Source organism: Enterobacter sp. DTU_2021_1002640_1_SI_PRY_ASU_LCPMC_013 (genome assembly GCF_032389435.1).
GTDB lineage: Bacteria > Pseudomonadota > Gammaproteobacteria > Enterobacterales > Enterobacteriaceae > Enterobacter > Enterobacter hormaechei_C.
Window position 1 is genome coordinate 4,538,018 of record NZ_CP135594.1, and the last position, 230,686, is coordinate 4,768,703.

Here is a 230,686-nt window from a genome sequence, read left to right on the forward strand (position 1 = left end):
AACACAAATACAAACACAAATGCAAAATAACAAAGAGCAGGAATGAATAGCATGCCAATAAAGGAGCCCCAAAAATAATAAACAATGCTTCTTGATTCAACCAAATCAATGACATCAGGCATACTCGTATAGTAAGCCAACCATATAAACCCACAATAGAAAGTAATAACCAGAAATAAAAAACATCTTTTTTTTATGTTATCAAAACTAATTTTAACGCCCATATCAGTAATTCCCATGGGAAAATGAATTTCCATATACCGAGTTTCGAGCGTTCCATGCTGCGATTTTTTGCTGCCCTTGCAGCGCATAAGCAATAATTACACCTAATGCAACCACACAGACTATTTGTCCCCAAACCGGAACAGCTGCACTCGCTATAAATGGTGATATAGCCAACGAGGAAATACTCCAAACCAATCTCGAAACAAAAATACCCACAATCACTTTCGCCACATCCATCGTCACATTCCCCCTCACTGCGTCGATACGCCGTCCAGCTGGTCATTCAGTTTTTTGATATCTCTGGCTCTTGTTTTAAGCAAGTATTTTACCTGCGTGCAAATCTCTTCCGTTTTGGTGTAATACGTTCCCGAAAAGGGCCCTGGACGTTCACATAAGACATAGTTGGTTCCCAGGGGATAAAATATGACGATAAACGAGAGAATGTTGCCAATAACAAATCCTGCCCCCATAACGTGAAAGCCAATGGTAATTCCTTTAGCAACAAACTTGGGTGGCCGCATTTTTTTCGTAAAGGTCACGTATGCAATAACTAAAACAAAACAACAAGAAACCGGAAAAACAAACAATACAAAAAACGATCCCCATAAAAAATAAACAATACTTCTTAATTGAATGAGTTCGACTATGGCTGGCACGCTCGCTTCATAACAACCCCAAGTGATACCACTAAATAAGATCAAGCAAAAAAAACAACCACATCGTGTCTTTATTTTATCGAGATTGATGTTAATGCTCATATCAGTAATCCCCCCGGTAAAATGAACTTCCATATACCGAGTTTCGGGCGTTCCACTCTGCAATTTTCTGCTGCTCTTTCAGCCCCTTTCTCAGGCAATCTATAAGTTCATTTGATAATTTGTACTTTTTATCGATAACATTCAATGCAGAAGCAATAATTATACCTAATGCAACTATACAAACTATTTGCCCCCATACAGGAACAGCCGCACTCGCTACAAATGTTGATACGAACCACACAGCCCCCCTTCCAGCCAATCTCGAAACAAAAACCCCCACAATAACTTTCGCCACATCCATCGTCACATTCCCCAGGAATGCGGCGACGTCATGGTCAGATTTGAAGATCAACTCAACCAACCGCCAGCATGCGGAAAACCAGATGCAGAATCGGGCTCCTGACATAATGCCGTTTTGAAACCCGACGCTACCAATGCCAACCTCAAGCACTTTGGGATGATTAATCCGGTAACGGGTTCCGTTAAGAATGCGTCGCAGAGAAGGGTAGCCCGTAATCTTCACATACATTTTTCCCTGATAAGCATACTGCGTTGCTTTGATCCCAAGACCTTTTAAAGTAAAAACAATCTTTCCGGCCTGCTGATAAGAAAATAGCTTCGACAGATTCTTAGTCGCAGAAACCGTCTCTTTGATGTTACCGGCATAGGTAGTAGAAAAGCCAACAGGCTGACTACCTAACAAATCGTCAATCACACCCTGCGCCTCGTCAGGCGTGAGCAGCATAATGTGGTTGGCATTGTTGCCCAGGCTATTTTTCAGCTGCTTGATTTCATTTTCGAAACGCAAATTACGCTGCCAGTTATTTCCTCTGAGAATATCTTCACGATGATCCCCTATCCAGTCATTATAACCTTCCATCATGGGTCCTTAAAAAATTCGCTCATCCCAGATACTGTAGGCGCTGGTTCCAGCAATACGATGCTCCCAGGCAATAGATTCGTATGACAATTCGATCATTTCTTCTGGCTGACCCGCACTGTCATCAATGGTATGCGGCACCTGTAGATGGAAGCTGGATATTCTGGCATTAATCAGTTTTAGTGAGTAATAGCATTCGTTTAAACCAGTCTGACTGGTGCGATAAAAGCTAAATTCACAGCTTAGCGTTTCATTGTCAGTAATGGTTTTCCCCAACAACGGCGAGGATTTATCCACAGGTTTAATAAACGTCAAACACTGATGATTTACGTTTTGCGCCCGACTCATTCCATGATTAATTGCCATGACCATAATCTGATCTCGATGGGCAGGCTGTGATTTATTCCCTATTGAATCTATCGAAGCACATCCAGCAGAAATCATTCCCTGCGATTGTCCCTTCAACGTCAACCACATTGTATTCGCCATCTAAATACCTTATCCATTTGAATTATAAATTTATATATTCATACAATAACAATGATAAGATCATATTAAGAAATGCTGGGTAAGATAGTGATGCAAACGATATTTTAAGTCACTAATGGGAATATAAAACAGAATATTTTTTATAAAACATAAACCACAATTATATTTACTCCACGCTATATATATCTATTGAATTTACGATCGGCACTGGTAAGAAGACTCAGCGCCGATCAACAGATTACTGCTCCGCCATGAACCCTTCAAACCGCGACCCTTTGTAGCTCAGCGTGCCTTTCTCCCCCACCGTCAGCTGGTGGTACTGCTGCGCCTCCAGGCGGAAGGTCATCTCCAGCCCGCCGGTTTCCGGCTTAAAGCTCGCTTCATAGCGCATCGTTGTGCCCGCTGGCGTCACCTGCTGCTGGCGGGAGCGGCGGTCGTTAAGCGGCTTCTCACGCTTGTTCGTCACCACCACGCGCTTTTGCATCAGCGGCGCGGCGTCATTGTCGGCCTTCTCACGGCGCTGCTGCACGAAGCGAAACGAGGCGGCAATGACGATAATCGCCACCACGATAATGAAAAACAGCGGCATCTTGTTCATTGAAAAATCCCATCAGATTATGCGGAATTCAGGATACCTCGCCTGCCCCGGCATTGCCAAACGCCCGCTCGCGTCACTACACTGGATCAGGAACTGATCATTCAGCCTCAACAGTTACAGGGAGTTAATATGCTTTGGTCATTTATCGCTGTCTGTTTTTCCGCATGGCTTTACGTCGATGCGTCTTACCGTGGCCCAGCCTGGCAGCGCTGGTTGTTTAAACCCGTCACGCTATTACTCCTGCTGTTGCTTGCCTGGCAGGCCCCGATGTTTAACGCCGTTAGCTATCTTGTCCTCGCGGGGCTGTGTGCTTCCCTGATTGGCGATGCCTTAACCCTGCTGCCGCGCCAGCGCCTGCTGTACGCCGTGGGGGCGTTCTTCCTGTCGCATCTGCTCTATACCATCTACTTTGCCAGCCAGATGACGCTCTCCTTCTTCTGGCCGCTGCCGCTGGTGCTGCTGGTGATTGGCGCCCTGCTGATCGCGGTGATCTGGTCGCGTCTGGAAGAGATGCGTCTCCCGGTCTGTACGTTTATCGCCATGACGCTGGTGATGGTGTGGCTGGCGGGCGAGCTGTGGTTCTTCCGTCCGACCGCTCCGGCAATGTCTGCGTTCTTTGGTGCCGCACTGTTGCTGTTGGGTAATATCGTCTGGCTGGGCAGCCACTATCGCCGCCGCTTCCGTGCGGATAATGCGATTTCCGCCGCCTGTTACTTTGCCGGACACTTCCTGATTGTGCGTTCGCTGTATATCTAAATAACGCTTGACTCTGGAGTCGACTCCAGAGTGTATGCTGCGGTTAATGAGAAAATTATCATTACCGGAGACTGCCATGTCGACTCCAGAAATACCTAAAAAAGTTCCCCAATTCTCGGCACTTAAGCTCAGCCCGGTTCCGCCAAAAGAGGACTGCTGCTGCGAGGGCGCGTGCGAAACCCGGACCGAAGCGCTGCCTGAAAACGGCAATCACTATAGCTGGGTGGTCAACGGCATGGACTGCGCGGCCTGCGCCCGCAAAGTGGAAAATGCGGTGAAGCAGGTGCCGGGTGTGAAACACGTTCAGGTGCTGTTCGCTACCGAAAAGCTGCTGGTCAGCGCCGAAAACGACGTCAGCAGACAGGTTGAAGCCGCCGTCAGCAAAGCGGGTTATACCCTGCGCAGCGAAACGGCGCCCGCAGAAAAAACGTCCCCGCTAAAAGAAAATCTGCCGCTCATTACCCTCATCATCATGATGGCCCTGAGCTGGGGGCTGGAGCAAATCAACCACCCGTTCGGCAACCTGGCGTTTATCGCCACCACGCTGGTTGGCCTGTTCCCGATTGCGCGTCAGGCGCTGCGTCTGATGAGAAGCGGCAGCTGGTTTGCCATCGAAACGCTGATGAGCGTGGCGGCTATCGGGGCGCTGTTTATTGGCGCGACGGCGGAAGCGGCGATGGTGCTGCTGCTGTTCTTAATCGGCGAACGCCTTGAAGGCTGGGCGGCGAGCCGGGCGCGCAAAGGGGTGAGCGCGCTGATGGCGCTGAAGCCGGAAACCGCCACGCGCGTGATAAACGGTACTCGTGAAACGGTCGCCATCAACACCCTGCGCCCGGGCGACGTGATTGAAGTGCCCGCAGGCGGACGTCTGCCAGCCGATGGGACCCTCATTACCGCCACCGCGAGCTTTGACGAAAGCGCCCTGACCGGGGAATCCATCCCGGTAGCGCGCGCGGCAGGTGAAAAGGTACCTGCGGGCGCCACCAGCGTCGACCGACTGGTGCTGCTGACGGTCCTTTCCGAACCGGGCGACAGCGCCATCGACCGCATCCTCAGGCTGATAGAAGAAGCCGAGGAGCGCCGCGCGCCGGTAGAACGCTTTATCGATCGCTTCAGCCGGATTTACACCCCCGCCATCATGCTGGTGGCGCTGCTGGTCACCGTCGTGCCGCCGCTGTTCTTCGGCGCGCCGTGGGAGGGCTGGATTTACAAAGGGCTGACGCTGCTGCTGATCGGCTGTCCGTGTGCGCTGGTGATCTCCACCCCGGCTGCGATTACCTCAGGGCTGGCGGCGGCGGCACGTCGCGGGGCGTTGATTAAGGGCGGCGCGGCGCTGGAACAGCTGAGCCAGATTCAGCACATCGCCTTCGATAAAACCGGCACGCTGACGGTTGGCAAGCCGCAGGTGACCGGCGTGTATCCGCAGGACATCAGTGAAGACGAGTTGCTTATACTGGCCGCCGCCGTTGAACAGGGCTCCACCCACCCTCTGGCGCAGGCGATTGTGCGTGAAGCGAAGGGGCGCGGGCTGAACATCCCTCCGGCAACGGCCCAGCGAGCGCTGGTTGGGTCAGGGATTGAGGCTGTGGTCGAAGGCAAAAAAGTCCTGATCGCCGCGGCAGGCGCGTTCCCGAATCCACAGGTTGAGGCATTAGAGCAGGCCGGGCAGACGGTTGTTGCCGTGATGCAGGACGGTGTGCCGATGGGCATGCTGGCGCTGCGCGACACCCTGCGTGACGATGCGAAAGACGCCGTCGACGCGCTGCACAAGCTGGGGGTACAGGGCGTGATCCTGACCGGTGATAACCCGCGCGCGGCGGCGGCGATTGCTGGCGAGCTGGGGCTGGAGTTTAAGGCCGGATTGTTGCCTGCGGATAAAGTCAGCGCGGTAACCGAGCTGAACGGTCATGCCCCGCTGGCGATGGTCGGGGACGGGATAAACGATGCCCCGGCAATGAAGGCTTCCACCATCGGCATTGCGATGGGCAGCGGCACCGACGTGGCGCTGGAGACCGCCGACGCGGCGCTGACGCACAACCGCCTGACCGGGCTGGCGCAGATGATAGATCTTGCGCGGGCGACGCGCGCCAATATTCGGCAGAACATCGGCATTGCGCTGGGTCTGAAGGGGATTTTCCTGGTCACCACGCTGCTCGGCATGACCGGATTGTGGCTGGCGGTACTGGCGGATACGGGGGCGACGGTGCTGGTTACGGCGAACGCGTTGCGGCTGTTGCGCCGTCGGTAAAAACGCCCGGTGGCGGCTACGCCTTACCGGGCCTACAACATCTCCGAACCGTAACCGTAGGCCGGGTAAGGCGTAGCCGCCACCCGGCATAAAACGGCGTCACTGCATCCCTAACACCCCCGGCAGCCACAATGATATCGCCGGGATGTACGTCACCATCCCCAGCACCACCAGCAACATACCGTAAAACGGCAGCATCGCCCGCACTACGGTTTCAATTTTCTGCTTGCTCACCGCGCTCGCCACGAACAGCACCGACCCGACCGGCGGCGTGATAAGCCCAATCCCCAGATTCACCATCATGATCATCCCGAAATGCACCGGGTCGATCCCCAGCGAGTTGGTCACCGGCAGCAGCACCGGGGTCAGGATCAGGATGATCGGCGCCATGTCCATCAACGTGCCAATCAGCAGCAGCATGACGTTGAGGTACATCAGGATCACGTACTTGTTATCGGAGAGCGAGGTGAAGAACTCGGTGATGCGCGTCGGCAGCTGCATATAGGTCATCACTGCGCCAAACGCCGCGGCAAAGCCGATCAAAATCATCACGATGGTGACCGTTTTGACCGTCCGGCACATCAGCTTCGGCAGTTCGCTCCATTTGTAATCACGGTAGATGAACATGGTGACGAAGAACGCCCACAGACAGGCCACGGCAGCAGATTCGGTTGCGGTGAATATCCCGGACAATATCCCGCCGAGGATAATCACTACCGTCATCAGCCCCCACAGGGCATCAAGTAAAATCTTCACCGCCTGCTTAAACGGGATTTTCTCACCCTTCGGGTAACCGCGCTTGTGGGCGAATCCGAGACAGAGGATCATCAGGCACAGCCCCAGCAGCAGCCCCGGCAGCACGCCCGCGATAAACAGCGTGGCGATGGAGACCGTTCCCCCTGCCGCCAGGGAATAAATCACCGAGTTGTGGCTGGGCGGGATCAGGATCGCCTGCACCGACCCGCTGGCCGTCACCGCCGCCGCGTATTCGCGCGGATAGCCCTTCTTCTCCATCTCCGGGATCATCACGCTGCCGATGGAGGCCGTATCCGCCACCGACGAGCCGGAAATTGCGCCGAAGAACGTTGACGCAACGATATTCACCAGCGACAGCCCGCCGCGAATAAAGCCGACAAACACGTAGGCAAAGTTCACCAGCCGTCGGGCGATGCCCCCTTCCGCCATGATCGCCCCGGCGAGGATGAAGAACGGGATCGCCAGCAGGGTAAACTTGTTCACCCCGCTGGTGATCTGGATCATCAGCGCCTCGAGCGGCAAATCAATCCACAGCGCGCCCGCCACGGCGCTTAAGCCCACGGCAAAGGCCACCGGCATACCCAGCGCCAGCAAAATGGCGAGGGTGAATAACAACACGAAAGCATCCATTGTTCACCCCTTAGCTGTGGTTGCCGATGAGCACGACGGGACGGTTTTCCTGCGAGCCAAACAGCAGGCGTTCAATCACAAACAGGATCAGAATGGCCGACCCGACGGGCAGCGGCAGATAGCTTTCGCCGGACGTCAGAAGCGGGAACTCCGCGACGGGCTGTTCCCAGAGGTCGACGCACAGCCAGAGGCTGTACCAGAACATCAGCGCGGAGATCAGCAGCATCAGCAGATCGACCACGCGAGCACAGAGGTTTTTCAGCATGTCGGGCAGACGGTCGGTGAGCATGTTTACCGCGATGTGCGATCCGGCGCGATACCCCACCGCCGCGCCGATAAAGGTAAAGGTCACCATGCAGATAATGGCGATCGGCTCCGGCCAGGATTCCCCGCGGTTAAGCACGTAGCGCGAGAAGATGCCAATCGGGATCGCTATCGTCATGACCAGCAGCGAGACGCCCGCCACGGTCATGGCGAGCAGGTACAGACGGTCCATCCACTTCAGGTAGAGTTCGGACATACGTACTCCGGTTTACTGGACGTCAGCGATGGCTTTCATCAGATCCTGATGCTTGTCGCCATACTGGGCGCGCACCGGCTCCGTAGCCTTGATAAACACCGTTTTGTCGATGTCGTGGAACTGCACCCCGCCCGCTTTCATTTTTGCCAGCGCCTGGTCGTTGTAGGCATTCCACAGCTTACGCTGCTCGAACTGCGCCTCGCGGGCCAGAGTCAGGACCTTTTGCTGCTCGTCGGCGCTGAGCTTGTCCCATTTCACTTTTGAATAGAGGAGCATTTCGGGGGTGATAAAGTGGCCGCTCAGGGTGTAGTTTTTGGCAACCGGCATGTAGTTGTGTGCGATAAAGGTCGGCGGGTTATTCTCCGCGCCGTCAATCACGCCGGTTTGCATGCCGCTGTAAACCTCGCTCACGCCCATCGCCACCGAGTTTGCCCCCATGTCTTTCAGCGTGGCGAGGGCTACCGGGCTACCCTGCACGCGGATTTTCTTCCCTTTCAGATCGTCCGGTTTGACGATTGGCTCTTTGGTGATCAGGTTACGGGTACCGGAATCCATCCAGCCGAGGAACACCAGGCGAGATTTCGGGTTGGCGGTGAGTTTGTCGCCAATCTGCTTGCCAATATCGCCGTCGATCACCCTGTGCATGTGGTCTTCATCACGGAACACGTAGGGCAGCGTAAAAACTTCGATATCCGGCAGGATGGCGGCAACAGGCGCCATCGAGACGCGGATCATGTCGATTGCCCCCATCTGCGCCTGCTCAATCATCTGCTTTTCATCCCCGAGCACGCCGCCGGGGAAGACCTTGATCTCCAGCTTGCCGTCGGTTTGTTGTTTGAGCTTTTCACCCATGTGCTGCACCGCCACCACGTTCGGGTAGCCTTCGGGGTGGACATCCGCCGCTTTAATGGTTTGGGCGGAAACGGAGCAGGCAAAAGCAGACAGACACAGAGCGGCCAGTAACGGCTTGAGGGTCGTTTTCATTGAGTCAACTCCAGGGTAGTGAGATAAGCGTTAAAACGATGTTTTAGTTTTTGACGCTTAAAAATTAGACTACGGCTGGAAAAGGGAGGGTGAAGCGCCTCACAAAAAGCGCGAAATTTTGAAACGATGGTTTAGAACGGTTTTCTCCCTCTCCCCGTGGGAGAGGGTTCCCCAGTAATTTGAAAGCAAAAGCGATAACGTTGCCTCAGAATAACTGAGGGCTTTCAGCGATGCCTCGGTCCGGCTGTAAATCGCTGAGGCGTTTCCTGTAGGCCGGGGCGAGGCGCAGGGATGCGCCGAGAGGGCGGGCTTTACAGGGATGTTACCTCCGCCCGTCCCCGATAAGCCGGAAGGAATAAGCCGAAGGTACCGCGAAGCGGCGATTTTCCGCCGGGAGCCCGGGTCGCCAGGGTGGTGGCGACTGAGCCACCCTGGCACGTTCACCGGTCATGTCGTGACAGAGTAGCAAGGAACATAACGTGAACGGAATGACCACCAGAGCCGTATGTTCCCCCTCACCCCAGCCCTCTCCCTCAAGGGAGAGGGGGCCGTCTGTGCAGGCATTATTTTGTGGGGAACCCTCAGCCCCGTGGGAGAGGGTCAGGGTGAGGACATCAGGCCGCACTTACCCCTTACGAATCAAATACCGGTACGGCAAGGTCTCGGTTTGCTGCGCCACCAGTTCATGTTCCATAAAGGTACAAAAGCCGGGGATATCACGGGTGGTAGCCGGGTCATCGGCGACGATCAGCAGCGTTTCGCCACTCTGCATGTTACGGACGGTTTTACGCACCATCATTACCGGCTCCGGGCAACGAAGGCCCTGAGCATCAAGCGTGTGGTCTGGGCTGGAAAACAGGTCGGTCATTTTCTTCTCATTCAGGTAAAAACGGCTGTAGTTTACGCCCCGCTATCGCCAATGCAAACCAGGTTAACGATTGCGTGAAAATTAGCCATTGCAAAGTATCGTCAAAGCAGTATCATGCGGCGGCTTTATTGGGTTCCCTCACCCCAAATATTAATCAAAAAGGTACAATATGAACTCCTTTACACAATCGCAGCGCGTCAAGGCGTTGTTCTGGCTTTCGCTATTTCATCTGCTGGTGATCATCTCCAGTAACTATCTGGTACAGCTGCCCATCTCCATTTTTGGTTTCCATACCACCTGGGGCGCGTTCAGTTTCCCGTTTATTTTCCTTGCGACGGATTTAACCGTGCGTATTTTTGGCGCACCGCTGGCGCGGCGGATTATTTTTGCGGTGATGATCCCGGCACTGTTTGTCTCCTACGCCATCTCCTCGCTGTTTTACATGGGCAGCTGGCAGGGCTTCGAAGCGCTGACGCACTTCAACCTGTTCGTCGCGCGTATTGCCACCGCCAGCTTTATGGCTTATGCCCTGGGGCAGATCCTCGATGTCCACGTGTTTAACCGCCTGCGTCAAAACCATCGCTGGTGGATGGCACCAACGGCCTCCACGCTGTTCGGTAACGTGAGCGATACGCTGGCCTTCTTCTTCATCGCCTTCTGGCGCAGCCCGGACGCCTTCATGGCAGAACACTGGATGGAAATTGCTCTGGTGGACTACGCCTTTAAGGTGCTTATCAGCCTGGTTTTCTTCCTGCCGATGTACGGCGTACTGTTGAATATGCTGCTGAAAAGGCTGGCAGATAAATCTGAAATCTCCGCATTGCAGGCAGGTTAAGGGTTCGCTTTATCAGTTGTGATAAGATGAACGAATGAGCCGTTATGGCCGTTTATCGAAAGGAAGAAGTCAATGCGCAATCTGGTTAAATATGTCGGGATTGGCCTGCTGGTTGTTGGCCTTGCAGCCTGTGATAACAGCGACACCAAAACGCCTGCTCAGGGCGCGTCAGCAGAAAGCAACGCCACCGGTCAGCCGGTGAGCCTGATGGATGGCAAACTCAGTTTCTCTCTGCCTGCGGACATGACCGACCAGAGCGGTAAGCTGGGCACCCAGGCGAACAATATGCACGTCTATTCCGATGCCACCGGCCAAAAAGCGGTGATTGTGATCGTCGGTGACGATACCAGCGAAGATCTGGGCGTGCTGGCCAAACGCCTGGAAGATCAGCAGCGCAGCCGCGACCCGCAGCTTCAGGTGGTCACCAACAAGTCTGTTGAACTGAAAGGCCACACGCTGCAACAGCTGGACAGCATCATCTCTGCCAAAGGCCAGACCGCGTACTCCTCCGTGGTGCTCGGCAAGGTGGACAATAAACTGCTGACCATGCAGATCACCCTGCCGGCAGACAATCAGCAGAAAGCGCAGACCGCCGCTGAAAACATCATTAACACCCTTGTGATCCAGTAATCGTTCACCAGGATGCCGTGGCCTCCGTCGCTTGCGCCGGGGGCCATTTTTTTGCCACGACTTTCAGACTAACACGCCAGACGAAGCCCATCCGGCGCACTACAATTAACACGCCCCCCGGAAAAAGGAATTCTTATGACTGCCAGCCCGCCCGACAAAGCCGGACTTCATATTTTATTAAAACTTGCCTGTCTGGTGGTTATCCTTGCGGGTATCCACGCGGCGGCGGATATCATTGTTCAGCTTCTGCTGGCGCTGTTTTTCGCCATTGTGCTCAACCCACTAGTGACATGGTTTTTACGCCGGGGCATCAGCCGCCCGGTCGCGATTACCATCGTGGTGATGGTGATGCTGGTTGTCCTGACGGCGCTGTTCGGCGTGCTCGCCGCCTCGCTGAGCGAATTTTCCACCATGCTGCCGCAGTACAATAAAGAGCTGACGCGCAAGCTGGTCGATCTTCAGCGCACGTTGCCGTTCGTGAATCTGCATATCTCACCGGAACGGATGCTGCGTCGGATGGATTCCGAGAAGGTGATGACCTACGCCACCACGTTGATGACCGGGCTTTCCGGGGCAATGGCCAGCATTCTGCTGCTGGTGATGACGGTGGTGTTTATGCTGTTCGAAGTGCGCCACGTGCCGTATAAACTGCGTTTTGCCCTGAACAATCCTCAGATCCACATTGCCGGCTTGCACCGCGCGCTGAAGGGCGTATCCAAGTATCTGGCGCTGAAAACGCTGTTAAGCCTGTGGACCGGCGTGATCGTCTGGCTGGGGCTGGTACTGCTGGACGTGCAGTTCGCGCTGATGTGGGGCGTGCTGGCGTTTTTACTGAACTACGTACCCAATATCGGCGCGGTGCTTTCCGCCGTTCCGCCGATGATCCAGGCGTTCCTGTTTAACGGTTTTTATGAGTGCATGCTGGTAGGAGCGCTGTTCCTTGTCGTGCATATGGTGCTGGGTAACATTCTCGAGCCGCGCATGATGGGCCACCGTCTGGGCATGTCGACGATGGTGGTGTTTTTATCGTTACTGATCTGGGGATGGCTGCTGGGTCCGGTGGGCATGCTGCTCTCCGTGCCGCTCACCAGCGTCTGTAAAATCTGGATGGAAACCACGAAAGGAGGCAGTAAACTCGCCATTCTTCTGGGTCCGGGTCGGCCAAAAAGCCGTTTGCCGGGATAACCGGGTGGAAAGGGTCAAAAGTGACGTTTATTCGCCAGCGCGACGACAACATTGTACGATGTGCGCAGCAAATCGCGCTGGCGAAGAAAAAGTCACAGAAACAGGTTTATCGCGGACGCGCGTAGATGAAATTTACACTTACCCTTATCGACTGGCAGGCAAGAGCGCCAGGACTCAGCGATGCCGACGAATGGCAGGCATGGTCACGCCGGTCTGACGCCATCGATCCCGCTGCACCGCTGGCGAAACTGACCGATCTGCCGATGATGACCGCCCGCCGCCTGAATTCAGGCAGCAGGCTGGCCGTCGATCTTGGCCTGATGATGCTGCGCAAACACCGCATCGATGCCGTCGTCTACAGCAGCCGTCATGGGGAGCTGGAGCGCAATTTCCGTATTCTCCAGGCCCTGGCGGCAGAACAGCCCGTTTCCCCCACCGATTTTGCCATGTCGGTACACAACTCGGCGGTCGGCAATCTCACTATCGCCGCGCGTCAGCCTGTTGTCTCTTCGTCGGTTTCCGCCGGTATGGATACCTTCCAGCAGAGCTTGTGCGACGTGCTGAGCCTGCTGCATGCGGGCTACTCCCGCGTGTTGCTGGTGGATTTCGACGGTCTGCTGCCTGATTTTTATCACGCCGGGCTGCCGCCGCAGATGCCCGTCTGGCCCTACGCGCTGGCGCTGGTGATTGAGGCGGGAAATACGCTCAGCTGTGAAACGCACGTCAACCGCACGCCTGAAGAGCCCGCGCTGCCGCAAAGCCTCCAGTTCCTGCGCCATTACCTGCGGGACGAGCGCCAGTTTACCCTGCCGGGCGAGCGCCTGCTGTGGCAATGGACGCGCCAATGAGAGGGTTACGTTCCCGCCTCGATCGGATATGGCGGATGCTGATGACCGGATTGTGCTTCGTCCTGTTCGGCCTCGGCGGGCTGACGCTGTCGCTGGTGTGGTTTAACCTGCTGCTGATTTTCCAGCGCGACCGCACTCAACGTCGCCGCCTGGCACGCCGCACTATTTCTGCCAGTTTTCGCCTGTTCCTCGCGGTGGTACGCGGTGCAGGGGTACTGGATTACCGTTTCAACAACCTGGACGTTCTGCGCGCCGAGCGGGGCTGTCTGGTGATTGCGAATCATCCCTCGCTGCTGGACTACGTTCTGCTGGCGTCGGTGATGAACGAAACCGACTGTCTGGTGAAAAGCGCGTTGCTGCGTAACCCGTTCGTCAGCGGCGTGATCCGCGCGGCTGACTATCTGATTAACAGCGAAGCCGACACGCTGCTTGCCGCAAGCCAGCTGCGTCTGGCCCAGGGCGACACCCTGCTTATCTTCCCTGAAGGCACCCGCACCCGGGTGGGGGAAGCCATGACCCTGCAACGTGGGGCGGCGAATATCGCCGTTCGCTGCAACAGCGCCGTGCGCGTGGTGGTGATCCACTGTAGTGAACGGATGCTGGATAAACAGAGCAGCTGGTATAACGTGCCCCCCAACAAACCTGTTTTCACCGTGGATGTTCGCGAACGCATCAACATTCATGATTTTTATGATGCGAGTCAGCACGAACCCGCGCTGGCAGCAAGGCAGTTAAACCGGCATATGCAGCATCAGTTAACAACCGGTCTTCAATCTTTGTCAGGAACGAAAGATGCAAGCGCTCTATCTTGAAATTAAGAATCTCATTATCTCTACGCTGAATCTGGAAGAACTTACCCCAGAGGATATTGATACAGACGCCGCGCTCTTTGGCGACGGCCTCGGTCTGGACTCAATCGACGCCCTTGAGCTGGGTCTGGCGGTAAAAAATCAGTACGGCGTAGTGCTTTCTGCCGAAAGTGACGAGATGCGTCAGCACTTCTATTCCGTTGCCACGCTCGCGGCTTTTATCCATCAACAACGCGCCTGAGAATGACCGCTATGACAGAACAACAAACGATTTATCAGGAAGTCTCTGCGCTTCTTATTACGCTGTTTGAAATCGCCCCGGAGGATATTACCCCTGAGGCACGTCTTTACGAGGATCTGGATCTCGACAGCATTGATGCCGTCGATATGGTGGTGCACCTGCAAAAGAAAACGGGCCATAAAATCAAGCCCGAAACCTTCAAAGCGGTGCGCACGGTGCAGGACGTCGTGGACGTTGTGGAACAGCTTCAGCGCGACGCGTAACGTGCGTTCGATTCCAGTTCTTCCCGCCCTGACGGGGCTGATGCTGCTGGCATGGCCGTTTTTGATCGGCTTCGGGCTGGCGAATAATAGCCTGCACGGGATACTGCCCGTGATGGCGCTGGTGCTGCTGTTGCGCGTCTGCCAGGCCCGTCGGCAGGGCGGCCCCCTGCGTTATCTGTTCGTGAGCGTAGCGCTGGCTGGCATAGCGCTTTGCGCGGCGAGCTACGTCCTGCACGCGCACCAGTGGGTGCTGTTATATCCGGTGGTGGTGAATCTGGTGATGCTGGTGGTGTTTGGCGGTTCGCTGTGGACGGCAATGCCTGTTGTTGAACGGCTGGCGCGCCTGCGTGAACCGGATCTCTCCCCCGTCGGGGTACGTTACACGCGCCGGGTTACCCAGGTCTGGTGCGGCTTTTTTATTATCAACGGGGCGATCGCGCTGTTTACCGTATTACACGCCGATATCCGTCTGTGGACGCTGTGGAATGGGATGATTGCCTATCTCCTGATGGGCACGCTGATGGCTGGCGAGTGGCTGGTGCGACAACGGGTGATTAAAAACGATGCTTAACCCTCTTCCGCTTAGCCAGTGGCTCAGTGCGCCCCGCCCTGACGACTCCCCTGTCGCCTGGCAGGACGACCGCCTCTGGACGCTTGGCGATCTGCGCCACGACGTCACTCAGCTGGTCGACACGCTGCGTCGTGAAGATGGCGAACGCTGGGCGTTGTGCATCGAAAACGGTTATCTGTTTATTGTCGCGCTGCTGGCGACGCTGCATGCGGGTAAAACGCCGGTCCTCCCCGGGCACAGCCGGGCGGCGCAGCTTAACGAACAGCGGGCGCTGTTCAGCGGCGTCCTGAGCGACACCACGCTCGATTTTCAGGGGCGACAGCTGCGGGTGGCTTCCGCGCAGCGGGCAGGCCATCCCTTTTCACCGCTGCCAGCCATCGGTGAGATGCGCACGATCGAGCTTTACACCTCCGGCTCGACCGGCTCGCCGCAGCGGGTAAGTAAGCCGGTGGTCAGCCTTGATCGTGAGGCTCGTCTGCTGGCGGCGCATTTTGGCGAGCGTCTGGCGGGCTGTCACGTCGTGGCTTCCGTGGTGCTGCACCACCTGTATGGCCTGACGTTTCGTGTTGTCTTACCCATGGCGCTCGGCCTGCCGCTGCATGCCAGCCTGCTCAACTATGCCGAGCAGCTCTCTGCCCTTCCCGACGATAAACGCTACCTTTTCATCAGCAGTCCGGCGTTTCTCAAGCGGCTGGACGCGTCGCTGACGCCGCCCCCCGTCAACCTGCTCGTCTCCGCCGGCGGCGCACTGCCCTGGCTGGAGGTCGCCGCGGTTCAGGCCTGGCTCAACGTCTGGCCGGATGAAATATACGGCAGCACGGAAACGGGCGTAATGGCCTGGCGCTACCGTCAGGAGGAAAGCACGCGCTGGCAGCCTTTTCCCGGCGTGGCGTTTCACGGCGATCGCGTGATATCGCCGCTGATCCCCAAGGCGGAGGGAATCGTGCTGGATGATATCCTGCACTTCACGGCTGACGGGCAGTTCAGCCTCGTCGGGCGTCGTGGTCGGGTGGTCAAAATTGAAGATAAGCGCATTTCACTCGATGACATTGAGCACCGCCTGCTGGCGCTGGACGGCATCCGCGAGGCCGCCGCGCTGACGGTGACGCGCGGCGGGCGTCAGGGCATTGGCGTATTGCTGGTGCTGAATGAAGCGGTGCGTCAGCAACACGAACAGAGCAAAACAGCGCAGGAGCTCGCCTGGCGACGCGCCCTTCGCCCCTGGCTTGAACCGGTTGCCGTACCGCGCTACTGGCGGATCGTTGATGAAATCCCGGTCAACAGCATGAACAAGCGCGTGACTGCGCAGCTACAGGAGTTGTTTCATGAAGATCCCTGAAATCGGGCGCCTCCAGCCCGATCCACAGCATCTGGAGATAACCTTTTATCTTGATCCTGACCTGCTCTGGTTTAAGGGACATTTCGCCGTACAGCCGCTGCTGCCGGGCGTGGCGCAGCTCGACTGGGTGATGCATTACGCCGCCGCGCTGGCGTCGGGCTACCGTTTTCACAGTATTCAGAACGTGAAGTTCGCCGCCCCGCTGTTGCCGGAGAACACGGTCACGCTGCTCCTTGCCTGGCAGCCTGAACGCCAGATGTTGACCTTTAGCTACCAGCGCCATGCGGGTAACGAGCGCCACACCGCCAGCAGCGGGAAGATTCGCTTATGTCAGTAACCTTCCGTCCCTGCGTGCTGATCCCCTGCTACAACCACGGGGCGATGATGGCTTCGGTGCTGGCGCGCCTGGCGCCTTTCGAACTGCCCTGTCTGGTGGTGGACGACGGCAGCGATGAAACCACGCGCCGCACGCTTGAAGCGCTGGCGGCGGATCGTCCGCAGGTTACGCTGCTGCGGCTGGCCGAAAACAGCGGCAAAGGCGCGGCGGTGATGCAGGGGCTGAAAGCCTGCGCCGATCGCGGCTTCACCCACGCCGTTCAGGTGGACGCTGACGGCCAGCACGCTATCGAGGACATTCCCAAACTGCTGGCGCTGGCCGGGCGTCATCCCGATGCGCTCATTTCCGGGCAGCCCGTTTACGATGACTCAATCCCCCGTTCGCGCCTGTACGGGCGCTGGATAACGCACGTCTGGGTCTGGATTGAAACCCTCTCCCTGCAACTGAAAGACAGCATGTGCGGGTTTCGCGTTTACCCGATAGCCCCGGTTCTGCGCCTTGCAGCAACCACGCCGCTCGGCAGGCGAATGGATTTTGATACCGAAGTGATGGTGCGCCTCTACTGGCAGGGCAACACCAGCTATTTTCTGCCCACCCGCGTGACCTATCCGCCGGACGGGGTATCCCATTTCGATGCCCTGAAAGACAACGTGCGCATCTCGTTGATGCATACCCGTCTGTTTCTTGGCATGCTGCCGCGCATTCCTTCCCTGCTGATGCGTCGCCGCTCGCAGCACTGGGCGCAGCAGCAGGAGGTGAAAGGATTATGGGGCATGCGCCTGATGCTGTGCGTCTGGCAGCTGCTGGGGCGAAAGGCGTTTACCGCCCTGCTGTGGCCGGTTACCGCCGTCTACTGGCTGACCGCCCGCTCTGCGCGTCAGGCGTCGCAGCAGTGGCTGGCGCAGGTTAAAACGGTGATGGCACAGCGGCAAATGCCGCAACCCGCACGGCTTAACAGTTTTTCCCACTTCCTGCGCTTCGGTCATGCCATGCTGAATAAAGTGGCCAGCTGGCGCGGCGAAATGAAACTCCATCGCGATCTGGTCTTTGCGCCAGGCGCGCAGGAGGCGCTGGGGCTCGACGATCCTCAGGGCAAACTGCTGCTCGCGTCGCATCTTGGCGATGTGGAAGCCTGCCGGGCGCTGGCCCAGCGCGAAGGGGCGAAAACCATCAACGCGCTGGTCTTCAGCGACAACGCCAGACGCTTTAAGCAGGTGATGGAGGAGATGGCACCGCAGGCGGGCATTCACCTGATGCCGGTCACCGACATTGGCCCGGAGACTGCGATCCTCATTAAAGAGAAGCTGGATCGCGGCGAATGGGTGGCGATCGTGGGCGATCGCATCGCCGTCACCCCGCAGCGCGGCGGTAGCTGGCGGGTGATATGGAGCGAATTTATGGGCCAGCCCGCGCCGTTCCCGCAGGGGCCATTTATCCTGGCGTCCATTTTGCGCTGCCCGGTGGTGCTGATTTTTGCCCTCTGCCAGCAGGGAAAGCTGACTCTGCACTGCGAGCCGTTTGCCGACCCGCTGCTGCTGCCGCGCGGCGAACGCCAGCAGGCGCTACAGCAGACCGTCGACCGCTATGCGCAGCGGCTGGAGCATTACGCGCTCTTGTCGCCGCTCGACTGGTTTAATTTTTTCGATTTCTGGCAGCTGCCAGAGGTCAACGAGAAGGAGTAAAGGGTGCTGACCGATCCCCGCTTTACGGCTGAAGTTGAAATCACCGTTCCGTTCCACGATGTCGATATGATGGGCGTGGTGTGGCACGGCAACTACTTCCGCTACTTTGAGATTGCCCGCGAAGCGCTGCTCAACCAGTTTGATTACGGCTATCGCCAGATGAAAGCGTCCGGCTACGTCTGGCCGGTGGTGGATACCCGGGTGAAATACCGCGACGCGGTGACCTTCGAGCAGCGCATTCGCGTCCGCGCCCACATTGAAGAGGTTGAAAACCGTCTGCGCATCGCCTATCAAATCTTCGACGCGCAAACCGGGAAACGCACCACCACCGGCTACACCATTCAGGTGGCGGTGGAAGAAGCAAGCCGGGAGATGTGCTTTGTCAGCCCGGCCATTCTGTTCGAACGCATGGGGATCGCGCCATGAAATGGATAACGCTACTCGCGCTGCTGGTAAGCCCGCAGGTGAACGCGATCACGCTGGATGAACTGCAACAGCGGTTTGCGGAGCAACCAGTGGTACGCGCACACTTCGAACAGATCCGCACGATCAAGGATATGCCTCAGCCCCTGCGCTCGCAGGGGGAGATGCTGATCGCCCGTGACAATGGCCTGCTGTGGGATCAAAAAGCGCCGTTCCCGATGACGCTGCTGCTGGATGACAAACGGATGGTGCAGATCGTCAACGGTCAGTCGCCGCAGACCATTACCGCCGACACTAACCCGCAGATGTTCCAGTTCAACCATCTGCTGCGGGCGCTGTTCCAGGCCGACCGCAAGGTGCTGGAAGAGAACTTCCGCGTCGATTTCAAAGATCTGGGTGAAGGCCGCTGGTCACTGGTGCTGACGCCCGTCACCACGCCGCTGGACAAGATTTTCTCCACCCTTGATTTGAAGGGCGCGATCTATCTGGAATCCATTCGCCTGAACGATAAGCAGGGCGACACGACGGATATCGCCCTCTCCCGCCACCAACTGACGCCCGCCCGCCTGACCGATGCAGAACGCCAGCGCTTTGCCGCACCGTAACGCCCTGCGCCCGGCGCTGCTGTGGGCCGCGGTATGCCTGATCCTGCTGGGCGTGCTGCTGTCGCTGCTGCCCGGCGCGCGGCTGAACAGCAGCGTGCTCGCCATGCTGCCGAAACAGACGCTCGGCGCGATCCCTCCCGCTCTCAACGACGGATTTATGCAGCGCCTCGACCGCCAGCTCATCTGGCTGGTCAGCCCCGGCAAACAGCCGGACCCGCGCGTGGCGCAGCAGTGGTTAACCCTGCTGCAACGCAGCCAGGCGCTGAGTGTCGTAAAAGGTCCGCTGGATGCCGCCGGGCAACAGGCCTGGGGAGATTTCTTCTGGCAACACCGCAATGGCCTGGTCGATCCGGCCACCCGCGCCCGCCTGCAAAACGGCGGTCAAGCACAGGCCCAGTGGATCCTGTCCCAGCTCTACTCCGCCTTTTCCGGCGTGAGCGGCAAGGAGCTGCAAAACGATCCGCTGATGCTGATGCGCGGCGCGCAGCTCGCGCTGGCGAAAAACAGCCAGAAGATGCAGCTGATGGACGGCTGGCTGGTGACAAAAGATGCGGCCGGGAACTACTGGTATCTGCTGCACGGCGAGCTGGCGGGCTCATCGTTTGATATGCAGCAAACCCACCAGCTGGTGACCACCCTTAACGCGTTGCAGCAGACGCTGAAAAGCCAGTATCCACAGGCGCAGCTGCTCTCGCGCGGGACGGTGTTCTACAGCGATTACGCCAGCCAGCAGGCTAAAAACGATATTTCCACGCTTGGCGTCGCCACGGTGCTCGGGGTGATCCTGCTGATTGTGTCGGTGTTTCGCTCCGTGCGTCCGCTGCTGCTGAGCCTGCTCTCCATTGCCATCGGCGCGCTGGCGGGGACGGTCGTGACGCTGCTGCTGTTCGGTGAACTGCACCTGATGACGCTGGTGATGAGCATGAGCATCATCGGCATCTCGGCGGACTATACGATTTACTACCTCACGGAGCGGATGGTGCACGGCGCGGAACACTCGCCCTGGCAAAGCCTGGCGAAAGTACGTAACGCGCTGCTGCTGGCGCTGCTGACCACCGTCGTGGCGTATCTCTTCATGATGCTGGCCCCCTTCCCCGGCATTCGTCAGATGGCGGTGTTCGCCGCCGCAGGGCTGAGCGCCTCGTGCCTGACGGTAATGTTCTGGCATCCGTGGCTGTGCCGGGGCATGCCGGTCCGCCCGGTCCCCCTGAGAGGGATGATGCAGCGCTGGCTGAACGCCTGGCGCGACGGTAAAGCCCTCTCTGTCGGGCTGCCGGTAGCGCTGGCGCTGCTCTCCGCCATCGGGATCGCCAGCCTGCGGGTGGATGACGATATCGCCCGGCTTCAGGCGCTGCCGCAGGACATTCTGGCGCAGGAAAAAACCATCACCGCCCTGACCGGGCAAAATGTCGATCAGAAGTGGTTCGTGGTGTACGGCGCGTCGGCTCAGGAAACGCTGGAGCGGCTGGAGGCGTTTACCCCGGCGCTGGCGCTGGCGCAAAAAGCCGGTGAATTAACCCGCTGGCGCACCCTGCCGCTGAACTCGCTGGCGCGGCAGAACAGCGATCTGCATCTTCTGCGTAACGCCGCGCCGACGGTGATGAAAATGCTGCAAAGCACGGGGCTGAACGCCGTCCCACCGAACCTGAACGCCATGCCTGTCAGCGTGGAAGCGTGGCTCGCCAGCCCGGCCAGCGAGGGCTGGCGTTTGCTGTGGCTGACGCTGCCGGACGGCAAAAGCGGTGTGCTGGTCCCGGTCGATGGCGTCAGAAACAGCGCCGCGCTCGGTGAGCTGGCCGCCCGCCATCCCGGGATCGTCTGGGTTGACCGTAAGGCCAGCTTCGACAGCCTGTTTGCGCTCTACCGCTCGCTGCTGACGGGGCTGCTGGGCGTGGCGCTGGCGGTGATTGCCTGCGGCGCGATGCTACGCCTCGGCTGGCGAAAAGGGCTGGTGGCGCTGGTGCCGTCCGTGCTGTCGCTGGCCGGTGGGCTGGCGGCGCTGGCCGTGACGGGCCATCCGGTGAACCTGTTTTCCCTGCTGGCGCTGGTGCTGGTCCTCGGCATTGGCATCAACTACACGCTGTTTTTCAGCAACCCGCGCGGCACGCCGCTGACCTCCATGCTGGCGATTACCCTCGCCATGATGACTACCCTGCTGACGCTGGGGATGCTGGTGTTCAGCACCACTCAGGCCATCAGCAGCTTTGGCATTGTGCTGGTGAGCGGTATCTTCACCGCGTTCCTGCTCGCCCCGCTGGCGATGCCGTCTAACAAAGAGAACTTACCATGACCCGTTTCATTCGCCTGGCGGCAGTGATGATGGCCCTGTTGCTGGCGGGGTGTAGCCATACGACGAACCGCGATGACGCGCGCCCTCAGGCCTGGCTCCAGCCCGGCACCCGCGTCACGCTGCCCCCGCCGGGCATCACGCCTGCCATCCGCGCGCAGCAGTTGCTTACCGGCAGTTTTAAAGGCCAGACCCAGTCGCTGCTGGTGATGCTGAACGCCGATGGAAATAAAGTGACGCTTGCCGGCCTCTCCTCCGTCGGGATCCGCCTGTTCCTCGCCACCTACGACAACACCGGGATCCACACCGAGCAGTCGGTTGTGATGCCGCAGCTGCCGCCCGCCAGCCAGGTGCTGGCCGACGTGATGCTGAGCCACTGGCCGCTCAGCGCCTGGCAGCCGCAGTTGCCGAAAGGCTGGACGCTGAACGATACTGACACCAGACGCGAACTGCGCAACCCCGATGGCAAACTGGTCACGGAAATTGTCTACCTGAACCGTAACGGCAGGCGCGAACCGATTAGCATTGTGCAGCACGCTTTTCACTACCACATCACCATTCAATATCTGGGTGACTGAGATGATTTACCTTTCTGCCGTTGGCATGGTCAACGCGCTCGGCAACTCGGCTGATGAAATAGCGGCGAACCTGATCGCTGGTGTGGCCCCCGGGATGCGCCAGCGTGCAGGCTGGCTACAGGGCTTACCCGAGGCCGTGCTGGGGGGCGTGGAGGGTGAACTTCCCCCTGTCCCCGAGTCTTTTTCTGCGCATCGCAGCCGCAACAACCAGCTGCTGCTGGCGGCGCTGGCGCAAATCCGGCCCGCGGTCGATGCGGCCATTGCGCGCGTGGGGCGCGACCGCGTGGCGGTTGTGCTGGGCACCAGCACCTCCGGGCTGGACGAGGGTGATGAGTACGTGCGCCGCGCGCAGAACGGCGAGAGCAGCCCGCAGTGGCAATATCCGCAGCAGGAGCTGGGCGATCCGTCGCGCTTTCTCGCCCGCTGGCTTGCGCTGGACGGCCCGGCGTATACCATCTCAACCGCCTGCTCCTCCAGCGCGCGGGCGATCGTCAGCGGTCGTCGTCTGATTGACGCCGGGCTGGTGGACGTCGCCATCGTCGGCGGGGCCGACAGCCTGAGCCGCATGCCGGTCAACGGCTTCAACAGCCTGGAGTCCTTCTCCCCAACCCTGTGCGAACCGTTTGGCCGCCACCGTCGGGGGATCACCATTGGCGAAGCGGCGGCACTGATGGTGCTGACCCGCGAGCCGGGCGAGGTTGCGCTCCTGGGCGCGGGGGAATCCAGCGATGCGTACCATATTTCCGCCCCGCATCCGCAGGGCGAAGGGGCGATCCGCGCCATCAACCAGGCGCTGAACGAGGCGGGCATGACGGCGGCGGACGTCGGCTATATCAACCTGCACGGCACCGCTACGCCGCTGAACGATCGCATTGAGGCGCAGGTGATCCACGATCTCTTTGGCGACCGCGTGCCGTGCAGCTCCACGAAACATCTTACCGGCCACACGCTGGGCGCAGCGGGGATCACCGAGGCCGCCCTGAGCTGGCTGATCCTGACCCGAGACCTGCCGCTGCCGCCGCAGGATTTTTCCCGCTACGCGCCAGACGACACCCTGCCCGCCTTCGGCCTGCTGCACCAGAGCGCACCGCTGAATAAACCGGCGATCCTGTCAAACTCCTTCGCGTTTGGCGGCAACAACGCCAGCCTTCTGCTGGGGAGGGTATGATGCGCTACTTACCTCCCGGGGATTATCTTCCTCACGACACGCCGATGCTGCTGCTTGAGAGCGTGGAAAGCGTCACCGATGACCGCGCCGTTTGCAGCGTGACGGTGAACGATCGGGGCGTTCTGGCTCCGTTCCTGGACGCGGACGGCAACCTGCCTGGCTGGTTTGCGCTGGAGCTGATGGCCCAGACCGTGGGCGTCTGGTCTGAATGGCACCGGATGCAAAAAGGGCTGCCGCACTGTGCGCTGGGCATGGTGCTGGGCGCGCGCGAGCTGGTGTGCGACGCAGGGCATTTTGCCGCAGGCAGCACGCTGATCATCACCATCGAACGTCTGATGCAGGATGAACGCTTTGGCAGCTTCGAGTGCACCATTCGTGCGGATAGTGTCTCCCTCGCCACGGGCCGCGTGAACACCTTCCAGCCGAGCGAGGATGAATTAACCACACTTTTCAACCAGGGAACACCATCATGAGATCCGTACTGGTCACTGGCGCCAGCAAAGGCATTGGCCGCGCTATCGCCCTTCAGCTTGCGGCGGACGGTTTCACCGTCGGCGTGCATTACCATCGTGATGAAGCGGGCGCGCAGGAGACGCTGGAAGCGATTGTCCAGGCAGGCGGCGCGGGCCGTTTACTCACCTTCGACGCGAGCAACCGCGAGCAGTGCCGCACGGTGCTGGAACAGGAGATCGCTGACCACGGCGCGTGGTATGGCGTGGTCAGTAACGCCGGTATTACCCGCGACGGTGCTTTTCCGGCGCTCAGCGACGATGACTGGGACAGCGTGATCCACACCAATCTCGACAGTTTTTATAACGTCATTCATCCCTGCATTATGCCGATGATCGGCACCCGCAAGGGCGGGCGGATTATCACCCTGTCGTCGGTTTCTGGTCTGATGGGCAACCGCGGGCAGGTGAACTACAGCGCGGCGAAAGCCGGGATCATCGGCGCCACCAAAGCGCTCGCCACCGAGCTGGCAAAACGCAAAATCACCGTCAACTGCATCGCGCCGGGGCTGATCGATACCGGCATGATCGAGATGGACGAAGCCGCGCTGCACGCGGCGATGTCGATGATCCCGATGCAGCGTATGGGACAGGCTGAGGAGGTCGCCGGGCTGGCGAGTTACCTGATGTCGGATAAAGCAGGCTATGTGACGCGTCAGGTGATTTCGATTAACGGAGGCATGCTATGACCCGCCGGGTAGTGATTACGGGCATGGGCGGCGTCACCGCGTTCGGCGAGGACTGGCCGACCATCTCGCGCCGTCTGCGCGAGTATGAAAATGCGGTGCGTACCATGACGGAGTGGCAGGCGTATGACGGCCTGCAAACCCTGCTCGCCGCGCCGATTGAAGACTTCACTCTCCCCGCTCACTATACCCGTAAGCGCATTCGCGCCATGGGCCGGGTGTCGCTGCTCTCTACCCGCGCCACCGAGCTGGCGCTGGAGCAGGCGGGACTGATCGACGACGCGGTGCTGACCAACGGTCAGACCGGCATCGCCTACGGCTCGTCGACCGGCAGCACCGGGCCGGTCAGCGAGTTCGCCTCCATGCTCACCGAAAAGCACACCCACAACATCACCGGCACCACCTACGTGCAGATGATGCCGCACACCACGGCGGTGAATACCGGGCTGTTCTTTGGCCTGCGCGGACGGGTGATCCCCACCTCGAGCGCCTGTACCTCTGGCAGCCAGGCGATTGGCTACGCCTGGGAAGCGATTCGTCACGGCTACCAGACGGTGATGGTGGCAGGCGGCGCGGAAGAGCTGTGCCCGTCGGAAGCGGCGGTTTTCGATACCCTGTTTGCCACCAGCCAGCGTAACGACGCGCCAAAAACCACGCCGTCGCCGTTTGACGTTCAGCGCGATGGCCTGGTGATTGGCGAAGGGGCGGGCACGCTGGTGCTGGAAGCGCTGGATCACGCCAGAGCGCGCGGGGCGACAATCTATGGCGAGATCGTGGGCTTTGCCACCAACTGCGATGCGGCGCACATCACCCAGCCCCAGCGTGAAACCATGCAGGTGTGTATGGCGCAGTCGCTGGCGATGGCGGGCCTTGGTCCTCAGGAGATTGGCTACATTTCTGCCCACGGCACGGCAACCGATCGCGGAGATATCGCCGAGAGTCAGGCGACCGCCGCCATTTTCGGCGACAGCGTGCCCATCTCATCCTTAAAGAGTTATTTCGGTCATACCCTGGGCGCCTGCGGCGCGCTGGAAGCCTTGCTGAGTCTGCACATGATGCGGGAGGGCTGGTTCACACCGACGCTCAATTTAAGACAACCGGATGAGCAATGCGGCGCTTTAGATTATATTATGGGGGAAACCCGCCCGATTGATTGCGAATTTATTCAGAGCAATAACTTTGCCTTTGGCGGCATCAATACCTCGATAATCATTAAACGCTGGGCGTAACTATGTACCAGTTTGTACTGGGAAAGATCTCCACCCTTAGCGCGGACCCGCTGGCGTCAACGCTCGCAGACATGGCACCTCAGGGTGCACGACACGCTTCCTGGCTTGCAGGCCGGACGCTGCTCGCCAGAACCTTATCCCCCTCACCGCTTCCCGAGATAATTTACGGCGAGCAGGGAAAACCGGCCTTCGCTAACGGCCATCCTCTGTGGTTTAACCTGAGCCACAGCGGGGACGACATTGCCCTGCTGATGAGCGATGAAGGTGAAGTGGGCTGCGATATCGAAGTGATCCGCCCGCGGGAGAACTGGCAGGCGCTGGCGAATGCCGTTTTCAGCCTCACCGAACATGACGAGCTGGAACGTGAAGCGCCGGAAGAGCAGCTTTCCGCATTCTGGCGCATCTGGACGCGCAAAGAGGCAATCGTCAAACAGCGTGGCGGCAGCGCGTGGCAGATTGTCAGCATTGACAGCACCGCCCAGTCCCTCCCGGTCAGTCAGCTACGCTTCGGCTCGCTGAGCCTGGCGGTCTGTACCCCTACGCCTTTCACCTTAACGGCGGAAGCGGTTACTTACTCCGGTATCTCTGCGGCATAAAAATGACCAGCACGCCGAGTATAATCAAGCCGATGCCCGCCAGCCCGCGCCAGGAAAAGTGTTCTCCCCAGCCGGGCAGTAAAATTGCAGCACTCCACACCAGGATGTAACTGAGGCTCAGCAAGGCATACGCTTTGCTGAGCGCCATACGATGCAATGCCAGATACCAGCAGCCCATTGAGGCGCAATAGCCTGTCAGCCCCAGCATCAGCGCGCCTGTACCGGGGGCTATATGCCAGAGGGCAGCCCAGAAAGCGTCGCTCATCGGGGGCAGCGTCACCATCGCATGACGCAGCAGCAGCTGCGCCACGCTGACTAACACTACGCTGCATAACGCCCAACACGCACCGTTCACAGGCTTCCTCCCAGCAAAATAACCCCGACGATAATCAACCCGACGCCCAGCCAGTGACGTAGCGGGACAGGCTCATGCCAGACGATTTTTGCCGCCAGCGTTACCCAGACAAAGTTAAGGCTCAGCATGGGGTACGCCACCCCGACGGGCAGATGCTGCAATACCACCAGCCAGGCAACCATCCCGCCCCCCAGCATCAGCAGGGCCAGCCCAAGCCACAGGGCGACCTGCTGACCGCCGCCTGCCCGGGTCGCCTGTTTCTGGCACAGTTGACCTGCGCAGCTCAACAGGCTTGCCAGCACCAGCCAGATCCAGGCCATCACTGCGGCAGATATTGCAGGTAAGCCAGACGCCCCTGAATCGTCAGGTTGTCCGGTTTTGGCAGCCCGGCGCGGGCCAGGTCGTCGTTTTTCGACAACAGGATCACCAGCGACACCGGTCCCTGCTGACGATGCGCTTCAAGCCAGTGCGCGATATCATCTTTGCTCACAAAACGCCCCTTAGCGTCCGGATAATCCAGGCCGTATTTCAGCTCGCCGCTCTGCCCATACAAAATGATGTCATTACGCTGAAGCTCCCACGCCAGCCCGGCGGCTATACCAACGTTGTTCGCCAGGACGAATTTACTCATCTGTAATGGCTCGCGAACGGAATCCACCAGCGACTGCGGCTGTTTGGAATCCACTACCCGGTCCGGGATCGCAAAACCCACCAGCAGCGCCAGTCCGGCAGGGCAAAGCGCCGCCAGCCACCAGCGCTGCGGATTTTTAAGGGTAAACCAGCCCACCGAGGCCCAGATAAGAAAAGCCACTACCGCACAGAAGAGTTTGTACATCTCGACCGATGTCCACGGCGAGACCACCAGCGCCGCCAGCGTGCCAAGCACGCCAAACGCGATATTGATCCCACCGTTAATACGTAACGCTTTTTCGGCGACGGTGCAGGCGTAGCGCGCCATCAGGATCGCCAGCGGCGCAAAGCACGGCAGGATATAGGTCGGCAGCTTGCCTTTGGCGATGCTGAAGAACAGCAGCGGCATCACGATCCAGCCCAGCAGATAAAGCCCCGCCCTCTCGTTTTCTCTGTCTCGCCATCCCAGGCGTAGCGCGCCCGGCAGCATCGCCAGCCACGGCAGACTTCCCGCGATGAGGAACGGCAGATAGTACCAGAACGGCGCTTTATGCTGGGCATCGCTCCGGGCAAAGCGCTGGATATGCTCCACCCAGAAGAAGTAACGCCAGAAATCGGGTTCACGCTGAGCGATTGCCAGCCCCCAGGGCAGGACGATAAGTACGCAGCTGAGGATCGCCAGCCAGCCGAAAACCAGCACCTCCTTCCAGCGTCGTTGCGCAATCACCCACGGCAGCACGCCAATCACCGGTACCGCCAGCGCCAGGAAGCCTTTGGTCATGACGCCCATGCCGCAGGCCAGCCCCAGCAGAATGTAGCCCCCCGCTTTTCCGGCTATCGTTTTCGCCTGCGAAGCCAGCCAGAAGCTGCACATAGCCGCCACCAGCCAGAGGGTGATAATGGGATCCAGCACGGCGTAGGTGCCGATGCCATAGACCAGGAACAGGGTTAAGAAGATCAGGCCGGAGAAGATCGCCACCCGCTTATCCTGCCAGAGACGCCAGGCCAGCCAGATCACCAGCAGCGCCGTCAGCCCGGTGCAGAATATCGCCCCCGCGCGAACGGCAAAATTGGTGTGTCCAAATAGCCATTGCCCGATGCTGTTCACCCAGTAACCGGCAATGGGTTTTTCAAAGTAACGCAGCCCGAGGAAATGCGGGACCACCCAATCGCCGGAGGCCAGCATTTCGCGGCTGATTTCCGCATAGCGCGTCTCATCTGGCTGCCATAACAGGCGAAGGTTGACCGGAAGGAGGTAGTAAACGACAAACAGGGCGAGAAGCGTCAGGCCATAGCGGGCTGTTTTCATAGTGCCGGGCTCACGGTTTGTTGATAGCCAAGCCAGCCTTCCCGGCCAGCCATTTCACGACGGACGATTTTTCCCAGGGGCAGCGTGCCAGGATCGTCCGGCAACAGCTGGCTTAACGGGCAGAACTGAATGCCCTCCTGCGCCGCCAGCGCAAGCAACGCGTCGAAATCCTGCTGATACGCAATGCCTTCCACTTCGGCATGGATGGTATAAACCGGCGTACCGGCATCGCGGTGCATCGCATCCAGAATGTAACGGTTAAACCTGTCGGCACTCACCTCGCGCCCGACCACTTCATCCCACGTCGGAAGGGTGACCGGAATCTGCACCGTGCCGGTTCGGTTTTCCCCCAGCAGCGGTAAAAACGGTCCGGTGCCCCGGCAATCGCTGTTGTAGCGAAAGGCAAAGTGTTCTTTGGCCTTCACCACGCGCTGGTCGGCCCGCCATCCCGCCACGGCGGAACAGCGCACAGGCTGGCCGGTAATGGCTTCCAGCTCCAGCACGCCGCGCTCAACCTCACGCGCCAGGCGGGGGATATCCCACACGCCCGCCCAGGCCTGCCAGGCATGGTGATCCCAGGCGTGCAGCCCCACTTCATGATGCTGCGCGGCCTTGCAGATGATCGCTTCATTTTCCGCGCCGATGCGCCTGCCGGGCCATGCGGTTCCGGCCAGCAGGATATCCCAGCCGTAGAGCGATGCCGCGCGCGAGCGCAGCATTTTGTACAGAAAGGCCGGTTTAATCAGGCGCCACAGGTGACGCCCCATATTGTCAGGCCCGACGCTGAAGAAAAGCGTCGCGCGCACGTTGTGCTTGCTCAGCAGCTCCAGCAGCCGCGGCACGCCCTCGCGCGTGTCGCGAAAGGTGTCGACGTCAATGCGTAAACCGACCTTTTTCATGATGCCTGTTCCGACAGCTCCACGGTGCGCAGGAAGAAGTCGAGCGTTTCATCAATGGTCTGCTCCATCTTCACCGTCGGCGTCCAGTTCAGGCAGCGCTTCGCATTGCGGATGCTCGGCTTGCGGTGTTCAACGTCCTGATAACCCTTGCCGTAGTAGCTGCTGCTCTCCACTTCGCGGAAACCGGCAAACGGCGGGAACTGGCTGCGCAGCGGGTGACGTTCAAAGCTTGCCAGCAGCATTTCCGCCAGCTCGCGGATGCTCGCTTCGTTGTCCGGATTACCGATGTTGATGATCTCCCCGTTACAGCGGCCGTCTTTGTTTTCGATGATGCGGAACAGCGCTTCAATACCGTCGCTGATATCGGTGAAGCAGCGTTTCTGTTTGCCACCTTCAATCAGCTTAATGGGCGAACCTTCCACCAGGTTGAGGATCAGCTGGGTGATGGCGCGGGAGCTGCCGATACGCGCGGCGTTCAGGTTGTCCAGGCGCGGCCCCATCCAGTTAAACGGGCGGAACAGGGTAAAGCGTAGCCCCTCTTTCTCACCGTATGCCCAGATCACGCGGTCCAGCAGCTGTTTAGAGACGGAGTAGATCCAGCGCTGCTTGTTAATCGGCCCGACCACCAGACTGGAGGTGTCTTCATCGAAGTTATTGTCGGTACACATGCCGTACACTTCCGACGTCGACGGGAAGATGATGCGCTTATCGTATTTCACGCAGTCGCGGATAATCTTCAGGTTCTCTTCGAAATCGAGTTCGAACACGCGCAGCGGGTTACGGGTGTATTCAATCGGGGTGGCAATCGCCACCAGCGGCAGCACTACGTCACATTTTTTGATGTGGTACTCGATCCATTCGGAATGGATGCTGATGTCCCCTTCAACGAAGTGGAAACGGGGATTAGTGAGGAATCGACCGATCGCATCGGATCCGATATCGAGACCGTAGATCTCGTAATTGTCGTCTTCCAGCAGCCGTTCGGTCAGATGGTTACCGATAAACCCGTTTACGCCGAGGATTAAGACGCGCGTGCGGCGTTTGATCGCCACCACCGGCGCGCTGGTGATCAGCGCCCCCGCCACCAGACCAAGAGACTGCGCCAGCTGCGCCCCCTGCACGTACAGCCCGTTGTCCGTTTGTCCGGTGACGATCTCCAGCGCCTGCTCGCCGCAGCTCACAATCAGCGGAGAGACCGAGATGACGGTGCCCGGTTTTGCCGCCGGAATGTCGTCACGCACGCGGGATTTCCAGACGATAAATTTACTGACTCCGGCGAAGCTGTACGCGCCCGGCCACGGGTCGGTCACGGCGCGCACCAGGTTATGCAGCTGACGCGCCGGTTTCGCCCAGTCCAGTCGCCCGTCCTCCGGCGTGCGGCGACCAAAACTGCTTGCCTTGCTTTCGTCCTGCGCGGTTTCGGTAAAAGTCCCCTGACGGATCGTCGGCAGCGCGTCGCGAAGCAGGCTTTGCGCGGCGATGCAGAGCTTGTGGTGCAGCTCCAGCGCCGTCTCATCAGCGCCAATGCCCACTTTCAGCTGTGCCACGATACCGCCCGCATCGGCACGGCGTACCATTTTGTGCAGCGTTACGCCGGTTTCTGTTTCACCGTTAACCAGCGCCCAGTTCAGCGGCGCACGGCCACGGTAGGCTGGCAGCAGCGAGCCGTGCAGGTTAAATGCGCCTTTTGTCGCCACGCTCAGGATGTCGTCGCAAAGCAGATTGCGGTAGTAGAAAGAGAAAATCACGTCCGGCGCAAGCTTCTGAATACGATCCACCCACAGCGGATGGTTCACATCGTCCGGGGCGTAAACCGGAATACCGTGTTCAGCCGCAATACGCGCCACCGAGCCGAAGAAGTGGTTTTCCCCGGCAACATCCGGATGGGTGAAGATGGCGGTAATGTCGAAGCCTGCGTCCAGCAAGGCTTGCGTGCCCGTGCACCCCATATCGTGATAGGCAAAGACGACGGTTTTCATGGGTGGTTTTCCTCTTGAGATGCCAGGTGCTCCTGACGGACAACACGTTGAATAAAATAGCGCGGACGCGCGCGAACATCGTTGTAAATACGGCCAATGTACTCACCCAGCAGACCCATACCGATGAACTGGGCGCCAATGAACGTGAACAGCACGGCAAACAGCATAAAGACCCCTTCCGCCGCCCACTGGGGACCAAAGACCAGCCGCAGAACGACCAGCAGAACGGAAAGCGCAAACCCGGCCAGCGCGATAACGCTGCCGAACACGCTCAACAGGCGCAGTGGCGTGGTGGTCAGGCAGGTGATCAGGTCGTACATCAGGTTGATCAGACGCATAAAGCTGTACTTTGACTCCCCATGCTCGCGCTCGGCGTGCAGCACCGGGATCTCCGTCGCTTTACGGGCAAAGGTGTTCGCCAGAATAGGAATGAAGGTGCTGCGCTCGTGGCAGTGCAGCATGGCGTCGACGATGTGGCGGCGATAGGCGCGCAGCATGCAGCCGTAGTCGCCCATCGCTTTGCCGGTGGTGCGCTGGATCAGACGGTTGATGGTGCGAGACGCCAGCTTGCGGAACAGGCTGTCCTGGCGGTTTTGCCGCACGGTGCCGACCACGTCGTAACCTTCGTCGGCTTTGGCGACCAGACGCGGGATCTCTTCCGGCGGGTTTTGCAGATCAGCATCCAGGGTAATCACCAGATCGCCCGTAACGTGGCTGAACCCGGCCATAATTGCCGAGTGCTGGCCGTAGTTACGGTTGAGCAGTACGGCAACAATGTGGCTGCCCTCCGCCTGCGCGGCGTCGGTCAGCATCCGCGCGGAGTCGTCGCTGCTGCCGTCGTCCACCAGCAGAATTTCATAAGCTTTGCCGAGCGTCTCGCAGGCGGCAGTCGTGCGGCGGATCAGTTCCGGCAGGCTCTCCTGCTCGTTATAGACCGGGATCACCACGGAAACTTTTTGCACGGGCGGCGCACTGAACATATCAATGTCCTGCAAGCTGATGGAGCGCGGTAATGACGCGGGTTGTGTCGTCATGGGTCATGTCCGGGAAAAGAGGGAGAGAACAAATACGCGCGCTGTTCCATTCAGAGTTCGGAAGCGACACATCAGGGAAACGCTCGCGGTAGTATTTTTGCGTATGTGCCGCACGGAAATGCAGGCCCGTACCGATGCCCTGCTCCTTCAGCGCGGCCATCAGGGCATCACGCGAGAGGCCGCACCGGGCCTCATCCACGCGAATGATAAACAGGTGCCAGGCGTGCAGATGCGGCCAGGACGGAATGCGCAGCGGCTGGAAAGGGGTATCCGAGAGTTCAAGCAGGTAGCGGTCGGCAATGTCGCGACGGCGCCTGTTGGCTTCGCCCAGCTTGCCGAGCTGCACCAGCGCCAGCGCGGCGTTGATATCCGCGAGGTTGTATTTAAAACCCGGGGTGATGACCTCGGCCTGCGGCGCGCGGCCATGGGTCTGGCGGTCATAGGCATCAACGCCCAGACCGTGGAACTTAAGGCTACGGATGTTTTGCGCCAGCTGCTCGTCATCCGTCACCACCAGCCCACCTTCGGCGCAGGTCATGTTTTTGATGGCGTGGAAGGAGAATATTGCGGTGCCCCGCCAGCCTACATGACGGCTGTGGTAGTACGTTCCGGCGGCATGGGCCGCGTCTTCAATGACAGGAATACCGTGACGTTCACCGACGGCGCGGATGGCGTCAATATCGCACGGCGCACCCGCATAATGAACCGGCACAATGGCTTTGGTTCGAGGCGTAACGGCGGCCTCGACCGCTTCAGGCGTCACCATCAGCGTGTCTCTGTCGACGTCGATCATCACCGGTATGGCACCCAGCAGCACGATCATATTCAGCGTCGATACCCAGGTCAGGGAGGGCGTAATCACCTCATCGCCGGGACCAATCCCCATCGCCATCAGGGTGACGTGCATCCCCGCCGTGGCAGAGGAGACGGCAATCGCATGACGGTTTCCCGTCAGCGTACAGAACGCCTCTTCAAGCATCTGATTTTTCGGCCCGGTGGTGATCCAGCCGGAGGTTACTACCTCCTGTACCGCGGCGATTTCCTCCGCGCCCATTGAGGGCCGGGAAAAAGGCAAAAAATCACGCATTATTAATTTCCTTGAGTTATGCATGGCAACTTTTTGATATTAACCAAATGCCGATGCGTTTATTTCAACGAACCATAAACTCATCTCAAGGTAACGTTCATTTCTTAGGGAAAAATTAAGATGGTGATAAAAAGGAGGAGTGAATTGATATAAATTTATTATTAAACAATAGGTTAAGTAATTATGAATTATTTATTATGTGATTCCGCTCACCGTATTAGAGTCAATTATCTAAACCAAACATCAACAAATAAAAAAATCCCCGACCATTTCCAATAAATATGAAATGAGTCGGGAACTTTTCTTTTTAGTTAATTGTCGCGCTTATTTTAAATTATCAGGAAAGTTTTTTGGCAACTCGCTGGCCGCGCACGCAATAACGCTATCGTCATTCGCACCGCAGTCGCGCACGAAGGTGATGGTGGCAAATTCATCAATCACTTCGGTTGGATACGCTGGCCCGGCATCACGGTAGCTATTCATCAGTGGAATGTGATCGTTCTGGAAGCAGACGGTTTTTTCCGGATTATTCATGATCCAGCGCGGGAAGAAGATGGTGCCGTGGAACAGGCTGTCGCCCAGGTTCACGATCAGGCTCACGTCGGTACCGGTTGGCTCCGTCCAGGAAATTTTATAGATGCTCTCCCCAACACGAACAATGTAGGCCTGCTGATCTTTCACCCAACGGTTGCCCACCAGACCGCTGTGAATACGGTAGTCCAGGGTGTTTTCGTTTTTAACGTAAATTTCGTAATTCCAGCCATTATCGTAGGTATATACAAGATGTTTGCCGACAAAGCCGCTTAAATCATGTTTATCGAAGGTGCTCATACGATGTCTCCTTTGTTTTGATGAGACGATCGTACCCCTTCAAAAAATGAATGAATAACGCTATGTTTGAATCAAATTCATCCAAAATTTAGATTAATTATGCACAAGACGACGCTCGAACAGTGGGCCTTGCTGGAGAGAGTCATCGAGGCTGGCAGCTTCGCTAAGGCGGCGGAAGAGACCCACCGCAGCCAGTCCTCGGTCAGCTATAACCTGTCGCTGTTGCAGGAGCGGCTGGGCGTGGCGCTCCTGATGACAGAGGGACGGCGTGCCGTGCTGACCCCGGCGGGTGAGCTGTTGCTGAATCAGGTTAAACCGCTGCTGAAAGCCTTCGCCTATGTTGAAACGCGCGCTGCGACCCTGCGCAGCGGGATGCGAACCCGTATCGATTTGATGGTAGACAGTATTTTTCCGCGCAGCCGGCTGTTCGCGATTTTGCGCCAGTTTCAGCAGCTGTACCCGCAAACGCAGGTGCGGCTTACCGAGGTGCTGGAAAACAGCCGCGCAGATGCGCTTAATGATGAAGCCGACGTGATGGTCTTAACCCGCCGCCAGGACATTACCGGCCTGGGCGAATGGCTGATGAATATCGATTTTGTTGCCGTCGCGCATCACGCTCACCCGCTGTTTGCGCTGGATACACCGCTTAACGACGAGATGCTACGACCGTGGCCGCGCATTCAGATCGCAGACAGCCAGCCCACCGCTCACCCCACCGGGGAGTCGTGGACCTTCTCCACCATCGATGCCGCGATCGAAGCGGTGATGTATCAGGTTGGATACGGCTGGTTACCGGAAGAACGCATTCAGACCCCGCTCCAGCAGGGCATCCTTAAAACGCTGCCGCTCAGCCACGGCGTACGTCGCGCCACGCCGCTGCACCTCATCGTCAAACGCTCCCTCAGCCCGCTGGACGAGCAGGTTGAGACGCTGTTGCGCCTTTTTAAACAGGAGCCGTCATCGTCAACTGCTACGCTTTAAGTTTTGAACCATAAGATGACAAGGAGCGAATGATGAAAATTGATTTAACGGGGAAAGTAGCGCTGGTGACCGCGTCCACCGGCGGTATTGGGTTTGCCATCGCCCGCGGGCTGGCGGAGAGCGGTGCGGAAGTGATCGTGAACGGGCGCAGCGTCGACTCGGTGAACAAAGGCATTCAGGCGCTACAGCAGGTGGTGCCGGGCGTACAGGTCCGTGCCGCCATAGCCGATCTAAGCTCGCAGGAGGGCGTTGACGAACTGCTCAGGGTCGCCTCGCACGTCGATATTCTGGTGAATAACGCCGGGATCTATGGCCAGCAGGATTTTTATTCCACCGACGACGAGACCTGGGAACGCTACTGGCAGACCAACGTGATGTCCGGCGTGCGCCTCTCCCGTGCCCTGCTGCCAGGCATGGTACAAAAGGGCTGGGGTCGGGTAGTGTTTATCTCGTCAGAATCGGCCTGCAATATTCCTGCGGATATGATCCACTATGGCGTGACAAAAACCGCCCAGCTCTCGCTGGCGCGCGGTCTGGCGAAGTTCGTGGCAGGCAGCGGCGTGACGGTGAACAGCGTGCTGCCGGGCCCGACAATGTCGGACGGTTTTGCCGCGATGATGAAAGACGAGATCGAAAGAACCGGTAAATCGCTGGAACAGCTGGCGAAAGAGTTCGTGATGGCGAATCGCCCCAGCTCGGTGATCCAGCGCGCCGCCACGGTGGAAGAAGTGGCAAATATGGTGGTATATGTCTGTTCCATGCAGGCCTCCGCGACTTCCGGCGCGGCGCTGCGCGTTGACGGCGGCGTGGTGGATGACATTGTTTGACCCGTCAGGCCACAGGTTCAGGAAAAAATGCGACCTGATATAAGGACTGTGAAGGTAAAGCAGGTAAACTAGTGAACAGAATGTGTATTTCAGCTAAGACGTATTTATGACCAATATGATTGCCGACGAAGCCGTGGCGAAGTCCAGCGTGCTCTCTGTCTTTGACTTTGATGGTACGTTGACGCACCACGACAGTTTTATCCCGTTCCTGCGCTTTGCCTTTGGCAAGCGCTACTTTGCTGGCCGACTGGTGCGCATGGCCCTGCCTACGCTGCACTGTGTGCGCCGAAAGCTGACGCGAGATGAGCTGAAAGAGGTGTTGATCAAAACCTTCCTGACGGGGGTGGATGAGCACTGGTTACGTCAGCAGGCGGAAGCCTTCTGTGAAAAATACTGGAACAAGCTGATGCGCCCGGAAGGTGTGCTGGCCGTCGCCAACGAGGTCAATTCCGGTGCGGAAGTGACGATTTGCTCTGCTTCCCCGGCGCTGGTATTGCAGCCGTGGGCCGATAAGCTCGGCATTAAGCTGATTGGCACGCAGCTGGAAGTGAAAGACGGCAAGCTGACCGGGCGGATCACCGGCCACAACTGCCGTTGTGCCCAGAAGGTGGCGAGGCTGGAGAAGGTGTATGGGGATTTGAACGCGTATCACCTGCGCGCCTGGGGCGACACGCGTGGCGACCACGAGTTGCTGGCGGCGGCGCAGGATCCGCACTGGCGGCATTTTCATCATCCGAGCAAGCGCCGAAATTCACCAATTAAGGGTTAGGTGCGGCCCGGTGCCCTCACCCCGGCCCTCTCCCACAGGGAGAGGGAGAAAAGCGGTACATCAGGCCTCACGTTTTCCCGGGAACATCACGCTCGCAATAATCCCCAGCGCCAGTACCCCCAGCACCACAAACAGGCTTGCCGTGGCGCCGATGTTATAACCGTGATGCCAGAAGTGGTCGGTCGCATTCAGCCCCAGCTTGAACGCCACGAAGAACAGCAGTAACACCACCGCTTTCTCCAGATGCACCAGATACTGCTTCAGCGCTTCCAGCACGAAGTAGAGGGTACGCAGGCCGAGGATCGCGAACATCATTGCGCTGTAGATAATCAGCGGCTCACGGCTGACGGCAATGATTGCGGGTACGGAATCGAAGGCGAACATCACGTCGGACAGCTCCACCACCGCGACGCAGAGCAGCAGCGGCGTCGCGTAGCGCTTCGCCTTCTTCACGCGGCCTACCATCACATCCTTGTTTTCAGGTTTCTCCAGTTCGGCATCCACCTCTTTCTGGGTCAGGATAAACGCATGGCTGCTGATTTTTGGCCACACCGGGTAGAAGCGTTTCACCAGGCGGTACGCCAGATGGTTGGAGTAATCTTCTACTTCATCGCTCTCTTCATTGCGTTTCAGCATCATCACCGCCGTCCAGCCGACGACCAGCGCAAAAATGACCTCAACATACGGTCCCAGGCTCAGCAGGCTGGTGCCAATGGCAACAAAAATACCGCGGAACACAATCGCCCCGAGTACGCCCCAGTAGAGCACGCGGTGACGATATCTATCCGGCACGCCAAACCAGGCGAAGATCGCCATCATCACAAACAGGTTGTCGACGGAGAGCACCTCTTCCAGCGCATAGCCGGTCAGGAACAGACTGGCCATCTCCGCGCCGTGGTGCACGTATAAGAATCCGGCGAAGGCCATCGCCATCATGACCCAGAAGATGGACCACATGACCGCGCTTTTCAGCGAGATCGGTTTATCGTGACGGTGCATGAAGAGGTCGATAAACATCGCCCCAACGGCCATCACCACGAAGACAACAACGGTTTCCGTCGGGAAACCGAGATGAGCAGCAGACATAGACAACCCTTTTAAGAAGACAAAACACCATGCACACAATAAAAAGCGTGGACCCGATAAGGACGCAGCACGCTAAAAAAATAAATATTAACCGTTCTTTTCAGCGAGTGCCTGCGCGCATGCCCAGGCACTGGCCCACGCCCACTGGAAGTTATACCCGCCGAGCCAGCCGGTCACGTCCATCACTTCACCAATGAAATAAAGACCCGGCACGTTGCGGGCTTCCATCGTGCGGGATGAGAGTTCGTTTGTATCCACGCCGCCCAGCGTCACTTCCGCCGTGCGGTAGCCTTCGGTGCCGTTTGGCTGTACGCGCCAGTTCGTCAGCGTCTCCACCAGCGTTTCCTGCTCGCGGCTGTTGAGCTGCTTGAGCGCGACATCCGGAATTTGCCCTAACACCTGCAAGCACTCCACGAGACGCTTCGGCAGCTGCATCGCCAGGGTATTTTTCAGGCTTTGATTCGGGTGCGCAGCGCGTTGCTCGTTAAGGAAGGCGTCCAGATCGCAGTCCGGCACCAGGTTTACGGAGACAAACTCCCCCGGCTGCCAGTAGCTGGAGATCTGCAATACCGCCGGGCCCGAGAGTCCGCGATGGGTAAAGAGCAGATTTTCGCGGAACACCGTGCCGTCTTCGGCCGTAATGACCGACGGCACAGACACGCCGGAGAGCGTCTGAAGCTGTTCCAGCAGCGGCTTATGCAGCGTGAACGGTACCAGCCCGGCGCGGGTGGGCAGTACCTTCAGGCCAAACTGCTCGGCAATTTTATAGCCGAACGGTGAGGCGCCCAGACCCGGCATCGAGAGGCCGCCGCTGGCGATCACCAGGTTATCGGCGCTGACGGTTTCACCGTTGAGTTGCAGCGTGTAGCCCTGCTCGTCACGGGCGACGTCCAGCACTTCGGTGCGCAGGCGCATAACTACGCCGCCTTTCTCGCACTCGGCCACCAGCATATCGACAATTTGCTGCGCGGAGTCGTCGCAGAACAGCTGCCCCAGCGTCTTCTCATGCCACGCGATACCGTGTTTACCCACCAGTTCGATAAAATCCCACTGGGTGTAGCGCGCCAGCGCAGATTTGCAAAAATGACGGTTCTGGCTCAAATAGGCAGCAGGCTCGACATAAAGATTAGTAAAGTTGCATCGCCCGCCGCCAGACATCAGGATCTTGCGGCCAGGCTTTTTTCCGTTATCCAGCAGCAGCACGCGACGACCCGCTTGTCCGGCCATCGCCGCACAAAACATACCCGCCGCACCGGCGCCAATTACTACGGCATCAAACCTTTCCACGTCAAAATCCTCTTCGTTAACTGCCGCGGATTGTAAAGTTTCCTCAGTGGTCGCACCAGCGTAAAAAGATATTACAAAGCCATTTCATTGATATTTAAAGATTATCCTTTCAGGCACATTTCCCAAATCAGGTGGTATGTCAAAAAAAGTCTATATTTCACTTTGCCCGTTGCGCATTTGTCCTGGATAATGCGCCGCGTTCATGTCCTCAAAATGGCGTAACGTCCTATGCTACATTTGTTTGCCGGCCTGGATTTACATACCGGGCTTTTATTATTGCTTGCTCTGGTTTTTGTGCTGTTTTACGAAGCGATCAACGGCTTCCACGACACTGCAAACGCAGTAGCAACGGTTATCTACACTCGCGCAATGCGATCGCAGCTTGCGGTCGTGATGGCGGCGGTATTTAACTTTTTTGGTGTCCTCCTGGGCGGACTGAGCGTTGCGTATGCCATTGTGCATATGCTGCCAACGGATCTGCTGCTTAACGTGAGTTCCGGTCATGGCCTGGCCATGGTGTTCTCAATGCTGCTTGCTGCGATTATCTGGAACCTCGGTACCTGGTATTTCGGCCTGCCGGCATCCAGCTCTCACACCCTCATCGGCGCGATTATCGGTATCGGGTTAACCAATGCCCTGATGACCGGGACCTCCGTCGTTGATGCGCTGAATATCCCGAAAGTTCTCGGTATTTTCGGCTCTCTGATCATCTCCCCTATCGTCGGTCTGGTGGTGGCGGGTGGCTTGATTTTCATCCTGCGTCGCTACTGGAGCAACACGAAAAAACGTGCGCGTATCCACCTGACGCCAGCAGAGCGTGAGAAGAAAGACGGCAAGAAAAAGCCGCCGTTCTGGACGCGTATCGCGCTGATCATTTCCGCTATTGGCGTCGCCTTCTCTCATGGCGCGAACGATGGTCAGAAAGGTATCGGCCTGGTGATGCTGGTTCTGATTGGCGTCGCACCGGCGGGCTTCGTGGTTAACATGAACGCCTCCGGTTACGAAATCACCCGTACCCGTGATGCGGTAAACAACGTTGAGACTTACTTCCAGCAGCATCCTGATTTGCTGAAGAAAGCGACCGGCGTGGACCAGCTGATTCCTTCTCCGGAGTCAGGCGCAACGACGGCACCGGGCGAGTTCCATTGCCATCCGGCAAACGCGATTAACGCGCTGGAACGTGCGAAAGGCATGCTGGCCGATATCGAAAGCTATGACAAACTGGCTGTTGAACAGCGTGGTCAACTGCGTCGCATCATGCTCTGTATCTCCGACGTGACCGATAAAGTCGCGAAGCTGCCAGAGGTTAATGCTGACGACCAACGTCTGCTGAAGAAACTGAAAGGCGATATGCTCAACACCATTGAGTACGCGCCAATCTGGATCATCATGGCGGTCGCACTGGCGCTGGGTATCGGTACGATGATTGGCTGGCGTCGTGTGGCGACCACCATCGGTGAGAAGATCGGTAAGAAAGGCATGACCTATGCGCAGGGTATGTCCGCGCAGATGACGGCAGCGGTATCTATCGGTCTGGCGAGCTACACCGGTATGCCAGTCTCCACCACCCACGTACTCTCTTCGTCCGTGGCAGGTACCATGATTGTTGACGGCGGCGGTTTGCAGCGTAAAACCGTGACCAACATCCTGATGGCCTGGGTGTTCACCCTCCCGGCGTCCATCCTGCTGTCTGGCGGTCTGTACTGGATTTCGCTGAAGCTGATTTAATCGGCTGAAGGCGACAAAAAAGCGGGTCAGGAAACTGGCCCGCTTTTTTTATGCTCAGTGCCAAATCATCAGCGCAATCATACTCACCACAACCAGGCCACACAGGGCGCTGGTCAAAATGAACTGACGACGCAGGCGCTCGCAGCGACGGATAAACTCTTCATCGTGGTGATCGCGGTAGCGTTGGTAGTAGATATACCCCACCAGACGCATCTGCTTGCTGGGCTGTCCGTGCGAGGTGAAGAACCCTCCACCGTCCACATACTGATAAAGCAACGGATCGCAACAACGAAGTACCACTAACAGCGCACGTAACGATGAGAAGTAGCGCGCCATATTCACTATGCAAACCACGCATAACGCCCAAAACAATGCGACGGTGCTAATCATACATCCTCCCCGGCGTCCGCCCACGAAGCAAGGCTCCTGAGCTACCGCACCCCAATGCCCTGACAGACAGTTCAGTGAAAGAATGACCAAAAGTCGATCCGGTTCGCGTTTTAATATCCGAACGGCTCATTAAATAGTGTAGGAGATCCGTTAATTTTTTTGCCACAAGGTTAATCGTTATCAACACCAAAGCTTGAAAAATATGTTTAACTGGGCCGTAATGAAAGCATCAGACGACGGCTTTCCCATTTAGTCATCGATAACTTAAGGAAGGAGTAACACTATGGCTTACAAACACATTCTCATCGCGGTAGACCTCTCCCCGGAGAGTAAAGTGCTGGTTGATAAAGCAGTATCCATGGCACGTCCCTACAACGCGAAAGTTTCGCTGATTCACGTTGATGTGAATTACTCCGACCTCTACACCGGTCTGATCGACGTGAATCTCGGCGATATGCAGAAACGCATCTCCGAAGAGACTCACCACGCGCTGAGCGAGCTTTCTACCAACGCGGGCTATCCAATCACTGAAACCTTAAGCGGTAGCGGCGATCTGGGCCAGGTGCTGGTTGATGCGATTAAGAAATACGATATGGACCTGGTGGTATGCGGTCATCACCAGGACTTCTGGAGCAAGCTGATGTCTTCCGCGCGCCAGCTGATTAACACCGTACACGTGGATATGCTGATTGTTCCACTGCGTGACGAAGAAGACGAGTAAGTGCAAAAAAGCCCGGTGGCGCTAACGCTTACCGGGCCTACAAGGTAAAAGCAAAACGGCAACACGGTTGCCGTTTTTAATGTTTGTTCCCTCTCCCTGTGGGAGAGGGTTAGGGTGAGGGCATCAGCCCGCACTATTCCGGCGTTCCCGAATAAATATCAAATCGGTGTCCTTTGGTGGTCACCGCGTTAGTGGTCGCAACGTCCGCCAGCGGCGGCGCATAGTCCGGCCGCTTCACCACCACCCGCTTCGTCGCCAGCTGACGAGCCGGCTCCAGCAGGCCATCGGCATCTAAATCTGGCCCCACCAGAGACTGAAACACCCGCATCTCTTTCTTAACCAGCGCGCTTTTCTGCTTATGCGGGAACATGGGGTCGAGATAGACCACCTGCGGGCGCGGGGTGATATCGGTCAGCGCCGTCAGGCTGGAGGCATGAATAAGTTGCAAACGTTCCTGTAACCACGGGCCGATTTCCGGGTCCGCGTAGCCCCGCGTCAGCCCGTCGTCGAGCAGCGCGGCGACAACCGGATTACGCTCCAGCATCCGCACCCGACAGCCGACAGACGCCAGCACAAAGGCATCGCGCCCCAGCCCCGCCGTGGCATCCACCACGTCCGGCAGATAGCTGCCTTTAATGCCGACCGCTTTGGCCACCGCTTCACCGCGACCGCCGCCAAACTTACGCCGGTGCGCCATCGCGCCGCCGACAAAATCGACAAAAATCCCGCCAAGCTTTGGCTCATCGCGTTTGCGCAGCTCCAGATGTTCCGGCGTCATCACCAGCGCCATCAGGTTGTCTTCATCATGTTCCAGCCCCCAGCGGGCCGCCAGAACAGATAAGGCGCCGTCCCCGGCGCCTGTTTCATCTACTAAGCAGATCTTCACGTAGCAATCAGCCTTTGATTCCGTAATGCTCCAGCATCGCATCCAGCTGCGGCTCGCGGCCACGGAAGCGTTTGAACAGCTCCATAGGCTCTTCTGAACCGCCGCGCGTCAGGATGTTATCAAGGAACGACTGACCGGTTTCGCGGTTGAAAATCCCCTCTTCTTCGAAGCGCGAGAAGGCATCTGCCGCCAGCACGTCGGCCCACAGGTAGCTGTAGTAGCCTGCGGCGTACCCGCCTGCGAAGATATGGCTGAACGCGTGCGGGAAGCGTCCCCAGGTCGGGCCTGGAATAACCGCGACCTGCTTTTTAATCTCAGCCAGGGTTTCGAGGATTTTCGCCCCCTGCTCCGGGCTGAACTCGGCGTGCAGGCGGAAGTCGAACAGGCCGAACTCCAGCTGACGCAGGATGAACATCGCCGCCTGGTAGTTTTTCGCCGCCAGCATTTTATCCAGCAGTTCTTTCGGCAGCGGTTCGCCCGTTTCGTAATGGCCGGAGATAAATGCCAGCGCGTCCGGCTCCCAGCACCAGTTTTCCATAAACTGGCTTGGCAGCTCGACCGCATCCCATGGCACACCGCTGATACCGGCGACGCCAGCGGTTTCGATGCGGGTCAGCATGTGGTGCAGGCCGTGACCGAACTCGTGGAACAGGGTGATCACTTCATCGTGGGTAAACAGCGCAGGTTTGCCGCTCACCGGGCGGTTGAAGTTACAGGTCAGGTAGGCGACCGGTTTTTGCAGGGAACCATCCGCTTTACGCATCTGGCCCACGCAGTCGTCCATCCACGCCCCGCCACGTTTGTTTTCACGCGCGTAAAGATCCAGATAGAAGCTGCCGCGCAGCTCGTTTTTCTCGTCATACAGCTCGAAGAAGCGCACGTCCGGATGCCAGACGTCGATGTCGGTACGCTCTTTCGCGGTAATGCCGTAGATGCGTTTCACCACCTCGAACAGGCCGTTAACGGCTTTGTTTTCCGGGAAGTACGGACGCAGCTGTTCGTCGCTGATGCTGTAGAGGTGCTGTTTCTGTTTTTCGCTGTAGTACGCGATATCCCACGGCTGAAGCTCGTCCACGCCGAACTCCGCTTTCGCAAAGGCGCGCAGCTGAACCAGTTCTTTTTCACCCTGAGGACGGGCGCGTTTCGCCAGATCGGTCAGGAAGTCGAGCACCTGCTGTGGGTTCTCAGCCATTTTGGTGGCGAGGGATTTATCCGCGTAGCTGTCGAAGCCCAGCAGCTGTGCCAGCTCGTGGCGCAGAGCGAGGATCTCCGCCATCACCGGGCTGTTGTCCCACTTACCGGCATTCGGCCCCTGATCGGAGGCGCGGGTGCTGTAGGCGCGGTACATCTCTTCGCGCAGGGCCTGGTTGTCGCAGTAGGTCATCACCGGCAGATAGCTTGGGATATCCAGCGTTAACAGGAAGCCTTCCTGCTCTTTCGCTTCGGCCTGGGCTTTTGCCGCCGCCAGCGCGCTTTCCGGCATACCCGCCAGTTCAGATTCATCGGTAATCAGCTTCGTCCAGCCCATGGTGGCGTCGAGGACGTTGTTGCTGTACTGGTTGCCCAGCTCGGACAGGCGCGCGGCGATTTCGCCGTAGCGGACCTGTTTTTCTTTTGGCAGGCCAATCCCGGACAGTTCGAAATCACGCAGGGCGTTATCGACCGATTTTTTCTGCGCCGTGTTCAGTTCGGCATAGTGGTCGCCGTCGCGCAGGTCGCGGTAGGCTTTGTAGAGCCCCTCATGCTGACCGACCCAGGTGCTGTACTCAGAGAGCAGCGGCAGGGTCTGTTCGTAGGCTTCACGCAGCTCCGGGCTGTTTTTCACCGAGTTCAGGTGACTCACCGGGGAGAAAATACGCCCCAGCACGTCGTCCACTTCGGCCAGCGGCTGACACAGATTTTCCCAGGTGTACGGCGCGCCCTGCGCGACCACGCTTTCTACCGCCGCACGGCAGTTGTTCAGCGACTGGGTAACGGCCGGAACCACATGCTCAGGGAGGATTTTAGAAAACGGTGGCAACGAAAAAGGCGTCAGTAATGGATTGGTCATAAACGCTGTCCTGTTGAAATAGATGAATGAAGCGCGCATCCGGCGCTGTGCATATTGTTCAGTAATGGGGTTAAGTGTAGAGGATTTCAATGCCGAAGGTTGTCGAAAAACGCCCGGTGGCGCTGCGCTTACCGGGCCTGCGGGTAATCTGTGCCGTTCTGCTGTAAACTGTGGCAAATCGTCAATTCAGCGGAATATCATTACCCATGCTCAGTTATCGCCACAGCTTCCACGCAGGCAACCACGCCGACGTCCTCAAACACACCGTTCAGAGCCTGATCATCGAATCGCTTAAAGAAAAGGATAAACCGTTCCTTTATCTGGACACCCACGCGGGCGCGGGCCGTTATCAGCTGAGCGGCGAGCATGCCGAGCGTACCGGTGAATATCTGGAAGGGATTGCGCGTATCTGGCAGCAGGACGATCTGCCTGCCGAGCTGGAGCCGTACATTGGCGTGGTGAATCACTTCAACCGCAACGGCCAGCTGCGTTACTACCCGGGTTCACCACTGATTGCCCGCCAGCTGCTGCGTGAGCAGGACAGCCTTCAGCTGACCGAGCTGCACCCGAGCGACTTCCCGCTGCTGCGTTCTGAGTTTCAGAAAGATAACCGCGCCCGCGTGGACAAAGCCGATGGCTACCAGCAGCTGAAAGCCAAACTGCCGCCGGTTTCCCGTCGCGGCCTGGTGCTGATCGACCCGCCGTACGAAATCAAAACCGACTATCAGGCGGTGGTGACCGGCATTAACGAAGGTTACAAACGCTTTGCGACCGGCACCTATGCCCTGTGGTATCCGGTAGTGCTGCGCGCGCAAATTAAACGCATGATCAAAGACCTCGAAGCGACCGGCATTCGTAAAATCCTGCAAATTGAGCTGGCGGTGCGCCCTGACAGCGACCAGCGCGGCATGACCGCGTCCGGCATGATCGTCATTAACCCGCCGTGGAAGCTCGAAGGACAGATGAACAACGTGCTGCCGTGGCTGCACAAAACGCTGGTGCCAGCCGGTACGGGTCACGCCACCGTGAGCTGGATCGTGCCGGAGTAATCGCAGCCATCGGTGGAAACTATTGATTTCAGGTATACAATCGCGGCAATTCACGATTAAGGACAACGCTATGACTAAGCATTATGACTACATCGCAATCGGCGGCGGCAGCGGCGGCATCGCCTCCATCAACCGTGCGGCCATGTACGGCCAGAAGTGTGCGCTGATTGAAGCCAAAGAACTCGGCGGCACCTGCGTGAACGTGGGTTGTGTACCGAAGAAAGTGATGTGGCATGCCGCGCAAATCCGTGAAGCTATCCATATGTATGGCCCGGACTACGGCTTTGACACCACCATCAACCACTTCGACTGGGATAAACTGATCGCCAGCCGTACCGCCTACATCGACCGTATTCACACCTCGTACGATAACGTGCTGGGCAAGAATAACGTCGACGTGATCCGCGGCTTCGCCCGTTTCGTGGATGCGAAGACGATCGAAGTGAACGGCGAGACGATCACCGCCGATCACATCCTGATCGCCACCGGCGGCCGTCCGAGCCACCCGAACATTCCGGGCGCGGAATACGGTATCGACTCCGACGGTTTCTTCGAGCTGCCTGCTCTGCCAGAACGCGTTGCCATTGTGGGCGCAGGTTACATCGCGGTTGAGCTGGCCGGCGTGATTAACGGCCTGGGAGCGGAAGCGCACCTGTTCGTGCGTAAACACGCGCCGCTACGCAGCTTTGACCCGCTGATCGTCGACACGCTGGTCGAGGTGATGAACGCCGAAGGCCCAACCCTGCACACCAACGCCGTGCCAAAAGCGGTGGTGAAAAATGCGGACGGTAGCCTGACTCTGGAACTGGAAGATGGCCGTAGCCAGACCGTTGATTGCCTGATCTGGGCGATTGGTCGTGAACCGGCCACCGACAACTTCAACCTGGCCGCAACCGGGGTGAAAACCAATGAAAAAGGCTACATTGTCGTTGATAAGTTCCAGAACACCAGCGTACCGGGCATTTATGCCGTCGGTGATAACACCGGCGCCGTAGAGCTGACGCCGGTTGCCGTGGCGGCGGGGCGTCGTCTTTCCGAGCGTCTGTTTAATAACAAGCCGGACGAACATCTGGACTACAGCAACATCCCGACCGTGGTCTTCAGCCACCCGCCAATCGGTACCGTCGGCTTAACCGAGCCGCAGGCGCGTGAGCAGTACGGCGATGACCAGGTGAAAGTGTATAAATCGGCGTTTACCGCGATGTATACCGCGGTCACCTCGCACCGTCAGCCATGCCGCATGAAGCTGGTGTGCGTGGGCCCGGAGGAGAAGATCGTCGGCATCCACGGCATTGGTTTCGGCATGGACGAGATCCTGCAAGGCTTCGCGGTGGCGCTGAAGATGGGCGCAACGAAGAAAGACTTCGATAACACCGTGGCGATCCACCCGACTGCGGCGGAAGAGTTTGTGACTATGCGCTGATCCGTCTGATCCGCAACAAAACCGGCCAGCTGGCCGGTTTTTTTATGCCCTGGGCAGGTAAACCCAACGGCTGTACAAACGGTAACAAAATAACCCGCTACCCGGGGTGGAATTAACTAATCTTAGAAAGCGCTACGCGTTCGCCTGTTACTACGGAAAAAGATTAGAGATATGAAAATGCACGTAAAGATCACCGCAAAACTGATGGCCAAAATGCACCTTGTTCTCGCGCTGGTTTGGGCGATACTGACTATTCCTACCCTGCTGTGGTGGAAAAACAGCATTCTGTGGGTGTCGTTAATGAGCATTTACGCCATCGTGATTTCCCATCTGGCTGCGTACAGCGCCGCCCATGCGGAAAAAGCGGCCAGCAAAGCGATGGATAAAAGCGAAGGCGCCAGCCAGAAAGCCAATCAAACCGCCAACAGCCTTCAGGGCAATGCGCGTCAGGCGCATTAATCCCTGCGTATATGCAGAATACCGAATGCTCTGAATTTTATTCCTGCTCTGTTTCCAAAGATTCTGTTTTAATGATTTCATAATCAAAGGGATATCTGACTTTCAGCGTGTTTAAATCCATTTTGAAAGCGTGATCTACCGCACACTTCGCACCGCATTAACCGAAGCGAATGTCTACGCTTAAAAGATAGCCGGGAAAAACCCGTATTGGTTACGACAAAAACCGGAGGTCCTGAACACCATGTTCAACCAGAAACTACAGACTGCCGAGGATATCGAGTTCGACATTGCAGAAGAGCTGCGCTACGAAACCGATCCCTGTGAGTTAAAACTGGATGAGATGATCGAGGCAGAGCCGGAACCGGAAATGATTGAAGGGCTGCCGGCGTCCGATGCCCTTACGCCCGCAGACCGCTACCTTGAACTGTTTGAACACGTCCAGTCGTCGCGGCTTTTTGCGGACAGCAAAACCTTTCCCGACTGCGCGCCGAAGATGGATCCGCTGGATATTTTGATCCGCTATCGCAAGGTGCGTCGTCACCGTGATTTTGACCTGGCGCGCTTTGTGGAGAATCACTTCTGGCTGCCGGAGGACTACAGCAAAGAGTACGTCTCTGACCCCGGCCTGTCTCTGAAAGAACATATTGATAATCTGTGGCCGGTGCTGACGCGCGAGCCGCAGGATCACATCCCGTGGTCGTCGCTGCTGGCGCTGCCGCAGGCCTATATTGTGCCCGGCGGACGATTCAGCGAGACCTATTACTGGGACTCTTACTTCTCCATGCTGGGGCTGGCTGAAAGCGGTCGTAACGATCTGCTGAAATGTATGGCCGATAACTTCGCCTGGCTGATTGAGCGCTACGGCCATATCCCGAACGGCAACCGTACCTACTATCTCAGCCGCTCCCAGCCGCCCGTTTTTGCCCTGATGGTGGAGCTGTTTGAAGAGGACGGCGTGCGCGGGGCGAAGCGCTATCTTGAGCATCTTAAGATGGAGTACGCCTTCTGGATGGACGGGGCGGAATCGCTGCTGCTCAACCAGGCCTATCGCAGTGCGGTACGCATGCCGGATGGCTCATTGCTCAACCGCTACTGGGACGATCGCGACACGCCGCGAGATGAATCGTGGATTGAGGATGTGGAAACCGCCCGTCATTCCGGTCGTCCGCCGAACGAGGTGTATCGCGACCTGCGCGCCGGGGCAGCCTCAGGATGGGATTACTCATCCCGCTGGCTGCGCGATCCTGCGCGGCTGGCCAGCATCCGCACGACACAATTTATCCCCATTGATTTGAACGCATTCCTGTTCAAACTGGAGAGCGCTATCGCCAATATCTCCGCGTCGAAAGGGGATAAAGAGACGGCTGATCTGTTCCGCCAGAAAGCCAGCGACCGGCGCGCGGCGGTGAACCGCTATCTGTGGGACGAAGAGAACGGCTGTTATCGTGATTACGACTGGCGGCGTGAAGCCCTGGCGCTGTTCTCTGCGGCCAGCATTGTGCCGCTGTATGTGGGCATGGCGACGCATGAGCAGGCTGAACGGCTGTCCGATGCCGTTAAAGCCCGTCTGCTCACGCCGGGCGGTATTCTCGCCACCGAATATGAAACCGGGGAGCAGTGGGATAAGCCGAACGGCTGGGCGCCGCTCCAGTGGATGGCGATCCAGGGGTTCAAGCAGTACGGCAACGACTCGCTGGGAGATGAGATCGCCTGGAGCTGGCTGCACACGGTGAACCATTACTACAAAACCCATCATAAGCTGATTGAGAAGTACCACATCGCCAGCAGCACGCCACGCGAAGGTGGCGGGGGTGAGTATCCGTTGCAGGATGGCTTCGGCTGGACGAATGGCGTGGTGCGGCGGTTGATTGGGCTGTATGGGGAGCCCTGAGCCTCGCCCCTCACCCTGACCCTCTCCCCTGAGGGGAGAGGGGACTTAACGGTGCGGCCTTTTCTCCCTCGCCCCGTTGGGGAGAGGGCCGGGGTGAGGGGGAAAAATAATCAGCGGATCACCTCATAAATGGCAGTCTGGATGGACTGCCATTTTTTTGTGCTGGCATCGGGCTGCGTCTTCGCGCGGCGCGTTGCCATATCGGCGTCGTGCTGCTGGCGTTTCACCACCGCGGGAACGGTACAGAATGCTTTCAGGTACTGCTTACGCATAGGCGTCAGCGATTCGCCGTTCGCCATCGCATGGCTAAGCGTATTAATAAAGCGTCGGCAGGGCTTTTGCTCTGTCATTTGCAGGCGGTAGCGCAACATTACTTCCAGTACATCGTCGTAGCCTGCCGACAACGCCTCCTCCGTCCATGACATTTTCCAGTCCATCCCGCCCTGCAAAAACAGGAGCGCCACGCGGGTGTCATTGCGATTGATGGCCGAGCGGAAATTATTCTCATCCCAGGTAACACCCATGCGGGTTAACGTCTCGCGTGAGGAAGGCGTTTCGCGCATCTCCTGCACCTGCGCGGGAGATGCCGTACTGGCCACAGCCGGCTGCGGTTTACTGCTGGTCACCAGCCAGAATCCCCCCACGACAATCGCGATAACCATCACGCCAACCGCTCCCCACAGCACGCCGGAAATCAGCTGTTCGCGCTGCTCTGGCGTACGCGTGGCGCGCTGAGTCGGTTTTTCAATACTGTCGCGCACTTCAAAAAGATCGCCGCCTGTGGTGCGGTCCATTTTTTGCGCCTTTTCCCAGAACGCGTGCAGCTCGCTTTCGTCCACCGCCATCAGCGCCGCCGGGTTAACGCGTGTCCGCCCTTCCTCAAACGCGCGCTGAACGGAGCGGGTGATCTGCGTGTAATAGCAGTCGAGCAGCTGGATTTGCGCCCCGCTTAACGGCTGCTGCACGGTGATGCTGTTGCGGATTTGTCGAATATCTTCGAGGAAGGTTTGCAGGGTTTTGCGGGGCTCTACCAGCAGCGTCAGCATGTCCGGAGCGTTAAACAGCGGCGCGTAGTAGCGGCTAAATTCTTTTTTATCCACCAGCATCTGGGCCAGTTCGCTGAACAACATGCCGCTCAGAACATCATTAATCTCACCGTTTTTCAGCCAGCGACGCACGCGTTCAGCGTTAAACAAGGTCTTAAGATGATTATTCAGCCGCACCGGATCGGGCCACGCCTGCTGTATCAGCCCTTTAATCATCAGCTCAATGGCACGCACCTGTTTCTGCGCCTGAAGCTGGCTCTCCTTCTCTGGCACCCTCCCGGTATCGTAGGCCAGGAGGGGCTGTTGCAGACGCAGATATTCAAGGGAGGTGACGAAGCGCATCGCCGCAATCAGCTGATTTTCGCTGACATCCTGCCCGCTTTCATACTGGGGAACACGCTGCTGAAGCAAGCGTAATTGCAGCGTAAAGGCCGTCATTTCCGCATCATTCAGATTCAGCTTCCTGGCTACGGCGCCCCACCCGCCCAGCCCCAGGCGGGCACTATCCAGTTGCTCCAGAAACCAGCGTGGATCTTTTCCTTCAGAAACATGTACATTCAACAGAAGTAAAATTTCAACAGACGCCTGACGGATCGCCGCCAGACAGTGTTCAAACTGTTCGCGGGTATGATGCGATGAGCTAATCATCATTGTTTTCCTTGAGAGACAATGAGTACCGCTAAAGCGGCATTAAAAGTCGTTTTTCTTTTTATTTATATGAGGTTAAACATACCTGACTTTCTGTTGAAATAAAGTGACAACCTTATAATCATTTGCAATGTCTCCGGAGGATCGTCATGCCCGCCTTAACCACCGCGCGTCTCACCTGCTCGCCGCTGCAAGAGCAAGACTGGTCCTTTTTTCTGTCGCTACAGCAAAATCCTGAGGTAATGCGTTTTGTCGCCCCTGCGCGTAGCGAGGCGGACATTCGGGAAGCCTTTGAGGCTCGTCTGTTGCCGTGGACGCCGGGAAGCTCGCACTGGCTCTGCCTTGTGGTGCGTGAGACGGCCAGCCAGACGCCGCTGGGCGTAACTGGCTATGTGCACCGGGAAGCAGATTGTGCTGAAGTCGGTTTTCTCTTTGCGCCCTCTGCGCAGGGGAAAGGTTACGGCTTTGAATCTCTGCGGGCTGTGTGTGATTTCGCGCTGACTCAGGGTAATATCCGTCGGCTCACCGCCACCGTGACGGTGGGAAATATCGCCTCAAGGCGACTGCTGGAAAAAACAGGTTTTCAACTGGAAGGTGAGTTGCGTGAGAGTTATTTCCTTTCAGGGCAATGGCATAACGACTGGCTATTCGGTTTACTGAAAAAGGAATTCCCGTTCAGTTAAACCTGATTAATAGCCATTTGGCGGATATTTCCCCGGCGGCGTTTCCTCTATAGTCGCGCCACTAAGAGGAAACGCTTATGACGGGTTATGCAATGCAGATATCTTCTGCTGCAATCGCATTAATTAAAAAACAACAGGGTCTTTCCCTGGAGAAATACCGTGACGAAAAGGGTATATGGGTTATTGGTTATGGTCACGTGATTCGCCAGTGGGAAAAATTTAACAGTCTCATCACGCCGATTGAGGCGGAGAATTTGCTTTTTAATGATATTCAATTATGTGAGGCGCTGCTGCGGGAAATGAACAAACGCCCATTAACCCAACAGCAGCATGACGCCCTGATATTAACCCTCTTCAGTTTTGGGGAAGAGTCCCCTCTGCCTGAGAAGATCCTTCAGGCCGTCGCCCGGGTGTAGTACATCGCGGCCTGCGTCCGGTTTTTGACATCAAGACGCCGGAAAAGCGTCTCAAGATGGGCTTTTACCGTTGCCGCACTGATGTTGAGATTACGACCAATCTCTTTATTGGACTCTCCGGCCGCCAGTAACTTCAATACCTCACGCTGGCGCTCGCTTAACACTGCCAGTTCATCCTGAGAGGAGTGCTGCTTCAGCCACTCGCCGGGAAAACAGACCATTCCACGCGATACGGAATCCAGCACTGCGGAAAAGCGTTCGGGATTCGCATTGCGGGGAATTATCGCCACCACGTTGCGCTGAAACATTTGCTCAACCCAACGTCGCTCTTTTTTCGTTAACACCAACACCACGCGCGACGCTGGAAAACGATCCATAATCTCTTCCAGTAAAGCCACACCATTATCACGAATTAAATACCCATCTATCATGACGATAGCGGAGGGTGACGCGGATAATTGCGCCCATAATTCATCAGTCTGACGAGCCCCTGTCATCTCTATTTTCGGAATTAACTTCTGCAAACTGTACATCGCTCCATGAATAAATAATGACTGCCTGTCAAACATGATTACTCGCATCGTTTTACTCCTCTGAGAATAGCGAAGGGGGATTCTACAGAGGCATTTTTTAAGAAAAAACTCAATGAATGGAGAGGTTACAAATCACCCTGCTCTCTTTATATCTTCCAGCATTTAGACATAACTGTTTTAAGGATTTCCTTAAGAGGGTTCCCTCCCCCTTAAGACTGAACATTACAGGAACATACCGCCTGAAACTTCAATACGTTGCGCATTCATCCAGCCCAGTTTGTCACTGAGCAACGCCGCAATGGCGTCACCAATATCATCGGGCAGGCCCACGCGTCCCAGCGCCGTCTGCGAGGCCAGCAGCTGGTTAAGCTCCGCATTATCCCGCACGCGTCCGCCCCCAAAGTCGGTTTCAATCGCGCCGGGCGCGATGATATTGACGGAAATTCCGCGCGCGCCAAGCTCTTTTGCCTGATAGCGGGTCAGCACTTCCATCGCCCCTTTCATTGCCGCGTAGGTGCCTGAACCGGGCTGAGTAAAACGGGCCAGTCCGCTGGAGACGTTCAGGATCCGCCCTCCGTCTTTTATGAGCGGCAGCAGCTGTTGCGTGAGGAAAAACGGCCCTTTGAAGTGAATGTTCAGCGCATCATCAAACTGCGCCTCGGTCGTCTCGGTATAGGGTGCGTATAACCCTGTACCTGCGTTGTTCACTAAATAGTCAAAGGTGTCACGTTGCCAGACGTGTTTGAGGGTATCCTTCACCTGCTGAGCAAAGCGCGAAAAGCTTGCCATATCGCCGACGTTAAGCTGCAATGCTGCCGCTTTTCCACCTGTTCCCTCGATTTCGCGCACAACTTCCTGCGCCTCCTGCTGGCTGTTGTTCCATGTCAGGATGATGCCTGTCCCTTCCGCGGCCAGCTTCAAAACGGCATTTTTACCCAGGCCGCGGCTACCGCCCGTCACTAAAGCAATACGTTCACTCATAATTCACCTCGTTTCGGCTGTGATGAAGATTGAGAAAGAGCTTATTAGATGGTAGAAGATCAATAAATAGTGCCTTCAGCGCTTCACTGTTTCATTCATAACAACAATGACCAACATCTATGGATAAAATACACGCAATGCAGCTTTTCCTTCGGGTCGCGGAACTGGAAAGTTTTTCCCGCGCGGCGGAGACGTTAAGCCTGCCGAAGGGGAGCGTATCGCGACAGATCCAGGCACTGGAAAACGCGCTGGGCACGCAGCTGCTGCACCGCACTACCCGCCGCGTCAGCCTGACGCAGGACGGCATGGTTTATTACGAGCGCGCTAAAGATCTGCTGATGAATCTGGACGAACTGGACGGCATGTTTCTGCACGACCCTTCAACCATCAGCGGTCGGCTACGTGTGGATATGCCCGTTGCCATTGCGCGAAATGTAGTCATTCCGAAACTGCCTGCATTTTTACAACAGTTTCCCGGCATTGAGCTGGAGCTGAGTAGCAGCGATCGTCTGGTCGATGTCATCCGCGAAGGATTTGACTGCGTGGTTCGTGTGGGAAACTTAAAGGACTCCGGGCTTATCGCCCGCCCGCTTGGGAAACTCTCGGTGATTAACTGCGCCAGCCCGGATTATCTGACGCGATTCGGCTACCCTGAGACGCTGGACGATTTGGCTTCGCATGCCCTCATCCACTACTCCGCCACGCTGGGCACGCGTCCGCAGGGTTTTGAGTATTACAACGGCAGCGCGACCCAGTGGGTAAAAACGGGAGGCGTATTGACGGTTAACAGCACTGAAACCTACCAGGCCGCCTGTATCGCCGGGCTTGGCATTATTCAGGTTCCGCGCGTCGGGGTGCGTGATGCCCTGCGCACGAAAAAACTCGTTGAGATCCTGCCGCAATACCGGGCTGAACCGATGCCCGTCTCCCTCATTTATCCCCACCGCCGTAACCTCTCCCGCCGGGTGCATGTATTTATGGAGTGGCTTACCGCACTCACAAAAGGTTACGTCGACTAGTCACAAGCTATAATTCAGTAACATCCAGCTCAACGAAAAGGAAAATGCGCGTGACGCCGGAAAATAACCCGCAACGACCGACTCAACATTTAGATTATGAACCCATCAAAAAGATGGATAACGAACCTGAAGCGCCGAAAGAGCCTGGAACGGCCAGCAAAGCGCTGGGCACCGTGACCGGCATAGCCGAAAAAATTCAGCAGATACCCGCGATTGCTCACCTGATACGCGCCGCTGAGCGCTTTAACGACCGCATGGGAAATCAGTTTGGCGCGGCGATTACCTATTTCTCGTTCCTGTCGATGATCCCCATCCTGATGGTGTCATTTGCCGCCGCCGGTTTTGTGCTGGCGTCTCACCCGACGCTGTTGCAGGACATCTTCAATAAGATCCTGACCAACGTCAGCGACCAGACGCTCGCCGCAACGCTCAAAAGCACCATCAACACCGCCGTGCAGCAGCGTACCACCGTGGGTATCGTCGGGTTGCTGATTGCGCTCTATTCCGGGGTGAACTGGATGGGCAACCTGCGTGAGGCTATTCGCGCCCAGTCGCGTGACGTCTGGGAGCGTAGACCGCAGGATCAGGAGAAGATATGGGTGAAGTATCTGCGCGACTTTATTTCGCTGATTGGGCTGCTGGTGGCGCTGGTCATTACGCTCTCCATCACCTCGGTCGCCGGTTCCGCGCAGCAGATGATTATCTCCGCGCTGTACCTGGATTACATTGAATGGCTGAAACCGGCCTGGCGCGGCATTGGGCTGGCCATTTCTATCTTTGCTAACTACCTTCTGTTCTTCTGGATCTTCTGGCGTTTGCCCCGCCATCGTCCGCGCAAGAAGGCGCTGATGCGCGGGACATTGATTGCCGCCATTGGTTTTGAGGTGATCAAGATTGTGATGACCTATACGCTGCCGTCGCTGGTGAAGTCTCCCTCCGGCGCGGCCTTTGGTTCGGTGCTGGGGCTGATGGCTTTCTTCTATTTCTTCGCTCGCCTGACGCTGTTCTGCGCCGCGTGGATCGCCACGGCAGAGTATAAAGATGACCCGCGCATGCCGGGTAAAACCCACCGCTGATATCATGTCGGGCTGATATTTCAGCCCGATTCGCCATTTCAGCATATAAATCCAGGCCGTAACTTTTATTTAACGCAAAACCAGTTTTAATGACTGATATTTGAAAAGTGTGAAGCATTTCATAGAAGTGTTTCCGCTGGTCTGAAAATTATCCGCTTTTTGTTGCTTTTATGACCACACCACGCCTTTGTTACAGATTGAAATGTCGCTTTTGCTATGCCTAATATGGCCCTTCGTTCGTCCAAAAATAAGAAAATATTATGCAAGCAACAGCCACCACACTTAACGAAGGGGCGGAACACGTTCCGGTCAACTCGCGCAATAAAGTCGTCGTCGCATCGCTGATTGGCACCGCCATTGAGTTCTTCGACTTTTATATTTACGCCACCGCTGCGGTCATTGTCTTTCCGCATATTTTCTTCCCTCAGGGCGACCCGACGGCAGCCACGCTACAGTCTTTAGCCACCTTTGCTATCGCCTTCGTTGCGCGTCCGATTGGTTCAGCGGTCTTTGGGCATTTTGGCGATCGCGTCGGCCGTAAAGTGACGCTGGTTGCCTCGCTGCTGACGATGGGGATCTCCACCGTCGCCATCGGCCTGCTGCCGACCTATGAAACTATTGGCATTCTGGCGCCTGTGCTGCTGGCGCTGGCGCGCTTTGGGCAGGGTCTGGGGCTGGGCGGGGAATGGGGCGGCGCGGCACTGCTGGCGACCGAAAACGCCCCGGCGCGCAAACGTGCCCTGTATGGCTCTTTCCCGCAGCTGGGCGCACCGATTGGGTTCTTCTTTGCTAACGGCACCTTCCTGCTCCTCTCCTGGCTGCTGACTGATGAACAGTTCATGAACTGGGGCTGGCGTATTCCATTCGTCTTCTCTGCCGTGCTGGTGCTGATTGGCCTGTACGTTCGCGTGTCGCTGCACGAGACGCCGGTCTTCGCTAAAGTCGCCGCGGCGAAAAAGCAGGTTAAAGTTCCGCTGGGGACGCTGCTGACCAAACACCTCCGCGTGACCGTGCTGGGCACGTTCATCATGCTGGCGACCTACACGCTGTTCTACATCATGACCGTTTACTCCATGACCTTCAGTACCGCCGCCGCGCCGGTCGGCCTGGGCCTGCCGCGTAACGAAGTGCTGTGGATGCTGATGATGGCGGTCATCGGATTTGGCGTGATGGTGCCCATCGCGGGCCTGCTGGCGGATAAATTTGGCCGTCGTTCAAGCATGATCGTCATCACCTCGCTGATTATTCTGTTCGCGCTGTTTGTCTTCCCGCCGCTGCTGGGTTCAGGTAGCCCTGCGCTGGTGATGGCGTATCTGCTGATTGGCCTGAGCCTGATGGGGCTGACCTTTGGCCCAATGGGCGCGCTGCTGCCGGAGCTGTTCCCGACTGAAGTGCGTTACACCGGCGCGTCGTTCTCCTATAACGTTTCGTCGATTCTGGGCGCCTCGGTGGCCCCGTATATCGCCACCTGGCTTCAGGCGAACTATGGCCTGTTCTATGTGGGTGTCTATCTGGCGGCAATGGCAGCGTTGACACTGATTGCGCTGCTGCTGACGCACGAGACGAAGCATCAGGCGCTGTAAGTGAATGCCGGGTGGCGGCTACGCCTTACCCGGCCTACGATTCAGCCCTCACCCACAGGGCTGAGGGCTCCCCACAAAATAATGCCTGCACAGACGGCCCCCTCTCCCTTGAGGGAGAGGGCTGGGGTGAGGGGGAACATACGGCTCAGGTGGTCATTCCGTTCACTTTATGTTCCTTGCTACTCTGTCACGACATGAGCGGTGAACGTGCCAGGGTGGCTCAGTCGCCACCACCCTGGCGACCCGGGCTTCCGGCGGAAAATCGCCGCTTCGCGGTGCCTTCGGCTTATTCCTTCCGGCTTATCGGGGACGGGCGGAGGTAACATCCCTGTAAAGCCCGCCCTCTCGGCGCATCCCTGCGCCTCGCCCCGGCCTACAGGAAACGCCTCAGCGATTTACAGCCGGACCGAGGCATCGCTGAAAGCCCTCAGTTATTCTGAGGCAACGTTATAGCTTGCTTTCAAATTACTGGAGCCCCCTCTCCCCACAGGGAGAGGGAGAAACGGGACTACTTCTTCATCTGCGACAAAATCGTCCGACACTGATTCGCTTCGCCTTCTGACGGCGAAATCAACGCCAGCAGCGCCGCCGCAGGGGTGACCAGCGTAGCGAGCGCGGCGGCGACCGCACCACGCGCAATCAACGGCCCGGCCTTCACGCCCGCCTGAGGATCTTTGAAGGTTCCGCGAACGTACAGCGGCGAGCGCAGGGTGATGATACGAATGCCTTTACTTTCCGGATCGATGGTTAAATCCAGCTGCTCGGACGCCATGCTGGCGGTACCGGTGACGTTGATAACCGCGTTTTCCGTGTCGAAGGCGAAGATCTGCGGACGCGCCACGCCGTTGACCAGATCCAGATTTGCCGCCGCGCAGTTAACGCGCACTTCGTCGTCACCGAAGATTTGCCCGATGATAAAGTTCCCGACGTTCAGCCCCAGGATCTCCATCAGGTTACGGCTCACCAGGCCGTCGTTCATCAGCAGCTTCAGGTTGCCGTTTCCGCTGCCCAGCAGCGCCGCTACCGAGTTACCCGTGCCGCGAATATCCGCGTCGCCGTTCATCTCACCGAGGGTTTTCTGCATCAGCTCCACGTCCGGCATCAGCTCTTTCAGCTTCAGCCGACGCGCCTGGATCTCCGCCCTTCCCTGCATTGGCTTTTTATCCCCCTCCAGGTGGATATTCGATGAGATGGTTCCCCCGGCCATGCCAAACTTCAGCGGTTGCAGGCGCAGGTCGGCGTTTTTCAGGATGATATGGGTCGAGAGGTTGCTCAGCGGCAGCGTGCTGCCATGCTCAATTTTACGTCCTTTGAAGCGTACATCCGCATCCATCACGTCCCATTTGTCGGTTTCGAAGCGGTCATAGGGCAGCACTTTACCCGCAGGCTGAACGTCCTTTTTAACCTCTTTAGACTTCGTGCCTTTGCCCGAATCTACGCCAATCAGCGGACCAAGATCGGCCAGACGCAGCTGGCGGGATTCAACGTCCCCCTCCAGTTTCGGGCGCGGTTTACCGGTGGTGTAGGTCAGCGTGCCGTGGATATCGCTGTCGCCGATGCGCCCGTTAAAATTCCGGTAGTCAAAGACGGACGATTTTTCGGTGTTGATTTTGGCAACCAGGCGCCCGTCCGTTTCAAACGGCGGGGTATCCGGCAGCAGCACGCCGGTCAAATCGTACAGTTCACCCAGCGAATCCCCGGCAAACTTAAGCTGGAGGTCGACGCCGCCCATGTTCATCGGGTCGTTAACCGTGCCCACGAACGCCACGCGGGTGTTGCCCGAGCGGAAATCCGCCTGCACCGGGAACGGCGTGCCCTCACTCCTGAGCGCCAGCATGCCGCCGATTTTGCCTTTACCGGTCAGCGGCTGGCCGTTGTAGCGCCCTTTCGCCGTCAGGCCGAAGACGTAATCGCCCGCTTTGCTGTCATCGCCTTTGGCTTTACTGCCCGTCACTTCGCTAAACGGCAGCGGCTTACCCAGCGGATCGACGAGGATCTCCACGTCAGCCTTACTCACCTTATCGTCAATGGCGATCCTCCCCCGATCGAACAGAATATTGTCGAGGCGGAAAGACCACGAAGAGGGCTGCGCATTCTGATCTTTATCGCCGCTGCTGGCGAGATCGAACGTCCAGTTGTTGTTTTTCTCTGACAGGCGAATCAGCCGCGCGTCGGGCTGCTGAAGTTTGATCCACGGCAGATACACCGTTTTGGTTAACAGGGCTAACGGCGCCAGCGTGGCTTCCACGCGCGGCAGGTGGATCATGGTCACTTCGGGGATGTCCGGCGGGTTGCCGAGAATGATGTCGTCGGCGTGAACGTGCGGCCATGGCACCCAGCTTCGCCAGCCGGTTTCCTCTTTCTGGCGCTCCCACACGACACCCAAATCGCCACGTATTGCGAAGGGGCGGTTTAGCTCGGTTGAGACTTTCTGGTTGATGGTCGGTTTGAGCCGGTTCCAGTCAAACGTGGCGATAATGGTGATTAAGACCACGATCAGCAACAAGAAAATCCCTGCTGTCCAGGAAATCACCCTGGTTGTTTTTGTCATTGTTGTCCCCTTTCCTGATGAACTTGCCTCTAAAACTATAGTTCAGACAAAGGGAAGCGGGCAGATCAGAGGGTGGTTATCACCTTTTCCAGGGTATCCATGGGGACAGGACGAGAGAGGAAATAACCCTGTGCCGCCGCTGCCGGGGAATTTTGCACGTCGCGCCACTCCTCCAGCGTCTCTACGCCTTCCACAATGACGCCCTGGCAATAGCGGTTCATCAGTTGCAGGAGCATCGTAAACAGGTTCCGTCCCTCCGGCGTCTGGCGCAGCATGATAAACAGATCGCGGGCCACTTTGATGTAGTCATAACGCACTTCGCTCAGGGCGGAGAAGTTGGCCATACCGGTACCGAAATCATCCAGCCACAGCGGGCCAAACTCACACATCGAGGCAAACGAGGAATCCTGCGGCAGCTGAACATGTTCCACCAGCTCGAAGCGCATCCACGGCAAGGTGGCAATCAGCGCCTGCAACGTCGCGTTCTGACGTAACGCCATCAGGGTTGGGCCATCCACGTTCACCGACGCCAGAATACCGTGCTGCTCGAAGAACGCCTGCTTCGTCGCCAGCATTCTCAGCTGCTCTTCCAGCACGTCGATACGCTGACGCACGGCAACCTCCGCAAAATAGCGGTCCGGTGCAATACGCTGTGAAGGATTCGATGGATGAGTGACGACCGTTAACACCTCAATCGCCATTAACCGACCGTCGGTACGGTAGATGGGCTGATAGGTGTACGCTCGCTCACATTGCAGCCAGTAGCGATGCTCCTGCAAGTTCTCAATACTTGCCTCAGGCGTAGTGCTCAGCCGCTGGATAACCTGCTCTGACTTCATTTCGGATGTCCTGTTGTATGGGATAGCCTTTCTGGACTCGTCACTGAGTTATCGGCCCGCCAGGTGAGAACTTTATGTTCAATTCACCGGGAAAATGAAATTAAGATGACAGAAATATGCCGGAATACGCGCTGGCTCAAAAAAAAATAATGGAACGTCGTTTTAATATAGTTGACCATAAAAAACACACAGCGCACACTACCCTTAATTACTTTGTTCAGGTTCACGACTATGTCTAAAAAAATTGCCGTGATTGGCGAATGCATGATTGAGCTGTCCCAGAAAGGCGCGGAAGTCAGCCGCGGTTTTGGTGGCGATACATTGAACACCTCCGTTTACATTGCCCGTCAGGTCGCCCCCGACGCGCTGAGCGTGAGCTACGTTACCGCGCTGGGAACGGACAGCTTCAGCCAGCAGATGCTGGAAGCCTGGCAGGGTGAAAACGTTGGGACCTCGCTGATCCAGCGAATGGAAAACCGCCTGCCGGGTTTGTACTACATCGAAACCGACAGCACCGGCGAGCGCACCTTCTATTACTGGCGTAATGAAGCGGCCGCCAAATTCTGGCTGGAAAGCGAGGCCGCCGCTGCCATTTGCGAAGAACTGGCGACCTTCGATTATCTCTACCTTAGCGGGATCAGCCTGGCGATCCTGAGCCAGGAGAGCCGTGAAAAGCTGCTGTCACTGCTGCGCGAATGCCGTGCCAATGGCGGTAAGGTGATTTTCGATAACAACTACCGTCCGCGTTTGTGGGCCAGCCGCGAAGAGACGCAGCAGGTCTACCAGCAGATGCTCGAATGCACCGATATCGCCTTCCTGACGCTGGATGATGAAGATGCTCTGTGGGGCGAAAAACCGGTTGATGAGGTCATTGCCCGGACGCAGGCTGCCGGGGTCAGCGAAGTGGTGATCAAGCGCGGGGCGGAGTCTTGCCTGGTGGCGGTTGCAGGTGAAGCCGTGACAGAGGTGCCGGCGGTGAAGCTGGCGAAAGAGAAAGTAATCGATACCACTGCGGCGGGAGATTCTTTCAGCGCGGGGTATCTGGCGGTACGTCTGACGGGGGGTACGCCGGAAGCGGCGGCGCAGCGCGGTCATTTGACGGCCAGCACGGTGATTCAGTATCGCGGAGCGATTATTCCGCGCGAGGCGATGCCTGCTTAAGGACTGTGCGGGCTGATGCCCGCACCCTAACCCTCTCCCTCAGGGAGAGGGAACTCAGGAGCTTACTGACCCTGCGGAATATCGCTCGCATCCTGGTGTAAATCATCGGCTGCCGTTTGCGCTGGCTGCGGCGACGTCGCCATGATGGCGTTCCAGGTGGCCTTCAACTCTTTCATGTCATATTCCGGCTCACCTTTCGGCTGCAACAGAATCAACGCCATATCCTGCGACAGCTGCTGACGCAGATCCTGATTCAACATCTCCACAGTCAAACCGTTCAGGAAGTCCTGACGCAGTTTCTGATACTGCTCCGGCGCGATATCCACCACCTGATTCTGCAAGGAGCGAATGCGCTGGCTGATTAATATATCGGTATCGGCGCGGGCATAGGTGGCGAACAGTTTCTGCAATTCGAGGGTTTTCTGCGCCACCAGCGCGTTAAACTCCTCTTCAGACAGGCCCTCTTTCCGCACTTTAGCCAGCTCTTTCGCCACCACGCCGAGATTGGCATTCAGCTTATCGCCCGGCGATTCCACGTTAATGGCGCACTGGGCGCGCTGGAACAGCACTCGGCAGTCAAAGCCCAGGCCAATATCTTTCACGTTGTTCTTGCTGAGCGTCTGCTGAACGTGCCAGAACAGCGCTTCACGCGCGAGATCCGCACGCCAGTAACGCAACAGCGCAGAAGACTCGCGGATCGGCTGCCAGGCCGTATCCCACATCATTGAAAGACGATCCTGACGCACGGTATCCGTCATGATGCTGACCGTCTCGGGACGCAGCGGGGACAAGGTAGGAACAGGGGCGGGCGTTTCACGCTTCCCTTTCAGATCGCCAAATGCTTTGTTGATCTGTTCTATCACCGCACGGCTGTCCACATTGCCCACCACAATCAGGGTCATGGCATCCGGGGTATACCACTGCTGGTAGAAAGATTTCACCTGCGCGGCATCAACCGGCTGTTTCAGCGGCTCTGCCGGGTCGTGGCCAAGCAGCGTTGACCCTTTCAGGCGGTAGCGCCACCAGCCTTCTTTGGTATCCGTCGGCCAGGTCGCCACCATGTCGCTGTTGCTCAACGCATAGTTAACGGTCTCAGGCGTAATCGCCAGTTTGCCGGTGGCATCCGAAAGATAGGTCAGCGCTTCTTTAAGCAGATCGTTACGGTTGTTGGGCAGGCTCAGGTTAAACATGGTGTAGTCATAGGAGACCACAGCCGGGGGCAGCGGGCGTTTCGGATCGATGGCCTGTTGCCATAAAGAACGCACCTGAACCGCCTGCAAACTGCCGCTCTGGGTGAGCGCCAGCCGAGGAATAAAGTGGCTTAAGCCGGTCTGCTGGGTGCTTTCAGTAAGGGAGCCGGTATTCACAGAAAGACGGATTTCAATGCGATCGCTCGGACGTTGCGGAGTGGATAATACCTGCCACTGGAAACCGTTCGCCAGTGTTCCCTGTTGCCAGGCCGGGTCTGGCTGGAGCGCATCTGCCTGCACATAACTGGCTGCTGCCATCATCAGCAAACCGCCGGTTAAGAGTCGAATTTTTGTGCCCTGCATGTGAACCCCTGATCAACATTCCTGGTTAAAGAGAGTGTCTCGCGACGTGAGCACTCAAAGATGACGATGAAAACCTTCCGATTAGACAGCGTGTTCGGCTAAACGTCACGGGCGGAAGTGAAATATACCCAAAAAAAATCTTGTCGAATTATGACAGGTATGAACGGTTATTATGCGCAGGTGCCCGCATCCCCACAAGGGAATACGGGCATTTATGAGGGATTAAGAGGATAAACCGGGGGTTTTGTCCTCAGATGTGCGGTTATTCAGCGTATCGTTAAGCTTCTTGTGATCCAGCTCTTTCACCCACTTCGCCACCACAATCGTCGCCACGCCATTGCCGACCAGGTTGGTTAACGCACGGGCTTCAGACATAAAGCGGTCAATACCGAGGATCAGGGCCAGGCCCGCCACCGGCAGATGGCCCACCGCCGAAATGGTGGCCGCCAGCACGATAAATCCGCTGCCCGTTACGCCCGCCGCCCCTTTTGAAGAGAGCAGAAGCACCACCAGCAGCGTAATCTGATGGAAGATATCCATGTGGCTGTTAGTGGCCTGGGCAATAAAGACCGCCGCCATCGTCAGGTATATCGAGGTGCCGTCCAGGTTAAAGGAGTAGCCCGTAGGAATAACCAGCCCCACCACTGACTTACGGCAGCCCAGCTTTTCCATTTTATCGAGCATACGCGGCAGCGCGGACTCCGAAGAGGATGTGCCGAGGACAATCAGCAGCTCTTCACGAATGTAACGGATAAATTTGAAGATGCTGAAGCCGGTCGCACGGGCGATGGAGCCGAGCACCACCACCACAAACAGAATACAGGTGATGTAGAAACAGACGATCAGCTGGCCAAGCTGTACCAGCGTGCCGACGCCATATTTCCCGATGGTGAAGGCCATCGCGCCAAAGGCGCCAATCGGGGCCAGACGCATGATCATGTTGATGATGCCGAAGATCACCTGCGAGAAGCTTTCAATGACGTTAAAAATCAGCTGGCCTTTGCTGCCAAGACGGTGCAGGGCAAAGCCAAAAAGCACGGCAAACAGCAGCACCTGGAGGATGTTTCCGCTGGCGAACGCGCCAATCACGCTGCTCGGGATCACGTCCAGCAGGAAGGCAACAATCCCCTGATCTTTCGCCTGTTCAGCGTAAACCGCCACCGCTTTCGCATCCAGCGTGGCCGGGTCGACGTTCATGCCCGCGCCAGGCTGTACCACGTTGACAATTATCAGGCCGATAATCAGCGCGATGGTACTGACAATCTCGAAGTACAGCAGGGCAACCGCCCCCGTACGCCCGACCGCCTTCATGCTTTCCATGCCAGCGATACCGGTCACCACGGTACAGAAAATGACCGGCGCGATGATCATTTTGATGAGCTTAACGAACGCGTCGCCAAGCGGTTTCATCTGCGCGCCCAGCTCCGGGTAGTAGTGACCGAGCAGAATACCGATGGCGATGGCTGTCAGGACCTGGAAGTAAAGACTTTTGAAGAGTGAGGTTTTCATAGGGTGTCCCTGGAAAGAAAAACTACAGGCTTTGTAAGGTTATGGTTAACCTGCGGCTTTAAAATAACACCCACATAACAGGACAGAAATAAACGGGGTTCAAATTTGAAACACAAATGTTAAGAACTTTGAGCTGGCTCGCACAAGCCAGCAACAAAATTACACTTTTGCGTTATTGCCAGCGTCGGCGAGATAGCGTTGCTCAAAGATATCCGTCGGTACGGCGCGGTCAAACAGGAAGCCCTGTCCGCTCTCCACGCCCGCCGCAGCCAGCCAATCACGCTGGGCGTCGGTTTCAATACCCTCGGCAATGACGTGCAGATTCAGGCTGTGCGCCATCTGAATAATGGCCTGTACCAGGCTGCAATCCTCCGGCAGCCCTTCCACAAAGGTTTTGTCGATTTTCAGGACGTCCACCGGCAACGTTTTCATGTGCTGGAGCTGACGCAGGCCGGAATACCCCATACCGAAATCGTCCAGCGCAATGCGGATCCCGGCATTACGCAGCGGTTTCAGAATGGCGACAGCATCGTCAGGATTGTCGATACAACGGCTCTCGGTGACTTCCAGGATCAACGTGTGGGGCTGGATGCGGTAGCGGTGGATCAACTCGAGCATCTCCGGCACCATGGTCGGGTGCATCAGCTGTAGCGCAGAGAGATTCACCGACAGCGGCAGCGTGATGCCCCGTTGTTGCCAGGCCGCAAGCTGGCGGCAAGACTCTTCCAGCACCCAGTAGCCGACGGTGACCATCAGGCCGCAGGACTCGATACGTTCGATCATCCCCTCAGGCAGCTCCCACGTGCCGTCCGGCTGTTGCATACGCAGCAACGCTTCGGCGCTGGTCACTTCCCCCGTGCGCAAATTGACCTGCGGCTGTAGCCAGAGCGCAAACTGGCGGTTGTCCATCGCCGTCAGAATGTCGCTCTCTTCCGTCAGGCGCTGCTGGGCTTTTTCCATCTGCTCCGGATCAAAGAACTGGATCTGGTTTTTGCCTTTCCGGCGCGCGGTGAACGCGGCCGAGAAGGCCCGACGATAAAGCTGCTCGGCGGTCAGCCCCCCGTAGTACATCGCAATACCGATGCTGGCGCTCGGGCGAAGCTGGATACCCTGAATGGGCAGCCGCTCATTAATGACAGTGAGTACTTGCTGACCTAGCGTAATGGCGTGCCACGGCTCTTTAACACCGTGCGCGATCACCACCAGGTCATAACCGCTGACCTGGGTGAGCACCATGCGCGGCGCCAGAACGGATTTCACCTTTTCCACCAGCGTCAGCAACAGCATCTCGCGCTGGCTCTCTTTCAGCACGCCCGCCGTGTCCTGCAAGGTTTCGCAGGCAATCACCATCAGCGCGGTGGTCTGCTGGCGGGCGACGGTCTGCTCCAGCAAGGCCATTAAAAACGCTTTGTTTGGCAGATCGGATACCGGAAAACGGGTGGCGTTGCTACTGAGCTCTTCCTGCTGACGCAGGACACGCTGCTGGTTGATATTGTAACTCCGGACCAGCATGCCAATTTCATCGTCGTGATGCAGGCGCGGCAAGGGAAGCTGATGCCCCATGTGCTCCTGTGGAGAGAGGTCGTTCAGCTCCCGGGCTATGCGGCGCAACGGATGCACAATTAACCGGTTGATACACCACGTCAGCGCCACGCTCAGCATTAGTGTCAAAAGTAAGTAAGTAGTCACTAACGTAGCAACCCAACTCATGACGAATTTATACATGCGGTACGAGTCGGCCTGTAGCACCAGGTAGGCCAGCGGCTGCGGGTTAGCCGGTCTTTCCAGGGAATAGAGAGGCAGGGAAATTTGCACCGGCAGTTCAAACAGGCGCATCACCATCATCGGGACGGGACGCTCCGGGATAAAACTCATCCGCAGCGCCTGGAACTGGTTCGGCAGCACGACATCCGCGCGGCTCACGATACCGGCGGGCTGAATGCGCTTCAGGATGGATTCCGCCTCGGGGATATCCCCTTTCAGGATCGAGGCTGACAGGGGTTCCCGCACCGAGCGGGCAATACTTTCCAGTTGCGAAGCCGTGTTATAGCGATTCTGCTGTACGGAGTGAAACAGCAAAATGACGCAGAAGATGAAGACAAACAGCATTGTGACGGCAGACACCATCGCCATCTGTTTGATCGTTAAGGAACGGCTGACACGCAAAATGACTCTCCACAAAACTCGAAGCGCAGGGCGCACCAGGGTGTAAACCTGGTGCGCCCGAGTATACCCGATAGCTGCACTTTTAAGAGAGACTTACAATTAGATTAAGAAAAAATCCGATCACCAGTCTGCATAAGGCACCAGCGGTTCCGGTGGTAAGTCCATATCACCCTGCCAGCCCGCGGCAGAATACCGAACGTAGAGCAGCGCATGGCTCGGGGTATAGTCTTTTGCTTCCTGAATATCGACGCCCAGTCCGACAAACCAGTTGGACGTCACGCGGCGTTCAACAATCGCCCTTGCGGTATAACCCGTGCCTGACGAGCTACTTCCGGTTTCCATTACACCTTTATCGGTATAACGGCCTGGCTCATTGTCCGGGATCAGTCCCTGTAACGGATAACGCATCACATCTTTTGTTTTTGAATGAGACCAGGAGACAGAGCCGCCCAGCTCCCATGACCAGTTCTCTGTGCGTTTACGCCAGTTCACCGGTAAGGCGAACGACACATACTCCTGGGGACTGTAGTAACCGCCCTGGCCCAGCGAATAGCCACTTAAATCCTTATCGTAATGCCAGAGCATGTTGGACACGCCCACCGTCAGGCGTTCGTTGTTCTGATTGATGAGCTTGTAGTAATAGCCGGTCATCCAGCGGACGCGCCAGTTATCTTCGACATTCTTCCCGGTGAGGCTGTCGGCACTCAGGCTTGACCAGATCCCGTTAGCTTCGCCTTTGTCGTAGCTCATGCTCACGCCGCCACCGGTGGCACGCACGCCGCCCCAGGTGGTGTCGGTATTGGGATCTTTTTGCCCGGCGAAGGCCAGCACCGAGCTGGAAATCGGACGGCGATGGGCGTTCAGGGTGTAGCCAATCGGCCCTAAATCGTTGCTATAGCTCAGGCTGCCCACCACATCGACCACGTCGAAGCCCATCGGCGTTGTACCGATATCCCACGCCCAGGTTTTGTTCTGCCAGCCGACGGCCACGCTGGCGCCGTTGGCCGACTGGTTCGTGCTGCCGTGACATGGCGTTTCGGCGCAGGTACCCCATGTCGGATCGTAGGTTCCGTTATCGGTGTCAAAGGAACCGGCGTTCATATTGACCAGATCGCTACGGAAGAACATACGTCCGTCCGACAGCGGCGCATCAACCTGGAGCATGGTGGTGTGCGCTTTCAGGTCGGAATAGCCTCCCGTGCCGCTGGAGCCCCAGTAGTCGTGTTGCAGCGTGACGTTCAGATCCTGCTGACGATAAAGATCGCCTGCATCGCTGCGCACGCCGCGCTTCAGCCAGTCATCTTTCTCATCGTTACGCGTGAGCCGCGTAAAGCTGTCGTTATCGGTCGGACGGGTCGTTGTGATGCCCGATGAGACCATCGCATCTTTCCAGGTGTCCAGCGCCTGCTGAGGCTGACCATTTTGTGCCTGGAAACGGGCGGCATCGCGCATCACCAGCGCACTTTCCATCGAAGGCGGCTGCGATTTGGCCTGCGCAAGAATGGCGTTGAAGGTCTTTTCTGCCGCGGCATGATCACCCAGGTCAGCCTGCGCCATGGCAAGCCGGCGCTGCATATTGATGGAGAGCGGTTCGCCGTTCTGTGCCGCGGGCAGTTTCGCCAGCGCCGCGCGCGCCGCGTCCTTGTTGTCCTGGGCAAGATAGACCTCGGTCAGGCCGAGGATCGCGTCTTCGTTCTGCGGTTCGCGTTGCAGGACGGTGTTGTAGGCGGTTTTCGCGGCCTCATGATCGCCACGCTGTTCAGCCCAGTCCGCCAGCGTCAGGTCAATACGGGTGGACGGAGGCTGCTGGCGAAGCAACGTTTCCGCCTCCTGCTCTTTTCCACTGTCGCGCAGGCGATTGGCGGTTTCCAGCACCTGGTTACTTTGCAGGCGGTCCGCCAGCGCCTGAATGTTGCCGTTCCACTTGTCGCGCGGCAGCGTGTTCAGATGCGCCAGCGCCGCCCGATCCTGATCGTTACCGGACAGGTACAGCCCGCTGGCGTAAACCTGATCCGGATCGCCCGGTTTCTGGCTTGCCAGCTGACGCATCAGGTTATCCGCCTGGCTGCGCTGACCCGCGCTATACAGATCGCGTGACAGTCGGTAGGTGATCCACACGTCGCCCGGGGAAAGCGCAAGGCGTCGGCGCTGAATTTCTGCGGCCTGCGCATATTTCCCCTCGCTTTCCAGCTGTTCGGCCTGGGCTGACAGCTGCTCGTTCGTCAGGCTACGTTCAATATCATCAATGCTGCGGCGCTGGCTGGCAGAGAGCGACTGAATAAACTGCGTCGCCTTCTCCGGAGACTGCGCACGATAAATATTGGCGAGACCGCGTACCGCGTTGCTGTTGCCGCTGTCCATCCGCAACGCCTGGCGGTAATAGCGCTCGGCCGCGTCATTATCTTTGCGCGCCGCCGCCGCATCACCGAGGCCCAGAACCGCGTAGCTGTCGGTATTGTCGATATTGCGCGCCTGCTGGTAATAGCGTTCGGCCTGGGCCGTATTATTGGCTTTCAGGGCGTTATCCCCCTGCTGGATCAGCAGCCAGTATCGGTTGACCTTCAGCAGGCTGTCCCATTTGCCCCGGTTATCGCTCTGCGGATCGAGGGCGATCGCCTTTTCAAACTGCGCAACCGCACGCGCGCGATCGCCTTTCTGAGAATAGGCCTGCCCCAGCGCGCCTACGGCTTCACTGTCGGCGTGGTTAGCGCTGACTGCTTTTTGCAACTCCGTTACCGCTTTACTGCCCTGCCCGGCATCCACTGCGGCTAACCCTTCGGCTTTGGCGCGGAACGCCGGATCGGCGAGCTGTTTTTGCTGCGCTTCAAGCTGGGCGCGCGCTGCCGTCACGTTATCGCCATCGCTGAACACGCTCAGGTATTGTTGCAGCGCGGTAACGCTGGCGCTGCTGGCCGGCTGATCTTTGATCTGCTGGTACCACATGTCCGACGCCTGACTGCGGCCATTGTTCGATTTGGCCATCTCCTGTAACACCGCAAACCCTTCATCACGCCGTCCGCTCTGGAACAGAAGCTGTGCCAGCGAGGACTGTAGCGGGACGTTGCCCGGACTGCTGGCGTTTATTTTCTTAAGCTGATTAATGGCCAGGTTGCGGCGGGCTGGCTCTTTCGCCACCACGTTCCAGTACTCCGTCGCGATGTCGCCACTGGGCGGCTTACCGTCAAACAGTTTGTCATACGCGGCAATGGCTTCCTGGGTGTGCCCGGTGGTGGCAAGCAGGCGAGCCTGCTGGAGGGCCTGGCGACCATCCGGCGTGGAGAGCAGCATGGTAGTACGGGAGGACTGATAGGCACTGGAATCGGGCGCCATTCCTTTCAGGCGATCCAGCTCTTTTTGCGCGCCCGCCGTATCGCCCTGTCGTAACAGGTAGCGGAAGCGCGCGGCAATCACGTCCGGGTTGTTGGGGTCGATCAGCTCAAGGCGATAGAGCGACTGGCGCACTAAATCCTCACGCTGGGTGGATTCCCCCAGACGGACCTGTTCCAGCAGCTGTCTCTGCTGCGGGGAGTTGGCGGCCTGGGCCAGGGGCATTAGCGCCAGGCCAAGCGATAAGGTGAGTAGATTCAGTGTGAACGTGCGCATTCCTGGCCCCAGTCCGGTAGTAATTCACCTTGCACGGTGAAACGAAAACGATGCTGATCCCACCCTTGTCCAAAGAGGGTCAGAACGTAGCTGTAATAAGCATTGTTATCGGGAAAACGATCGGCGACGTGCTGGCGTTGCACCGCTTGCGCGTCCCGGTTTTGTAAAAACGGAAGGAGGGAGGCAGAAAACCCTACCGGCCCATCTCCGGTGCGTTTCCCGGTCGCGACGTCCACTTTCTCCGGCGGCAAGCCTTGTTTGATTGTGGTGGTCGCCATGGGCTTGAAACGCGCCAGTAGCCGGGCTTTCTGCGGATCGTTATCGTTCATCATCCCTACCCACAGATAGACGCGAATCGCATCGTAGCTGCCGATCAGGGATGCATCCTGCGACAGCTGCCAGCCGCCCTTTTTCTGGTATTTCACCCAGTTCGGGGAAAATCCTTTAGGCGCGGTCTCCAGCAGCAGACGCAGGTTGGTTTCACGGAGCGTCGTCCACGGCGCGCCAAAACGGGTGAAATAGCTCGCAAGCTGCGGCGGCAGGTAGCTGGGGTTGAAGCGCCAGACACTCTCTTCGGCAAAACCGACTTTACCCGGCAGCAGCATAGAACCCAGCCCCGGCACCTTCACCACTTCCTCACTGGCAATGCGCGTCAACAGCGCCTTACCCGTGCGCGTGTAATCGGGATTTTTCCACAGCCGCCCGGCTTCCAGCAGCGACCAGGCAATCCAGATATCGGCATCAGACGCGGAGTTAGGGTCGATAACCGCCCAGGTTTCGTCGTCCTTTTTCCCCCACAGCCAGGCCGGGAGATGTTGGGTTAAATCTCCCTCGGCAAGGTTATCGCGCGTCCATGCCAGCAGCAGATCGAACGCCTTGCGATCGTTTGCCGCGAGGGCAAAGAACAGTCCGTAGCTTTGCCCTTCGGAGGTGGTGATTTTGCGCGCGTCACTGGGATCAATGACGCGTCCACTTTCGCTCATATAATCCTGCTTGAACGTCTCCCAGGCAGGCCAGCGACAGGCGGCGTGAAGATTCGCCGCCGCCAGCATCAACGCTGCGACTACACACCCGCGAAAGATTTTCATCACCGCTTACTCATGGTCCGGGTTAAGACGACGACGGCTGATGATTCGCAGCAGACGCCACAGTACCCACGCCAGCAGTACAACGCTGAGCGCAGCCAGCACGGCCAGCAGCACCGGGTGGTTAGACAGGGCGTACCACAGGCGTTCGAACCACGGCAGATGACCGACGTAGTAGACATCCCCCACGCGCAGGCTGTTTACCCCCGACTCACGGATCACCGAGACGGAACCGAACATTGCCGCCCGTTTACCGCTGTCGTTCATGGCCGTGTTGAGTAGCTCATACCCGCGCGGGCTGTCCGCCAGCAGGGCGATAACGCTGCGCTGGTCGTTATACGGCGACTGGAAGCCGACAATCGCGGCCATCGGACCCGTTGAGCTTACGGTCGTCCTGATATTGGCCTGACGATCGCCGCTGTCCGGCATGATGCTCGGGAACTCGGTCTGACGCAGCGGCGTGTTAACCCACGACTGAGCCGCCTGCACCAGCAGATCGACGCGCTTCTCGTCTTTCAGCTTGTCCGGAATGTTGCCGATGACCATGATATCGGCATCTTTGTTCTGGATCTGGCTCCCGTCATCCGTCACCGTCACGTTGATCGCCGGCAAGCCGGTTTGCGCCCCGACGGTGCCCATGGTGTCCAGCAGCGTGGTAACCTGGCCTTCGTTGGCCGCTTTTGGCATCACGACAATCGATTCAGAGAGGTCTGCCATGCGGCTGAACGGGAAGCTGGCGTTAGCAAAGGCACGCAGATCCGGCATCGCAATAAAGTGGTAATACTTCGAGAAGTCGATCGTGGAATCATCGCCAATCACCACGTGGTTTTGCACCGGCTGGAAGGTAATACAGTTTTCCACCGATCCACCCGGCATGGGGTTCATATACTGGAAGTTAAACCGCAGCTGGTTCACCGCACCGAGCTTCAGCGCCGGGATCGACACATCGGTTTTGCCATCCAGCAGCCCCTGTAATACAGGCAGACGAAGCATCAACCGGTTTGTCTCCTGGCTGCTGGTCAGGCTGAACGATTGCAGGAACTGATTGTTGAGGCTGATATCCATGCGCGAGCTGTCTTTGGTCGCCGGCGCGGTGTAACGGTAGTTCAGATTGATATCAATGCCGTTGGTGCGCAGCAGATAGAGATCCGGCGGCAGGTTCAGCGACAGGCTGACAGGAGAAGGTTCAAGCCCGGTTGACTGCAATTGCTCTTCATAGGTTTTCAGTTCGCCAAAGGTGATGGCCCGGTCGGTACGTACCCAGTTCGGCGCATCATAAGGCTTACGTGCCAGCAGCGGTTTCACCTCGTCCACCACAACGCTGTTACCGCGGAACAGGATATTCCCCTGCGCAATGCCTTTCGCCGCCTGCACCAGATCTTTGTCATCACGGCCGAAGATCACCAACAGCTTCACGTACGGATTGTCCGGATGGCTGATCATCTCGATGGTGGGCGCTTTCACCTCCGGATGGTCACGCAGGAAAGCCGGACGTTTGGCGTTGGTGGCAAACACGATCGCATTTTTGTCCGGCATTTTGTCGTACATGACCGGGAAACTTTGACCACGCCAGCCGGAGCGGGAACCAAACCAGGATGCCACGATAGAGGCCGCCAGCTGTTCGGTCACATCGGGAGAGCCGGCAAAGACCATCGGCAGGTTCAGCGGACGGTTATCACGCGGGTCGAAGAACGGCACCGGGAAGGCGGAGAGATCGTTTTTCAACGCCAGCGGCTGATAGGTCATCTGAAGCGAAGAGTTACGCCCGACATCCAGCCACAGGGTGCTGCTGGCCGGGTTTTCACAGACATCGCGGTAGTGGCCGACAAACTCCAGACGCACGCGGTTAAAGTCGGTGATAAACAGCGGATTAATCGGCACCTGAGCCAGGGTTTTCTTACCGAGTTGCTCTTTGGTGACGGGCAGGACGTCCATCAGCTCGTCATTCAGATAGACCTTAAGCTGGGACTGCACCGGCAACAGCGACGGCGATGGGGTGTATTCCAGGTTGAGCATCGCTTTCGACACAACTTCATCGCTGCGCATACCGAATTCGATACCGCCATTTGGGTTGATGCCGCGCAGAACCATGCTGCCCGGAGGAGGCGCGATCTGGGCGAACGTCAGCTTAACGTCACGCGACGGCGTATTTTCAGCAACCACCGGCGCACTGGCTCCCGGCACGCCAGGCATGACCTGCCCAACCACCGGGTTGTCGGCGGGCAGCGTATTCCCCGTCGTCGGCTGATTCGGGACGACGTTTTCCGTCTGCCCCGGCGCGGCCGTCACAACCGGATCGGTCGCTTGCGCGACGACAGGCACCGTTGGCGCGGGCGTGGCCGCTGCGTTATCAGGCGCTGCGTTAGCCACTGTTGCAGGGAGCGCACTCATCCCCATTGCCACTGCACATAACCAGGAAAGTTTTGTTTTCATCGCGTTATCATCATTGTTGAGCCATAACCGGGTCCGCCTGCTTCGCTTCATCTCGCTCAGGTCGACGCGGAATGAACGACACGACCCAGGAAACCAGTGAAGTAAGTGACCGGAAAATTAATTTCACCGACGACGGGGCAAATTCTGCAAGGTGACGATAGCCACGGAACCCCAGCTTAAGAATATCCAGCAGGCTTTCCAGAGGCTTATCCTCAGGGAAGCTGTCCTGCCAGAGAGCCCACGTATCCGCGCGGGCAAACGTACACTGCACAAAATCAATGTGTTGCTTTTTGGTCAGCGGCATCAGTTGCAGACCCACTTCATTTCCTCTCACACGCACCACCTGCGTCGGGAAGACATACTCCTGCTGGCCGCGCTTAAGCAGTAGGTTGACCTTCTGCCCCTCCAGCACCTTCGCCTGACCGTTGATCTTGATACCCAGACCGCCATCCGAAAAGTCATGTACGGTACAGGAGAAGAGATGTCCATCGTCGCGGGCAATGGCCGCTGGCATGCTGATTTCGACGCGATGCGCGCGGCGAACCTGTTTGCTCTCCACCGATACCGCCACCGCGCCACCGAGGATAATCAGGTTATAAAACACCCACGCCATACTCACGAAGACCGTCAGAATTTCGTTTTCCGGGCCGTAGAAGTAGCGCCAGATCCCAACAATCACGCCCACAATATTCAGCAGCACCAGGAAGATATAGGGCCGGGAGATCACCCAGTCGACATACTCCTCTTCCACCAGCCCGCCCTTCGCGGTGACGTTGAATTTCCCTTTATGCGGGTTAATCAGCGCCACCATGGTTGGCGGCGCGATGTACCAGGCCAGCACCGTTTCGTAAATTTCACTCCAGAAGGAGTGGCGATATTTCCCCTGAATCTTCGAGTTCGTCAGGCTGGCGTGGATCATGTGCGGCAGAACGAACAAGGCAATCATCAGCGCAGGCGCATAGATGATGTAAGCGTGAAGGAGCAGGAACGCCAGCGGCGCAGTGAGGAAGATAAGCCGTGGAATACCGGACAGGAAGTGGAACATGGCGTTGACGTAGCACAGCCGTTGCGCCAGCTTCAGCCCTTTACCCATCAGTGGGTTATCGAGCCTGAAAATTTGCACCATGCCGCGGGCCCAGCGAATACGCTGGCCGATGTGCGCCGACAGGGATTCCGTGGCCAGCCCCGCCGCCTGAGGAATACGCATGTAGGCGGAGGTATAGCCAAGACGGTGCAGACGCAGCGAGGTGTGCGCATCTTCCGTGACCGTCTCGACGGCGATCCCGCCAATTTCATCCAGCGGTTTCCGGCGGATAACCGCACAGGAGCCGCAGAAGAACGTTGCGTCCCACATGTCGTTCCCGTCCTGCACGAGTCCATAGAACAGCGTGCCCTCGTTCGGGGTTTTACGAAAACGGCCGAGGTTACGTTCAAACGGGTCCGGCGAGAAGAAGTGGTGCGGCGTCTGCATCATCGCCAGCTCTTTCTCCTTCAGGAACCAGCCCATGGTCATTTGCAGGAACGAGCGCGTTGGCACGTGGTCGCAGTCGAAAATAGAGACGAACTCCCCTTTGGCATATTTCAGCGCATTGTTGATGTTACCGGCTTTCGCGTGTTCATGCGTGGTACGGGCGATGTACTCTACCCCCACTTCGTCCGCGAACTGGCGGAACTCGGCACGGCCACCGTCATCGAGGATCCAGATTTTGATTTTATCCTTCGGCCAGTCGATACCCAGCGCGGCGTAAATGGTGTTTTTTACCACCGACAGGTCTTCGTTGTAGGTCGGCACGAAGAGGTCCACCGTAGGCCACTGGGTCGTGTCTTTTGGCAGCGGCACCGGCTGTCTATTTAGCGGCCAGATAACCTGGAAGTAACCCAGCACCAGCACGATCCAGGCGTAAGTCTCAGCAAACAGCAGGACTAAGCCGCACACCAGGCTGACCGGATCGTCCCAGTTCAGGGTTGAGGTATATCGCCACCAGATGTAGCGGCAGGAAACGGTCAGCGATAGCACAATCAGCATCAGGGCAGAAAAACGCCCTGGTATGCGCCGCACCAGCAGCGCCACGCCCCACAGCAGGATCAGGAAGGTGAACTGCGCCAGCGGGTTGAAGGGCTGGGTAATACAGACCAGCGCAAGAATCAGCGAGAACACCACAACCACGCCGAGAATAAAACGCCGCAAGCCCGGGTGTAGGTGCCCGAGCTCTTTGTGGTTATCTAAATGACCCGTTTTGTCGCCCACCCGGTCAGGTAGCCGGTCAAGCCACTGGTGGTAGTGTTCACGCAGGTTCTGCACACGATCGAAGCTGCGCCAGCGGGACGTTTTTTTCTCCGCGCCCGTTGAGGTCGTTAGTAGCCAGATGGACTGAATAGCGTAGCGCGCGGGATCCAGCGGACGCGGCTTGTCAGGGTTGATATGCGGATAGAGTTCACCGTGGCGCGCACGAATGCGTTGCCAGCGGGGATGTTCGAGGGGGATGAACATCCACGCCAGAATCATCCACAAACAGCCCAGCGCAGCGCTCAGCGACGAGGCGCCGTGATGACGGTAATGGCGGTAGCGTTCACTTAAGCGCGAACTGACCGGCGGAATGAGCAGCCAGTTAGTCAGGCGGCTCATACTGAACTCCCGGCAGGCTCCGGCCGTTTAGCAAAGTGCAACAGACACCAGTTGGCCAGCGTCAGGATCTCTTCCGCCGCCAGTGAATCGCTACGGTACTCCCCGAGAGGTTGTTTGGACGCGAGGCACTCCGCCATCGCTTCGTCACGATGGATCACCATCGGCAACAGGCGGCGCTGACTCTGGAGCCAGACCTGGTAGAGATCGTCCTGGATCTGGCTGCCAATGCGCAGATCATTGATCAGAATATGGGCATTGGCAGGCATCGGCTGCTGATGCAGACGGATATGACAATTCGCATCTACGTTCGCGATGGAGAGCACATGGTCGCACTGCGCCAGCAGCTGGCGGGTCAGCGACGCGGCACCGTGCGGCAGGTCCAGTAGGATCCACTGATAGTGCCCGCTCTCTTTCAGGCTCTGCAATGCGGTGATGAAGCGAGAGAACAGGCGCTGGTACGCGGCTTCATTCCCGCGCTCGGTTTCGGTCAATTGACCAAAGGGAAGCAAATCGAGCTGGGAGGTATAACGCAAACCCGCATCCCGCCAGTCTTTATCGTCCAGAAGCGCGCGTCCCCAGCCGTTTGCATGCGTAAAGTCGACATTGAATGACATGCGCAGCAAATTATCGGAACAGGCATCAATGACCAGTACCGATTCACCTAATACCTGCAATGACCACGCCAGCGCCGCGGTAACGGAAGTTGTACCCACCCCACCACGGACGCCCTGTAATCCTAGTACAGCCATCAATGGCTTCCTTATTGTTGTTGGGCAAACTCAGCTAATAACGGCCAACGTTTAATAGCCGCCGCCAACTGTTCACGCTGGGAAATATCGGTGTAATCTATTTCAGGCAAAGAAAAAGCCTGCGTGAGTGCCAAAAAATCGTTCTGGAATGTGTAACCCAGACTTGAGTCGACTGGGGTTGCGGGTTCGTTATTTTGCATTCTTTTTTCATCCCTTTGAGTAAAATCATAAGATTCAGATGCAGCGAGGCGTCCTGCCATTAAATTTCATTTACATGCTAAATCTGATGTTCTTTAATTTCAATGTTAGGTTTATTTCTACGCTTTCGCTAGTAAACTGAGAGACATAGAAATTCGACGAAAAGAGGGACACCGTGGACTCCATATTTTCTATTGGCATCCAGTCATTATGGGACGAATTGCGCCACATGCCAGTCGGAGGAGTCTGGTGGGTTAATACGGATCGTAATGAAGATGCCATCAGTCTGGTAAACCAGACGATAGCGGCGCAGGGGAAGGATTCCCGCGTGGCCGTCATTACGATGGGCGAAGAGCCGAAGTCAATCATCAGACTCGACAGTGACCGTGGACCCCAGACAGTACGATTATTTTCCATGCCTGCGGAGGCTGACAGTCTATACTTTTTACCCCACGATATTCAGTGTTCTATTGTTCCTGAACACTATTTACTGATTCTAAAATGCTCTAATGATGGCCTGCAAAATATACCGTCTGAAAAGCTTCTGAAATGGCTGGGAAGAATCAACAGATGGGCAAAAAATCAAAATTGCACCTTATTGGTTGTTAACCCAGGCAGTAATAATGACAAGCTTTTTTCACTTTTAATGAGTGAATACCGTTCTCTCTATGGCCTGGCCAGTATTCGGGTCCAGACCGACAGCCATCTTTACGACGTGGCTTTCTGGTGCAATGAAAAAGGGGTGAGCTCCCGACAACAACTTACCCTCAAACAAGTCGGGGATGAGTGGCATCTTGCTCAACAGGAAGAGACGGTAGTTCAGCCACGCAGTGATGAAAAACGTGTTCTGAGCCATATTGCGGTACTGGAAGGTGCGCCTGCACTGTCTGAGCACTGGTCACTGTTCGATACCAATGAAGCCTTATTTGATGAGGCGCGCACCACGCAGGCGGCGACTATTATCTTCTCGTTGATCCAGAATAACCAAATCGAAACGCTGGCAAGGCACATTCACACATTACGTCGCCAGCGCGGCAGCGCGTTAAAAATTGTAGTGCGTGAAAATAATACCAGCCTGCGCGCCACCGATGAGCGCTTATTACTGGGCTGCGGCGCGAATATGGTCATTCCGTGGAATGCTCCCCTGTCGCGCTGTCTGACGCTGATCGAAAGCATCCAGGGCCAGCAGTTTAATCGACATGTTCCGGAAGATATCAGCACCCTGCTTTCAATGACGCAGCCGATGAAACTACGCGGCTACCAGAAATGGGACACCTTCTGCGATGCGGTAGGCAACATGATGAGCAATACGCTGTTACCGGCAGATGGAAAAGGGGTGATGGTTGCCCTGCGCCCCGTGCCGGGTATTCGTATTGAGCAGGCGCTCACTCTGTGCCGCCCTAACCGTATCGGGGACATCATGACCATTGGCGATAACCGCCTGGTACTGTTCCTCTCCTTCTGCCGGGTGAACGATCTGGATACTGCGCTTAACCATATCTTTCCGCTTCCTACTGCGGATATCTTCTCGAACCGCATGGTCTGGTTTGAAGATAACCTGATCGCCGCTGAGCTTGTCCAGATGCGTGCCCTGCCACCTGAAAAGTGGACCAAACCGTTGCCTGTCACAAGCAGTGCAAAACCGGTTCTGAACGCGAAACATGACGGGCATGTCTGGCGACGGGTACCTGAGCCGCTACGCTTACTGGATGAGAACAAGGAGAGCGCGCCATTATGAATATCAGCGATATCATCCAACTGGTTGTTCTGTGCGCGCTGATTTTTTTGCCGCTTGGCTACTATGCACGCCATTCCCTGCGCCGTATTCGCGATACGGTCAGATTACTGTTCGTCAAACCTCGCTATATTAAACCCGCCGGAACACTGACTCGCGCTCCGAACGTCAAGGCAAACCGAAAACATGACTAATTCTACCTATACCTCTTCGGCGCCCTCGCCACTCTGGCAATACTGGCGCGGCCTGTCCGGCTGGAATTTCTACTTTCTGGTGAAGTTTGGTCTGCTGTGGGCAGGCTATCTTAATTTCCACCCTCTGCTTAACCTGGTGTTTATGGCATTCCTGCTGATGCCAATCCCGAACCTCAGGCTGCACCGTATACGTCACTGGGTCGCTATCCCCATCGGTTTCGCCCTGTTCTGGCATGATACCTGGCTGCCCGGCCCTGAAAGCATCATGAGCCAGGGCTCCCAGGTCGCAGGTTTCAGTGCGGACTATATGCTCGATCTGGTTGAGCGCTTTATTAACTGGCAGATGATTGGCGCGGTATTTGTCCTGCTGGTCGCCTGGCTGTTCCTGTCTCAGTGGATCCGGGTGACGGTGTTTGTCGTCGCGATTATGATCTGGCTTAACGTCCTGACGCTGACGGGCCCGAGCTTCTCGCTGTGGCCAGCCGGTCAGCCGACGACAACCGTGACCACCACGGGCGGTTCCGCCGCCGCGACCGTTGCGACAGCAGGGGATACGCCTGTGGTTGGGGATATTCCTGCGCAGACTGCACCGCCGACATCCACTAACCTGAACGCGTGGCTCTCCAGTTTTTACGCTGCGGAAGATAAGCGTCAGACGAAATTCCCGGACGCGCTGCCTGCCGATGCTCAGCCGTTTGAGCTGCTGGTCATTAACATCTGTTCTCTGTCCTGGGCTGACGTTGACGCGGCTGGTTTGATGTCGCACCCGCTGTGGTCGCATTTCGATATTCAGTTTAAGGACTTCAACTCGGCCACGTCGTACAGCGGCCCGGCGGCTATCCGCCTGCTGCGCGCCAGCTGCGGACAGCCTTCGCATAAGAACCTCTACCAGCCGGCAGCTAACCAGTGTTATCTGTTTGATAACCTCGCAAAACTGGGCTTTACCCAGCACCTGATGATGGGCCATAACGGTCAGTTCGGTAACTTCCTGAAAGAAGTGCGTGAACAGGGTGGCATGCAGGCCCCGCTGATGGACCAGAAAGGGCTGCCGGTAACGTTGCTGGGCTTTGATGGCTCGCCGGTGTATGACGATACCGCCGTGCTTCAGCGCTGGTTAGATACCGTCGGCAAAGAGGAAAGGACACGTAGTGCGACGTTCTATAACACGCTGCCGCTGCACGACGGGAACCATTATCCCGGCGTGAGTAAAACGGCCGATTATAAGGCCCGTGCTCAGAAGTTCTTTGACGAGCTGAACGCGTTCTTCAACGAGCTGGAAAAATCAGGTCGCAAAGTGATGGTGGTGGTGGTACCAGAACACGGAGGGGCGCTGAAAGGCGACAGGATGCAGGTGTCTGGTCTGCGCGATATCCCAAGCCCGTCCATCACTAACGTTCCGGCCGGGATTAAGTTCTTTGGCATGAAGGCGCCGCATCAGGGAGCGCCCATTGAAATCACCCAGCCAAGCAGCTATCTGGCTATCTCGGAACTGGTTGCTCGCGCTGTAGACGGTAAGCTGTTTGTGGAAGATAGCGTGAACTGGGATCAGCTCACCAGCGGGCTGCCGCAGACGGCGGAGGTATCGGAAAACGCCAATGCGGTGGTGATCCAGTATCAGAATAAGCCTTATGTCCGACTGAATGCCGGGGATTGGGTGCCGTATCCGCAGTGATGACCTGCTACACCCTCTCCCCTGTGGGGAGAGGGTTACTCCGCACTTCGTAACGAAATTTCACCGCCCACCCAGGGCTTAATCACGCCATCCTGTTCAAGAAGCAACGCGCCCTGCGCGTCAATGCCGCGTGATGTGCCGTAAATCTCTTTATCCCCAATCAGCAGCTTCACCGGTCGGTTAATAAAGTTATCCAGCTTTTCCCAGCGGGACAGGAATGGCGCTAACCCCTCTTGTTCAAAGAGCGTCAGCGAACTACGCAACTCATTGATCATGCGGACGGCAAGCGTATTGCGATCGATGGTGATCCCCGCTTCCTGCAAGTTGGTCCAGGCCTGGTTCACGACATCGTTCTGCACGTTTCGCATCACCATGTTCAGTCCCGCCCCAATGACGATCTGTGCGGCATCGCCTGTTTTTCCCGTCAGTTCAACCAGGATCCCCGCCAGCTTTCGATCGTTGAGATACAGATCGTTGGGCCATTTTACCCGCACCTGATCGGCACCCAGATCGTGCAGCACCTCTGCCATCACAATGCCGATGACCAGGCTCAGCCCGATGGCCGCAGCTGGCCCCTGTTCAAGCCGCCAGTACATGGAAAGGTAGAGGTTGGCGCCAAATGGTGAGAACCACTTACGCCCCCGGCGGCCACGTCCTGCCTGTTGGTACTCGGCAACGCAGGCATCACCGGATTTCAGCTCGCTCAGGCGATCCAGCAGATACTGGTTCGTCGAATCAATGACCGGCAATACCGCGACGTTACCGTGCCCAATCTGGCTGCGGATGACCTCTTCATTCAGTAACTGGATCGGTTCCGGCAGGCTGTAGCCTTTTCCCGGCACCGTAAACACATCCACGCCCCAGTCGCGGAGCGTTTGAATATGCTTATTGATCGCAGCACGGCTCATGCCCAGCTGTTCGCCCAGCTGCTCGCCAGAATGAAACTCGCCATCGGCAAGGATACCGATGAGAGTTAACGGGATAGTATTGTCCTTCACGCAATGGTCTCCACGGCATTCACTTCGCCCGTTCGGCCAATAAAGCGAACTTCAGGCTCCAGCCAGACGTTGAATTTTTCGCCCACGCGCTGGCGAACATGATGCGCCAGGTTGACGACATCCTCACTTGTCGCGTTGGACTGGTTGATCAGTACCAGCGCCTGCTGACGATGAACAGCAGCGCCACCAAGAGTCGTACCTTTTAATTCACACTGATCGATAAGCCAGCCTGCGGCCAGCTTCACGCTACCATCCGCCTGAGGATAATGCGGGGCCGTTGGCCAGCCGGCGAGAAACGCTTTTGCATTTTCGCTGCTGATCACCGGGTTTTTGAAGAAACTACCCGCATTTCCGTTTACTTTCGGGTCCGGGAGCTTGGTCATTCGCATGTGGCATACGGAATCAAATACCTCACGCGGTGTGACGGTAGCCGGGTCGAGACGGGTCAGATCGCCGTAAGTCAGAACGGGTTTCCAGGCTTTCGCCAGGCGCAGGCCAACGGCCACAATGACGAAACGATCCTGATAGTCGTGCTTGAAAATGCTGTCGCGATAGCCAAAGCGGCACTGCTCTGCGGTCAGGCGCTTCGCCGTTCCGGTCGCGAGTTCGATGCAGTCGACATATTCGCAGACGTGTTTCAGTTCGATGCCGTAGGCACCGATGTTTTGAATAGGAGATGATCCTGCACAGCCCGGGATCATGGCCAGGTTTTCCAGCCCTGGCATCCCTTTTTCAAGGGTATATTGCACCAGATGGTGCCAGTTCTCGCCAGCACCCACGTGTAAATGCCAGCTTTCAGCGCTCTCTTTACGCTCAATCCCCATGATGCGATTGACGATTACCGTCCCCACAAAATCATCGAGAAACAGGACATTACTTCCTTCGCCCAGAATAAGTACGGGTTCACCGTTTTCTGTTGCGTTTTGCCATGCATTCAGCAACTGCTGAGCACTCTCGGCACGTACAATTTGATTAGCATTCCGTTGAATACCAAAGGTATTCCAGGGCTTAAGGGAGTGATTCATAGACGCTATCCTGATGCAAAAACCGGGATAGTTTACCGTATATATGGGGGGATAGGTGATTTGTTTATGGAAAGGAAGCAGGTGCAGAAACGCAAAAAGGCCATCCTTCCGGATGGCCTCTTCACTTGTTTGATGCCTGGCAGTTCCCTACTCTCACATGGGGAGACCCCACACTACCATCGGCGCTACGGCGTTTCACTTCTGAGTTCGGCATGGGGTCAGGTGGGACCACCGCGCTAAAGCCGCCAGGCAAATTCTTGTGCTCTGTCCTGTGTCTTTCGCACTGATACTGCGTTGGCTGCTTTCGTAAAGTCAGTCACATACCTCAGTATGCTCCTTCCTTTCCTTCGTTTGCCGCCTTGTCTCAGCGCAAAATCCTTCGGACTCTGAATCTAAGCTGAAAATCGTGTCTGTCTCTTTCGCCAAAACACCTTCGGCGTTGTAAGGTTAAGCCTCACGGTTCATTAGTATCGGTTAGCTCAACGCATCGCTGCGCTTACACACCCGACCTATCAACGTCATAGTCTTTAACGTTCCTTCAGGAGACTTAAAGTCTCAGGGAGAACTCATCTCGGGGCAAGTTTCGTGCTTAGATGCTTTCAGCACTTATCTCTTCCGCATTTAGCTACCGGGCAGTGCCATTGGCATGACAACCCGAACACCAGTGATGCGTCCACTCCGGTCCTCTCGTACTAGGAGCAGCCCCCCTCAATTCTCCAGCGCCCACGGCAGATAGGGACCGAACTGTCTCACGACGTTCTAAACCCAGCTCGCGTACCACTTTAAATGGCGAACAGCCATACCCTTGGGACCTACTTCAGCCCCAGGATGTGATGAGCCGACATCGAGGTGCCAAACACCGCCGTCGATATGAACTCTTGGGCGGTATCAGCCTGTTATCCCCGGAGTACCTTTTATCCGTTGAGCGATGGCCCTTCCATTCAGAACCACCGGATCACTATGACCTGCTTTCGCACCTGCTCGCGCCGTCACGCTCGCAGTCAAGCTGGCTTATGCCATTGCACTAACCTCCTGATGTCCGACCAGGATTAGCCAACCTTCGTGCTCCTCCGTTACTCTTTGGGAGGAGACCGCCCCAGTCAAACTACCCACCAGACACTGTCCGCAACCCGGATTACGGGTCCACGTTAGAACACCAGCCATTAAAGGGTGGTATTTCAAGGTTGGCTCCACGCAGACTGGCGTCCACGCTTCAAAGCCTCCCACCTATCCTACACATCAAGGACCAGTGTTCAGTGTCAAGCTATAGTAAAGGTTCACGGGGTCTTTCCGTCTTGCCGCGGGTACACTGCATCTTCACAGCGAGTTCAATTTCACTGAGTCTCGGGTGGAGACAGCCTGGCCATCATTACGCCATTCGTGCAGGTCGGAACTTACCCGACAAGGAATTTCGCTACCTTAGGACCGTTATAGTTACGGCCGCCGTTTACCGGGGCTTCGATCAAGAGCTTCGCGTTGCCGCTAACCCCATCAATTAACCTTCCGGCACCGGGCAGGCGTCACACCGTATACGTCCACTTTCGTGTTTGCACAGTGCTGTGTTTTTAATAAACAGTTGCAGCCAGCTGGTATCTTCGACTGATTTCAGCTCCGCCCGCAGGGGCTTCACCTACATATCAGCGTGCCTTCTCCCGAAGTTACGGCACCATTTTGCCTAGTTCCTTCACCCGAGTTCTCTCAAGCGCCTTGGTATTCTCTACCTGACCACCTGTGTCGGTTTGGGGTACGATTTCGTGTTACCTGATGCTTAGAGGCTTTTCCTGGAAGCAGGGCATTTATCACTTCAGCACCGTAGTGCCTCGTCATCACACCTCAGCGTTAATAAGGTACCGGATTTACCTGGAACCTCCGCCTACATGCTTAAACCGGGACAACCGTCGCCCGGCTGACATAGCCTTCTCCGTCCCCCCTTCGCAGTAACACCAAGTACAGGAATATTAACCTGTTTCCCATCGACTACGCCTTTCGGCCTCGCCTTAGGGGTCGACTCACCCTGCCCCGATTAACGTTGGACAGGAACCCTTGGTCTTCCGGCGAGCGGGCTTTTCACCCGCTTTATCGTTACTTATGTCAGCATTCGCACTTCTGATACCTCCAGCATGCCTCACAGCACACCTTCAACGGCTTACAGAACGCTCCCCTACCCAACAACGCATAAGCGTCGCTGCCGCAGCTTCGGTGCATGGTTTAGCCCCGTTACATCTTCCGCGCAGGCCGACTCGACCAGTGAGCTATTACGCTTTCTTTAAATGATGGCTGCTTCTAAGCCAACATCCTGGCTGTCTGTGCCTTCCCACATCGTTTCCCACTTAACCATGACTTTGGGACCTTAGCTGGCGGTCTGGGTTGTTTCCCTCTTCACGACGGACGTTAGCACCCGCCGTGTGTCTCCCGTGATAACATTCTTCGGTATTCGTAGTTTGCATCGGGTTGGTAAGCCGGGATGGCCCCCTAGCCGAAACAGTGCTCTACCCCCGAAGATGAGTTCACGAGGCGCTACCTAAATAGCTTTCGGGGAGAACCAGCTATCTCCCGGTTTGATTGGCCTTTCACCCCCAGCCACAGGTCATCCGCTAATTTTTCAACATTAGTCGGTTCGGTCCTCCAGTTAGTGTTACCCAACCTTCAACCTGCCCATGGCTAGATCACCGGGTTTCGGGTCTATACCCTGCAACTTAACGCCCAGTTAAGACTCGGTTTCCCTTCGGCTCCCCTATACGGTTAACCTTGCTACAGAATATAAGTCGCTGACCCATTATACAAAAGGTACGCAGTCACCCCATAAAGAGGCTCCCACTGCTTGTACGTACACGGTTTCAGGTTCTTTTTCACTCCCCTCGCCGGGGTTCTTTTCGCCTTTCCCTCACGGTACTGGTTCACTATCGGTCAGTCAGGAGTATTTAGCCTTGGAGGATGGTCCCCCCATATTCAGACAGGATACCACGTGTCCCGCCCTACTCTTCGAGTTCACAGCATGTGTGCTTTCGTGTACGGGACTATCACCCTGTACCGTCGGACTTTCCAGACCGTTCCACTAACACACAAGCTGATTCAGACTCCGGGCTGCTCCCCGTTCGCTCGCCGCTACTGGGGGAATCTCGGTTGATTTCTTTTCCTCGGGGTACTTAGATGTTTCAGTTCCCCCGGTTCGCCTCGTTAACCTATGTATTCAGTTAACGATAGTGCAACGGATTGCACTGGGTTTCCCCATTCGGACATCGCCGGGTCAAGGGTTCATATCACCTCGCCGGCGCTTTTCGCAGATTAGCACGTCCTTCATCGCCTCTGACTGCCAGGGCATCCACCGTGTACGCTTAGTCGCTTAACCTCACAACCCGAAGATGTTTCACTTCTGATTGCGAAAATTTGAGAGACTCGAACACACATGAGCTGTGTGTCGTTTCAATTTTCAGCTTGATCCAGATTTTTAAAGAGCAAAACTTCGCAGTGCACCTTTTCAGGTTCACTCTGAAGTTTTCTTGTGTTCGCAGTAAAAGATGGTGGAGCTATGCGGGATCGAACCGCAGACCTCCTGCGTGCAAGGCAGGCGCTCTCCCAGCTGAGCTATAGCCCCATCGTTTACAACCTCTTCAAATTTGCGAAGCAAATTTGGTAGGCCTGAGTGGACTTGAACCACCGACCTCACCCTTATCAGGGGTGCGCTCTAACCACCTGAGCTACAAGCCTGTAGAGGTTTTTTACTGCTGTTTTTCATCAGACAATCTGTGTGAGCACTACAAAGGCAGGTTCTTTAAGGTAAGGAGGTGATCCAACCGCAGGTTCCCCTACGGTTACCTTGTTACGACTTCACCCCAGTCATGAATCACAAAGTGGTAAGCGCCCTCCCGAAGGTTAAGCTACCTACTTCTTTTGCAACCCACTCCCATGGTGTGACGGGCGGTGTGTACAAGGCCCGGGAACGTATTCACCGTGGCATTCTGATCCACGATTACTAGCGATTCCGACTTCATGGAGTCGAGTTGCAGACTCCAATCCGGACTACGACGCACTTTATGAGGTCCGCTTGCTCTCGCGAGGTCGCTTCTCTTTGTATGCGCCATTGTAGCACGTGTGTAGCCCTACTCGTAAGGGCCATGATGACTTGACGTCATCCCCACCTTCCTCCAGTTTATCACTGGCAGTCTCCTTTGAGTTCCCGGCCGGACCGCTGGCAACAAAGGATAAGGGTTGCGCTCGTTGCGGGACTTAACCCAACATTTCACAACACGAGCTGACGACAGCCATGCAGCACCTGTCTCAGAGTTCCCGAAGGCACCAAAGCATCTCTGCTAAGTTCTCTGGATGTCAAGAGTAGGTAAGGTTCTTCGCGTTGCATCGAATTAAACCACATGCTCCACCGCTTGTGCGGGCCCCCGTCAATTCATTTGAGTTTTAACCTTGCGGCCGTACTCCCCAGGCGGTCGACTTAACGCGTTAGCTCCGGAAGCCACGCCTCAAGGGCACAACCTCCAAGTCGACATCGTTTACGGCGTGGACTACCAGGGTATCTAATCCTGTTTGCTCCCCACGCTTTCGCACCTGAGCGTCAGTCTTTGTCCAGGGGGCCGCCTTCGCCACCGGTATTCCTCCAGATCTCTACGCATTTCACCGCTACACCTGGAATTCTACCCCCCTCTACAAGACTCTAGCCTGCCAGTTTCGAATGCAGTTCCCAGGTTGAGCCCGGGGATTTCACATCCGACTTGACAGACCGCCTGCGTGCGCTTTACGCCCAGTAATTCCGATTAACGCTTGCACCCTCCGTATTACCGCGGCTGCTGGCACGGAGTTAGCCGGTGCTTCTTCTGCGGGTAACGTCAATCGACAAGGTTATTAACCTTATCGCCTTCCTCCCCGCTGAAAGTACTTTACAACCCGAAGGCCTTCTTCATACACGCGGCATGGCTGCATCAGGCTTGCGCCCATTGTGCAATATTCCCCACTGCTGCCTCCCGTAGGAGTCTGGACCGTGTCTCAGTTCCAGTGTGGCTGGTCATCCTCTCAGACCAGCTAGGGATCGTCGCCTAGGTGAGCCGTTACCCCACCTACTAGCTAATCCCATCTGGGCACATCCGATGGCAAGAGGCCCGAAGGTCCCCCTCTTTGGTCTTGCGACGTTATGCGGTATTAGCTACCGTTTCCAGTAGTTATCCCCCTCCATCAGGCAGTTTCCCAGACATTACTCACCCGTCCGCCACTCGTCAGCAAAGCAGCAAGCTGCTTCCTGTTACCGTTCGACTTGCATGTGTTAGGCCTGCCGCCAGCGTTCAATCTGAGCCATGATCAAACTCTTCAATTTAAGTTTGATGCTCGTGAATTAAACTTCGTAATGAATTACGTATGTTCACTCAGAGACTTGGTATTCATTTAGTGTCCGAAGACATTAAGAATCCATGTCACTTTGAGTGCCCACACAGATTGTCTGATAAATTGTTAAAGAGCAGTGCCGCTTCGTTTTCGCTGCGGCGCGGGGTGTGCATATTACGCTTTCCCGCTTCAGAGTCAAGCGTTTGTTTTGCTTTTCTCTGCTGACCCGGCGGCTTGCGTGCCGTTGTTCCGTGTCAGTGGAGGCGCATTATAGGGAGTTCTTCTGAAGTGACAAGCACTAAATACAAAAAACTTTTCGTTCGCTCACTTTTCAAACTCAACGCTTATTTATCCCGCGCATCGTCCGTTAAACGCGCAATTTCACGGGCAAAACTGGCGACCTGGGCCCAGTCGGTATAAACCACTTCTTTACGCGTATCCGTTTCCCCGCCCGTCATTTTCATGATCAGGCGGATCATAAAGCGGTCATACCAGCGGTAACGCGGGTAACGCAGCGCGCCAGCAAAGACAGAACAGATATTGGGCTGCCATGGCGAACTCAGCAAAAACTTGCGCGTATAGCTGTTGGTCTGCGGCGTACGCTTCTCCGCTTTACGGGCAACCAGGTTGACCGAGTAAAACGCGCCAGGCAGTTGAGCGAGCTCCGCCGTATGCTTTTTCACAAAGCGATCCAGCGCCGGATGGAAATGGCCGTAACGAATTGAAGCGCCAATGACCACGCGGTCGTAATCCTGCCAGGCAATCTGCTCTGTGCGATTCAGGTTCACCACATCAGAATAAATGCCCAGCTCTTTGAGTTCAGAAGCCAGATATGAAGCAATCTCACGCGTTTGTCCGTCACGCGTTGAGAAAAGAATTAACGTTTTCACCAATGTCTCCTTACTCACGCCAGAATGTTGGGGTAAACAGCACCAGCAGCGTAAAGACCTCAAGACGCCCAAACAGCATATTGGCGATTAAGATCCACTTCGCCACCGGGTTCATACTGGCGAAGTTATCCGCCACGACGCCCAGCCCCGGCCCCAGGTTGTTTAACGTTGCCACCACAGAGGCGAAGGCAGAGAAATCATCCACGCCCGTGGCGATAATCGCCAGCATACTAACAATAAAGACCAGCGCATAAGCGGAGAAGAATCCCCACACCGCTTCGAGGATGCGCTCCGGCAGCGCGCGGTTCCCCAGCTTAATACTGTAAACCGCATTCGGGTGGACCAGACGTTTAAGCTCACGGTTCCCCTGCTTGAACAGCAGCAGGATGCGGATCACCTTCAGACCGCCGCCCGTTGACCCGGCGCAACCGCCGATAAACGCAGAGCACAACAGCAGCACCGGCAGGAACAGTGGCCAACGCGCAATACTGTCCGTGGTGAAACCGGCGGTTGTCGCCATCGATACCACCTGGAAGAAGGCCTGGTTCAGGGTCGTGACCGCCGAGTTATAAACATCGTGGAACCACAGTACCAGGGTACAGATAACCACCAGGGTCAGCTGGACGCCAATAAACATCCGGAATTCCGGGTCGCGCCAGTACACCTTCAGGCTCCGTCCGCTAAGCAACGAGAAGTGTAGACCGTAGTTACAGCCTGAGATCAGCAAAAAGATGGCAATGATGGTATTGATTGTCGGGCTGTCGAAGTAGCCGACGCTGGCATCGTGGGTGGAGAACCCGCCGATAGCAATAGTCGCAAAGCTGTGCCCGATGGCATCAAACGCAGGCATCCCGGCAAACCACAGCGCCAGCGCGCAGGCCACCGTCAGCAGGACATAGATAAGCCACAGGGTTTTCGCCGTCTCCGCAATACGCGGGCGCATCTTGTTATCTTTCAGCGGGCCGGGCATCTCCGCCCGGTAAAGCTGCATCCCCCCGACGCCCAGAATCGGCAGGATAGCCACCGCCAGGACGATGATCCCCATACCGCCGAACCACTGGAGCATCTGCCGGTAAAAGAGAATCGCATGCGGGAGCGAATCCAGCCCCACAAGCGTGGTGGCGCCGGTGGTCGTTAATCCGGAGAACGATTCAAAAAACGCATCCGTGACGGTGAGATTCGGTTGTTCGGAGAAGATAAACGGCAGCGCACCCACGCTTCCCAGTACCGTCCAGAACAGGACCACAATCAGAAACCCCTCCCGTGATTTCAGTTCACCTTTCTCACGGCGGTTTGGCCACCACAGCAGGGAGCCAATCGTCAGCGCGACAAAAAAGGTTTGCGTAAATGCACGCCCCGCGCCGTCCCGGTAGATGAGCGCCACCAGTCCGGGAATGATCATTGTCCCGGAGAAAAGTATGACCAGCAATCCAACGATTCGGGTAATGGCACGAAAATGCATCTCTGCCGCTTCCTTAGGTATTCAAAATTGTGAGGTGGGGATTATTCTTCAATCGGCAGTAATTGCAATGAACCGCGACTAAAATCAGCGAGTTTTGCTGAAAAAGCAGCCAGTTCCGCCTGAGGAAGCGCCACGCGTAATTGCACCATTGCCTGATAATCACTGTGTGCGATGACACCGTTAAACTGTTTAAGCAGTGCTTCGATACCCGATAGCTGGGCGTAATCGCATAACAAAGTATATTCCGTAAGTGGCGTTTTGCGGGTTGTTATCAGCAGATTAAGCGCCTGCTGGACACCACCTCCGTAGGCTTTAACCAGCCCTCCGGTGCCTAACAAAATGCCCCCGTAGTAGCGGACAACAACGGCGGTGATTTCACCCACGCCGCTGCCCATCAACTGGGATAGCATCGGTTTTCCGGCCGTACCCGCCGGTTCACCGTCGTCAGAAAACCCGAGCTGCTGTGAGTCGTCTGGCGGCCCTGCGACCCACGCCACACAGTGATGGCGGGCATCGGGGTGCTGCGCGCGGACGGACTCGACGAACGCCTTCGCCGCCTCCACGCCGTCGGTATGCGCCAGCAGCGTGATAAAGCGGCTTTTCTTGATTTCCTCAACAAAGGTGACCGGCTCGGCCGGTATCAGCCAGCTTTCCATCAGGCCAGCTTCAGATCTCGCGTCATGTTCTCAATGCTGTTCTCGTGAATAACCACGTTATCCTCGATACGAATGCCGCCATACGGCTTCAGCGCTTCAATTTTCTCCCAGTTGAAGTGCTTGCTGAATTGCCCTTCGCGCCACGGCGCCAGCAGGGATTCAATAAAGTAGATGCCCGGCTCGATGGTCAATACCATACGCGGCGCCAGAACGCGGGTGCAGCGCAGATAAGGATATTTAGACGGTGCCGCCAGGTGCGTACCGGTATCATCCTGCATAAAGCCCGCGACGTCATGAACCTGCAAACCCAGCGGGTGACCGATACCATGCGGCATAAATGGCCCGGTCAGATCGTTCTCAACCATCGCCTCTTCGCTCATGTCTTTGACAATCTGATGATTACGCAGCAGTTTAGCGATGCGCTGATGGAACTGGATGTGATAATCCACGTAGCTGGTTCCGGCCTTCATGGTGCCAATCAGCGCCAGCTGTTCGTCGTTCACGTCTTTGATCAATTGCGCAAAATCGGTGTCCGCATTCGCCGCCCAGGTACGGGTCAGGTCTGCCGCATAACCATTGTACTCAGCCCCCGCGTCCAGCAGGAAGCTGCGCATCTCAGCCGGAACCTGATGATCCAGTTTGGTGTAGTGCAGAACCGAGGCATGTTCATTCAGCGCCACGATGTTGCTGTACGGCACGTCGGTATCGCGGTGGCCGGTCGCCGTCAGGTAGGCCTGATTAATATCGAACTCGCTCATACCGGACTGGAACGCTTCGTGCGCCGCACGGTGGCCATTCACCGCCGTTTTTTGCGCTTCACGCATGCAGTAAAGTTCGTAGTCGGTCTTGTAGGCGCGATAGTAGTGCAGATAATCCAGCACGCCTTTCGGGTTGAGTTTATCTGCCGGAATATCCAGACCCAGCGCACGCTCAGGAACCGGACCAATGTAGCCGATGTTGCCGCGCGCCGCTGGCAGCTGGCTGCCAATGCCGTCTGCTTTTGGCAGCGCAATCACGTCAATTTCTTCGGTCCAGAATGAGGTCGGCAGCGGCTCAACGTTGTGCCAGTAATCGACCGGCAGGTAGAACCACAGTTTCGGCTTGTTCACGCCATCCACCAGCAGCCAGCAATTTGGAACCTGCGTGACAGGCACCCAGGCTTTAAACTGCGGGTTAACCTTGAAGGGATAAGCATGGTCATCAAGAAAAGTATTCATCAGCTCGCCGGAGTGGATCAGCAGGGCATCCAGCTTGAAGCGGGCCAGTACATCGCGGGTACGTTCCTGTAGGGTAACGATATGATTTTTATAAAGCGAAGCCAGTGAGTCCATCATTCTTCCTTTCGTTTTTTTGACCTCAAGTCATCGCATCTTAGCACACCTCACTGCGGCTGCGTGATTTCCACCGACCGTGATCAGCGCAGCAATTTCTTAATGACTAATTTGCATTTTATTAACATAAATTCCACACTCCGTTTCATCTGGTATGACCAGATCCAATTGCTGGATTCAGGAGACCGACATGCTCTACAAAGGCGACACCCTGTACGTAGACTGGCTGGAAGATGGCATTGCCGAACTGGTGTTCGATGCCCCCGGCTCAGTGAACAAGCTTGATACCGCGACGGTGGCCAGTCTTGGCCAGGCGCTGGATGTACTTGAAAAGCAATCAGATTTAAAAGGGCTGCTGCTGCGCTCCAACAAAGCGGCCTTTATCGTTGGCGCGGATATCACCGAATTCCTGTCGCTGTTCCTGGTGCCCGAAGAACAGCTGAGCCAGTGGCTGCACTTCGCGAACAGCGTCTTTAATCGTCTGGAAGATCTGCCTGTCCCGACCCTTTCCGCCGTTAACGGTTACGCGCTGGGCGGCGGCTGTGAATGTGTATTAGCCACCGATTACCGTCTCGCCACGCCGGACCTGCGTATCGGCCTGCCGGAAACCAAGCTGGGCATCATGCCGGGCTTTGGCGGTTCCGTGCGTATGCCGCGCATGCTGGGTGCCGACAGCGCGCTGGAAATCATTGCCGCAGGTAAAGATGTGGGCGCGGAACAGGCACAGAAAATCGGCCTGGTGGACGGCGTGGTTAAGCCTGAAAAACTGGTTGAAGGCGCTGTCGCCATTCTGCGTCAGGCGATTAACGGCGATCTCGACTGGAAAGCCAAACGTCAGCCAAAGCTGGAGCCATTAAAGCTCAGCAAAATTGAAGCCACCATGAGCTTCACCATCGCCAAAGGCATGGTGATGCAGACGGCGGGTAAACACTACCCGGCGCCGATCACGGCGGTGAAAACCATTGAAGCGGCAGCCCGTCTGGGCCGTGATGACGCTCTGAAGCTTGAAAACCAGAGCTTTGTCCCGCTGGCGCACACCAACGAAGCCCGCGCGCTGGTTGGTATCTTCCTTAACGATCAGTTCGTGAAAGGCAAAGCCAAACAACTCACCAAAAACGTTGAAACGCCAAAACACGCGGCGGTACTCGGCGCGGGCATTATGGGGGGCGGCATCGCCTATCAGTCTGCCTGGAAAGGCGTGCCGGTGGTGATGAAGGACATCAACGAGAAATCCCTGACGTTGGGCATGACCGAAGCGGCCAAGCTGCTGAATAAACAGCTTGAGCGCGGCAAAATTGATGGTCTGAAGCTTGCAGGCGTGATCTCCACCATCCAGCCAGTGCTGGAATACAGCGGTTTCGACCGTGTGGACGTGGTGGTTGAAGCGGTCGTCGAGAACCCGAAAGTGAAAAAAGCGGTGCTGGCCGAAACCGAAGACAAGGTGCGTCCGAAAACCGTGCTGGCCTCTAATACCTCCACCATTCCTATCAGCGAACTGGCGAGCGTGCTGAAGCGTCCGGAAAACTTCTGCGGGATGCACTTCTTTAACCCGGTGCATCGCATGCCGCTGGTTGAAGTAATCCGAGGGGAAAAAACCTCCGACGAAACCATCGCCAAAGTGGTGGCGTGGGCGAGCAAGATGGGCAAAACGCCGATCGTGGTTAACGACTGCCCGGGCTTCTTCGTTAACCGCGTGCTGTTCCCTTACTTCGCCGGCTTCAGCCAGCTGCTGCGCGACGGCGCAGACTTCCGCAAAATCGACAAGGTGATGGAAAAACAGTTCGGCTGGCCGATGGGCCCGGCGTATCTGCTGGACGTTGTCGGCATCGACACTGCCCATCACGCGCAGGCGGTGATGGCGACGGGCTTCCCGCAGCGCATGCAGAAAGATTATCGCGACGCCATTGACGCCCTGTTCGACGCCAACCGCTTTGGTCAGAAAAACGGTCTGGGCTTCTGGCGCTATAAAGAAGACAGCAAAGGCAAACCGAAAAAAGAAGAAGATCCGGCGGTGGATGGCCTGCTGGCCGACGTCAGTCAGCCAAAACGCGACTTCACCGACGATGAGATCATCGCCCGGATGATGATCCCAATGGTCAACGAAGTGGTGCGCTGCCTCGAAGAAGGCATTATCGCCAGCCCGGCAGAAGCGGATATGGCGCTGGTGTACGGCCTCGGCTTCCCTCCGTTCCACGGCGGCGCGTTCCGCTGGCTGGATACGCTCGGCAGCGCCCGCTATCTCGATATGGCTCAGCAGTACCAGCACCTCGGCCCGCTTTATGAGGTGCCGGAAGGGCTGCGTAACAAAGCGCGCCATAACGAACCCTACTACCCAGCAGTTGAGCCAGCCCGTCCGGTTGGCGAACTGAAAACGGCTTAAGGAGTCACAATGGAAAAGGTTGTCATTGTTGATGCGATTCGTACCCCGATGGGCCGTTCAAAAGGCGGTGCGTTCCGTAACGTGCGCGCGGAAGACCTCTCCGCGCATCTGATGCGTAGCCTGCTGGCGCGTAACCCGGCGCTGGACCCAGCAGCGCTGGACGATATCTACTGGGGCTGCGTGCAGCAGACGCTGGAGCAGGGCTTCAACATTGCCCGTAACGCGTCCCTGCTGGCGGAGATCCCGCATTCGGTTCCGGCCGTCACCGTCAACCGTCTTTGCGGTTCGTCGATGCAGGCGCTGCACGACGCGGCGCGGATGATCATGACCGGCGATGCGCAGGCCTGTCTGGTGGGCGGCGTGGAGCACATGGGCCACGTGCCGATGAGCCACGGGGTCGATTTCCATCCTGGCATGAGCCGCAACGTGGCGAAAGCCGCCGGTATGATGGGCCTGACCGCCGAGATGCTCTCCCGTCTGCACGGCATCAGCCGTGAGATGCAGGATGCGTTTGCCGCACGCTCGCATGCCCGCGCCTGGGCCGCCACGCAGTCTGGTGCCTTTAAGAATGAGATCATCCCAACCGGCGGTCACGACGCAGACGGCGTACTGAAGCAGTTCAGCTACGACGAAGTTATCCGCCCGGAAACCACGGTCGAAGCGCTTTCTACCCTGCGTCCGGCATTTGATCCGGTCACCGGCACGGTAACGGCGGGCACCTCGTCTGCCCTGTCCGACGGTGCCGCCGCGATGCTGGTGATGAGCGAAAGCCGCGCCCGCGAATTAGGCCTGACGCCACGCGCCCGCGTGCGTTCGATGGCGGTCGTGGGCTGCGATCCTTCCATCATGGGCTACGGCCCGGTTCCGGCATCAAAACTGGCGCTGAAAAAAGCGGGGCTGAGCGCAAGTGATATCGATCTCTTTGAGATGAACGAAGCGTTCGCCGCGCAGATCCTGCCGTGCATTAAAGATCTGGGGCTGATGGATCAGATCGACGAGAAGATTAACCTCAATGGCGGCGCGATCGCCCTCGGTCACCCGCTGGGCTGCTCCGGGGCGCGTATCAGTACCACGCTGATTAACCTGATGGAACGCAAAGATGCCCAGTTCGGACTGGCAACGATGTGTATCGGGTTGGGTCAGGGGATCGCGACGGTGTTTGAGAGGGTGTAAATAAGGAAAAGTATCTCAAAGCCAATGACGTCAGAACAAGGCGGCAAGCGAGCGAATCCCGATGAGCTTACATTAGTAAGTGATTCGGGTGAACGAGCGCAGCCAACGCAGTTATGGCGCCATTGGCGAAGAGAGACAGTTTAGTTGCCGTTCTTCCCGCCTGTCAGGGGCGGGTTTTTTACGTTATTGCAGCAGCGAAATATCCGCCACGCGCAGGAACAGCTCACGCAGTTTCTCAAGCATCGAGAGACGGTTAATCCGCAGCTCTTTATCTTCCACGTTCACCATCACCTTCTCGAAGAAGGCGTCGATGACGTCACGCAGCTCCGCCAGCTCCACCAGCGCTTCCTGGTAGCGACCTTCCGCAAAATACGGCTCCAGCTTGTCGCGCAGCACCACAACCTGCATCGCCAGAGAAATCTCTTCCGGCTCTTTCAGGGTTGCAGCGTTGACGCGCTCGTTCAGCGTTTCGTCGGATTTCGCGAGGATGTTGGATACACGCTTGTTGGCCGCGGCCAGCGCAGACGCCGCTTCCAGCGTACGGAAGTGGGATACCGCTTTCATACGCGCATCGAAATCTGCCGGACGGGTCGGACGACGCGCCAGCACCGCCTGAATGGTATCAACGGAGTAACCTTCGTCCTGATACCACGCGCGGAAACGACCGAGCATAAAGTCGATAACATCATCCACAACCTTCGCGTTGGTCAGCTTATCGCCGTACAGACGTACCGCTTCTTCGGTCAGCGTTTGCAGATCGAGGTTAAGGTTCTTCTCTACGATGATTCGCAGCACGCCCAGCGCAGCACGACGCAGCGCGAACGGGTCTTTATCGCCTTTCGGATGCTGACCGATACCGAAGATACCCGCCAGGGTGTCCATCTTATCGGCAATCGCCACGGCGCAGGCAACCGGGTTAGACGGCAGATCGTCACCGGCAAAGCGCGGCTGATACTGCTCGTTCAGGGCTACCGCCACGTCTTCCGCTTCGCCATCGTGACGCGCGTAGTGCATACCCATCACGCCCTGAGTGTCGGTAAATTCGAACACCATGTTGGTCATCAGGTCGCACTTGGAGAGCAGGCCCGCACGGGTAGCGTGGTTAACGTCGGCGCCAATTTCACGGGCAATCCAGCCGGACAGCTCCGCGATACGGTCGGTCTTGTCGCGTAGCGTACCCAGCTGCTGCTGGAACAGTACGGTTTGCAGACGCGGCAGGTTGTCTTCCAGACGTTTTTTACGGTCGGTGTTGAAGAAGAACTCGGCATCCGCCAGACGCGGACGCACCACTTTCTCGTTACCGGAGATAATCTGGCTCGGATCTTTCGATTCGATGTTCGCCACGAAGATGAAGTTTGGCAGCAGCTTGCCGTCGTTGGCGTAAACCGGGAAGTACTTCTGGTCACCCTTCATGGTGTAAACCAGCGCTTCTGCCGGAACGGCCAGGAATTTCTCTTCGAATTTCGCGGTCAGTACAACCGGCCATTCGACCAGCGAAGTCACCTCTTCCAGCAGGCTGTCGCTCAGATCGGCATTACCGCCAATTTTGCGCGCCGCGTCTTCTGCGTCCGCTTTGATTTTGGCTTTACGCTGTTCGTAGTCAGCAATGACCTTGCCGCGCTCCAGCAGGATCTGCGGGTACTGGTCAGCATTGTCGATAGTGAACTCCGACTCGCCCATAAAGCGATGGCCGCGGATCACGCGATCGGACGCCACGCCCAGAATGGTCGCCGGGATAACGGTATCGCCCAGCAGCAGGGTCACGGTGTGAACCGGACGCACAAAGTGTACGTCGGACGCGCCCCAGCGCATCAGCTTAGGAATCGGCAATTTTGCCAGCGAGGTCGCGATCATGTCAGGCAGCAGCGCTTCGGCGCTTTCGCCTTTCACATGGGCACGGTACAGCAGCCATTCACCTTTGTCGGTGGTCAGACGCTCAGCCTGATCAACGGTGATGCCGCAGCCGCGCGCCCAGCCTTCTGCCGCTTTGCTCGGCTTGCCTTCCGCGTCGAACGCCTGAGCAATGGCCGGGCCACGTTTTTCAACTTCACGATCCGGCTGGGACGCCGCCAGGTTTGCCACTTTCAGCGCCAGACGACGCGGCGCAGCAAACCACTCAATTTTACCGTGCGCCAGGCCAGCGTTATCCAGCTCAGCAGTGACGTTCGCAGCGAAAGATTCAGCCAGGCTGCGCAGGGCTTTTGGTGGCAGCTCTTCAGTGCCGATTTCCACCAGGAAAGTTTTCTCAGACATGGCCGCCTCTTATTTGTTTCGGTTGCACATCGGGAAGCCAAGGGCTTCACGGGACGCGTAGTAAGCTTCTGCAACGGCTTTGGTCAGGGTACGAATACGCAGAATGTAGCGCTGACGTTCAGTCACGGAGATCGCTTTGCGGGCATCCAGCAGGTTGAAGCTGTGGGCAGCCTTCAGAATACGCTCGTAGGCAGGCAGCGGCAGCGGAGTCTCCAGCGCCAGCAGCTGCTGGGCTTCTTTCTCGTACTGCTCGAAGCAGGTGAACAGGAAGTCCACGTCCGCGTATTCGAAGTTATAGGTGGATTGCTCCACTTCGTTCTGATGGAACACGTCGCCGTAGGTGGTTTTACCCAGCGGGCCGTCGCTCCATACCAGGTCGTAAACGCTGTCTACGCCCTGAATGTACATGGCCAGACGTTCCAGACCATAGGTGATTTCGCCGGTAATCGGTTTACATTCCAGACCGCCAACCTGCTGGAAGTAGGTGAACTGGGTCACTTCCATCCCGTTCAGCCACACTTCCCAACCCAGACCCCAGGCACCCAGCGTTGGGTTTTCCCAGTTATCTTCCACGAAACGAATGTCGTGAATGGTTGGATCCATACCCAGCTCTTTCAGTGACCCGAGGTACAGTTCCTGAATGTTGTCGGGTGATGGCTTAATCACCACCTGGAACTGATAGTAATGCTGCAAACGGTTCGGGTTTTCACCATAACGGCCATCGGTCGGACGACGGGATGGCTGCACATAGGCGGTCGCCATTGGCTCTGGCCCTAACGCACGCAGGCTGGTCATCGGGTGTGAGGTGCCTGCGCCAACTTCCATGTCCAAAGGTTGAACAATGGTGCAGCCCTGACGAGCCCAGTAATCCTGTAAGGTCAGGATCAGGCCCTGGAAGGTCTTGGTATCAAACTTTTGCATAGTATTTCGTGCTGGATACGTGTGGTTTTAAATGGAAGGGATCAGTATACCCGCTGGCTGCAAGATATACAGTACGAAACGGGGTTGTTTAGGGAAAATTGGGGAATAAGCCCTACAGCCAGAACCTGCGAAGGCTCTGGTTGCTGCTTATACGAGCAATTTAACGCATTGAGAGATGTAAAAACTGGCCGTCTGCATCAAAAGAGCAGACAAAGCCCTCTTTACGCGCCGTATAGCCTTTCAGTTCATAGCTGCCCTGAAAGCGCTCGAAGCCGTTTATATGAATTTTCTGTGCTTCGGAATTATAGCGGTGAGCCGCCTGATCCCTGCACAGCTGTTCCATATTCAGGGAACGCTCCGGGCTCATTTTCCCCTGCTGCGCTTTTTGGACAGGTATCTCCTCAGAAGCACTGCATCCTGTTAATAAGAGCAGCAGAAAGAGTGACACCCCACGCTTCATCATCATTTTTATTACCGCCCTGGTCAGTGGCTGTTATTTTTAGTAGCAACACGTTTATAGATTAAAGTCCGTCATTCTGCGAATCTCGCCAGCTCCCTACAAGTTAGCCTGGCTAAACTCAGAATTTTCCAAGGGAAAAGTTTTACACAATCGCAGTCACACTTTTTTTATCAGGAATACAGAGGAACTGATGCAGTCAAAAATTAACTGGATTGATAACCTGCGGGGAATAGCCTGTCTGATGGTGGTGATGATCCACACAACGACCTGGTATGTCACGAACGCGCACAGTATCAGCCCTGTTAACTGGGATGTCGCCAATATTCTGAACTCGGCCTCCCGCGTGAGCGTCCCGCTGTTCTTTATGATTTCCGGTTTTCTCTTTTTTGGCGAGCGTAGCGCGCAGCCGAGACATTTCATCCGTATTGTCTCCTGTCTGCTGTTTTACAGCGCCATTTCGCTGCTCTATATCGTCCTGTTCACTTCAATTAACGCTGAACGTTCCCTGCTCAACTTGTTGCAAAAACCAGTGTTCTATCATCTGTGGTTTTTCTTCGCGATAATGGTTATCTATCTGGTTTCGCCGTTAATTCAGGTAAAAAACGTCAGCGGTAAAATGCTGCTGGCCCTGATGGTAATAATCGGGATCGTGGCCAACCCGAATACCGTTTCACAGAAAATTGATGGCTTTGAATGGCTGCCCGTTAACCTTTATATCACCGGGGATACGTTTTATTACGTGCTGTACGGCATGCTGGGGCGCGCCATTGGCATGATGGAGACGCAAAAGCGAGGAATAAACTGGCTATGCGCGGCCGCGTTTCTCGTCGGTGTGTTTATTATCTCTCGCGGGACGCTGCATGAGCTGCAATGGCGCGGCAACTTTGCCGATACCTGGTATCTCTACTGCGGGCCGATGGTCTTTATCTGCGCGATCTCTCTGCTGACGCTGGTTAAAAACACCCTGAATGCCCGCCCGCTTCCGGTGCTGGGGTTTATCTCTCGCCACTCGCTGGGCATTTACGGTTTTCACGCGCTGGTGATCCACGCCCTGCGCACCCGCGGCGTTGAGCTTAAAAGCTGGCCGGTGCTGGATATTGTCTGGATATTTACCGTTACGCTGGTTGTCAGCCTGCTGCTGTCAATGTTGCTGCAAAGAATCGATACGCGCAGGTTTGTAAGCTAACCCGGTTGAAGGCTGGTAGGCCGGGTAAGCGTTAGCGCCACCCGGCTCCTGTTTATGACATTAGCGGCAAAAGCTGCTGATAGATTTTGCGGAACACGTCTCGTCTTTCAGCATAGCGAGCATGATTTTTCGCATCAGGACGATGCTGCCGTTCAAGCGGCAGCTGCGGCAAAAGCTGGTGCAGTGGTTTATCCGGGTTCAGCGCAATTTGCGCCAGCCGTGCCGCACCGAGCGCCGGGCCGACATCGCCTCCCGTACGATAGTCCAGCTGCAACCCGCTGATATCGGAAAGCATTTGCCGCCAGTAGCTGCTTCGTGCACCGCCGCCAATTAACGTAATGCTGGATGGCGTCAGTCCACAGTCATGCACGACATCCATTCCGTCCGCCAGAGCATAGCCAACGCCTTCAAGCACCGCGCGCGCAAGCTCTGCCGGGCCGTGCTGATGGGTAAGACCGAAGAACACCCCTTTCGCTTCCGGGTTGTTATGCGGCGTCCGCTCGCCGGAAAGGTACGGTAAAAACCAAACCGCACCGGCATTATCATCTGCCTGCTGTGCCGCTGTGATAAGCGCCGGGACGTCCGCCATTCCGGTTAGCTTTGCCGCCCAGTCGAGGCAGGAAGCCGCGCTCAGCATCACCGACATCAAATGCCATTTACCCGGCAACGCGTGGCAGAAGCTGTGTACGGCGCTTCCAGGGTTGCTACGATACCCGTCACTGACGGCAAAATAGACGCCGGAGGTACCGAGTGAGAGCATGGCCTGCCCTGCCTCGACCATCCCCACGCCGACCGCACCCGCCGCATTATCGCCGCCGCCGGCAACGACAGGTACGGCTGGCATGTTCCAGCGTTCAGCAACAGAAGGCTGTAAAGCCCCCGTGATTTCACTGCCTTCAAACAGCGCAGGCATATGGTCGCGCGTCAGCTGGCAGGCATCCAGCATCGCCTCGCTCCAGTCCCGTTTCGCCACGTCGAGCCACATCGTGCCCGCGGCGTCAGACATGTCGCTGGCAAAATCCCCCGTCATGCGAAAACGCAGGTAGTCTTTCGGCAACAGAACCTTCGCCACCTGACGAAAAATCTCAGGCTCATGGCGCTGCACCCACAGGAGTTTTGGCGCGGTAAAACCGGGCATCATCAGGTTGCCCGTAATTTCACGGGATGCAGGCACACGCTCCTCAAGGATCGCGCACTCTTCCGCACAGCGGCCATCGTTCCAGAGAATAGCCGGGCGCAGAACGCGATGCTGACTATCCAGCAACGTTGCGCCATGCATTTGCCCGGCAATGCCCAGCGCTTTCACGTCGCGCAGGCTATGCTGCTCGCCTAAGGCTTTCATCGCACGCTCTGTCGCCTGCCACCACTGCTCCGGATCTTGTTCCGACCAAAGCGGATACGGACGTGAAACCTGCAACTTTTCAGTCTGCGTGGCTAATACATCGCCCTGCTCGCTTAACAGGATGGCTTTCACCCCCGACGTGCCAAGATCGATCCCGATATACATGTGGTGGCTCCTTTGACGAAAATGCCCGGTGGCGCTGCGCTTACCGGGCCTGGATGCTGTTATTTATCGAACAGGTAGTGATTGACCAGGTTTTCCAGCAGCTCCTGATGGCCGCTCTGATGCTGCGGCGCAAGCTGATGCTGTTCAGCGTACTTCGCGATCTCCGCAAGCGATAACTGACCTTTCAAAATTTGCTGGCCCAGCTCACTGTTCCAGCCGCTGTAGCGCTTCGCCACGCGCTTATCCAGCTCACCGTCTTCAATCATACGGGCCGCTACTTTCAGCGCCAGCGCCATGGTGTCCATCGCGCCAATATGCCCGTAGAACAGATCGTATTTGTCGGTGCTCTGGCGACGCACTTTGGCGTCGAAGTTCAGGCCGCCGGTGGTGAAACCGCCCGCTTTGATGATCTCGTACATCACCAGCGCATTCTCTTCCACGCTGTTCGGGAACTGGTCGGTATCCCAGCCCAGCTGTGGATCACCACGGTTAGCATCGACAGAGCCGAAGATGCCCAGCGCAATCGCAGAGGCAATTTCGTGATGGAACGAGTGGCCCGCCAGGGTAGCGTGGTTAGCCTCAATATTCACTTTGATCTCTTTTTCCAGACCAAACTGCTTCAGGAAGCCATACACGGTGGCGACATCATAATCATACTGATGCTTGGTTGGCTCCTGTGGTTTTGGCTCAATCAGCAGCGTGCCGCGGAAACCGATTTTGTGTTTGTGGTCCACAACCATCTGCATAAAGCGACCAATCTGCTCACGCTCCTGACGCAGGTCGGTATTCAGCAGCGTTTCATAGCCTTCACGACCGCCCCAGAGTACATAGTTCTCACCGCCCAGCTGATGCGTGGCGTTCATCGCGGTCACGACCTGGGTTGCCGCCCAGCTGAAGACTTCCGGGTCCGGGTTGGTTGCCGCACCCGCGCCATAGCGAGGATTGGTAAAGCAGTTAGCCGTACCCCAGAGCAGCTTCACGCCGCTTTGCTGCTGTTTTTCAGCCAGTACGTCGACCATCTGCGCGAAATTGTTCAGATACTCTTTCAGCGATGCCCCTTCCGGCGACACGTCCACATCGTGGAAACAGTAGTACGGCACGTTCAGCTTATGGAAGAACTCGAACGCGACGTCGGCTTTACGCTTCGCCAGCTCAATGGCCTCGCCCGGCTGTTGCCATGGACGGTCAAAAGAGCCCACGCCGAACATATCGGCACCGTTCCAGCAGAAGGTGTGCCAGTAGCAGGCGGCAAAGCGCAAGTGATCTTCCATGCGCTTACCCAGCACCAGCTCATCCGGGTTGTAGTGACGAAATGCTAAAGGATTGGTCGTTTTCGTGCCTTCGAAACGAACGCGATCGAGTTGGTCGAAATAAGCTTGCATATTGAGCTCCATAATCAGGGTATGCGGCGTGGTCTTGCTTCTGGAGTAATAGTGAATAGACATTGGAGGTTGCTCAATTACGTTATTTCACACTGCTATTGAGATAATGCGCAATTGTGCGCTGGCTCGCAAAATAATGCGCAGACAAACTATTTTTCGGCGCGCATTCCAGAATCAAATGTAATTAATAGGTTACGCTTTTTAAAATCCGATCGCGGTCATAAATTCAGAAATAAACCAAATATCGTAATGAGAAGATAAAAATCTGTAATTGCCAGCAGGCCTTTCCACGTTAAAAATTTGCTGCGTCTCAGCAGTGAACGTTTCTTTTATCTCAGCTACACATACCCCTACAAAAAGGCCTAATAATTATGAAGATAAAGAACCTGACCCTAACGCTCTGCACTACTCTCCTGCTTGCAAGCTTTGCCGGACATGCCAAAGAGGTCAAAATCGGCATGGCGATTGATGACTTACGACTGGAGCGCTGGCAAAAAGATCGCGATATATTTGTTAAAAAAGCGGAATCTCTCGGCGCGGAGGTGTTCGTTCAGTCCGCTAACGGCAACGAAGAGACGCAAATGTCGCAAATCGAGAATATGATCAACCGTGGCGTCGATGTGCTGGTCATTATCCCGTATAACGGCCAGGTATTAAGCAACGTGGTGAAAGAAGCGAAACAGGAAGGGATAAAAGTCCTGGCTTATGACCGCATGATTAATAATGCCGATATTGATTATTATATTTCGTTCGACAATGAAAAGGTGGGCGAATTACAGGCTAAAAGCCTGGTCGCAAAAGTGCCTCAGGGTAATTATTTCCTGATGGGCGGCTCGCCTGTGGATAACAACGCCAAACTGTTCCGCCAGGGACAAATGAAAGTGCTGAAGCCGTATATCGACGAGGGCAAAATTAAAGTCGTCGGCGACCAGTGGGCTGACGGCTGGTTACCGGAAAACGCGCTGAAAATTATGGAAAACGCGTTGACCGCAAATAACAACAAAATCGATGCGGTGGTGGCCTCTAACGATGCCACTGCGGGTGGCGCCATTCAGGCGCTGAGCGCGCAGGGACTGGCCGGGAAAGTCGCTATTTCCGGACAGGACGCCGACCTTGCGGGTGTAAAACGCATCATCGCGGGTACCCAGACCATGACGGTGTATAAGCCCATTACCGAGCTTGCTAATACGGCCGCCGAAATTGCCGTTGAGCTGGGCAATGGCCAGCAACCTAAAGCAGACGCGACGTTAAATAACGGCCTGAAAGACGTACCTGCTCGCCTGCTTACCCCTATCGAAGTCAACAAAGAGAATATTGACGCCACCGTGGTGAAAGACGGTTTCCATAAGAAGAGTGAACTGTAATCCAGCGCAGCCCCTGCCCGGCAGGGGCGCATTGACCTGCCCTGTTCATCTGTTGGGCTATGCGGAGCAGTTATGTCTTATTTACTTGAAATGAAAAGCATCACCAAAGCCTTCGGAGCGGTGAAAGCAGTCGATAACGTAAGCCTGCGGCTGAATCCCGGCGAAGTGATGTCGCTGTGCGGCGAAAATGGCTCGGGAAAATCCACGCTGATGAAAGTGTTGTGCGGGATCTACCCGCACGGCAGCTACGAGGGCGAAATTGTTTTTGCCGGTGAGGTGCTCCAGGCCACGCACATTCGCGATACCGAACGTAAAGGCATCGCTATCATTCACCAGGAGCTGGCGCTGGTGAAGCACCTTACCGTGCTGGAAAATATCTTTCTCGGTGCCGAACTCTCACGCCACGGCGTACTGGATTACGACACCATGACGCTGCGCTGCGAAAAACTGCTGGCTCAGGTGAGCCTGGCTATCTCACCGGATACGCGCGTGGGCGACTTAGGTTTAGGCCAGCAGCAGCTGGTCGAGATCGCCAAGGCGCTGAACAAACAGGTGCGCCTGCTGATCCTCGACGAACCAACCGCCTCACTCACCGAACAGGAAACCGCCGTACTGCTCAATATCATCCGCGATCTGCAAAACCACGGTATCGCCTGCATCTATATTTCGCACAAGCTCAATGAGGTGAAAGCCATTTCCGACACCATCTGCGTCATCCGCGACGGGCAGCACATCGGCACGCGTGAAGCAGAAGGCATGAGCGAGGATGACATCATCACCATGATGGTGGGTCGCGAACTCACCGCGCTGTATCCCAACGAACCGCACACCATCGGCGAAGAGCTCCTGCGCGTGGAAAACCTGACGGCGTGGCATCCCGTTAACCGCCATATCAAGCGCGTGGATAACCTCTCCTTCTCGCTGCACCGCGGCGAAATTCTCGGCATTGCGGGTTTAGTGGGTGCGGGAAGAACCGAGGCCGTGCAGTGTCTCTTTGGCGTCTGGCCGGGGCGCTGGGAAGGCAAAATTTATATCGACGGTCAGCCGGTAAAAATCGACAACTGCCAGCAGGCTATTGCTAAGGGCATTGCCATGGTGCCAGAAGATCGCAAAAAAGACGGCATCGTGCCGGTAATGGCGGTGGGAAAAAATATCACGCTGGCGGCGCTCAGCCAGTTTTCCGGCGCGCTGAGCAGCCTGGATGATGCCGCAGAACAGCAGTGTATTCTCCAGTCGCTTGCCCGGCTTAAGGTGAAAACCTCCTCGCCGGAGCTGGCGATAGGACGCCTGAGCGGCGGCAACCAGCAGAAAGCGATTCTGGCGCGCTGCCTGCTGCTTAATCCGCGCATTTTAATTCTGGACGAACCCACCCGCGGGATCGATATCGGCGCGAAGTATGAAATCTACAAGCTGATCAACCAGCTTGTGCAGCAAGGGATTGCCGTCATTGTTATCTCGTCCGAATTGCCTGAAGTGCTGGGGCTGAGCGACCGCGTGCTGGTCATGCATGAAGGGAAACTCAAAGCCAACCTGAACAACCAGAACCTGACGCAAGAGCAGGTGATGGAAGCTGCCTTAAGGAGCGAACGCCATGTCGAAAAGCAACCCGTCTGATATCAAAGTCGCTGTTCCGACGCCCGGTGCGTTCGCAGGACTTAAATCGCTGAATCTGCAAGTTTTTGTAATGATTGCCGCCATTATCGTGATCATGTTGTTCTTTACCTGGATGACCGATGGCTCCTATTTGAGCGCACGTAACGTCTCTAACCTGCTGCGTCAGACCGCCATCACCGGGATCCTGGCGGTGGGGATGGTCTTTGTGATTATCTCAGCGGAAATTGACCTGTCGGTAGGGTCGATGATGGGTCTGCTCGGCGGCGTGGCGGCAATTTTTGACGTCTGGCTCGGCTGGCCGCTGCCGCTGACGATTGCGGTCACGCTGGTGCTGGGTCTGCTGCTGGGGGCGTGGAATGGCTGGTGGGTGGCCTACCGTAAAGTCCCGTCGTTTATCGTCACCTTAGCGGGGATGCTGGCCTTCCGCGGCATTCTGATTGGGATCACCAACGGCACCACCGTCTCCCCGACCAGCGCCTCGATGTCCCAGATTGGCCAAAGCTACCTCTCTGATGGCGTCGGTTTTACGATCGGCGTGGTTGGGCTGATGGCGTTTGTCGCGTGGCAATGGCGAGGACGTATGCGTCGCCAGGCGCTGGGGCTGGCCTCGCCTGCCTCAACCTCGGTTGTCGGCCGTCAGGCGCTTACTGCGGTGATTGTGCTGGGGGCCATCTGGCTGTTAAACGATTATCGCGGCGTCCCAACGCCCGTTCTGCTGCTGGCGCTGTTGCTGTTAGGTGGGATGTTTATGGCCACACGTACCGCATTCGGTCGCCGTATTTATGCCATCGGCGGCAATCTGGAAGCCGCGCGTTTATCTGGTATCAACGTAGAACGCACCAAACTCGCCGTCTTTGCCATCAACGGCCTGATGGTGGCCATCGCGGGGCTGATCCTCAGTTCGCGACTGGGGGCGGGCTCCCCGTCTGCGGGTAATATTGCCGAGCTGGACGCCATCGCCGCCTGCGTGATTGGCGGGACCAGCCTCGCCGGGGGCATTGGCAGCGTGGCGGGAGCGGTGATGGGCGCATTTATTATGGCTTCGCTGGATAACGGGATGAGTATGATGGACGTGCCGACGTTTTGGCAGTATATCGTCAAGGGTGCCATTCTTTTGCTGGCAGTCTGGATGGACTCTGCCACCAAGCGGCGCGCCTGATAACACTATCGTGACTAATTTGGGAAATGAGCCATGTTTGAAAAGCGTCACCGCATTACGTTGTTATTCAATGCCAACAAAGCCTATGACCGGCAGGTGGTTGAAGGGGTTGGCGAATATTTGCAGGCGTCGCAATCCGAATGGGATATTTTCATCGAAGAAGATTTTCGTACCCGTCTGGAGAACATCAAAGACTGGCTGGGAGACGGGGTCATCGCTGACTTTGACGACCCCGTGATTGAACAGTTGCTGAGTGGCGTCGACGTGCCTATCGTGGGCGTTGGCGGCTCTTACCATACACCGGAACATTACCCCCCCGTTCACTATATCGCCACGGATAACCATGCTCTGGTCGAGACCGCCTTCCTCCATTTAAAGGAGAAAGGCGTACATCGTTTTGCGTTTTACGGATTGCCCGCCACCAGCGGAAAGCGCTGGGCGATGGAGCGTGAATATGCCTTCTGCCAGCTGGTTGCCCAGGAGAAATATCGCGGCGTCGTTTATCAGGGGCTGGAAACCGCGCCAGAAAACTGGCAGCACGCACAAAATCGCCTGGCTGACTGGCTGCAAACTCTGCCACCCCAGACAGGGATTATCGCCGTGACGGACGCCCGCGCCCGCCACGTATTACAGGTGTGCGAACATTTGCATATTCCGGTGCCTGAAAAGCTGTGCGTGATTGGTATTGATAACGAAGAGCTTACGCGCTATCTGTCGCGCGTGGCGCTCTCATCCGTGGCTCAGGGTACCCGTCAGATGGGCTATCAGGCCGCAAAGCTGCTGCACAGACTGTTAGCCAACGAATCCCTGCCGCTCCAGCGTCTGCTGGTTCCGCCCGTTCGCGTGGTCGAGCGTCGCTCAACTGACTACCGCTCCTTAAACGATCCGGCCGTGATTCAGGCGATGCACTACATTCGCAATCATGCCTGCAAAGGGATTAAGGTCGATCAGGTGCTCGATTCGGTCGGCATTTCACGTTCGAATCTGGAGAAGCGGTTCAAAGAGGAAGTCGGTGAGACGATTCACGCCGTGATCCATGCGGAAAAGCTGGAGAAAGCGCGCAGTCTGCTGATCTCCACCTCGCTGTCGATCAACGAGATTTCACAGATGTGCGGCTATCCGTCGCTTCAGTATTTCTATTCGGTGTTCAGAAAAGAGTATGACACCACGCCGAAGGAGTACCGGGAACGGTACAGTGAAGTCCTGCTCTAGAAAAAAGAACGCCTTCCAGTGGAAGGCGTTTTTCATTACATATGTGCGGCAATCAGACGCTGGTTATCCTGGTACATGGAGAACAGGTAATTGTTATAACGCTGTCCCTGAGTGGAATAACCTTTCAGCTTGTGGATCATCGCCGTAGCCGTTACTTCCTGATCCGCCTTACGCAGCTGAGCGCGTGACTTACGGAACGAGGAGTAGGCCGGGTGGGTGTTCAGGTTCACCACATAGGCATTCACGGAATCTTTCACCGATTCAAACTGTGAATAGCCCTTCACCTTGCCGGGTGCATTAGTACAACGACCTTTTGCGCATTTCATGCCAAACAGATTGTTGTTGTTGCGTGCCAGCTTCGAGGTGCCCCAACCGCTTTCGGCGGCGGCCATTGTCGCGACCATACTGCCTGGAATAATGTCCACACGCTCTAACAGAGTGTTCCACGGCACACGACGCGTGTTCCCGCTCCACTTCACTTTATAGCGTTTGGCGATGTCTTTCAGGCGAGTGCGCTCAGACGGCGACCAGCGGCTATCGTACTGTTTGGAGATCAGCCAGTTACGATCCGCAGTAATCGCGGCATTTTGACTTTTAATGTAAGGCATTACCGTCCGGAGAAACGCTTTTTTCCTTGGTGTCCCGGAAGGGTATTTTCGCAAATCAGGAAGTGAACTACTCTTTGCACTATTGCGAGAATACTCTTGTTTACTGCTAACCTTACTGCTTGTCGTCTTTATTACGTGGGCTTTCTTACTCGTTGTATCCGCGTGCGTCTTTGCAAGCACCTCACCTGAAAATGCCATGGTGAGTAACATGAGTATCGCGGCCCCATATCGTCGAATGGGAGTCGATATCATTAGGTCTCCTGGTCGGATATAAACATTCCAACACCTTATTTTCTTCAAAAATTTGAGAGCGGAATCTCAAATCATACCAAAAATAGTCCTCAAGAGCACGTATACAAATAGTCCAATTCCGAAACTATGTCATCCGGAACATGCTCATTAAATCACCAGCACTGGAAAAATGTGCGCGATATCGCAGATAACTGCCTAATTTTGCGCGGGATCACTCATCCCTTCGCGTCCTCCTGGCAGAAAGCCTCAGAGGAGGAGTTTTTCCCCTGAGCCGAGTGGCACACTGGTCAAAAATGCCGCGACAGGAAAATGGAATGAAACGCACTGCATTAGCTGTTCTGATGTTACCCGCATTCGCGCATGCCGACTGGTCATCGCCGGGATTTAACGCGTTTAGCGCTGAAGGTACCGGCGTCTTTACCAGCCAGGCAACGCTTGCGAAGGGTACCCGCCCGCTGACGTTGAGTCTTGATAACGCGTGCTGGCAGCCGACAGGTGCCATTAAGCTCAACGAGATGCTGTCGCTCAAACCCTGCGAAGGGACCCCACCGCAGTGGCGGTTATTCCGTGACGGCGTTTATCAGATGCGTATTGATACGCGCTCGGGAACGCCGACGCTGATGTTGACGGTACAAAGTGCGGCGCCACAGCCTGTCGCAAACGTTACCCGCCAGTGCCCGAAGTGGGACGGCAAACCGCTCACGATCGATGTCGTTAACACCTTTCCGGAAGGCACGGTGGTGCGTGATTTTTACAGCAAACAGACCGCGACCGTTCAAAACGGCAAAGTAATTCTTCAGCCAGCCGCCAACAGCAATGGCCTGCTGCTGCTTGAGCGCGCCGAGACGGACAAACCCGCGCCATTCAGCTGGCAAAACGCCACCGTCTATTTCGTGCTGACCGATCGCTTCGTAAATGGCGACCCCACCAACGACAACAGCTATGGCCGCCATAAAGACGGTATGCAGGAGATTGGTACTTTCCACGGCGGCGATCTGAAAGGGCTTACCAGCAAACTGGATTACCTTCAGCAACTGGGCGTGAATGCGCTCTGGATAAGCTCACCGCTGGAGCAAATCCACGGCTGGGTTGGCGGCGGCACCAAAGGGGATTTCCCCCACTACGCCTATCACGGCTATTACACTCAGGACTGGACGAAACTCGACGCCAACATGGGCAGCGAAGATGATTTACGCCAGCTTGTCGACGACGCGCACAGGCGCGGTATCCGCGTCCTGTTTGACATTGTCATGAACCACGCGGGTTATGCGACGCTTGCAGATATGCAGGAGTATCAGTTTGGCGCGCTCTATTTGCAGGGCGATGAGCTGAAAAAAACCCTCGGCGAGCGCTGGACTGACTGGAAGCCAGGCGCGGGTCAAAGCTGGCACAGCTTCAACGATTACATCAACTTCAGTGACAAAGCCGCATGGGAAAAATGGTGGGGTAAAAAATGGATCCGTACCGATATCGGTGATTATGACAACCCGGGCTTTGACGATCTGACCATGTCGCTGGCCTTTCTGCCGGATCTGAAAACGGAATCTAAGATCCCGTCAGGTTTGCCGAACTTTTATCAACACAAGCCCGACACCAACGCGAAAGTGATGACGAATTTCACGCCGCGAGATTACCTGACCCACTGGCTCAGCCAGTGGGTACGTGACTACGGCATCGACGGCTTCCGGGTCGATACCGCTAAGCACGTTGAGCCTGAAGCCTGGCAGCAACTGAAAAACCAGGCCAGCCAGGCGCTGGCCGCGTGGAAAGCCGCCAACCCGGACAAAAAACTCGACAATGCGCCATTCTGGATGACCGGTGAATCCTGGGGCCACGGCGTGATGCAGAGCGATTATTACCGCCACGGCTTCGATGCGATGATCAACTTTGACTATCAGGAGCAGGCGGCGAAAGCGGTGGACTGTCTGGCCGATATGGATTTGACCTGGCAGCAAATGGCAGAAAAGCTGCAAAGTTTTAATGTGCTGAGCTATCTCTCCTCCCATGATACGCGTCTGTTCCGTGAAGGGGGCCAGCGCGCCGCTGAGTTACTGCTGCTGGCACCGGGAAGCGTCCAGATCTATTACGGCGATGAATCAGAGCGTCCATTCGGCCCGACGGGCTCCGATCCGCTACAGGGAACCCGTTCGGATATGAACTGGCAGGACGTCACGGGTAAACAGGCGTTAACTGTCGCCCACTGGCAGCTTCTGGGGCAGTTCCGCGCCCGTCATCCGGCGGTGGGTGAAGGCAAGCAAACCACGCTGTCAGTGAAAGAGGGCTACGGTTTTGTGCGCGAGCACAAGGGCGATAAGGTGATGGTGGTGTGGGCGGGTAATCAATAGACCCCCTCATCCTAACCCTCTCCCCAGGGGCTGAGGGATCCCCAGTAATTTGAAAGCAAAAGCTATAACGTTGCCTCAGAATAACTGAGGGCTTTCAGCGATGCCTCGGTCCGGCTGTAAATCGCTGAGGCGTTTCCTGTAGGCCGGGGCGAGGCGCAGGGATGCGCCGAGAGGGCGGGCTTTACAGGGATGTTACCTCCGCCCGTCCCCGATAAGCCGGAAGGAATAAGCCGAAGGCACCGCGAAGCGGCGATTTACCGCCGGAAGCCCGGGTCGCCAGGGTGGTGGCGACTGAGCCACCCTGGCACGTTCACCGGTTATATCGTGACAGAGTAGCAAGGAACATAACGTGAACGGAATGACCACCAGAGCCGTATGTTCCCCCTCACCCCAGCCCTCTCCCTCAAGGGAGAGGGGGCCGTCTGTGCAGGCATTATTTTGTGGGGAACTCTCAGCCCCAGGGGGAGAGGGCCGGGGTGAGGGGCATTCACCAGAACAATTCACCACACAAATACAAACCTACCACATAAAACAACAAATCCGACCACATTCGCCGATTTGCACCAACACGGTGCTGGCGTTATGGTTACTGCCTTTCATATTAAGCCCGACAGATCACCTGCTATGACGTTTTCACTATTCGGCGACAAATTTACCCGCCATTCAGGCATTACCCGCCTGATGGAGGACCTCAACGACGGGCTGCGCACCCCAGGCGCTATCATGCTTGGTGGCGGAAACCCGGCTCAAATTCCGGAGATGAACACCTACTTCCAGACGCTGCTGGCAGAGATGCTGGAAAACGGTAAAGCAACCGATGCGCTATGTAATTACGACGGCCCTCAGGGTAAAACAGAACTACTGACGCTTCTGGCGGCAATGCTGCGGGAAGCGCTGGGTTGGGATATCGAACCACAGAATATTGCACTGACAAACGGCAGTCAGAGCGCGTTTTTCTACTTATTCAATCTGTTCGCCGGACGCCGCGCCGACGGCACCACGAAAAAAGTGCTGTTCCCGCTGGCACCGGAGTATATCGGCTATGCCGATGCCGGCCTCGAAGAAGACCTGTTTGTTTCCGCACGTCCGAATATCGAGTTGCTGCCAGAGGGCCAGTTCAAATATCACGTCGATTTTGAACATCTGCATATCGGTGAAGAGACGGGCATGATCTGCGTATCACGTCCCACCAACCCGACGGGCAACGTGATCACCGACGACGAGCTGATGAAGCTGGATGCGCTGGCGAATCAGCACGGCATCCCGCTGGTTATCGATAACGCCTATGGCGTACCGTTCCCGGGGATCATCTTCAGCGAAGCGCGTCCGCTATGGAACCCGAATATCATCCTCTGCATGAGCCTCTCCAAGCTGGGCCTGCCGGGCAGCCGCTGCGGCATTATCATTGCTAACGAGAAAATCATCACCGCCATTACCAACATGAACGGCATTATTAGCCTTTCTCCTGGCGGCATCGGCCCGGCGATGATGTGCGAGATGATCAGGCGTAACGACCTGCTGCGCCTGTCGAATGAGGTGATTAAGCCGTTTTACTCTCAGCGCGTTCAGGAAACTATTGCCATCCTTCGCCGCTACTTACCGGAAGAACGCTGCCTGATCCATAAACCGGAAGGGGCAATTTTCCTGTGGCTGTGGTTTAAGGATCTGCCCATTACGACAGAGCTGCTTTATCAGCGTCTGAAAAAACGTGGCGTACTGATGGTGCCAGGGGATTACTTCTTCCCGGGGCTGGATAAGCCGTGGCCGCACACGCACCAGTGCATGCGCATGAACTACGTCCCGGACCCGGAAAAAATCGAAGCGGGTGTGAAAATTCTCGCCGAAGAGATTGAGAACGCCTGGCGCGAGGCCGGTTAATAAAACCTCAGGCCAGATTACGCAGCCGTTCCGCGCGTAATCTGGTGGGGTCTATGCAGCGCAGCGCGTGGGTGGGACAGGCTTCGACGCAGGCGGGACCGCCCTCGCGATGCGCGCACAAATCACATTTCAGCGCCTGAACGCGATCTTCCACGACCCGAACCTGCATTGCCCCGAACGGGCACGCCACCATACAGCTTTTGCAGCCGATACAGCGAGCCTGCTCAACGAGCCAGGCTCCCGCAGCACGGTGAATGGCCCCCGTCGGGCAGACATTCGCGCAGGGCGCATCTTCACACTGGTGGCAGCCCACGGCCGTGGTGAAGGTACCCCCCTTAACCACGCGGATCCGTGACGTAAGCGCTTCTGGCGTGGCGCTGCTTTGATGCGACATCATGCACGCCACCTCACAGGTGCGGCACCCGATACATTTTTCTGGATCCGTCAGAATAAATCGGTTCATCAGTTACGCCTCGCGCACGTTAAACCCCAGTTCTTTCGAGATAGCTTCCGCCGTGTCACGCAGCGGTTTTAGCAAGTTTTTCTCACCCACCTGCTTCATGCGCGACGTCGACAGCGAAATGGAGATGGCATAGGGCACGCGCCCGTGAATATCAAAGACCGGCACGGCGATACATGACACACCCAGTTCGTTCTCTTCTTTATCCATCGCCATACTGTGATCGCGAATTTCCGCCAGCTCATCATACATCGCGCTCAGTTCGGTGATGGTGTTGCGGGTCAAAGGTTGGATCTGTTCCTGGTGGCTTTCCCAGTAGCTCGCCACGTAATCCTGATGGCCAAACGCCATATAGATTTTGCCCATCGCAGAACAATAGAGCGGCATATGCTGGCCGATATATGCGCGCGTGCGCAGCATACCGGTTGTCGGCTCAAGCTTATAAATCAGGATCGCGTGATCATCTTCACGGCTGGAGAAGTTGACCGTTTCGCCGGTGGCAATGTTCAGCGCCTCGAGGTGCGGCGCCGCCACGTGAATAATATTGAGCGATGAAAGCGCCTTTTGCCCGACGGCGATAAATTTGGTGGTCAGACGATAGCTCCCTGCCGCCGGCGCCGGCGTCACGTACCCGCACGACTGCAACCCCTGCAATAACCGGTGCACGGTGCTTTTATTCAGCCCCGCCAGTTCTGATAAATGCGCAAGCGGACACCCGTTCGGATAGTTACTGAGGATTTCAATCAGCATCAGGCCGCGAAACAAGCTCTGGCTACCTGCTGGCCTCTCTTTTTCTTGCGTCATTTCGCTCTCTTTTATGCTCATCAAATGGCTCCTGTTTATCGCGCCCTGATGGTAGCGCAAAGTGTGGTTTAGTTCACGATCTCAACAGAAAAAACACAACCATTTGATTTTAATCGATTTTGAAAAACGTGAATGTCGTTGATCTGACAAAATTTGATCGTTATATTTGAAATCAGATTTCGTATAGTGAAATTTAGCGATAAAAAAGCACTCGCACTTGCCCCTAAAAAAACAGGAGAACAGGGATGAAAGTGACCTTCGAAGAGTTGAAAGCGGCGTTCAATCGGGTTCTGCTCGATCGCGGTGTAAAAGCGGATACCGCAGACGCCTGCGCCGAGATGTTCGCCCGCACCACGGAGTCCGGCGTTTATTCACACGGCGTCAACCGCTTCCCGCGATTTATTCAGCAGCTTGACGCAGGCGACATCATCCCTGACGCCCAGCCGAAACGCGTAACGACATTAGGTGCCATCGAACAGTGGGATGCCCAGCGTTCCATCGGCAACCTGACGGCGAAGAAGATGATGGACCGTGCTACCGAGCTGGCGTCCGATCACGGGATCGGCCTGGTGGCGCTGCGTAACGCTAACCACTGGATGCGCGGCGGCAGCTACGGCTGGCAGGCGGCGGAGAAAGGCTATATCGGCATCTGCTGGACCAACTCTATTGCCGTGATGCCCGCGTGGGGATCAAAAGAATGCTGCATCGGCACAAACCCGCTGATCGTCGCTATCCCGTCGAATCCAATCACCATGGTCGATATGTCGATGTCGATGTTCTCCTACGGCATGCTGGAGGTGAATCGCCTGGCCGGACGCGAATTACCGGTCGACGGCGGCTTTGACGATGAAGGCAATCTGACCAGAGAGCCGGGCGTGATTGAGAAAAACCGTCGCATTCTGCCCATGGGCTACTGGAAAGGTTCCGGCTTATCGATTGTGCTCGACATGATCGCCACCCTGCTCTCTGACGGCGCGTCCGTCGCGGAAGTGACCCAGGACAACAGCGACGAATACGGCGTATCGCAGATCTTTATCGCCATCGAAGTGGATCGCCTGATCGACGGTCCAACCCGCGATGCCAAACTACAGCGCATCATGGACTTCATCACCACCGCAGAACGCGCTGATGAAAATGTCGCCGTCCGTCTGCCAGGCCATGAGTTCACACGCCTGCTGGAGGAGAATCGCCGCAACGGCATCACGGTTGACGACAGCGTGTGGGCGAAAATCCAGTCTCTGTAAGGAGTGGGTCATGATATTCGGACATATTGCACAGCCAAATCCATGTCGCCTGCCGCTGGCGATAGAAAAGGCGCTAAATTTTCTGCGTACCACGGATTTCACCACCCTGGCGCCGGGCGTGATCGAAATTGAAGGCCGCAACATTTTTGCCCAGGTTCTCGACCTCACCACAAAGGAACAACACGAGAACCGCCCTGAAGTACATCGCCGCTATCTGGATATCCAGTTTCTGGCCTGGGGCGAAGAAAAAATCGGTATTGCTATTGATACCGGGAATAACAAAATCAGCGAATCATTGCTGGAGCAACGGGATATTATTTTTTATCACGACAGCGAACATGAGTCATTTATAGAAATGATACCTGGCAGTTACGCCATATTTTTCCCGCAGGATGTTCACCGTCCTGCCTGTATTAAAAACAAGGGATCCGCAATTCGTAAAATTGTGGTGAAAGTGGCCATCAGCGAATTAGATTAATTTTCTGATAAATACAGGAATGCGAAATGACCAACACCGGTTTTATTATTGGTGCGTACCCCTGCGCACCCTCATTTCACCAGAAAGGGGAGCAGGAAGAACACGCCTTCTGGCGGGAACTTTCCGACACGCCAAATATTCGCGGGCTGGAACAACCTTGCCTTGAAAATCTCCATCCGTTTGGTGATGAATGGCTGTTTCGTCATACGCCGGGCGACTGGCAGATCGTTGTCACAGCCGTTATGGAAACCATGCGCCGCCGCGGCAGCAACGGCGCGTTTGGCCTGGCGTCCGCGGACGAAGAACAGCGCAAAGCGTGTATTGAATATTACCGCCATCTGCATCAAAAGATTGATGCCGTTAATACCCGCTTTCCCGGGAAAGTGATCGCTCTGGAAATGCAGGCCGCACCGCAGGCGGGTAATGATTCTGTCGAGCAAGCGACAGAAGCATTCTCCCGCTCAGTACGGGAAATCGCGAGCTGGGACTGGGGCTGCGATCTGGTGCTGGAACACTGTGATGCGATGAATGGCCCGGCGCCGCGTAAAGGGTTCTTGCCCTTAGAGCAGGTGCTGGAGGTAGTGAAAGAGACCGATATCAGCGTCTGTATCAACTGGGCACGTTCGGCCATCGAAGGTCGCAACACCGCCCTTCCGCTGGAACATGTTCAGGCGGCACTCGCTGCCGGGAAGCTGGGGGCGCTGATGTTTTCGGGCACGACCCCTCACGGTGAGTATGGAGAATGGCAGGATCTGCATGCGCCGTTTTCTTCGTTCTGCGCCGACAGTCTCATGTCCACTGAACATGTAAAAACGCTGTTTACTGCGGCGAGCGCCGCAACATTGAAATTCTCCGGTATTAAATTACTGGAAATAAATGCTAATGCTGACGTCAGCCATCGCATCGCTATTTTGCGCGACGGCATTAGCGCTATGAATAAAGCGTCACAATAAAAATAAAGAATACATTTTCCGGTTACCTTCACTGAGATATTAACTATGAATATTTCTTCTAATGCTCTACACGCGGACATTCCGCGCCAGCGCTGGCTAAGGATCATTCCCCCTATTCTTATCGCCTGCATTATTTCCTATATGGACCGCGTAAATATAGCTTTTGCGATGCCCGGCGGTATGGATGAAGAGCTGGGCATTTCCGCCACGATGGCGGGCCTGGCGGGGGGGATCTTTTTTATCGGCTATTTGTTCCTGCAAGTTCCCGGCGGCAAAATTGCCGTGCACGGCAGCGGTAAGAAGTTTATCGGCTGGTCGCTGGTTGCCTGGGCGGTGATCTCGGTTCTGACCGGGCTTGTGACCAACCAGTATCAGCTGCTGGTGCTGCGCTTCTTACTCGGCGTGGCGGAAGGTGGGATGCTGCCCGTTGTGCTCACGATGATCAGTAACTGGTTCCCGGATGCCGAGCGCGGCCGCGCCAACGCGATTGTGATCATGTTCGTGCCCATCGCCGGGATCATCACCGCCCCGCTGTCGGGCTGGATTATTACCGCTCTCGACTGGCGCTGGCTGTTCATTATTGAAGGTCTGATGTCCGTTGTTGTGCTGGTGCTGTGGGCGTTCACCGTCTACGACCGGCCGCAGGAAGCACGCTGGATCTCTGAGGCCGAGAAAAACTACCTGGTACAAACCCTGGCGGCAGAGCAGCAGGCCATTGCGGGTAAAGAGGTGAAAAACGCCTCGCTCAGCGCGGTGCTGTCTGACAAAACCATGTGGCAACTGATCGCCCTCAACTTCTTCTACCAGACCGGCATTTACGGTTACACCCTCTGGCTGCCCACCATTCTGAAGGAGCTGACGCACACCAGCATCGGCCAGGTGGGAATGCTCGCCATTCTGCCTTACATCGGCGCCATTGCCGGCATGTTCCTGTTCTCTACGCTCTCTGACCGCACCGGCAAGCGCAAGCTGTTTGTCTCCCTGCCATTGATTGGCTTTGCGCTCTGCATGTTCCTCTCCGTGGCGCTGAAAGAGCACACCTGGCTGGCCTATGCCGCGCTGGTGGGCTGTGGCTTCTTCCTGCAATCCGCAGCGGGGGTGTTCTGGACCATCCCGGCGCGTCTGTTCAGCGCTGAGATGGCGGGTGGCGCTCGCGGCGTGATTAATGCCCTGGGCAACCTCGGCGGGTTCTGCGGTCCTTATGCGGTAGGCGTACTGATCACCCTGTACAGCAAAGACGCAGGCGTTTACTGCCTGGCAGTTTCGCTGGCGCTGGCATCGCTGCTGGCCCTGCTGTTACCGGCGAAATGCGATGCCGGAGCAGAGCCTAATCCCACGGTAACTCCACATAAACGTGCGGTCTGAGGCCCTCATCTGACCCACTAAACCAAACCGTAGGCCGGGTAAGCGAAGCGCCACCCGGCAATTAAGCGAGAAGAAGATGAGTGAAAAAGAGCCCTTCTGGCTGGGTATCGATTGTGGCGGTACTTATCTGAAAGCCGGTTTATACAACAGCCAGGGCAAAGAAGTCTGTATTGAACGCCGCTCAGTGGCCACGCTCAGCCCCCGCGCCGGCTACGCCGAGCGGGATATGCACCAGCTCTGGCAGCACTGCCACAAAACCGTCGCCCTGCTGCTCAAAAATTCAGGCGCTGACGGCGGTCAGATCAAAGGCGTTGGCATTTCAGCACAGGGCAAGGGGCTGTTTCTGCTCGATAAACAGGATCGCCCCCTGGGTAACGCCATACTCTCCTCCGATCGCCGTGCGCTGGAGATCGTGCAACGCTGGCAGCAGGACGGTATACCCGAAAAGCTCTATCCGCATACTCGCCAGACGCTGTGGACGGGGCATCCGGCCTCACTCCTGCGCTGGGTTAAAGAGAACGAGCCGCAGCGGTATCAGCAAATCGGCAGCGTGATGATGGCGCACGATTACCTGCGCTGGTGTCTGACCGGAGTCAAAGGCTGCGAAGAGAGCAACATCTCGGAATCCAATCTCTACAACATGAATACCGGGCAGTACGATCCGCAGCTCACGCGCTGGCTCGGCATCAGCGACATTGACGGTGCCCTGCCGCCTATTATCGGTTCAGCAGAAATTTGCGGGGAAATCACCGCTCAGGCAGCCGCACTGACCGGTCTCACGGCGGGTACTCCCGTCGTTGGTGGACTGTTTGATGTGGTTTCCACCGCGATCTGCGCCGGGCTGCATGACGAACATACGCTGAATGCCGTAATGGGGACCTGGGCCGTAACCAGTGGGATTGCCCACGGCATCCGCGACAACGAGCCTTTCCCCTACGTCTATGGCCGCTACGTCCATCCGCAGCAGTTCATCGTTCATGAAGCCAGCCCCACGTCGTCCGGCAACCTGGAATGGCTGACGGCCCAATGGGGCGATATGTCATTCGATGAGATTAACCACGCCGTGGCCAGCCTGCCAAAAGCTGAAAGCGATGTGTTCTTCCTGCCTTTCCTCTACGGCAGCAACGCCGGGCTGGAGATGACCAGCGGCTTCTATGGCTTGCAGGCGCTGCATACCCGCGCGCACCTCCTCCAGGCGGTTTATGAAGGGGTGGTATTCAGCCACATGACCCACCTCAACCGTATGCTCGAACGCTTTCCCCACGTGCAGGCCTTGCGTGTGACGGGCGGCCCAACCCATTCGGACGTGTGGATGCAGATGCTCGCAGACGTCAGCGGCCTGGCGATTGAACTCCCGCAGGTGGAAGAGACCGGCTGTTCCGGTGCGGCGCTGGCCGCGCTCGTCGGTACAGGCCTTTATCCCGATTTTTACGCCGCTCAGCGCGCCCTCAGGCATGACATCCGGATGATTGAACCTGACATGCGTGCCCATGCCGCCTACCAGCGCAAATATCACCGTTACCAGCTACTGATTTCAGCATTACAGGGCTATCACGCCCGTGTTAAGGAGTACGACCTATGAGCCGACCATTATTGCAGCTGGCGCTCGACCACACTTCGCTTCAGGCCGCACAGCGCGATGTCGCGACGCTTTCCGATCACGTCGACATCGTCGAAGCCGGCACCATCCTGTGCCTGACCGAAGGGCTAAACGCCGTTCGCGCCCTGCGCGCGCAGTGTCCGGATAAAATTATCGTGGCGGACTGGAAAGTCGCCGATGCCGGAGAAACGCTGGCTGAGCAGGCGTTTGGCGCAGGCGCAAACTGGATGACCATCATCTGTGCCGCCCCGCTGGCCACCGTTGAACGTGGCCACGAGGTCGCACTGCGCGGCGGCGGCGAGATCCAGATGGAGCTGTTTGGCAACTGGACGCTGGACGACGCGCGCGCGTGGCACCGCATCGGGGTGAAGCAGGCGATTTACCACCGCGGGCGCGACGCACAGGCCAGCGGCCAGCAGTGGGGCGAGGCGGATCTCAGCAAAATGAAGGCGCTGTCCGATATCGGTTTGCAGCTTTCTATAACTGGCGGTATCACCCCTGCTGACCTGTCGCTGTTTAAGCAGATCAACGTCAAAGCCTTCATTGCCGGGCGCGCGTTGGCAGGCGCCGATAATCCGCCGCAGGTGGCACAGGCATTCCATTCGCAAATCCGCGACATCTGGGGAGAGTAACCATGCGTCAGCATCCGTTAGGCATTTACGAAAAAGCGCTGCCAAAAGAGCTCTCCTGGCCGGAGCGCCTGGTTCTGGCAAAAAGCTGCGGCTTCGATTTTGTGGAGATGTCGGTGGATGAGACCGACGAGCGTTTATCGCGCCTTGAATGGAGTACCACGCAGCGCGCCTCTCTTGTGGAAGCGATGCTGGAGACCGGCGTGGCCATCCCGTCGATGTGCTTGTCTGCCCATCGTCGCTTCCCGTTTGGCAGCCGCGATGAAATCGTGCGCGAACGCGCCCGCGAGATCATGACCAAAGCCATCCGGCTGGCCCGTGATTTGGGTATTCGCACCATCCAGCTTGCGGGTTATGACGTGTACTACGAGGAGCACGACGAGGGCACGCAACAGCGCTTTGCCGAAGGGCTGGCGTGGGCCGTAGAGCAGGCTGCCGCCGCGCAGGTAATGCTGGCGGTAGAGATCATGGACACTGCGTTTATGAACTCCATCAGCAAGTGGAAAAAGTGGGACGACATGCTCGCCTCGCCGTGGTTCAGCGTTTACCCGGACGTCGGCAACCTGAGCGCGTGGGGCAACGACGTCACCGCCGAGCTGACGCTGGGCATTGACCGCATCGCCGCTATCCACCTGAAAGACACCCGGCCCGTGACCGAGCAAAGCCCCGGACAGTTCCGCGATGTGCCCTTTGGCGAGGGCTGCGTCGATTTCGTTGGCGTGTTTAACACGCTGAATCAACTTAATTATCGCGGCGCATTTCTGATTGAAATGTGGACCGAGAAAGCCAAAGAGCCGGTGCTGGAGATCATCCAGGCGCGCCGCTGGATTGAAGCCCGAATGCAGGAAGGAGGCATGACATGTTAGAACAACTCAAAGCCGAGGTGCTGGCGGCAAATCTCGCCCTGCCCGCCCACCAGCTGGTGACGTTCACCTGGGGCAACGTCAGCGCGGTTGACCGTGACAGCGGCATGATGGTGATCAAACCATCCGGCGTGGAGTACGACGTGATGACCGCAGAAGATATGGTGGTGGTAAATATCGCCACGGGTAAAGTGGTCGAGGGGAGTAAAAAGCCCTCCTCCGACACCCCGACCCATCTCGCGCTGTATCGTCGTTACCCGGAAATTGGCGGCATTGTGCATACCCATTCCCGCCACGCCACCATCTGGTCGCAGGCGGGGCAGGATTTACCCGCGTGGGGAACGACGCACGCGGACTATTTCTACGGTGCGATCCCCTGCACGCGGCTGATGACCCCGGCTGAAATCGCGGGTGAATATGAATACCAGACGGGGGAAGCCATTATCAAAACCTTCGAGGAGCGCGACATAAGCCCGATGCAGGTCCCGGCGGTGCTGGTTCATTCTCACGGCCCGTTTGCCTGGGGCAAAGACGCTGCCGATGCGGTACACAATGCCGTGGTGCTGGAAGAGTGCGCCTATATGGGGCTTTTCTCGCGCCAGCTTGCACCTCAGCTTCCGGTTATGCAGCAGGAATTGCTGGATAAGCATTACCTGCGCAAGCATGGCGCAAATGCCTATTACGGCCAGTGATCATCCGGAATTAATATGCTCTTTACAGTACCGCCGTTTCCAGACGGCGGGCGTTAACCCGGTATGTTTTGAGAATATTTGCCGGAAATAACCCACGTCATTAAAACCGCACCGGGCGGCCACTTCAGTTAATGAGGCCGCATCGTTCAGCAGCAGTTTTTCAGCGGCCCTGACGCGCTGGCGGTGAATTGCCTCCGTCAGGGTTAAATGAAACGTCCGACGAAATACTCGCCCCAGGTAATCTGCGTTGCAGTGCAGCTCTTTTGCCAGCTGCGAAGTGGACAGGGGCAAATGAAAGTGCGTGCGGATAAGCTGCTTGGCCTTCCACGCCATTGCTGCGCCCGCATCATCCGCTTTATCTTCATATCCCGGCGAGAGCGATATCTGCTGCAAAATTAACAGCAAAATTATCTCCAGCGCCTGGCTACGCTGTAATTTTTCCTGCTCGCTTAAAAACTGACGGAATAACGCAATAACATATTGCGGATCCCGCACGCTACAGTGTTGCTCAATCGACAGCGGCGTCGCGCCTGGCAACACCGGCAAGCGTTCATCCACCTCAAAATGCAGCCAGTAAAATTTGAGATCGCCCGGAAAATCTTCCACGCCGACATGCCGCCGCTTCGGCCAAAGTAACAAACTCTCGCCAGCGTTTACCTCAAACAGCGTATTTTCCTCCTGGATCGTTAATGTCCCTTTTTCGACAAAAATTATCTCCCACGAAGATAATTTTCGTGCGGGATGACGGCCCACGCCCCGGGAGATAAATAACCCGCCATTTTGAACTCTAATCGGAAGTGCTATGGATAATTCAAGCATGGATATTCATTTTTCCGCTTTTTTGGTGGCTAATATTGTCTTTATCCCTTGATTATTAATAAATATCAGCAGAACAGCTCGATCAAACTCACAGTTTTACCATCAGGTCGGAATCGTCACCTTTTTATACTTTTCCCTTCCCTTGTTGGTCTGCCCGTTGAATGCAGAATAAATGGGGTACCTTGCACAAATACGATAAAAAATCGTTTATCGAGGAGTTACCCCATGACTTCCACACCGATTACAGACGCAGAAGTTGCAAAACAGGCAGCCGATGACCGGCTGTCAGTCCGCGAGAAAATTGGCTACGGCCTGGGCGACGCGGGCGGCACGGTAATTACCTGCCTGATCATGAACTTTCTGACCTTTTTCTATACCGATGTATTTGGCCTGACGCCCGCGCTGGTGGGCACGCTGTTTATTGCCCTTCGGGTATTTGACGCGATTTCCGATCCGGTGATGGGCGTGATTGCCGACCGCACGCAGAGCCGCTGGGGGCGTTTTCGTCCCTGGCAGCTGTGGGTCGCGCTTCCCATCGGGATCGTCGGCGTGCTGACCTTCACCGTCCCGGACGCCAGCATGGGCGTGAAAATCGCCTGGGCGTTCGGCACCTATCTGTTGCTTTCAGTGGGCTATACCGCCATCAACGTGCCATATTGCGCGCTGATCAACACCATGACCACCCGCCACAACGAGGTTATATCCTGCCAGTCCTGGCGCTTCGTACTGTGCGGCGTGGCGGGCTTTCTGGTCTCCGTTGGCCTGCCGTGGCTGGTGTCAGAGCTGGGACAGGGCAATACCGCCCGGGGTTATCAGCTGGGCGTCGGCGTGCTGTGCACCATCGCCGTGGTGATGTTCCTGTGCTGCTTCTTCTGGGTGCGCGAGCGCGTCCCGCTTGCGCTGATGGGTAAATTCACCCTGCGCGAGCACCTGGCGGGCCTGCGGAAAAACGATCAGCTGCTGCTGATGCTGGTGATGTCGTTTCTGCTGATCAACGTCTTCAACATTCGCGGCGGCGGATACATGTACTTCATCACCTACGTGCTTCAGGGCAGCACGGCGTACACCTCGCTGTTTTTCACCATGGTGACCTTTGCCGCTATTCTGGGCGCGGTGATCGTCAGTCCGCTGTCGCGGCGGATTGATACCGTCAAACTCTACTACTACACCAACCTGATACTCGCTGCGCTTGCGGTGGGAATGTGGTTCCTGCCGGGTGGCCCGGCGCACCAGACGCTCTGGCTGATCGTGATTTTAAGTAACGGCGTGATCCTGGGCTTCACCCTGCCGCTGCACTTCTCGCTGATGGCCTTTGCCGATGACTACGGCGAATGGAAAACCGGCGTGCGCTCATCGGGGATGAACTTCGCCTTCAATCTGTTTTTCATCAAGCTCGCGTGGGCATCCAGCGCTGGGATCATCAGCCTGGTGTTTATTGCCGTGGCCTATCAGCCAGGCGCAGGTAACCAGACACCCGCCTCATTGCAGGGCATCACCGCCATGGAGACGCTGCTTCCTGCCCTTTTCCACCTGCTGCTGGCGGTCGCTATCCGCTGGTGCAGGCTTAACAATCCCGTGATGTCGCGCATTGCCACCGATTTGCGCCAGCGTCATGTACAGTCCTGAGGAGAACGATATGACCATAATGGAAGCCGACCTGCATCAGCTGAAAATCAACGACCCGTTTCTTGGTCAGTACCAACGGCTAGTCCGCGATGTGGTGATCCCCTACCAGTGGGATGCGCTTAACGATCGCGTGGCGGAGGCCGAACCCAGCCACGCCATCGCCAACTTCCGCATTGCGGCCGGTCTGGAACAGGGGGAGTTCTACGGGATGGTCTTTCAGGACAGCGACGTGGCGAAATGGCTCGAAGCCGTGGCGTGGTCGCTGTGCCAGAAGCCGGATGCTGAACTGGAAAAAACCGCCGACGAGGTGATCGAGCTGGTCGCAGCGGCGCAGTGCGAAGATGGCTATCTCAATACCTATTTCACGGTGAAAGCACCGGCCGAGCGCTGGACCAATCTGGCCGAATGCCACGAACTGTACTGCGCCGGACATATGATTGAAGCGGGCGTGGCGTATTTCCAGGGAACCGGAAAACGCCGCCTGCTGGACGTGGTGTGCAGGCTGGCGGATCATATCGACAGCGTGTTTGGCCCGGGCGAAAACCAGCTGCACGGTTACCCTGGCCACCCGGAAATCGAGCTGGCGCTGATGCGGCTGTACGACGTCACGCAGGAGCAACGCTATCTCAATCTGGTGAAATACTTTATTGAGGAACGCGGCGCGCAGCCTCACTTCTACGATATCGAATACGAGAAGCGCGGCAGAACGTCATACTGGAACACCTATGGCCCGGCGTGGATGGTCAAGGACAAAGCCTACAGCCAGGCGCATCTGCCCCTTGCGGAACAACAAACGGCCATCGGCCACGCCGTGCGTTTTGTCTATCTGATGGCGGGCATGGCACATCTGGCGCGCCTGAGCAGCGACGAGGGGAAACGTCAGGATTGCCTGCGGCTGTGGAACAACATGGCACAGCGCCAGCTGTACATCACCGGCGGGATTGGCTCCCAAAGCAGCGGCGAGGCGTTCAGCAGCGATTACGATCTGCCCAACGATACGGTCTACGCCGAAAGCTGCGCCTCCATCGGCCTGATGATGTTTGCCCGCCGGATGCTGGAGATGGAGGCGGACGGCCACTACGCCGACGTGATGGAGCGCGCGCTGTACAACACGGTGCTGGGCGGCATGGCGCTGGACGGTAAGCATTTCTTTTATGTGAATCCGCTGGAAGTGCACCCGAAAACCCTGGCCTTTAACCATATCTATGACCACGTCAAACCGGTGCGCCAGCGCTGGTTCGGCTGCGCCTGTTGCCCGCCGAATATTGCGCGCGTGCTGACCTCGCTGGGGCACTACATTTATACCGTTCGCCCGGACGCGCTGTTGATCAACCTGTACGTGGGGAACGACGTCGCCATTCCGGTTGGGGATAACATCCTCCAGCTGCGGATTAGCGGGAACTATCCGTGGCATGAGCAGGTGAAAATCGAGATTACCTCACCAGTTCCGGTGACTCACACGCTGGCCCTGAGGCTGCCGGACTGGTGTGCGGAACCGGCTGTTTCGCTCAATGGTCAGGCCATTACAGGCGAGGTCTCCCGTGGATACTTATACCTCAACCGAAGCTGGCAGGAAGGCGACACGCTGACGCTGACGTTACCGATGCCGGTCCGCCGCGTGTACGGCAACCCGCAGGTGCGCCAGCAGGCGGGGAAAGTCGCATTGCAGCGTGGACCGCTGGTTTACTGCCTGGAAGAAGCCGATAACGGCGCAAATCTGCATAACCTTTCTTTGCCCCAGGACAGCGCGTTTCGGGTTTTCGAAGGCAAAGGCATTTTCGCGCACAAGATGCTGATACAGGCGGAAGGGATCGGGTGTCAGGCGAAGGGCACTGATGCCCTGTGGCAGTACGACCACTCGCCGGTAGAACGTCAGCCCCGGACGCTGACCTTTATTCCGTGGTTCAGCTGGGCAAACCGGGGAGAAGGGGAAATGCGGATATGGGTGGATGAAAGCTGAATAACTGCGGCCTGTTGCCCTCACCCCAGCCCTCTCCCACGGGAGAGGGTGAATGCTACGGCAGTACGCGACGTGCTGCCTCGGCCAGGAATGCGCTTCGATTGCCGAATTGAGGATGCTCGCTGACAAAGGAGTCAATCTTCACCAGCAAACGTCGAGGCATCGTGATGTTTATGCGTTCGGCTCTGCCGTCGAATTGCTTCATATTAATATCCACCAGCAACCATTGCCCGCCTGTGAAGTCGTCAGGATGATTTTCAAGGTGCACTTCGACATTACCCGGAAGTGGCAATGCTTCATCCATTTCAAACAGCGCTTCGAGGTGCGCCGTGAGCGCATCACGTGCATCCTGAAAAGCATCATCAAGTGAATCCCCCGCAAAAAAACATCCCGGAACGTCAGGGAAGAAACCGCTGGCGCTACCGTCGGAATCAGAATGAATGTAAGCCGGATAAAACATAACTTCTCCTGATATCAGTGTTTAATGCCCGCCTGTCGCCAGATCTGTGCGAGAGTGCCCGGTTTAATGTCCTTTTTAGGATGCGGAACGGTTACCAACCCTTTTTGCACTGGATGGCGAAACTGATGATGGCTTCCCTTCGTTCTTACACATTTCCAGCCATGGCTAACCAGAACAGCAATGATATCCGCACTTTTCACATCCCAACCCTTCCCTGATTATACACATGATACACACCACCACTACTGGATTGAATGACATTAGCGCATTAAAAAAGGCAGTGCAGCCAGGCTTTGTCGAAACAGGAAGAGGCGTCGAGAAAAGAAGAAGGAGGCATGTCATGTTGCAGATAAAAATGCGGACACTCTCGTAGGCCGGGTAAGGCGAAGCCGCCACCCGGCTTTAACCCGGCTCAGGTCACCCTACCCGGGACGACCTGAGCCCGGAGATTAAAACAGCCCCAGCGGTTTATCGGAGTAGCTGACCAACAGACATTTCGTTTGCTGGTAGTGCTCCAGCATCATCTTATGGGTTTCACGCCCGATGCCCGACTGCTTGTAGCCGCCAAACGCCGCATGAGCCGGATAGGCGTGATAGCAGTTTGTCCATACGCGTCCGGCCTGAATGCCGCGGCCCATTTTATAGGCCAGATTACCGTTACGACTCCAGACGCCCGCCCCCAGGCCATACTGCGTGTCGTTGGCGAGCTCCAGCGCCTCGTCCATGGTTTTAAACGTGGTGACGGCCAGCACCGGTCCAAAAATTTCCTCCTGGAAAACGCGCATGTTGTTCTTACCGAACAGGATGGTCGGCTCAAGGTAGTAACCCTCCTGCAAATCGCCGCCCAGCACCTTACGACGACCGCCGGTCAACACATCGGCCCCCTCTTTTTTGCCGATATCAATATAGTTGAGGATGGTTTCCAGCTGGCCATGCGATACCTGCGCTCCCATCTGGGTGACGTTATCCAGCGGATTACCGCTGCGAATCGACTCCACGCGCCGGATCGCCCGCTCCATAAAGCGCTCATAAATGGATTCCTGCACCAGCGCGCGGCTCGGACAGGTGCAGACTTCACCCTGGTTGAACGCGAACAGCGCAAACCCTTCCAGCGCTTTGTCGAAGAAGGCGTCCTCTTCATCCATCACGTCGGCAAAGAAGATGTTCGGCGATTTCCCGCCCAGCTCCAGGGTGACCGGAATGATGTTCTGGGTCGCGTACTGCATGATCTGCTGACCCACTTCCGTTGAGCCGGTAAACGCCACTTTAGCAATACGCTTTGAAGTAGCCAGATATTCGCCGATCTCTCCCCCGGCCCCGTTGACCACGTTAATGACCCCCGGCGGCAACAGGTCGCCAATCACCTCCATCAGCAGCAGTACCGAAAGCGGCGTTAAGCGTGCAGGTTTCAGCACAACGCAGTTACCCGCCGCCAGCGCGGGCGCCATTTTCCAGCTCGCCATCAGCAGCGGGAAGTTCCACGGAATAATTTGCCCCACCACGCCGAGCGGCTCGTGGAAGTGATACGCCACGGTATCTTTGTCAACTTCACTTATTCCCCCCTCCTGGGCACGAATGCAGGACGCAAAATAGCGGAAATGGTCGATCGCCAGCGGCACGTCCGCCGCCATGGTTTCCCGGATCGGCTTGCCGTTGTCCCACGTTTCCGCCGTTGCCAGCAGCTCCAGATTCTGCTCCATCCGATCGGCGATTTTGAACAAAATGGCCGCTCTGTCCTGAACGGACGTTTGCCCCCACTTATCTTTCGCCTTATGCGCCGCATCCAGCGCTAAATCGATATCCCGCTTGCCCGAACTGGCAATTTCACACAGCGGCTGGCCGGTAACGGGCGTCAGGTTGGAATAGTATTCACCGTCGACGGGCGCCACCCAGTCGCCGCCGATAAAGTTGTCATAGCGGGGCTTCAGCTTAAGAGGAAAACCATACTCGCCTGGCTGGATACGCGATGAGGGAGGATTGTTTGTCATGACCGTCTCCTTGCAGTAGGTGTACAACAAGGGTAGTTCCGGCTGGTGATTTTCTCGCCAGTCGGTAACGGGTTTACGAGCCGTATCACGGATTACCGTACTTTACGTTTCGTTTCTGCCGCCGGAGCCATACTTAATAGCTCAGGGGCTCATGAGGAACGATGCAATGCAGCTATTTATCGGCTTTGACGTGGGCGGAACCCACATCAAACACGGCGTGATCAACGAAAACGGCGAAGAACTGACATCCGATGAATATGATACGCCTGACGATGAAAGCACCTTCAAACAGAAGTGGAAAACGGTGGTGGATAAGTACCGCCAGGAGCATGAGATCGTCGGCATCGGCGTGAGTTTTCCGGGCCACATCAATCACCATACCGGCGAAGCGGCCAAGGCCGGGGCGCTGGATTACCTTGACGGTGAAAACCTGTGCGAGTTTTTCGCACAGCTGACCGATCTTCCCGTAACAACCGAAAATGACGCCAACTGCGCGGCGCTGGGCGAACGCTGGCAGGGCGCCGGTAAGGACTATGAGCATTTTGTCTGCATCACCATCGGCACCGGCATCGGCGGCGGTATCGTCATGGAGGGCGATCTCTACCGTGGGTCGCACTACCGGGCGGGTGAGTTTGGCGTGCTGCCCGTTGGCAACAACGGCGAGCCGATGCACGAAGTGGCGTCCGCCAGCGGCCTGATGAAAGCCTGCCGCCGCGCGCTGGCCGTGTCGGAAGATGAGATGCCTGATGGTGAGGAGCTGTTTAGACGCATGGACAGCGACGTGCATCTGCGTGAGGCCATAGAAGAGTGGGCGCATTTCCTCTCGCGGGGCATCTACAGCGTGATCTCCATGTTTGATCCGCAGGCGGTGCTGATTGGCGGCGGCATTAGCGAGCAGGAGAAAATCTATCTCCTGCTGGATAAATACCTACAGCGATTCGAGGAGTGGGAAGCGCTCCGGGTGCCCATCCTTCCCTGCGAGCTGGGTAACCAGGCGGGAAGGCTGGGCGCGGTCTGGCTGGCTAAGCAGAAGCAGGCGCGCAGCGCTTAACGCTTAGGGAAATAACTGCGCGTCGCGTAGCACATGGTCATTGCCACGACGACGCGTAAACCCGATGCGGTTGAAATACTCCAGGATCTGAATCGCCAGTTTGCGTCCCACGTTCAGCCGATCGCGGAAGTCTGCGGCGCAGGTTGATCCGCGCGCCTGATCCAGCTCCCGGATCAGGTTCGCAAACGCCACGATCCGATCGTTGCGGTAATAACGATCTTTCACGATCGCCACAATCATCCCCTGCTGCGCCGCATGGCGCAGTACCTGACGCATCAGCTGCTCATCGGTATTGGTTTCACGCGCCAGATCGCGCACCCACCACGGTTCATCGCCAAACAGCGCCGCCACTTTTTGCCAGACCGCGTCCTGCTCAGCGGTAAAACCGGCCTTGTGCTCCGGCAGGTGCAGCCAGCCGTGATGACTTGCAATCACGCCGCTTTCACGCATGTTTTCAATCAGCAACAGCACCAGCGCGTCGTCTTCCATGGGCAACGCCATGCGCCGCAGACGTTCACGGCCCGGGCCGGGCTCATCCTGATGCTGTTCATGGTAGGTCGCCAGCGTGCTCAGCACTTTGCGCTGCCAGCGCGCCGCCACCGGCGCGTTCAGCAGGCTGTTGCCGGCCTGAATAAAACCTGGCTCCTGCGTCAGAAGACGCAATCCTTCGCCGCTGAGCTGGCGCGCCCAGGCGAACGCCGCCAGATCCACCGCACCACGCTCAAGGTGGATATCTAACGCAGACTTATCATCGCGGGCCTGGGCCAGTGCGGCCAGCCACTGTAAATACTCGGGCTTACGCTTGCCGCGACGGGGCGGATCCAGCATGACCACGCGCGCGCCCGCCAGCGTTTCCCGCGCCGAAATATCGCGCAGAACCAGACGGTCGTTATCCGCCAGCCAGAGCGGGGAGTCGAACACCAGTTCGGCGAGATCGTTTTCCAGCAGCGACACGCGTCCGGTGATGTGGCTGGCCGCGTGGTGGATATGCAGCGGCTGCCACTGGGTCAGCGGCGTGTGGGTCTGGAGTGAAACGATGATCCGTTCAGAAGGCTCCGGCGGCGCGTCGGCCAGCAGCCAGTCGCCGCGGTTAAGCTGGTCTTTTTCGGCATCACCGACAATATTCAGGGCGATACGCTGCCCGGCATGGGCCTGTTCCACCGGCTGGTTTTGCGCGTGAAGCCCGCGCACGCGCATCGGTTTGTTCACGCCCGTCAGCCACAGGGTGTCGCCCACGTTCACTTCGCCGCTCAGCGCGGTACCGGTCACCACCAGCCCAGCCCCTTTCACGGTAAACGCCCTGTCGATCGCCAGACGGAAGCGGTGATGGCTGGCCTGTTTACGAGACGGGATCTGCTGCAAATGGTCACGAAGAGCGTCGATACCGCGGCCTTCTGTCGCCACTGTGACAAACAGTGCGGCATCCTTAAAACCGTATTCACTCAGCGCCGTCAGCACCTCTTCACGCACCTCGTCGATACGCGCCTCATCCACACGGTCCGCTTTGGTGAGGGCGACGGTCAACTGCGGGTTTCCCGTCAGCTGGAGGATCGCCAGATGCTCGCGCGTTTGCGCCATCACCCCGTCATCGCACGCGACCACCAGCAGGGCGTGATCGATCCCGCCCACGCCCGCGAGCATATTGGAAAGAAACTTCTCGTGGCCGGGCACGTCGATAAAGCCCAGCACGCGACCGTCGGGCTTCGGCCAGTAGGCGTAACCCAGGTCAATGGTCATGCCGCGCTTTTTCTCTTCCGGCAGGCGATCGGCATTCACGCCCGTAATGGCCTGCAATAACGTGGTTTTGCCGTGGTCAACATGACCGGCGGTGGCAATAATCATTTCAACATCATCTCCAGAAACCGCACTTCATCTTCCAGACAGCGTAAATCCAGCCACATGCGCCCGTCACCGATCCGGCCAATCACCGGCGTCGGTAATGCGCGCCAGCGCGCCGACAGCGCCTCAAGCTGGCTTCCGCGTCCGTCGCGCGGGGTGAACGTCAGCGCTTCGCTCGGTAACCTGTCCACCGGCAGCGAGCCGCTGCCAATTTGCGACAGGCAAGGCTCTATACGAACGTCAAACTCAGGGTAATGAGGAGCAACCTGCGGCAGTAGCGCTTCCGCCTGCGCGCGAATGGAGGCCGCATCACGGCTCAGCAAACGCAACGTGGGCAGGCGGTCAGCCAGTTTCTCCGGGTGGAGATAGAGCCGCAGCGTGGCTTCCAGCGCGGCCAGCGTCATTTTATCGGCACGCAGGGCGCGCTTCAGCGGGTGCTGCTGTAGCTGCGCAATCAGCTCGCGCCTGCCGACGATAATCCCCGCCTGCGGCCCGCCCAGCAATTTATCACCGGAGAAACTGACCAGGCTTACGCCCGCGGCAACCATTTCCTGCACCATGGGCTCTTTCGGCAGACCGTACTGGCGCATATCCACCAGCGACCCGCTGCCGAGATCGGCAATCACCGGCACGTTTAGCTCGCGCCCGATGGCGGCCAGTTCGGCCTCTTCCACCGTTTTGGTGAAACCCTCAATGTGGTAATTGCTGGTATGCACTTTCATCAGCAGGGCGGTGTTTTCATTCACCGCCGCGCGATAATCTTTTGCATGGGTACGGTTAGTTGTGCCCACTTCATGCAGCGTGCAGCCCGCCTGGCGCATGACGTCCGGAATACGAAACGCCCCGCCGATCTCCACCAGCTCGCCGCGAGAGACGACAACCTCTTTTCCGCTCGCGGTGGCCGCCAGCATTAACAGCACCGCCGCCGCGTTGTTATTCACAATGCAGGCATCTTCCGCGCCGGTGATCTGGCAGAGAAGATCCGCCAGTGCGCGATCGCGATGCCCACGCCCGGCGCCGTCCAGATCGTACTCCAGCGTCACCGGCGAGCGCATGGCACGGGTGACGGCCTCTGTTGCCTCTTCGGCCTGCTGTGCCCGGCCCAGATTGGTGTGCAGAACCGTGCCTGTCAGGTTAATAACCGGGCGCAACGCGCTTTGCCCGTGCTTGCTCAGCCTGCGTTCAACTTCCTGCTCCCACGCCACGCACCAGCCGGGTAGCGCGTTCTCAGCCTGAATATGGCGACGCGCATCGTCCTGAAGCTGGCGTAGCATGTCGACCGTTGCAGTATGGCCAAACTGCTCCAGCACCGCAGTGATGCGCGGGTCACGAAGCAGACGATCGGTAGCGGGGATCTGGCTGTAGAGGGAATGATGAGTAGTCATGAATGCGCCTGGCGAGTAAATATCTTCCCCCCTCCCGACGGGAGAGGGAGTTAACATGTGGGGGGATTGTACCGCCTCCCGCCAGGAAGTGTTATAACCCGCATCAAGCCTTTGGTGGTTCAGTCCGGGCAAAACTTTCGCGCTGGAAGAGCGTTTCCGCCAGTTTGACCAGCAGCGGACGATCCACGCACCAGCCCGGCGAGACGCGGCGGAAATTGAGGTAACCAATGGCGCAGGCGATGGCGATCGTCGCCAGATTCAGGCTATCGCTCTGAATTTTCCCGTCGCGGATCAGCTGTTCGCACATATCCAGGCTGCGGCTGATTTTTTCGCGCTGGCGCAGCAGTTCATTTTCTGACTGCTGGGCGGCGGGCCTTGCCTGCTCGCGTACGGACGTCAATGCCGCATCCATAATGCCATCCGCCAGGGCTTCAATTTGCTTCATCGCCAGCGCTGCTTTTGGATCCGCCGGCAGCATGGCTGGCGCAACGCCAAGCAGCTCGATGTACTCCGCAATGATCGGGGAATCAAACCAGTAGTCGCCCTCGTCCGTTACCAGCGCCGGGACTTTCCCCAGCGGGTTGTACTGCGCAACGCCGTTCTCTGCGTTGTAGGGCTGTTCATTCACGAATTCAAATTCAATCCCTTTCTCCAGGAGGAGAATCGAAATCTTACGCACGAAAGGACTGGTATAACTGCCGATGAGTTTCATTGCTTATCCTTAATGCCCATAAAGAGGTCAGTATGGATCAAGCCGTGGAAAAAGGCAGGTATGCGTATCGCATTCCTGCCCTCAAACGCTTAGTGGTCGAGGTAAAGATAGTGCATCCAGCTGGTCATACGCAGCAGCACTTTACGCATCACCGAGACGTGGGCGAAGTGGTCGGAATAGACGGCGACCTGGGCATAGATGCCGTCAGGCAGCGCATCAACATCCGCGTTCGGTTCCAGTTCGATAAGCGCCTGCACTCCGTCCGTTCCCGGCGCCACCGTCAGCGACTGTAACGCCCCCTGTGCCTGATAGGTTCCTCCCGGCACCACCGGCAGGATGCTGGTGAGTTTACCGGAAAACACCTGGCCCGGCAGCGCGTTGAACACCACTTCCGCTTCGTCGCCAGGCTTTAGACGCAGTAATGAGTTCTGGCGAAACTGAGCGATAATCTGGCGTTTCTGCTCAGGAATAAACACCATCACCGGACGCAGCGGCAGCGCGGCGGCGTAGGTTCCCGGGCGGATAAGGACCTGCGTGACGTAGCCATTGCCTGGCGCGCGGACCACCGTCTGTTCCAGGTTATAGGTGGCCTCGGCCAGCTGCGCCCGAAGCGAAGCAATTTGCGACTGCTCGCCGTTGACCATACTGTCTAACTGACTCTGGATCTGAGTCTGTTCAGCAACCGAGCCTTTTACCAGCGCATCCTGCGCCAGATAGTTCTGCCGTGCGTTATCAATATCGCTTTCAGAGAACGGATTGACCTTCGCCCGGCTGCCTTTGACATAGCGCTGATAATCTTTATACAGCCGGTCACGTTCAGCAGAAACGCGGGTCGTGTTGGCCTGCGCTTCAGAGTGCTGGGCTTTCAGTACGTCAATATTGTGTGTGGCGGTGACCAGATCGGCTTTCAACCTGTCGACGCGCGCCTGATACTTACCCGGATCGAGTTTAAATAACATTTCGCCCTTTTTAATGAGCTGATTATTTTTATCGGTCACTTCACTGACCACACCGGTGACCTGCGGCGTAATTGGGATTGAAATAACCGCTTTTTGCGCCGTAAAGGTGTAGGGATGGTTATAGTTCATTAACAGGATTAGCCCCGCTACAATAAATATCCCGCCTAATGACGCGGTGGCAAGCGTCCACTGGTTTACCGGAATACGGAATATTTTGAAAATAGCCCAGGCAAAGGCCACATAGGTCAGAATAATCAACAGATCCATGATTATCGCTCCAGCGCGTTTTTATCGGCCACGGGCTGCACGGCGGCGAGCTTTTGCTCAAGCTCGGTGACGCGTCTCGCAAGCGCATCAACATCAGAAGGTCGGTCTGACGGCTGCATGTGGTTTTGCATACCCCAGCCGCGATCTTCGCGGTACAGCGTGGCCCAAATCCACAGGAAGGGCCAGATGGCATGGAGCGTAAACAGGCTGATCCAGCCTGCCGTATGGATAGCATCCGCATGGGGGTGATTACGCTTTTTCGCCATATTGTAAGGAATATCATGAATGGCAATGATCCCGTAGAACAGAACCAGGAACACGAAAATTAATACGCCCAGCGCGAAATAGTTGAGAAACATAGTCTCCTCGCTTACATAATATCAACTCATTAAATGAATAAATCGGTACGCAACCTGTTAATTAATTTATTTTTAAACAAACAGGCGGCGACTATTATTTCAGAGCCGGGGAGTATCTTTTTTTATAATAACTGCATGCAAGTTTATAAACGTGTCAAAATATAACCCGGATAATAATATATTCACTCTTACGATATGAGCGTAATCCAGGTTTTCGCTTTTCGCCATACAACATTATGACGCATTCGGCTTAGCTATTAATGTTGCTTTTTTACAGTGCGCCACGCTATTGCGAGCAGAAAATGGCTGCGCTCGCAGCGGGACGAATCGGAATAAAAATATTTTGTGAATCAAATCACAATTTGAAAACAAACAGCCTACTTAACATTGTGATATAAATCACAAAACACCGCCCATTTTGGCGTAACTTTGAGCGATGTATTTTTTTTACACACTCATTTTGTGATAGCGATCACTTCATTAATATCCTCACCCCCTACATTCATGTGATTCAGATCACACAAAATTTCGCTATCTGGACAGTTGAACGATTCAGTGCCAGATTTCACAGCATCAGAACAGGGCCCGGCTACCTCTGCCGCCGCACATTAACGATAAACCTCGGGCCACAAGCCTAAGCGTAAACATAAGAAGGGGTGTTTTATGTCATCCGATTTCAAGATCAAAGTGCAAAGCTTTGGTCGTTTCCTCAGCAACATGGTGATGCCAAATATCGGCGCGTTTATCGCGTGGGGTATTATCACCGCATTATTTATTCCGACAGGGTGGTTGCCTAACGAAACGCTGGCAAAACTTGTTGGCCCAATGATTACCTATCTCCTGCCACTGCTCATCGGTTATACCGGTGGTCGTCTGGTGGGCGGTGACCGCGGTGGCGTCGTGGGTGCCATCACAACCATGGGGGTGATTGTCGGTGCGGATATGCCGATGTTCCTCGGTGCGATGATTGCCGGTCCTCTGGGCGGCTGGGCGATCAAGAAATTTGACGTCTGGGTTGATGGCAAGATCAAATCCGGCTTCGAAATGCTGGTGAACAACTTCTCTGCGGGCATCATCGGGATGATCCTCGCGATTCTGGCGTTCCTCGGCATTGGCCCGGCGGTTGAAGTGCTGTCCAAGCTGCTGGCCGCGGGCGTTAACTTCATGGTGGCGCACGACATGCTGCCGCTGGCGTCTATCTTCGTTGAACCAGCGAAAATCCTGTTCCTGAACAACGCCATCAACCACGGTATCTTCTCACCGCTGGGTATTCAGCAGTCACACGATCTCGGCAAGTCCATCTTCTTCCTGATTGAAGCGAACCCGGGTCCAGGTATGGGCGTTCTGCTGGCGTACATGTTCTTTGGTCGCGGCAGCGCGAAACAGTCTGCTGGCGGCGCGGCGATCATTCACTTCCTGGGCGGTATTCACGAAATTTACTTCCCGTATGTGCTGATGAACCCACGTCTGATCCTGGCCGTTATCCTTGGCGGTATGACCGGCGTGTTCACCCTGAGCGTACTGGGCGGTGGTCTGGTGTCTCCGGCTTCTCCAGGCTCTATCCTGGCGGTGCTGGCGATGACCCCGAAAGGCGCCTACTTCGCGAACATCGCGGCGATCTGTGCGGCCATGGCGGTCTCCTTCGTGGCCTCCGCTATCCTGCTGAAAACCAGCAAGGTGAAAGAAGACGACGATATCGAAGCGGCAACCCGTCGTATGCATGACATGAAAGCCGAATCCAAAGGCGCAACACCGCTGACGGCGGGTGATGTCTCTAACGACCTGAGCCACGTGCGCAAAATTATCGTGGCTTGTGATGCCGGTATGGGCTCCAGCGCAATGGGTGCGGGCGTACTGCGGAAGAAAGTGCAGGATGCGGGTCTGACCAACATCTCCGTCACCAACAGCGCGATTAACAGCCTGCCGCCGGACGTTGACCTGGTGATCACGCACCGCGATCTGACCGAACGCGCTATGCGTCAGGTACCGCAGGCGCAGCACATTTCCCTGACCAACTTCCTCGACAGCGGCCTGTACGCCAGCCTGACCGAACGCCTGGTGGCGGCGCAGCGCCATGAAGATAACGAAGTGAAAGTGCGTACCAGCCTGCAAGACAGCTTCGACGAGAGCAACGCGCATCTGTTCAAACTGGGCGCTGAAAACATCTTCCTTGGCCGCACGGCGACCAATAAAGAAGAGGCCATTCGCTTCGCCGGTGAGCAGCTGGTGAAAGGCGGCTACGTTCAGCCTGAGTACGTTGAGGCGATGCTGGAACGCGAAAAGCTGACCCCAACCTACCTGGGTGAATCCATCGCGGTTCCGCACGGTACGGTGGAAGCCAAAGACCGCGTGCTGAAAACCGGCGTGGTGTTCTGTCAGTATCCTGATGGCGTGCGCTTCGGTGAAGAAGAGGACGACATCGCCCGTCTGGTGATTGGTATCGCCGCTCGCAACAACGAGCATATCCAGGTGATTACCAGCCTGACCAACGCGCTGGATGACGAAACGGTTATTGAGCGTCTGGCCAACACCACCAGCGTTGAAGAAGTTCTGGCATTGCTGAACAAGTAACAGCGTCTCTTCCCTCTCCCCCCGGGGAGAGGGCTAGGGTGAGGGGAAAACGTTCCTCACCCCAGCCCTCTCGGGTAAAAACATTGATGAAGGTTAACACTATGAAAGCATTACATTTTGGCGCAGGTAATATCGGTCGTGGCTTTATCGGTAAACTGCTGGCAGACGCGGGCATTACCCTGACATTCGCCGATGTGAATCAGGTGGTTCTGGATGCCCTGAATGCCCGTCATAGCTATCAGGTTCACGTGGTGGGTGAAAACGAACAGGTTGAAACGGTCTCTGGCGTCAACGCGGTAAGCAGCATTGGCGACGACGTGATTGACCTCATCGCGAGCGTTGATCTGGTCACCACCGCCGTGGGTCCGGTGGTGCTTGAGCGTATCGCCCCGGCGGTTGCGAAAGGCCTGGCGAGGCGTAAAGCACAGGGCGTTGAAACACCGCTGAACATCATCGCCTGTGAAAACATGGTGCGCGGCACCACGCAGCTGAAAGGCCACGTTCTTGCGGCCGTCGCCGACGAAGATAAAGCCTGGGTTGAAGCGCACGTGGGTTTTGTGGATTCCGCCGTGGATCGCATCGTTCCGCCGTCAGCATCCGCCACCAACGACCCGCTGGAAGTGACCGTGGAAACCTTCAGCGAGTGGATCGTTGATAAAACCCTGTTTAAGGGCGCGCTGCCGACCATTCCGGGAATGGAATTAACCGATAACCTGATGGCATTTGTCGAACGTAAACTCTTCACGCTGAACACCGGGCATGCTATAACCGCGTACCTCGGAAAATTGGCCGGTCATCAGACGATTCGTGACGCGATCCTCGATGAGAACATCCGTGCGGTGGTCAAAGGGGCAATGGAAGAGAGCGGCGCGGTGCTGATCAAACGCTACGGTTTTGATGCTGATAAACACGCGGCATACATCCAGAAAATCCTCGGTCGTTTTGAAAACCCGTATCTGAAAGATGACGTTGAGCGCGTGGGTCGTCAGCCGCTGCGTAAACTGAGCGCGGGCGACCGCCTGATTAAACCGCTGCTGGGCACGCTGGAATACGGCCTGCCGCACGCTAACCTGGTGAAGGGCATCGCTGCCGCCATGCACTACCGCAGCGAGCAGGACCCGCAGGCGATTGAGCTGGCTCAGCTGATTGATGACAAAGGCGCGCAGGCTGCGCTGGCGCAGATCTCCGGTCTGGATGCCAACAGTGACGTAGTTGCGGAGGCGGTCAGCGCATACAACGCAACCAAATGATGCAGAGTCCGGCGCAGGTTAGCCTGCGCCCGAATAACAGATTGTCAGATATGCAGGCAATAATGGAACAAACCCAGGCCTTTGAAAATCGTGTGCTTGAGCGTCTGAATGCTGGCAAAACCGTACGAAGTTTCCTGATTGCCGCCGTCGAGCTGTTAACCGAGGCGGTGAACATTCTGGTGCTTCAGGTGTTTCGCAAAGACGACTACGCGGTAAAGTATGCTGTAGAACCGTTACTGGACGGAGACGGACCGCTGGGCGATTTATCGGTACGGCTGAAGCTGATTTACGGTCTTGGCGTGCTGAACCGCCAGGAGTATGAAGACGCCGAGCTGTTAATGGCGCTGCGCGAAGAGCTCAATCATGACGGTAATGAGTACACCTTTACCGATGATGAGATACTGGGGCCCTTCGGCGAACTGCACTGCGTATCCGCGCTTCCTCCCGCACCTCAGTTTGATAACAGCGACCCTGAGCTGTACGCGATGCAAAAGCTGCGTTATCAACAGGTTGTGCGCTCCACCATGGTGCTTTCCCTGACTGAGCTGATTTCTAAAATCAGCTTAAAAAAAGCGTTTCAGAAGTAAGCCCGCACACATTGGTGTATCCTTCCCTGTAAATTCCCCGTTTTCAGAGTTATTTGTCATGAAAGAAGTCGAAAAGAACGAAATTAAACGCCTGAGCGACCGTCTGGATCTGATCCGCCATCAGATGGCTGGCCTCTCCCTGGTCGATTCCGCCGAGAAATATGCCGAGCTGGAAAAAGAGTCCGTGAAGCTGGAGGCGGAAATTGAACGCCTGCGCGAAGTGAAAGGCCAGAAGCTGAGTAAAGAAGCGCAGAAGCTGATGAACATGCCGCATCGCCGCGCGATCACCAAAAAAGAGCAGGCCGACATGGGCAAGCTGAAGAAAAGCGTCCGTGGCCTGGTGGTGGTGCACCCGATGACTGAGCTTGGTCGCGAAATGGGCCTGAAAGAGATGACGGGTTTTTGTAAGACCGCGTTCTGATACTTAATTTAAGTTAAATTAAATACAAACCAGCCCAATAGATTCACCAAAAGAATGTATTGGGTTTTTTTATTACCTAAAAGTACCGGACTGCTGCCCGAAAATGTAAAGAAGTAATAGTAAACTCTGCGGGTTCACAATTGTCATTGTTAAGAGTAAAGTGGACATTCATTTCTTTCGATCTAACTAATACACACGGCACGCCATTGAAATATAATATATTTTCTTTGGCTTGATGGTATGTCATTGCATTAGGTTATAAATTTTATGAATTCTACTGAGAGCTCAACCTTTCAAAACAGCGCCCTTTCTTTAGAACAAAAACTTGAAAAAGCCAGGGCTGAACTTCTGGACTTAGGGGCAAGGAACCGCTTACTCAACATTCCACGATCGAAGAATACGCGTTTCCTGGAAGTGATTGATGAGCGTTCCGAACTGGTTTACAAACTTCTGTTTAATGAAAAAAAGACGTTCACATTTTTACATGGTAAATCAGGAAAAGAAGACGACCTGGAGAGAGAAGATAGTCTTTCAGAGGAAAAATCTTTTATTTATCAATTCGATGAGACAGACGCCGAAATAAAATCGCAGCATCTTGATACTAAACTACAGACTCGTTTGACACCTAAAGGGTTGCAGACTCGATTACTCGATTTGTATCACGACGCCAAAACGCTTGAAGAAGAGCAAGGAGCAAACATTCTTTTCCTGGCATTGGGCACGTTGAAGTGGGTGGATCCCGCGAATAAAGAGAATATCCGTTATGCCCCGTTGATACTGGTGCCAGTCAGTCTGGAACGCGGTAGTGCTGGAGAAAGATTTAAACTAAAAGCGCGTTCAGAAGACATAATCCCTAACCTTTCTCTAGAAGCCTTCCTTGAACGCGTGCACCAGATCACATTACCTGTAATGCAATCTGACGATGATGAAATTAACATAAGTGGTTACTTTGACTCTGTACAGCAAGCAATAGCATTGAAATCAGATTGGGAAGTTATACCCAACGACATTATCCTTGGTTTGTTCTCATTTTCTAAATTTTTGATGTATCGAGATCTCGATCCTGCAAACTGGCCCAATGAAGAAGCTATTACATCAAAATATCTTATTCGTGCGCTGATGGAAGAAGGGTTCGATGAAAGTGATGGACTTCTCTCAGAAGATAGCTCTATAGACCCCATCATCACGCCAAAAGATATGCTTCATATAATGGATAGCGACAGTTCTCAAACGCTCGCAATTCATGAAGTAAGAAGAGGTAGAAACCTTGTTATACAAGGGCCACCGGGGACGGGTAAGTCGCAAACGATAGCCAATATCATTGCATCTGCCATCGCAGATGGAAAAACGGTGCTTTTCGTTGCAGAAAAAATGGCAGCTCTTGAAGTGGTCAAGCGGCGTCTCGACCAAACAGGAGTGGGTGATGCCTGTTTAGAACTGCACAGCAATAAGGCCAATAAACGAATTTTACTCGAAGAGTTGAAACGAGTATGGGATTTAGGTTCACCCCGCGGCGAATTTCCTGATGAATTGATTGAGAATTTAACTGAAGCCCGGGATTCTCTCAATGCCCACCCAGCGCGCCTCCATAAAGTCTACACACCTTCAGGTTTGACCCCCTACCAGGTCATTGGGCAATTGGTAAGATTGCGTCAAAATGGGCAAACACCTACAGACTTCTTTCTTTATGGCTTCGATGAATGGAGCAATAACGATCTGATAAAACGACTGGTTCTCGTTAAAGAGCTTACTGAGCGAATTGAAGATATTGGGCTACCCCATAATCACCCGTGGAATGGCGTAAAACGAGAATCCGTTTTGCCTGGTGAACTCGATCGCCTAATGCCAAAAATCACTATGTTGTTGCACAAAGCACATGACTTTCAAAATAGTATAGTGGCTCTGGCTGCACGAGTTGGGATAACACCTGTACCCGTACATTTCAAAGAGGCAGACAAAATTGTTCAGATTGCTAACCTCATAAATCAGGCGCCTGAGTTTGAGGAAGCAGCATTAGTAAATCCTGTCTGGTCTAACTCTCTAAACGAAATAAAAAGTCTAATTGAACAAGGTGAAACGTATCAGGATAATCTCCAGGAAATCAAAGAACTGCTTCATGACGGTCAGTTTGATACCCCTCTCCTTGAATTTCGGGATGAGTTACAAACAATCCCGGAGGATCTTTTGCCAGATGCCTTCTCAGCCGCAAAAGCATTGCTACCGCTATTACCCCAAATTCAGTTAACAGTGGCCCATCTGACGAAAGAGCTAGGCACTGAATCTCCTTATCGTTCATCTCATGAAATTAAAAATCTGATAGAACTCAGCATACGTGTGGCGGATGCCCCCGATGCGAGCCCACAAGCTTTTATTGCTTCTGTGTGGGAACATGGTGTCGAACAAGCAAGGGAGTTGGTCAATTCGATCGCTGATTTATATTCTTTACGTCAGAAAATTGATCCACTTGTATCAGAGACCATTTGGGGTACCGACCTTACACAACTTCGTCATAACCTCGCGATACATACTGGGATATTCAAAATTTTGAACAGCGAATGGCGCCGTTCACGTGCACTTGCCCGCTCTCTCATTCGAGATACAAATCAACCTATTCAGCAGCAAATTGAGCTTTTGGATAATGTTATTCAGGCGCAAATACTAAGAAAAAATATCGCCAACGCTAGCGAGTTTGGTAATAGTGCGTTTGGCTCACACTGGCGTGGTGAAAACAGTGACAGCAGTGCTTTGAAAGCATTAGTAGAATGGATGGCAACGCTTAAAGATGTTGGTTCAGAAGCGCGTATACTTGCGAGCCAACTGTCTGATCGTGAAACTTTGAGGCACCTTAGCCAGAAACTGGAGCAGCTTCTTAATCAAACCGGCATCGAACTGAAGCAACTTTGGAAAGCGTTTGGCGCAGGTGCAGAATCCTGGTTTGATAATCATTATTCTATTAAGCGTGTTCCATTAAGCTATGTTGAAGCTCTGGCGCAAAAACTCCGTCGTATAGATTCAACATCACATCAGGTCTTTAAAGAACCGGCAGATCGCCCCGGAGAACGCCTGACGCTGGTTAAGAAGATTATCGCACTGCAATATCAAAAGAAGGTCATTGAATCTCAATCCGAATTGGGAAGTGCAGCATTCGGTAGTGCATGGCTGGACACACAGTCAAACTGGCATAATCTCTTTAGAGATTATACATGGATGGAAAAACACAGTGATTTACGCTTCATCTGCGCAACCATAAACAATCGCGATGAGTTACTGAATTCTGCTAAACAACTTTCAGCGACACGTGTCTCTATCATTGACGAACTTGAAAACCTGGCCAACGAACTCGAATCGTCTACCGATGATCTCTTCCATTTAGATAATCAACTTTTACCTATCGATAGCGTCCTGAGCAAACTAACCTCCTGGACTGAAAATGCCGAACAATTGTCTAAATGGGTTGCCTGGCAACACCGACGTAACCAGGCGAATAACCAGGGGCTGTCAGAAGTTGTAGAACGGCTTGAGGATGGGCGCTTACCATTATCCAATTGTTATAGCTCGGTCGAATATACTTATTATGAATCGCTGTTCAGTTTAATGGCTAAAGAGTCACCTTCCCTTTCCCGCTTCGATGGCGATCTTCATAACCGAAAAGTTCAGTTCTTTGCCGAAATGGATTTACGACGTATAAAAAGCTCAAGTATTGAGGTTGCCCGAGCACACCATCGCCGTATTCCTTCAAAAATCGGAGCGGCCGGTCCCGTTGGAGTCCTGCGCGCTGAAATGGCCAGGAAAAGAGGCCATATGCCTATTCGCCAATTGATGCTTAAAGCGGGCCCAGCAATTCAGGCAATCAAACCGGTCATGATGATGAGCCCGCTTTCTGTCGCACAATTCTTGATACCTGGTAAGCAAAAATTTGATTTGCTTGTAATGGATGAAGCCAGCCAGATTCAGCCTGTCGATGCCATAGGTGCAATTGCTCGGTGTCAGCAAGTTGTTGTTGTTGGCGACGAAAGACAATTACCGCCAACCAGTTTCTTCTCTCGCATGACTGAAGCCAGTAACGATGATGGAGATGAAGATTCGACGCAAGTAGCAGATATCGAAAGCATACTTGGACTGTTTGTGGCCAGAGGCTTGCCACAAAGAATGCTTCGCTGGCATTACCGCAGTCGACATCAGTCGCTTATTGCGGTTTCTAATAGTCAGTTCTATGAAAATAAACTGTTTATCGTCCCAAGCCCATATACCGAAGAGGCTGGTATGGGCTTGCGATTCCATTATGTAGAAAACGGTGTTTTCGAATCAGGTGCAGGTAATGCCAATCCTATTGAGGCGAAAAGGATTGCTACCGCCATTCTTGAGCATGTACAGCAGAATCCTGAATTGTCATTGGGAGTCGCAACATTTTCCGTTTCACAACGTAAGGCTATTCAGGATGAATTAGAGGTTCTTCGTCGTTTAAATCCACAATATGAAGATTTCTTTAATTCTCATCCTGGCGAGCCATTCTTCATTAAAAACCTGGAAAACATTCAAGGTGACGAACGTGATGTCATCATGATCTCAGTAGGATATGCGCGTAATAAACAAGGCTATCTGGCAATGCGATTCGGCCCTCTGGGTTCGCAAGGTGGTGAGCGACGGCTTAATGTGCTGATTAGCCGTGCAAAACGCCGATGTGAAGTTTTTGCATCAATCACTGATGAAGATATTGACCTTGAGCGCGCGAAAGGTGCTGGTGTATTGGCGTTCAAGCTCTTCCTGCGATATGCCCGCACAGGACGTTTATCAATGTCCACATCTTCCGGGCGCCCTATGGATAGCGTATTTGAAGAACAAGTCGCCTCAGCACTTCAGAACCGAGGCTATCAGGTGCATCCACAAGTTGGAATCGCTGGTTTCTTTATCGATCTGGCGATCGCCGATCCTGAACTGCCCGGGCGATATCTGCTGGGTATTGAATGCGATGGCAGTGCTTATCATTCCTCTCGCTCTGCGCGAGAACGCGATCGTTTGCGCCAGGCAGTTCTTGAAGATCATGGCTGGATCATACACCGTATCTGGAGTACTGACTGGTTCCAAAGACCTGAAGAGCAACTGCAAAGAGTTATTAATGCTATTGAGAATGCAAAATCAGAGCTGAATAGCAGAGCAGAACATAACGCAGGTCGTTCTCGAGCCGTTCCTGTAGATATCGTTACCGTTGAACGAGAAGATATTATTGAGGTAGGTTTAGATCGAGCCGGCTCCGCAAACGATCAGTCTGTCAATTACGAAGAGGCAAAGATTGATGCTCAACTTTCGTATGCTTTACATGAAACACCAACTGGTATTCTCGCTGACATGATTGAAAAAATTGTCTTCACAGAATCACCTATTCACATGAACGAAGTCATTACCCGCCTTCGTACTGCATGGGGATTACAACGGGCAGGAGCAAGGATAGAAAGCGTTGTCAGCCAGGCCGCTCAAATTGCTTGTATGAAAGGTAAAATCTACGAAGAAAATGGATTTTTCTATCATAAGGAAGTAATGATTCTACTTCGAAACAGGCAGAACGTGATATCTACGGGTTTACGTAAACCTGAATTGATTGCACCTAAAGAAATCGCTTCTGGAGCAATGCAAATTGTCAGGGCTAGCTTGGGCGCAACAGAGGATGAAATCATTACAGCTGTGTCGAGAATGCTTGGTTTTAAATCAACCAGCAGTGTTCTGAAGAGAGTCATCTCCGATACTATTGAGCAACAAATTAAAGATAAGTACCTCAAGCAACATGATGGTCTTATTTTGATTGATGAGCCTCACGTTGATAGCATCAGAAATGTTGTTTAATTCATCCTTATGTATTTAACCCTTTCCTAGAGGCTCACCATTACTAGGCGATCGCCGCGAAATGGGCCTGAAAGAGATGACGGGGTTTTGTAAGACCGCGTTCTGATCGTCCTCCCCTGCCGCTGCGGCAGGGGAAACTCAGTTGTAAATCAGGTTAAACGTCGCCATCGCATCCGCTTTTCCCGCCGTCACGTTCTCTTCCGTCTGAAGGTAATGCGCATCAAACCAGAAGGTTTGCGTCTGGTTATCCCCCACTTGCCCAAATGCTGACACCTGTGGGGTGTTCCACGGTACCACCTGCCCCTGAACCGAACCGGTATTGTCACCGTAAAGCAGTTCGATCCCGACACCGCTGGCGCTATCCTCCTGCTTCGTCAATGCCAGCGCCCGATCGTTGCCCGGCGTGGTATCGCCAAAGAAACCCATCTTCACCGCCGTGTTATTTTCGCAGGTCACCGGAATGCTGAAGCGTCCGCCTCCGGCGCGGGAGCCTATGCCATGAAATTCACGCTGGCTCACGCTCCCCATGGGAACAAGAATGCTGCGAGAGCCCACTGAACAGCTGGTACGCCTGACGGTGAAGCTGGCGAGATGGATCTGTACCGGTGTCGCCACGTTGGTGGCGCTGGCTTGATTTTCTCCCGCCTGCAATATCAGCGATCCGACATTTTGCTCCTGGGAATTGGCGTTATCGTCAGGCATGGCGCTGGTCGTTGGAATTTTGTAAAACACCACCCAGAACTGCATTTTATACATTGAGGCGCTGGCAAAGGCGGGGTTTTGCGATGCGTCGCAAATGCGCCGGGACTCATTGCCATTCACCTGACTTGTGCCGTCAATATAGCGTACCGCATCGGCGCCGCAGTACTGCTGTTCCCGGAACCCCAGTGCGTAGCCGATGCCGTCGATCTGAGTTTTATAGACGTGACGTGACGCACCGTCTTCACCAACCACGGTGCCGACGGGGTTATCCACGTCGACAAAGCCGATACTACGCCAGGCATCATTCCCGCCATCACAGCTGTAGAAATCCGCCCCGGTAGACTGTATCGGCGCAGATATCGGCGTCCAGTCCGCCGTGCCGGGCGCATACCCTATGGCGTAGGGCACCTGAACGACCCACTGATCGCGCGTGGTGCGGCAAGATGAGGTCTGAGCATGGGCATGAAAACTCAGCATGCCAAAAAGCGAAAGAAGGCTCAGGTAGAAAAACCAGTGAATAAAACGACGCATGATATTCCTCTAATGGCACTCAACGGATAGCGTGGCGATACCGGGGGCCATATGAGCTTTCCCCAGTCTGAAAGGTGTCTGGCATTGCTGCTGCTCCCCGTCCTGATACCAGCTGACGCGCAGGGTGCCGCGCTCTGGTACCCCGCTCAGGTAGGCCTGACCGCCGTCAGCGACCATGCTTCGGTTTGCAGAATGGCGGTTCTGCTCCACCACTTCAGCCTGCGCGCCAAACGGCAACGGTTCGCCGTGGTAGCGCAGGGAAAACAGAACGCGATAACCAATATGGGTTTTGTAATTGGCCAGCACCACCGCGCCGCTGGTGGGAATGAGCGTCAGACCGCTCTGCTCAACGTCGACGTTCTCCCCCAGCGTCGCCGTATCAAGACTGACGGTATTTTTGCGATACGCCGAGAGCGTTGGCATGACCGCATAGCCGCGGCTGTCGGTATGGATCCCGTTGTAGCCCTCCGGCTCAACGTTTGCCGCACCGGGCACGCGTAGCAGGGCGACGGTATCGCCCAGCGGCTGGCTAAGCGTGACGCCATACTGCGTGGCGATAACGCCTCCGGCGAGTCCGAGACTCGCGTTGCTACCGCTTCGGCTGTGGTCATAACCGAGACTGACGTTGCCATAGCCACCGTTGTATTGCAGCGCCAGGCTGGTACTGTCGGCTTGTCCCCCGCTGGCCTTACTCTGCTGAACGCTGTAATTAAGGTTGCGATTCGCCAGCGCGCTGCCGTTGAGTGACACCTGCTGCGTGGTCATCCCACGATTGTTGTGGTTGATGAAGTAACTGACCGAGCTGTCCGGTAACCAGTGACCAAGCGGAACATTGACGTTAAACGACACGGTACGATCGGGATGCTGCTCAAGCGCTGAGTCGGTGTAGTCATACCCCGCGCCCCAGGTAATGCCTCGCCAGCTGGTGTACCAGCCAATGTGGATGGTTTTATCCTGCCCGGACGTATGCCAGTAATCCTGCATCCATGCCGAGACGCTGAGGCTGCCGAACTGACCCAGCGTCTGTGAGAAGGTGACCTGCGAGCGGCTACGGCGATTATTGAGTTGCAGCTGTTGGCTGTCAGACTGATTCAGTTCACTGAATTCATAGTAATTGCGCAAGGCATAGCGATAACTCGCCAGGTTGAAGGCGGTGCCGGTAGCGCTGAAATCTTTCTGATACTGAATGCGCCACGCCTGCCCCATCGCGCTTTTGCCATTGGGTAAACGGCTTTTTGCCAGCGTATCGTCAATGCCCAGCGAGCCAAATGCGCCAAACCCTCAGCCTACGCCAATTGCACCGGCCTGATAGTTGCTCGCCGTACGAAAGCCGCCATACACCGTCATCCTCGAGAGCAGGCCGTAGAAGAAAGCGCCTTCAACAAACTCAGGTGAACGCGCATCGCCGGAGCCGGAGTGAAATCGTCCGGCGTTGAGGCTGTATTTCAGGCTGCCCAGGCGTCGCATAAACGGCACCGCAGAATAGGGTTGGGTAAAGACGCGCGTTGAGCCGTCACTTTCCGTGACCGTCACCTGTAGATCGCCACTTTGTGCGCCGGGGAACAGATCGTTAATGATAAATGGCCCGGCGGCCACCCAGGTTTCATAGATCACATAGCCATTTTGCGAAACGGAGACTTTAGCGAAGCTGTGTGCGACGCCGCGGATGGTTGGTGCGAAGCCGCGCTGGCTGTCGGGCAACATGCTTTCGCTTGATGTGAGCTGTACCCCGCGAAACGCCACGCTATCGAAGACGTCACCTGCGGTCCAGGCATCGCCGATCCGTAGCTGGCTGTTAAGACGGCGAATATCCCGGGTCAGCCAGCTACTTTGCGACTGAAAATGGTCGCCGCCCGCGTCGCTGTGGCTCCAGGCGGAGGTGTTGCGCAACCGCCACGCCCCCAGATTGATACCGTTACGCAGGCTCAGATAGCTGGATGTCGTGACGCCACGCTGATGATGTGCCTGGCCGCCCGACAGACTGTAATCAGTAAATGCCGCCGGGATACCATCGTCCCACTGCGACTGCGGCACGTAGCCACGGCTGCGGTGTTTCATCGCCGCCTGCGGCAGGCTGAGAAAGAGACGCTGCTGGTTGAAATCATAAGAGGTTCGCGCTGCCGGAATAAAATCCGCGAGGTGCGTGAACGTTTCTCCCTCCCGCAACCGGGAGAATGCAGGAATGGCCCTGACATTCACCCCAAGCGCTTCCAGCAGTGATACGCTAAAAACGGGTTGCAGGCCGCCTTTCTCATTGACGAAGGTGATCTCCTGATGCCGCTCCTCGCGTCCGTTAATTTCCAGCGTCACGAGCCAGGTGCCTGGCATTTGCCCGCCCTTTTCAGAGAAATAGTGCAGATCCGCCGTTTTCTGTTCGGTAGAGGAAAGCTCCAGCGCGGCGGGATCAAAGTAATCCTCAGCCATCCCCGCGCGGCTGAAGCTAAGCAGCAACACCGAAAGCGGCGCATAACGAAACAGGCGAAAAGGCATGGTCTTAAAGAGGCTGGGTGTGGGTGGCGGTGATGGCACCAAAATCATTAATAGCCGACCAGCTTACGCCCCCGGAGGCGGACACAGGCCATTCGCGGGTTTCCCCTGGACCGATCATGCCCGGCTGCTCAATTTTATGCCCGCCAACGGTCAGCCGATAAAAAGAGACGTAGTATGGCGTCGGGTTGGCGGCCTTAAGCCCTTTTCCCGTCCGCGAAAACGTTATTTTCTGCCAGGCAGTGGCAGCGTCCCCTTTAAGGTTGTCCGGGCGGTAGAAAATTTTAAATTTCGATTTAACGTTAACTTGTAATTCGTTGCTGCTCTCTTTTGGCTTTGGCGCAATCGCTTTAATATCGAGCCAGAATACAGATTCACGATCTGTGGGCAGCGGTGCGCCGGTATATTGAATACGCAGCGTGTTGGTCTGCTCCGGATCAAGTCTGAACAGAGGTGGTGTGACAATAAATGGCGCAGCGTTATTTTTACCCTGTCCATCCCCTTCAACCCACGACTGAATAAGATAGGGAACCGCACTTTCCATATTAGAAACAGAAAATGCCACCTCCTTGCTGTGTTGTGGGTATACGATCCGTGTTCCCCCCATTACAACGCCCGCGGAAACTGACGCAGAACTAACCATTAATGCAGTGAGCATAATATACGATAAACGTTTCATCATTATTATCTCTGGAGGTGGCTGACAGTGAAATCAGTTATAAACCATCAGGAAGTTGGAAACGGCATTGACGTCGCCCGCGTTAATTTCCGACCCGTCTTTGTCGAGAGAGGCATAAAACGTTAATTCAGCGTTGCCTTCAGCATCCGGTGCGGTTGTTTCAGATACCGTACCCGGTTTAATCGCGGTGCTGCGATCGCTGTTATAAAGCTTCACGCCGACGCCCGTCGCCATACCTTCGCCTGGCGTAACCTGTAGCAGTGTGTCATTCACCGTATCTTTGGTTCCGTCAAACAGTACCGCAACCGATTCAACCGTCTCCGGGCAGTTCTCTACGTTGATTTTGAACTCACGCGGCGTCGTTTCGCTGTGATCGTCGAAGTAGCTTTTCGCCCACGCGCCGAGGTCTACCGTTTTGCTTTTTGACGCAGGGGTAATATCACAGGAAATAAGGGTGATTTTCCCGGTAAAGTTGATCACGCCGCCTGTGCTCTGCGAGCCAGCTCCTGTATCCAGGGAAGCATTAACGCCAGAATCACTGCTTGCCAGTACTGATTGAGAAGATAACAGCAGCCCCGCCGCGGCAATCGCCAGCGCCACATTTTTGATTTTCATTTGGAACACTTTCCCCTCTGTAAATTAAACAGATATAGACTTGTTGTACCAGGTACAATAACCGCTATAAGGATTTAAAAACGCCACCAAAAGGGTTTTAGCAGAATGGGTGACGCGACCTTATAGAATAAAGCAGGGTCCATCCCATGGTGATAATCCGTATATTTTCAGAAGGCCATACACAGATATCCTGCAACTGAGGAAATGACTTCTGGCCGAAAATAACACTGAATACGTTGTGGTTAGTAATAAATTTAATATCTTCTGTAACGTTGCTTCTGAATAAATAGTAAATCATATGCCTTTTAACGTCTACGTATTGAAAAGCAATACGCCGCGTCTGTAAACACTCTGGAATTAACACTCAGCTAACAAATTTAACCCCTTTCGATTGCCCTGATAATTATTAATTTGCTTTTAATACCGTAACTAAATTACAAGAGAGCCAACTGATCATTGTTTGATCAATTTATTTCAGAATATTATTAGCCAAAAAATGTTACTTCAGCAAAAAATTCTTGCCCTTTATCCTGAAAAATCACGGTTAAACAGGATATTTCTTTATCGATCAGCAATTGATCGTTTGTAATACACTGTTAAAATCTATATGTGAAATTTACCTTAATTAAAATTTTTTGCTACAGCTTAGATTTCGCATTTTTAACCAAAAAAATTTTATTTATAGCAAATAAATCACTCTGCTCACATATATACAGCTTTTCAAAAACACAAATAAAGCAAACAAACCTCATTCAATTCACGTAATATTATCACCTCCCCATTTTATTCAACATCTTTTACGCGTCGTATCTGCTCAAAAACGAATGTAATGCTCTCCACCTGACTACCGCTCTCAACGCACACGGTGAGTTAATTTTGCGGGTTTGGTCCTACCAATCATGCGCAAAGCTATCCATCGTTCACAGTTTTGATGCTCCACTTCACAAAACCATTGCCGAATAGCAACACTTGGTTAACCATTTATTGCCATTAACCCTACATCACAATATTGGATGGACCACTTTTACACTAAGTGTGACGCTGAGATGAGCAGAGACTCACCCGACGAACACCTGTGTGGTCCTCAGGAGACCTGCATGAGCCTCTGGCAACAAAACTACGATCCGGCCGGGAATATCTGGCTGTCGAGCCTGATCGCATCGCTACCGATCCTGTTCTTCTTCTTTGCGCTAATTAAACTCAAGCTGAAGGGCTACCTTGCCGCAACGTACACCGTTGCCATCGCCCTGCTGGTGGCGCTTTTCTTCTATAAAATGCCGGTCGATCGCGCGCTGGCCTCCGTGGTGTATGGTTTCTTCTACGGCCTGTGGCCGATTGCGTGGATCATCATCGCCGCCGTCTTTGTCTACAAAATCTCGGTCAAAACCGGGCAGTTCGATATTATTCGCTCGTCGATTCTCTCTATTACACCGGACCAGCGTTTACAGATGCTGATTGTCGGTTTCTCCTTCGGGGCGTTCCTTGAAGGGGCGGCAGGATTTGGCGCGCCGGTGGCGATCACCGCCGCTCTGCTGGTCGGGCTGGGCTTTAATCCGCTGTATGCCGCTGGCCTGTGCCTGATTGTGAACACCGCCCCGGTAGCGTTTGGCGCGATGGGCATTCCGATTCTGGTGGCGGGCCAGGTGACCGGGCTGGACAGCTTCGAGATCGGCCAGATGGTGGGTCGCCAGCTGCCGTTCCTGACCATTATCGTGCTGTTCTGGATCATGGCGATTATGGACGGCTGGCGCGGCGTGAAGGAGACCTGGCCTGCGGTGATGGTAGCGGGCGGTTCGTTCGCCATTGCCCAGTATCTCAGCTCCAACTTCCTCGGCCCGGAACTGCCGGACATCATCTCTTCCCTGGTGTCGCTGGTCTGCCTGACGCTGTTCCTGAAACGCTGGCAGCCGGTACGTATCTTCCGCTTTGCTGACATGGGCGCATCGCACGTGGATCAGACGCTGGCGCGCACCGGCTATACCGCCGGACAGATTGTGCGCGCATGGTCACCGTTCCTGTTCCTGACCGCCACCGTGACGCTGTGGAGCATTCCGCCGTTTAAAGCCCTGTTCGCCCCGGGCGGCGCGCTGTACGACATGGTGATTAATATCTCCGTGCCGTTCCTCGACAAAATGGTCGCCCGTATGCCGCCGGTGGTGCACGACGCCACGCCATATGCGGCAGTGTTTAAGTTCGACTGGTTCTCAGCCACCGGCACGGCCATCCTGTTTGCCGCTATCCTTTCCGTAGTGTGGCTGCGCATGAAGCCTGCCGCCGCGGTGCAGACCTTTGCGGCGACGATTAAAGAGCTGATGCTGCCGATTTACTCCATCGGCATGGTGCTGGCGTTCGCGTTTATTTCGAACTACTCCGGCCTGTCGTCGACGCTGGCGTTAGCGCTGGCGCATACCGGCCACGCGTTTACCTTCTTCTCGCCGTTCCTCGGCTGGCTGGGGGTGTTCCTGACCGGTTCAGATACGTCATCTAACGCCCTGTTTGCCGCCCTACAGGCCACGGCTGCGCAGCAGATTGGCGTCTCGGACGTGCTGCTGGTCGCCGCGAACACCACCGGCGGCGTGACCGGGAAGATGATCTCGCCGCAGTCCATCGCCATTGCCTGTGCCGCGGTGGGGCTGGTAGGCAAAGAGTCGGATCTGTTCCGCTTTACCGTTAAACACAGCCTGATATTTACCTGCATGGTGGGCGTGATCACCACATTGCAGGCCTATGTCTTAACCTGGATGATTCCATGATAGTGATGCCCAGACGCCTGTCCGACGAGATTGCCACTCGCGTACGGGCGCTGATAGAAGAACAACAGCTGGAAGCGGGCATGAGATTGCCCGCCGAGCGTCAGCTTGCCGCTCAGCTTGGCGTGTCGCGCAACTCACTGCGCGAGGCGCTGGCGACGCTGGTTAGTGAAGGGGTGCTGCTGAGCCGTCGCGGCGGCGGCACCTTCGTGCGCTGGCAGCATGACGACTGGTCCGAACAAAACATCGTGCAGCCGCTGAAGACGCTGATGGAAAACGACCCGGACTACAGCTTCGACATCCTCGAAGCGCGTCACGCCATCGAAACCAGTACAGCGTGGCACGCGGCGATGCGGGCAACCGACGCCGACAAAGAGAAGCTCAAAGCCTGTTTTGAAGCCACGCAAAGCAGCGACCCGGACATCGCCTCCCAGGCGGACGTGCGGTTCCATCTGGCGATTGCCGAGGCCTCGCACAACGTGGTGCTGCTGCAAACCATGCGCGGGTTCTTCGACCTGCTGCAATCCTCCGTGAAGCAGAGCCGCCAGCGCATGTATCTGGTCCCGCCGGTGTTTGCTCAGCTGACCGAACAGCACGAGGCGGTGCTCAACGCCATTCTGGCCGGTGATGCCGAGGCCGCGCGCAAGGCGATGATGGCGCATCTCGGCTTTGTGCATACCACCATTAAACGATTCGATGAAGATCAGGCCCGACAGGCGCGTATTACCCGTCTGCCTGGCGAGAGTGATATTTCCAGGGAGAACAAAGCATGATTATTTCAGCAGCCAGTGATTATCGCGCCGCGGCGCAGCGCATTTTGCCCCCGTTCCTGTTCCACTACATTGACGGCGGGGCGTATGCCGAATACACCCTGCGCCGCAACGTGGAAGACCTGTCGGAGGTGGCCCTGCGCCAGCGCGTGCTGAAGAATATGTCTGACCTGAGCCTTGAGACGAAGCTGTTTAACGAAACGCTCTCCATGCCGGTAGCGCTCGCACCTGTCGGTTTATGCGGCATGTATGCCCGTCGCGGTGAAGTGCAGGCCGCCGCCGCCGCAGATGCCAAAGGCATTCCGTTTACCCTTTCCACCGTGTCCGTCTGCCCGATTGAAGAAGTCGCCCCGACCATCAAGCGCCCGATGTGGTTCCAGCTGTACGTCCTGCGCGATCGCGGTTTTATGCGCAACGCACTGGAGCGCGCCAAAGCGGCGGGCTGCTCAACGCTGGTCTTTACCGTCGACATGCCGACCCCCGGCGCGCGCTACCGCGACGCCCACTCCGGCATGAGCGGCCCTAACGCGGCCCTGCGCCGTTACTGGCAGGCGGTGACGCACCCGCAGTGGGCGTGGGATGTGGGCGTGAACGGCCGTCCGCACGATCTGGGCAATATTTCGGCCTACCTGGGTAAACCGACCGGGCTGGAAGATTACATCGGCTGGCTGGCGAGCAATTTCGATCCATCTATCTCATGGAAAGACCTGGAGTGGATCCGCGAATTCTGGGACGGCCCGATGGTGATCAAAGGGATCCTCGACCCGGAAGATGCCCGCGACGCGGTACGTTTTGGCGCCGATGGGATCGTTGTCTCTAACCATGGTGGCCGCCAGCTTGACGGGGTGCTCTCCTCCGCCCGCGCCCTGCCGGCCATTGCCGATGCGGTGAAAGGCGATATTGCGATCCTGGCCGACAGCGGCATCCGTAACGGGCTGGACGTGGTGCGCATGATCGCCCTGGGCGCGGACAGCGTGCTGCTGGGCCGTGCTTACCTGTACGCGCTGGCCACCAGCGGCCAGGCGGGCGTGGCGAATCTGCTGAACCTGATCGAGAAAGAGATGAAGGTGGCGATGACGCTGACCGGTGCGAAAACAATCGGTGAAATCAGCAAAGACTCGCTGGTGCAGGAGCTCAGTAAGCTGCCTGCGGCGCTGGCCCCTCTTTCTCAGGGAAACGCGGCCTGATCTCCCCCGGTTAGCCTCCCCTTCTTCCGCGCCCGACTTCCCCCTCGGGCGCTTTTTTTGTCGAAAATAACACCTGCGTAACATTCTGGATAAGAAAATTTGACATCCACCTGCCGTCCGCAATTGTATAGACAAGCAAATACAAGAACACAAAAACAACATCAGATCGGAGTGGAGCGTATGGCGTATTCAGGTAAGGTGGATATTCAGCAGGTGATCGATGAAAGTCCTTTTTCAGGGTTTCACTGGCTTCTTATTGTGCTGGGCTTTCTGGTGCTGGCGATCGATGGGTTTGATACCGCAGCGATGGGTTACATTGCGCCTACGCTGTCGACAGAGTGGGGAATACATAAACAGGATCTGGGGCCGGTGCTGAGTGCGGCGCTGCTGGGGCTGTCGCTGGGAGCCCTTATTGCAGGTCCGGTATCGGACCGGATGGGACGCAAGCGCGTGCTGGTCTTTTCGTGTCTGTTCTTCGGCCTGGCGAGCCTGGGCACGGCCTGGGCGCAAAGTCTGAATACCCTGACGCTATGGCGATTTCTGACAGGCCTCGGCCTCGGCGCTGCCATGCCTAACGCCATCACGCTGATCTCAGAGTTTGCCCCCCAGCGCTGCCGCGCCATGGCAATTAACACCATGTACTGCGGCTTTCCGCTGGGTGCGGCGGGCGGCGGGGCGATCTCGTCCTGGCTTATCCCTCACCATGGCTGGCGAAGCGTGCTGCTGACCGGCGCGATTGCGCCGCTGATTTTAACGGTGCTGCTGGCGCTGCTGTTGCCGGAGTCGGTGAAGTTTCTGGTGCAGCGCGGGAAAGACGTCGCCCAGGTTCGCCGCATCGCCAGCCGGTTCGCCCGCAGCACGCTGGATAGCGTCACGGGCTTTTTCCTCGCGGAGGAGAAAGTCGCGTCGAAAAAAGGCAGCGTGTCGCAGCTGTTTTCCATGCCCTGGCTGCCCGGCACCCTGATGCTGTGGGTCACCTATTTTATGGGGCTGGTGATTTATTACGTCCTGCTGAGCTGGATGCCAACGCTGATGCAGGGGATGGGATATGCGCTGGCGGAATCCGCCTGGCTTACCTCGCTGTTCACCTTCGGCGGCACCGCTGGCATTTTGCTCGCGGGCTGGATGATGGATCGCTGGGAAGCGCACAAGGTGGTCGCGTGTGGTTTCGTGCTGACGATGGGCCTGATTCTTTTACTCGGCATTGAGCATAACCATATCGCCCTGTTTGGCGGGTTAATTTTCCTGATGGGGATCGCGATGAACGGCGCGCAGTCGGGCATGCAGACCCTGGCCGCCACCTTTTACCCTACCGAGTGCCGAGCGACGGGTATCGCCTGGATGCAGGGGATCGGCCGCTTCGGCGGCGTGGCGGGCACCATGACCAGCGCCCAGCTTCTTTCCATGCAGTGGCAGGCGGACAGTATTTTAATGATCCTCAGCGTACCTGCTCTCGTGGCTGCGGCGGCAACCGTCTACAAAATGCTGTATAGCCGCGCGCAGGAGCCGGGCGTCGCCTAGTCCCTCTCTTTTCTGCTATTCTGCCCCCGCAATTAAGGGGGCAGCATGCTTAACATCGTCTTATTCGAACCAGAAATTCCGCCGAACACCGGCAATATTATCCGCCTGTGCGCCAACACCGGTTTTCGTCTGCACATTATTGAGCCGATGGGCTTTACGTGGGACGACAAACGTCTGCGCCGCGCGGGGCTGGACTACCATGAGTTTACCGCCGTCGTTCGTCATCACGATTACGCCGCGTTTCTGGGATCCGAAAAACCACAGCGCATGTTCGCCCTGACCACCAAAGGTACGCCAGCGCACAGCGCCGTAAGCTATCAGGACGGGGATTATCTGATGTTTGGTCCGGAAACCCGCGGCCTGCCGGCCACCATTCTGGATGCCCTGCCCGCTGAGCAGAAAATTCGTATTCCGATGATGCCGGACAGCCGCAGCATGAACCTGTCGAATGCGGTGTCGGTGGTGGTGTATGAGGCGTGGCGCCAGCTGGGTTATCCCGGCGCGATATTGCGTAGCTAAAACAGTTCGGGTGGCTTACGCCACCCGATTCGTCGTGTTTAGCCTGCTACCGCGATACGTTTCATATCGGTCATGTAGCCACGCAGTTTCTGGCCCACTTTCTCGATTTCGTGGCTGCGAATCGCTTCGTTGACGTCACGCAGCTGCGCGTTATCAACCGCTCCTTCCGCAATCGCCTGGCCCAGATCGCCCGCTTGCAGGGTGGTCATGAACTCTTTCAGCAGCGGTACGCAGGCGTAAGAGAACAGGTAGTTACCGTACTCGGCAGTATCGGAGATCACCACGTTCATCTCATACAGACGTTTACGAGCGATGGTGTTTGCGATCAGCGGCAGCTCGTGCAGCGATTCGTAGTACGCAGATTCTTCAATGATGCCCGAATCCACCATGGTTTCGAACGCCAGCTCAACGCCCGCTTTCACCATCGCGATCATAAGGACGCCTTTATCGAAGTACTCCTGCTCGGTGATCTTGCCGTCATACTGTGGTGCGGTTTCGAACGCGGTTTTACCGGTCTCTTCGCGCCAGGTCAGCAGTTTCTTATCGTCATTCGCCCAGTCCGCCATCATGCCGGAAGAGAACTCGCCGGAGATAATGTCGTCCATATGTTTCTGGAACAGCGGCGCCATGATGGTTTTCAGCTGTTCAGAGAGTGCGAACGCGCGCAGTTTTGCCGGGTTGGACAGTCGGTCCATCATCAGCGTAATGCCGCCCTGCTTCAGCGCTTCGGTGATGGTTTCCCAGCCGAACTGAATCAGTTTTTCCGCGTATGCCGGATCGGTGCCTTCTTCCACCAGCTTGTCGAAGCACAGCAGAGAGCCGGCCTGGAGCATGCCGCACAGGATGGTCTGCTCGCCCATCAGGTCAGATTTCACTTCCGCAACGAAGGAAGATTCCAGCACGCCCGCACGATGGCCGCCAGTGGCCGCAGCCCAGGCTTTGGCAATCGCCATGCCTTCGCCTTTCGGATCGTTTTCCGGGTGAACGGCGATCAGCGTCGGTACGCCGAAGCCACGTTTGTACTCTTCGCGCACTTCGGTGCCCGGACACTTCGGTGCCACCATCACTACGGTGATGTCTTTACGGATCTGCTCGCCCACTTCAACGATGTTGAAGCCGTGGGAGTAACCCAGCGCGGCGCCATCTTTCATCAGCGGCTGTACGGAACGCACAACGTCAGAGTGCTGCTTGTCTGGCGTCAGGTTAACCACCAGATCCGCCTGCGGGATCAGCTCTTCGTAGGTGCCCACTTTGAAGCCGTTTTCGGTCGCTTTACGCCAGGAAGCACGCTTCTCAGCAATCGCTTCTTTGCGCAGGGCGTAGGAGATATCCAGCCCGGAGTCACGCATGTTCAGGCCCTGGTTCAGACCCTGTGCGCCACAGCCGACAATGACCACTTTTTTACCCTGAAGGTAGCTCGCGCCATCAGCAAATTCATCGCGCGCCATGAAGCGGCATTTGCCCAGCTGCGCCAGCTGCTGGCGCAAGTTCAGTGTATTAAAGTAGTTAGCCATGGGTGATACCTCGTGATGTTGTGTGTCTTATTGTTCGGTTCGCGTTTCAGCGAGAATGTACCCACATTACAACAGGAAATTTATTGCGGAAATTGATATATTCACAACGTCACATTGCAATTTATGCAATGTAAAAAGAGGGAGTGGAATCGGTGGATTTACGCGATCTGAAAATGTTCCTGCACCTGGCGGAAAGCCGTCACTTTGGCCGTAGCGCCCGGGCGATGCACGTCAGCCCCTCCACGCTGTCGCGCCAGATCCAGCGCCTTGAGGAAGACCTCGGCCAGCCGCTGTTCGTGCGCGATAACCGCACCGTCACCCTCACGGAAGCAGGTGAAGAGCTGCGCATCTTTGCCCAGCAAACCTTGTTACAGTATCAGCAGTTGCGGCACACCATCGACCAGCAGGGGCCGTCGCTTTCCGGCGAGCTGCATATTTTCTGTTCCGTGACCGCTGCCTACAGCCATCTTCCCCCCATTCTCGACCGCTTCCGCGCGGAACATCCGTCGGTTGAAATTAAGCTCACCACCGGCGATGCCGCCGACGCGATGGAAAAAGTGGTTACGGGCGAAGCGGATCTGGCGATTGCCGGAAAACCTGAAACGCTGCCGGGGGCGGTGGCGTTCTCGATGCTGGAGAATCTGGCGGTAGTGCTGATTGCCCCGGCGCTGCCCTGCCCGGTGCGCAACCAGGTTTCGGTGGAGAAACCGGACTGGTCCACGGTGCCGTTTATCATGGCCGATCAGGGGCCGGTGCGCCGCCGCATTGAGCTGTGGTTCCGCCGCCAGAAGATCAGTAACCCGTCGATTTACGCCACGGTCGGCGGCCATGAGGCGATGGTATCGATGGTGGCGCTCGGCTGCGGCGTAGCGCTGCTGCCGGAAGTGGTGCTGGAAAACAGCCCAGAGCCGGTGCGCAATCGCGTGATGATTTTAGAACGCAGCGATGAGAAAACGCCGTTCGAGCTCGGCGTGTGCGCACAAAAAAAGCGGCTGCATGAGCCGCTTATTGATGCGTTCTGGACGATATTGCCGAACCATTAAAGCCGGGTGGCGCTGCGCTTACCCGGCCTACACGCAGTTCAAACCTTAGCCCGCCAGGAAGAAACGGAACGCCGGGTTGTGGGTTTCGTCGTGACACTCATAGCCCAGCTCGTTCAGCCGCGTTTCGAAATCCGGCTCGTGCTCGCCCAGTTCGAACGCCGCCAGCACGCGGCCGTAGTCGGTGCCGTGGCTGCGGTAGTGGAACAGGGAAATGTTCCAGTGTGTTCCAAGAGTATGCAGGAACTTGAGCAGCGCGCCCGGCGATTCCGGGAACTCGAAGCTGAACAGGCGTTCCTTGAGCGGCTTGGATGGACGGCCGCCGACCATGTAACGCACGTGCAGCTTCGCCATCTCGTCGTCGGAGAGATCGACCACGCTGTAGCCGCCGTCATGCAGCAGGCTGAGGATCTCTTTGCGCTCCTCCACGCCACGGCTCAGACGCACGCCGACAAAAATGCACGCATCTTTGGCATCGGCAAAGCGGTAGTTGAACTCCGTTACCGAGCGGCCGCCCAGCAGCTGACAGAACTTCAGGAAGCTGCCCTTCTCTTCCGGAATGGTCACCGCCAGCAGCGCTTCACGCTGCTCACCCAGCTCACAGCGCTCGGAAACGTAGCGCAGACCGTGGAAGTTCACGTTGGCACCGGAAAGCACGTGCGCCAGACGCTCGCCGCGAATATTGTGCTGGGCGATGTATTTTTTCATTCCCGCCAGCGCCAGCGCGCCGGATGGTTCCGCCACCGCACGCACATCCTCGAAGAGATCTTTCATCGCCGCGCAGATAGCGTCGCTGTCGACGGTGACGATATCGTCGAGATACTCCTGGCACAGGCGGAACGTTTCGTCGCCAATGCGCTTCACCGCCACGCCCTCGGCGAACAGCCCGACGCGCGGCAGATCTACCGGATGTCCGGCGTCCAGCGCCGCCTTCAGGCAGGCAGAGTCTTCCGCTTCAACCGCAATCACTTTGATCTGCGGCATCAGCTGTTTGATCAGCACCGCCACACCTGCGGCTAAGCCGCCGCCGCCCACCGGGACGAAAACGCGGTCGAGATGGGCATCCTGCTGCAACAGTTCCAGCGCCAGCGTACCCTGCCCGGCAATCACCATCGGGTGATCGAACGGCGGCACCCAGGTGAAGCCCTGCTGCTGCGCCAGCTCAATCGCTTTGGCTTTGGCTTCGTCAAAGTTAGCGCCGTGAAGCAGCACTTCTCCGCCGAACCCGCGCACCGCGTCAACCTTGATATCCGCAGTGGCAACCGGCATCACGATCAGCGCCTTCAGCCCCAGACGCGCCGAGGAGAACGCCACGCCCTGCGCGTGATTGCCCGCCGAGGCGGTAATCACCCCGCGCGCTTTCTGCTCGTCCGTCAGCCCGGCCATCATCGCGTAGGCGCCGCGCAGCTTGAAGCTGTGCACCGGCTGCCTGTCTTCACGCTTCACCAGAATGACGTTGTCGAGACGCGAAGAGAGTTTGTCCATTTTTTGCAGGGGCGTGACCTGCACCGCTTCATAGACCGGCGCGCGTAGCACCGCTCTCAGGTATTCCGCCCCCTCCGGGGCGGCGGATAAGGGTTGTGACTCGGCCATCATTAGCCCCCAAGTTTAGATTTATCGCGCACCGCGCCTTTATCTGCACTGGTGGCAAGGCTCGCATAGGCGCGCAGGGCGAAGGAGACTTCACGCTGACGATCTTTCGGCGTCCAGGCTTTGTCGCCGCGCGCTTCCTGCGCTTCACGACGGGCCGCTATTTCCTGGTCGCTCAGCTTCAACTGAATACCACGATTCGGAATGTCGATTTCGATCAGGTCGCCATTTTCGATGATGGCGATGTTGCCGCCGCTTGCCGCTTCTGGCGAGACGTGGCCGATGGAGAGACCGGAGGTCCCGCCGGAGAAACGACCGTCGGTGATCAGCGCGCAGGCTTTACCGAGGCCCATCGATTTCAGGAAGGTGGTCGGGTAGAGCATCTCCTGCATGCCCGGACCGCCTTTCGGCCCTTCGTAGCGGATGACAACCACGTCGCCTTCCACCACTTTGCCGCCGAGGATAGCATCTACCGCTTCGTCCTGGCTTTCATACACTTTTGCCGGGCCGGTAAATTTCAGGATGCTGTCGTCCACGCCTGCGGTTTTCACAATGCAGCCATTTTCCGCGAAGTTACCGTACAGCACGGCCAGACCGCCGTCTTTGCTGTAGGCATGTTCCAGCGAGCGAATGCAGCCTTCGGCGCGATCGTCATCCAGCGTGTCCCAGCGGCAATCCTGCGAGAACGCCTGGGTGGTACGGATGCCCGCCGGACCGGCGCGATACATGTTTTTCACCGCGTCGTCTTTGGTCAGCATCACGTCGTACTGCTCCAGCGACTCCGGCAGCGACAGGCCGAGCACGTTTTTCACGCCGCGGTTCAGCAGCCCGGCGCGATCCAGCTCGCCGAGAATACCAATCACGCCACCCGCACGGTGGACATCTTCCATGTGGTACTTCTGGGTACTCGGCGCGACTTTACACAGCTGCGGCACTTTGCGGGAGAGCTTGTCGATGTCGCTCATGGTGAAGTCGATTTCAGCTTCCTGCGCGGCGGCCAGCAGGTGCAGAACGGTGTTGGTGGAACCGCCCATGGCGATATCCAGCGTCATGGCGTTTTCGAACGCCGCTTTGCTGGCGATGTTGCGCGGCAGCGCGCTGGCGTCGTCCTGCTCATAGTAGCGTTTGGTCAGCTCAACGATGCGCTTGCCCGCGTTAAGGAACAGCTGTTTACGGTCGGCGTGGGTCGCCAGCAGCGAGCCGTTGCCCGGCTGCGAAAGGCCCAGCGCTTCGGTCAGGCAGTTCATGGAGTTGGCGGTGAACATCCCGGAACAGGAGCCGCAGGTCGGGCACGCGGAGCGTTCCACCTGGTCGCTCTGCTCGTCAGTGACTTTCGGATCCGCGCCCTGGATCATCGCATCGACCAGGTCGAGCTTGATGATTTTGTCGGAAAGCTTGGTTTTCCCCGCTTCCATTGGGCCACCGGAGACGAAGATCACCGGAATGTTCAGGCGCAGGGAGGCCATCAGCATCCCCGGGGTGATTTTGTCGCAGTTGGAGATACAGACCATCGCATCGGCGCAGTGGGCATTAACCATGTACTCCACCGAGTCGGCGATCAGCTCACGCGACGGCAGTGAATAGAGCATTCCCCCGTGGCCCATTGCGATACCGTCATCCACCGCAATGGTGTTGAACTCTTTCGCCACGCCGCCGGAGGCTTCGATTTGCTCGGCAACCAGCTTACCGAGGTCGCGCAGGTGCACGTGGCCCGGCACAAACTGGGTGAAGGAGTTCACCACGGCGATAATTGGCTTGCCGAAATCGGTGTCGGTCATTCCGGTGGCGCGCCACAGTGCGCGGGCACCCGCCATATTACGGCCGTGGGTGGTGGTGGCTGAACGATACTTAGGCATGCTTTATTTACTCCCGTCTGACTATTTAATGGGACGGTGCGTGCCGTCCCAAATTTATATTTAGTGATTAACCTGATCCAACCAGCCGTATTTGTCTTCTGTTTCGCCGGTGAAGAGGCCGAAGAAGGCTTGCTGAATGCGTTTGGTGACCGGGCCACAGCGGCCTTCGCCCACCTGAATGCCATCGACGCTACGCACCGGCGTAATTTCAGCCGCGGTACCGGACATGAACACTTCGTCAGCCAGGTACAGGGATTCGCGGGACAGTACCTGCTCGCGCACTTCGATACCCAGATCTTTTGCCAGCTTGATGATGGCGTCGCGGGTGATGCCCGGCAGCGCGGACGAGGTGAACGGCGGGGTGAACAGAATGCCGTCTTTCACTTCAAACAGGTTTTCACCCGCGCCTTCGGAGATGTAGCCATTCACATCCAGCGCGATACCTTCCTGATAGCCGTGACGGCGCGCTTCGCTGCCGACCAGCAGTGAGGAAAGGTAGTTACCGCCCGCTTTAGCCGCAGTCGGGATAGTGTTTGGCGCCACGCGGTTCCAGGAAGAAACCATTGCGTCGATCCCCTGATCCAGCGCTTCCGCGCCCAGGTAGGCGCCCCACGGGAACGCGGCAATGATCACATCGGTGTTATAGCCGGCGGGCGGGTTCACGCCCATGCCAACGTCGCCCACGAACACCAGCGGACGAATATAGGCGCTGGTCAGTTTGTTCTGGCGAATCACCTCGCGGCAGGCTTCCATCAGCTCATCAACGCTTTGGGAGACCGGGAAACGATAAATTTTGGCTGAGTCATGCAGACGCTGCATGTGTTCGCGATGGCGGAACACCACTGGCCCTTTGTGAGAATCGTAGCAACGGATCCCTTCAAACACGGAGGTGCCGTAGTGCAGCGCGTGGGACATCACGTGAACTTTCGCGTCTTCCCAGCGAACCATCTCACCATTGAACCAAATGTAATCAGCTTTTTTTGTCGTCATTTTTTCGTCCTGTCACGCTTAAGCGCGGATTTGTTGTGATGTGGTTGTGCTCTGGCAGATGGCAACATGGGCAACGTCTACCAGTTTTGATAACTGACTAAACAGTAAGTCGACCGGCCGCGGGCTGGCAACGGTTAATTCGATACTGATGTTCTGCGCGTCGGTGGCCGTTTCCATATTCATAGAGCAAATCTGAAAGCCACGGTGGCGAACCACGCGCAATACGCGTTCTAACGTTTCCGGGTTGAAGCGAGCCTGCACGGCGACCTGATGTTGCATCATGATAATTTCTCCAGCATTTGTGAGTTACTGGCACCGGGCGGTACCAACGGCCAGACGTTCTCAAGCTCGTCGATTGAGACATGAAGCAGGTATGGCCCTTCGCTTGACAGCATGGTGTCGAGTGCCGCTTCAACCTGGTCTTTACGGGTGATGTGCTGGCCAGGAATGCCGAAGGCGCTGGCCAGGGTGAGGAAATCGGGGTTATCGGTCAGGGTCGTTTCGCTGTAACGCTCCTGGAAGAACAGCTGCTGCCACTGGCGAACCATGCCTAAACGCTGGTTATCGAGCAAGACGATCTTCAGCGGTAACTGCTTACGCTTCACGGTGCCGAGCTCCTGGACGTTCATCATGAAGGAGCCGTCACCGGAGATACAGATAACGGTATCGTTCGGGCGGGCAACCTGTGCGCCCACGGCAGCGGGCAGGCCGAAGCCCATCGTGCCTAAGCCGCTCGAGGTGATGAAGTTCTCCGGGCGGGTGTAGGTCATGTGCTGGGCTGACCACATCTGATGCTGGCCGACATCCGTCGTCACCACGCTGTCTGCGGGTTTACGGTCTGACAGCTGTTTCAACAGCAGCGGCGCATAGATGGCGTCGCCTGGGTGATCGTAACGCCACGCGTGTTCAGTACGCATATCAGCGGTGTGCTGACGCCATGGTTTGATATCCAGCGGCTGCTCCAGCGCCGGTAACAGCGCGTTAAGATCGCCCTGCAACGCGACATGCGCCTGACGCAGTTTGTTCATCTCCGCCGGGTCGATGTCCATATGGATCACTTTGGCGTTCGGCGCGAAGGTATTCAGCTTGCCGGTAACGCGGTCGTCAAAACGTGCGCCGACGGCGATAAGCAAGTCGCATTCCTGCACCGCCAGGTTTGCCGCTTTGGTACCATGCATCCCCAGCATGCCGAGGTAGTACGGGTAATCCGCCTCTACCGCACCGAGACCTTTCAGCGTGCAGGTGGCGGGCATTTGCGTGGTCGCAATGAACGCGCGAAGCGCCGGAACAGCCTGCGCCATGCCCACGCCGCCGCCTACGTACAGCATCGGTTGTTTGGCCTGCGCCATCATCTGACGCGCCTCTTCCACCTCTGCATGCGGGAACACATTATCGCTTTTCACGGTAGAGAAATGCGGCTCCAGATCGCCGAGTGCAACCTGGATATCTTTCGGGATATCAACCAGAACCGGGCCAGGACGACCAGAGCTGGCAACCTCGAACGCTTCGGCCATCACACGCGGCAACTCTTCGAGAGACTGAACGAGGAAGCTGTGTTTGGTGCAGGCCAGCGATAAACCGAGCACATCCACTTCCTGGAAGGCATCGGTGCCGATGAACGGAGAGGCCACCTGGCCGGTGATCGCCACCACGGGTACGGAATCGAGCAGCGCGTCAGCCAGGCCGGTGATCAGGTTCGTTGCGCCCGGACCTGAGGTGGCCATACAGACGCCGGTTTTACCGGTCGCACGGGCATAACCAATGGCGGCCATCGCTGCGCCCTGCTCGTGTCGGCACAAGAGGTGTTCCACGCCGCCGCCATACAGTGCATCGTAAATCGGCATAATTGCGCCACCCGGATAACCGAATACGGTTTCGACTCCCTGCGCGCGCAACGCATGTACTACCCATTGTGCCCCATTCATAGTTAGTTCCCCGTCATAAATCTGGAGAAACAGAATTTTGTGCTAGTCGTCATTCTCTGCTCCTCATTTAAGTTTTTTAGTCATAAAAAAACCCCCGGACCTTTCGGTGCGGGGGTCTTAGTTCGTTAAGGCTTGATTTCTAAGCCTTTCCTCGTCCAAGTGCAGCCCCGCACGGTGGGATAATAATCACCACCACGCTAATCACGACCAGGCTAATCACTCGTAGAAGGGCTGTCATTTTCAGTTCTTTTTGCATCTTGTTCGAAGGAATACCTAAAGAGTTACCACAGATATTTCATCTGACACAAGATTTTTTTATGACCTATATCTGTAGCATGCGAACTATTTCTTTCAAAATCGTTGTTTTATATAGGGAAAAAATAGAAATGAAGATTTTTCATTTTTTTGTCCTGTTTCATCAGGCAAGGCGCGCATGATTTCTTTTCTGCGAGGCCGATTCCACCGACATGTAAGGATTACATTTTGCCGCTAAAAGGCTGGAACGAGCGCCGTAATTCAGTGAATTAGTGTTAAACAGGAAAAAATGATGCTGGCATAGTCACCGCCAAGGAGGGCTTATGTCACTGTCAGTTGTTTATACACGCGCGGCCATCGGCGTGAAGGCACCGCTTATTTCTGTAGAGGTTCATTTAAGTAATGGACTGCCCGGGCTGACGCTGGTTGGCTTACCAGAAACGACCGTTAAAGAGGCGAGGGATCGCGTGCGCAGCGCAATTATTAATAGCGGTTATGCTTTTCCGGCGAAGAAGATCACCATTAACCTTGCGCCCGCCGATTTGCCAAAGGAGGGAGGGCGATATGATTTACCTATTGCTATAGCGCTTCTCGCAGCTTCTGAACAGCTCAATACGCCAGGGCTAAGCACGTGTGAGTTCGTGGGTGAATTAGCGCTTACAGGCGCGTTAAGAGGCGTTCCCGGAGCAATCTCGGGTGCGCTTGAAGCCATACGCGCGGGAAGACAAATCATTGTGGCCAATGAAAATGCCTCTGAAGTAAGCCTTATCGCCGAAAAGGGGTGTCTTGTCGCAGGACATTTGCAAGAGGTTTGCGCCTGGCTGGAAGGCCGACACGAGCTTGCCGAGCCGCAGGAGAATGACGAGGTGACGCCAGCTTCGCCCGAGGATCTCAGCGATATTATGGGTCAGGAACAGGGTAAGCGGGCGTTAGAGATAACGGCCGCGGGTGGGCATAACCTGTTACTGATAGGTCCGCCAGGCACGGGGAAAACGATGCTGGCGAGCAGATTGAGCGGCCTGTTGCCCCCCCTCAATAATCACGAAGCGCTGGAAAGCGCCGCGATATTTAGCCTGGTCAGTTCTACGTCGCTGTATAAACAGTGGCGCCGCCGTCCTTTCCGCTCTCCACATCACAGTGCGTCTCTTACCGCGATGGTGGGCGGGGGCTCGATCCCCGGACCGGGTGAAATCTCACTGGCGCACAACGGCATTTTGTTTCTGGATGAATTGCCAGAGTTTGAACGCCGCGTGCTGGATGCATTGCGGGAGCCGATTGAATCCGGCGAAATCCATTTGTCTCGTACACGGGCCAAAATAAGCTACCCTGCGCAGTTTCAGCTGGTCGCGGCGATGAACCCTAGTCCTACGGGTCATTATCAGGGCAATCATAATCGCTGTACGCCGGAGCAGACGCTGCGCTATCTGAGTAAGCTGTCTGGCCCCTTCCTCGACCGTTTTGATTTATCTCTCGAGATCCCCCTGCCCCCGCCCGGTCTGCTGAGGCAAACCGGTATTAGGGGCGAAAGCTCAGCAACTGTGCGTGAACGGGTTATTGCGGCGCAGGCGCGGCAGTATGCTCGTCAGAACAGGCTGAATGCCCGGCTGGATAACAGCGGGATCCGACAGTTTTGTTCTCTCAACGCTGAAGATGCAGGCTGGCTGGAAGAGACACTGACGCGGTTTGGGCTATCCATTCGCGCGTGGCAGCGTTTGTTGAAAGTAGCGCGCACGGTCGCCGACGTGGAGGGCTGCCCCGGAATAGAGAGGCGGCATTTGCAGGAGGCATTAAGTTACCGTGCGATCGATCGGCTGCTGTTGCATCTGCAAAAAATGCTGGCGTAAAAAAAGGGGCCGTAGCCCCTTCTCTTCTTAATCGTCAGACTCGGTGTAGTCTTCTGCACCTTCCATCTGCGGCTTACCGCCAGACAGCGTATGGAAACGCTTAGGACGCTTAATGCGAGCCATATACTTGATCCATACACGTTCTGCATCAGACTGCGGCTCACGCTCACCACGGCAAACAGAGACAAACTGTTTTTCATCTTCGGTTGCCGGTTCACGTTTACCCAGATCCAGCTCGTTAAAGGCATAACCATGGCGCTCAAGAAGTTGAGCTTCTTTGATAGTGAAATCGCCGTGACGAGAGAACCCGCGCGGGTAATGTTTATTGTCGAAAAAACGATTAGTCGTCGTAAAGCTTTCCGCCATCCTACACGCTCCTAATTCTTTGGCCGAGCTATTTATGGCGCGGAGTATTAGTTACGCTTGACAGAGTGTAAAACAAAACATTTAAATCATAACGACAAATAATTTTGTGGAGAAAGATGTGGATACGGAATTGCTAAAAACTTTCCTCGAAGTGAGCAGAACGCGACACTTTGGGCGAGCAGCTGAAGCCCTCTACCTGACGCAGTCAGCAGTCAGTTTTCGTATTCGACAGCTGGAAAATCAACTGGGTGTGAACCTTTTTACCCGCCATCGCAACAATATTCGTTTAACTCCGGCTGGTGAAAAGTTGTTGCCTTATGCAGAAACCCTGATGAATACCTGGCAGGCAGCGCGAAAGGAGGTTGCGCACACCTCCCGGCATAATGAATTCTCGATCGGTGCCAGCGCATCGCTATGGGAATGCATGCTCAGCCAATGGCTTATGCGGCTATATCGCACACACAACCATCTGCAATTTGAGGCGAGGATTGCGCAACGTCAGTCGCTGGTTAAGCAACTCCACGAGCGGCAGCTTGATCTGCTGATCACCACAGAAGCACCCAAGATGGACGAATTTAGCAGCCAGATTGTTGGACAATTTAGCCTGGCGCTCTATGCATCGGAGCCTGCAATGATGAAGGCCGGCCTGAATTATTTACGCCTGGAATGGGGGCCTGATTTTCAGCAGCACGAGACGGGGTTAATTGCCAGCGATGATATCCCGCAGCTCACGACAAGCTCTGCGGAGATCGCATGCCAGCATCTTCCCGCATTGAAAGGCTGTACCTGGTTACCTGTTCGCTGGGCGGATAATAAACCCGCACTCCATGTTGTCACCGATTCGACAACGCTCTCCAGGCCGCTGTATGCCATTTGGCTGCAAAACAGCGATAAGCAGTCGCAGATAAAAGATCTGTTAAAAACCAGCATACTGGATTAACGCAAAAGCCTGCGGAAACGCAGGCTGCTTATTCTTCAGGAAGGTGTTGAGCTGTTTTGCAGGCAAAAAAAATCCTTTGCCGAAGCAAAGGATTCTATATGGCAGGGGCGGAGAGACTCGAACTCGCGACACCCGGTTTTGGAGACCGGTGCTCTACCAACTGAGCTACGCCCCTAAAGTTTTTGCCATTAAGCCTGCCGAAAGGGCAGGCTTAATGTCTTAATAAGTGGCGGAACGGACGGGACTCGAACCCGCGACCCCCTGCGTGACAGGCAGGTATTCTAACCGACTGAACTACCGCTCCACCGAATACTTCTGTAACCACCGGATTAATGCACCGGCTTACTACTTAATTTGATGCCTGGCAGTTCCCTACTCTCACATGGGGAGACCCCACACTACCATCGGCGCTACGGCGTTTCACTTCTGAGTTCGGCATGGGGTCAGGTGGGACCACCGCGCTAAAGCCGCCAGGCAAATTCTGTTAATCTGTATCAGGCTGAAAATCTTCTGTCTCTTCGCCAAAACACCTTCGGCGTTGTAAGGTTAAGCCTCACGGTTCATTAGTATCGGTTAGCTCAACGCATCGCTGCGCTTACACACCCGACCTATCAACGTCGTCGTCTTCAACGTTCCTTCAGGAGACTTAAAGTCTCAGGGAGAACTCATCTCGGGGCAAGTTTCGTGCTTAGATGCTTTCAGCACTTATCTCTTCCGCATTTAGCTACCGGGCAGTGCCATTGGCATGACAACCCGAACACCAGTGATGCGTCCACTCCGGTCCTCTCGTACTAGGAGCAGCCCCCCTCAATTCTCCAGCGCCCACGGCAGATAGGGACCGAACTGTCTCACGACGTTCTAAACCCAGCTCGCGTACCACTTTAAATGGCGAACAGCCATACCCTTGGGACCTACTTCAGCCCCAGGATGTGATGAGCCGACATCGAGGTGCCAAACACCGCCGTCGATATGAACTCTTGGGCGGTATCAGCCTGTTATCCCCGGAGTACCTTTTATCCGTTGAGCGATGGCCCTTCCATTCAGAACCACCGGATCACTATGACCTGCTTTCGCACCTGCTCGCGCCGTCACGCTCGCAGTCAAGCTGGCTTATGCCATTGCACTAACCTCCTGATGTCCGACCAGGATTAGCCAACCTTCGTGCTCCTCCGTTACTCTTTGGGAGGAGACCGCCCCAGTCAAACTACCCACCAGACACTGTCCGCAACCCGGATTACGGGTCCACGTTAGAACACCAGCCATTAAAGGGTGGTATTTCAAGGTTGGCTCCACGCAGACTGGCGTCCACGCTTCAAAGCCTCCCACCTATCCTACACATCAAGGACCAGTGTTCAGTGTCAAGCTATAGTAAAGGTTCACGGGGTCTTTCCGTCTTGCCGCGGGTACACTGCATCTTCACAGCGAGTTCAATTTCACTGAGTCTCGGGTGGAGACAGCCTGGCCATCATTACGCCATTCGTGCAGGTCGGAACTTACCCGACAAGGAATTTCGCTACCTTAGGACCGTTATAGTTACGGCCGCCGTTTACCGGGGCTTCGATCAAGAGCTTCGCGTTGCCGCTAACCCCATCAATTAACCTTCCGGCACCGGGCAGGCGTCACACCGTATACGTCCACTTTCGTGTTTGCACAGTGCTGTGTTTTTAATAAACAGTTGCAGCCAGCTGGTATCTTCGACTGATTTCAGCTCCGCCCGCAGGGGCTTCACCTACATATCAGCGTGCCTTCTCCCGAAGTTACGGCACCATTTTGCCTAGTTCCTTCACCCGAGTTCTCTCAAGCGCCTTGGTATTCTCTACCTGACCACCTGTGTCGGTTTGGGGTACGATTTCGTGTTACCTGATGCTTAGAGGCTTTTCCTGGAAGCAGGGCATTTATCACTTCAGCACCGTAGTGCCTCGTCATCACACCTCAGCGTTAATAAGGTACCGGATTTACCTGGAACCTCCGCCTACATGCTTAAACCGGGACAACCGTCGCCCGGCTGACATAGCCTTCTCCGTCCCCCCTTCGCAGTAACACCAAGTACAGGAATATTAACCTGTTTCCCATCGACTACGCCTTTCGGCCTCGCCTTAGGGGTCGACTCACCCTGCCCCGATTAACGTTGGACAGGAACCCTTGGTCTTCCGGCGAGCGGGCTTTTCACCCGCTTTATCGTTACTTATGTCAGCATTCGCACTTCTGATACCTCCAGCATGCCTCACAGCACACCTTCAACGGCTTACAGAACGCTCCCCTACCCAACAACGCATAAGCGTCGCTGCCGCAGCTTCGGTGCATGGTTTAGCCCCGTTACATCTTCCGCGCAGGCCGACTCGACCAGTGAGCTATTACGCTTTCTTTAAATGATGGCTGCTTCTAAGCCAACATCCTGGCTGTCTGTGCCTTCCCACATCGTTTCCCACTTAACCATGACTTTGGGACCTTAGCTGGCGGTCTGGGTTGTTTCCCTCTTCACGACGGACGTTAGCACCCGCCGTGTGTCTCCCGTGATAACATTCTTCGGTATTCGTAGTTTGCATCGGGTTGGTAAGCCGGGATGGCCCCCTAGCCGAAACAGTGCTCTACCCCCGAAGATGAGTTCACGAGGCGCTACCTAAATAGCTTTCGGGGAGAACCAGCTATCTCCCGGTTTGATTGGCCTTTCACCCCCAGCCACAGGTCATCCGCTAATTTTTCAACATTAGTCGGTTCGGTCCTCCAGTTAGTGTTACCCAACCTTCAACCTGCCCATGGCTAGATCACCGGGTTTCGGGTCTATACCCTGCAACTTAACGCCCAGTTAAGACTCGGTTTCCCTTCGGCTCCCCTATACGGTTAACCTTGCTACAGAATATAAGTCGCTGACCCATTATACAAAAGGTACGCAGTCACCCCATAAAGAGGCTCCCACTGCTTGTACGTACACGGTTTCAGGTTCTTTTTCACTCCCCTCGCCGGGGTTCTTTTCGCCTTTCCCTCACGGTACTGGTTCACTATCGGTCAGTCAGGAGTATTTAGCCTTGGAGGATGGTCCCCCCATATTCAGACAGGATACCACGTGTCCCGCCCTACTCTTCGAGTTCACAGCATGTGTGCTTTCGTGTACGGGACTATCACCCTGTACCGTCGGACTTTCCAGACCGTTCCACTAACACACAAGCTGATTCAGACTCCGGGCTGCTCCCCGTTCGCTCGCCGCTACTGGGGGAATCTCGGTTGATTTCTTTTCCTCGGGGTACTTAGATGTTTCAGTTCCCCCGGTTCGCCTCGTTAACCTATGTATTCAGTTAACGATAGTGCAACGGATTGCACTGGGTTTCCCCATTCGGACATCGCCGGGTCAAGGGTTCATATCACCTCGCCGGCGCTTTTCGCAGATTAGCACGTCCTTCATCGCCTCTGACTGCCAGGGCATCCACCGTGTACGCTTAGTCGCTTAACCTCACAACCCGAAGATGTTTCTTTCGATTCATCATCGACTTGCGAAAATTTGAGAGACTCGAACACACATGAGCTGTGTGTCGTTTCAATTTTCAGCTTGATCCAGATTTTTAAAGAGCAAAACTTCGCAGTGCACCTTTTCAGGTTCACTCTGAAGTTTTCTTGTGTTCGCAGTAAAAGATGGTGGAGCTATGCGGGATCGAACCGCAGACCTCCTGCGTGCAAGGCAGGCGCTCTCCCAGCTGAGCTATAGCCCCATCGTTTACAACCTCTTCAAATTTGCGAAGCAAATTTGGTAGGCCTGAGTGGACTTGAACCACCGACCTCACCCTTATCAGGGGTGCGCTCTAACCACCTGAGCTACAAGCCTGTAGAGGTTTTTTACTGCTGTTTTTCATCAGACAATCTGTGTGAGCACTACAAAGGCAGGTTCTTTAAGGTAAGGAGGTGATCCAACCGCAGGTTCCCCTACGGTTACCTTGTTACGACTTCACCCCAGTCATGAATCACAAAGTGGTAAGCGCCCTCCCGAAGGTTAAGCTACCTACTTCTTTTGCAACCCACTCCCATGGTGTGACGGGCGGTGTGTACAAGGCCCGGGAACGTATTCACCGTGGCATTCTGATCCACGATTACTAGCGATTCCGACTTCATGGAGTCGAGTTGCAGACTCCAATCCGGACTACGACGCACTTTATGAGGTCCGCTTGCTCTCGCGAGGTCGCTTCTCTTTGTATGCGCCATTGTAGCACGTGTGTAGCCCTACTCGTAAGGGCCATGATGACTTGACGTCATCCCCACCTTCCTCCAGTTTATCACTGGCAGTCTCCTTTGAGTTCCCGGCCGGACCGCTGGCAACAAAGGATAAGGGTTGCGCTCGTTGCGGGACTTAACCCAACATTTCACAACACGAGCTGACGACAGCCATGCAGCACCTGTCTCAGAGTTCCCGAAGGCACCAAAGCATCTCTGCTAAGTTCTCTGGATGTCAAGAGTAGGTAAGGTTCTTCGCGTTGCATCGAATTAAACCACATGCTCCACCGCTTGTGCGGGCCCCCGTCAATTCATTTGAGTTTTAACCTTGCGGCCGTACTCCCCAGGCGGTCGACTTAACGCGTTAGCTCCGGAAGCCACGCCTCAAGGGCACAACCTCCAAGTCGACATCGTTTACGGCGTGGACTACCAGGGTATCTAATCCTGTTTGCTCCCCACGCTTTCGCACCTGAGCGTCAGTCTTTGTCCAGGGGGCCGCCTTCGCCACCGGTATTCCTCCAGATCTCTACGCATTTCACCGCTACACCTGGAATTCTACCCCCCTCTACAAGACTCTAGCCTGCCAGTTTCGAATGCAGTTCCCAGGTTGAGCCCGGGGATTTCACATCCGACTTGACAGACCGCCTGCGTGCGCTTTACGCCCAGTAATTCCGATTAACGCTTGCACCCTCCGTATTACCGCGGCTGCTGGCACGGAGTTAGCCGGTGCTTCTTCTGCGGGTAACGTCAATCGACAAGGTTATTAACCTTATCGCCTTCCTCCCCGCTGAAAGTACTTTACAACCCGAAGGCCTTCTTCATACACGCGGCATGGCTGCATCAGGCTTGCGCCCATTGTGCAATATTCCCCACTGCTGCCTCCCGTAGGAGTCTGGACCGTGTCTCAGTTCCAGTGTGGCTGGTCATCCTCTCAGACCAGCTAGGGATCGTCGCCTAGGTGAGCCGTTACCCCACCTACTAGCTAATCCCATCTGGGCACATCCGATGGCAAGAGGCCCGAAGGTCCCCCTCTTTGGTCTTGCGACGTTATGCGGTATTAGCTACCGTTTCCAGTAGTTATCCCCCTCCATCAGGCAGTTTCCCAGACATTACTCACCCGTCCGCCACTCGTCAGCAAAGCAGCAAGCTGCTTCCTGTTACCGTTCGACTTGCATGTGTTAGGCCTGCCGCCAGCGTTCAATCTGAGCCATGATCAAACTCTTCAATTTAAGTTTGATGCTCGTGAATTAAACTTCGTAATGAATTACGTGTTCACTCAGAGACTTGGTATTCATTTTTCGTCTTGCGACGTTAAGAATCCATGTCACTTTGAGTGCCCACACAGATTGTCTGATAAATTGTTAAAGAGCAGTTGCAACGCGGCTTTCAGCTCATCGTTGCGAGGTCCCGTATATTACGTTTTCCTCATTCAGAGTCAAGCAATTATTTTCACTTTTCTCTGTTGGCGTTCATCTCTGAACCCCGCTGTCCCGGCGGCTTGTAAGCCGTTGTTCCGTGTCAGTGGAGGCGCATTATAGGGAGTTCTCCGACGTTGACAACCCCTCTTTGAAAAAAAACGTTCAACCGTCTCTTTTTTGCTCAAAACCGTGCTACAGCGCCAGTTTTTCGAGCGTTTCGAAGCCATAACGACGTAAAACGGGCAAAAGTTGTTCGGTTTCTTTTGTTATCGCCATACAGAAAGCGATGTTCGCATCCGCTGATTTCGCATCCGGCGCCTCGTGTTCCAGCAGCCAGGCCGTCCGACGCGCAATTGCAGCACCGGAATCCACCAGCCGGGTCCCTTCAGGCAGAACCTTTAACAGCTCTTCCTGTAATAGCGGGAAATGGGTGCAGCCGAGAACAACCGTATCCGGTGGTTCCTGCATCCGCAGCCATGGACGCAGAATACGGCGCAGCTCTTCAAGCGATACCGTCTCGCCGTGCAGTTTTGCTTCCGCCATTTCCACCAGCTCCGCGGAGCCGAGCATGGCGATCTGGCATTCATTGGCAAAGCGCTCTATAAGCTCACGCGTATAAGGACGTTTTACCGTACCGCGCGTAGCCAGCAACCCCACAATGCCGTTCGCCGTCAGACGCGCCGCAGGTTTGATTGCCGGAACAACGCCCACAACCGGGAACGGGAATTTTTCGCGCAGGGCAGGAAGAGAGACCGTGCTTGCCGTATTACAGGCAATGACCGCCAGCGCCAGGGGATAACGCTTTTGTACCGCGGTGACGATTTCAACCACACGTTCAACAATAAAGTCTTCACTCTTTTCCCCATACGGGAACGCGACGTTATCGAAGGCGTAGATGTAATGGAGATCCGGCAGGAGCTGCCGAATCTCATCATAGACCGACAGCCCACCGACGCCGGAATCAAACACCAGCACGGTGGGACGCGGATCAGAAGGTGTAGCTGCCAGACAAGGTGTATTCCCGTCCTGCAGTTTGGTAGCCATAAACTGTCTCGTAATCTTTATCGAACAGGTTGGCTATTTTACCACGAACTGTGAGATGAGAGGTGACAGGATATGAAACCGCGACGTCCCACAGGCTGACGCCGCCCATTTTCACGCGTTCTGTGGCGTAGGTATTCGGATCAACGGCAACGTCATAGCGAGTGCCCAGATAACGGTACGCCAGATTCCAGTCGAGATCCCACACCTGCCAGTCAAGCTGATACTTAACCTGTTGCTTTGAGCGACGAGCCAGGACTTCGTTAGTTTTCGCATTACGCGGGTCGACGTAGTCGTAAGAAATCTGATGCCCTACCGGGCCAGTGTCGAACTGGGCCGTCGCCTCGATTCCTTTAATACGGGCTTCATCGACGTTGTAATAACGGTAAGTCCGCGGGTCGCTATTAATGAGGTTATCGATATCATTACGATAGCCCGTCACACGCCAGTTTACCGGCCCAGTCAGACCTTCAAAGCCACCTTCCCACTGCTTACTCTCTTCTGGCTTCAGATCCGGATTACCGTAATCTTTACTGTGGATCTGGCTCATGGTCGGTGCTTTATACGCTGTACCGTAAGAACCGATGATGCGATACCCCTCGATGAACTCCCATGCGGCGCTGGTCTGCCAGGTGGCGTGATTGCCAAAATTAGAGTTATCGTCATTACGCGCCGCCGCTTCCAGCGTCACGCTGTTGAACTGCTGCATCGCCGAAAGGAACACGCCGGTATTACGTTGTTCGTAACCTTTTTCCAGATAGCCCGTACCCGCCTGGGTTTTCTGCTTCTGCCAGTCCAGACCCGCGCCGATATTGCCGTGACCCACTTCAACCGTATTCAGCCACTGGGTGGTGTACTGCTTCACGTCATCCATGGTTGCGGAGTCAGCGTAGCGGCCTTTTTTCGGATCATAGTTCTGATCTTTGCTACGGCCATACCCTGCCACCAGCTGTGACTGGAAAATACCCTGGTTATAGCGCAACCCGGTGTCCCAATTCTGGCTGTAAACCTGACGCGTGTCCGGCCGCCCATCAATGCCGGTCGCACCATAGTGATCGTAACCGTCATACGCGGAGCGGTTATCGTAGCCAAAGCCACGGAAGAACCCACTGACGCTGTCGGTAAACTGCTGCTCCACCGAGCCAAATAGCGATTTACTCATAAAACCATCGCGGTCTGGCTGGCGCGGGGCATCTTTTGCAGCAATATCAAAACCACGGGTATAGGTATAATCACCGGCCATGGTGATTTTGGTTTTATCGAACACCTGCTGGAAGGCACCGTTATAGTTTTGATACCCCTTTGAACCGACACCCGCAGAAATTTCCGCACCCGGCTTGTCGCGCCCGGTAATGATGTTAATCACACCGCCAATCGCGTCGGAGCCATACAGCGCCGAACGTGGGCCGCGAATGTACTCAATACGCTGAATCAGCGACGTCGGAATTTGGCTTAAATCGGGAACATTGCTGATCCCGGCATTATTCAGGGGGATACCATCAATCAGTACCAGAACATGGCGGGATTCCGTACCGCGAATAAACGTTGAAGAGGTTGACCCCATCCCGCCGCTTTGTGCGATGTCCACACCCGGCAGGCGTGACATGATTTCCACAACACTCGTTGCCTGCCAGCGTTCAATATCCTCACGGGTCACGACGGAGGTCGGAGCCAGAACGGTTTTTGCTGGTTGTTCGAAACGGTTTGCTGTCACCACCAACGAGTCGGCGCTTTCCTGCGCCCAGCCCGAAAATGCCGTGACGGAAAACGCCGTCAACAGCGATACTTTTTTAATCATTGTTAAAGCATCCACAATATAAGAAGGATGCCGCAGGCCTCATCGATAGCACGCGATGATGAAACCAAATGCGACGTGATCCCGGCAGGTCTTCGGGCTGGGTGGCGTTATACGGATGAAGACTTCCCATTTTCACAGTGTCTACAACTCTCATCCCGCCAGTCTTTACCGCTGCGCGTCAGCTCCAGATTTGCACTGGATTCCCTTTTCACTCTCAGGAGACCGGAAACAGAATGCTACAATTAGACACGTATAGATGTCCAGATAGCTATTAGCCATTAAATCTGGACATCCACTGCACAATCCCTACAATCCCCGCGTAATTCTTTATCACTCAGGACGCATCATGACCCCCGAACACCTCCCGACAGAACAGTACGACGCACAGCTGGCAGAAAAAGTTGTCCGCCTGCAAAGTATGATGACGCCTTTCAACGCGCCGGTTCCCGAGGTGTTTCGTTCTCCGGTCAGCCACTACCGTATGCGCGCTGAGTTCCGCATCTGGCACGATGGCGATGACCTGTACCACATCATTTTCGATCAGCAGACGAAATCCCGCATTCGCGTAGACAGTTTTCCGGCGGCGAGTGAGCTCATCAACCAGCTGATGACGCTAATGATCGACGGTGTACGCAATAATCCGGTGCTGCGCAACAAGCTGTTCCAGATTGACTACCTGACCACCCAAAGCAATCAGGCCATTGTCTCTCTGCTCTATCACAAAGCGCTGACCGACGAGTGGCGCGAGCAGGCAGAAGCCCTGCGCGATGCGCTGCGCGCGCAGAACATCAACGTGCACCTGATTGGCCGCGCGACCAAAACCAAAATCATGCTGGACCAGGATTACATCGACGAGCGTCTGCCGGTGGCAGGTAAAGAGATGATTTACCGTCAGGTGGAGAACAGCTTCACCCAGCCGAATGCCGCCATGAACGTGCAGATGCTGGAGTGGGCGTTGAACGCGACGGAAGGGTCGACGGGCGATCTGCTGGAGCTCTACTGCGGTAACGGCAACTTCTCGCTGGCGCTGGCGCGTAATTTCGAGCGCGTGCTGGCGACGGAAATCGCCAAACCGTCGGTGGCCGCCGCGCAGTACAACATCGCCGCTAACCATATTGATAACGTACAAATTATTCGTATGGCGGCAGAAGAATTTACCCAGGCGATGAACGGCGTACGCGAGTTTAACCGCCTGCAAGGGATTGATTTGAAGAGCTACCAGTGTGAGACAATTTTTGTCGACCCGCCGCGCAGTGGCCTGGACAGCGAAACCGAGAAGATGGTGCAGGCGTACCCGCGTATTTTGTACATCTCCTGTAACCCGGAGACGCTGTGCAAGAATCTGGAAACATTAAGCCAGACGCACAAGGTTGAACGTCTGGCGCTGTTCGATCAGTTCCCGTATACGCACCATATGGAGTGCGGCGTTTTACTTACCGCACGGTGATCTGTAGGCCGGATAAGCGTAGCGCCATCCGGCGTTTTTGGCAGGTGGCGCTACGCTTACCTGCCCTACAAATAATTCATTACTCCGGCAACTGGCTCTTGCGGCTACGCATGCGCGAGCCAATCCAGAACACCAGCGCCACAGACAGTACCGCAGGCAGGAAGTTAGAGCCAATATCCGGATACTCTGCACGCACCACGGTGCTGTACAGCAGTACACCCAGAATAAAACAGGCTGCGGCCAGTCCCGGTAACCCAACCGGCATCGTGCGGTTCAGATAGCGTTGATGCAGGCAGTACACCGTCAGCACCAGCGCGATAATCGGGAAAATCGAGAACGGTACAATTGAGCTAAAAACCGCCGCAAACGTACCATTAATGGATAAGCCAGCGATCAATGCCAGCAACAGCGTTCCTTTATCCTGACCTGACTGTTTCATTACTCACCTTCACTCATCGTTTTGATGTGCCAACTTCTCTTGTTCACGGCGATACCAGTAGTACGCACCTTTAGAAATCATCCGCAGCTGCAATACCAGTCGCTCTTCGAGTTGCTTACGTTGTTCAATGCTGACATCCAGCGCTTCGGCACCCGCGCTGAAAACAATCGTCACCATCGCCTCGGCCTGTGCTTCAGTAAACGCACGCGGCATATGGTTTTCGAGTTCAAGATAGTCGGCAAGTTCCGCGATGAAATGCTGAATTTCACGCGCGACGGCGGCACGAAACGCGGCTGACGTTCCGGAACGCTCACGCAACAGCAGGCGAAACGCGTTAGGGTTATTGCCGATAAATTCCATAAATGTCGACACGGAGGTGCGGATCACGCTACCGCCCTTGGCGATACGCTGACGCGCCTGACGCATAAGCTGACGCAGCATCAAACCGCTCTCGTCGACCATGGTCAGGCCCAGTTCATCCACATCACGGAAATGACGATAGAAGGACGTCGGCGCAATCCCGGCCTCGCGCGCCACTTCACGCAGGCTCAAACTGGCAAAACTCCGCTCAGCACTCAGTTGACTGAATGCGGCTTCCACCAGCGAACGCCGGGTTTTCTCTTTTTGTTGTGCTCTTACGCCCATCACGATAGTTGAATCCTTCCAAAGGCCCGTTGGCACTATACCAGAGAATAAAATTAATCTGTTTACCTGGCTTTGTGAATGATTGTTTACGGGCGGTTTGTGCTCCACTGCCCGAAAAAAGCACAACGATAATTGGGTTACCCTGGCAATGATGTTATGATTCTGTTGCTTTTATGTATAAGAACAGGTAAGCCTTGCCATGCCACATTCCTACGATTACGACGCAATAGTTATTGGTTCCGGCCCCGGCGGCGAAGGTGCTGCTATGGGTCTGGTAAAACAGGGAGCCAGAGTAGCGGTTATTGAGCGCTACCATAATGTCGGCGGCGGTTGCACCCACTGGGGCACCATCCCTTCGAAAGCCCTCCGCCACGCCGTTAGCCGCATTATCGAATTTAACCAGAACCCACTTTACAGCGACCACTCCCGACTTCTTCGTTCCTCCTTTGCCGATATCCTGAATCACGCAGACACGGTCATTAACCAGCAGACGCGCATGCGTCAGGGTTTCTATGAGCGCAACCACTGTGAAATTCTGCAAGGGAACGCGCATTTTGTGGATGAGCACACCCTGGCGCTGGAGTGCCACGACGGTTCGGTTGAGACGCTCACCGCTGAAAAATTTGTGATCGCCTGCGGCTCCCGTCCTTACCATCCGGCAGACGTGGATTTCTCGCACCCGCGCATTTACGACAGCGACTCCATCCTCAGCCTGCACCACGAGCCACGCCATGTGATCATCTACGGTGCGGGGGTGATTGGCTGTGAATATGCATCGATCTTCCGGGGAATGGAGGTCAAAGTTGACCTGATTAACACCCGCGACCGCCTGCTGGCGTTCCTCGATCAGGAGATGTCAGACTCTCTCTCCTACCACTTCTGGAACAGCGGCGTGGTGATTCGCCACAACGAAGAGTACGAGAAAATCGAAGGCTGCGACGACGGTGTGATCATGCACCTGAAATCTGGTAAGAAGCTGAAGGCAGACTGCCTGCTGTACGCCAACGGCCGTACCGGCAACACCGATTCATTGCAGCTGGAGAATATCGGGCTTGAAACCGACAGCCGCGGTCAGCTCAAGGTCAACAGCATGTACCAGACTGCGCTGCCGCACGTTTACGCGGTGGGCGACGTGATTGGTTACCCAAGCCTGGCCTCCGCCGCTTACGATCAGGGCCGCATCGCCGCACAGGCGCTGGTGAAAGGTGAAGCGACGGCGCATCTGATTGAAGATATCCCGACGGGCATCTACACCATTCCGGAAATCAGTTCTGTCGGCAAAACCGAGCAGCAGCTGACAGCCATGAAGGTGCCTTACGAGGTGGGTCGTGCCCAGTTTAAACATCTGGCGCGGGCGCAAATCGTGGGAATGAGCGTGGGTACGCTGAAGATCCTGTTCCATCGCGAGACGAAAGAGATCCTCGGTATTCACTGCTTCGGTGAACGCGCGGCGGAAATCATTCATATCGGCCAGGCGATCATGGAGCAAAAAGGTGGTGGCAACACCATTGAGTACTTCGTTAACACCACCTTTAACTACCCGACCATGGCGGAAGCCTATCGGGTAGCTGCGCTGAACGGCTTAAACCGCCTGTTTTAACGCGCTGTCGAAATGGCCATCCATCGCACCCCGGATGGCCTCTGCCAGCTGCTCATAGCGGCTGCGCAGCGGTGACCCCGGACGATAAACCAGACCAATGGTGCGACGCGGCTCCGGCTTAATACAGGGCAGATAGACCACGCCATCACGTTTACGCTCGTGCGGCACCGCCAGCGCCGGCAGCAGCGTAATACCGCTTCCCGCCGCCACCATATTACGCAGCGTTTCCAGGCTGGTTGCGCGGAAATGGGTATCTTCATCGGCACCCGCTTCGAAGCAGAAGCCCATCGCCTGATCGCGCAGACAGTGGCCGTCTTCCAGCATCAGCAGTTTTTCACCGGCCAGATCGGCCATCGGCACGCGATCGCGGTTCGCCCACGGGTGATCTTCATAGATCGCCAGCATCATCGGCTCATCGAACAGCGGTACTTCAATAAACGCTTCACTCTCTTTGACCAGCGCCAGGATCGCGCAGTCGAGCTTGCCGCTGTCCAGCTGCGCCAGCAGCTGATGGGTTTGCGCTTCATGCAGGTACATTTCGAGTTTCGGGAACGTCTGGTGCAGCATCGGAATGATTTGCGGCAACAGGTACGGGCCAACGGTTGGGATCAGGCCAATATGCAGCGGGCCGGACATCGCTTCCCCCTGCTGGCTTGCCATTTCCTTGAGCACTTTGACCTCGCGCAGTACGGTGCGCGCCTGATCCACCAGCAGAAGACCTGCCTGCGTGAACAGTACCTTACGACTGGTGCGCTCCAGCAGCATCACGCCCAGCTCATCTTCCAGCTTGCGGATCTGACCGCTCAGCGTTGGCTGGCTGACGTGGCAGGAGTCTGCCGCGCGGCGAAAATGGCGGTGCTCGGCTAACGCTACCAGGTATTCAAGATCACGAATATTCATTATTCATCCTCCGTCGCCACGATAGTTCATGGCGATAGATAGCATAGCAACGAACGATTATCCCTATCAAGCATTCTGTTGAATAATACATCACATAGACGAGGCGGCACGTGTTTGACCCTTGACGTCCCCGCACCGTCAGCGAGTTTCTCTCAAAACTCGAACAACTAAAGCCAACGTGAACTTTTGCGGACCCCGTGGTCCGCTTTTTTTTGCGTAAAAAAAAGCCCAGCACTAAGCCAGGCTACGTTTTTCCCTCACCCTACCCCTCTCCCGGGGGGAGAGGGAACCGATCGAGCCCCTCTCCTCGTGGGAGAGGGGTTGGGGTGAGGGCATCACACCGCAATATTGTCAAACCAACCGGTTTTTCGCATCCGCAATCGCCTGCGCTACCTGCTTCGGCGACACGCCACCTTTCGCTGCACGCTTATCCAGGCAGGATTGCAGGGCCAGAATCGGGTAGACATCATCCCCGATAACCGCGCTGAATTTTTGCAGGTCGGCAAGCGCCAGCTCTTCAAGGGCTTTACCCTGACGAATCGCTTCCACCACTGCTTCACCCACAATATGGTGCGCCTCGCGGAACGGTACGCCTTTCGCCACCAGGTAGTCCGCCAGCTCGGTAGAGTTAGCATACCCCTGCTGCGCCGCTTCCTGGCAGCGCGGACGTTTCACCTGAATGCCGTCCAGCACCAGCGCGCCCATATGCAGACAGTCCAGCCAGGTGTCGAGCGCGTCGAATAGCCCCTCTTTGTCTTCCTGCATGTCTTTGTTGTACGCCAGCGGCAGCCCTTTCAGGGTCATCATCATACCGGTTAGCGCGCCCTGCACGCGGCCACACTTACCGCGGATCAGCTCCAGCGCATCCGGGTTTTTCTTCTGCGGCATCAGGGAGGAGCCGGACGTCACGCGGTCGGACAGCTCTACAAAGCCCGCTTCGCCAGAGTTAAAGAAGATCAGGTCTTCGGCAAAGCGCGACAGGTGCACCATCCCGATAGAGGCATTCGAGAGCAGCTCCAGCACGTGGTCACGGTCAGAGACGCTGTCCAGGCTGTTGCGGGTGGCGGAGGCAAAGCCCAGCCAGCCTGCCAGCTGCTCACGGTCGATTTCATACGCCGTACCGGCCAGCGCGCCGCTGCCCAGCGGGCTGACGTCCAGACGCTTTAAGGTATCCTGTAAACGGCTCTCATCACGCGCCAGCATCTCAACGTAGGCCAGACACCAGTGTGCGAACGTCACCGGCTGCGCGCGTTGCAGGTGGGTATAACCCGGCATCACCGCATCCTGATTGCGCTGCGCGGTGTCCACCAGTGCGCTCTGCAACTGACGATTCGCCGCCAGCAGTTCGCCGATGGTCTCTTTGCACCACAGCTTCAGGTCGGTCGCCACCTGGTCATTACGGCTACGCCCGGTATGGAGCTTTTTACCCAACTGGCCGACTTTGTCGATCAGTTTGCCTTCCACCCAGCTGTGAATATCTTCGGCATCGCTCTGGAGGATTTGCTCCGGATCCAGACGCACCTCTTCCAGCAGGTTGTTCAGCGCCTCTTCCAGCTGCTGCTGTTCGTCTGCGGTCAGCACGCCAACGGTCACCAGCGCTTTGGACCAGGCCACAGAGCCGACAATATCCTGTTCGGCCAGGCGGTAGTCGAAGCGCAAAGAGTCGTTGAACTGTTTGAACCGCTGATCCGCTGCCTGTGTAAAACGCCCACCCCAAAGTGCCATAACGAATTTCCTTAATGATGATATTTTTGCCCGGTGGCGCTGCGCTTACCGGGCCTACAAAATTCACGTAGGCCGGATAAGCGAAGCGCCATCCGGCACAGAATCTTAAGCCAGAATACGCGTGCCAATCGGCGTGCCGTTAAACAGCGCCGGAAGCTGCTCTGCGTGACGCCAGGAGGCGATATCCACCGGGCGGCCCAGCGTGCGGGCCGCATCCAGCGCGGCGTTAACTTTAACGATCATGCCGTCGGTGATAATGCCCTGATCGATCAGCTGCTCGGCTTTTGCGGCGGTCATTTCCGCAATGCGCTGGCCTTTGCCGTCCAGAATGCCGCTCACGTCGGAGAGCAGGATCAGGTCTGCGCCCAGCGTTGCCGCCAGCGCCGTCGCCGCCTGGTCCGCATTGACGTTCATCAGTTCGCCCTCTTCGGTCACGCCGATTGAGCTCACCACCGGCAGGAAACCGCCTTCCAGCAGGGTGTTAATCAGCTCAGGCGAACCTGGCTGCGCCAGTCCAACATGGCCAAGCTCTTCGTCGAGCTGGGTCACTTTTACGCTATCGCCATCGCCCAGAAAGAGGCCAACGGAGGCGATATGGTGTTTCTTCGCCCACGCCAGCAGCGTTTTGTTCGCCGTTCCCGCCAGCGCGCCGGTAATGATGTCAATCTGATCCGCTGGCGTCACGCGCAGGCCATTTTTCTTTTTCACCGGCAGGTTGAGCCCTTTCATCAGCTCATCCACCACGCAGCCGCCGCCGTGCACAATCACCAGCGGACGTTGGTGTGATTCGCGATAGTTCACCAGTGCGGTAAACAGGCGCTCCAGCGCTTCTTCGCTGTCCAGCAGTACACCACCGAGTTTGATAATTAATGGATTCATCATCACACCTTAAATAAGAGCCTGCGTTTCAGGGAAGCCGAAACGAATATTTGCACACTGCATTGCCTGTGCGGCAGCGCCTTTGAGTAAGTTATCTTCTGCGGCGACCACAATCAGATGCTCGCCCTGCACGGCAAAGCCGATGTCGCAGAACGGCAGGCCAACCACGTTTTTCAACGCCGGCACGCCTTTGTCATACAGGCGAACCAGCGGTTTATCCGCATACGCCTGCGTGAAGACCTCGCTCACCTGTTCTTTGGTCACACCCGGCTTCAGGCGGCAGGTAATGGTTTCGAGGATCCCACGCGGGAAGCTGCCGAGGTGCGGGGTGAAAATCACGTCCGCGCCCAGATGGGTGGTGATTTCAGGGTGATGACGGTGATTAAACACGCCATACGGCTGAAGGCTCACTTCGCAGAAGCTGTTGGAGATCGCCGCTTTGCGCCCGGCGCCGCTCACGCCACTGGTGGCGTTGATCACCGGCCACTGATGCAGATCCAGCAGACCGGCGTCGATCAGCGGCTTCAGGGAAAGCTGCGCCGCCGTCGGGTAGCAGCCCGGCACGGCAATCAGATCCGCTTCTTTCAGTTTGTCAGCGCTCCACTCCGCCAGGCCGTACACCGCTTTTTCGAGCAGATCCGGGTGCTGATGGGTGAAACCATAATATTTTTCGTAGAACGCGCTGTCGTTAACGCGAAACGCGCCGGAGAGATCAAAGACCACGCAGCCGGCCGCTAAAAATTGCGGTGCCAGGTCGTGGCTAACTTCATGCGCCGTGGCTAAAAACACAACGTCAACGCCGTCGATGAACTCGCTGATGTCAGACATGGGCTGCAAAGGCAAATCAACCACGCCCTTAAGCTGTGGATGCAAATCGGAAATTAACTTTCCGGCATCATTGCTTTGCGCTGACACGGTCAAAGCGGTTATGGTCATATGAGGGTGGCGATTTACGTAGCTTACAAGCTCTGCGCCCGCATAACCGCTAGCGCCTACAATCAGCGTATTCAACATCGGGTTCCTTTATGCTCAACGATAATGTATTTTTATTCACATTTATTGCATGAATATTGATACTATCACGACCTAAGGTGTGTCAACAATGAAAATGAACTTACCGCCATTTATCGAGATTTACCGCGCCCTGATTGCCACACCCTCCATCAGCGCGACGGAAGAAGCCCTGGATCAGAGCAATGAGTCTTTAATCAATCTGCTGGCGGGTTGGTTTAGCGATCTTGGGTTTAACGTTGAGGTTCAGCCCGTCCCCGGAACACGCCACAAATTTAACCTGCTCGCCAGTACCGGACATGGCGCGGGCGGCCTGCTGCTGGCTGGCCACACTGACACCGTGCCGTTTGATGATGGCCGCTGGACGCGCGATCCGTTCACGCTGACCGAACATGACAACAAACTCTACGGTTTGGGCACCGCCGACATGAAAGGCTTTTTCGCCTTTATCCTCGACGCGCTGCGTGACGTGGACGTGACAACCCTGAAAAAGCCGCTCTACATTCTGGCGACCGCCGATGAAGAGACCAGCATGGCGGGCGCACGTTATTTCTCTGAAAACACATCGATTCGTCCTGACTGCGCGATCATCGGCGAACCGACCTCTCTGCAACCGATTCGGGCGCACAAAGGCCATATTTCTACCGCGGTGCGCGTGCTCGGACAGTCCGGCCACTCCAGCGATCCGGCGCGCGGCGTGAACGCCATCGAGCTGATGCATGACGCGATTGGCCGCATCATGGCCCTGCGCGACGATCTGAAAGAGCGCTATCACTACGAGGCGTTCACCGTGCCTTACCCAACGCTTAACCTCGGCAGCCTGCACGGTGGTGATGCGTCCAACCGTATCTGCGCCTGCTGCGAACTGCATATGGATATCCGTCCTCTACCGGGCATGACGCTGAGCGATCTCGACGGCCTGCTGAATGAAGCGCTGGCCCCGGTCAGCGAGCGCTGGCCGGGCCGTCTGACGGTCTCCGAACTGCATCCGCCGATTCCAGGCTACGAATGCCCGCCTGACCACCAGCTGGTTCAGGTGGTGGAAAAACTGCTCGGCGAGAAAACCGACGTGGTGAACTACTGCACCGAAGCGCCGTTTATTCAAACGCTGTGCCCGACGCTGGTTCTGGGCCCTGGCTCCATCAACCAGGCCCACCAGCCGGACGAATATCTCGAAACCCGCTTCATCAAGCCCACTCGCGAACTCATTACCCAGGTTGTGCATCACTTCTGCTGGCATTAAAAACGCACCGAACAGTCCCCTCTCCCTGTGGGAGAGGGTTAGGGTGAGGGCAACAAATCGCATGATCTTCGTCACATTCCCATAAGCATCTCTTATCTGACGCAATACGAATTAAATTTCGTAAATTCCCCACATTTATTCGTTTGCTGAACCGTTTTCGCAGCAATTGACGACGGGGGTTTTACGTGGCTTTATAAAGGGAGATGACAAAATAATGTCCAGAAGATTTTCGCATGGGCATAAACAAAAATGATGGGGTGACTGGGTTTTTATGAACGAACAATATTCCGCGTTGCGTAGTAATGTCAGTATGCTCGGCAAAGTGCTTGGAGATACCATCAAAGACGCACTGGGGGAGAACATCCTCGACCGCGTTGAAACCATCCGCAAGCTGTCCAAATCTTCCCGCGCCGGTAACGAGGCCAATCGTCAGGAGCTGCTCACCACCTTGCAGAACCTCTCTAACGATGAGCTGCTGCCCGTTGCCCGCGCCTTCAGCCAGTTTCTGAACCTGGCAAACACCGCTGAGCAATACCACAGCATTTCGCCAAAAGGCGAAGCGGCCAGCAACCCGGAAGTCATTGCCCGCACCCTTCGTAAACTTAAAGACCAGCCTGACCTCAACGAAGCGACCATCAAAAAAGCGGTGGAATCCCTTTCGCTGGAGCTGGTGCTGACCGCACACCCAACCGAAATCACCCGTCGTACGCTGATCCACAAAATGGTGGAAGTGAACAACTGTCTGAAGCAACTGGATAACAAAGACATTGCCGACTACGAACGTAACCAGCTTATGCGCCGTCTGCGCCAGCTGATTGCCCAGTCCTGGCACACGGATGAAATTCGTAAGCATCGCCCAAGCCCGGTAGACGAAGCCAAATGGGGCTTTGCGGTGGTGGAAAACAGCCTGTGGGAAGGGGTCCCCAACTACCTGCGCGAGCTGAACGAACAGCTGGAAGAGAACCTGGGCTACCGCCTGCCGGTTGATTTTGTTCCGGTGCGCTTTACCTCCTGGATGGGCGGCGACCGCGACGGCAACCCGAACGTGACGGCGGAAATCACCCGCCACGTCCTGCTGCTGAGCCGCTGGAAAGCGACCGACCTGTTCCTGAAAGATATTCAGGTGCTGATCTCCGAGCTGTCGATGGTGGAAGCCACGCCGGAACTGCGCGCGCTGGCCGGTGAAGAAGGCGCCAGCGAACCGTACCGTTTCCTGATGAAAAAACTGCGCGGTCAGCTGATGGCCACTCAGGCCTGGCTGGAAGCGCGCCTTAAAGGCCAGCGCCTGCCGAAGCCGGAAGGTCTGCTGAGCCAGAACGAACAGCTCTGGGAGCCGCTGTACGCCTGCTATAAATCGCTCCAGGCCTGTGGGATGGGCATCATTGCCAACGGCGAACTGCTCGACACCCTGCGCCGCGTGAAGTGTTTCGGCGTGCCGCTGGTGCGTATCGACGTTCGTCAGGAAAGTACCCGTCATACCGAAGCACTGGGCGAGCTGACCCGCTACCTCGGCATCGGCGACTATGAAAGCTGGTCAGAAGCCGACAAACAGGCGTTCCTGATCCGCGAGCTGAACTCCAAGCGCCCGCTGCTGCCGCGCAACTGGGAGCCAAGCAACGACACCCGCGAAGTGCTCAACACCTGTAAAGCGATCGTGGATGCGCCGAAAGGATCGGTGGCCGCCTATGTGATCTCCATGGCGAAGACCCCGTCCGACGTGCTGGGCGTTCACCTTCTGCTGAAAGAAGCGGGCATTGACTATGCTCTGCCAGTGGCCCCGCTGTTTGAGACCCTCGACGACCTGAACAACGCTAACGACGTGATGACCCAGTTGCTGAACATCGACTGGTATCGCGGCTTTATTCAGGGCAAACAGATGGTGATGATTGGCTATTCCGACTCCGCGAAAGATGCGGGCGTGATGGCAGCCTCCTGGGCGCAATATCAGGCGCAGGATGCGCTAATCAAAACCTGCGAAAAAGCCGGTATTGAACTGACCCTGTTCCACGGACGCGGCGGCTCCATTGGTCGTGGCGGTGCGCCTGCACACGCAGCGCTGCTCTCTCAACCACCAGGAAGCCTGAGAGGCGGCCTGCGCGTGACCGAGCAGGGCGAGATGATCCGCTTCAAGTACGGCCTGCCGGAAGTGACCATCAGCAGCCTGTCGCTCTATACCAGTGCGATCCTGGAAGCCAACCTGCTGCCGCCGCCGGAGCCAAAAGAGTCCTGGTGCCGGATCATGGACGAGCTGTCTGACATCTCCTGCGACCTCTATCGCGGCTACGTGCGTGAAAACAAAGACTTTGTGCCTTACTTCCGCTCAGCAACGCCTGAGCAGGAGCTGGGTAAACTGCCGCTGGGTTCGCGCCCGGCCAAGCGTCGCCCGACCGGCGGCGTTGAATCCCTGCGCGCCATTCCGTGGATCTTCGCCTGGACGCAAAACCGTCTGATGCTGCCGGCCTGGCTGGGTGCCGGTGCGGCGCTGCAAAAAGTGGTGGAAGACGGAAAGCAGAGCGAACTGGAAACCATGTGCCGCGACTGGCCGTTCTTCTCTACCCGTCTGGGCATGCTGGAGATGGTCTTCTCGAAAGCCGACCTGTGGCTGGCGGAATACTACGATCAGCGTCTGGTGAAACCAGAGCTGTGGGCGCTGGGTAAAGAGCTGCGCGAGCTGCTTGAAGGCGATATTAAAGTGGTGCTGGATATCGCTAATGACTCCCACCTGATGGAAGACCTGCCGTGGATCGCCGAGTCTATCCAGCTGCGTAACATCTACACCGACCCGCTGAACGTTTTACAGGCTGAACTGCTGCACCGTTCGCGTCTGGCGGAGGAGGAAGGTAAAGAGCCGGATCCGCGCGTTGAACAGGCGCTGATGGTAACGATAGCAGGCGTTGCGGCAGGTATGCGCAACACCGGTTAATGCTCAGTGCCCGGCAGCGCTACGCTTGCCGGGCACTTCTCGATCTTCCCCCTTCCCTGATCTCCCCCTCAATCTTTGCCACCGGTAAGGCAATCACGTTTCCCTTAGACGTAGCGCAACAAATGACCGGCACGCCGGGAGTAGAGTCACTCTTAGTGCAGTTCGAACAGGACAGAATTTACCTCAAACACTAAGGGAGTAATGTTATGGACCGTGTCATTCAATCCCCGGGAAAATACATCCAGGGTGCAGATGTTCTCACTCGCCTCGGCGACTACCTGAAGCCGCTGGCAAATCGCTGGCTGGTGGTGGGCGATAAATTTGTGCTGGGTTTTGCTGAAGAAACCCTGCGCCAGAGTTTTAAAAAAGCCGGACTCCATGCCGAAATTGCACCATTTGGTGGCGAATGTTCGCAAAATGAAATCGATCGCCTAAAAAAGCTGGCCGACAGCGCTGACTGTCTGGCGGTGCTGGGTATCGGCGGCGGAAAAACGCTGGATACTGCCAAAGCGCTGGCCCACTTTATGGACGTGCCGGTGGCCATTGCCCCGACCATTGCCTCCGCCGATGCGCCGTGCAGCGCCCTTTCCGTGATTTATACCGACAGCGGCGAGTTCGATCGCTACCTGATGCTGCCGCACAACCCGAACATGGTGATTGTCGATACCAAAGTGGTGGCGGGCGCACCTGCGCGCCTGCTGGCCGCCGGGATTGGCGATGCCCTGGCAACCTGGTTTGAAGCGCGTGCCTGCTCACGTAGCGGCGCGACCACCATGGCGGGCGGCAAGTGCACGCAGGCAGCGTTAGCGCTGGCAGAGCTGTGCTACAACACGCTGATTGAAGAGGGCGAAAAAGCGATGCTGGCGGCGGAACAGCACGTGGTCACACCGGCGCTGGAACGCATTATCGAAGCCAACACCTATCTCAGCGGCGTGGGCTTTGAAAGCGGCGGGCTGGCGGCGGCGCATGCCATTCACAACGGCATGACGGCGGTGCCGGATGCGCATCATTTCTACCATGGTGAAAAGGTCGCGTTCGGCACGCTGACGCAACTGGTACTGGAGAACGCGCCGGTTGAAGAAATTGAGACCGTCGCCGCGCTTTGCCACAGCGTTGGGCTGCCGATCACGCTGGCGCAGCTGAATATCAAAGAGGATATTCCGGCCAAAATGCGGCTGATCGCGGAGGCGTCCTGTGCCGAAGGGGAAACCATTCACAACATGCCTGGCGGCGTAACGCCGGATCAGGTCTATGCGGCGCTGCTGGTGGCGGACCAGTACGGACAGCGATTCTTGCAGGAGTGGGAGTAACGAAAAAAGCCGGGTGGCGCTGCGCTTACCCGGCCTACATGGCACTTTAATTTGTAGGCCGGGTAAGGCGTAGCCGCCACCCGGCACATGGGTTACTTCACATCAAACCGGTCCAAATCCATCACTCGCGCCCACGCGGCAACAAAATCACGGACGAACTTCTCGTGTGCATCACTGCTGGCGTAAACTTCGGCCAGCGCACGCAGGACGGCGTTTGAACCGAAGACCAGATCGGCGCGGGTCGCGGTGTATTTCACTTCCCCGCTTGCACGATCGCTACCGGCAAACAGCTCGTTTGAGTCGTCGGTCGCTTTCCACTGGGTGTTCATATCCAGCAGATTAACGAAGAAGTCGTTGCTCAGCACGCCCTCGCGGTTGGTAAACACGCCATTCTTGCTGCCATCGAAGTTTGCACCCAGTACGCGCAAACCGCCGATCAGCACCGTCAGTTCCGGCGCGGTCAGGGTCAGCTGCTGGGCTTTGTCGATCAGCAGCGACTCCGTGGTGGACACATCCACCTGTGCGCGATAGTTACGGAAACCGTCGGCAACCGGTTCGAGCAGGTTGAACATCTCGATATCCGTCTGGTCCTGACGCGCATCCACGCGGCCTGGGGTAAACGGTACGTTAACGTAAACGCCAGCCGCTTTCGCCGCCTGCTCAACGCCCACAACACCCGCCAGCACGATGATATCCGCCAGAGAGGCTTTATTAGTGGTGCGCTGAATAGCTTCGAGAGCCGGTAACGCCCGCACCGCCGCGGCGTTCACATCCCAGTCGCGCTGAGGCGCCAGCGCCAGACGCGCACCGTTAGCGCCGCCACGCTTGTCGCCGCCACGGAAGGTCGATGCCGACGCCCAGGCTACGGAAACCAGCTCACTTACGGAGAGACCAGAGGCCGCGATTTCCGCTTTCAGGCTTTCAATATCTTCCTGCGTCGGATAGAACACCGGCTGAGGCAGCGGATCCTGCCAAATCAGATCTTCCTTCGGTACTTCCGGGCCGATGTACCGTGCTTTTGGCCCCATATCGCGGTGGGTCAGCTTGAACCACGCGCGCGCAAAGGCTTCGTTGAAGGCCTGCGGATCGTTCAGGAAGCGACGGGAAATTTTCTCGAATTCCGGATCAAAACGCAGCGTCAGGTCGGTGACCAGCATGGTTGGCTTGCGTTTTTTCGACGGGTCGAACGGGTCAGGCATAATTTCCGGCGCATCCACGGCTTCGAACTGAATTGCGCCCGCCGGGCTACGCGTCTGCACCCATTCGTATTTGAACAGGTTCTCGAAGAAGTAGTTGCTCCACTGGGTCGGGGTTTGAGACCAGATAACTTCCAGCCCGGAGGTGATGGCGTCAGCGCCAATACCGGTGCCGTGCGTGCTGGCCCAGCCCAGGCCCTGCGCTTCAATCGGCGACGCTTCCGGGTCAGTGCCCACGTGCGTGGCTTCACCTGCGCCGTGCGTTTTACCGAGCGTATGGCCGCCCGCAATCAGCGCGACGGTCTCTTCGTCATTCATGCCCATGTTGCCAAAGGTAGCGCGGATCGCCGCCGCCGCAGATAGCGGTTCACCGCTGGCGTTCGGCCCTTCCGGGTTAACGTAAATCAGGCCCATTTCAGTGGCCGCAAGCGGGCGCTTCGCCAGCGCTTCCGGGTCACGGTGGGTCAGCCAGGCTTTTTCATCGCCCCAGTTCACGTCCAGATCCGGTTCCCAGACGTCTTCACGCCCGGCACCGAAACCAAAGGTGCGGAAGCCGGAGTTCTCCAGCGCCACGTTACCCGCGAGGATAAAGAGGTCAGCCCAGGAGATTTTTTGTCCGTATTTTTGCTTAATTGGCCACAGCAGGCGGCGAGCCTTATCCAGGCTGACGTTATCCGGCCAGGAGTTCAGCGGTGCAAAGCGTTGCTGACCGCGTCCGGCGCCGCCGCGACCGTCAACGGAGCGATAGGTACCCGCACCGTGCCAGGCCATACGGATAAACAGGCCCGCATAGCTGCCCCAGTCGGCAGGCCACCACGGTTGTGAGTCGGTTAACAGTGCTTTGAGATCGCCCTTAAGGGCGGAATAGTCGAGCTTGCTGAATTCTTTGCGGTAGTCGAAGTCTTCACCCAGAGGGTTAGAACGGCTGGAGTGTTGATTAAGTAGATCGATGCGAAGTTGTTTAGGCCACCATTCTTTGCTGCCGGTACCTGCACCCGCGCTATGATCGACGCCGCCCTGGTGGAACGGACATTTGCCGGCGGATGCCGCGTTATTGGTCTCGTCTGACATGCTCATCGCTATGCTCCCTTTACAGTGTTACCGTTACGATATACACCACTAGCGATAAGAGATAGTTGAATTAATCCACAGATTCGATAGCTAATACCTTTTAACTCTCCGTTCGATTAAAAAACCCTCACTTTATGAGGGTTTTTTACTTTACAGCGCCGGGCGAACACCGAGCGTATGGCAAATGGCGTAGCTCATTTCCGCGCGGTTCAGGGTATAGAAATGGAAATCTTTCACCCCTTCGCGACTTAAAATCTTCACCATGTCCATCGCAATATTGGCCCCCACCAGCTTACGGGTTTCCGGATCGTCGTCCAGCCCTTCGTACATTTTGGACATCCACAGCGGAATGCGCACGTTGGTCATATCAGCGAATTTCTTCGCCTGTTTGAAGTTCGAGACCGGCAGAATGCCAGGAATGATTTCGACATCAATACCCGCCGAGACGCAGCGGTCGCGAAAGCGCAGGTAGCTTTCCACGTCAAAGAAGAACTGAGTAATCGCGCGGTTAGCACCGGCCTCCACTTTACGCTTCAGGTTGAGCAGATCCGCCTGGGCGCTTTTGGCTTCCGGGTGAACTTCAGGGTAGGCGGCCACGGAGATATCAAAGTCGGCAACGTCTTTCAGCAGCCCGACCAGATCGGTGGCATACATCTCCGGCTTGCCGCTGCCTGGCGGGAGGTCGCCGCGCAGGGCCACAATGTGGCGAATGCCGTTATTCCAGTAGTCCTGGGCAATGGCGCGTAGTTCATCACGGGTGGCGTCGATACAGGTCAGGTGCGGTGCCGCTTCCAGACCGGTTCGATCTTTAATGCCCTTAATGATGCTGTGCGTGCGGTCACGCTCACCGGAGTTGGCGCCGTAGGTCACAGAGACGAACTTCGGCTTGAGGCTGCTCAGGCGATCGATAGAGCTCCACAGGGTTTGCTCCATTTCACTGGTGCGCGGCGGGAAAAATTCAAAAGAGACGTTAATCTGGCCGTTTACTTCGGCCAGGCTCTGATTCAGGGCTTCCCGCTGGTTGGCGTGAAAAAAGCTCATACCTTACCTCTATCTTTCGCGTGTCGTTGTTTGTTGTGTTGTGAACTTCTATACGTTTAGACGTCCAGATGTAAAAATGACGGAAAAGCGGGATGACGTCAACAGAAATAATCAACATTAACGGTGAGGTTTGTTCAGGGAAGATGAAGGGCGCTCATGATGGGGGTGAGTGCGGTCTGCTGCCCTCACCCTAACCCTCTCCCACGGGGAGAGGGAACAAGCGAAATTACAGCAGCTTAGCCAGACGATTAATATCAGACTGAATGGCTCCGGCGGTGACATCGCGTCCCGCGCCCGGGCCACGGATCACCAGCGGGTTATCGCGATACCAGCGGCTTTCGATGGCGAAGACGTTGTCGCACGGCAGGAGCGCCGCCAGCGGATGTTCAGGGCGCACCGCCTCCACGCCCACGCGCGCTTTACCGTTCGCCTCGAAACGCGCCACGTAACGCAGCACCAGGCCCATCTCGTTAGCCGCTTCCAGACGTTGCACCATCTGCTCGTTCAGCTCGTCACCGTTCTCGAAGAAGTGATCGACGGACCCCTCCTCGCAGCCCGCAGGCACCAGAGACTCAACGCGTACCTGACCCGGCTCAATGTCGTAGCCGGCTTCACGCGCCAGGATCACCAGCTTACGCATCACATCTTTACCGGCAAGGTCAACGCGCGGATCCGGCTCGGTTAAGCCCTGCTGCCACGCCTGATCCACCAGGTCGGTGAACGGAACGGTGCCGTCAAACTGCAAAAACAGCCAGGAGAGCGTGCCGGAGAAGATCCCGCTCAGCGCCAGAATGCTGTCGCCGCTTTCAATCAGGTCGCGCACGGTATGGTTCACCGGCAGGCCCGCGCCAACGGTGGCGTTATACAGCCAGTGACGGCCCGTTTTTTCGAATGCGTCATGGATCTGACGGTATTTATCAGTGCTGCTCGCGCCCGCCAGTTTGTTGGCGCTGATGACGTGGAAACCGTGGCTGGCGAAATCCAGATACTGATCGGCCAGCTGTTCGCTGGCAGTCACGTCCAGCACCACCAGATCGTCGTACGGGTGCGCGCGCATCCACAGGAACAGCGACTCTTCATCCTGCTCAACCGCTTCATCGTTAAAGAAGGCCAGCGCCCGGCTGGCGTCCAGCCCTTCGTAGTTCAGCAGGCTGCGGCGGCTGTCCACCACCCCTGCCAGAATAAATTCAAACCCGGTACGCGCCGAAAGCGTCACCTGCTCGCGGGCGAACAGCTCCAGCCAGCGGGAACCGATGTTCCCTTTCCCGAACAGCACCAGGCCGATGCGTTTTTCCGCGCGGAACAGGGAGGTGTGCAGACCCTGAATCAGGCTTTCGGTTGGCCCTTTACGCAGCACGGCAACCAGACTGATGCCCTCTTCCGACTGCCAGGTGAACTCCACCGGCTGACCTTTCAGCTGCTGCCAGAAGCGGTGGCAGTGGAGCGGGTTACGGGTGACGCCCGCACCCACCATCGCCACCAGCGCCAGCCCCTGACGCAGGCGAAGCTCGCCCGGCAGGCCCGCTTCATCCAGAATTTTCAGGGCGCTGTCCACCACTTCAGCGGTATAGCAGAACTGCAACAGCTGACGATCGTTATGTACGCCAACGGCCAGCGGACGCACCTGGGCACGTTTCAGGATGGTGTCGATATCTTTGTGTGCCAGTTTGAAATCCTGGCCCGCAGGCACCTGGAACTCAATCAGGCAGATGTCATCATGGCTGGTGACAATGCGCGCGCCCGTACCGGATGCCAGCACGCGTTCAATGCGGGTGGAACCCTGATCCGGCGTGTAGCTACAGCGTAGTTGCAGGTCGATGTCGCTGCCGGAAACCGGCTGTAGCGTGCGCGCGTGCAGCACCGGGGCCGCCAGACGCGCCAGTTCGCTCGCTTCGTCGAGACGCAGCAGCGGCAGCAGGCAGGCATCTTTTACTTTGCGCGGGTCCGCGCTGTAGACACCGGCCACGTCGCTCCAGATGGTGACGCGGGACACGCCCGCCAGGGCGCCAATCTGCGTAGCCGAGTAGTCAGAGCCGTTACGGCCCAGCAGAACGGTTTCGCCCGCATTGCTGCGACTGATAAAACCGGTGACGACAATACGTTTACCAGGATGTTGCACCAGCAGCTGTTGCAGCAGCGGGTAAGACAACCCTTCGTCCACCTGCGGCTGTGCGGCGCGTTCGGCACGCAGGAAATCACGCGCGTCGAGCCAGGCGGCTTCCACACCAAGATGTTGCAGCACGGCGGCCATCAGGCGCGCAGACCATACTTCACCGTGGCCAACCACTTCCGCATACACTGCATCAGTAATGCCGCTGTCCAGCAGAGCGGCCAGACGCTCAAGGTCGTGCGTAAAAGCGCTAATCAGCCCGTCCGCCACGTCCGCAGGCAGCAAACCGGCAATCAGTTCACTCTGGTAACGACGTAAGGACTGTTGCACCTGATGCGCAGAGAGGCGATCGGTCTGGCTCAGTTTCAGCCAGCTAATCAACTGATTGGTGGTGCTGCCCGCCGCAGAGACAACCATCATGTCCCCCGGCTGTGAATACTCGGTCATGATCCCTGCGACACGCAGATAACATTTCACATCAGCAAGACTACTACCACCAAACTTGTGCAGCTGACGACCCTTCGTCCCTGCCTGCGCTATCACACTCATGATTACCCCTTGGCTGCGACCCGGAAGCCATTTTCCAGATCGGCAATTAAATCTTCAGAATCTTCAATACCGGTCGAGATACGCAGCAGCGTCTCGGAAATCCCGGCGGCGGCACGTGCTTCGGGTGCCATACCTGCGTGCGTCATGGTTGCGGCGTGGGAGATCAAGCTTTCTACTCCCCCTAAGGATTCCGCCAGCGTAAACAATGACAACCCGCTCAGGAAGCGACGCAGCGTTTGCTCGTCACCGTCCAGTTCAAAACTTAACATTGCGCCAAATCCTTTCTGTTGGCGCGCGGCAATCTCGTGCCCCTGATTTTCCGGCAGCGACGGGTGATAAAGCTTCTTCACCAGCGGCTGGGTTTTCAGGAAATCCACGATCGCCTGAGCATTGCGTTGCGCCACGTCCATACGCGGCGACAGCGTGCGAATGCCGCGTAACAGCAGATAGCTGTCGAAGGCCCCGGCGGTGACGCCAATGTTATTCGCCCACCATGCCAGTTCGGTGACAACGTCAGGATCTTTGGCAATCACCACGCCCGCGACCACGTCAGAATGGCCGTTCAGATATTTTGTGCATGAATGCAATACCAGATCGGCACCCAGTGCGAGTGGGTTCTGAAGGGCCGGACTGAGGAACGTATTATCCACTACACTTATCGCTCCCGCATCCCTTGCGAGCTGACAAATTTTCGCAATATCGACTACGCGCAACAATGGATTGCTTGGACTTTCCACCAGCACCAGCTTCGGCTGCTCGGCAAGCGCCTGTTTCAGCGCCTGTTCGTCGTTTTGATCGACAAACAGCACACGGTAGCAGCCACGTTTCGCCAGGCTATCAAACAGACGATAGCTGCCGCCATAACAGTCGTGCGGCGCCACCAGCAGATCGCCAGGTTTCAGGAACACCGTAGTCACCAGGTGAATGGCAGACATGCCGGTATTGGTTAATACCGCACCCGCGCCGCCTTCCAGTTCCGCCAGCGCGCGCTGGGTGACGTCACGCGTAGGATTGCCGCGACGCGAGTAGTCATGCGCGCGGGGTTCATTAAATCCGGTGAAATTATAGGTGCTGGAGAGATGAATTGGCGGGACAACGCAGCCGTACTGCTCGTCATCATTCAATCCGCTACGCACTGCGATGGTGGCCTGTTTACGCGTCATGGTGAGGCTTCCTGGCGAATGAGGTGAAAAGTCAGGCACCAGAGTAAACATTGAAAGTATGGACGTCAATACATCTGGACATCTAAACTTCTTTGCGTATAGATTGAGCAATGTGCAAATAGCCGTTAAAATTATATGCTTTAGGACACGCTACAGCGGCAATATCCGTGCCTCGGTATCGTCTCTACGGTAAACTACGCAAGATTACGGTTCAAAACTGATGGTTACCGGTTTTGCACCTTTAGATTAATGACTGAGAGGATTAAAGGTATCTCATGGCTGAATGGAGCGGCGAATATATCAGCCCATACGCTGAGCACGGTAAGAAGAGTGAGCAAGTCAAGAAAATCACGGTGTCCATTCCTCTGAAGGTGTTGAAGATCCTCACCGATGAACGTACGCGTCGTCAGGTGAACAACCTGCGTCACGCCACCAACAGCGAACTGCTGTGCGAAGCGTTCCTGCATGCGTTTACCGGCCAACCGTTGCCGAACGATGACGATCTGCGCAAAGAGCGCAGTGACGAAATTCCAGAAGAGGCGAAGGTGATCATGCGTGAACTGGGTATCGACCCGGATACGTGGGAATACTGATAAGCGGATACAAAAAAGGCACCTTGCGGTGCCTTTTTTTCGGGAAACTTATTTAGCGCCCGGGATGCTGAAACGCTTGTTGAAGCGGTCAACACGGCCACCGGTTGCAACATCACGCTGCTTACCAGTGTAGAACGGGTGGCATTTGCCGCACACGTCCAGGTTCAGATCGTGACCCACGGTAGAGCGGATCTGGATAGAGTTACCGCAAGAGCAGTTTGCAGTAATCATTTCGTATTTCGGGTGAATATCTTTTTTCATGGGAGAACCTCAGTTAAGGCCGCGTCGCTCTTCCAGCCCTAACGCCAGACACCACGCGATGTTGAATGTAAGTTCTTTGGCGTAAAATACACCAAAGGCGGCGAATCATACAGAATTTGACCAACGTATGCAAACTGATCCGCACGCCGCTTTCACTAATGTGTATACTAACGCGCCACTTTTCAAGTCAGGAAGATTCGATGCCCGTCGCTCACGTTGCCCTGCCCGTTCCGCTTCCCCGCACCTTTGACTACCTGCTGCCCGACAGCATGAGCGCCAAAGCGGGCTGTCGCGTGACCGTGCCGTTTGGCAAACAGCAGCGCGTGGGGATCGTGGTGTCCGTCAGCGAACACAGCGAACTGCCGCTTAACGAGCTGAAATCGGTTGTTGAGGTGCTGGACAGCGAGCCGGTTTACTCCACCAGCACCTGGCGACTGCTGCTGTGGGCGGCAGATTATTATCATCATCCGATTGGCGACGTGCTGTTCCATGCCCTGCCCATTATGCTGCGCCAGGGCAAGAGCGCCAGCCACGCACCAATGTGGTACTGGTTTGCCACCGAGCAGGGCCAGGCTGTGGACATTAACAGCCTGAAGCGCTCGCAGAAACAGCAGCAGGCGCTGGCCGCGCTGCGCCAGGGAAAAATCTGGCGCCATCAGGTCGACGAGCTTGAGGTAAGCGAAACCGCGTTGCAGGCATTAAGGAAGAAAGGGTTGAGCGAGCTGGCCAGTGAAGCACCTGCCCTTCACGACTGGCGCGACGGCTTTTCCGTCTCGGGCGATCGCCTGCGTCTGAATACCGAGCAGGCCACCGCCGTAGGCGCGATTCACAGCGCCGCCGACCATTTTTCCGCCTGGCTGCTGGCGGGCGTCACCGGCTCCGGTAAAACCGAAGTATATCTGAGCGTGCTGGAAAACGTGCTCGCGCAGGGCAAACAGGCGCTGGTGATGGTGCCAGAAATCGGCCTGACGCCGCAAACCATCGCGCGTTTTCGTGAACGCTTTAATGCGCCCGTTGAGGTCCTACACTCCGGCCTGAACGACAGCGAGCGCCTCAGCGCCTGGCTGAAAGCGAAAAACGGCGAAGCGGCGATTGTGATCGGCACCCGTTCATCGCTGTTTACGCCGTTTAAAAATCTCGGCGTTATCGTGATCGATGAAGAGCATGACAGCTCCTATAAACAGCAGGAAGGCTGGCGCTATCACGCCCGCGACTTAGCCGTGTACCGCGCCCACAGCGAGCAAATCCCCATTATTCTTGGGTCCGCCACCCCCGCGCTTGAAACGCTGCACAACGTTCGCCAGCGTAAATACCACATGCTGCGCCTGACGCGCCGCGCGGGAAATGCCCGCCCGGCCATTCAGCATGTGCTGGATTTGAAAGGCCAGCAGGTGCAAGCCGGGTTAGCGCCTGCGCTGATTAGCCGCATGCGCCAGCATTTGCAGGCGGGCAACCAGGTGATCCTGTTCCTGAACCGCCGCGGCTTCGCGCCTGCGCTGCTGTGCCACGACTGCGGCTGGATCGCGGAGTGCCCGCGCTGCGATCACTACTACACCTTCCACCAGGCTCAGCGCCATTTACGCTGCCACCACTGCGACAGCCAGCGTCCGGTCCCCCGTCAATGCCCGTCCTGCGGCTCAACGCACATCGTGCCGGTCGGTCTGGGAACGGAACAGCTTGAACAGGCGCTCGCGCCCTTCTTCCCGGACGTACCCATCTCCCGTATCGACAGGGATACCACCAGCCGTAAAGGGGCGCTGGAGCAGCAGCTTGCGGAAGTACATCGCGGCGGCGCGCGCATCCTGATTGGTACTCAGATGCTGGCGAAAGGGCACCACTTCCCGGACGTGACGCTGGTCGCCCTGCTGGACGTCGACGGCGCGCTGTTCTCCGCGGATTTTCGCTCCGCCGAGCGTTTCGCCCAGCTTTATACCCAGGTTGCCGGTCGCGCTGGTCGAGCGGGTAAGCAGGGCGAGGTGGTGCTGCAAACGCACCACCCTGAACATCCGCTGCTGCAAACTCTGCTGCACAAAGGCTATGACGCCTTCGCGGACCAGGCACTGGCCGAACGTCAGACGATGCAGCTTCCCCCATGGACCAGCCACGTTATCATCCGTGCGGAAGATCATAATAACCAGCAGGCTCCGCTGTTCCTGCAACAGCTGAGAAACCTCCTGCAAGCCAGCCCGCTGGTGGATAATCAGCTGTGGATTTTAGGCCCGGTACCCGCGCTCGCCCCGAAACGCGGGGGCCGTTTCCGCTGGCAACTCTTACTTCAGCACCCCTCGCGTATCCGTTTACAGCAGATCGTCAGCGGCACGCTGGCGCTGATCAATACCCTACCGGAAGCGCGAAAAGTGAAGTGGGTTCTTGACGTCGATCCGATTGAAGGCTGAAGACGGATCGAAAAATTTAATGCGCCTCACACTTTTTATGAAAATTCTGTAACCGATTCCATTAACTATCTGTAAAAATGGTGCTGTCCGCAGTTCGGTGTTCAGGCGAGGAGAAGACGTTGAAGTCCAGGAAAGAGGTTGCCTCGGCGACCATGAAAGACGTTGCCGAGAAAGCACAAGTCTCAACAGCAACCGTGTCCCGCGCATTGATGAACCCTGACAAAGTCTCCCAGGCGACCCGAAACCGGGTTGAAAAGGCGGCGCTTGAGGTCGGTTATTTCCCGCAAGCCATGGGGCGCAACGTTAAACGCAACGAATCCCGCACCATCCTGGTGATCGTGCCGGATATCTGCGATCCCTTCTTCAGCGAAATCATCCGCGGCATTGAGGTCACGGCCGCCGCCCAGGGCTATCTGGTGCTGATTGGCGATTGTGCTCACCAGAACCAGCAGGAAAAAACGTTCATCGACCTGATCATCACCAAGCAGATTGATGGCATGCTGCTGCTTGGCTCACGCCTGCCGTTTGATGCCAGCATTGAAGAACAGCGCAATTTACCGCCGATGGTCATGGCGAACGAATTCGCGCCGGAGCTGGAGCTGCCAACCGTTCATATCGATAACCTCACCGCCGCATTCAACGCCGTGAACTATCTTCAGGAACTGGGGCATAAGCGTATCGGCTGTATCGCCGGACCAGAAGAGATGCCGCTGTGTCATTACCGCTTGCAGGGCTACGTTCAGGCGCTGCGCCGTACCGGGGCTATCGTCGATCCGCACTACATTGCGCGCGGTGATTTCACCTTTGAAGCGGGCGGGCAGGCGCTGGAAAAATTGCTGGCCTTGCCAGAACCGCCCACCGCGGTCTTCTGCCACAGCGACGTGATGGCGCTGGGGGCGTTATCCTACGCCAAACGTCACGGCCTGCGCGTGCCGCAGGACCTGTCGATAATCGGTTTTGATAATATTTCACTCTCGGAGTTTTGCGATCCGCCGCTTTCGACCGTTGCACAGCCGCGGTATGACATCGGCCGTGAAGCGATGCTGCTTTTGCTGGATCAACTGCACGGTCAATCAGTTAGCAGTGGGTCACGACTACTGGATTGTGAGCTGATTGTGCGCGGCTCTACCCAGGCATTAACTTAAAGTAAATACCTTTCGACACCCTTATCTGGTCAAAGCCCCGTCGCTTAAGTAACATGGCGGGCTGACGAACGAATAAATACAGCGAAACGATAGTGGCACAACGAGATTATGTACGTCGCGGCCAGCCGGCACCTTCGCGACGCAAAAAGAGTAGTTCAAAAAGCAAGCAACGCAGCCTGTCTGCTGTCTCCCCAGCTATGGTCGCCATTGCTGCGGCTGTGCTGGTGGCCTTTATTGGCGGCCTCTACTTCATTACGCATCATAAAAAAGAAGAGTCTGAAGCCCTTCAGGGTAACAAGGTCGTCGGCAACGGCCTGCCGCCGAAGCCTGAAGAGCGCTGGCGCTACATTAAAGAGCTGGAAAGCCGCCAGCCTGGCGTACGTGCGCCTACCGAGCCTTCTGCCGGGGGTGAAGTAAAGAATGCCGATCAGCTGACGGACGAACAGCGTCAATTGCTCGCTCAGATGCAGGCGGACATGCGCCAGCAGCCTACGCAGCTGAACGAAGTACCGTGGAACGAACAAACCCCGGCGCAGCGTCAGCAAACCTTGCAGCGCCAGCGTCAGGCTCAGCAGCAAACGCAACAGCAGCAGTGGACGCAGACGCAGCCGGTACAGCAGCCGCGTACACAACCGCAGCAGCAGACGCGTACCGTACAAACTCAGCCTGTCCAGCAGCAACCGAAGGCGCAGCCGCAGAAGCAAACGGCACAGCCGTATCAGGATCTGTTGCAGACGCCTGCGCATACCACTGCGCAACAGCCAAAAACGCAGCAGGCTGCGCCGGTCACCAAAGAGACCGAGGCACCGAAGCAGACGGCTGAGAAAAAAGATGAACGCCGCTGGATGGTTCAGTGCGGTTCGTTTAAAGGCGCCGAACAGGCAGAAACTGTGCGTGCTCAGCTGGCATTTGAAGGATTTGACTCACGCATTACCACCAACAACGGCTGGAATCGCGTAGTGATTGGACCGGTCAAAGGCAAAGAAAACGCAGACGGCACCATTTCCCGTTTGAAAGTGGCTGGCCACACAAACTGCATTCGACTCGCCTCCGGGGGTTGAAACCCCCAAAATCCCCCCCATCTATCATTTAATTCAGCCCTGAGCACAGGCTCAGGGCTTCTGTTTCCCGAATCTGTAACCAGGGGGTCTGCTCGTGACAACAATAGTAAGTGTACGCCGTAACGGCCAGGTGGTAATTGCCGGTGATGGCCAGGCCACGCTGGGTAATACCGTCATGAAAGGCAACGTGAAGAAAGTACGTCGTCTTTATAACGACAAAGTGATCGCCGGTTTCGCAGGCGGCACGGCTGATGCCTTCACGCTGTTTGAACTGTTTGAACGCAAACTGGAAATGCATCAGGGTCATCTGGTGAAAGCCGCCGTTGAGCTGGCAAAAGACTGGCGTACCGACCGCATGCTGCGCAAGCTCGAAGCGCTGCTGGCCGTGGCTGACGAAAACGCCTCGCTGATCATCACCGGTAACGGCGACGTGGTTCAGCCTGAAAACGACCTGATTGCCATCGGCTCTGGCGGCCCGTACGCCCAGGCCGCAGCCCGTGCGCTGTTGGAAAATACCGACATGAACGCGCGCGATATCGCGGTGAAAGCGTTGGATATTGCAGGTGATATCTGCATCTATACCAACCACAATCACACCATCGAAGAATTACCGTCTAAAGCGTAAGGATCGCCCATGTCTGAAATGACCCCACGCGAAATTGTCAGCGAACTGAACAAACACATTATCGGCCAGGACGACGCCAAGCGCTCCGTGGCTATCGCACTGCGTAACCGCTGGCGTCGCATGCAGCTCGACGAAGAGCTTCGCCACGAAGTAACGCCAAAAAATATTCTGATGATCGGCCCGACCGGTGTGGGTAAAACCGAAATCGCCCGTCGTCTGGCCAAACTGGCTAACGCGCCGTTCATCAAAGTTGAAGCCACCAAGTTCACCGAAGTGGGCTATGTGGGTAAAGAAGTGGACTCCATCATCCGCGACCTGACCGACTCGGCGATTAAGATGGTGCGTGTCCAGGCAATTGAGAAAAACCGCTATCGCGCCGAAGAGATGGCCGAAGAGCGTATTCTCGACGTGCTGATCCCACCGGCAAAAAACAACTGGGGACAGGCTGAACAGCAGCCTGAACCTTCTGCTGCGCGTCAGGCATTCCGCAAAAAACTGCGCGAAGGCGAGCTGGACGACAAAGAGATTGAGATCGATCTCGCTGCCGCGCCAATGGGCGTGGAAATTATGGCGCCTCCGGGCATGGAAGAGATGACCAGCCAGTTGCAGTCCATGTTCCAGAACCTGGGCGGACAGAAGCAGAAAGCGCGTAAGCTGAAAATCAAAGACGCGATGAAGCTGCTGATTGAAGAAGAAGCCGCGAAGCTGGTTAACCCGGAAGAGCTGAAACAGGATGCTATCGACGCGGTTGAGCAGCACGGAATCGTGTTTATCGACGAAATCGACAAGATCTGTAAGCGCGGCAACGCGTCCGGCCCGGATGTCTCACGCGAAGGCGTTCAGCGCGACCTGCTGCCGCTGGTGGAAGGTTGCACCGTCTCCACCAAGCACGGCATGGTTAAAACTGACCACATTCTGTTTATCGCCTCCGGTGCGTTCCAGATTGCCAGCCCGTCTGACCTGATCCCGGAACTTCAGGGACGTCTGCCAATCCGCGTCGAGTTGCAGGCGCTGACCACCGAAGATTTCGAACGTATCCTGACTGAGCCAAACGCTTCTGTGACCGTACAGTACAAAGCGCTGATGGCGACCGAAGGCGTGAACATTGAATTTACCGATGACGGTATCAAGCGCATCGCCCAGGCCGCGTGGCAGGTCAACGAAACCACCGAGAACATCGGTGCGCGTCGTCTGCACACCGTGCTGGAACGCCTGATGGAAGACATCTCTTATGATGCGAGCGACCTTAACGGTCAAAGCATTACCATTGACGCAGACTATGTGGGCAAACACCTGGATGCGTTAGTGGCAGATGAAGATCTGAGCCGTTTTATTCTATAATCGCGTTCAATGCATTTTCATCACTGTTGATGGGGGCTATGGCCCCCATTTTTATTGGCTAAATAACTATGACTGATATCAGCCGTACACAGGCGTGGCTCGAAAGTCTGCGCCCTAAAACGCTTCCTCTGGCTTTTGCCGCCATTATCGTCGGTACCACGCTTGCCTGGTGGCAGGGTCATTTCGATCCGCTGGTAGCAGGTCTGGCGCTTGTCACCGCCGGGCTGCTGCAAATCCTCTCTAATCTCGCCAATGATTACGGCGATGCGGTAAAAGGCAGCGACAAGCCTGACCGCATCGGGCCGCTGCGCGGGATGCAAAAAGGGGTGATTACCCAGGCACAGATGAAACGGGCGCTGATTATCACCGTGGTGTTGATTTGCCTGTCCGGGCTGGCGCTGGTGACGGTCGCCTCGAAAACCACCAGTGATTTCATTGGCTTCCTGGTGCTGGGCTTGCTCGCCATTATTGCAGCCATTACCTATACCGTCGGGACGCGTCCTTACGGGTATATTGGTCTGGGCGACATCTCCGTGCTGGTGTTCTTCGGCTGGCTGAGCGTGATGGGAAGCTGGTACTTACAGGCGCACACGGTGATCCCTGCCCTGTTCCTGCCGGCGACCGCCTGTGGTCTGCTGGCGACGGCGGTGCTGAATATCAATAATCTGCGCGACATCGATAGCGACCGCGAGAACGGTAAAAACACGCTGGCCGTGCGTCTGGGTCCGGTGAATGCACGCCGCTATCACGCCTGCCTGCTCATCGGCGCGCTGGTCTGCCTGGCGCTGTTCAATCTGATTTCGCTGCACAGCCTCTGGGGCTGGCTGTTTGTGCTCGCCGCACCGCTGCTGATTAAGCAGGCCCGCTACGTCATGCGTGAACTCAGCCCGGCCGCCATGCCACCGATGCTGGAACGTACGGTAAAAGGCGCGTTACTGACTAACCTGCTGTTCGTCATCGGGATTGTCTTAAGCCAGACGCTGAGTTAGCTGACAAATATCAATTAACAATTGATGATTTTGCCAACAACGCATTTCGCACGATATACTGAACACATTCGCAGCAACAGAGCGTTAAACCTATGAAATACGATACCTCCGAGCTTTGTGACATCTACCAGGAAGATGTCAACGTCGTTGAACCCCTGTTCTCCAACTTTGGTGGACGGTCGTCGTTTGGCGGACAAATCATCACGGTGAAATGTTTCGAGGACAACGGGTTGCTGTACGATCTGCTCGAAGAGAACGGTCGTGGTCGCGTCCTGCTGGTGGATGGTGGCGGTTCAGTTCGCCGTGCACTGATCGATGCGGACCTCGCCCGCCTTGCGGTGCAAAACGAGTGGGAAGGGATTGTGGTCTACGGTTCCGTGCGTCAGGTGGACGATCTCGAAGACCTGGATATCGGGATTCAGGCCATCGCGGCCATACCGGTAGGCGCAGCGGGCGACGGCATCGGCGAAAGCGACGTGCGCGTCAATTTCGGCGGCGTGACCTTCTTCTCGGGTGACCACCTTTATGCTGACAATACCGGCATTATCCTTTCCGAGGATGCGCTGGACATTGAGTAGTTAATCGGTGAGTAAAATTCATAATAAAACCGCCAACAGCAATGTGGCGGTTTTTTTGTCCCTCGGGATTCGCGGTCCGTTGGGTGATATTGCAACCTTTAACCAGGATTTTTATCTTACCCTGATTCATTCCTCAGGTAACCCCTGTCGACCCTTTATAAATTCCTAATTATGTGTGGAAACCTTAACTCCGCAGCTGTTGCTCATTATGATGCTGTGTCCCTTTCCGCCATCTCGCAAATGGGCATCGGTCCAGGGAAAGGTGTATTCACAACCGTAAAGCAACCTTTAACCGGGCTTGTGTCCACCGACTTATCACCGGTGGTGAACGGTGGAGCGGTAAGCAGCAGGGACCGCATAATGAAACGCTATTTATGTATCGCGTTCATTGTCGCCAGCGTACTCGTGGTAAAGAGCGATGAACCTGTTGGGTTTGTTGCTTTTGCTACGACAGCGCAGGACAAGTAGCGTTAAGGCCGCCCAGGGCGGCCTTTTTTATGGTTTGATGTCGGTTAGCGAAAACCATAAAAAAGCCGGGTGGCGGCTTCGCCTTACCCGGCCTGTTCAATGCATTCCCTAAGGAAATCAAACTTCTTCCATACGTCCCAGCAGCGCCTGCAAGCGTTCCTGCCAGCCGTTCTGCTGTTCGCGCAGCTGGTTGTTTTCGCGCTCCAGTTCTTCACGGCTGTGTTGAGCATTCTGAACTTCCTGTGACAGGGAGTTGTTTTTTTCTTTCAGCTCTTCAATTTCCATTTGCAGCAGCGTGATGGTGTCAATCGCCTGCTGTACTTTCGATTCCAGTTTCTCAAACACTTCTAAAGACATGATCCTACCTCTCCTGAATTGCAAGGCGACGCTTTAACGTAAACGCGCACAACATATGTTCCGATTGTATGGAGCGCCGTCGCCCCTGTCCAGCGGCATGCCACGCAGATCGCGGTTTGCAACACTTTTCGGCCTCGTCCTGGTGCGTTCGCCGCATATACCCCTAAGTTGTTAACCCATAAGTTAAAGAAATGATTCAGCCCATAATCATTATCTGATGCAAAAACGCGCTTTATGGCGCGAAAACGCTCATTTTATTGACGCAGACCACACATTTAGATTTCGATATTTCTCGTTTGTGCTCGTTAACGATAAATTAACACTATGTCTACAGGGCATCGTGACTGTCACGGGCGGTCACGCAAACAATAAACATTACTCTTTTGCAGGATTCCGATTATGAGTCAGACATCAACCTTAAAAGGCCAGTGTATTGCCGAGTTCCTGGGTACCGGGTTGTTGATATTCTTCGGAGTAGGCTGTGTCGCAGCACTGAAAGTGGCGGGTGCCAGTTTTGGTCAGTGGGAAATCAGTATTATCTGGGGTCTGGGCGTGGCGATGGCCATCTACCTGACCGCAGGGGTTTCCGGTGCACATCTTAACCCGGCGGTGACCATCGCGTTGTGGCTATTCGCGTGTTTTGACGGACGCAAAGTTGTTCCTTTCATCATTTCGCAATTTGCCGGCGCCTTTTGCGCAGCGGCGTTAGTTTACGGGCTTTATTACAATCTTTTCATCGACTTCGAACAGACGCATCATATGGTGCGTGGCAGTGTCGAAAGTCTGGATCTGGCAGGCATTTTCTCAACGTATCCGAATCCGCATATCAATTTTGTGCAGGCGTTCGCGGTTGAGATGGTGATTACCGCTATTCTGATGGGCGTCATCATGGCGCTGGGCGACGATGGAAACGGCATTCCGCGCGGCCCGCTGGCGCCACTTTTGATTGGCCTTCTGATTGCGGTAATTGGCGCATCCATGGGTCCGCTGACCGGCTTTGCGATGAATCCGGCGCGTGACCTGGGTCCAAAAACCTTCGCCTTCTTTGCGGGATGGGGCGATGTCGCCTTCACGGGCGGTAAAGACATTCCTTACTTCCTGGTTCCGCTGTTCGGGCCAATCGTAGGGGCGGCGCTGGGCGCATTCGGCTATCGCAAATTAATTGGTCGCCACTTACCGTGCGACACTTGTGTGGAAGAGGAGAAAGAGACGGCTTCCACCACACAACAAAAAGCTTCGCTGTAATCTGACTACGGGACACATACCATGACCGAAAAAAAATATATCGTTGCGCTCGACCAGGGCACCACCAGCTCCCGCGCTGTCGTAATGGATCATGACGCGAACATTGTCAGCGTGTCTCAACGCGAATTTGAGCAAATTTACCCGCGTCCAGGCTGGGTAGAACACGACCCGATGGAGATCTGGGCGTCGCAAAGCTCCACGCTGGTGGAAGTGCTGGCGAAAGCCGACATCAGTTCTGACCAGATTGCCGCTATCGGTATCACCAACCAGCGTGAAACGACTGTGGTCTGGGAGCGCGAAACCGGTAAGCCCATCTACAACGCCATTGTCTGGCAGTGCCGTCGTACGTCAGAGATCTGCGAACAGTTGAAGCGCGAAGGAATGGAAGAGTACGTGCGCAGCGCCACCGGCCTGGTGGTTGACCCCTATTTCTCCGGCACCAAAGTGAAGTGGATCCTCGACCACGTGGAAGGTTCACGCGAGCGCGCACGACGTGGCGAGCTACTGTTCGGCACCGTCGATACCTGGCTTATCTGGAAGATGACTCAGGGACGCGTTCACGTCACCGACTACACCAACGCCTCGCGCACCATGCTGTTCAACATCAACACCCTGGAGTGGGATGACAAGATGCTGGACGCGCTGGACATTCCGCGCGCCATGCTGCCAGAAGTCCGTAAGTCTTCAGAAGTGTACGGCCAGACCAACATTGGCGGTAAAGGTGGCACCCGTATTCCTATCGCCGGTATCGCCGGTGACCAGCAGGCGGCCCTGTTCGGCCAGCTGTGCGTCAAGGAAGGGATGGCGAAGAACACCTACGGCACCGGTTGTTTTATGCTGATGAACACCGGCGAGAAAGCGGTGAAATCAGAAAACGGTCTGCTGACCACCATCGCCTGCGGCCCGCGCGGCGAAGTGAACTATGCCCTGGAAGGCGCGGTATTCATGGCGGGTGCCTCCATTCAGTGGCTGCGCGACGAGATGAAGCTGATCAGCGACGCGTTTGACTCCGAATACTTCGCGACCAAAGTGAAAGACACCAACGGCGTGTACGTGGTGCCAGCGTTCACCGGTCTGGGCGCACCGTACTGGGATCCGTATGCCCGCGGCGCGATTTTCGGCCTGACGCGCGGCGTGAACTCAAACCACATCATTCGCGCGACGCTGGAATCCATCGCCTACCAGACGCGCGACGTGCTGGAAGCGATGCAGGCGGACTCCGGCATTCGTCTGCACGCCCTGCGCGTGGACGGCGGTGCGGTAGCCAACAACTTCCTGATGCAGTTCCAGTCCGACATTCTGGGCACCCGCGTTGAACGTCCTGAGGTGCGAGAAGTGACGGCGCTGGGCGCGGCGTATCTGGCAGGTCTGGCGGTTGGCTTCTGGCAAAACCTCGACGAGCTTCAGGAAAAAGCGGTTATCGAACGCGAATTCCGTCCTGGCATCGAAACCACCGAGCGCAACTACCGCTACAGCGGCTGGAAGAAAGCGGTGAAACGTGCCCTGGCGTGGGAAGAGCACGACGAGTAAGACAACCCCCCCTCACCCTAACCCTCTCCCCAAAGGGGCGAGGGAACTTAAAACACCCTCTCCCCTTTGGGGAGAGGGGCTCAGACCGCACCACCCCGCACCCTCCCCACTCTGTGATAAACTTCGTGCAATTCCTTTTGATTGTACGAGTACCTCATGAAACGTGAACTTGCTATCGAGTTTTCCCGCGTCACCGAAGCTGCCGCCCTCGCAGGCTACAAGTGGCTGGGCCGTGGCGACAAAAATACTGCAGACGGTGCAGCCGTCCACGCCATGCGCATTGTGCTTAATCAGGTCAATATCGATGGCACTATCGTCATTGGCGAAGGCGAAATCGACGAAGCGCCGATGCTCTACATCGGTGAAAAAGTCGGTACCGGTAAAGGCGATGCCGTGGATATCGCGGTCGACCCTATCGAAGGCACCCGCATGACGGCGATGGGCCAGGCCAACGCGCTGGCGGTACTGGCGGTGGGCGATAAGGGCTGCTTCCTCAACGCCCCCGATATGTATATGGAAAAACTGATCGTCGGTCCTGGCGCTAAAGGCGCTATCGACCTTAGCCTGCCGCTGGACGCCAACCTGCGCAATATCGCTGCGGCGCTGGGTAAAGCGCTCAGCGAACTCACCGTGACCATTCTGGCGAAACCGCGCCACGACGCCACCATTGCGTACCTGCAAGCGCTCGGCGTACGCGTGTTTGCTATTCCGGATGGCGACGTTGCCGCCTCTATTCTGACCTGCATGCCTGACAGCGAAGTCGACGTGCTTTACGGCATCGGCGGCGCGCCGGAGGGTGTGGTCTCTGCGGCAGTGATCCGCGCGCTGGACGGCGATATGCAGGCGCGTCTGCTGCCACGCCATGAGGTCAAAGGCGACAGCGACGAGAACCTTCGCATCGGTGCAGACGAACTGGCGCGCTGCGCGGCGATGGGCATCGAGGCCAATAAAGTGCTCGCGCTGAACGAGATGGCCCGCAGCGATAACGTGGTCTTCTCCGCAACCGGCATCACCAAAGGCGATCTGCTGGACGGCATCACCCGCAAGGGCAACATGGCCACCACTGAAACCCTGCTGATCCGTGGTAAATCCCGCACCATTCGTCGCATTAAGTCCATTCATTATCTCGATCGTAAAGATCCGGACGTACAGACGCACATTCTGTAAAACCGTTTGATCGATAGAGCTTTCCGGCCCGAATGGGCTGGAAATGTTTCCCGCAAGTACGGAAGATAGAAGAGAGAAACAGCACAGGAGAAGATCATGGCGGACTGGGTAACAGGTAAAGTCACAAAGGTACAGTTCTGGACCGATGCGCTATTTAGCCTCACGCTGCACGCTCCCGTTCATCCGTTTACTGCCGGGCAGTTTGCCAAGCTCGGGTTGGATATCGACGGTGAACGCGTACAGCGCGCCTACTCTTACGTTAATGCGCCTGATAACCCGGACCTTGAGTTCTATCTGGTCACCGTCCCGGACGGTAAGCTCAGCCCACGCCTCGCCGCGCTGAAACCGGGCGATGAAGTGCAGATTGTCTCCGACGCGGCGGGGTTCTTCGTGCTGGATGAAATCCCCGACTGTGACACGCTCTGGATGCTGGCGACCGGCACGGCCATCGGCCCGTATCTTTCCATTCTGCAATACGGCAAAGATCTGGAGCGCTTTAAAAATATCGTGCTGGTTCACGCCGCGCGCTACGCCGCAGACCTGAGCTATTTGCCGCAGATGCAGGCGCTGGAACAGCGATATGGCGGGAAGTTAAAAATTCAGACGGTGGTCAGCCGCGAAACCGCAGCCGGCTCGTTAACCGGTCGCGTTCCGGCGTTGATTGAAAGCGGCGCGCTGGAAGAAGCGGTGGGTTTACCGATGAATACCGAAACCAGCCATGTGATGCTGTGCGGTAACCCGCAGATGGTACGCGATACGCAGCAGTTGCTGAAGGATACCCGGCAGATGACGAAGCACCTTCGCCGCCGGCCGGGCCACATGACCGCCGAACACTACTGGTGATCAGCGGTACTTCACCTCAAGGGTATCTTTTCCATATTTGTTCTCGCTCTGGGTGCCGATAAACGCGCCCAGTTCGACAACCATCATTACAAAGATAACCGTCGGCAGCAGTCTGCCCACCACCCATGGGAGGATTGAGGGCAGCATTGACCAGTTCCCTGCCACCAGCATCCACGCCAGAATAATCAGGAAAGCCCATGCGCCGGAGCGGCCACGATCGTGCAGACGTTTCACCACCACGGCGGCGGTTGGCCACAGTAAACAGACCAGCGCAAATGCCGCCGTTTGCGTGTTCAGCCATGCGTTGTAGGCAACAAAAAACAGAAGCAGCATGGCGACAACCCACGTTGCAATCCAGATCCAGAAGTCACGGCGTCCAATACGCCCTTTGAATGAAAACAGCCACTGCTGTATGGTCATGTAAGGTTCCTTATTATTGTTTAGCCCGCATTTTACCCTGGAGTTGTGACCTTTTGACAAGCCGACCAGATATCGTTTTAATCATGGGCAATGACGGCCAGGGGCAATGTTGATGAAAAGTTCGGCACACTCTCTTTATTTGTGTTTAGCGATGCTGAGCGCCAGTTTTTCCCTGTACGCCGCGGAAACGGCTTCCCCGGTCACCGCCCCCTATCTTCTGGCGGGCGCCCCCTCTTTCGATCAATCTATCAGCCAGTTCCGCGAAGCCTTCAACAAAGAAAACCCCTCACTTCCGCTGGGAGAGTTCCGTGCGATTGACAGCGCCCGCGATACGTCGACCCTGACCCGCGCGGCCAGCAAAATTAACGAGAATCTGTATGCCTCTACCGCCCTTGAGCGCGGAACGTTAAAAATCAAAAGTATGCAGATCACCTGGCTGCCGATTCAGGGGCCAGAGCAGAAAGCGGCGAAAGCGAAAGCGCTGGAGTACATGAGCGCTATTCTGCGCGCCTTTACCCCCACCTTCACGAGAGCGCAAAGCCAGCAAAAGCTGCAAAAACTGCTTACCGCCGGGAAAAACAAACGCTATTACGCCGATACGGAAGGTGCCGTTCGCTATGTCGTCGCAGATAACGGCGAAAAGGGGCTGACCTTCGCGGTTGAACCGATTAAGCTGGCTCTATCAGACGCACTCGAGGGGGCGAATTAATGACAAAAAGCAAAGCCTTTCGAGGGAAAATCTCTATACTGATTCACAGACCATGCTGCCCGACAGGGCGGCCATATTCCTTAATTCGCTTATTGAGCGTGGAGAATTGAAATGCGACATCCTTTAGTGATGGGTAACTGGAAACTGAACGGCAGCCGCCACATGGTAAACGAACTGGTTGCTAACCTGCGTAAAGAGCTGGCTGGCGTGACCGGCTGCGCGGTTGCTATCGCTCCGCCGGATATGTACCTGGATCTGGCTAAACGTGCCGCTGACGGCAGCCACATCATTCTGGGCGCGCAGAACGTTGACGTTAACCTGTCTGGCGCGTTCACCGGTGAAACCTCCGCTGAAATGCTGAAAGATATCGGCGCGAAATACATCATCATCGGCCACTCCGAGCGTCGCACCTATCACAAAGAATCCGATGAGTTCATCGCGAAGAAATTCGCTGTGCTGAAAGAGCAGGGTCTGATCCCGGTTCTGTGCATCGGTGAAACCGAAGCAGAAAACGAAGCAGGCAAAACCGAAGAAGTGTGCGCACGTCAGATCGACGCTGTGCTGAAAACCCAGGGCGCGGCAGCGTTCGAAGGCGCGGTTATCGCTTACGAGCCAGTCTGGGCGATCGGTACCGGCAAATCTGCAACTCCAGCGCAGGCACAGGCGGTGCACAAGTTCATTCGTGACCACATTGCAAAAGCAGACGCGAAAGTGGCTGAGCAGGTCATCATCCAGTACGGCGGTTCCGTTAACGCATCAAACGCAGCTGAGCTGTTCACCCAGCCAGACATCGATGGCGCACTGGTTGGCGGCGCATCCCTGAAAGCAGACGCTTTCGCGGTGATCGTTAAAGCGGCAGAAGCGGCTAAGCAGGCGTAATTGCCTTTGTGGCGGGTGGCGCTTCGCTAACCCGCCCTACAAACGACCTAACACGCTAAACCACAAATAATCCAGCGGCAGCAGCACCAGATACGTCGCAATCGCCAGCGCCAGACAGAGCAGCATTCCCGCCTTCGCAGGCACTTTCCCTAAGCCCATCGCCACCACAATCGGCGACGCCTGATACGGCAGCAGCGGCGTGGAATACCCCAGCACCTGAATCATGATCACCGACAGCAGCGGGAAGCCGGTCGCGTCGGAGAAGCTCTGCGCCAGCGTGGTGTACAGCGCAGGAACGCCGTTGGCGGTCATAATGAAGTTGAGCGCCGTGGTGATCCCCGTCAGCGCCAGGAAGCTGGTAAACGGGCGGTCTGCATCCAGCGGCATGATATGGAGCAACGCCTCGCCTACGGCCGCACCGATACCGGTCTGCGTCACCGTAATGGCCAGCCCGAGTATACCCGCGACGTAAATACAGGTGCGCATATTCACCCCCGCAGAAAACTCCTCCCCGGTGATAAAACCGATGCGCGGCAGCATAACGATGACCGAGGCCGCCAGCCCCGTCCACGCTGGCCCAACGCCATGCCAGCTCTCCGTCACCCACATCGTCAACACCACCGCCAGTAGCCAGGCGAGTCGTTTTTCGTCACGCCCCATCGGTTCCGATGGCGCGAGATCCTTCGCCGGTTTCGGGTTACCGGGGAACAGCCAGCAGATCAGGCCAATCAGAATCAGGCCTTTGAGAATACCCAGCACCGGGGTGTGCAGCAGCAGATACGGGACATAGTTGAGGTGGATACCGTATGAGCCTTCCGCCGCGCCGCTCATCACCAGGTTTGGCACGTTGGCGGGCAAAATAGTGGCCGAGAGCTGGAAGGTGCCAAACCCGACCGCCAGCGCCAGGCCAAACCAGGCCCGCGAGCCATCAGGAATGCCGGCCCGCTTCGCCATCGCGGCGACAATCGGCATCAGCAGCGCAATACGTCCCATGTTCGACGGCATCACGAATGCCAGGGCATAGCTCAGCAGCACAACGCTCGCCACCATCAGCACCCAGGAGTCGGTAAGCTTTGCCGACAGCGCCCGGGCGGCCCTGTCCGCCAGGCCAGTTTTCCGAATCGCCACACCCAGCACAAAGCCGCTGAACACCAGCCAGAAGGCAGACGAGGCGAAGCCGCCGAAGATCACTTCCGGCGGGGCGATTCTGGCGGTCATCGCCGCCGTGAAAAACAGCAGCGCGGTGATAAATTCCGGCAACAGCGACGTCGCCCACAGCACGATGGTGACGCCGACGATCAGCGAGGGAAGCAGCAGAGGATGCGTTAACCAGAGCGACATACCTGTCTCCTGTAGAATTTTTCAGCAAGTCTACGGCGACAGGCAGGGCGAGTAAACGCTATTTATGGTGGGGTCACTTCAGGATATCGCATTGATGATCCTGCAATTCCTCAGCCGACGCGCGGTTAAAGGTAAGCAGGTTACGCTCTGTCGCCAGCAATACAAACGAGCCGTCCGACTGCTGCGCCATCGCCAGCGCGAAGCGTCCCATATGATCGCGGGCTTCCGGCAGCTCTTCCGCCAGCATCATAAACGGGCTGCGCTGCACCAGTTCGTTCTCCGTCACCCGACGGGCAAGGTATTCATGCCCTTCCAGCCCGCCCGGAAGCGGTAACCACTGGGTGCTGATTTGCCCCTGCGACGCGTTCAGCTTCTCGCGCACGTCTGGGCGCAGACAGGAGATGTGGATATGAAAATGGTTTTGCGTGCGCCCGGTCGGGGAGTTGATGGTCAGCGAAACGGCGCTGTCAGGCACGTCGGCCCCCCGTTTCATGCTCATAAAATGACGAGACTGCCATGCCAGCCAGAAGAAATTCGGTGTCTGCGGCTCAGTCAGCAGCGGGCTTTCGGTGCCGTTGATACGGTACGTGGGCATCAGCAGGTATTGCAGCGGCCCGTTGCGGTCCTTGAACACCACGTAGCCCGCATCTGGCTTCACCTGCGCACACGGTGCCGGGTTACGGTTATGCAGCTGGTTGGGCACACACTGGTCGAGAACGATATGACGCAACGCATTCGGATTACCCGCTTTCATCCAGTACACGCCGCCTGCGGCAAGGGCGATAACGATCAGAATCAGTAAGATAATTTTTTTCACAACGCGTTCCCTGTTTTCAATAGAGGCAAAAGAGTAACGCAAAATGATGACCAAATAAAAAACCCGGCGGATTTCTCACACCGGGTTACCGTGTCGTTCTTTGTAAAACGCTTAGCGCTTGCTGATCTGGTCGAAGGTGCCGCCGTTAGAGAAGTGCTCTTTCTGCGCTTTGGTCCAGCCGCCAAAAACCTCATCAATAGTGAACAGCTTCAGTTTCGGGAAGGCGTTTTCGTATTTCTTCGCGACGGCCTCATCGCGCGGGCGGTAGAAGTTTTTCGCCGCAATTTCCTGCCCTTCCGGTGAGTAAAGGTACTTCAGGTAGGCTTCCGCCACCGCTTTGGTACCCTTCTTATCAACAACCTTATCGACGACAGAGACGGTCGGCTCAGCCAGGATCGATTCGCTCGGGGTGACGATCTCGAACTTGTCTTTACCCAGCTCGTTGGTCGCCAGCAGGGCTTCGTTTTCCCATGCGATCAACACGTCGCCAATGCCGCGCTCGACGAAGGTGTTGGTTGCGCCGCGCGCGCCGGAGTCCAGCACTTCGACGTTTTTAAACAGTGCTTTGACGAAGTCCTGTGCTTTGGCCTGATCGCCGTTGTTGTGGTGCAGCGCGTAGCCCCAGGCTGCCAGATAGTTCCAGCGTGCGCCGCCGGAGCTTTTTGGGTTCGGGGTAATGACAGACACGCCTGGCTTAATCAGGTCGTTCCAGTCCTTAATCTGTTTCGGGTTGCCTTTACGCACCAGGAAGACAATGGTCGAGGTGTATGGCGCAGAGTTGTCCGGCAGACGCTTGATCCAGTTTTTGTCGATACGGCCACGCTCCGCGATCGCGTCCACGTCATAAGCCAGCGCCAGGGTAACCACATCGGCTTCAATACCGTTGATCACCGATGTCGCCTGCTTACCGGAACCGCCGTGAGACTGGCGAACCACCACGTTATCGCCGGTTTCCTGTTTCCAGTGCGCCGCGAAAGCTTTGTTGTACTGGTCGTACAGTTCACGCGTCGGATCGTACGACACGTTCAGTAACTGAATGTCCTTTGCCAGAACGCTGGTCGATGCCAGCAGTAATGTTAACCCCACGCCCCATTTATTCATCGCCCAGCTCTCTTGTGTAGTGTTTTGATGAATGCAGCGTGCCAGAAAGCTAACCGATGATTAAAGAATAAAAAAAGATTGGCTATAACGAAGGAGAATATAAGAAGTGGATAAGCGGCCTGATGCCCTCACCCCAACCCTCTCCCACGGGAGAGGGCGCAACCATAAAAAACGGTAACCCAAGGGTTACCGTTTTGCATTTACCTTGCCGCCACCCGGCGCAATACAGACGCCGATCAGTACAGTTTTTTCGCGCAGTCCAGCCAGTCACCTTTGAACGGACGCTTCATGTTTTCAATGGCGTCGATGATGTCATGGTGAACCAGTTTCTCGTTCTGAATACCGACGCAGCGGCCGCCGTGTCCCTGAAGCAGTAGCTCGATCGCGTACGCGCCCATGCGGGACGCCAGGATACGGTCGTACGGGCCTGGGGAACCACCACGCTGAATGTGGCCCAGAACGGTCGCGCGGGTTTCGCGTTTGGTTTCGGTTTCGATGTACTTCGCCAGCTCGTCAACGTCACAGATGTGCTCGGTGATAGCAACGATGGCGTGTTTTTTACCTTTCGCGATACCGGCTTTGATTTCAGCGACCAGATCTTCACGGCTAAATTCCACTTCCGGCACCACCACGAACTCACAGCCACCGGCAATTGCCGCCGCCAGAGTCAGGTCACCGCAGTAACGGCCCATTACTTCAACAATAGAAATACGCTGGTGAGAGGAAGAGGTGTCACGCAGGCGGTCAATCGCTTCCACAACGGTACCCAGCGCGGTGAAGTAACCGATGGTGTAGTCGGTGCCTTTGATGTCATTGTCGATGGTGCCAGGCAGGCCGATGCACGGGAAGCCCATTTCAGTCAGACGTTTTGCACCCATGTAGGAGCCGTCGCCGCCGATAACCACCAGCGCATCCAGACCCCGTTTTTTCATGTTTTCGATAGCCACTTCACGGATGTGTTCGTCACGGAATTCCGGGAAGCGTGCAGAACCGAGGAAAGTACCGCCACGGTTGATCATGTCAGACACGCTGTAGCGGTCGAGCTGAACCATGCGGTCTTCATACAGACCCAGGTAACCGTCATAGATACCAAAAACTTCCAGACCTTCCGTCAGCGCTGCACGGACAACCCCACGGATTGCCGCGTTCATGCCCGGCGCATCACCGCCGCTTGTCAACACACCGATTTTCTTAATCATGACTACCTCTGAACTTAGGAATGCAAAATTGAAATCTGCTGCCGGAAGAAACTGTTCAACCGTCGAATACTGCAAATAGTATATCAATCCCTTCCAGCTGAATTGATTCAGGTCAGGCCATATGGTGGTAATTTATCCACAAAATGCTGCTCTGGCTCACTTTTTTACAACGAATTACGAAAGCTCAAAACGCCCTGGGTACGACAGAGCACGGATCCTGATGAATAATGACGTCTGACCCAGGGAAACGCTGCAAAATCGCCTGCTCCACCTGTTCAGCGACCATATGCGCCTGAACCAGTGGCAGGTTGTCTTCCATTTCCAAATGAATCTGAATAAAGCGGGTCGGCCCTGACTGCCGCGTACGAAGATCGTGAGCACCACTGACGCCAGGCCAGTTGGTCACGATGGCATAAATTTCATCACGTTCTGCATCCGGAAGCGCACGGTCAAGAAGCGACTGTACCGCTTCATACCCCATCCGCAAGGCGCTGTATAAAATATAGATCCCTATCCCTAACGCAAACAACGCATCGGCCCGATGCCAGCCATACCAGGCCAGACCAAGCGCAATAAGAATAGCCCCATTCATCATAACATCAGACTGATAATGAAGCATATCGGCCCGTACAGCCTGGCTTTGTGTTTTGCGTACAACCCAGCGCTGGAACGTAACAAGAACAAGTGTGCTTATAAGTGCAACTACCGTTACGACCACGCCAACGCCCGGATCGTTCATCGGAGAAGGCGAAATAAGATGCTGAATACCGGTCAAAAACAGGAAAAGCGCAGAGCCCGAAATAAACATGCTTTGTGCCAGCGCGGCCAGCGATTCCGCTTTGCCGTGGCCAAACGTATGCTCTTCATCCGCCGGTTGCAGCGAGTAGCGCACCACCAACAGGTTGGTCAGCGAGGCGGCAATATCCACCAGTGAATCCACCAGTGCCGCCAGAATACTGACCGACCCGGTGTACCACCACGCGAAAATTTTAATGATCAGCAAACACGACGCCATCACCGTCGCGGCTATTGCGGCCCGGCTTACCAGCCGTCCATAGGATTGATTCATAAACACTCCTGTCATGCCATGGCGCTAGTATAACGGATGGTGGTGGAGTGAAAGGATGAATAAAGCGTTAACAAACCTGAACAATGGGCAAAAAAAACCCCCACATCATGTGGGGGAAGACAGGGATGGTGTCTATGGCAAGGAAAACAGGGTTTACTGGTTACTACGGGTACTGCTATTGCTACTGAAAAGCGTCATATCTGAGCTTCGCTGCATCCGTGCAACCTCACGCAACTGATTCATACGTTGCTGATGTTTGGTATTCAAAACCGCTTGCTGCTCGGGCGTTAGCAGGTGGAACATCTGGTTGCGAACCTTCGCCATCTCTACCTGGCGGGCAACCTGTTCCTGCGCCATTTTTTCGGCCTGAGCGCGTACAGCGCTTTCGTCAAAATTTTCTGCGGTGACAAGGCGATGCATTGTCTCCATTTCGCTAACATTAACAGGGGGCTGGTCGTGTCTTGCCCTCTGCATCAGATCTCGCATCTGTTGACGCTGATGTTCGGTTAAACTTATGCCGTCAAACATATGGCTTTGGCTGCTGTGCTGCGTTGCGCCCTCTGCTGAGGAACCGTTATCGCTGATGATAGCTACAGCAGCCTGGCTAAACGCACTGAAGGCCAGCGTTGAGGCCATGACGGCAGCGGTAACTTTGCGCATCACTTGCTCCCAAAATCTTTCGTGTCGCGATTCAACGAGAGACAGTCTACGATTCAGGCTGCAAACATGCGTCAGGGGGTGTAAAACAACGTAAAGTCATGGATTAGATAGCCTTGATGTCGTAATTTCTGCCTCGGAGGTATTTAAACAATGAATAAAATCCTGTTAGTTGATGATGACCGAGAGCTCACATCTCTTTTAAAGGAGTTGCTCGACATGGAAGGTTTCAACGTCCTGGTTGCCCATGATGGCGAGCAGGCGCTGAGTCTCCTTGACGACAGCATCGATTTACTTTTGCTCGACGTCATGATGCCGAAGAAAAACGGTATTGATACGTTGAAAGAGCTTCGCCAGACACACCAGACCCCCGTCATTATGCTGACCGCACGCGGCAGCGAGCTTGACCGCGTACTCGGCCTTGAGCTGGGTGCGGATGACTATTTACCTAAGCCGTTCAACGACCGTGAACTGGTGGCCCGTATTCGCGCGATCCTGCGCCGCTCTCACTGGAGCGAGCAGCAGCAGAATACCGACAACAGCTCACCTACGCTGGAAGTGGACTCCCTGAGCCTGAACCCGGGCCGCCAGGAAGCGAGCTTCGATGGTGAAACGCTGGAGCTAACCGGCACCGAGTTCACCCTGCTGTATCTGCTGGCGCAGCATCTCGGCCAGGTGGTGTCGCGTGAACACTTAAGCCAGGAAGTGCTCGGCAAACGCCTCACCCCGTTTGACCGCGCCATCGATATGCATATCTCGAACCTGCGCCGTAAGCTGCCGGAGCGTAAAGACGGTCACCCCTGGTTTAAAACCCTGCGTGGTCGCGGTTATCTGATGGTTTCCGCTTCATGATAGGCAGCTTAACCGCCCGCATCTTCGCCATCTTCTGGCTGACGCTGGCACTGGTTTTAATGCTCGTTTTGATGTTGCCAAAACTCGACTCACGCCAGATGACGGAGCTACTCGACAGCGAGCAACGTCAGGGCGTGATGATCGAGCAGCACGTGGAAGCGGAGCTGGCAAACGATCCGCCGAACGATTTAATGTGGTGGCGCAGGCTGTTTCGCGCTATCGACAAGTGGGCGCCCCCCGGACAACGTCTTTTACTGGTCACCAGTGAAGGCCGCGTGATTGGGGCCGATCGCAATGAAATGCAGATTATCCGCAACTTTATTGGCCAGGCGGATAATGCCGATCACCCACAGAAAAAGAAATATGGTCGGGTAGAGATGGTCGGTCCTTTCTCGGTGCGGGATGGGGAAGACAATTACCAGCTCTATCTGATTCGCCCTGCGAGCAGTTCCCAGTCCGACTTTATCAACCTGCTGTTTGACCGTCCGCTTTTGCTGTTGATTGTCACGATGCTGGTCAGTTCCCCGCTGCTGTTATGGCTGGCGTGGAGCCTGGCGAAACCGGCGCGTAAGCTGAAAAATGCGGCGGACGAAGTGGCGCAGGGCAACCTGAGGCAGCATCCGGAGCTGGAATCCGGGCCGCAGGAGTTCCTGGCCGCCGGAACCAGTTTTAACCAGATGGTCTCTGCTCTTGACCGCATGATGACCGCGCAGCAACGCCTGCTGTCGGATATCTCCCACGAGCTGCGGACGCCGCTCACGCGCTTACAGCTGGGTACCGCCCTGCTGCGCCGCCGCAGCGGTGAGAGCAAAGAGCTGGAGCGTATTGAGACGGAAGCGCATCGCCTGGACAGCATGATCAACGATCTGCTGGTGATGTCGCGCAATCAGCAGAAAAACGCGCTGGTGAGCGAAACGGTGAAAGCCAATCACCTCTGGCATGAGGTGCTGGACAACGCGGCGTTCGAAGCGGAGCAGATGGGCAAATCGTTCACCGTCAACTTCCCGCCGGGCCCGTGGCCGCTCTACGGTAACCCCAATACGCTGGAAAGCGCGCTGGAGAATATCGTGCGTAACGCCCTGCGCTATTCGCACACGAAGATCGAAGTGGCGTTTTCGGTGGATAAAGACGGGATTACCGTCATTGTCGATGACGATGGTCCTGGCGTCAGCCCGGAAGATCGCGAGCAGATTTTCCGTCCGTTCTACCGTACCGACGAGGCGCGCGACCGTGAATCTGGTGGTACGGGGCTAGGTCTGGCGATTGTTGAAACCGCCATGCAACAGCACCGTGGCTGGGTGAAAGCCGATGACAGCCCGCTGGGCGGGCTGAGGTTAACGCTGTGGCTGCCGCTGTATAAGCGTTCTTAGTTTACTCTGGCACCGTAATGTAGGCCCGGTAAGCGCAGCGCCACCGGGCGAAAACAGGCGCAGAGGTACAAATGCCGGGTGGCGGCGTCGCCTTACCCGGCCTACTATTTGTAGGGCGCTATTTGCCCCACAATCTCCGCGAATTATCCTCGATCTTCCCGGTTAAACGCCGCTTCTGCATCGTTCTTGTCCAGCTGGTGGATAACCCCGCAGCCGACAGCAGGCGATGATACTGCTCGTCGTCAAACGGCATATGCCACGCAATGGCGCAGGCGTCATACACCGAGACATCGCTCAGGCGCGACGCTAGTTCAAGCGGTGCATCCGCAGAAACCTGCCCGGCCAGTACCACGCGGTACAGCCAGCCGGTTTTGCCCGCTGTTTGCAGCTGCTCGGACATATCGCTAATGCCGAAATGGAAGTTGAGCTTGAAGCACGGCGAGCGCGGCTGCGTCACCTGGATAAGGGCATCGCCCCAGCGGTAAATGTCACCGATAAAGACGTTTTTCTCGGTCAGCCCTTCGGTCGAGAGGTTCTCGCCAAACGCGGGCGCGACAAACAGATCCGCCTGCTCGGGGAATTCGGCTTTCCAGTGCTGATAGTGCTCGCGCGGATAGTGGCACAGCGCGCGATCGGGCCCGCCGTGGATTTTCTTTTCAGCCTGCTGGTCACCCGCAAGCCCGAGATCGGTCAACGTCAGCTCACCGTCGACCTGCACTTTGGCGATGGCGCTCGGGCGGCTGCCTTCGTACTCCCTTACCTTGCCTGTAAACACATTCACCGGGTAATGCATCTCCACTCCTTCAGATACAAAAAAAGCGAGTCATCAGACTCGCTTCTCACAGGCGTCAATGCAACCTTATTTTTTAGCGGCGAAACGCGCTGCTGCTTCGTCCCAGTTCACTACATCCCAGAAGGCTTTGATGTAGTCAGGGCGACGGTTCTGGAACTTCAGGTAGTAAGCGTGTTCCCACACGTCCAGACCCAGAATTGGGAAGCCGGATGCGCCAGAGATAGCTTCACCCATCAGCGGGGAGTCCTGGTTAGCGGTAGAAACGACCGCCAGTTTGTCACCTTTCAGGACCAGCCACGCCCAGCCAGAGCCGAAACGGGTTGCAGCGGCTTTTTCGAATTCCGCTTTGAAGTTGTCAACGGAACCGAAGTCACGCTCGATAGCCGCTTTCAGGTCGCCCTGAAGGGTGGTGCCGGTTTTCAGGCCTTTCCAGAACAGGCTGTGGTTAGCGTGACCGCCCGCGTTGTTGCGCAGCACGGTTTTCTTGTCTGCCGGCAGCTGGTCCAGTTTGGTGATCAGCTCTTCAACAGGCAGATTAGCGAACTCTGGCAGGCTTTCCAGCGCAGCATTCGCGTTGTTCACATAGGTCTGGTGGTGTTTAGTGTGATGGATTTCCATCGTCTGCTTGTCGAAATGCGGTTCCAGTGCGTCGTAGGCATACGGCAGGGATGGCAGTGTATAACTCATAATCCTCTCCATTATTGTCGGGCGGCACAGCTGTTAATGCCGCGTAAGCAGTTGGTTCATTATAGTTAATTAAATGATATTGAAAATGATTATCAATGCCGTAGTTTTTATAAGGTTATTAGATTTTTGATAAATGACAAAATTGTGAGTCTGCTCACGTGCTTAACGTGCTGATTGCCATCCTGAACAAAAGTGCGGCAACCTTCTGAAGGTTCCCAAACCGCCTCATTTTTACACTCATCAAGTCGGCGGGAAGCCTCCGGCTATAAAAACGATGAGGATGTAAAAATGAATCATGCGATTACGATGGGTATTTTCTGGCATTTGATAGGCGCGGCCAGTGCAGCCTGTTTCTATGCCCCGTTTAAAAAGGTGAAAGGCTGGTCATGGGAAACCATGTGGTCCGTTGGCGGCACCGTGTCCTGGCTGATTTTGCCGTGGACAATCAGCGCCATGCTGCTGCCCGATTTCTGGGGCTACTTCTCCTCTTTTAACGCCTCCACCCTGCTGCCGGTATTCCTGTTCGGCGCGATGTGGGGCATCGGTAATATCAACTACGGCCTCACCATGCGCTACCTAGGCATGTCGATGGGGATTGGCATCGCGATTGGCATTACGCTGATTGTTGGCACCCTGATGACGCCAATCCTCAACGGCCACTTCGACGTGCTGATCAACACCCAGGGCGGGCGAATGACGCTGCTGGGCGTGCTGGTGGCGGTGATCGGCGTGGGCATCGTCACCCGCGCAGGCCAGCTGAAAGAACGCAAGATGGGCATCAAAGCCGAAGAGTTCAACCTGAAGAAAGGGCTGCTGCTGGCGGTGATGTGCGGCGTATTCTCGGCGGGCATGTCGTTCGCCATGAACGCCGCCAAACCGATGCACGATGCCGCTGCGGCGCTGGGCGTCGATCCGCTGTACGCTGCCCTGCCAAGCTACGTGGTGATCATGGGCGGCGGCGCGCTGGTAAACCTCGGCTTCTGCTTCATTCGTCTGGCAAAAGTGAAGAACCTGTCGGTAAAAGCCGACTTCTCGCTGGCAAAACCGCTGATCGTCACCAACGTCCTGCTCTCCGCCCTCGGCGGTCTGATGTGGTATCTGCAATTCTTCTTCTACGCCTGGGGTCACGCCAGTATTCCGGCGCAGTATGACTACATGAGCTGGATGCTGCACATGAGCTTCTACGTGCTGTGCGGCGGGCTGGTTGGGCTGGTGCTGAAAGAGTGGAACAACGCCGGGCGTCGTCCGGTTGGCGTGCTGAGCCTGGGCTGTGTGGTGATTATCATTGCGGCCAATATCGTCGGCCTCGGCATGGCGAACTGATTACGCTGCCTTTCGACTGCGATGACGCCACTGAACCGGCGTCATCCCCACCTCACGGTTAAACACCACCGAAAAGTAGTTACTGTCCTCAAAGCCGCAGCGCATCGCCACTTCACTCACCATCAGCTCCGTATGCTGTAACAGGTACTGGGCGTGGCAGATGCGCAGCTGGCGCAGATAGTGGTTGACCGTCATCCCCGTCTGGTTGCGGAACTGCTGGCGCAGCGCGCGCTCGCTGCACTGCTCCTGCTCG

At 56.2% G+C, this 230,686-nt stretch carries 191 protein-coding genes, 6 tRNA genes, 6 rRNA genes, 1 pseudogene and 1 riboswitch (2 of these 205 cut by a window edge); of the genes and pseudogenes, 95 read left to right on the plus strand and 109 right to left on the minus strand.

What is annotated here, in order from left to right:
- From RS584_RS21755 to RS584_RS21780, 6 genes are all read right to left on the minus strand, one after another.
- A protein-coding gene (locus RS584_RS21755; protein WP_226875968.1) for a DUF1240 domain-containing protein crosses the window boundary here: on the minus strand, window positions 1-239 show its 5' portion. It extends 283 nt beyond the left edge of the window; 239 of the gene's 522 nt are visible here — the first part of the coding sequence; its start codon is at window positions 237-239; the stop codon falls past the left edge of the window.
- The gene (locus tag RS584_RS21760; protein WP_128772100.1) at window positions 226-462 is read right to left on the minus strand and encodes a hypothetical protein; all 237 of its coding nucleotides are present in this window, start codon (window positions 460-462) and stop codon (window positions 226-228) included. Before RS584_RS21760 ends, RS584_RS21755 begins: the two co-directional genes overlap by 14 nt.
- 14 nt (window positions 463-476) lie before the next feature.
- A complete protein-coding gene (locus tag RS584_RS21765) occupies window positions 477-983 on the minus strand; it encodes a DUF1240 domain-containing protein (protein ID WP_062938454.1) in 507 nt (168 codons plus the stop codon).
- A gap of 1 nt (window position 984) precedes the next feature.
- The gene (locus tag RS584_RS21770; protein ID WP_226875967.1) at window positions 985-1,866 is read right to left on the minus strand and encodes a hypothetical protein; all 882 of its coding nucleotides are present in this window, start codon (window positions 1,864-1,866) and stop codon (window positions 985-987) included.
- A 6-nt stretch (window positions 1,867-1,872) separates the two neighbouring features.
- Complete coding sequence (locus tag RS584_RS21775) at window positions 1,873-2,352, minus strand: Hcp family type VI secretion system effector (protein ID WP_315748614.1); 480 nt, start codon at window positions 2,350-2,352, stop codon at window positions 1,873-1,875.
- A gap of 238 nt (window positions 2,353-2,590) precedes the next feature.
- A complete protein-coding gene (locus RS584_RS21780) occupies window positions 2,591-2,950 on the minus strand; it encodes a DUF2500 domain-containing protein (RefSeq protein WP_315748615.1) in 360 nt (119 codons plus the stop codon).
- A gap of 129 nt (window positions 2,951-3,079) precedes the next feature.
- Here RS584_RS21780 and RS584_RS21785 point away from each other — a divergent pair, with 129 nt between their 5' ends.
- Together RS584_RS21785 and zntA are read left to right on the plus strand one after the other, a co-directional pair.
- Entirely contained in the window at window positions 3,080-3,706 is a 627-nt protein-coding gene (locus tag RS584_RS21785; RefSeq protein WP_003861515.1) for a lysoplasmalogenase, read from the plus strand.
- Between the two features lie 76 nt (window positions 3,707-3,782).
- Window positions 3,783-5,954 (plus strand): Zn(II)/Cd(II)/Pb(II) translocating P-type ATPase ZntA, encoded by a 2,172-nt coding sequence (gene zntA / locus RS584_RS21790; RefSeq protein ID WP_315748616.1) that lies wholly within the window; start codon window positions 3,783-3,785, stop codon window positions 5,952-5,954.
- A gap of 99 nt (window positions 5,955-6,053) precedes the next feature.
- On the opposite strand, the gene RS584_RS21795 is transcribed toward zntA, so the two are convergent.
- The 4 genes from RS584_RS21795 to tusA form a co-directional block, all read right to left on the minus strand.
- Window positions 6,054-7,340 (minus strand): TRAP transporter large permease, encoded by a 1,287-nt coding sequence (locus RS584_RS21795; RefSeq protein WP_315748617.1) that lies wholly within the window; start codon window positions 7,338-7,340, stop codon window positions 6,054-6,056.
- A gap of 10 nt (window positions 7,341-7,350) precedes the next feature.
- On the minus strand, window positions 7,351-7,860 hold the full coding sequence (locus RS584_RS21800; RefSeq protein WP_047716443.1) for a TRAP transporter small permease: 510 nt from the start codon (window positions 7,858-7,860) through the stop codon (window positions 7,351-7,353).
- Between the two features lie 12 nt (window positions 7,861-7,872).
- Window positions 7,873-8,844, minus strand: a complete 972-nt coding sequence (locus RS584_RS21805) for a TRAP transporter substrate-binding protein (protein ID WP_259389581.1) — start codon at window positions 8,842-8,844, stop codon at window positions 7,873-7,875.
- Window positions 8,845-9,469: 625 nt separating this feature from the next.
- Entirely contained in the window at window positions 9,470-9,712 is a 243-nt protein-coding gene (tusA, locus tag RS584_RS21810) for a sulfurtransferase TusA (RefSeq protein ID WP_000130627.1), read from the minus strand.
- Between the two features lie 169 nt (window positions 9,713-9,881).
- Between tusA and RS584_RS21815 the strand changes: the two genes are divergently transcribed.
- From RS584_RS21815 to acpT, 20 genes are all read left to right on the plus strand, one after another.
- Window positions 9,882-10,547 carry a 7-cyano-7-deazaguanine/7-aminomethyl-7-deazaguanine transporter gene (locus RS584_RS21815; RefSeq protein ID WP_003861274.1) on the plus strand — a complete coding sequence of 222 codons (666 nt, stop codon included), beginning with the start codon at window positions 9,882-9,884 and terminating at the stop codon, window positions 10,545-10,547.
- Window positions 10,548-10,619: 72 nt separating this feature from the next.
- Window positions 10,620-11,177, plus strand: a complete 558-nt coding sequence (locus tag RS584_RS21820; protein WP_003861272.1) for a DcrB family lipoprotein — start codon at window positions 10,620-10,622, stop codon at window positions 11,175-11,177.
- 135 nt (window positions 11,178-11,312) lie between these two features.
- On the plus strand, window positions 11,313-12,362 hold the full coding sequence (locus RS584_RS21825; RefSeq protein WP_032655401.1) for an AI-2E family transporter: 1,050 nt from the start codon (window positions 11,313-11,315) through the stop codon (window positions 12,360-12,362).
- Between the two features lie 125 nt (window positions 12,363-12,487).
- Complete coding sequence (locus RS584_RS21830) at window positions 12,488-13,210, plus strand: beta-ketoacyl synthase chain length factor (RefSeq protein WP_017384119.1); 723 nt, start codon at window positions 12,488-12,490, stop codon at window positions 13,208-13,210.
- Complete coding sequence (locus RS584_RS21835; RefSeq protein ID WP_032649758.1) at window positions 13,207-14,022, plus strand: lysophospholipid acyltransferase family protein; 816 nt, start codon at window positions 13,207-13,209, stop codon at window positions 14,020-14,022. The genes RS584_RS21830 and RS584_RS21835 overlap by 4 nt, the downstream gene beginning before the upstream one ends.
- Window positions 14,003-14,260, plus strand: a complete 258-nt coding sequence (locus RS584_RS21840; RefSeq protein WP_003861263.1) for a phosphopantetheine-binding protein — start codon at window positions 14,003-14,005, stop codon at window positions 14,258-14,260. The genes RS584_RS21835 and RS584_RS21840 overlap by 20 nt, the downstream gene beginning before the upstream one ends.
- A gap of 11 nt (window positions 14,261-14,271) precedes the next feature.
- Window positions 14,272-14,523, plus strand: coding sequence for an acyl carrier protein (locus RS584_RS21845; RefSeq protein WP_003861262.1), 252 nt, complete (start codon window positions 14,272-14,274; stop codon window positions 14,521-14,523).
- The gene (locus RS584_RS21850) at window positions 14,495-15,094 is read left to right on the plus strand and encodes a hypothetical protein (RefSeq protein ID WP_045907611.1); all 600 of its coding nucleotides are present in this window, start codon (window positions 14,495-14,497) and stop codon (window positions 15,092-15,094) included. The genes RS584_RS21845 and RS584_RS21850 overlap by 29 nt, the downstream gene beginning before the upstream one ends.
- On the plus strand, window positions 15,087-16,433 hold the full coding sequence (locus RS584_RS21855; RefSeq protein ID WP_315748618.1) for an AMP-binding protein: 1,347 nt from the start codon (window positions 15,087-15,089) through the stop codon (window positions 16,431-16,433). Before RS584_RS21850 ends, RS584_RS21855 begins: the two co-directional genes overlap by 8 nt.
- On the plus strand, window positions 16,420-16,770 hold the full coding sequence (locus RS584_RS21860; protein ID WP_063134131.1) for a hydroxymyristoyl-ACP dehydratase: 351 nt from the start codon (window positions 16,420-16,422) through the stop codon (window positions 16,768-16,770). Before RS584_RS21855 ends, RS584_RS21860 begins: the two co-directional genes overlap by 14 nt.
- The gene (locus tag RS584_RS21865) at window positions 16,761-18,452 is read left to right on the plus strand and encodes a glycosyltransferase family 2 protein (protein ID WP_252011037.1); all 1,692 of its coding nucleotides are present in this window, start codon (window positions 16,761-16,763) and stop codon (window positions 18,450-18,452) included. Before RS584_RS21860 ends, RS584_RS21865 begins: the two co-directional genes overlap by 10 nt.
- Before the next feature lie 3 nt (window positions 18,453-18,455).
- A complete protein-coding gene (locus tag RS584_RS21870) occupies window positions 18,456-18,878 on the plus strand; it encodes an acyl-CoA thioesterase (protein WP_006812302.1) in 423 nt (140 codons plus the stop codon).
- Complete coding sequence (locus tag RS584_RS21875) at window positions 18,875-19,480, plus strand: outer membrane lipoprotein carrier protein LolA (RefSeq protein ID WP_315748621.1); 606 nt, start codon at window positions 18,875-18,877, stop codon at window positions 19,478-19,480. Before RS584_RS21870 ends, RS584_RS21875 begins: the two co-directional genes overlap by 4 nt.
- A complete protein-coding gene (locus RS584_RS21880) occupies window positions 19,449-21,770 on the plus strand; it encodes an MMPL family transporter (protein ID WP_315748623.1) in 2,322 nt (773 codons plus the stop codon). Before RS584_RS21875 ends, RS584_RS21880 begins: the two co-directional genes overlap by 32 nt.
- Window positions 21,767-22,345, plus strand: a complete 579-nt coding sequence (locus RS584_RS21885; RefSeq protein ID WP_315748624.1) for a DUF3261 domain-containing protein — start codon at window positions 21,767-21,769, stop codon at window positions 22,343-22,345. The genes RS584_RS21880 and RS584_RS21885 overlap by 4 nt, the downstream gene beginning before the upstream one ends.
- 1 nt (window position 22,346) lies before the next feature.
- A complete protein-coding gene (locus RS584_RS21890; RefSeq protein ID WP_017384110.1) occupies window positions 22,347-23,513 on the plus strand; it encodes a beta-ketoacyl-[acyl-carrier-protein] synthase family protein in 1,167 nt (388 codons plus the stop codon).
- Complete coding sequence (locus tag RS584_RS21895) at window positions 23,513-23,986, plus strand: 3-hydroxy-fatty acyl-ACP dehydratase (RefSeq protein ID WP_193041614.1); 474 nt, start codon at window positions 23,513-23,515, stop codon at window positions 23,984-23,986. Before RS584_RS21890 ends, RS584_RS21895 begins: the two co-directional genes overlap by 1 nt.
- Complete coding sequence (locus RS584_RS21900) at window positions 23,980-24,711, plus strand: 3-ketoacyl-ACP reductase FabG2 (protein ID WP_315750030.1); 732 nt, start codon at window positions 23,980-23,982, stop codon at window positions 24,709-24,711. Before RS584_RS21895 ends, RS584_RS21900 begins: the two co-directional genes overlap by 7 nt.
- Window positions 24,708-25,937, plus strand: a complete 1,230-nt coding sequence (locus tag RS584_RS21905) for a beta-ketoacyl-ACP synthase (protein WP_017384107.1) — start codon at window positions 24,708-24,710, stop codon at window positions 25,935-25,937. The genes RS584_RS21900 and RS584_RS21905 overlap by 4 nt, the downstream gene beginning before the upstream one ends.
- 2 nt (window positions 25,938-25,939) lie before the next feature.
- A complete protein-coding gene (gene acpT, locus RS584_RS21910; protein ID WP_032649774.1) occupies window positions 25,940-26,533 on the plus strand; it encodes a 4'-phosphopantetheinyl transferase AcpT in 594 nt (197 codons plus the stop codon).
- On the opposite strand, the gene arnF is transcribed toward acpT, so the two are convergent.
- The 8 genes from arnF to RS584_RS21950 form a co-directional block, all read right to left on the minus strand.
- Window positions 26,505-26,888, minus strand: a complete 384-nt coding sequence (gene arnF, locus RS584_RS21915; protein WP_252011042.1) for a 4-amino-4-deoxy-L-arabinose-phosphoundecaprenol flippase subunit ArnF — start codon at window positions 26,886-26,888, stop codon at window positions 26,505-26,507. The two genes, acpT and arnF, sit on opposite strands and share 29 nt — an antisense overlap.
- A complete protein-coding gene (gene arnE / locus RS584_RS21920) occupies window positions 26,885-27,208 on the minus strand; it encodes a 4-amino-4-deoxy-L-arabinose-phosphoundecaprenol flippase subunit ArnE (RefSeq protein ID WP_015571497.1) in 324 nt (107 codons plus the stop codon). Before arnE ends, arnF begins: the two co-directional genes overlap by 4 nt.
- Window positions 27,208-28,827 (minus strand): lipid IV(A) 4-amino-4-deoxy-L-arabinosyltransferase, encoded by a 1,620-nt coding sequence (arnT, locus tag RS584_RS21925; protein WP_315748626.1) that lies wholly within the window; start codon window positions 28,825-28,827, stop codon window positions 27,208-27,210. Before arnT ends, arnE begins: the two co-directional genes overlap by 1 nt.
- Entirely contained in the window at window positions 28,824-29,726 is a 903-nt protein-coding gene (arnD, locus tag RS584_RS21930) for a 4-deoxy-4-formamido-L-arabinose-phosphoundecaprenol deformylase (RefSeq protein WP_315748628.1), read from the minus strand. The genes arnT and arnD overlap by 4 nt, the downstream gene beginning before the upstream one ends.
- Window positions 29,723-31,705: a bifunctional UDP-4-amino-4-deoxy-L-arabinose formyltransferase/UDP-glucuronic acid oxidase ArnA gene (arnA, locus tag RS584_RS21935; RefSeq protein ID WP_110871395.1), complete on the minus strand. Its 1,983-nt coding sequence runs from the start codon at window positions 31,703-31,705 to the stop codon at window positions 29,723-29,725. Before arnA ends, arnD begins: the two co-directional genes overlap by 4 nt.
- Window positions 31,702-32,685: an undecaprenyl-phosphate 4-deoxy-4-formamido-L-arabinose transferase gene (gene arnC / locus RS584_RS21940; protein ID WP_017693824.1), complete on the minus strand. Its 984-nt coding sequence runs from the start codon at window positions 32,683-32,685 to the stop codon at window positions 31,702-31,704. The genes arnA and arnC overlap by 4 nt, the downstream gene beginning before the upstream one ends.
- A gap of 1 nt (window position 32,686) precedes the next feature.
- Window positions 32,687-33,826 carry a UDP-4-amino-4-deoxy-L-arabinose aminotransferase gene (gene arnB, locus RS584_RS21945; protein WP_315748630.1) on the minus strand — a complete coding sequence of 380 codons (1,140 nt, stop codon included), beginning with the start codon at window positions 33,824-33,826 and terminating at the stop codon, window positions 32,687-32,689.
- A gap of 324 nt (window positions 33,827-34,150) precedes the next feature.
- Entirely contained in the window at window positions 34,151-34,657 is a 507-nt protein-coding gene (locus tag RS584_RS21950) for a phenolic acid decarboxylase (RefSeq protein ID WP_315748632.1), read from the minus strand.
- A 99-nt stretch (window positions 34,658-34,756) separates the two neighbouring features.
- On the opposite strand from RS584_RS21950, the gene RS584_RS21955 reads away from it, so the two are divergent.
- The 3 genes from RS584_RS21955 (at window position 34,757) to RS584_RS21965 (ending at window position 37,234) form a co-directional block, all read left to right on the plus strand.
- Window positions 34,757-35,638 carry a LysR family transcriptional regulator gene (locus RS584_RS21955; protein WP_032649778.1) on the plus strand — a complete coding sequence of 294 codons (882 nt, stop codon included), beginning with the start codon at window positions 34,757-34,759 and terminating at the stop codon, window positions 35,636-35,638.
- A 32-nt stretch (window positions 35,639-35,670) separates the two neighbouring features.
- Window positions 35,671-36,465 carry an SDR family NAD(P)-dependent oxidoreductase gene (locus RS584_RS21960; protein ID WP_017384097.1) on the plus strand — a complete coding sequence of 265 codons (795 nt, stop codon included), beginning with the start codon at window positions 35,671-35,673 and terminating at the stop codon, window positions 36,463-36,465.
- Window positions 36,466-36,571: 106 nt separating this feature from the next.
- Window positions 36,572-37,234, plus strand: a complete 663-nt coding sequence (locus RS584_RS21965) for an HAD family hydrolase (RefSeq protein ID WP_003861228.1) — start codon at window positions 36,572-36,574, stop codon at window positions 37,232-37,234.
- A gap of 60 nt (window positions 37,235-37,294) precedes the next feature.
- Here RS584_RS21965 and RS584_RS21970 read toward each other — a convergent pair whose 3' ends face one another.
- Complete coding sequence (locus tag RS584_RS21970) at window positions 37,295-38,320, minus strand: TerC/Alx family metal homeostasis membrane protein (protein ID WP_015571505.1); 1,026 nt, start codon at window positions 38,318-38,320, stop codon at window positions 37,295-37,297.
- Window positions 38,321-38,407: 87 nt separating this feature from the next.
- A complete protein-coding gene (locus RS584_RS21975; RefSeq protein ID WP_003861226.1) occupies window positions 38,408-39,607 on the minus strand; it encodes an NAD(P)/FAD-dependent oxidoreductase in 1,200 nt (399 codons plus the stop codon).
- Between the two features lie 228 nt (window positions 39,608-39,835).
- On the opposite strand from RS584_RS21975, the gene pitA reads away from it, so the two are divergent.
- Complete coding sequence (gene pitA, locus RS584_RS21980; RefSeq protein WP_003861225.1) at window positions 39,836-41,335, plus strand: inorganic phosphate transporter PitA; 1,500 nt, start codon at window positions 39,836-39,838, stop codon at window positions 41,333-41,335.
- A 54-nt stretch (window positions 41,336-41,389) separates the two neighbouring features.
- On the opposite strand, the gene uspB is transcribed toward pitA, so the two are convergent.
- A complete protein-coding gene (uspB, locus tag RS584_RS21985) occupies window positions 41,390-41,725 on the minus strand; it encodes a universal stress protein UspB (RefSeq protein WP_315748633.1) in 336 nt (111 codons plus the stop codon).
- Window positions 41,726-42,008: 283 nt separating this feature from the next.
- Here uspB and uspA point away from each other — a divergent pair, with 283 nt between their 5' ends.
- A complete protein-coding gene (gene uspA, locus RS584_RS21990) occupies window positions 42,009-42,446 on the plus strand; it encodes a universal stress protein UspA (RefSeq protein WP_003861223.1) in 438 nt (145 codons plus the stop codon).
- Between the two features lie 133 nt (window positions 42,447-42,579).
- Here uspA and rsmJ read toward each other — a convergent pair whose 3' ends face one another.
- Complete coding sequence (gene rsmJ / locus RS584_RS21995; RefSeq protein ID WP_017384177.1) at window positions 42,580-43,332, minus strand: 16S rRNA (guanine(1516)-N(2))-methyltransferase RsmJ; 753 nt, start codon at window positions 43,330-43,332, stop codon at window positions 42,580-42,582.
- 7 nt (window positions 43,333-43,339) lie between these two features.
- On the minus strand, window positions 43,340-45,382 hold the full coding sequence (gene prlC, locus RS584_RS22000) for an oligopeptidase A (protein ID WP_039269545.1): 2,043 nt from the start codon (window positions 45,380-45,382) through the stop codon (window positions 43,340-43,342).
- A 206-nt stretch (window positions 45,383-45,588) separates the two neighbouring features.
- Here prlC and RS584_RS22005 point away from each other — a divergent pair, with 206 nt between their 5' ends.
- The 4 genes from RS584_RS22005 (at window position 45,589) to RS584_RS22020 (ending at window position 50,204) form a co-directional block, all read left to right on the plus strand.
- A complete protein-coding gene (locus tag RS584_RS22005; RefSeq protein WP_047364408.1) occupies window positions 45,589-46,431 on the plus strand; it encodes a 23S rRNA (adenine(2030)-N(6))-methyltransferase RlmJ in 843 nt (280 codons plus the stop codon).
- Between the two features lie 70 nt (window positions 46,432-46,501).
- Window positions 46,502-47,854: a glutathione-disulfide reductase gene (gene gorA / locus RS584_RS22010; protein ID WP_017384179.1), complete on the plus strand. Its 1,353-nt coding sequence runs from the start codon at window positions 46,502-46,504 to the stop codon at window positions 47,852-47,854.
- 171 nt (window positions 47,855-48,025) lie between these two features.
- A complete protein-coding gene (locus RS584_RS22015) occupies window positions 48,026-48,313 on the plus strand; it encodes a hypothetical protein (RefSeq protein WP_003861213.1) in 288 nt (95 codons plus the stop codon).
- Between the two features lie 241 nt (window positions 48,314-48,554).
- On the plus strand, window positions 48,555-50,204 hold the full coding sequence (locus RS584_RS22020) for an alpha,alpha-trehalase (protein WP_003861211.1): 1,650 nt from the start codon (window positions 48,555-48,557) through the stop codon (window positions 50,202-50,204).
- Window positions 50,205-50,314: 110 nt separating this feature from the next.
- Here RS584_RS22020 and RS584_RS22025 read toward each other — a convergent pair whose 3' ends face one another.
- On the minus strand, window positions 50,315-51,901 hold the full coding sequence (locus RS584_RS22025) for an STY4199 family HEPN domain-containing protein (protein WP_315748635.1): 1,587 nt from the start codon (window positions 51,899-51,901) through the stop codon (window positions 50,315-50,317).
- 146 nt (window positions 51,902-52,047) lie between these two features.
- On the opposite strand from RS584_RS22025, the gene RS584_RS22030 reads away from it, so the two are divergent.
- Window positions 52,048-52,581, plus strand: a complete 534-nt coding sequence (locus RS584_RS22030; RefSeq protein WP_315748636.1) for a GNAT family protein — start codon at window positions 52,048-52,050, stop codon at window positions 52,579-52,581.
- Between the two features lie 77 nt (window positions 52,582-52,658).
- A complete protein-coding gene (locus tag RS584_RS22035; RefSeq protein ID WP_015571514.1) occupies window positions 52,659-52,997 on the plus strand; it encodes a lysozyme in 339 nt (112 codons plus the stop codon).
- On the opposite strand, the gene RS584_RS22040 is transcribed toward RS584_RS22035, so the two are convergent.
- Together RS584_RS22040 and RS584_RS22045 are read right to left on the minus strand one after the other, a co-directional pair.
- Window positions 52,976-53,578: a response regulator transcription factor gene (locus tag RS584_RS22040; RefSeq protein ID WP_017384182.1), complete on the minus strand. Its 603-nt coding sequence runs from the start codon at window positions 53,576-53,578 to the stop codon at window positions 52,976-52,978. The genes RS584_RS22035 and RS584_RS22040 overlap by 22 nt on opposite strands.
- 174 nt (window positions 53,579-53,752) lie before the next feature.
- Window positions 53,753-54,511, minus strand: a complete 759-nt coding sequence (locus RS584_RS22045) for an SDR family NAD(P)-dependent oxidoreductase (RefSeq protein WP_315748637.1) — start codon at window positions 54,509-54,511, stop codon at window positions 53,753-53,755.
- A gap of 119 nt (window positions 54,512-54,630) precedes the next feature.
- On the opposite strand from RS584_RS22045, the gene RS584_RS22050 reads away from it, so the two are divergent.
- The 3 genes from RS584_RS22050 (at window position 54,631) to RS584_RS22060 (ending at window position 58,189) form a co-directional block, all read left to right on the plus strand.
- The gene (locus tag RS584_RS22050) at window positions 54,631-55,530 is read left to right on the plus strand and encodes a LysR family transcriptional regulator (RefSeq protein WP_315748638.1); all 900 of its coding nucleotides are present in this window, start codon (window positions 54,631-54,633) and stop codon (window positions 55,528-55,530) included.
- Window positions 55,531-55,580: 50 nt separating this feature from the next.
- Window positions 55,581-56,606: an inner membrane protein YhjD gene (gene yhjD, locus RS584_RS22055; RefSeq protein ID WP_023295574.1), complete on the plus strand. Its 1,026-nt coding sequence runs from the start codon at window positions 55,581-55,583 to the stop codon at window positions 56,604-56,606.
- Between the two features lie 260 nt (window positions 56,607-56,866).
- Window positions 56,867-58,189 (plus strand): MFS transporter, encoded by a 1,323-nt coding sequence (locus RS584_RS22060; protein WP_015571519.1) that lies wholly within the window; start codon window positions 56,867-56,869, stop codon window positions 58,187-58,189.
- A 508-nt stretch (window positions 58,190-58,697) separates the two neighbouring features.
- Here RS584_RS22060 and RS584_RS22065 read toward each other — a convergent pair.
- Window positions 58,698-60,740, minus strand: a complete 2,043-nt coding sequence (locus tag RS584_RS22065) for an AsmA family protein (RefSeq protein ID WP_315748639.1) — start codon at window positions 60,738-60,740, stop codon at window positions 58,698-58,700.
- Between the two features lie 65 nt (window positions 60,741-60,805).
- Entirely contained in the window at window positions 60,806-61,579 is a 774-nt protein-coding gene (gene pdeH / locus RS584_RS22070; RefSeq protein ID WP_015571521.1) for a cyclic-guanylate-specific phosphodiesterase, read from the minus strand.
- 231 nt (window positions 61,580-61,810) lie between these two features.
- On the opposite strand from pdeH, the gene RS584_RS22075 reads away from it, so the two are divergent.
- Window positions 61,811-62,740, plus strand: a complete 930-nt coding sequence (locus RS584_RS22075) for a sugar kinase (RefSeq protein WP_017384186.1) — start codon at window positions 61,811-61,813, stop codon at window positions 62,738-62,740.
- Between the two features lie 62 nt (window positions 62,741-62,802).
- Here the strand turns inward: RS584_RS22075 and RS584_RS22080 are convergent, their stop codons facing one another.
- The 9 genes from RS584_RS22080 to bcsR form a co-directional block, all read right to left on the minus strand.
- Window positions 62,803-64,293, minus strand: a complete 1,491-nt coding sequence (locus RS584_RS22080; RefSeq protein WP_315748640.1) for a pitrilysin family protein — start codon at window positions 64,291-64,293, stop codon at window positions 62,803-62,805.
- Between the two features lie 222 nt (window positions 64,294-64,515).
- The gene (dctA, locus tag RS584_RS22085) at window positions 64,516-65,802 is read right to left on the minus strand and encodes a C4-dicarboxylate transporter DctC (protein WP_015571524.1); all 1,287 of its coding nucleotides are present in this window, start codon (window positions 65,800-65,802) and stop codon (window positions 64,516-64,518) included.
- A 159-nt stretch (window positions 65,803-65,961) separates the two neighbouring features.
- The gene (gene hmsP, locus RS584_RS22090) at window positions 65,962-67,968 is read right to left on the minus strand and encodes a biofilm formation regulator HmsP (RefSeq protein ID WP_047642286.1); all 2,007 of its coding nucleotides are present in this window, start codon (window positions 67,966-67,968) and stop codon (window positions 65,962-65,964) included.
- Between the two features lie 120 nt (window positions 67,969-68,088).
- Complete coding sequence (bcsC, locus tag RS584_RS22095) at window positions 68,089-71,571, minus strand: cellulose synthase complex outer membrane protein BcsC (protein WP_315748642.1); 3,483 nt, start codon at window positions 71,569-71,571, stop codon at window positions 68,089-68,091.
- Window positions 71,553-72,659 carry a cellulose synthase complex periplasmic endoglucanase BcsZ gene (gene bcsZ / locus RS584_RS22100; RefSeq protein WP_017384189.1) on the minus strand — a complete coding sequence of 369 codons (1,107 nt, stop codon included), beginning with the start codon at window positions 72,657-72,659 and terminating at the stop codon, window positions 71,553-71,555. Before bcsZ ends, bcsC begins: the two co-directional genes overlap by 19 nt.
- A gap of 6 nt (window positions 72,660-72,665) precedes the next feature.
- On the minus strand, window positions 72,666-75,089 hold the full coding sequence (bcsB, locus tag RS584_RS22105) for a cellulose biosynthesis cyclic di-GMP-binding regulatory protein BcsB (RefSeq protein ID WP_071591748.1): 2,424 nt from the start codon (window positions 75,087-75,089) through the stop codon (window positions 72,666-72,668).
- 10 nt (window positions 75,090-75,099) lie between these two features.
- Complete coding sequence (gene bcsA, locus RS584_RS22110; protein WP_023295581.1) at window positions 75,100-77,715, minus strand: UDP-forming cellulose synthase catalytic subunit; 2,616 nt, start codon at window positions 77,713-77,715, stop codon at window positions 75,100-75,102.
- The gene (gene bcsQ / locus RS584_RS22115; protein WP_003861177.1) at window positions 77,712-78,464 is read right to left on the minus strand and encodes a cellulose biosynthesis protein BcsQ; all 753 of its coding nucleotides are present in this window, start codon (window positions 78,462-78,464) and stop codon (window positions 77,712-77,714) included. Before bcsQ ends, bcsA begins: the two co-directional genes overlap by 4 nt.
- A gap of 11 nt (window positions 78,465-78,475) precedes the next feature.
- Window positions 78,476-78,664, minus strand: coding sequence for a cellulose biosynthesis protein BcsR (gene bcsR / locus RS584_RS22120; RefSeq protein WP_003861175.1), 189 nt, complete (start codon window positions 78,662-78,664; stop codon window positions 78,476-78,478).
- Window positions 78,665-78,837: 173 nt separating this feature from the next.
- Here bcsR and bcsE point away from each other — a divergent pair, with 173 nt between their 5' ends.
- The 3 genes from bcsE to bcsG are packed head-to-tail and all read left to right on the plus strand — an operon-like array spanning window position 78,838 to window position 82,263.
- Window positions 78,838-80,400, plus strand: coding sequence for a cellulose biosynthesis c-di-GMP-binding protein BcsE (bcsE, locus tag RS584_RS22125; protein WP_315748643.1), 1,563 nt, complete (start codon window positions 78,838-78,840; stop codon window positions 80,398-80,400).
- Window positions 80,397-80,591: a cellulose biosynthesis protein BcsF gene (bcsF, locus tag RS584_RS22130; RefSeq protein WP_006808586.1), complete on the plus strand. Its 195-nt coding sequence runs from the start codon at window positions 80,397-80,399 to the stop codon at window positions 80,589-80,591. The genes bcsE and bcsF overlap by 4 nt, the downstream gene beginning before the upstream one ends.
- Window positions 80,584-82,263 carry a cellulose biosynthesis protein BcsG gene (gene bcsG, locus RS584_RS22135; protein WP_045907588.1) on the plus strand — a complete coding sequence of 560 codons (1,680 nt, stop codon included), beginning with the start codon at window positions 80,584-80,586 and terminating at the stop codon, window positions 82,261-82,263. Before bcsF ends, bcsG begins: the two co-directional genes overlap by 8 nt.
- Window positions 82,264-82,298: 35 nt before the next feature.
- Here the strand turns inward: bcsG and birA are convergent, their stop codons facing one another.
- The 11 genes from birA to pepQ all read right to left on the minus strand — a co-directional run bounded on the left by birA (window position 82,299) and on the right by pepQ (window position 93,953).
- Window positions 82,299-83,261, minus strand: coding sequence for a bifunctional biotin--[acetyl-CoA-carboxylase] ligase/biotin operon repressor BirA (birA, locus tag RS584_RS22140; protein ID WP_017384195.1), 963 nt, complete (start codon window positions 83,259-83,261; stop codon window positions 82,299-82,301).
- The gene (gene murB, locus RS584_RS22145; RefSeq protein ID WP_315748644.1) at window positions 83,258-84,286 is read right to left on the minus strand and encodes a UDP-N-acetylmuramate dehydrogenase; all 1,029 of its coding nucleotides are present in this window, start codon (window positions 84,284-84,286) and stop codon (window positions 83,258-83,260) included. The genes birA and murB overlap by 4 nt, the downstream gene beginning before the upstream one ends.
- A gap of 134 nt (window positions 84,287-84,420) precedes the next feature.
- Window positions 84,421-84,536 (minus strand): 5S ribosomal RNA (gene rrf, locus RS584_RS22150).
- Between the two features lie 193 nt (window positions 84,537-84,729).
- Window positions 84,730-87,635: ribosomal RNA gene (locus RS584_RS22155) — 23S ribosomal RNA — on the minus strand.
- A gap of 170 nt (window positions 87,636-87,805) precedes the next feature.
- A tRNA-Ala gene (locus RS584_RS22160) sits at window positions 87,806-87,881 on the minus strand.
- Between the two features lie 36 nt (window positions 87,882-87,917).
- Window positions 87,918-87,994: transfer RNA gene (locus tag RS584_RS22165), tRNA-Ile, on the minus strand.
- 70 nt (window positions 87,995-88,064) lie between these two features.
- Window positions 88,065-89,606: ribosomal RNA gene (locus RS584_RS22170) — 16S ribosomal RNA — on the minus strand.
- The 16S, 23S and 5S rRNA genes sit together here with 2 tRNA genes alongside, the layout of an rRNA operon.
- Window positions 89,607-89,958: 352 nt before the next feature.
- Window positions 89,959-90,504 carry a menaquinone-dependent protoporphyrinogen IX dehydrogenase gene (gene hemG, locus RS584_RS22175; protein WP_315748645.1) on the minus strand — a complete coding sequence of 182 codons (546 nt, stop codon included), beginning with the start codon at window positions 90,502-90,504 and terminating at the stop codon, window positions 89,959-89,961.
- Window positions 90,505-90,514: 10 nt separating this feature from the next.
- Window positions 90,515-91,966 carry a Trk system potassium transporter TrkH gene (gene trkH / locus RS584_RS22180; RefSeq protein WP_006808591.1) on the minus strand — a complete coding sequence of 484 codons (1,452 nt, stop codon included), beginning with the start codon at window positions 91,964-91,966 and terminating at the stop codon, window positions 90,515-90,517.
- Window positions 91,967-92,007: 41 nt separating this feature from the next.
- Complete coding sequence (locus RS584_RS22185) at window positions 92,008-92,622, minus strand: IMPACT family protein (RefSeq protein ID WP_015572737.1); 615 nt, start codon at window positions 92,620-92,622, stop codon at window positions 92,008-92,010.
- Window positions 92,622-93,953, minus strand: a complete 1,332-nt coding sequence (pepQ, locus tag RS584_RS22190) for a Xaa-Pro dipeptidase (protein WP_315750033.1) — start codon at window positions 93,951-93,953, stop codon at window positions 92,622-92,624. The genes RS584_RS22185 and pepQ overlap by 1 nt, the downstream gene beginning before the upstream one ends.
- A 190-nt stretch (window positions 93,954-94,143) precedes the next feature.
- Here pepQ and fadB point away from each other — a divergent pair, with 190 nt between their 5' ends.
- Both fadB and fadA read left to right on the plus strand, forming a co-directional pair.
- The gene (fadB, locus tag RS584_RS22195; protein WP_315748646.1) at window positions 94,144-96,333 is read left to right on the plus strand and encodes a fatty acid oxidation complex subunit alpha FadB; all 2,190 of its coding nucleotides are present in this window, start codon (window positions 94,144-94,146) and stop codon (window positions 96,331-96,333) included.
- Between the two features lie 9 nt (window positions 96,334-96,342).
- Entirely contained in the window at window positions 96,343-97,506 is a 1,164-nt protein-coding gene (fadA, locus tag RS584_RS22200) for an acetyl-CoA C-acyltransferase FadA (RefSeq protein ID WP_000416981.1), read from the plus strand.
- 183 nt (window positions 97,507-97,689) lie between these two features.
- Here the strand turns inward: fadA and glyS are convergent, their stop codons facing one another.
- From glyS to RS584_RS22215, 3 genes are all read right to left on the minus strand, one after another.
- Complete coding sequence (gene glyS / locus RS584_RS22205) at window positions 97,690-99,759, minus strand: glycine--tRNA ligase subunit beta (protein ID WP_015572740.1); 2,070 nt, start codon at window positions 99,757-99,759, stop codon at window positions 97,690-97,692.
- A 9-nt stretch (window positions 99,760-99,768) separates the two neighbouring features.
- Window positions 99,769-100,680 (minus strand): glycine--tRNA ligase subunit alpha, encoded by a 912-nt coding sequence (glyQ, locus tag RS584_RS22210; protein WP_003860141.1) that lies wholly within the window; start codon window positions 100,678-100,680, stop codon window positions 99,769-99,771.
- Between the two features lie 160 nt (window positions 100,681-100,840).
- Window positions 100,841-101,146 carry a YsaB family lipoprotein gene (locus tag RS584_RS22215; RefSeq protein WP_017693801.1) on the minus strand — a complete coding sequence of 102 codons (306 nt, stop codon included), beginning with the start codon at window positions 101,144-101,146 and terminating at the stop codon, window positions 100,841-100,843.
- Between the two features lie 184 nt (window positions 101,147-101,330).
- Between RS584_RS22215 and RS584_RS22220 the strand changes: the two genes are divergently transcribed.
- Window positions 101,331-102,326 carry an acyltransferase gene (locus tag RS584_RS22220; protein WP_063134370.1) on the plus strand — a complete coding sequence of 332 codons (996 nt, stop codon included), beginning with the start codon at window positions 101,331-101,333 and terminating at the stop codon, window positions 102,324-102,326.
- 52 nt (window positions 102,327-102,378) lie between these two features.
- On the opposite strand, the gene xylB is transcribed toward RS584_RS22220, so the two are convergent.
- Both xylB and xylA read right to left on the minus strand, forming a co-directional pair.
- Window positions 102,379-103,833 carry a xylulokinase gene (gene xylB / locus RS584_RS22225; protein WP_032669007.1) on the minus strand — a complete coding sequence of 485 codons (1,455 nt, stop codon included), beginning with the start codon at window positions 103,831-103,833 and terminating at the stop codon, window positions 102,379-102,381.
- A 59-nt stretch (window positions 103,834-103,892) separates the two neighbouring features.
- Window positions 103,893-105,215: a xylose isomerase gene (gene xylA, locus RS584_RS22230; RefSeq protein ID WP_026080557.1), complete on the minus strand. Its 1,323-nt coding sequence runs from the start codon at window positions 105,213-105,215 to the stop codon at window positions 103,893-103,895.
- 371 nt (window positions 105,216-105,586) lie between these two features.
- On the opposite strand from xylA, the gene xylF reads away from it, so the two are divergent.
- From xylF to xylR, 4 genes are all read left to right on the plus strand, one after another.
- Entirely contained in the window at window positions 105,587-106,579 is a 993-nt protein-coding gene (gene xylF / locus RS584_RS22235; protein ID WP_006808602.1) for a D-xylose ABC transporter substrate-binding protein, read from the plus strand.
- A 72-nt stretch (window positions 106,580-106,651) separates the two neighbouring features.
- Window positions 106,652-108,193 (plus strand): xylose ABC transporter ATP-binding protein, encoded by a 1,542-nt coding sequence (locus RS584_RS22240; protein WP_015572746.1) that lies wholly within the window; start codon window positions 106,652-106,654, stop codon window positions 108,191-108,193.
- Window positions 108,171-109,352 (plus strand): xylose ABC transporter permease XylH, encoded by a 1,182-nt coding sequence (gene xylH, locus RS584_RS22245; protein ID WP_003860151.1) that lies wholly within the window; start codon window positions 108,171-108,173, stop codon window positions 109,350-109,352. Before RS584_RS22240 ends, xylH begins: the two co-directional genes overlap by 23 nt.
- A 33-nt stretch (window positions 109,353-109,385) precedes the next feature.
- Window positions 109,386-110,564, plus strand: a complete 1,179-nt coding sequence (xylR, locus tag RS584_RS22250; RefSeq protein WP_032620462.1) for a D-xylose utilization transcriptional activator XylR — start codon at window positions 109,386-109,388, stop codon at window positions 110,562-110,564.
- Window positions 110,565-110,599: 35 nt separating this feature from the next.
- On the opposite strand, the gene RS584_RS22255 is transcribed toward xylR, so the two are convergent.
- On the minus strand, window positions 110,600-111,424 hold the full coding sequence (locus RS584_RS22255) for a protein bax (protein WP_023295596.1): 825 nt from the start codon (window positions 111,422-111,424) through the stop codon (window positions 110,600-110,602).
- Between the two features lie 314 nt (window positions 111,425-111,738).
- Between RS584_RS22255 and RS584_RS22260 the strand changes: the two genes are divergently transcribed.
- Window positions 111,739-113,769, plus strand: a complete 2,031-nt coding sequence (locus RS584_RS22260) for an alpha-amylase (RefSeq protein WP_063413400.1) — start codon at window positions 111,739-111,741, stop codon at window positions 113,767-113,769.
- Window positions 113,770-114,393: 624 nt separating this feature from the next.
- Window positions 114,394-115,647, plus strand: coding sequence for a valine--pyruvate transaminase (avtA, locus tag RS584_RS22265; protein ID WP_015572749.1), 1,254 nt, complete (start codon window positions 114,394-114,396; stop codon window positions 115,645-115,647).
- 7 nt (window positions 115,648-115,654) lie between these two features.
- Here avtA and RS584_RS22270 read toward each other — a convergent pair whose 3' ends face one another.
- Together RS584_RS22270 and yiaJ are read right to left on the minus strand one after the other, a co-directional pair.
- Window positions 115,655-116,110: a 4Fe-4S dicluster domain-containing protein gene (locus tag RS584_RS22270; protein WP_047740776.1), complete on the minus strand. Its 456-nt coding sequence runs from the start codon at window positions 116,108-116,110 to the stop codon at window positions 115,655-115,657.
- A gap of 3 nt (window positions 116,111-116,113) precedes the next feature.
- Window positions 116,114-116,932, minus strand: a complete 819-nt coding sequence (gene yiaJ / locus RS584_RS22275; RefSeq protein ID WP_015572751.1) for an IclR family transcriptional regulator YiaJ — start codon at window positions 116,930-116,932, stop codon at window positions 116,114-116,116.
- Window positions 116,933-117,156: 224 nt separating this feature from the next.
- On the opposite strand from yiaJ, the gene yiaK reads away from it, so the two are divergent.
- From yiaK to araD, 8 genes are all read left to right on the plus strand, one after another.
- On the plus strand, window positions 117,157-118,155 hold the full coding sequence (gene yiaK / locus RS584_RS22280; protein ID WP_015572752.1) for a 3-dehydro-L-gulonate 2-dehydrogenase: 999 nt from the start codon (window positions 117,157-117,159) through the stop codon (window positions 118,153-118,155).
- A gap of 10 nt (window positions 118,156-118,165) precedes the next feature.
- A complete protein-coding gene (locus RS584_RS22285; protein ID WP_015572753.1) occupies window positions 118,166-118,633 on the plus strand; it encodes a YhcH/YjgK/YiaL family protein in 468 nt (155 codons plus the stop codon).
- Between the two features lie 26 nt (window positions 118,634-118,659).
- The gene (locus tag RS584_RS22290) at window positions 118,660-119,586 is read left to right on the plus strand and encodes a DUF4862 family protein (protein ID WP_196359197.1); all 927 of its coding nucleotides are present in this window, start codon (window positions 118,660-118,662) and stop codon (window positions 119,584-119,586) included.
- A gap of 45 nt (window positions 119,587-119,631) precedes the next feature.
- Entirely contained in the window at window positions 119,632-120,951 is a 1,320-nt protein-coding gene (locus RS584_RS22295) for an MFS transporter (RefSeq protein WP_045334691.1), read from the plus strand.
- Window positions 120,952-121,027: 76 nt separating this feature from the next.
- Window positions 121,028-122,533, plus strand: a complete 1,506-nt coding sequence (locus RS584_RS22300; protein ID WP_015572756.1) for an FGGY-family carbohydrate kinase — start codon at window positions 121,028-121,030, stop codon at window positions 122,531-122,533.
- Window positions 122,530-123,183: a 3-keto-L-gulonate-6-phosphate decarboxylase UlaD gene (gene ulaD, locus RS584_RS22305; protein ID WP_017693795.1), complete on the plus strand. Its 654-nt coding sequence runs from the start codon at window positions 122,530-122,532 to the stop codon at window positions 123,181-123,183. Before RS584_RS22300 ends, ulaD begins: the two co-directional genes overlap by 4 nt.
- A gap of 2 nt (window positions 123,184-123,185) precedes the next feature.
- The gene (locus tag RS584_RS22310) at window positions 123,186-124,046 is read left to right on the plus strand and encodes an L-ribulose-5-phosphate 3-epimerase (protein ID WP_315748648.1); all 861 of its coding nucleotides are present in this window, start codon (window positions 123,186-123,188) and stop codon (window positions 124,044-124,046) included.
- Entirely contained in the window at window positions 124,040-124,735 is a 696-nt protein-coding gene (araD, locus tag RS584_RS22315; protein ID WP_315748650.1) for an L-ribulose-5-phosphate 4-epimerase, read from the plus strand. The genes RS584_RS22310 and araD overlap by 7 nt, the downstream gene beginning before the upstream one ends.
- On the opposite strand, the gene RS584_RS22320 is transcribed toward araD, so the two are convergent.
- A complete protein-coding gene (locus tag RS584_RS22320; protein ID WP_032649828.1) occupies window positions 124,736-125,554 on the minus strand; it encodes a helix-turn-helix domain-containing protein in 819 nt (272 codons plus the stop codon).
- Between the two features lie 225 nt (window positions 125,555-125,779).
- Here RS584_RS22320 and RS584_RS22325 point away from each other — a divergent pair, with 225 nt between their 5' ends.
- Window positions 125,780-127,180, plus strand: coding sequence for an MFS transporter (locus tag RS584_RS22325; protein ID WP_017693791.1), 1,401 nt, complete (start codon window positions 125,780-125,782; stop codon window positions 127,178-127,180).
- Window positions 127,181-127,190: 10 nt separating this feature from the next.
- On the plus strand, window positions 127,191-129,140 hold the full coding sequence (locus RS584_RS22330) for a glycoside hydrolase family 127 protein (RefSeq protein WP_214601405.1): 1,950 nt from the start codon (window positions 127,191-127,193) through the stop codon (window positions 129,138-129,140).
- A gap of 55 nt (window positions 129,141-129,195) precedes the next feature.
- On the opposite strand, the gene RS584_RS22335 is transcribed toward RS584_RS22330, so the two are convergent.
- The 3 genes from RS584_RS22335 to aldB form a co-directional block, all read right to left on the minus strand.
- Entirely contained in the window at window positions 129,196-129,600 is a 405-nt protein-coding gene (locus tag RS584_RS22335) for a type II toxin-antitoxin system HicB family antitoxin (protein WP_315748652.1), read from the minus strand.
- Between the two features lie 14 nt (window positions 129,601-129,614).
- The gene (locus RS584_RS22340; protein WP_071788668.1) at window positions 129,615-129,800 is read right to left on the minus strand and encodes a type II toxin-antitoxin system HicA family toxin; all 186 of its coding nucleotides are present in this window, start codon (window positions 129,798-129,800) and stop codon (window positions 129,615-129,617) included.
- 249 nt (window positions 129,801-130,049) lie between these two features.
- Entirely contained in the window at window positions 130,050-131,588 is a 1,539-nt protein-coding gene (gene aldB, locus RS584_RS22345; protein WP_006808612.1) for an aldehyde dehydrogenase AldB, read from the minus strand.
- 166 nt (window positions 131,589-131,754) lie between these two features.
- Between aldB and RS584_RS22350 the strand changes: the two genes are divergently transcribed.
- Window positions 131,755-132,639, plus strand: coding sequence for an ROK family protein (locus tag RS584_RS22350; RefSeq protein ID WP_315748653.1), 885 nt, complete (start codon window positions 131,755-131,757; stop codon window positions 132,637-132,639).
- 3 nt (window positions 132,640-132,642) lie between these two features.
- On the opposite strand, the gene selB is transcribed toward RS584_RS22350, so the two are convergent.
- The 5 genes from selB to RS584_RS22375 form a co-directional block, all read right to left on the minus strand.
- Window positions 132,643-134,481 carry a selenocysteine-specific translation elongation factor gene (selB, locus tag RS584_RS22355; RefSeq protein WP_315748654.1) on the minus strand — a complete coding sequence of 613 codons (1,839 nt, stop codon included), beginning with the start codon at window positions 134,479-134,481 and terminating at the stop codon, window positions 132,643-132,645.
- Entirely contained in the window at window positions 134,478-135,863 is a 1,386-nt protein-coding gene (gene selA, locus RS584_RS22360) for an L-seryl-tRNA(Sec) selenium transferase (RefSeq protein WP_023304616.1), read from the minus strand. Before selA ends, selB begins: the two co-directional genes overlap by 4 nt.
- A gap of 103 nt (window positions 135,864-135,966) precedes the next feature.
- On the minus strand, window positions 135,967-136,575 hold the full coding sequence (locus RS584_RS22365; RefSeq protein WP_015572763.1) for a glutathione S-transferase: 609 nt from the start codon (window positions 136,573-136,575) through the stop codon (window positions 135,967-135,969).
- Between the two features lie 89 nt (window positions 136,576-136,664).
- Entirely contained in the window at window positions 136,665-137,801 is a 1,137-nt protein-coding gene (locus tag RS584_RS22370; protein ID WP_315748655.1) for an HlyD family secretion protein, read from the minus strand.
- A 2-nt stretch (window positions 137,802-137,803) separates the two neighbouring features.
- Window positions 137,804-138,160, minus strand: coding sequence for a DUF3302 domain-containing protein (locus RS584_RS22375; RefSeq protein WP_315748656.1), 357 nt, complete (start codon window positions 138,158-138,160; stop codon window positions 137,804-137,806).
- Between the two features lie 663 nt (window positions 138,161-138,823).
- Here RS584_RS22375 and RS584_RS22380 point away from each other — a divergent pair.
- The 5 genes from RS584_RS22380 (at window position 138,824) to RS584_RS22400 (ending at window position 148,827) form a co-directional block, all read left to right on the plus strand.
- The gene (locus tag RS584_RS22380) at window positions 138,824-140,731 is read left to right on the plus strand and encodes a PTS mannitol transporter subunit IICBA (RefSeq protein ID WP_047736582.1); all 1,908 of its coding nucleotides are present in this window, start codon (window positions 138,824-138,826) and stop codon (window positions 140,729-140,731) included.
- 101 nt (window positions 140,732-140,832) lie between these two features.
- On the plus strand, window positions 140,833-141,981 hold the full coding sequence (mtlD, locus tag RS584_RS22385) for a mannitol-1-phosphate 5-dehydrogenase (protein WP_315748657.1): 1,149 nt from the start codon (window positions 140,833-140,835) through the stop codon (window positions 141,979-141,981).
- The gene (gene mtlR, locus RS584_RS22390; protein ID WP_015572766.1) at window positions 141,978-142,568 is read left to right on the plus strand and encodes a mannitol operon repressor MtlR; all 591 of its coding nucleotides are present in this window, start codon (window positions 141,978-141,980) and stop codon (window positions 142,566-142,568) included. The genes mtlD and mtlR overlap by 4 nt, the downstream gene beginning before the upstream one ends.
- Before the next feature lie 58 nt (window positions 142,569-142,626).
- Window positions 142,627-142,989 (plus strand): YibL family ribosome-associated protein, encoded by a 363-nt coding sequence (locus RS584_RS22395; RefSeq protein WP_015572767.1) that lies wholly within the window; start codon window positions 142,627-142,629, stop codon window positions 142,987-142,989.
- 267 nt (window positions 142,990-143,256) lie between these two features.
- Window positions 143,257-148,827, plus strand: a complete 5,571-nt coding sequence (locus RS584_RS22400) for a DUF3320 domain-containing protein (RefSeq protein WP_315748659.1) — start codon at window positions 143,257-143,259, stop codon at window positions 148,825-148,827.
- A 138-nt stretch (window positions 148,828-148,965) separates the two neighbouring features.
- Here the strand turns inward: RS584_RS22400 and RS584_RS22405 are convergent, their stop codons facing one another.
- The 4 genes and pseudogenes from RS584_RS22405 to RS584_RS22425 form a co-directional block, all read right to left on the minus strand.
- Window positions 148,966-150,060, minus strand: coding sequence for a fimbrial protein (locus tag RS584_RS22405; RefSeq protein ID WP_015572768.1), 1,095 nt, complete (start codon window positions 150,058-150,060; stop codon window positions 148,966-148,968).
- A gap of 9 nt (window positions 150,061-150,069) precedes the next feature.
- Window positions 150,070-152,550: pseudogene (locus RS584_RS22415) on the minus strand (fimbria/pilus outer membrane usher protein).
- A gap of 4 nt (window positions 152,551-152,554) precedes the next feature.
- Complete coding sequence (locus RS584_RS22420) at window positions 152,555-153,229, minus strand: molecular chaperone (protein ID WP_022652045.1); 675 nt, start codon at window positions 153,227-153,229, stop codon at window positions 152,555-152,557.
- A 30-nt stretch (window positions 153,230-153,259) separates the two neighbouring features.
- The gene (locus RS584_RS22425; RefSeq protein WP_015572771.1) at window positions 153,260-153,841 is read right to left on the minus strand and encodes a fimbrial protein; all 582 of its coding nucleotides are present in this window, start codon (window positions 153,839-153,841) and stop codon (window positions 153,260-153,262) included.
- A 1,097-nt stretch (window positions 153,842-154,938) separates the two neighbouring features.
- Here RS584_RS22425 and lldP point away from each other — a divergent pair.
- The 5 genes from lldP to trmL all read left to right on the plus strand — a co-directional run bounded on the left by lldP (window position 154,939) and on the right by trmL (window position 160,588).
- On the plus strand, window positions 154,939-156,594 hold the full coding sequence (gene lldP, locus RS584_RS22430) for an L-lactate permease (protein WP_003860175.1): 1,656 nt from the start codon (window positions 154,939-154,941) through the stop codon (window positions 156,592-156,594).
- Window positions 156,591-157,364 (plus strand): transcriptional regulator LldR, encoded by a 774-nt coding sequence (lldR, locus tag RS584_RS22435; protein WP_006808630.1) that lies wholly within the window; start codon window positions 156,591-156,593, stop codon window positions 157,362-157,364. Before lldP ends, lldR begins: the two co-directional genes overlap by 4 nt.
- Window positions 157,361-158,548, plus strand: coding sequence for an FMN-dependent L-lactate dehydrogenase LldD (lldD, locus tag RS584_RS22440; RefSeq protein WP_315748660.1), 1,188 nt, complete (start codon window positions 157,361-157,363; stop codon window positions 158,546-158,548). Before lldR ends, lldD begins: the two co-directional genes overlap by 4 nt.
- A gap of 180 nt (window positions 158,549-158,728) precedes the next feature.
- Window positions 158,729-160,069 carry an MFS transporter gene (locus RS584_RS22445; RefSeq protein WP_032651952.1) on the plus strand — a complete coding sequence of 447 codons (1,341 nt, stop codon included), beginning with the start codon at window positions 158,729-158,731 and terminating at the stop codon, window positions 160,067-160,069.
- 45 nt (window positions 160,070-160,114) lie between these two features.
- On the plus strand, window positions 160,115-160,588 hold the full coding sequence (gene trmL, locus RS584_RS22450) for a tRNA (uridine(34)/cytosine(34)/5-carboxymethylaminomethyluridine(34)-2'-O)-methyltransferase TrmL (protein WP_003860178.1): 474 nt from the start codon (window positions 160,115-160,117) through the stop codon (window positions 160,586-160,588).
- A gap of 38 nt (window positions 160,589-160,626) precedes the next feature.
- Here trmL and ilvC read toward each other — a convergent pair whose 3' ends face one another.
- Window positions 160,627-162,102 (minus strand): ketol-acid reductoisomerase, encoded by a 1,476-nt coding sequence (gene ilvC, locus RS584_RS22455; protein ID WP_006808634.1) that lies wholly within the window; start codon window positions 162,100-162,102, stop codon window positions 160,627-160,629.
- 152 nt (window positions 162,103-162,254) lie between these two features.
- Here ilvC and ilvY point away from each other — a divergent pair, with 152 nt between their 5' ends.
- On the plus strand, window positions 162,255-163,145 hold the full coding sequence (gene ilvY, locus RS584_RS22460) for an HTH-type transcriptional activator IlvY (protein ID WP_017693777.1): 891 nt from the start codon (window positions 162,255-162,257) through the stop codon (window positions 163,143-163,145).
- Between the two features lie 45 nt (window positions 163,146-163,190).
- Here ilvY and ilvA read toward each other — a convergent pair whose 3' ends face one another.
- From ilvA to ilvL, 7 genes are all read right to left on the minus strand, one after another.
- On the minus strand, window positions 163,191-164,735 hold the full coding sequence (ilvA, locus tag RS584_RS22465; protein WP_026094330.1) for a threonine ammonia-lyase, biosynthetic: 1,545 nt from the start codon (window positions 164,733-164,735) through the stop codon (window positions 163,191-163,193).
- A gap of 2 nt (window positions 164,736-164,737) precedes the next feature.
- Entirely contained in the window at window positions 164,738-166,588 is a 1,851-nt protein-coding gene (gene ilvD / locus RS584_RS22470; protein WP_315748662.1) for a dihydroxy-acid dehydratase, read from the minus strand.
- Between the two features lie 60 nt (window positions 166,589-166,648).
- Window positions 166,649-167,578, minus strand: coding sequence for a branched-chain-amino-acid transaminase (ilvE, locus tag RS584_RS22475; RefSeq protein WP_003860182.1), 930 nt, complete (start codon window positions 167,576-167,578; stop codon window positions 166,649-166,651).
- A gap of 18 nt (window positions 167,579-167,596) precedes the next feature.
- A complete protein-coding gene (gene ilvM / locus RS584_RS22480; protein ID WP_003860184.1) occupies window positions 167,597-167,860 on the minus strand; it encodes an acetolactate synthase 2 small subunit in 264 nt (87 codons plus the stop codon).
- Complete coding sequence (gene ilvG, locus RS584_RS22485; protein WP_315748663.1) at window positions 167,857-169,503, minus strand: acetolactate synthase 2 catalytic subunit; 1,647 nt, start codon at window positions 169,501-169,503, stop codon at window positions 167,857-167,859. The genes ilvM and ilvG overlap by 4 nt, the downstream gene beginning before the upstream one ends.
- Before the next feature lie 2 nt (window positions 169,504-169,505).
- Entirely contained in the window at window positions 169,506-169,556 is a 51-nt protein-coding gene (ilvX, locus tag RS584_RS22490; RefSeq protein ID WP_166792073.1) for a peptide IlvX, read from the minus strand.
- An 86-nt stretch (window positions 169,557-169,642) separates the two neighbouring features.
- Entirely contained in the window at window positions 169,643-169,741 is a 99-nt protein-coding gene (gene ilvL / locus RS584_RS22495; RefSeq protein ID WP_001311244.1) for an ilv operon leader peptide, read from the minus strand.
- 340 nt (window positions 169,742-170,081) lie between these two features.
- Between ilvL and RS584_RS22500 the strand changes: the two genes are divergently transcribed.
- A complete protein-coding gene (locus RS584_RS22500; protein WP_193042091.1) occupies window positions 170,082-171,602 on the plus strand; it encodes a YifB family Mg chelatase-like AAA ATPase in 1,521 nt (506 codons plus the stop codon).
- A gap of 27 nt (window positions 171,603-171,629) precedes the next feature.
- Here RS584_RS22500 and RS584_RS22505 read toward each other — a convergent pair whose 3' ends face one another.
- Window positions 171,630-171,968, minus strand: coding sequence for a DUF413 domain-containing protein (locus RS584_RS22505; RefSeq protein ID WP_006808641.1), 339 nt, complete (start codon window positions 171,966-171,968; stop codon window positions 171,630-171,632).
- Between the two features lie 106 nt (window positions 171,969-172,074).
- Between RS584_RS22505 and hdfR the strand changes: the two genes are divergently transcribed.
- Window positions 172,075-172,908, plus strand: a complete 834-nt coding sequence (gene hdfR, locus RS584_RS22510) for an HTH-type transcriptional regulator HdfR (protein WP_202951935.1) — start codon at window positions 172,075-172,077, stop codon at window positions 172,906-172,908.
- Between the two features lie 99 nt (window positions 172,909-173,007).
- Here hdfR and RS584_RS22515 read toward each other — a convergent pair.
- The 9 genes from RS584_RS22515 to btuB form a co-directional block, all read right to left on the minus strand.
- Window positions 173,008-173,083, minus strand: a tRNA-Trp gene (locus RS584_RS22515).
- A gap of 52 nt (window positions 173,084-173,135) precedes the next feature.
- Window positions 173,136-173,212, minus strand: a tRNA-Asp gene (locus RS584_RS22520).
- 55 nt (window positions 173,213-173,267) lie between these two features.
- Window positions 173,268-173,383, minus strand: a 5S ribosomal RNA gene (rrf, locus tag RS584_RS22525).
- Window positions 173,384-173,450: 67 nt separating this feature from the next.
- Window positions 173,451-176,356, minus strand: a 23S ribosomal RNA gene (locus RS584_RS22530).
- A 180-nt stretch (window positions 176,357-176,536) separates the two neighbouring features.
- A tRNA-Ala gene (locus tag RS584_RS22535) sits at window positions 176,537-176,612 on the minus strand.
- A 36-nt stretch (window positions 176,613-176,648) separates the two neighbouring features.
- Window positions 176,649-176,725 (minus strand) — tRNA-Ile (locus RS584_RS22540).
- 70 nt (window positions 176,726-176,795) lie between these two features.
- Window positions 176,796-178,337, minus strand: a 16S ribosomal RNA gene (locus tag RS584_RS22545).
- A gap of 381 nt (window positions 178,338-178,718) precedes the next feature.
- Window positions 178,719-179,570 (minus strand): glutamate racemase, encoded by an 852-nt coding sequence (gene murI, locus RS584_RS22550; RefSeq protein ID WP_003862067.1) that lies wholly within the window; start codon window positions 179,568-179,570, stop codon window positions 178,719-178,721.
- Window positions 179,515-181,365 carry a TonB-dependent vitamin B12 receptor BtuB gene (btuB, locus tag RS584_RS22555; RefSeq protein WP_023304629.1) on the minus strand — a complete coding sequence of 617 codons (1,851 nt, stop codon included), beginning with the start codon at window positions 181,363-181,365 and terminating at the stop codon, window positions 179,515-179,517. The genes murI and btuB overlap by 56 nt, the downstream gene beginning before the upstream one ends.
- Window positions 181,366-181,430: 65 nt before the next feature.
- Window positions 181,431-181,607: riboswitch (cobalamin riboswitch) on the minus strand.
- A gap of 104 nt (window positions 181,608-181,711) precedes the next feature.
- Between btuB and trmA the strand changes: the two genes are divergently transcribed.
- A complete protein-coding gene (gene trmA, locus RS584_RS22560) occupies window positions 181,712-182,812 on the plus strand; it encodes a tRNA (uridine(54)-C5)-methyltransferase TrmA (protein ID WP_193041459.1) in 1,101 nt (366 codons plus the stop codon).
- Between the two features lie 79 nt (window positions 182,813-182,891).
- On the opposite strand, the gene RS584_RS22565 is transcribed toward trmA, so the two are convergent.
- Both RS584_RS22565 and fabR read right to left on the minus strand, forming a co-directional pair.
- Entirely contained in the window at window positions 182,892-183,251 is a 360-nt protein-coding gene (locus RS584_RS22565) for a YijD family membrane protein (protein ID WP_017383113.1), read from the minus strand.
- 9 nt (window positions 183,252-183,260) lie between these two features.
- On the minus strand, window positions 183,261-183,899 hold the full coding sequence (gene fabR, locus RS584_RS22570) for an HTH-type transcriptional repressor FabR (RefSeq protein WP_003862059.1): 639 nt from the start codon (window positions 183,897-183,899) through the stop codon (window positions 183,261-183,263).
- Between the two features lie 196 nt (window positions 183,900-184,095).
- Between fabR and sthA the strand changes: the two genes are divergently transcribed.
- Window positions 184,096-185,496 carry a Si-specific NAD(P)(+) transhydrogenase gene (sthA, locus tag RS584_RS22575; RefSeq protein ID WP_003862057.1) on the plus strand — a complete coding sequence of 467 codons (1,401 nt, stop codon included), beginning with the start codon at window positions 184,096-184,098 and terminating at the stop codon, window positions 185,494-185,496.
- Here sthA and oxyR read toward each other — a convergent pair.
- The 4 genes from oxyR to argC form a co-directional block, all read right to left on the minus strand.
- A complete protein-coding gene (gene oxyR, locus RS584_RS22580) occupies window positions 185,479-186,396 on the minus strand; it encodes a DNA-binding transcriptional regulator OxyR (protein ID WP_003862055.1) in 918 nt (305 codons plus the stop codon). The genes sthA and oxyR overlap by 18 nt on opposite strands.
- Window positions 186,397-186,747: 351 nt before the next feature.
- Window positions 186,748-188,121 (minus strand): argininosuccinate lyase, encoded by a 1,374-nt coding sequence (gene argH / locus RS584_RS22585; RefSeq protein WP_193041457.1) that lies wholly within the window; start codon window positions 188,119-188,121, stop codon window positions 186,748-186,750.
- Between the two features lie 105 nt (window positions 188,122-188,226).
- A complete protein-coding gene (argB, locus tag RS584_RS22590) occupies window positions 188,227-189,003 on the minus strand; it encodes an acetylglutamate kinase (protein WP_096159761.1) in 777 nt (258 codons plus the stop codon).
- A gap of 6 nt (window positions 189,004-189,009) precedes the next feature.
- A complete protein-coding gene (gene argC / locus RS584_RS22595) occupies window positions 189,010-190,014 on the minus strand; it encodes an N-acetyl-gamma-glutamyl-phosphate reductase (RefSeq protein ID WP_045911404.1) in 1,005 nt (334 codons plus the stop codon).
- 88 nt (window positions 190,015-190,102) lie between these two features.
- Between argC and argE the strand changes: the two genes are divergently transcribed.
- The 3 genes from argE to RS584_RS22615 all read left to right on the plus strand — a co-directional run bounded on the left by argE (window position 190,103) and on the right by RS584_RS22615 (window position 195,487).
- Window positions 190,103-191,254 carry an acetylornithine deacetylase gene (argE, locus tag RS584_RS22600; RefSeq protein ID WP_315748668.1) on the plus strand — a complete coding sequence of 384 codons (1,152 nt, stop codon included), beginning with the start codon at window positions 190,103-190,105 and terminating at the stop codon, window positions 191,252-191,254.
- Window positions 191,255-191,525: 271 nt separating this feature from the next.
- Window positions 191,526-194,177, plus strand: a complete 2,652-nt coding sequence (gene ppc, locus RS584_RS22605) for a phosphoenolpyruvate carboxylase (RefSeq protein ID WP_006808654.1) — start codon at window positions 191,526-191,528, stop codon at window positions 194,175-194,177.
- 206 nt (window positions 194,178-194,383) lie between these two features.
- Entirely contained in the window at window positions 194,384-195,487 is a 1,104-nt protein-coding gene (locus RS584_RS22615) for a glycerol dehydrogenase (RefSeq protein ID WP_315748670.1), read from the plus strand.
- A gap of 92 nt (window positions 195,488-195,579) precedes the next feature.
- Here the strand turns inward: RS584_RS22615 and katG are convergent, their stop codons facing one another.
- From katG to metB, 4 genes are all read right to left on the minus strand, one after another.
- Entirely contained in the window at window positions 195,580-197,760 is a 2,181-nt protein-coding gene (gene katG / locus RS584_RS22620; RefSeq protein WP_315748672.1) for a catalase/peroxidase HPI, read from the minus strand.
- A gap of 144 nt (window positions 197,761-197,904) precedes the next feature.
- A complete protein-coding gene (metF, locus tag RS584_RS22625; RefSeq protein ID WP_032104303.1) occupies window positions 197,905-198,795 on the minus strand; it encodes a methylenetetrahydrofolate reductase in 891 nt (296 codons plus the stop codon).
- 226 nt (window positions 198,796-199,021) lie between these two features.
- Entirely contained in the window at window positions 199,022-201,454 is a 2,433-nt protein-coding gene (locus tag RS584_RS22630) for a bifunctional aspartate kinase/homoserine dehydrogenase II (protein WP_017383103.1), read from the minus strand.
- A gap of 2 nt (window positions 201,455-201,456) precedes the next feature.
- Window positions 201,457-202,617, minus strand: a complete 1,161-nt coding sequence (gene metB / locus RS584_RS22635) for a cystathionine gamma-synthase (RefSeq protein WP_017383102.1) — start codon at window positions 202,615-202,617, stop codon at window positions 201,457-201,459.
- Between the two features lie 275 nt (window positions 202,618-202,892).
- Here metB and metJ point away from each other — a divergent pair, with 275 nt between their 5' ends.
- Window positions 202,893-203,210 carry a met regulon transcriptional regulator MetJ gene (gene metJ, locus RS584_RS22640; RefSeq protein ID WP_006179183.1) on the plus strand — a complete coding sequence of 106 codons (318 nt, stop codon included), beginning with the start codon at window positions 202,893-202,895 and terminating at the stop codon, window positions 203,208-203,210.
- A gap of 48 nt (window positions 203,211-203,258) precedes the next feature.
- Here metJ and rpmE read toward each other — a convergent pair whose 3' ends face one another.
- Complete coding sequence (gene rpmE, locus RS584_RS22645; protein ID WP_003862040.1) at window positions 203,259-203,471, minus strand: 50S ribosomal protein L31; 213 nt, start codon at window positions 203,469-203,471, stop codon at window positions 203,259-203,261.
- Between the two features lie 200 nt (window positions 203,472-203,671).
- On the opposite strand from rpmE, the gene priA reads away from it, so the two are divergent.
- The 7 genes from priA to rraA all read left to right on the plus strand — a co-directional run bounded on the left by priA (window position 203,672) and on the right by rraA (window position 211,606).
- On the plus strand, window positions 203,672-205,867 hold the full coding sequence (gene priA, locus RS584_RS22650; protein ID WP_032104298.1) for a primosomal protein N': 2,196 nt from the start codon (window positions 203,672-203,674) through the stop codon (window positions 205,865-205,867).
- A gap of 119 nt (window positions 205,868-205,986) precedes the next feature.
- On the plus strand, window positions 205,987-207,012 hold the full coding sequence (gene cytR / locus RS584_RS22655; protein WP_017383100.1) for a DNA-binding transcriptional regulator CytR: 1,026 nt from the start codon (window positions 205,987-205,989) through the stop codon (window positions 207,010-207,012).
- Between the two features lie 92 nt (window positions 207,013-207,104).
- On the plus strand, window positions 207,105-208,073 hold the full coding sequence (gene ftsN, locus RS584_RS22660; RefSeq protein ID WP_017383099.1) for a cell division protein FtsN: 969 nt from the start codon (window positions 207,105-207,107) through the stop codon (window positions 208,071-208,073).
- Window positions 208,074-208,167: 94 nt separating this feature from the next.
- Window positions 208,168-208,698 carry an ATP-dependent protease subunit HslV gene (gene hslV, locus RS584_RS22665; RefSeq protein WP_003862036.1) on the plus strand — a complete coding sequence of 177 codons (531 nt, stop codon included), beginning with the start codon at window positions 208,168-208,170 and terminating at the stop codon, window positions 208,696-208,698.
- A 9-nt stretch (window positions 208,699-208,707) separates the two neighbouring features.
- Window positions 208,708-210,039 (plus strand): HslU--HslV peptidase ATPase subunit, encoded by a 1,332-nt coding sequence (hslU, locus tag RS584_RS22670; RefSeq protein WP_015569947.1) that lies wholly within the window; start codon window positions 208,708-208,710, stop codon window positions 210,037-210,039.
- Window positions 210,040-210,101: 62 nt separating this feature from the next.
- Entirely contained in the window at window positions 210,102-211,028 is a 927-nt protein-coding gene (gene menA / locus RS584_RS22675) for a 1,4-dihydroxy-2-naphthoate polyprenyltransferase (RefSeq protein ID WP_087924327.1), read from the plus strand.
- A gap of 92 nt (window positions 211,029-211,120) precedes the next feature.
- Window positions 211,121-211,606 (plus strand): ribonuclease E activity regulator RraA, encoded by a 486-nt coding sequence (gene rraA, locus RS584_RS22680; protein WP_023304635.1) that lies wholly within the window; start codon window positions 211,121-211,123, stop codon window positions 211,604-211,606.
- Between the two features lie 585 nt (window positions 211,607-212,191).
- Here the strand turns inward: rraA and zapB are convergent.
- Window positions 212,192-212,431, minus strand: a complete 240-nt coding sequence (gene zapB / locus RS584_RS22685) for a septal ring assembly protein ZapB (protein WP_003862031.1) — start codon at window positions 212,429-212,431, stop codon at window positions 212,192-212,194.
- Window positions 212,432-212,830: 399 nt separating this feature from the next.
- Between zapB and RS584_RS22690 the strand changes: the two genes are divergently transcribed.
- From RS584_RS22690 to fpr, 4 genes are all read left to right on the plus strand, one after another.
- On the plus strand, window positions 212,831-213,676 hold the full coding sequence (locus RS584_RS22690) for an MIP/aquaporin family protein (RefSeq protein WP_015569943.1): 846 nt from the start codon (window positions 212,831-212,833) through the stop codon (window positions 213,674-213,676).
- 21 nt (window positions 213,677-213,697) lie between these two features.
- Window positions 213,698-215,206, plus strand: coding sequence for a glycerol kinase GlpK (glpK, locus tag RS584_RS22695; protein ID WP_006808669.1), 1,509 nt, complete (start codon window positions 213,698-213,700; stop codon window positions 215,204-215,206).
- Window positions 215,207-215,362: 156 nt separating this feature from the next.
- Complete coding sequence (gene glpX, locus RS584_RS22700) at window positions 215,363-216,373, plus strand: class II fructose-bisphosphatase (protein ID WP_015569942.1); 1,011 nt, start codon at window positions 215,363-215,365, stop codon at window positions 216,371-216,373.
- A gap of 96 nt (window positions 216,374-216,469) precedes the next feature.
- Window positions 216,470-217,216 carry a ferredoxin--NADP(+) reductase gene (gene fpr, locus RS584_RS22705; RefSeq protein WP_003862024.1) on the plus strand — a complete coding sequence of 249 codons (747 nt, stop codon included), beginning with the start codon at window positions 216,470-216,472 and terminating at the stop codon, window positions 217,214-217,216.
- Here the strand turns inward: fpr and RS584_RS22710 are convergent, their stop codons facing one another.
- Entirely contained in the window at window positions 217,217-217,636 is a 420-nt protein-coding gene (locus RS584_RS22710) for a DUF805 domain-containing protein (protein ID WP_045907097.1), read from the minus strand.
- Window positions 217,637-217,748: 112 nt separating this feature from the next.
- Between RS584_RS22710 and RS584_RS22715 the strand changes: the two genes are divergently transcribed.
- The gene (locus RS584_RS22715; RefSeq protein ID WP_315748675.1) at window positions 217,749-218,345 is read left to right on the plus strand and encodes a DUF1454 family protein; all 597 of its coding nucleotides are present in this window, start codon (window positions 217,749-217,751) and stop codon (window positions 218,343-218,345) included.
- Between the two features lie 111 nt (window positions 218,346-218,456).
- Window positions 218,457-219,224 carry a triose-phosphate isomerase gene (gene tpiA, locus RS584_RS22720; protein WP_003862019.1) on the plus strand — a complete coding sequence of 256 codons (768 nt, stop codon included), beginning with the start codon at window positions 218,457-218,459 and terminating at the stop codon, window positions 219,222-219,224.
- Between the two features lie 36 nt (window positions 219,225-219,260).
- Here tpiA and RS584_RS22725 read toward each other — a convergent pair whose 3' ends face one another.
- The 6 genes from RS584_RS22725 to cpxP all read right to left on the minus strand — a co-directional run bounded on the left by RS584_RS22725 (window position 219,261) and on the right by cpxP (window position 225,411).
- On the minus strand, window positions 219,261-220,565 hold the full coding sequence (locus tag RS584_RS22725; protein ID WP_032103451.1) for an SLC13 family permease: 1,305 nt from the start codon (window positions 220,563-220,565) through the stop codon (window positions 219,261-219,263).
- Window positions 220,566-220,638: 73 nt separating this feature from the next.
- Window positions 220,639-221,382 carry a CDP-diacylglycerol diphosphatase gene (locus RS584_RS22730; protein ID WP_003862014.1) on the minus strand — a complete coding sequence of 248 codons (744 nt, stop codon included), beginning with the start codon at window positions 221,380-221,382 and terminating at the stop codon, window positions 220,639-220,641.
- Window positions 221,383-221,493: 111 nt separating this feature from the next.
- Window positions 221,494-222,483 (minus strand): sulfate ABC transporter substrate-binding protein, encoded by a 990-nt coding sequence (locus RS584_RS22735; protein WP_032660777.1) that lies wholly within the window; start codon window positions 222,481-222,483, stop codon window positions 221,494-221,496.
- A gap of 236 nt (window positions 222,484-222,719) precedes the next feature.
- Window positions 222,720-223,682, minus strand: a complete 963-nt coding sequence (pfkA, locus tag RS584_RS22740; RefSeq protein WP_003862009.1) for a 6-phosphofructokinase — start codon at window positions 223,680-223,682, stop codon at window positions 222,720-222,722.
- A 184-nt stretch (window positions 223,683-223,866) separates the two neighbouring features.
- Window positions 223,867-224,751, minus strand: coding sequence for a CDF family cation-efflux transporter FieF (fieF, locus tag RS584_RS22745; protein WP_017382698.1), 885 nt, complete (start codon window positions 224,749-224,751; stop codon window positions 223,867-223,869).
- A 153-nt stretch (window positions 224,752-224,904) separates the two neighbouring features.
- Window positions 224,905-225,411 carry a cell-envelope stress modulator CpxP gene (gene cpxP, locus RS584_RS22750; RefSeq protein WP_003862006.1) on the minus strand — a complete coding sequence of 169 codons (507 nt, stop codon included), beginning with the start codon at window positions 225,409-225,411 and terminating at the stop codon, window positions 224,905-224,907.
- A gap of 150 nt (window positions 225,412-225,561) precedes the next feature.
- Here cpxP and cpxR point away from each other — a divergent pair, with 150 nt between their 5' ends.
- The gene (gene cpxR / locus RS584_RS22755; RefSeq protein WP_003862004.1) at window positions 225,562-226,260 is read left to right on the plus strand and encodes an envelope stress response regulator transcription factor CpxR; all 699 of its coding nucleotides are present in this window, start codon (window positions 225,562-225,564) and stop codon (window positions 226,258-226,260) included.
- Window positions 226,257-227,630 (plus strand): envelope stress sensor histidine kinase CpxA, encoded by a 1,374-nt coding sequence (cpxA, locus tag RS584_RS22760; RefSeq protein WP_015569937.1) that lies wholly within the window; start codon window positions 226,257-226,259, stop codon window positions 227,628-227,630. The genes cpxR and cpxA overlap by 4 nt, the downstream gene beginning before the upstream one ends.
- Window positions 227,631-227,748: 118 nt before the next feature.
- On the opposite strand, the gene yiiM is transcribed toward cpxA, so the two are convergent.
- Together yiiM and sodA are read right to left on the minus strand one after the other, a co-directional pair.
- Window positions 227,749-228,423 (minus strand): 6-hydroxyaminopurine reductase, encoded by a 675-nt coding sequence (yiiM, locus tag RS584_RS22765; protein ID WP_315748677.1) that lies wholly within the window; start codon window positions 228,421-228,423, stop codon window positions 227,749-227,751.
- Window positions 228,424-228,489: 66 nt separating this feature from the next.
- On the minus strand, window positions 228,490-229,110 hold the full coding sequence (gene sodA, locus RS584_RS22770; protein ID WP_003861999.1) for a superoxide dismutase [Mn]: 621 nt from the start codon (window positions 229,108-229,110) through the stop codon (window positions 228,490-228,492).
- Window positions 229,111-229,398: 288 nt separating this feature from the next.
- Between sodA and rhaT the strand changes: the two genes are divergently transcribed.
- Window positions 229,399-230,433 (plus strand): L-rhamnose/proton symporter RhaT, encoded by a 1,035-nt coding sequence (gene rhaT, locus RS584_RS22775; protein WP_017694058.1) that lies wholly within the window; start codon window positions 229,399-229,401, stop codon window positions 230,431-230,433.
- Here rhaT and rhaR read toward each other — a convergent pair whose 3' ends face one another.
- Window positions 230,434-230,686 carry the 3' portion of an HTH-type transcriptional activator RhaR gene (gene rhaR / locus RS584_RS22780; protein ID WP_315748678.1) on the minus strand. The gene runs 596 nt beyond the window's last position, so only the last 253 of its 849 coding nucleotides appear in the window; its start codon lies beyond the right edge, outside the window; its stop codon occupies window positions 230,434-230,436.

Excerpts from the sequence above, each read along its gene's own strand:
- trmL (WP_003860178.1), top strand. The coding sequence starts at position 160,115 with ATGCTTAACATCGTCTTATTCGAACCAGAAATTCCGCCGAACACCGGC.
- RS584_RS22710 (WP_045907097.1), bottom strand. The coding sequence starts at position 217,636 with ATGACCATACAGCAGTGGCTGTTTTCATTCAAAGGGCGTATTGGACGC.
- araD (WP_315748650.1), top strand. The coding sequence starts at position 124,040 with ATGTTAGAACAACTCAAAGCCGAGGTGCTGGCGGCAAATCTCGCCCTG.
- fieF (WP_017382698.1), bottom strand. The coding sequence starts at position 224,751 with ATGAATCAATCCTATGGACGGCTGGTAAGCCGGGCCGCAATAGCCGCG.
- rraA (WP_023304635.1), top strand. The coding sequence starts at position 211,121 with ATGAAATACGATACCTCCGAGCTTTGTGACATCTACCAGGAAGATGTC.
- ilvD (WP_315748662.1), bottom strand. The coding sequence starts at position 166,588 with ATGCCTAAGTATCGTTCAGCCACCACCACCCACGGCCGTAATATGGCG.
- RS584_RS21880 (WP_315748623.1), top strand. The coding sequence starts at position 19,449 with ATGCAGAACGCCAGCGCTTTGCCGCACCGTAACGCCCTGCGCCCGGCG.
- RS584_RS22075 (WP_017384186.1), top strand. The coding sequence starts at position 61,811 with ATGTCTAAAAAAATTGCCGTGATTGGCGAATGCATGATTGAGCTGTCC.
- RS584_RS21950 (WP_315748632.1), bottom strand. The coding sequence starts at position 34,657 with ATGAGCACCTTCGATAAACATGATTTAAGCGGCTTTGTCGGCAAACAT.
- acpT (WP_032649774.1), top strand. The coding sequence starts at position 25,940 with ATGTACCAGTTTGTACTGGGAAAGATCTCCACCCTTAGCGCGGACCCG.
- RS584_RS21830 (WP_017384119.1), top strand. The coding sequence starts at position 12,488 with ATGAAATTTACACTTACCCTTATCGACTGGCAGGCAAGAGCGCCAGGA.
- RS584_RS22330 (WP_214601405.1), top strand. The coding sequence starts at position 127,191 with ATGACCATAATGGAAGCCGACCTGCATCAGCTGAAAATCAACGACCCG.
- argH (WP_193041457.1), bottom strand. The coding sequence starts at position 188,121 with ATGGCACTTTGGGGTGGGCGTTTTACACAGGCAGCGGATCAGCGGTTC.
- RS584_RS22050 (WP_315748638.1), top strand. The coding sequence starts at position 54,631 with ATGGATAAAATACACGCAATGCAGCTTTTCCTTCGGGTCGCGGAACTG.
- arnA (WP_110871395.1), bottom strand. The coding sequence starts at position 31,705 with ATGAAAACCGTCGTCTTTGCCTATCACGATATGGGGTGCACGGGCACG.
- xylA (WP_026080557.1), bottom strand. The coding sequence starts at position 105,215 with ATGCAAGCTTATTTCGACCAACTCGATCGCGTTCGTTTCGAAGGCACG.
- uspA (WP_003861223.1), top strand. The coding sequence starts at position 42,009 with ATGGCTTACAAACACATTCTCATCGCGGTAGACCTCTCCCCGGAGAGT.
- bcsB (WP_071591748.1), bottom strand. The coding sequence starts at position 75,089 with ATGAAAACAAAACTTTCCTGGTTATGTGCAGTGGCAATGGGGATGAGT.
- arnT (WP_315748626.1), bottom strand. The coding sequence starts at position 28,827 with ATGAAAACAGCCCGCTATGGCCTGACGCTTCTCGCCCTGTTTGTCGTT.
- avtA (WP_015572749.1), top strand. The coding sequence starts at position 114,394 with ATGACGTTTTCACTATTCGGCGACAAATTTACCCGCCATTCAGGCATT.
- RS584_RS22365 (WP_015572763.1), bottom strand. The coding sequence starts at position 136,575 with ATGAAACTCATCGGCAGTTATACCAGTCCTTTCGTGCGTAAGATTTCG.
- RS584_RS21860 (WP_063134131.1), top strand. The coding sequence starts at position 16,420 with ATGAAGATCCCTGAAATCGGGCGCCTCCAGCCCGATCCACAGCATCTG.
- RS584_RS22615 (WP_315748670.1), top strand. The coding sequence starts at position 194,384 with ATGGACCGTGTCATTCAATCCCCGGGAAAATACATCCAGGGTGCAGAT.
- mtlR (WP_015572766.1), top strand. The coding sequence starts at position 141,978 with ATGATGCAGAGTCCGGCGCAGGTTAGCCTGCGCCCGAATAACAGATTG.
- RS584_RS22310 (WP_315748648.1), top strand. The coding sequence starts at position 123,186 with ATGCGTCAGCATCCGTTAGGCATTTACGAAAAAGCGCTGCCAAAAGAG.
- sodA (WP_003861999.1), bottom strand. The coding sequence starts at position 229,110 with ATGAGTTATACACTGCCATCCCTGCCGTATGCCTACGACGCACTGGAA.
- fpr (WP_003862024.1), top strand. The coding sequence starts at position 216,470 with ATGGCGGACTGGGTAACAGGTAAAGTCACAAAGGTACAGTTCTGGACC.
- metB (WP_017383102.1), bottom strand. The coding sequence starts at position 202,617 with ATGACGCGTAAACAGGCCACCATCGCAGTGCGTAGCGGATTGAATGAT.
- RS584_RS21905 (WP_017384107.1), top strand. The coding sequence starts at position 24,708 with ATGACCCGCCGGGTAGTGATTACGGGCATGGGCGGCGTCACCGCGTTC.
- aldB (WP_006808612.1), bottom strand. The coding sequence starts at position 131,588 with ATGACAAACAATCCTCCCTCATCGCGTATCCAGCCAGGCGAGTATGGT.
- dctA (WP_015571524.1), bottom strand. The coding sequence starts at position 65,802 with ATGAAAACCTCACTCTTCAAAAGTCTTTACTTCCAGGTCCTGACAGCC.
- RS584_RS22300 (WP_015572756.1), top strand. The coding sequence starts at position 121,028 with ATGAGTGAAAAAGAGCCCTTCTGGCTGGGTATCGATTGTGGCGGTACT.
- RS584_RS22080 (WP_315748640.1), bottom strand. The coding sequence starts at position 64,293 with ATGCAGGGCACAAAAATTCGACTCTTAACCGGCGGTTTGCTGATGATG.
- RS584_RS22425 (WP_015572771.1), bottom strand. The coding sequence starts at position 153,841 with ATGAAAATCAAAAATGTGGCGCTGGCGATTGCCGCGGCGGGGCTGCTG.
- ppc (WP_006808654.1), top strand. The coding sequence starts at position 191,526 with ATGAACGAACAATATTCCGCGTTGCGTAGTAATGTCAGTATGCTCGGC.
- yiiM (WP_315748677.1), bottom strand. The coding sequence starts at position 228,423 with ATGCATTACCCGGTGAATGTGTTTACAGGCAAGGTAAGGGAGTACGAA.
- RS584_RS21840 (WP_003861263.1), top strand. The coding sequence starts at position 14,003 with ATGCAAGCGCTCTATCTTGAAATTAAGAATCTCATTATCTCTACGCTG.
- RS584_RS22690 (WP_015569943.1), top strand. The coding sequence starts at position 212,831 with ATGAGTCAGACATCAACCTTAAAAGGCCAGTGTATTGCCGAGTTCCTG.
- RS584_RS22035 (WP_015571514.1), top strand. The coding sequence starts at position 52,659 with ATGACGGGTTATGCAATGCAGATATCTTCTGCTGCAATCGCATTAATT.
- RS584_RS21800 (WP_047716443.1), bottom strand. The coding sequence starts at position 7,860 with ATGTCCGAACTCTACCTGAAGTGGATGGACCGTCTGTACCTGCTCGCC.
- RS584_RS22030 (WP_315748636.1), top strand. The coding sequence starts at position 52,048 with ATGCCCGCCTTAACCACCGCGCGTCTCACCTGCTCGCCGCTGCAAGAG.
- RS584_RS21825 (WP_032655401.1), top strand. The coding sequence starts at position 11,313 with ATGACTGCCAGCCCGCCCGACAAAGCCGGACTTCATATTTTATTAAAA.
- RS584_RS21875 (WP_315748621.1), top strand. The coding sequence starts at position 18,875 with ATGAAATGGATAACGCTACTCGCGCTGCTGGTAAGCCCGCAGGTGAAC.
- btuB (WP_023304629.1), bottom strand. The coding sequence starts at position 181,365 with ATGATTAAAAAAGTATCGCTGTTGACGGCGTTTTCCGTCACGGCATTT.
- trkH (WP_006808591.1), bottom strand. The coding sequence starts at position 91,966 with ATGCATTTTCGTGCCATTACCCGAATCGTTGGATTGCTGGTCATACTT.
- metF (WP_032104303.1), bottom strand. The coding sequence starts at position 198,795 with ATGAGCTTTTTTCACGCCAACCAGCGGGAAGCCCTGAATCAGAGCCTG.
- arnD (WP_315748628.1), bottom strand. The coding sequence starts at position 29,726 with ATGAAAAAGGTCGGTTTACGCATTGACGTCGACACCTTTCGCGACACG.
- katG (WP_315748672.1), bottom strand. The coding sequence starts at position 197,760 with ATGAGCATGTCAGACGAGACCAATAACGCGGCATCCGCCGGCAAATGT.
- RS584_RS21960 (WP_017384097.1), top strand. The coding sequence starts at position 35,671 with ATGAAAATTGATTTAACGGGGAAAGTAGCGCTGGTGACCGCGTCCACC.
- RS584_RS21865 (WP_252011037.1), top strand. The coding sequence starts at position 16,761 with ATGTCAGTAACCTTCCGTCCCTGCGTGCTGATCCCCTGCTACAACCAC.
- RS584_RS22270 (WP_047740776.1), bottom strand. The coding sequence starts at position 116,110 with ATGAACCGATTTATTCTGACGGATCCAGAAAAATGTATCGGGTGCCGC.
- tusA (WP_000130627.1), bottom strand. The coding sequence starts at position 9,712 with ATGACCGACCTGTTTTCCAGCCCAGACCACACGCTTGATGCTCAGGGC.
- ilvL (WP_001311244.1), bottom strand. The coding sequence starts at position 169,741 with ATGACAGCCCTTCTACGAGTGATTAGCCTGGTCGTGATTAGCGTGGTG.
- lldR (WP_006808630.1), top strand. The coding sequence starts at position 156,591 with ATGATAGTGATGCCCAGACGCCTGTCCGACGAGATTGCCACTCGCGTA.
- RS584_RS21805 (WP_259389581.1), bottom strand. The coding sequence starts at position 8,844 with ATGAAAACGACCCTCAAGCCGTTACTGGCCGCTCTGTGTCTGTCTGCT.
- ilvE (WP_003860182.1), bottom strand. The coding sequence starts at position 167,578 with ATGACGACAAAAAAAGCTGATTACATTTGGTTCAATGGTGAGATGGTT.
- sthA (WP_003862057.1), top strand. The coding sequence starts at position 184,096 with ATGCCACATTCCTACGATTACGACGCAATAGTTATTGGTTCCGGCCCC.
- argE (WP_315748668.1), top strand. The coding sequence starts at position 190,103 with ATGAAAATGAACTTACCGCCATTTATCGAGATTTACCGCGCCCTGATT.
- RS584_RS22565 (WP_017383113.1), bottom strand. The coding sequence starts at position 183,251 with ATGAAACAGTCAGGTCAGGATAAAGGAACGCTGTTGCTGGCATTGATC.
- RS584_RS21835 (WP_032649758.1), top strand. The coding sequence starts at position 13,207 with ATGAGAGGGTTACGTTCCCGCCTCGATCGGATATGGCGGATGCTGATG.
- murI (WP_003862067.1), bottom strand. The coding sequence starts at position 179,570 with ATGGCTACCAAACTGCAGGACGGGAATACACCTTGTCTGGCAGCTACA.
- RS584_RS21855 (WP_315748618.1), top strand. The coding sequence starts at position 15,087 with ATGCTTAACCCTCTTCCGCTTAGCCAGTGGCTCAGTGCGCCCCGCCCT.
- RS584_RS22500 (WP_193042091.1), top strand. The coding sequence starts at position 170,082 with ATGTCACTGTCAGTTGTTTATACACGCGCGGCCATCGGCGTGAAGGCA.
- RS584_RS21845 (WP_003861262.1), top strand. The coding sequence starts at position 14,272 with ATGACAGAACAACAAACGATTTATCAGGAAGTCTCTGCGCTTCTTATT.
- RS584_RS22285 (WP_015572753.1), top strand. The coding sequence starts at position 118,166 with ATGATATTCGGACATATTGCACAGCCAAATCCATGTCGCCTGCCGCTG.
- argC (WP_045911404.1), bottom strand. The coding sequence starts at position 190,014 with ATGTTGAATACGCTGATTGTAGGCGCTAGCGGTTATGCGGGCGCAGAG.
- fadB (WP_315748646.1), top strand. The coding sequence starts at position 94,144 with ATGCTCTACAAAGGCGACACCCTGTACGTAGACTGGCTGGAAGATGGC.
- ilvG (WP_315748663.1), bottom strand. The coding sequence starts at position 169,503 with ATGAATGGGGCACAATGGGTAGTACATGCGTTGCGCGCGCAGGGAGTC.
- zapB (WP_003862031.1), bottom strand. The coding sequence starts at position 212,431 with ATGTCTTTAGAAGTGTTTGAGAAACTGGAATCGAAAGTACAGCAGGCG.
- cpxA (WP_015569937.1), top strand. The coding sequence starts at position 226,257 with ATGATAGGCAGCTTAACCGCCCGCATCTTCGCCATCTTCTGGCTGACG.
- RS584_RS22185 (WP_015572737.1), bottom strand. The coding sequence starts at position 92,622 with ATGGAAAGCTGGCTGATACCGGCCGAGCCGGTCACCTTTGTTGAGGAA.
- ulaD (WP_017693795.1), top strand. The coding sequence starts at position 122,530 with ATGAGCCGACCATTATTGCAGCTGGCGCTCGACCACACTTCGCTTCAG.
- RS584_RS21820 (WP_003861272.1), top strand. The coding sequence starts at position 10,620 with ATGCGCAATCTGGTTAAATATGTCGGGATTGGCCTGCTGGTTGTTGGC.
- yiaK (WP_015572752.1), top strand. The coding sequence starts at position 117,157 with ATGAAAGTGACCTTCGAAGAGTTGAAAGCGGCGTTCAATCGGGTTCTG.
- uspB (WP_315748633.1), bottom strand. The coding sequence starts at position 41,725 with ATGATTAGCACCGTCGCATTGTTTTGGGCGTTATGCGTGGTTTGCATA.
- trmA (WP_193041459.1), top strand. The coding sequence starts at position 181,712 with ATGACCCCCGAACACCTCCCGACAGAACAGTACGACGCACAGCTGGCA.
- RS584_RS22290 (WP_196359197.1), top strand. The coding sequence starts at position 118,660 with ATGACCAACACCGGTTTTATTATTGGTGCGTACCCCTGCGCACCCTCA.
- xylR (WP_032620462.1), top strand. The coding sequence starts at position 109,386 with ATGTTTGAAAAGCGTCACCGCATTACGTTGTTATTCAATGCCAACAAA.
- bcsZ (WP_017384189.1), bottom strand. The coding sequence starts at position 72,659 with ATGAAAATCTTTCGCGGGTGTGTAGTCGCAGCGTTGATGCTGGCGGCG.
- RS584_RS22405 (WP_015572768.1), bottom strand. The coding sequence starts at position 150,060 with ATGCGTCGTTTTATTCACTGGTTTTTCTACCTGAGCCTTCTTTCGCTT.
- xylB (WP_032669007.1), bottom strand. The coding sequence starts at position 103,833 with ATGTATATCGGGATCGATCTTGGCACGTCGGGGGTGAAAGCCATCCTG.
- RS584_RS22725 (WP_032103451.1), bottom strand. The coding sequence starts at position 220,565 with ATGTCGCTCTGGTTAACGCATCCTCTGCTGCTTCCCTCGCTGATCGTC.
- RS584_RS22380 (WP_047736582.1), top strand. The coding sequence starts at position 138,824 with ATGTCATCCGATTTCAAGATCAAAGTGCAAAGCTTTGGTCGTTTCCTC.
- arnC (WP_017693824.1), bottom strand. The coding sequence starts at position 32,685 with ATGTTCAGTGCGCCGCCCGTGCAAAAAGTTTCCGTGGTGATCCCGGTC.
- bcsG (WP_045907588.1), top strand. The coding sequence starts at position 80,584 with ATGACTAATTCTACCTATACCTCTTCGGCGCCCTCGCCACTCTGGCAA.
- arnE (WP_015571497.1), bottom strand. The coding sequence starts at position 27,208 with ATGGCCTGGATCTGGCTGGTGCTGGCAAGCCTGTTGAGCTGCGCAGGT.
- selB (WP_315748654.1), bottom strand. The coding sequence starts at position 134,481 with ATGATTATTGCCACCGCCGGTCATGTTGACCACGGCAAAACCACGTTA.
- bcsA (WP_023295581.1), bottom strand. The coding sequence starts at position 77,715 with ATGAGCCGCCTGACTAACTGGCTGCTCATTCCGCCGGTCAGTTCGCGC.
- RS584_RS22630 (WP_017383103.1), bottom strand. The coding sequence starts at position 201,454 with ATGAGTGTGATAGCGCAGGCAGGGACGAAGGGTCGTCAGCTGCACAAG.
- RS584_RS22020 (WP_003861211.1), top strand. The coding sequence starts at position 48,555 with ATGTTCAACCAGAAACTACAGACTGCCGAGGATATCGAGTTCGACATT.
- cpxP (WP_003862006.1), bottom strand. The coding sequence starts at position 225,411 with ATGCGCAAAGTTACCGCTGCCGTCATGGCCTCAACGCTGGCCTTCAGT.
- RS584_RS22445 (WP_032651952.1), top strand. The coding sequence starts at position 158,729 with ATGGCGTATTCAGGTAAGGTGGATATTCAGCAGGTGATCGATGAAAGT.
- murB (WP_315748644.1), bottom strand. The coding sequence starts at position 84,286 with ATGAATCACTCCCTTAAGCCCTGGAATACCTTTGGTATTCAACGGAAT.
- xylH (WP_003860151.1), top strand. The coding sequence starts at position 108,171 with ATGTCGAAAAGCAACCCGTCTGATATCAAAGTCGCTGTTCCGACGCCC.
- RS584_RS22040 (WP_017384182.1), bottom strand. The coding sequence starts at position 53,578 with ATGCGAGTAATCATGTTTGACAGGCAGTCATTATTTATTCATGGAGCG.
- RS584_RS22335 (WP_315748652.1), bottom strand. The coding sequence starts at position 129,600 with ATGTTTTATCCGGCTTACATTCATTCTGATTCCGACGGTAGCGCCAGC.
- priA (WP_032104298.1), top strand. The coding sequence starts at position 203,672 with ATGCCCGTCGCTCACGTTGCCCTGCCCGTTCCGCTTCCCCGCACCTTT.
- RS584_RS22260 (WP_063413400.1), top strand. The coding sequence starts at position 111,739 with ATGAAACGCACTGCATTAGCTGTTCTGATGTTACCCGCATTCGCGCAT.
- RS584_RS22320 (WP_032649828.1), bottom strand. The coding sequence starts at position 125,554 with ATGCTTGAATTATCCATAGCACTTCCGATTAGAGTTCAAAATGGCGGG.
- RS584_RS21770 (WP_226875967.1), bottom strand. The coding sequence starts at position 1,866 with ATGATGGAAGGTTATAATGACTGGATAGGGGATCATCGTGAAGATATT.
- pfkA (WP_003862009.1), bottom strand. The coding sequence starts at position 223,682 with ATGATTAAGAAAATCGGTGTGTTGACAAGCGGCGGTGATGCGCCGGGC.
- RS584_RS22715 (WP_315748675.1), top strand. The coding sequence starts at position 217,749 with ATGAAAAGTTCGGCACACTCTCTTTATTTGTGTTTAGCGATGCTGAGC.
- RS584_RS21970 (WP_015571505.1), bottom strand. The coding sequence starts at position 38,320 with ATGTCTGCTGCTCATCTCGGTTTCCCGACGGAAACCGTTGTTGTCTTC.
- RS584_RS21965 (WP_003861228.1), top strand. The coding sequence starts at position 36,572 with ATGACCAATATGATTGCCGACGAAGCCGTGGCGAAGTCCAGCGTGCTC.
- glpK (WP_006808669.1), top strand. The coding sequence starts at position 213,698 with ATGACCGAAAAAAAATATATCGTTGCGCTCGACCAGGGCACCACCAGC.
- RS584_RS22060 (WP_015571519.1), top strand. The coding sequence starts at position 56,867 with ATGCAAGCAACAGCCACCACACTTAACGAAGGGGCGGAACACGTTCCG.
- prlC (WP_039269545.1), bottom strand. The coding sequence starts at position 45,382 with ATGACCAATCCATTACTGACGCCTTTTTCGTTGCCACCGTTTTCTAAA.
- RS584_RS22350 (WP_315748653.1), top strand. The coding sequence starts at position 131,755 with ATGCAGCTATTTATCGGCTTTGACGTGGGCGGAACCCACATCAAACAC.
- metJ (WP_006179183.1), top strand. The coding sequence starts at position 202,893 with ATGGCTGAATGGAGCGGCGAATATATCAGCCCATACGCTGAGCACGGT.
- RS584_RS22325 (WP_017693791.1), top strand. The coding sequence starts at position 125,780 with ATGACTTCCACACCGATTACAGACGCAGAAGTTGCAAAACAGGCAGCC.
- xylF (WP_006808602.1), top strand. The coding sequence starts at position 105,587 with ATGAAGATAAAGAACCTGACCCTAACGCTCTGCACTACTCTCCTGCTT.
- oxyR (WP_003862055.1), bottom strand. The coding sequence starts at position 186,396 with ATGAATATTCGTGATCTTGAATACCTGGTAGCGTTAGCCGAGCACCGC.
- RS584_RS22255 (WP_023295596.1), bottom strand. The coding sequence starts at position 111,424 with ATGATATCGACTCCCATTCGACGATATGGGGCCGCGATACTCATGTTA.
- lldP (WP_003860175.1), top strand. The coding sequence starts at position 154,939 with ATGAGCCTCTGGCAACAAAACTACGATCCGGCCGGGAATATCTGGCTG.
- RS584_RS21895 (WP_193041614.1), top strand. The coding sequence starts at position 23,513 with ATGCGCTACTTACCTCCCGGGGATTATCTTCCTCACGACACGCCGATG.
- RS584_RS21795 (WP_315748617.1), bottom strand. The coding sequence starts at position 7,340 with ATGGATGCTTTCGTGTTGTTATTCACCCTCGCCATTTTGCTGGCGCTG.
- bcsC (WP_315748642.1), bottom strand. The coding sequence starts at position 71,571 with ATGCGCACGTTCACACTGAATCTACTCACCTTATCGCTTGGCCTGGCG.
- bcsQ (WP_003861177.1), bottom strand. The coding sequence starts at position 78,464 with ATGGCTGTACTAGGATTACAGGGCGTCCGTGGTGGGGTGGGTACAACT.
- RS584_RS21765 (WP_062938454.1), bottom strand. The coding sequence starts at position 983 with ATGAGCATTAACATCAATCTCGATAAAATAAAGACACGATGTGGTTGT.
- cpxR (WP_003862004.1), top strand. The coding sequence starts at position 225,562 with ATGAATAAAATCCTGTTAGTTGATGATGACCGAGAGCTCACATCTCTT.
- RS584_RS22375 (WP_315748656.1), bottom strand. The coding sequence starts at position 138,160 with ATGTTTCTCAACTATTTCGCGCTGGGCGTATTAATTTTCGTGTTCCTG.
- RS584_RS21890 (WP_017384110.1), top strand. The coding sequence starts at position 22,347 with ATGATTTACCTTTCTGCCGTTGGCATGGTCAACGCGCTCGGCAACTCG.
- glpX (WP_015569942.1), top strand. The coding sequence starts at position 215,363 with ATGAAACGTGAACTTGCTATCGAGTTTTCCCGCGTCACCGAAGCTGCC.
- gorA (WP_017384179.1), top strand. The coding sequence starts at position 46,502 with ATGACTAAGCATTATGACTACATCGCAATCGGCGGCGGCAGCGGCGGC.
- RS584_RS21815 (WP_003861274.1), top strand. The coding sequence starts at position 9,882 with ATGAACTCCTTTACACAATCGCAGCGCGTCAAGGCGTTGTTCTGGCTT.
- RS584_RS21760 (WP_128772100.1), bottom strand. The coding sequence starts at position 462 with ATGGATGTGGCGAAAGTGATTGTGGGTATTTTTGTTTCGAGATTGGTT.
- RS584_RS22015 (WP_003861213.1), top strand. The coding sequence starts at position 48,026 with ATGAAAATGCACGTAAAGATCACCGCAAAACTGATGGCCAAAATGCAC.
- rhaT (WP_017694058.1), top strand. The coding sequence starts at position 229,399 with ATGAATCATGCGATTACGATGGGTATTTTCTGGCATTTGATAGGCGCG.
- zntA (WP_315748616.1), top strand. The coding sequence starts at position 3,783 with ATGTCGACTCCAGAAATACCTAAAAAAGTTCCCCAATTCTCGGCACTT.
- RS584_RS21885 (WP_315748624.1), top strand. The coding sequence starts at position 21,767 with ATGACCCGTTTCATTCGCCTGGCGGCAGTGATGATGGCCCTGTTGCTG.
- RS584_RS22005 (WP_047364408.1), top strand. The coding sequence starts at position 45,589 with ATGCTCAGTTATCGCCACAGCTTCCACGCAGGCAACCACGCCGACGTC.
- RS584_RS22045 (WP_315748637.1), bottom strand. The coding sequence starts at position 54,511 with ATGAGTGAACGTATTGCTTTAGTGACGGGCGGTAGCCGCGGCCTGGGT.
- bcsR (WP_003861175.1), bottom strand. The coding sequence starts at position 78,664 with ATGCAAAATAACGAACCCGCAACCCCAGTCGACTCAAGTCTGGGTTAC.
- bcsF (WP_006808586.1), top strand. The coding sequence starts at position 80,397 with ATGAATATCAGCGATATCATCCAACTGGTTGTTCTGTGCGCGCTGATT.
- pdeH (WP_015571521.1), bottom strand. The coding sequence starts at position 61,579 with ATGAAGTCAGAGCAGGTTATCCAGCGGCTGAGCACTACGCCTGAGGCA.
- RS584_RS22395 (WP_015572767.1), top strand. The coding sequence starts at position 142,627 with ATGAAAGAAGTCGAAAAGAACGAAATTAAACGCCTGAGCGACCGTCTG.
- mtlD (WP_315748657.1), top strand. The coding sequence starts at position 140,833 with ATGAAAGCATTACATTTTGGCGCAGGTAATATCGGTCGTGGCTTTATC.
- RS584_RS21775 (WP_315748614.1), bottom strand. The coding sequence starts at position 2,352 with ATGGCGAATACAATGTGGTTGACGTTGAAGGGACAATCGCAGGGAATG.
- pepQ (WP_315750033.1), bottom strand. The coding sequence starts at position 93,953 with ATGGACTCACTGGCTTCGCTTTATAAAAATCATATCGTTACCCTACAG.
- RS584_RS21785 (WP_003861515.1), top strand. The coding sequence starts at position 3,080 with ATGCTTTGGTCATTTATCGCTGTCTGTTTTTCCGCATGGCTTTACGTC.
- RS584_RS21780 (WP_315748615.1), bottom strand. The coding sequence starts at position 2,950 with ATGAACAAGATGCCGCTGTTTTTCATTATCGTGGTGGCGATTATCGTC.
- arnB (WP_315748630.1), bottom strand. The coding sequence starts at position 33,826 with ATGCGTGATTTTTTGCCTTTTTCCCGGCCCTCAATGGGCGCGGAGGAA.
- RS584_RS22065 (WP_315748639.1), bottom strand. The coding sequence starts at position 60,740 with ATGACAAAAACAACCAGGGTGATTTCCTGGACAGCAGGGATTTTCTTG.
- ilvM (WP_003860184.1), bottom strand. The coding sequence starts at position 167,860 with ATGATGCAACATCAGGTCGCCGTGCAGGCTCGCTTCAACCCGGAAACG.
- tpiA (WP_003862019.1), top strand. The coding sequence starts at position 218,457 with ATGCGACATCCTTTAGTGATGGGTAACTGGAAACTGAACGGCAGCCGC.
- glyS (WP_015572740.1), bottom strand. The coding sequence starts at position 99,759 with ATGTCTGAGAAAACTTTCCTGGTGGAAATCGGCACTGAAGAGCTGCCA.
- rpmE (WP_003862040.1), bottom strand. The coding sequence starts at position 203,471 with ATGAAAAAAGATATTCACCCGAAATACGAAATGATTACTGCAAACTGC.
- RS584_RS22420 (WP_022652045.1), bottom strand. The coding sequence starts at position 153,229 with ATGATGAAACGTTTATCGTATATTATGCTCACTGCATTAATGGTTAGT.
- RS584_RS22400 (WP_315748659.1), top strand. The coding sequence starts at position 143,257 with ATGAATTCTACTGAGAGCTCAACCTTTCAAAACAGCGCCCTTTCTTTA.
- fadA (WP_000416981.1), top strand. The coding sequence starts at position 96,343 with ATGGAAAAGGTTGTCATTGTTGATGCGATTCGTACCCCGATGGGCCGT.
- RS584_RS22735 (WP_032660777.1), bottom strand. The coding sequence starts at position 222,483 with ATGAATAAATGGGGCGTGGGGTTAACATTACTGCTGGCATCGACCAGC.
- ilvA (WP_026094330.1), bottom strand. The coding sequence starts at position 164,735 with ATGGCCGAGTCACAACCCTTATCCGCCGCCCCGGAGGGGGCGGAATAC.
- selA (WP_023304616.1), bottom strand. The coding sequence starts at position 135,863 with ATGACTACTCATCATTCCCTCTACAGCCAGATCCCCGCTACCGATCGT.
- RS584_RS22025 (WP_315748635.1), bottom strand. The coding sequence starts at position 51,901 with ATGATGATTAGCTCATCGCATCATACCCGCGAACAGTTTGAACACTGT.
- RS584_RS22215 (WP_017693801.1), bottom strand. The coding sequence starts at position 101,146 with ATGATGATGAAGCGTGGGGTGTCACTCTTTCTGCTGCTCTTATTAACA.
- lldD (WP_315748660.1), top strand. The coding sequence starts at position 157,361 with ATGATTATTTCAGCAGCCAGTGATTATCGCGCCGCGGCGCAGCGCATT.
- pitA (WP_003861225.1), top strand. The coding sequence starts at position 39,836 with ATGCTACATTTGTTTGCCGGCCTGGATTTACATACCGGGCTTTTATTA.
- RS584_RS22370 (WP_315748655.1), bottom strand. The coding sequence starts at position 137,801 with ATGGATCTGTTGATTATTCTGACCTATGTGGCCTTTGCCTGGGCTATT.
- argB (WP_096159761.1), bottom strand. The coding sequence starts at position 189,003 with ATGATGAATCCATTAATTATCAAACTCGGTGGTGTACTGCTGGACAGC.
- RS584_RS22295 (WP_045334691.1), top strand. The coding sequence starts at position 119,632 with ATGAATATTTCTTCTAATGCTCTACACGCGGACATTCCGCGCCAGCGC.
- ilvC (WP_006808634.1), bottom strand. The coding sequence starts at position 162,102 with ATGGCTAACTACTTTAATACACTGAACTTGCGCCAGCAGCTGGCGCAG.
- RS584_RS22505 (WP_006808641.1), bottom strand. The coding sequence starts at position 171,968 with ATGGCGGAAAGCTTTACGACGACTAATCGTTTTTTCGACAATAAACAT.
- hslU (WP_015569947.1), top strand. The coding sequence starts at position 208,708 with ATGTCTGAAATGACCCCACGCGAAATTGTCAGCGAACTGAACAAACAC.
- RS584_RS21955 (WP_032649778.1), top strand. The coding sequence starts at position 34,757 with ATGCACAAGACGACGCTCGAACAGTGGGCCTTGCTGGAGAGAGTCATC.
- RS584_RS22220 (WP_063134370.1), top strand. The coding sequence starts at position 101,331 with ATGCAGTCAAAAATTAACTGGATTGATAACCTGCGGGGAATAGCCTGT.
- yiaJ (WP_015572751.1), bottom strand. The coding sequence starts at position 116,932 with ATGAGCATAAAAGAGAGCGAAATGACGCAAGAAAAAGAGAGGCCAGCA.
- glyQ (WP_003860141.1), bottom strand. The coding sequence starts at position 100,680 with ATGCAAAAGTTTGATACCAAGACCTTCCAGGGCCTGATCCTGACCTTA.
- RS584_RS22240 (WP_015572746.1), top strand. The coding sequence starts at position 106,652 with ATGTCTTATTTACTTGAAATGAAAAGCATCACCAAAGCCTTCGGAGCG.